The organism is Streptomyces sp. NPDC030799, from assembly GCF_055572255.1.
The window spans coordinates 87588-276080 of the sequence record NZ_JBVIDS010000016.1 but is presented as its reverse complement, the minus strand read 5'-3'; the positions used below and the strand labels follow the sequence as shown (position 1 = coordinate 276080).

General features: G+C 70.5%; 169 protein-coding genes and 6 tRNA genes (1 of these 175 cut by a window edge). 73 read left to right on the top strand and 102 right to left on the bottom strand.

All coding sequences use genetic code 11. The features are described from left to right. The 14 genes from ACZ41I_RS34805 to ACZ41I_RS34740 form a co-directional block, all read right to left on the bottom strand. Positions 1-101, bottom strand: a 101-nt coding sequence (locus ACZ41I_RS34805; protein WP_363214179.1) for a biotin carboxylase N-terminal domain-containing protein, incomplete at its 3' end; no start/stop codon positions are given. Between the two features lie 115 nt (positions 102-216). Next, positions 217-420, bottom strand: a complete 204-nt coding sequence (locus ACZ41I_RS34800; protein WP_468515912.1) for an acyl-CoA carboxylase subunit epsilon — start codon at positions 418-420, stop codon at positions 217-219. A gap of 14 nt (positions 421-434) precedes the next feature. Then, the gene (locus ACZ41I_RS34795; RefSeq protein ID WP_468515911.1) at positions 435-1979 is read right to left on the bottom strand and encodes an acyl-CoA carboxylase subunit beta; all 1545 of its coding nucleotides are present in this window, start codon (positions 1977-1979) and stop codon (positions 435-437) included. Next, positions 1976-2935: an ACP S-malonyltransferase gene (gene fabD / locus ACZ41I_RS34790; RefSeq protein ID WP_363214170.1), complete on the bottom strand. Its 960-nt coding sequence runs from the start codon at positions 2933-2935 to the stop codon at positions 1976-1978. The genes ACZ41I_RS34795 and fabD overlap by 4 nt, the downstream gene beginning before the upstream one ends. 13 nt (positions 2936-2948) lie before the next feature. Beyond that, a complete protein-coding gene (locus tag ACZ41I_RS34785; RefSeq protein ID WP_468515910.1) occupies positions 2949-3935 on the bottom strand; it encodes a 4'-phosphopantetheinyl transferase family protein in 987 nt (328 codons plus the stop codon). After that, positions 3928-5445, bottom strand: a complete 1518-nt coding sequence (locus ACZ41I_RS34780; protein WP_363214168.1) for an FAD-dependent monooxygenase — start codon at positions 5443-5445, stop codon at positions 3928-3930. Before ACZ41I_RS34780 ends, ACZ41I_RS34785 begins: the two co-directional genes overlap by 8 nt. 52 nt (positions 5446-5497) lie before the next feature. Continuing rightward, positions 5498-7012: an FAD-dependent monooxygenase gene (locus ACZ41I_RS34775; RefSeq protein ID WP_468515909.1), complete on the bottom strand. Its 1515-nt coding sequence runs from the start codon at positions 7010-7012 to the stop codon at positions 5498-5500. 2 nt (positions 7013-7014) lie between these two features. Continuing rightward, on the bottom strand, positions 7015-7959 hold the full coding sequence (locus ACZ41I_RS34770; protein WP_468515908.1) for an aromatase/cyclase: 945 nt from the start codon (positions 7957-7959) through the stop codon (positions 7015-7017). A gap of 38 nt (positions 7960-7997) precedes the next feature. Further along, positions 7998-8783, bottom strand: a complete 786-nt coding sequence (gene fabG, locus ACZ41I_RS34765) for a 3-oxoacyl-ACP reductase FabG (protein ID WP_363214165.1) — start codon at positions 8781-8783, stop codon at positions 7998-8000. 86 nt (positions 8784-8869) lie between these two features. After that, on the bottom strand, positions 8870-9133 hold the full coding sequence (locus ACZ41I_RS34760; protein WP_363214164.1) for an acyl carrier protein: 264 nt from the start codon (positions 9131-9133) through the stop codon (positions 8870-8872). A 64-nt stretch (positions 9134-9197) separates the two neighbouring features. Next, positions 9198-10415 (bottom strand): ketosynthase chain-length factor, encoded by a 1218-nt coding sequence (locus tag ACZ41I_RS34755; RefSeq protein ID WP_363214178.1) that lies wholly within the window; start codon positions 10413-10415, stop codon positions 9198-9200. Between the two features lie 47 nt (positions 10416-10462). Then, positions 10463-11737 (bottom strand): beta-ketoacyl-[acyl-carrier-protein] synthase family protein, encoded by a 1275-nt coding sequence (locus tag ACZ41I_RS34750; protein ID WP_363214163.1) that lies wholly within the window; start codon positions 11735-11737, stop codon positions 10463-10465. Beyond that, the gene (locus ACZ41I_RS34745; RefSeq protein WP_363214162.1) at positions 11734-12063 is read right to left on the bottom strand and encodes a TcmI family type II polyketide cyclase; all 330 of its coding nucleotides are present in this window, start codon (positions 12061-12063) and stop codon (positions 11734-11736) included. Before ACZ41I_RS34745 ends, ACZ41I_RS34750 begins: the two co-directional genes overlap by 4 nt. A gap of 42 nt (positions 12064-12105) precedes the next feature. Further along, on the bottom strand, positions 12106-13596 hold the full coding sequence (locus tag ACZ41I_RS34740) for an FAD-dependent monooxygenase (RefSeq protein WP_468515907.1): 1491 nt from the start codon (positions 13594-13596) through the stop codon (positions 12106-12108). 551 nt (positions 13597-14147) lie between these two features. Here ACZ41I_RS34740 and ACZ41I_RS34735 point away from each other — a divergent pair. Together ACZ41I_RS34735 and ACZ41I_RS34730 are read left to right on the top strand one after the other, a co-directional pair. Then, entirely contained in the window at positions 14148-14753 is a 606-nt protein-coding gene (locus tag ACZ41I_RS34735; protein ID WP_363214160.1) for an OvmZ protein, read from the top strand. Next, positions 14750-15028: a hypothetical protein gene (locus ACZ41I_RS34730; RefSeq protein WP_468515906.1), complete on the top strand. Its 279-nt coding sequence runs from the start codon at positions 14750-14752 to the stop codon at positions 15026-15028. The genes ACZ41I_RS34735 and ACZ41I_RS34730 overlap by 4 nt, the downstream gene beginning before the upstream one ends. A gap of 28 nt (positions 15029-15056) precedes the next feature. On the opposite strand, the gene ACZ41I_RS34725 is transcribed toward ACZ41I_RS34730, so the two are convergent. From ACZ41I_RS34725 to galE, 3 genes are all read right to left on the bottom strand, one after another. Beyond that, positions 15057-15653: a TetR/AcrR family transcriptional regulator gene (locus tag ACZ41I_RS34725; protein ID WP_363214158.1), complete on the bottom strand. Its 597-nt coding sequence runs from the start codon at positions 15651-15653 to the stop codon at positions 15057-15059. Positions 15654-15767: 114 nt separating this feature from the next. After that, positions 15768-16601, bottom strand: coding sequence for an NAD(P)H-binding protein (locus ACZ41I_RS34720; RefSeq protein WP_399766769.1), 834 nt, complete (start codon positions 16599-16601; stop codon positions 15768-15770). Between the two features lie 221 nt (positions 16602-16822). Continuing rightward, on the bottom strand, positions 16823-17809 hold the full coding sequence (gene galE / locus ACZ41I_RS34715) for a UDP-glucose 4-epimerase GalE (RefSeq protein WP_468515905.1): 987 nt from the start codon (positions 17807-17809) through the stop codon (positions 16823-16825). A gap of 252 nt (positions 17810-18061) precedes the next feature. Between galE and ACZ41I_RS34710 the strand changes: the two genes are divergently transcribed. From ACZ41I_RS34710 to nudC, 5 genes are all read left to right on the top strand, one after another. Continuing rightward, positions 18062-18766, top strand: coding sequence for a beta-ketoacyl-ACP reductase (locus ACZ41I_RS34710; protein ID WP_468515904.1), 705 nt, complete (start codon positions 18062-18064; stop codon positions 18764-18766). A gap of 56 nt (positions 18767-18822) precedes the next feature. Then, on the top strand, positions 18823-19917 hold the full coding sequence (locus ACZ41I_RS34705) for an NADH:flavin oxidoreductase/NADH oxidase (protein WP_468322301.1): 1095 nt from the start codon (positions 18823-18825) through the stop codon (positions 19915-19917). A 118-nt stretch (positions 19918-20035) separates the two neighbouring features. After that, positions 20036-20653, top strand: a complete 618-nt coding sequence (locus ACZ41I_RS34700) for a methylglyoxal synthase (protein ID WP_468515903.1) — start codon at positions 20036-20038, stop codon at positions 20651-20653. A gap of 2 nt (positions 20654-20655) precedes the next feature. Beyond that, a complete protein-coding gene (locus tag ACZ41I_RS34695; RefSeq protein ID WP_468515902.1) occupies positions 20656-21402 on the top strand; it encodes a type 1 glutamine amidotransferase domain-containing protein in 747 nt (248 codons plus the stop codon). Further along, positions 21402-22334: an NAD(+) diphosphatase gene (gene nudC / locus ACZ41I_RS34690; protein WP_468515901.1), complete on the top strand. Its 933-nt coding sequence runs from the start codon at positions 21402-21404 to the stop codon at positions 22332-22334. Before ACZ41I_RS34695 ends, nudC begins: the two co-directional genes overlap by 1 nt. Positions 22335-22407: 73 nt before the next feature. On the opposite strand, the gene ACZ41I_RS34685 is transcribed toward nudC, so the two are convergent. Beyond that, on the bottom strand, positions 22408-23268 hold the full coding sequence (locus ACZ41I_RS34685; RefSeq protein WP_363214177.1) for a helix-turn-helix transcriptional regulator: 861 nt from the start codon (positions 23266-23268) through the stop codon (positions 22408-22410). A gap of 572 nt (positions 23269-23840) precedes the next feature. Beyond that, a tRNA-Ala gene (locus ACZ41I_RS34680) sits at positions 23841-23913 on the bottom strand. A 183-nt stretch (positions 23914-24096) separates the two neighbouring features. Here ACZ41I_RS34680 and ACZ41I_RS34675 point away from each other — a divergent pair. Further along, complete coding sequence (locus ACZ41I_RS34675; RefSeq protein ID WP_351242024.1) at positions 24097-24645, top strand: helix-turn-helix domain-containing protein; 549 nt, start codon at positions 24097-24099, stop codon at positions 24643-24645. A 216-nt stretch (positions 24646-24861) separates the two neighbouring features. Beyond that, on the top strand, positions 24862-26310 hold the full coding sequence (locus tag ACZ41I_RS34670) for a serine/threonine-protein kinase (protein ID WP_468515900.1): 1449 nt from the start codon (positions 24862-24864) through the stop codon (positions 26308-26310). Here ACZ41I_RS34670 and ACZ41I_RS34665 read toward each other — a convergent pair. After that, complete coding sequence (locus ACZ41I_RS34665; protein ID WP_468515899.1) at positions 26274-27638, bottom strand: hypothetical protein; 1365 nt, start codon at positions 27636-27638, stop codon at positions 26274-26276. The two genes, ACZ41I_RS34670 and ACZ41I_RS34665, sit on opposite strands and share 37 nt — an antisense overlap. Positions 27639-27798: 160 nt before the next feature. Further along, positions 27799-27927, bottom strand: coding sequence for a DLW-39 family protein (locus ACZ41I_RS34660; RefSeq protein WP_003999697.1), 129 nt, complete (start codon positions 27925-27927; stop codon positions 27799-27801). A 349-nt stretch (positions 27928-28276) separates the two neighbouring features. Here ACZ41I_RS34660 and ACZ41I_RS34655 point away from each other — a divergent pair, with 349 nt between their 5' ends. Both ACZ41I_RS34655 and ACZ41I_RS34650 read left to right on the top strand, forming a co-directional pair. Next, positions 28277-28624, top strand: coding sequence for a DUF6344 domain-containing protein (locus tag ACZ41I_RS34655; RefSeq protein ID WP_399766795.1), 348 nt, complete (start codon positions 28277-28279; stop codon positions 28622-28624). A gap of 139 nt (positions 28625-28763) precedes the next feature. Continuing rightward, on the top strand, positions 28764-29582 hold the full coding sequence (locus ACZ41I_RS34650; RefSeq protein ID WP_468515898.1) for a glycosyltransferase family 2 protein: 819 nt from the start codon (positions 28764-28766) through the stop codon (positions 29580-29582). Positions 29583-29603: 21 nt separating this feature from the next. Here the strand turns inward: ACZ41I_RS34650 and ACZ41I_RS34645 are convergent, their stop codons facing one another. Next, positions 29604-29792: a ferredoxin gene (locus ACZ41I_RS34645; RefSeq protein WP_363214146.1), complete on the bottom strand. Its 189-nt coding sequence runs from the start codon at positions 29790-29792 to the stop codon at positions 29604-29606. 160 nt (positions 29793-29952) lie between these two features. Next, positions 29953-30432, bottom strand: coding sequence for a hypothetical protein (locus ACZ41I_RS34640; protein ID WP_468515897.1), 480 nt, complete (start codon positions 30430-30432; stop codon positions 29953-29955). A gap of 205 nt (positions 30433-30637) precedes the next feature. Here ACZ41I_RS34640 and ACZ41I_RS34635 point away from each other — a divergent pair, with 205 nt between their 5' ends. Both ACZ41I_RS34635 and ACZ41I_RS34630 read left to right on the top strand, forming a co-directional pair. Next, positions 30638-31156 (top strand): hypothetical protein, encoded by a 519-nt coding sequence (locus ACZ41I_RS34635; RefSeq protein ID WP_468515896.1) that lies wholly within the window; start codon positions 30638-30640, stop codon positions 31154-31156. A 369-nt stretch (positions 31157-31525) separates the two neighbouring features. After that, the gene (locus tag ACZ41I_RS34630) at positions 31526-35590 is read left to right on the top strand and encodes an nSTAND1 domain-containing NTPase (protein ID WP_468515895.1); all 4065 of its coding nucleotides are present in this window, start codon (positions 31526-31528) and stop codon (positions 35588-35590) included. Between the two features lie 186 nt (positions 35591-35776). On the opposite strand, the gene ACZ41I_RS34625 is transcribed toward ACZ41I_RS34630, so the two are convergent. The 9 genes from ACZ41I_RS34625 to dnaA form a co-directional block, all read right to left on the bottom strand. Beyond that, a tRNA-Ile gene (locus ACZ41I_RS34625) sits at positions 35777-35853 on the bottom strand. 123 nt (positions 35854-35976) lie between these two features. Further along, complete coding sequence (locus ACZ41I_RS34620; RefSeq protein WP_363214142.1) at positions 35977-36714, bottom strand: DUF3566 domain-containing protein; 738 nt, start codon at positions 36712-36714, stop codon at positions 35977-35979. A gap of 18 nt (positions 36715-36732) precedes the next feature. Then, positions 36733-39330 carry a DNA gyrase subunit A gene (gyrA, locus tag ACZ41I_RS34615; RefSeq protein ID WP_399766809.1) on the bottom strand — a complete coding sequence of 866 codons (2598 nt, stop codon included), beginning with the start codon at positions 39328-39330 and terminating at the stop codon, positions 36733-36735. Positions 39331-39372: 42 nt separating this feature from the next. Continuing rightward, entirely contained in the window at positions 39373-41469 is a 2097-nt protein-coding gene (gene gyrB, locus ACZ41I_RS34610) for a DNA topoisomerase (ATP-hydrolyzing) subunit B (RefSeq protein WP_363214139.1), read from the bottom strand. Positions 41470-41843: 374 nt separating this feature from the next. Then, entirely contained in the window at positions 41844-42404 is a 561-nt protein-coding gene (locus tag ACZ41I_RS34605) for a DciA family protein (protein ID WP_363214138.1), read from the bottom strand. Further along, a complete protein-coding gene (gene recF, locus ACZ41I_RS34600) occupies positions 42401-43558 on the bottom strand; it encodes a DNA replication/repair protein RecF (protein ID WP_363214137.1) in 1158 nt (385 codons plus the stop codon). The genes ACZ41I_RS34605 and recF overlap by 4 nt, the downstream gene beginning before the upstream one ends. A gap of 92 nt (positions 43559-43650) precedes the next feature. Further along, positions 43651-44526, bottom strand: a complete 876-nt coding sequence (gene gnd / locus ACZ41I_RS34595) for a phosphogluconate dehydrogenase (NAD(+)-dependent, decarboxylating) (protein WP_399766814.1) — start codon at positions 44524-44526, stop codon at positions 43651-43653. 183 nt (positions 44527-44709) lie between these two features. After that, complete coding sequence (dnaN, locus tag ACZ41I_RS34590) at positions 44710-45840, bottom strand: DNA polymerase III subunit beta (protein WP_363214135.1); 1131 nt, start codon at positions 45838-45840, stop codon at positions 44710-44712. A gap of 865 nt (positions 45841-46705) precedes the next feature. Beyond that, positions 46706-48694, bottom strand: coding sequence for a chromosomal replication initiator protein DnaA (dnaA, locus tag ACZ41I_RS34585; protein ID WP_468515894.1), 1989 nt, complete (start codon positions 48692-48694; stop codon positions 46706-46708). Positions 48695-49087: 393 nt separating this feature from the next. On the opposite strand from dnaA, the gene rpmH reads away from it, so the two are divergent. From rpmH to ACZ41I_RS34540, 9 genes are all read left to right on the top strand, one after another. Further along, a complete protein-coding gene (gene rpmH / locus ACZ41I_RS34580; RefSeq protein WP_003956500.1) occupies positions 49088-49225 on the top strand; it encodes a 50S ribosomal protein L34 in 138 nt (45 codons plus the stop codon). Between the two features lie 21 nt (positions 49226-49246). Next, entirely contained in the window at positions 49247-49618 is a 372-nt protein-coding gene (rnpA, locus tag ACZ41I_RS34575) for a ribonuclease P protein component (RefSeq protein WP_363214133.1), read from the top strand. Then, a complete protein-coding gene (yidD, locus tag ACZ41I_RS34570; protein ID WP_363214132.1) occupies positions 49615-49980 on the top strand; it encodes a membrane protein insertion efficiency factor YidD in 366 nt (121 codons plus the stop codon). The genes rnpA and yidD overlap by 4 nt, the downstream gene beginning before the upstream one ends. Positions 49981-49983: 3 nt before the next feature. Beyond that, positions 49984-51270, top strand: coding sequence for a membrane protein insertase YidC (gene yidC, locus ACZ41I_RS34565; RefSeq protein ID WP_468515893.1), 1287 nt, complete (start codon positions 49984-49986; stop codon positions 51268-51270). A 15-nt stretch (positions 51271-51285) separates the two neighbouring features. Further along, the gene (locus ACZ41I_RS34560) at positions 51286-51798 is read left to right on the top strand and encodes a protein jag (RefSeq protein ID WP_399766828.1); all 513 of its coding nucleotides are present in this window, start codon (positions 51286-51288) and stop codon (positions 51796-51798) included. Between the two features lie 117 nt (positions 51799-51915). Then, the gene (rsmG, locus tag ACZ41I_RS34555; RefSeq protein WP_363214128.1) at positions 51916-52632 is read left to right on the top strand and encodes a 16S rRNA (guanine(527)-N(7))-methyltransferase RsmG; all 717 of its coding nucleotides are present in this window, start codon (positions 51916-51918) and stop codon (positions 52630-52632) included. A 265-nt stretch (positions 52633-52897) separates the two neighbouring features. After that, positions 52898-53971, top strand: coding sequence for a ParA family protein (locus ACZ41I_RS34550; RefSeq protein ID WP_363214176.1), 1074 nt, complete (start codon positions 52898-52900; stop codon positions 53969-53971). Continuing rightward, positions 53968-55068 (top strand): ParB/RepB/Spo0J family partition protein, encoded by a 1101-nt coding sequence (locus ACZ41I_RS34545; RefSeq protein WP_399766831.1) that lies wholly within the window; start codon positions 53968-53970, stop codon positions 55066-55068. The genes ACZ41I_RS34550 and ACZ41I_RS34545 overlap by 4 nt, the downstream gene beginning before the upstream one ends. Before the next feature lie 322 nt (positions 55069-55390). Further along, positions 55391-56008: a GNAT family N-acetyltransferase gene (locus ACZ41I_RS34540; RefSeq protein ID WP_399766835.1), complete on the top strand. Its 618-nt coding sequence runs from the start codon at positions 55391-55393 to the stop codon at positions 56006-56008. A gap of 52 nt (positions 56009-56060) precedes the next feature. Here the strand turns inward: ACZ41I_RS34540 and trxA are convergent, their stop codons facing one another. The 7 genes from trxA to ACZ41I_RS34505 all read right to left on the bottom strand — a co-directional run bounded on the left by trxA (position 56061) and on the right by ACZ41I_RS34505 (position 65839). Beyond that, positions 56061-56393 carry a thioredoxin gene (trxA, locus tag ACZ41I_RS34535; RefSeq protein ID WP_363214125.1) on the bottom strand — a complete coding sequence of 111 codons (333 nt, stop codon included), beginning with the start codon at positions 56391-56393 and terminating at the stop codon, positions 56061-56063. Positions 56394-56444: 51 nt separating this feature from the next. Continuing rightward, a complete protein-coding gene (gene trxB, locus ACZ41I_RS34530; protein WP_363214124.1) occupies positions 56445-57416 on the bottom strand; it encodes a thioredoxin-disulfide reductase in 972 nt (323 codons plus the stop codon). 162 nt (positions 57417-57578) lie between these two features. Then, positions 57579-58514 carry an anti-sigma factor family protein gene (locus ACZ41I_RS34525; protein WP_399766839.1) on the bottom strand — a complete coding sequence of 312 codons (936 nt, stop codon included), beginning with the start codon at positions 58512-58514 and terminating at the stop codon, positions 57579-57581. Then, positions 58511-59236, bottom strand: a complete 726-nt coding sequence (gene sigM, locus ACZ41I_RS34520) for an RNA polymerase sigma factor SigM (RefSeq protein ID WP_363214122.1) — start codon at positions 59234-59236, stop codon at positions 58511-58513. Before sigM ends, ACZ41I_RS34525 begins: the two co-directional genes overlap by 4 nt. A gap of 26 nt (positions 59237-59262) precedes the next feature. After that, positions 59263-60984: a protein kinase family protein gene (locus ACZ41I_RS34515; protein WP_399766842.1), complete on the bottom strand. Its 1722-nt coding sequence runs from the start codon at positions 60982-60984 to the stop codon at positions 59263-59265. Positions 60985-61102: 118 nt separating this feature from the next. Further along, on the bottom strand, positions 61103-63415 hold the full coding sequence (gene murJ, locus ACZ41I_RS34510) for a murein biosynthesis integral membrane protein MurJ (protein WP_399766844.1): 2313 nt from the start codon (positions 63413-63415) through the stop codon (positions 61103-61105). 45 nt (positions 63416-63460) lie between these two features. Further along, on the bottom strand, positions 63461-65839 hold the full coding sequence (locus ACZ41I_RS34505; protein ID WP_468515892.1) for a DUF6049 family protein: 2379 nt from the start codon (positions 65837-65839) through the stop codon (positions 63461-63463). A 277-nt stretch (positions 65840-66116) separates the two neighbouring features. Here ACZ41I_RS34505 and ACZ41I_RS34500 point away from each other — a divergent pair, with 277 nt between their 5' ends. Further along, positions 66117-67559, top strand: a complete 1443-nt coding sequence (locus tag ACZ41I_RS34500; RefSeq protein WP_468515891.1) for a CCA tRNA nucleotidyltransferase — start codon at positions 66117-66119, stop codon at positions 67557-67559. 115 nt (positions 67560-67674) lie between these two features. Here the strand turns inward: ACZ41I_RS34500 and ACZ41I_RS34495 are convergent, their stop codons facing one another. The 3 genes from ACZ41I_RS34495 to ACZ41I_RS34485 form a co-directional block, all read right to left on the bottom strand. Further along, complete coding sequence (locus ACZ41I_RS34495) at positions 67675-68937, bottom strand: MFS transporter (protein ID WP_468515890.1); 1263 nt, start codon at positions 68935-68937, stop codon at positions 67675-67677. 103 nt (positions 68938-69040) lie between these two features. Beyond that, entirely contained in the window at positions 69041-70123 is a 1083-nt protein-coding gene (locus tag ACZ41I_RS34490; RefSeq protein WP_363214116.1) for an inositol-3-phosphate synthase, read from the bottom strand. Between the two features lie 43 nt (positions 70124-70166). Then, positions 70167-70850, bottom strand: a complete 684-nt coding sequence (locus tag ACZ41I_RS34485; protein WP_363214115.1) for a PadR family transcriptional regulator — start codon at positions 70848-70850, stop codon at positions 70167-70169. A 396-nt stretch (positions 70851-71246) separates the two neighbouring features. On the opposite strand from ACZ41I_RS34485, the gene ACZ41I_RS34480 reads away from it, so the two are divergent. Together ACZ41I_RS34480 and ACZ41I_RS34475 are read left to right on the top strand one after the other, a co-directional pair. Continuing rightward, a complete protein-coding gene (locus ACZ41I_RS34480; protein WP_468515889.1) occupies positions 71247-73928 on the top strand; it encodes a transglycosylase domain-containing protein in 2682 nt (893 codons plus the stop codon). Between the two features lie 155 nt (positions 73929-74083). Next, positions 74084-75616: a glycosyltransferase family 87 protein gene (locus ACZ41I_RS34475; protein ID WP_399766857.1), complete on the top strand. Its 1533-nt coding sequence runs from the start codon at positions 74084-74086 to the stop codon at positions 75614-75616. Between the two features lie 78 nt (positions 75617-75694). Here ACZ41I_RS34475 and ACZ41I_RS34470 read toward each other — a convergent pair whose 3' ends face one another. From ACZ41I_RS34470 to ACZ41I_RS34460, 3 genes are all read right to left on the bottom strand, one after another. Beyond that, entirely contained in the window at positions 75695-76726 is a 1032-nt protein-coding gene (locus tag ACZ41I_RS34470) for an alanine racemase (RefSeq protein ID WP_468515888.1), read from the bottom strand. Positions 76727-76809: 83 nt separating this feature from the next. Beyond that, positions 76810-77931, bottom strand: a complete 1122-nt coding sequence (gene femX / locus ACZ41I_RS34465; RefSeq protein WP_363214110.1) for a peptidoglycan bridge formation glycyltransferase FemX — start codon at positions 77929-77931, stop codon at positions 76810-76812. A gap of 179 nt (positions 77932-78110) precedes the next feature. Further along, positions 78111-78428 carry a hypothetical protein gene (locus tag ACZ41I_RS34460; RefSeq protein ID WP_399766860.1) on the bottom strand — a complete coding sequence of 106 codons (318 nt, stop codon included), beginning with the start codon at positions 78426-78428 and terminating at the stop codon, positions 78111-78113. 271 nt (positions 78429-78699) lie between these two features. On the opposite strand from ACZ41I_RS34460, the gene rpsF reads away from it, so the two are divergent. The 4 genes from rpsF (at position 78700) to rplI (ending at position 80405) form a co-directional block, all read left to right on the top strand. Then, a complete protein-coding gene (gene rpsF, locus ACZ41I_RS34455; protein WP_009189556.1) occupies positions 78700-78990 on the top strand; it encodes a 30S ribosomal protein S6 in 291 nt (96 codons plus the stop codon). A gap of 75 nt (positions 78991-79065) precedes the next feature. After that, positions 79066-79644, top strand: coding sequence for a single-stranded DNA-binding protein (locus ACZ41I_RS34450; RefSeq protein ID WP_363214108.1), 579 nt, complete (start codon positions 79066-79068; stop codon positions 79642-79644). Positions 79645-79703: 59 nt separating this feature from the next. After that, positions 79704-79940 (top strand): 30S ribosomal protein S18, encoded by a 237-nt coding sequence (rpsR, locus tag ACZ41I_RS34445; RefSeq protein WP_003949403.1) that lies wholly within the window; start codon positions 79704-79706, stop codon positions 79938-79940. Positions 79941-79958: 18 nt separating this feature from the next. Further along, positions 79959-80405 (top strand): 50S ribosomal protein L9, encoded by a 447-nt coding sequence (rplI, locus tag ACZ41I_RS34440; RefSeq protein WP_399766864.1) that lies wholly within the window; start codon positions 79959-79961, stop codon positions 80403-80405. Positions 80406-80524: 119 nt separating this feature from the next. Here the strand turns inward: rplI and ACZ41I_RS34435 are convergent, their stop codons facing one another. Continuing rightward, positions 80525-81862: an MATE family efflux transporter gene (locus ACZ41I_RS34435; RefSeq protein WP_468515887.1), complete on the bottom strand. Its 1338-nt coding sequence runs from the start codon at positions 81860-81862 to the stop codon at positions 80525-80527. 482 nt (positions 81863-82344) lie between these two features. Between ACZ41I_RS34435 and dnaB the strand changes: the two genes are divergently transcribed. Next, on the top strand, positions 82345-83823 hold the full coding sequence (gene dnaB, locus ACZ41I_RS34430) for a replicative DNA helicase (RefSeq protein WP_363214105.1): 1479 nt from the start codon (positions 82345-82347) through the stop codon (positions 83821-83823). Positions 83824-83843: 20 nt separating this feature from the next. Here dnaB and ACZ41I_RS34425 read toward each other — a convergent pair whose 3' ends face one another. Then, a complete protein-coding gene (locus ACZ41I_RS34425) occupies positions 83844-84959 on the bottom strand; it encodes an FAD-dependent oxidoreductase (RefSeq protein ID WP_399766870.1) in 1116 nt (371 codons plus the stop codon). A 79-nt stretch (positions 84960-85038) separates the two neighbouring features. On the opposite strand from ACZ41I_RS34425, the gene ACZ41I_RS34420 reads away from it, so the two are divergent. Beyond that, positions 85039-85719, top strand: coding sequence for a TetR/AcrR family transcriptional regulator (locus tag ACZ41I_RS34420; RefSeq protein ID WP_468515886.1), 681 nt, complete (start codon positions 85039-85041; stop codon positions 85717-85719). 40 nt (positions 85720-85759) lie between these two features. Here the strand turns inward: ACZ41I_RS34420 and ACZ41I_RS34415 are convergent, their stop codons facing one another. Beyond that, a complete protein-coding gene (locus ACZ41I_RS34415) occupies positions 85760-86485 on the bottom strand; it encodes a dienelactone hydrolase family protein (protein ID WP_399766876.1) in 726 nt (241 codons plus the stop codon). A gap of 181 nt (positions 86486-86666) precedes the next feature. Between ACZ41I_RS34415 and ACZ41I_RS34410 the strand changes: the two genes are divergently transcribed. Then, positions 86667-88052 carry a serine hydrolase domain-containing protein gene (locus tag ACZ41I_RS34410; RefSeq protein ID WP_399766879.1) on the top strand — a complete coding sequence of 462 codons (1386 nt, stop codon included), beginning with the start codon at positions 86667-86669 and terminating at the stop codon, positions 88050-88052. A gap of 64 nt (positions 88053-88116) precedes the next feature. Here ACZ41I_RS34410 and ACZ41I_RS34405 read toward each other — a convergent pair whose 3' ends face one another. Continuing rightward, positions 88117-88575 (bottom strand): MarR family winged helix-turn-helix transcriptional regulator, encoded by a 459-nt coding sequence (locus ACZ41I_RS34405; protein WP_363214099.1) that lies wholly within the window; start codon positions 88573-88575, stop codon positions 88117-88119. A 142-nt stretch (positions 88576-88717) separates the two neighbouring features. Here ACZ41I_RS34405 and ACZ41I_RS34400 point away from each other — a divergent pair, with 142 nt between their 5' ends. Both ACZ41I_RS34400 and ACZ41I_RS34395 read left to right on the top strand, forming a co-directional pair. Further along, positions 88718-89926, top strand: a complete 1209-nt coding sequence (locus tag ACZ41I_RS34400; RefSeq protein ID WP_468515885.1) for an MFS transporter — start codon at positions 88718-88720, stop codon at positions 89924-89926. Positions 89927-90037: 111 nt separating this feature from the next. Then, positions 90038-90457 (top strand): GlcG/HbpS family heme-binding protein, encoded by a 420-nt coding sequence (locus ACZ41I_RS34395; RefSeq protein ID WP_363214097.1) that lies wholly within the window; start codon positions 90038-90040, stop codon positions 90455-90457. A gap of 73 nt (positions 90458-90530) precedes the next feature. Here ACZ41I_RS34395 and ACZ41I_RS34390 read toward each other — a convergent pair whose 3' ends face one another. The 6 genes from ACZ41I_RS34390 to ACZ41I_RS34365 all read right to left on the bottom strand — a co-directional run bounded on the left by ACZ41I_RS34390 (position 90531) and on the right by ACZ41I_RS34365 (position 95281). Beyond that, positions 90531-91397, bottom strand: coding sequence for a GNAT family N-acetyltransferase (locus ACZ41I_RS34390; protein ID WP_468515884.1), 867 nt, complete (start codon positions 91395-91397; stop codon positions 90531-90533). A gap of 171 nt (positions 91398-91568) precedes the next feature. Then, a complete protein-coding gene (locus ACZ41I_RS34385) occupies positions 91569-92051 on the bottom strand; it encodes an NUDIX domain-containing protein (protein ID WP_023548662.1) in 483 nt (160 codons plus the stop codon). Between the two features lie 88 nt (positions 92052-92139). Next, positions 92140-93045: a LysR family transcriptional regulator gene (locus ACZ41I_RS34380; protein ID WP_363214095.1), complete on the bottom strand. Its 906-nt coding sequence runs from the start codon at positions 93043-93045 to the stop codon at positions 92140-92142. Between the two features lie 215 nt (positions 93046-93260). After that, positions 93261-94409: a cystathionine gamma-lyase gene (locus ACZ41I_RS34375; RefSeq protein WP_399766892.1), complete on the bottom strand. Its 1149-nt coding sequence runs from the start codon at positions 94407-94409 to the stop codon at positions 93261-93263. After that, positions 94406-94897, bottom strand: a complete 492-nt coding sequence (locus ACZ41I_RS34370) for a low molecular weight protein-tyrosine-phosphatase (RefSeq protein ID WP_468515883.1) — start codon at positions 94895-94897, stop codon at positions 94406-94408. Before ACZ41I_RS34370 ends, ACZ41I_RS34375 begins: the two co-directional genes overlap by 4 nt. Positions 94898-94903: 6 nt before the next feature. After that, positions 94904-95281 carry a phage holin family protein gene (locus tag ACZ41I_RS34365; protein ID WP_363214091.1) on the bottom strand — a complete coding sequence of 126 codons (378 nt, stop codon included), beginning with the start codon at positions 95279-95281 and terminating at the stop codon, positions 94904-94906. A 61-nt stretch (positions 95282-95342) separates the two neighbouring features. On the opposite strand from ACZ41I_RS34365, the gene ACZ41I_RS34360 reads away from it, so the two are divergent. From ACZ41I_RS34360 to ACZ41I_RS34345, 4 genes are all read left to right on the top strand, one after another. Beyond that, a complete protein-coding gene (locus tag ACZ41I_RS34360) occupies positions 95343-95660 on the top strand; it encodes a cupin domain-containing protein (protein WP_069779870.1) in 318 nt (105 codons plus the stop codon). Positions 95661-95811: 151 nt separating this feature from the next. Continuing rightward, positions 95812-96024: a DUF5326 family protein gene (locus ACZ41I_RS34355; protein ID WP_363214090.1), complete on the top strand. Its 213-nt coding sequence runs from the start codon at positions 95812-95814 to the stop codon at positions 96022-96024. Positions 96025-96244: 220 nt separating this feature from the next. After that, a complete protein-coding gene (locus ACZ41I_RS34350) occupies positions 96245-97159 on the top strand; it encodes an IclR family transcriptional regulator (RefSeq protein WP_399766901.1) in 915 nt (304 codons plus the stop codon). 99 nt (positions 97160-97258) lie between these two features. Beyond that, entirely contained in the window at positions 97259-97696 is a 438-nt protein-coding gene (locus ACZ41I_RS34345; protein WP_399767243.1) for an SsgA family sporulation/cell division regulator, read from the top strand. A 98-nt stretch (positions 97697-97794) separates the two neighbouring features. Here ACZ41I_RS34345 and ACZ41I_RS34340 read toward each other — a convergent pair whose 3' ends face one another. After that, positions 97795-99240, bottom strand: coding sequence for a YibE/F family protein (locus ACZ41I_RS34340; protein ID WP_468515914.1), 1446 nt, complete (start codon positions 99238-99240; stop codon positions 97795-97797). Positions 99241-99491: 251 nt separating this feature from the next. Between ACZ41I_RS34340 and thiC the strand changes: the two genes are divergently transcribed. After that, a complete protein-coding gene (gene thiC / locus ACZ41I_RS34335; protein WP_468515882.1) occupies positions 99492-101276 on the top strand; it encodes a phosphomethylpyrimidine synthase ThiC in 1785 nt (594 codons plus the stop codon). Between the two features lie 175 nt (positions 101277-101451). Here the strand turns inward: thiC and ACZ41I_RS34330 are convergent, their stop codons facing one another. The 3 genes from ACZ41I_RS34330 to ACZ41I_RS34320 form a co-directional block, all read right to left on the bottom strand. Beyond that, positions 101452-102312 carry a hypothetical protein gene (locus tag ACZ41I_RS34330; RefSeq protein ID WP_468515881.1) on the bottom strand — a complete coding sequence of 287 codons (861 nt, stop codon included), beginning with the start codon at positions 102310-102312 and terminating at the stop codon, positions 101452-101454. 180 nt (positions 102313-102492) lie between these two features. Next, positions 102493-103572 (bottom strand): metallophosphoesterase, encoded by a 1080-nt coding sequence (locus ACZ41I_RS34325; RefSeq protein WP_468515880.1) that lies wholly within the window; start codon positions 103570-103572, stop codon positions 102493-102495. 281 nt (positions 103573-103853) lie between these two features. Next, entirely contained in the window at positions 103854-104966 is a 1113-nt protein-coding gene (locus tag ACZ41I_RS34320; protein ID WP_363214085.1) for a LacI family DNA-binding transcriptional regulator, read from the bottom strand. Positions 104967-105395: 429 nt separating this feature from the next. On the opposite strand from ACZ41I_RS34320, the gene hisC reads away from it, so the two are divergent. Beyond that, complete coding sequence (gene hisC / locus ACZ41I_RS34315) at positions 105396-106475, top strand: histidinol-phosphate transaminase (protein WP_468322215.1); 1080 nt, start codon at positions 105396-105398, stop codon at positions 106473-106475. Between the two features lie 13 nt (positions 106476-106488). Here hisC and ACZ41I_RS34310 read toward each other — a convergent pair whose 3' ends face one another. After that, the gene (locus ACZ41I_RS34310) at positions 106489-106893 is read right to left on the bottom strand and encodes a cyclophilin-like fold protein (RefSeq protein ID WP_468515879.1); all 405 of its coding nucleotides are present in this window, start codon (positions 106891-106893) and stop codon (positions 106489-106491) included. Positions 106894-107101: 208 nt separating this feature from the next. On the opposite strand from ACZ41I_RS34310, the gene ACZ41I_RS34305 reads away from it, so the two are divergent. From ACZ41I_RS34305 to cydD, 3 genes are read left to right on the top strand one after another with little or no spacing between them, the layout of a single operon-like run. Continuing rightward, on the top strand, positions 107102-108610 hold the full coding sequence (locus ACZ41I_RS34305) for a cytochrome ubiquinol oxidase subunit I (protein WP_468515878.1): 1509 nt from the start codon (positions 107102-107104) through the stop codon (positions 108608-108610). A gap of 15 nt (positions 108611-108625) precedes the next feature. Further along, on the top strand, positions 108626-109633 hold the full coding sequence (gene cydB, locus ACZ41I_RS34300; RefSeq protein ID WP_468322211.1) for a cytochrome d ubiquinol oxidase subunit II: 1008 nt from the start codon (positions 108626-108628) through the stop codon (positions 109631-109633). 59 nt (positions 109634-109692) lie between these two features. Beyond that, a complete protein-coding gene (cydD, locus tag ACZ41I_RS34295; protein ID WP_468515877.1) occupies positions 109693-113247 on the top strand; it encodes a thiol reductant ABC exporter subunit CydD in 3555 nt (1184 codons plus the stop codon). Between the two features lie 23 nt (positions 113248-113270). Here the strand turns inward: cydD and ACZ41I_RS34290 are convergent, their stop codons facing one another. The 6 genes from ACZ41I_RS34290 to ACZ41I_RS34265 all read right to left on the bottom strand — a co-directional run bounded on the left by ACZ41I_RS34290 (position 113271) and on the right by ACZ41I_RS34265 (position 119647). Further along, positions 113271-114158, bottom strand: coding sequence for a Cof-type HAD-IIB family hydrolase (locus ACZ41I_RS34290; protein ID WP_363214078.1), 888 nt, complete (start codon positions 114156-114158; stop codon positions 113271-113273). A gap of 219 nt (positions 114159-114377) precedes the next feature. Beyond that, the gene (locus ACZ41I_RS34285; RefSeq protein WP_399766927.1) at positions 114378-115280 is read right to left on the bottom strand and encodes an LLM class flavin-dependent oxidoreductase; all 903 of its coding nucleotides are present in this window, start codon (positions 115278-115280) and stop codon (positions 114378-114380) included. A gap of 143 nt (positions 115281-115423) precedes the next feature. Continuing rightward, positions 115424-115984 (bottom strand): RNA 2'-phosphotransferase, encoded by a 561-nt coding sequence (locus tag ACZ41I_RS34280; RefSeq protein WP_399766930.1) that lies wholly within the window; start codon positions 115982-115984, stop codon positions 115424-115426. 120 nt (positions 115985-116104) lie between these two features. Next, positions 116105-117052, bottom strand: coding sequence for a MerR family transcriptional regulator (locus ACZ41I_RS34275; RefSeq protein WP_468515876.1), 948 nt, complete (start codon positions 117050-117052; stop codon positions 116105-116107). Between the two features lies 1 nt (position 117053). Then, positions 117054-118808, bottom strand: a complete 1755-nt coding sequence (locus ACZ41I_RS34270) for an SDR family oxidoreductase (RefSeq protein ID WP_468515875.1) — start codon at positions 118806-118808, stop codon at positions 117054-117056. Then, on the bottom strand, positions 118805-119647 hold the full coding sequence (locus ACZ41I_RS34265) for a M24 family metallopeptidase (RefSeq protein ID WP_468515874.1): 843 nt from the start codon (positions 119645-119647) through the stop codon (positions 118805-118807). The genes ACZ41I_RS34270 and ACZ41I_RS34265 overlap by 4 nt, the downstream gene beginning before the upstream one ends. A 247-nt stretch (positions 119648-119894) precedes the next feature. Here ACZ41I_RS34265 and ACZ41I_RS34260 point away from each other — a divergent pair, with 247 nt between their 5' ends. The 5 genes from ACZ41I_RS34260 to ACZ41I_RS34240 all read left to right on the top strand — a co-directional run bounded on the left by ACZ41I_RS34260 (position 119895) and on the right by ACZ41I_RS34240 (position 123632). Beyond that, positions 119895-120878, top strand: a complete 984-nt coding sequence (locus tag ACZ41I_RS34260) for an ABC transporter ATP-binding protein (RefSeq protein ID WP_363214173.1) — start codon at positions 119895-119897, stop codon at positions 120876-120878. Further along, entirely contained in the window at positions 120868-121785 is a 918-nt protein-coding gene (locus tag ACZ41I_RS34255) for an ABC transporter permease subunit (protein WP_363214071.1), read from the top strand. The genes ACZ41I_RS34260 and ACZ41I_RS34255 overlap by 11 nt, the downstream gene beginning before the upstream one ends. Next, positions 121782-122693, top strand: coding sequence for an ABC transporter ATP-binding protein (locus ACZ41I_RS34250; RefSeq protein WP_468515873.1), 912 nt, complete (start codon positions 121782-121784; stop codon positions 122691-122693). The genes ACZ41I_RS34255 and ACZ41I_RS34250 overlap by 4 nt, the downstream gene beginning before the upstream one ends. 10 nt (positions 122694-122703) lie before the next feature. Next, complete coding sequence (locus ACZ41I_RS34245; RefSeq protein ID WP_363214069.1) at positions 122704-123423, top strand: ABC transporter permease; 720 nt, start codon at positions 122704-122706, stop codon at positions 123421-123423. Between the two features lie 77 nt (positions 123424-123500). After that, positions 123501-123632: an SCO2583/SCO2584 N-terminal domain-containing protein gene (locus ACZ41I_RS34240; protein WP_468515872.1), complete on the top strand. Its 132-nt coding sequence runs from the start codon at positions 123501-123503 to the stop codon at positions 123630-123632. A gap of 482 nt (positions 123633-124114) precedes the next feature. Here ACZ41I_RS34240 and ACZ41I_RS34235 read toward each other — a convergent pair whose 3' ends face one another. From ACZ41I_RS34235 to ACZ41I_RS34195, 9 genes are all read right to left on the bottom strand, one after another. Beyond that, on the bottom strand, positions 124115-124915 hold the full coding sequence (locus ACZ41I_RS34235) for an HAD family hydrolase (RefSeq protein WP_468515871.1): 801 nt from the start codon (positions 124913-124915) through the stop codon (positions 124115-124117). After that, complete coding sequence (gene serS, locus ACZ41I_RS34230; RefSeq protein WP_363214066.1) at positions 124912-126189, bottom strand: serine--tRNA ligase; 1278 nt, start codon at positions 126187-126189, stop codon at positions 124912-124914. Before serS ends, ACZ41I_RS34235 begins: the two co-directional genes overlap by 4 nt. Positions 126190-126719: 530 nt before the next feature. Beyond that, positions 126720-127652, bottom strand: a complete 933-nt coding sequence (gene pheA / locus ACZ41I_RS34225) for a prephenate dehydratase (protein ID WP_363214065.1) — start codon at positions 127650-127652, stop codon at positions 126720-126722. A gap of 82 nt (positions 127653-127734) precedes the next feature. Continuing rightward, complete coding sequence (gene efeB, locus ACZ41I_RS34220) at positions 127735-129027, bottom strand: iron uptake transporter deferrochelatase/peroxidase subunit (RefSeq protein ID WP_468515870.1); 1293 nt, start codon at positions 129025-129027, stop codon at positions 127735-127737. Positions 129028-129035: 8 nt separating this feature from the next. Then, positions 129036-130943 carry a copper resistance CopC/CopD family protein gene (locus tag ACZ41I_RS34215; protein ID WP_468515869.1) on the bottom strand — a complete coding sequence of 636 codons (1908 nt, stop codon included), beginning with the start codon at positions 130941-130943 and terminating at the stop codon, positions 129036-129038. 16 nt (positions 130944-130959) lie between these two features. Then, on the bottom strand, positions 130960-131427 hold the full coding sequence (locus ACZ41I_RS34210) for a copper chaperone PCu(A)C (protein WP_363214062.1): 468 nt from the start codon (positions 131425-131427) through the stop codon (positions 130960-130962). Further along, entirely contained in the window at positions 131424-132077 is a 654-nt protein-coding gene (locus ACZ41I_RS34205) for an SCO family protein (RefSeq protein WP_399766965.1), read from the bottom strand. Before ACZ41I_RS34205 ends, ACZ41I_RS34210 begins: the two co-directional genes overlap by 4 nt. Positions 132078-132201: 124 nt before the next feature. After that, a complete protein-coding gene (locus ACZ41I_RS34200) occupies positions 132202-132930 on the bottom strand; it encodes a YcnI family copper-binding membrane protein (RefSeq protein WP_468515868.1) in 729 nt (242 codons plus the stop codon). 118 nt (positions 132931-133048) lie between these two features. Next, positions 133049-133924 (bottom strand): hypothetical protein, encoded by an 876-nt coding sequence (locus ACZ41I_RS34195; protein WP_399766971.1) that lies wholly within the window; start codon positions 133922-133924, stop codon positions 133049-133051. A gap of 186 nt (positions 133925-134110) precedes the next feature. On the opposite strand from ACZ41I_RS34195, the gene ACZ41I_RS34190 reads away from it, so the two are divergent. Then, entirely contained in the window at positions 134111-134557 is a 447-nt protein-coding gene (locus ACZ41I_RS34190) for an ATP-binding protein (protein WP_363214058.1), read from the top strand. A 7-nt stretch (positions 134558-134564) separates the two neighbouring features. Then, entirely contained in the window at positions 134565-135128 is a 564-nt protein-coding gene (locus tag ACZ41I_RS34185; protein ID WP_363214057.1) for a GNAT family N-acetyltransferase, read from the top strand. 17 nt (positions 135129-135145) lie between these two features. Here the strand turns inward: ACZ41I_RS34185 and pdxR are convergent, their stop codons facing one another. From pdxR to ACZ41I_RS34170, 3 genes are all read right to left on the bottom strand, one after another. After that, entirely contained in the window at positions 135146-136513 is a 1368-nt protein-coding gene (gene pdxR / locus ACZ41I_RS34180; protein ID WP_468515867.1) for a MocR-like pyridoxine biosynthesis transcription factor PdxR, read from the bottom strand. A 66-nt stretch (positions 136514-136579) separates the two neighbouring features. After that, entirely contained in the window at positions 136580-138064 is a 1485-nt protein-coding gene (locus ACZ41I_RS34175; protein ID WP_363214055.1) for an aminopeptidase P family protein, read from the bottom strand. Between the two features lie 147 nt (positions 138065-138211). Next, positions 138212-139612, bottom strand: a complete 1401-nt coding sequence (locus ACZ41I_RS34170) for a PP2C family protein-serine/threonine phosphatase (protein ID WP_468515866.1) — start codon at positions 139610-139612, stop codon at positions 138212-138214. A gap of 606 nt (positions 139613-140218) precedes the next feature. On the opposite strand from ACZ41I_RS34170, the gene ACZ41I_RS34165 reads away from it, so the two are divergent. Both ACZ41I_RS34165 and ACZ41I_RS34160 read left to right on the top strand, forming a co-directional pair. Next, complete coding sequence (locus ACZ41I_RS34165; RefSeq protein ID WP_363216367.1) at positions 140219-140905, top strand: bifunctional DNA primase/polymerase; 687 nt, start codon at positions 140219-140221, stop codon at positions 140903-140905. A gap of 172 nt (positions 140906-141077) precedes the next feature. After that, on the top strand, positions 141078-141671 hold the full coding sequence (locus ACZ41I_RS34160; protein ID WP_399766987.1) for a hypothetical protein: 594 nt from the start codon (positions 141078-141080) through the stop codon (positions 141669-141671). A gap of 242 nt (positions 141672-141913) precedes the next feature. On the opposite strand, the gene ACZ41I_RS34155 is transcribed toward ACZ41I_RS34160, so the two are convergent. From ACZ41I_RS34155 to ACZ41I_RS34145, 3 genes are all read right to left on the bottom strand, one after another. Then, positions 141914-142879: a DUF5926 family protein gene (locus ACZ41I_RS34155; RefSeq protein WP_468515865.1), complete on the bottom strand. Its 966-nt coding sequence runs from the start codon at positions 142877-142879 to the stop codon at positions 141914-141916. Between the two features lie 231 nt (positions 142880-143110). Further along, the gene (locus tag ACZ41I_RS34150) at positions 143111-143749 is read right to left on the bottom strand and encodes an ATP-binding protein (protein ID WP_363216370.1); all 639 of its coding nucleotides are present in this window, start codon (positions 143747-143749) and stop codon (positions 143111-143113) included. Between the two features lie 180 nt (positions 143750-143929). Then, positions 143930-144760: a glycerophosphodiester phosphodiesterase gene (locus ACZ41I_RS34145; RefSeq protein WP_468322174.1), complete on the bottom strand. Its 831-nt coding sequence runs from the start codon at positions 144758-144760 to the stop codon at positions 143930-143932. A 221-nt stretch (positions 144761-144981) separates the two neighbouring features. Here ACZ41I_RS34145 and ACZ41I_RS34140 point away from each other — a divergent pair, with 221 nt between their 5' ends. After that, entirely contained in the window at positions 144982-146340 is a 1359-nt protein-coding gene (locus tag ACZ41I_RS34140; protein ID WP_468515864.1) for a S1C family serine protease, read from the top strand. A gap of 217 nt (positions 146341-146557) precedes the next feature. After that, positions 146558-146642, top strand: a tRNA-Ser gene (locus ACZ41I_RS34135). 67 nt (positions 146643-146709) lie between these two features. Here the strand turns inward: ACZ41I_RS34135 and ACZ41I_RS34130 are convergent. Next, positions 146710-147582, bottom strand: coding sequence for a bifunctional DNA primase/polymerase (locus ACZ41I_RS34130; protein ID WP_363216373.1), 873 nt, complete (start codon positions 147580-147582; stop codon positions 146710-146712). 205 nt (positions 147583-147787) lie between these two features. On the opposite strand from ACZ41I_RS34130, the gene ACZ41I_RS34125 reads away from it, so the two are divergent. From ACZ41I_RS34125 to ACZ41I_RS34105, 5 genes are all read left to right on the top strand, one after another. Next, a complete protein-coding gene (locus tag ACZ41I_RS34125) occupies positions 147788-148696 on the top strand; it encodes a bifunctional MaoC family dehydratase N-terminal/OB-fold nucleic acid binding domain-containing protein (RefSeq protein ID WP_363216374.1) in 909 nt (302 codons plus the stop codon). Continuing rightward, positions 148693-149085, top strand: coding sequence for a MaoC family dehydratase (locus tag ACZ41I_RS34120; protein ID WP_363216375.1), 393 nt, complete (start codon positions 148693-148695; stop codon positions 149083-149085). The genes ACZ41I_RS34125 and ACZ41I_RS34120 overlap by 4 nt, the downstream gene beginning before the upstream one ends. Then, entirely contained in the window at positions 149082-150248 is a 1167-nt protein-coding gene (locus ACZ41I_RS34115) for a lipid-transfer protein (RefSeq protein ID WP_468515863.1), read from the top strand. Before ACZ41I_RS34120 ends, ACZ41I_RS34115 begins: the two co-directional genes overlap by 4 nt. A 280-nt stretch (positions 150249-150528) precedes the next feature. Further along, positions 150529-151122 carry a SigE family RNA polymerase sigma factor gene (locus tag ACZ41I_RS34110; protein ID WP_363216377.1) on the top strand — a complete coding sequence of 198 codons (594 nt, stop codon included), beginning with the start codon at positions 150529-150531 and terminating at the stop codon, positions 151120-151122. A 123-nt stretch (positions 151123-151245) separates the two neighbouring features. Beyond that, positions 151246-152901 (top strand): long-chain fatty acid--CoA ligase, encoded by a 1656-nt coding sequence (locus ACZ41I_RS34105; RefSeq protein WP_468322167.1) that lies wholly within the window; start codon positions 151246-151248, stop codon positions 152899-152901. A gap of 197 nt (positions 152902-153098) precedes the next feature. On the opposite strand, the gene ACZ41I_RS34100 is transcribed toward ACZ41I_RS34105, so the two are convergent. Then, on the bottom strand, positions 153099-154328 hold the full coding sequence (locus tag ACZ41I_RS34100; protein ID WP_468515862.1) for an MFS transporter: 1230 nt from the start codon (positions 154326-154328) through the stop codon (positions 153099-153101). A gap of 134 nt (positions 154329-154462) precedes the next feature. On the opposite strand from ACZ41I_RS34100, the gene ACZ41I_RS34095 reads away from it, so the two are divergent. Beyond that, positions 154463-155044 carry a TetR/AcrR family transcriptional regulator gene (locus tag ACZ41I_RS34095; protein WP_363216380.1) on the top strand — a complete coding sequence of 194 codons (582 nt, stop codon included), beginning with the start codon at positions 154463-154465 and terminating at the stop codon, positions 155042-155044. 92 nt (positions 155045-155136) lie between these two features. Here the strand turns inward: ACZ41I_RS34095 and ACZ41I_RS34090 are convergent, their stop codons facing one another. Together ACZ41I_RS34090 and ACZ41I_RS34085 are read right to left on the bottom strand one after the other, a co-directional pair. Continuing rightward, positions 155137-159954: a PAS domain-containing protein gene (locus tag ACZ41I_RS34090; RefSeq protein ID WP_468515861.1), complete on the bottom strand. Its 4818-nt coding sequence runs from the start codon at positions 159952-159954 to the stop codon at positions 155137-155139. A 345-nt stretch (positions 159955-160299) separates the two neighbouring features. Beyond that, positions 160300-160827, bottom strand: a complete 528-nt coding sequence (locus ACZ41I_RS34085) for an SSI family serine proteinase inhibitor (RefSeq protein ID WP_468515860.1) — start codon at positions 160825-160827, stop codon at positions 160300-160302. A gap of 168 nt (positions 160828-160995) precedes the next feature. Between ACZ41I_RS34085 and ACZ41I_RS34080 the strand changes: the two genes are divergently transcribed. Further along, positions 160996-161086, top strand: a tRNA-Ser gene (locus ACZ41I_RS34080). Positions 161087-161303: 217 nt separating this feature from the next. Further along, positions 161304-161376, top strand: a tRNA-Arg gene (locus ACZ41I_RS34075). A 77-nt stretch (positions 161377-161453) separates the two neighbouring features. Here ACZ41I_RS34075 and ACZ41I_RS34070 read toward each other — a convergent pair. The 3 genes from ACZ41I_RS34070 to ACZ41I_RS34060 form a co-directional block, all read right to left on the bottom strand. Beyond that, positions 161454-162584 carry a catalase family protein gene (locus ACZ41I_RS34070; RefSeq protein ID WP_468515859.1) on the bottom strand — a complete coding sequence of 377 codons (1131 nt, stop codon included), beginning with the start codon at positions 162582-162584 and terminating at the stop codon, positions 161454-161456. Between the two features lie 52 nt (positions 162585-162636). Then, complete coding sequence (locus tag ACZ41I_RS34065) at positions 162637-163989, bottom strand: Dyp-type peroxidase (RefSeq protein ID WP_468515858.1); 1353 nt, start codon at positions 163987-163989, stop codon at positions 162637-162639. Between the two features lie 116 nt (positions 163990-164105). Next, entirely contained in the window at positions 164106-164558 is a 453-nt protein-coding gene (locus ACZ41I_RS34060) for a hypothetical protein (RefSeq protein WP_399767038.1), read from the bottom strand. 446 nt (positions 164559-165004) lie between these two features. On the opposite strand from ACZ41I_RS34060, the gene ACZ41I_RS34055 reads away from it, so the two are divergent. Further along, entirely contained in the window at positions 165005-165682 is a 678-nt protein-coding gene (locus ACZ41I_RS34055; protein ID WP_399767041.1) for a GAP family protein, read from the top strand. Between the two features lie 173 nt (positions 165683-165855). On the opposite strand, the gene ACZ41I_RS34050 is transcribed toward ACZ41I_RS34055, so the two are convergent. Then, a complete protein-coding gene (locus ACZ41I_RS34050) occupies positions 165856-166335 on the bottom strand; it encodes an RICIN domain-containing protein (protein ID WP_468515857.1) in 480 nt (159 codons plus the stop codon). A 205-nt stretch (positions 166336-166540) separates the two neighbouring features. Next, a complete protein-coding gene (locus tag ACZ41I_RS34045; RefSeq protein ID WP_468515856.1) occupies positions 166541-168037 on the bottom strand; it encodes an FG-GAP-like repeat-containing protein in 1497 nt (498 codons plus the stop codon). 228 nt (positions 168038-168265) lie between these two features. On the opposite strand from ACZ41I_RS34045, the gene ACZ41I_RS34040 reads away from it, so the two are divergent. The 8 genes from ACZ41I_RS34040 to ACZ41I_RS34005 all read left to right on the top strand — a co-directional run bounded on the left by ACZ41I_RS34040 (position 168266) and on the right by ACZ41I_RS34005 (position 177888). Further along, on the top strand, positions 168266-169153 hold the full coding sequence (locus tag ACZ41I_RS34040; RefSeq protein WP_468515855.1) for a calcium-binding protein: 888 nt from the start codon (positions 168266-168268) through the stop codon (positions 169151-169153). Positions 169154-169333: 180 nt separating this feature from the next. After that, entirely contained in the window at positions 169334-170215 is an 882-nt protein-coding gene (locus tag ACZ41I_RS34035; RefSeq protein ID WP_468515854.1) for a DUF2797 domain-containing protein, read from the top strand. A gap of 97 nt (positions 170216-170312) precedes the next feature. Beyond that, the gene (locus tag ACZ41I_RS34030; RefSeq protein WP_468515853.1) at positions 170313-170669 is read left to right on the top strand and encodes an antibiotic biosynthesis monooxygenase family protein; all 357 of its coding nucleotides are present in this window, start codon (positions 170313-170315) and stop codon (positions 170667-170669) included. A 100-nt stretch (positions 170670-170769) separates the two neighbouring features. Next, on the top strand, positions 170770-171510 hold the full coding sequence (locus tag ACZ41I_RS34025; RefSeq protein ID WP_363216390.1) for a response regulator transcription factor: 741 nt from the start codon (positions 170770-170772) through the stop codon (positions 171508-171510). Further along, positions 171507-173147 (top strand): ATP-binding protein, encoded by a 1641-nt coding sequence (locus tag ACZ41I_RS34020; RefSeq protein ID WP_468515852.1) that lies wholly within the window; start codon positions 171507-171509, stop codon positions 173145-173147. The genes ACZ41I_RS34025 and ACZ41I_RS34020 overlap by 4 nt, the downstream gene beginning before the upstream one ends. A gap of 14 nt (positions 173148-173161) precedes the next feature. Further along, positions 173162-174634 carry a bifunctional glycosyltransferase family 2/GtrA family protein gene (locus ACZ41I_RS34015; RefSeq protein ID WP_399767064.1) on the top strand — a complete coding sequence of 491 codons (1473 nt, stop codon included), beginning with the start codon at positions 173162-173164 and terminating at the stop codon, positions 174632-174634. Beyond that, complete coding sequence (locus tag ACZ41I_RS34010) at positions 174631-176910, top strand: mannosyltransferase YkcB-related protein (protein WP_468515851.1); 2280 nt, start codon at positions 174631-174633, stop codon at positions 176908-176910. Before ACZ41I_RS34015 ends, ACZ41I_RS34010 begins: the two co-directional genes overlap by 4 nt. 216 nt (positions 176911-177126) lie before the next feature. Beyond that, the gene (locus ACZ41I_RS34005; protein WP_363216394.1) at positions 177127-177888 is read left to right on the top strand and encodes a TetR/AcrR family transcriptional regulator; all 762 of its coding nucleotides are present in this window, start codon (positions 177127-177129) and stop codon (positions 177886-177888) included. Between the two features lie 17 nt (positions 177889-177905). Here the strand turns inward: ACZ41I_RS34005 and ACZ41I_RS34000 are convergent, their stop codons facing one another. From ACZ41I_RS34000 to ACZ41I_RS33990, 3 genes are all read right to left on the bottom strand, one after another. Beyond that, a complete protein-coding gene (locus ACZ41I_RS34000) occupies positions 177906-178745 on the bottom strand; it encodes a YceI family protein (protein WP_468515850.1) in 840 nt (279 codons plus the stop codon). A gap of 91 nt (positions 178746-178836) precedes the next feature. Then, complete coding sequence (locus ACZ41I_RS33995; protein WP_468515913.1) at positions 178837-181335, bottom strand: MFS transporter; 2499 nt, start codon at positions 181333-181335, stop codon at positions 178837-178839. Between the two features lie 85 nt (positions 181336-181420). Further along, on the bottom strand, positions 181421-181927 hold the full coding sequence (locus tag ACZ41I_RS33990; protein ID WP_468515849.1) for a MarR family winged helix-turn-helix transcriptional regulator: 507 nt from the start codon (positions 181925-181927) through the stop codon (positions 181421-181423). Between the two features lie 205 nt (positions 181928-182132). On the opposite strand from ACZ41I_RS33990, the gene ACZ41I_RS33985 reads away from it, so the two are divergent. Beyond that, complete coding sequence (locus ACZ41I_RS33985) at positions 182133-182330, top strand: hypothetical protein (protein ID WP_363216398.1); 198 nt, start codon at positions 182133-182135, stop codon at positions 182328-182330. 3 nt (positions 182331-182333) lie between these two features. Here the strand turns inward: ACZ41I_RS33985 and ACZ41I_RS33980 are convergent, their stop codons facing one another. The 9 genes from ACZ41I_RS33980 to ACZ41I_RS33940 all read right to left on the bottom strand — a co-directional run bounded on the left by ACZ41I_RS33980 (position 182334) and on the right by ACZ41I_RS33940 (position 187775). Next, positions 182334-182642 (bottom strand): hypothetical protein, encoded by a 309-nt coding sequence (locus ACZ41I_RS33980; RefSeq protein ID WP_399767083.1) that lies wholly within the window; start codon positions 182640-182642, stop codon positions 182334-182336. A 494-nt stretch (positions 182643-183136) separates the two neighbouring features. Further along, complete coding sequence (locus tag ACZ41I_RS33975; protein WP_363216400.1) at positions 183137-184075, bottom strand: RNA polymerase sigma factor SigF; 939 nt, start codon at positions 184073-184075, stop codon at positions 183137-183139. A gap of 343 nt (positions 184076-184418) precedes the next feature. Then, positions 184419-185309, bottom strand: coding sequence for an RNA polymerase sigma factor SigF (locus ACZ41I_RS33970; RefSeq protein ID WP_363216401.1), 891 nt, complete (start codon positions 185307-185309; stop codon positions 184419-184421). A gap of 131 nt (positions 185310-185440) precedes the next feature. After that, a complete protein-coding gene (locus ACZ41I_RS33965; RefSeq protein ID WP_363216402.1) occupies positions 185441-185734 on the bottom strand; it encodes a Dabb family protein in 294 nt (97 codons plus the stop codon). Positions 185735-185744: 10 nt separating this feature from the next. Continuing rightward, a complete protein-coding gene (locus ACZ41I_RS33960) occupies positions 185745-185924 on the bottom strand; it encodes a hypothetical protein (RefSeq protein ID WP_363216403.1) in 180 nt (59 codons plus the stop codon). A gap of 180 nt (positions 185925-186104) precedes the next feature. Next, positions 186105-186189 (bottom strand) — tRNA-Ser (locus tag ACZ41I_RS33955). A gap of 57 nt (positions 186190-186246) precedes the next feature. Beyond that, positions 186247-186678 (bottom strand): tRNA adenosine(34) deaminase TadA, encoded by a 432-nt coding sequence (gene tadA, locus ACZ41I_RS33950; RefSeq protein WP_399767249.1) that lies wholly within the window; start codon positions 186676-186678, stop codon positions 186247-186249. A gap of 59 nt (positions 186679-186737) precedes the next feature. After that, the gene (locus ACZ41I_RS33945) at positions 186738-187271 is read right to left on the bottom strand and encodes a tRNA adenosine deaminase-associated protein (RefSeq protein ID WP_363216407.1); all 534 of its coding nucleotides are present in this window, start codon (positions 187269-187271) and stop codon (positions 186738-186740) included. A 297-nt stretch (positions 187272-187568) separates the two neighbouring features. Next, positions 187569-187775, bottom strand: coding sequence for a hypothetical protein (locus ACZ41I_RS33940; protein WP_468515848.1), 207 nt, complete (start codon positions 187773-187775; stop codon positions 187569-187571). A gap of 95 nt (positions 187776-187870) precedes the next feature. Between ACZ41I_RS33940 and upp the strand changes: the two genes are divergently transcribed. After that, a protein-coding gene (upp, locus tag ACZ41I_RS33935) for a uracil phosphoribosyltransferase (protein WP_468515847.1) crosses the window boundary here: on the top strand, positions 187871-188493 show its 5' portion. Its footprint extends 13 nt past the window's final position; only the first 623 of its 636 coding nucleotides appear in the window; it begins with the start codon at positions 187871-187873; its stop codon lies beyond the right edge, outside the window.

Genomic DNA, 188493 nt, shown 5'->3' with positions numbered 1-188493 from the left:
GGGTCGGCGTAGACGGCCACGCTCGCGATCCCGGCGTCCCGGCAGGCCCGGGCCACGCGGACAGCGATTTCGCCACGGTTGGCGATGAGCACCTTATGCACGATGATTCCTCGCTGTACCCGAACTCCATACCGACTCCACCGCCGGCTCACCGGGGCACCGGCCCTCGCCGGGCTCTGTGCGGTCGGACTGGGTAGTCATCTCGTCCTCTCTCCTTTACGAGGCGATCTGCCAGCTGTGCGGGGGGCAGAAGGCTGCGCTGCGCTCCAGCCGCAGCCAGCGGGGCGCCTGCACGGTGGGTGTCTGTTCCGCCGGGTCGGCGACGACGCCGCTGCGGGCGAGCAGGACGACCATGACGGCGGCGAGTTCCTCGTCCGTGGCCTGTCCGCGCTCCACGCGCAGGAAGGGGTGGTCGGTCATGGTCAACCTCCTGGTCACTGGGGCGGGTTGCCGTGTTTGCGCATCGGCAGATCGGCGTGTTTCGTGCGCAGCATGTGCAGGGAGCGGATGAGCACCTTGCGGGTATCGGCGGGTTCGATCACGTCGTCGACGAGGCCGCGCTCGGCCGCGTAATAGGGGTGCATGAGCTCGGCCTTGTACTCCTTGACCATGCGCTGGCGCATCGCCTCGGGGTCGTCGGCCGCCTGGATCTGGCGGCGGAAGATGACGTTGGCCGCGCCCTCGGCCCCCATCACCGCGATCTCGTTGGTCGGCCACGCGTACGACAGGTCGGCCCCCACGGAGCGGGAGTCCATGACGATGTACGCGCCACCGTAGGCCTTGCGCAGGATCACCTGGATCCGCGGGACGGTCGCGTTGCAGTAGGCGTAGAGCAGTTTGGCGCCGTGCCGGATGATCCCGCCGTGCTCCTGGTCCACCCCGGGCAGGAAGCCGGGGACGTCCAGCAGCGTGACGATCGGGATGTTGAAGGAGTCGCACATCTGCACAAAGCCGGCTGCCTTCTCCGAGGAGGCGATGTCCAGCACCCCGGCCATCGACTGCGGCTGGTTGGCGACGATGCCCACCGTGTGGCCGTCCAGGCGGGCGAGCGTGCAGATGACGTTGGTGGCCCAGCGCTCGTGCACCTCCAGGTGAGTACCGTCGTCGACGATCTCCTCGATGACCGTGCGCATGTCGTAGGGGCGGTTGCCGTCCGCCGGGACCAGCGTGTGCAGGGACTCGCCGCGCCGGTCGACGGGGTCCTCGGTCACCTGGGGCGGGGGCGTCTCCCGGTTGTTCTGCGGGAGGAGGGAGAGCAGGTAGCGGACCTCCTCCAGGCAGGTCTGCTCGTCGTCGTAGGCGAAGTGGGCCACCCCCGAGACCTCGGCGTGCACATCGGCCCCGCCCAGTCCGTCCTGGCTGACCTGCTCGCCGGTGACCGCCCGGACCACGTCCGGGCCGGTGATGAACATCTGCGAGGTGCCGCGGACCATGAAGACGAAGTCGGTCAGTGCGGGCGAGTACGCGGCCCCGCCCGCGCACGGGCCGAGCATCACCGAGATCTGCGGGATGACACCCGAGGCCCGGGTGTTGCGCTGGAAGATCCCGCCGTACCCCGCCAGAGCGGTCACGCCCTCCTGGATCCGGGCTCCCGCGCCGTCGTTGAGCGACACCAGGGGAGCCCCGGCGGCGATCGCCATGTCCATGATCTTGTGGATCTTCTGGGCATGCGCCTCACCCAGCGCGCCGCCGAAGATCCTGAAGTCGTGGGCGTAGACGAACACGGTCCGCCCGTGCACGCTCCCCCAGCCGGTGATCACACCGTCCGAGTACGGCTTCTTGTCCTCCAGTCCGAAACCGGTGGCCCGGTGCCGCCGCAGCGGCTCCACCTCGTGGAAGGAGCCCTCGTCCAGCAGCAGCGCGATCCGCTCATGCGCCGTCAGCTTGCCCTTGGCGTGCTGGCGTTCGGTGGCCTGCGGGCTCGGTCCGAGCCGGGCGGCCCGCTTGACCTCGGTCAGTTCGTCCAGACGTTCCTTCATGCGTCCCCCTCGTCCCCCTTGAATTCCTGGATGACCGCCGCGAGCCGGTCGGCCTCGTCGGTGCGGTGGGTCCCGACACCGGGCGCAATCCGGCGGCACAGGCCGCCGAGCGCCTTTCCCGGCCCCACCTCCACGAACTGGTCGGTGCCGTCGGCGGTGATCCGGGTGACGGTGTCCGTCCACCGCACCCGGGCGGTGAGTTGCCGGCGCAGCAGGCCGATGGCCTGTTCGGCGGAGGTGACGTACTCGGCGGTGACGCTGGAGACGACGGGTACGACCGGGTCGTGGAACTCGGTGCCGGCCAGCGCCTCGGCGAACTCCGCCTCGATCTCCCGCATCAGGCTGCTGTGGAACGGCGCACCGACGTCCAGCGCCACCACCCGCAGCGCACCGGCCTCCCGGGCCTCGCGGACCACCCGGTCGACCGCCTCGGTCTGGCCGGAGACCACTATCTGGCCGGGCTCGTTGTCATTGGCCACCTCGACGACCTGGCCGGTCTGCTCGGCGACCGCGGCGCAGAGCGGTTCCACGGCGGCGAGCGGGAGGCCCATGACCGCGGCCATGCTCCCGGGGACCCGGTCGTTGACCCCGGCCATCAGCTCGCCGCGCAGACGGACCAGCCGCAGGGCGTCGGTCCAGTCCAGGACGCCCGCGCTCACGAGTGCGGCGTACTCGCCCAGGCTGTGGCCGGACACCACCGCGGGGGTGACACCGTGCCGGCGCAGCACCTCCAGGGTGGCCACGCTGCTGACGAAGACCGCGGGCTGGGTGACCGAGGTGTCGCGCAGTGCCTCGGCCGGGCCCTCCCAGCACAGCCGGGACAGGGGCATGCCCAGGATGTCGTCGGCGGTCCGGTAGTAGTCACGGGTCGCTTCGGGCCATCGTGCGACCAGGGCGAGGCCCATCCCCACGCGCTGCGCTCCCTGGCCCGGGAACACAAAGGCGGTGTTGGCCATGGCAGTTGAGTCCTTACTCCTGAGTGCGGTTGCGGTTGTGGGTGTGGGTGCGGGCTCCGTTGCGGGGGTGCGGTCCGCGCAGGGCGACCGCGGCCGCGTGGCCCGGGCCGCAGGGGACGTTGCCCACCGTCCAGCCGCGCGGCCGGTCGGCGACCGTGTCGCCGAGGTAGTCGGCGTGGGCCGGCCGGGCCAGGCCGATGCCCAGGCCCTTGAGGTAGGCCTCCTTGCGGGACCAGAGCCGGGCGAAGGCGGCCGGCCGCTCGGGCTCCGGGACGGCGGCCAGTTCGGCGCGCTCGGCCGGGTGCAGGGCCGCACTGCACACCTCCACCGTGTCCGGCCCCGGCAGCCGCTGGATGTCCGCCCCGACCGGGACGGCGGCGAGCGCGATGAGGGCGAGTCCGTGGCTGTGCGAGAGGGAGAAGTGCAGCGCGCCGGCCGCCCCCGCCACGGCCGGACGGCCGTGCGGACCACCGCAGCCGGGGCACGGTTCGCGTACGAGGACGACGTCCTGGGGCGGGAGGCCCAGGTAGCCGGCGAGGGCCCGCCGCAGGGCGAGGTGCACGGCCACATAGAGGTCCCGGTCGGCGACCCGGCGGAAGCGGGCCGCCCGGCGGCGTTCGGACTCGTCCAGCAGGGCCAGATCCGCCGCGACCGCACCGGCACCCGGCCGCGGCTGACCGACCAGCCTCAGATCGACACCATCAAGGGCCCCCGGGACATCTTCCAGCACCGGCCCCCGCACCCGGCGGCGCTCGGACTCCTCCAACAAAGCCAGATCCGGCCCGGCCGCACCGGCACCCGGCCGCGGCCGGCCCACCAGCCTCGGATCGACACCCTCGGGCGCCCCCGCGACGTCCTCAAGCACCGGCCCCCGCACCCGGCGGCGCTCGGACTCCTCCAACAAAGCCAGATCCGCCCCGGCCGCACCGGCACCCGGCCGCGACCGGCCCACCAGCCTCGGGTCGACACCCTCGGGGGCCCCGGGGCCGACCTCAGGCACCGGTCGCCGCTCCCAGCGGCGTGCGTAGTGGCCCCGCCGGACCGGCCCAGCGCTGCAGCGCGGCGCGGACCTCGGACGGTTCGGGGCGCTCGGCGGCCCAGGCGATGTATCCGTCCGGGCGGACGAGGATCGTGGTGCCCGGGTGCTCCGCGGCGGCGGAGGGACGTGCGGGGATCACGCGGTCGGCCCAGTCCGCGAGCTCGCCCCCGGTGACCCTGTCGTCCCCGGTGAGGAGGACGAACCGGCCGCTGCCCAGCGCCTGGTGCACCGAGGGGTCCGCCGGCAGGTTGCGGCAGAACTGCCCGACCAGCCGGTGGCTGCCGCGCGGCCGGGAGTAGCTGATGCCCGTCCCGGAGATGGCCCTGCCCTCCCGCCGGCCGAGACTGCGGCCGAGGAAGCCCAGGTGACCGGTCAGCCAGAGCATGAACTGCTGGGCCGCCCGGGTGCGTCCGCTCTGCGCGATGGCGGCCCGGACCAGGGATCCGGAGGTGCGCAGCACCGCCTCGCCGACCGGGTGGGTCTCCGCCTGGTAGCTGTCGAGCAGGGTGTCGTCGCCGTACCCGTGCACCGCGGCGGCCAGCTTCCAGGCCAGGTTCATGGCGTCCTGCAGCCCGGTGTTCATCCCCATGCCACCGGCCGGGGAGTGGACGTGGGCGGCGTCCCCGGCGAGGAAGACCCGGCCGTCGCGGTAGCGGGTCGCCTGCCGCTCGTCGCTGTGGAAACGGGAGACCCAGCGCGGATCGTGCATGCCGAAGTCGGTGCCGAGGATGTCCCGGGTGAGCCGCCGCAGCTCCTCGAAGTCGGCCGCCGCTTCCGCGGACTGCTCGTTGTGCCGGTTCCAGGCCAGCACCCGGTAGTAGCCGTCACCGAAGGGGCAGACGAAGGCGAAACCGTGCGCATTGGCATCGACGGTGAGCAGGTTGGCGGGCGCCTCGCGCATCAGGACGTCGCCGAGGATCACCGAGCGCAGCACGGAGTCACCGGGGAACGGGATGCCCAGGAGTTCGCGCACCCTGCTCCGTACCCCGTCGGTGCCGACCGCGTAGCGCGCCCGCCGGACGGCCGTTCCGCCGCCCTCGGTGCGCACCTCCAGGTCGACCCCGCCCGCGTCCTGGCGCAGGCCGACCACCTCGGCCTCGTACTCGATCTCGACGCCGAGGCCCGCGGCCCGCTCCTCCAGTGCGCGCTCCACCTGGAACTGCGGGGTGATCAGCACATAGGGATAGCGGGTGGGCAGGTGCGTGAAGTCGATGTCGAGGTCGCCGAAGAGGGGCAGGGTGGGCAGGGCGGTGCCGGTGGCGATGACGCCCTCGGCGAGGCCGCGCGCGTCCAACTGCTCCAGGGTGCGGGCGTGCACCGTGAAGGAACGGGTGAGATTGCTCGCCTTCCGGCCGCGCTTCTCCAGGATCCGCACCCGCACCCCGGAGGCGGCGAGGTCGCCGGCGAGCAGCAGGCCGGTCGGGCCCGCGCCGGCGACCAGCACCTCCGGATCGGCGGAATCGGTGGGCATGGCGGGGGTTCCTCCAAACTCGCAGAACTCGCGGACCCGGTCGGATCCGGCATCAGGCGGCGGGCTCGCCGAAACAGCGGTGCAGCGCGGGCCGCGGGTCCGCGCCCGCGTCGCCGGCCCAGGCCAGGTGGCCGTCCGGGCGGACCAGGAAAAGGCCGGGGCCGAGCTGGTCGGCTCCCGAGGGTTCGGCACCGTCCGGTTCCGGGCGGCCGGCCACCACGTCCACCCGCCCGGCCCAGGGCTCCGCCGCCGCGCGGATCCGGGCGGGCTCGTGCTCGTCGCCGGTCAGGTCCAGCAGCAGGCCGCGGCCGGTGCGCAGCAGCACGGTGGTCGTGGTCCGCTCCTGTCCCGGTACGGTCGTGGCGAGCGTCAGCTGCGGCAGGCGGGCGCCGAGCAGCGGGTGGTCGCCGGGGCCGACGTCGTAGCGGACGTCCACGCCGGAGATCATTCCGGCCAGGTGGCGGCGGGTCCCTTCGAGGGCGATCAGTTCGCCGAAGACCGCGCGGGCCGCCTCCACATCGGGGCCGCCGAGCAGCAGCATGGCCTGTGCCTTGATATTGCCGAGGGTCCGTCGGCCGACGGCGTGCCGCTCGCTGTGGTAGCTGTCCAGCAGGCCCGCCGGGGCCTCGCCGCGGACCTGGCGGCCCAGCTTCCAGCCCAGGTTGAAGGCGTCCTGCAGGCCGAGGTTGAGGGCCTGTCCGCCGACCGGCAGCTGCCGGTGCGCGGCGTCACCGGCGAACAGCACCCGGCCGTGGCGGTAGGCGGACAGCTGGCGGTTGGCATCGCCGAAGGCGTTGACCCACAGAGGCGTTCCGCCGCTGATGTCCTCGCCGGTGACGCGCTTCCAGGCGTCCGCGATCTCGCCGAACTCCGGTGCCCCGGCACCGGGCCGGGTGTACCGGGGGGTGCTGTCGAACTCGTGCACCATCACCCGGGTCACCCCGTCCGCCCGGCGGGCGGCCACGGCGAAGCCCCGCTCCAGGCGCTGGAAGCGGCGGTCGGGGATCTCCACCCCGGCCACGTCCGCCCGCAGCAGCTCGCGTTCGGCGTCCGTGCCCGGGAAGTCGGCGCCGACCAGGCGGCGCACGGTGCTGTCCTCGCCGTCGCAGCCGACCAGGTACTCGGCCCGGATGCGAACCGGGCCGCCGGGTCCGACGGCCACCGCCTCGACGTGGTCCTCCGCGACGGTCACCTCGCGCACCGCATGGCCGCGGCGGATGTCCGCGCCCAGCGAGCGGGCCCAGTCCTGCAGGACCTCCTCGGTCCGGGTCTGCGGAACCTTCCACTGGCCCGGCCAGGGACCGGGCAGGGTGAGGTCGAGCGGGATACCGCCGAAGTGACCCTGCGGCTGTCCGGGCAGGGTGCCGAAGCGGTCCAGCAGGCCGCGCGAATCCAGCAGTTCCATGGTGCGGGCGTGCAGGGTCGAGGCCCTCGACTCGGTGGTCGGGGCCGCAAGCTGCTCCACCACCAGCACGGCGGCGCCGGCCAGCCGCAGCTCCCCGGCGAGCGCAAGGCCGACCGGGCCGGCCCCGACCACGGCGACCTCGGTACGGATGGTCGTCGTCATGGTCAGTCCCTGCGCTCCGCGTAGGCCTTGGCGTGGCCGAGCGTGGCGCGGCTGTTGGTGCTGAGCGCCGTCTGCACATACTCGCGGGCCTCGGGGACGCCTGCCTCGGGGCCCAGGATCCGGGTGATGTTCTCGGTGTTCAGGACAACCGTGTGCTGCGAGGAGGCCGCAACGCCCTGCTCGTTCTCCTCGAAGGTCCAGATGCCGGTGTGCAGGGTCATCAGGGCGGGGAGGGTGACCTGCTTGTAGGCGATCTTCTGGTGCGGGAAGGTCACCCGGTACGACTTGGTGGTGTGGGTGGAGCCGTCCTTGGCCCGGGTGTCCATCTCCAGGGTCTGCAGGCCCGGCGTCTCCTCCTCCAGGCGTACCTTGGCCACGTGCGGCAGGCGCTCCTGCCAGCGGTCCGCCTCGTTGATGAAGTCGTAGACGTCCTTGGCCGAGCCGGCGATCTGCACGATGTCCACGAAGGAGAAGGTCAACTCCGCGGCGGCATGGGCGCGTTCGACGTTCTCCTTGAGGGCGGCCAGCTCGGAGCGGGAGTTGCGGTCCACGGCCTCGTCGATCCAGGCCAGGCCGTCCGGGTCGTCGTCGACGGCGCGGTAGTCGTGCAGCAGGCGGATCCGGGACTCGGTCTCGGAAACCGGCTCGATCAGCCAGGCCCCGCCCATCGAGGCCACCGGCGGGGTGGAGACCTCCTGCCGGAAGTCGATCCGCAGGCCCTCCGGGTCCAGCCTGCGGCGCGACGTCCAGTTCTTGGCCTCGCCGTTGGCGGTGGCCCAGATGCGGATGCGTTCCTCCTGGCCGCTGCGCTCGACATGATCGACGTAGATGGTCGGCGGGAAGATCCGCGGCCAGTTCTGGACCTCGGCTATCAGCCGGTAGACGGCGGCGGCCGGTGCGGAGACGGTGATCTCGTGCTCGACCTCGCGGGCTGCGCTGGGCGCCATGGTCGTGTTCCTTCCTCTGTGCTTCCGGCTTGGGGGGATCAGAAGTTCCCGAGACCACCGCAGACGTTGAGCGCCTGGGAGGTGATGGACGCGGCGGTGTCGGAGGCGAGGTAGCCGACCAGCCCGGCGACCTCCTCCGGGGTGGAGTAGCGGCCGAGCGGGATCTTGGCGCTGAACTTCTCCAGGATCGCGTCCTCGGTGGTGTCGTAGGCCTGCGCGTAGCCGGCCCGCACACGCTGCGCCATGGGGGTTTCGACATAGCCCGGGCACACCGCGTTCACCGTGATGCCGGTCGGCGCGAGCTCGTTGCCCAGCGCCTTGGTGAACCCGACCACGCCGTGCTTGGACGCCGAGTAGGGGGCGCCCAGGACCACACCCTGCTTGCCCGCCGTCGACGCGATGTTGATGATCCGTCCGCGCTGCTTGTCGCGCATACCGCCGGTGGTGAGCACCTCGCGGGTCATCAGGAAGACGCTGTTGAGGTTGGTGTCGATGACGTCGTACCAGAGCTCGTCGGGGATGTCCGCGGTCACTCCGCCGCCGCTGCGGCCCGCGTTGTTCACCAGTACGTCGATCGTTCCGAAGGTGTCGACCGCGGCCTGGACGAACGCCTTGACCTCCGCACCGGAGCGGACGTCGCAGACCGCTCCCTCCACGGTGAGGCCCTCGTTGCGCAGCTCCTTGACCGTGGCGGCCACGTTGTCGGCGTTACGGGCGCCGATGAAGACCCGGTGGTTCTGCTCGGCCAGCAGGCGCGCGCTGGCCAGCCCGATACCGCTGGTGCCGCCCGTGACGATCGCCGTGCGCTGGGTCTGCTCTGACATGTCCGCTCCTTAGCGGGTCGGGTCGGGGGGAAAGGAAAGGGGCCGCCGCATCGCAGCGGCGGCCCCACGGCACGGTGACGTGGACGTCAGACCATGACCGACAGCTGGGCGTTGACCGCCTCCAGCAGGGCGCGAGGCGTCCTGGCCTCGCTCAGTGCATCCTCGTCGAGTGATATCTCGTACTCGCGCTCGATGCGGCCGCCGGTCTCCAGCAGGGCCAGCGACTCGTAGCCCAGGTCTTCGAAGTCCACGTCGAGGATGTCGCCGTCCAGGTCCACGCCCTCGTCGGTGCCGGCGCCCTCGCGCAGGATGCGCTTGAGGTCCTCAAGGGTGAATTCGGTGTGCGTCATGGGGATTCCTCTCGATCTCGTCACTTGCTCAGGAGCTCTGTGGGGGTCGGCAGGTGCGGCGGGCTCAGTCCGCCGCCCGCACGACGACGGCGGAGTTGAACCCGCCGTGGCCGCGGGCCAGTACCAGCGCGGTACGGACCTGGGCGCTGCGCGGTTCGCCCCGCACCAGGTCGAGGCCGTACTCGGCGGCCGGCTGGACATGGGTGGTCGGGGGGATCACCCCGTCCCGGATGGCGAGCAGCGCCGTGGCCAGGTCGAGCGGAGCCGCGCCCGAGTACAGCCGCCCGGTCATCGTCTTGGGTGCCGTGACCGGAACACTCCACTCGCCGAAGACCGCGCCCAGCGCCGCCGCCTCGGTCCGGTCGAGTTCGGGAACGGCCGCGGCATCCGCGAAGACCACGTCCACCTCGGCCGGTTCGGCCCCCGCGTCGGCCAGGGCGATTTCGATGGCCTTGCGCAGTCCGGGCTCTCGCCCGCTGCCGGGCCGGGGGTCGAAGGTGGCGCCATAGCCGGCGATCTCGCCGTAGACCCGGGCACCGCGCTCACGGGCGGCCTCCGCGTCCTCCAGGATGAGGATCGCCCCGCCCTCGCCCGGCACATGCCCGCGGGCCGCCGGGTCGAAGGGCAGATAGGCCCGCTCCGGCTCACTGCTGGTGCTGAGCCGGCCACTGGCGAGCTGGGCCACCCAGCCCCAGGGGCAGATCGAGGCGTCGACGCTGCCGGAGACGATCAGCCGGGTGCCCTTGCGGATCTGCCGCCGCGCCTGCGCGACCGCGTCCAGCCCGCCCGCCTGGTCGCTGACCAGGACGCCGCTGGGGCCCTTCATCCCGTTGCGGATGGATATCTGGCCGCTGTTCACCGCATAGAACCAGGCGAAGGACTGGTAGGCGCTGACGTACTGGCCGCCCTTGCTCCACAGGGCCTGCAGCTCGTTCTGGCCGAATTCGAACCCTCCGGAGGAGCTGGCGGTCACCACGCCCATGTCGAACTCGGGCAGCCGGCTCGGGTCCACCCCGGCGTCCGCCAGTGCCCAGTCCGTGGCGACGAGTGCCAGCCTGGTCATCCGGTCGGTCTGCGGGATCAGCCGGCTCGGCAGGTGGTCCTCGGCGACGAAGCCCGGGACCTCCCCCGCCAGCCGGGCCGGGTACTGCTCCGGGTCGAAACGGGTGATCCGGCCGATGCCGCTCTTCGCGGCCAGGGTGGCCGCCCAGAAGTCCTCCGTGCCCAGGCCGTTGGGGGCCGCCACGCCCAGTCCGGTGACCACCACACGGCGCTGGTCCACGGGCGTTCGGGAGGGGCTGAGGGTGCTGGGAGTGCTCAGGGTGCTGCTCACGCCGCCACCTGCCGATCGGGTCGGGCCAGGATCATCGCGCTCTGGAAGCCGCCGAAGCCGCTGCCCACGGTCAGTACGGTGTCCGTCTGCCATTCACGGGCGGTCAGCGGGACGTAGTCCAGATCGCACTCCGGGTCCTTGGTGTGCAGATTCGCCGTGGGCGGCACCACGTTGTGCTCCATGGCCAGCGCGGAGGCCGCGATCTCGATGGAGCCGATGGCCCCCAGCGAATGCCCCACCATGGACTTGATCGAGCTCACCGGGGCCCGGTAGGCGTGCTCGCCCAGGCTCTTCTTGAAGGCCGCGGTCTCGTGCCGGTCGTTCTGCTTGGTGCCGGAGCCGTGCGCGTTGATGTAGTCGATGTCCTGCGGGTTGATCCGGGCCTCGGCCATGGCCACCCGGATGGCCTCGGCCATCTCGGCGCCGTCCGGCCGCAGTCCGGTCATGTGGAAGGCGTTGCAGCGCGAGGCGTATCCGGCGATCTCGGCGTAGATGTGCGCGCCCCGGGCCCGGGCCGACTCCAGCTCCTCCAGGACGAAGAAGGCCGAACCCTCGCCCAGGACGAAGCCGTTGCGGCTGGCGTCGAAGGGCCGCGAGGCGTGCTCCGGGTCGTCGTTGCGGGGCGTGGTCGCCTTGATGGCGTCGAAGCAGGCCACCGTGATGGGCGAGATCGGGGCGTCCGAGGAACCGGCCACCATCACATCGGTGGAGCCCTCACGGATCAGCTCCACGGCGTGACCGACCGAGTCCAGGCCGGACGTGCAGCCGGTGGACACCACCGTGCTCGGCCCCTCGGCGCCCACCGCCCAGGCCACCTCGGCGGCGAAGGAGCTGGGCACCAGGTAGTTGTAGAGGTGCGGCACGGCGTAGGCGTGGTCCACCAGGTCCAGCCGGCCGCCGTCGCTCACCACCCGGTACTCCTGGTCCAGGCCCATGGTCGCGCCCACCGCGCTGCCGACGGTGACGCCGACCCGGTGCGGGTCCAGCTGCTCCAGCTCCAGTCCGCTGTCGGCCACCGCCTCCCGGGCGGCGACCACGGCCAGCTGCGCGGCGCGGTCCGTCCGGCGGATCTCGTGCGGGCTGAGCCCGTGCTCCTCCGGGTCGAAGTCGATCTCTGCGGCGACCCGTGAACGGAACGGAGAGGCGTCGAAGAAGGTGATGCCGCGGGTCGCGGTGCGCCCCTCGCTCAGCAGGCTCCAGAAGTTCTTGACCCCGACACCGCCGGGCGCGAGCACCCCGATGCCGGTGACGGCCACCCGTCGGCCGCTCATGCAGACCCCTCCCAGTTGTAGAAGCGGGTGGCCATGGCGTCGGCGGGCGAGCGCCAGGTGGCCGGGTCGTAGGCCTGGATGAACGGCTTGAGGTCCTCGCTGATGCCGACGAACCGCGGGTCGGTCTTGGCCTCCTCGATCAGCCGGCCGCCGTTGTCCTCGTCGAAGTCCTGCAGATGGAAGTAGAGGCCGCGGTACGAGAAGAGCTGGCGGCGCCGGGTGCCCATGCGATGGGGCATCTCGGTCTCGTCGAAGGCCTGGAAGAGCTTGGCGACCTCCTCCGCCGACTGTGGCTGCATGCGGGCCACGATGAGGGTGCTGTGCATGATTCCTCTCTCCTGTCTCTGGCTACTTGCTCCGGCGGAGCGTCAGGCGGCCACGGCCGCCGAGGCGGGGCCGAACCAGCGCTCCAGTGCGGTCGGCAGCGCTTCACCTGCGGTGTCGGGCCCCGCTGCCCAGGCGATATGGCCGTCGGGACGGACGAGCAGGGCCGCGGTGTCCGCCAGCGGTGCGTCGTCCGGGATGTCTGTGGGAGTGGCTGTGACGAGGTCCACCCGGTCCGCCCATCCGGCGGCGGCGCCGCGCAGCCCGGTGTCGCCGGCCAGGTCCAGCAGCACCCCGCGCGCCCGGTGCAGCAGTGCAGCCGTACTGGTCCGGCCGTCCGCGACGGCCAGCTCCTGGTGGGGCATCCGGCCGCCGAGCAGCGGATGGCTGCCCGGGCCGACCCGGTAGCGGATGTCCAATCCGCTGATCATGCCCGCGAGATGGCGGCCGACCTCCTCGATCCCGACCAGCTCGCCGAGGACGTCCCGCAACGGCTGCACCTCGCTGCCGCTGAGGTAGAGCAGCCCCTGGGCCTGCGTGTTCATCAGCAGCCGTTCCCCGACCGGGTGCCGCTCCTCGTGGTAGCTGTCGAGCAGCGTCTGCGGTGCCGAGCCGCGGGCGACCGCGGCCAGCTTCCAGCCGAGGTTGACGGCGTCCTGGATGCCGGTGTTCATCCCCTGTCCGCCGGCCGGCAGATGGATGTGCGCGGCGTCCCCGGCCAGCAGGACCCGGCCGCGTCGGTACTCGGTGACCTGACGCGCCGCATTGCCGAAGGCGCTGATCCACACCGGGGTCGCGCCGCTGATGTCCTGGTGGGTCAGCCGCTTCCAGGCGGCCGCCACCTCGGCGAACTCCAGTGGCTGGTCGCGGTGCTTCGGCTTGTTGCCGCGCTCGCAGACGATGATGCGGTGCACACCGTCGCCGAGCGGTACCGACATCGCCATACCGCCGGCGACGGACTCGCCGATGGGGCGCGGCCGGACCTCGCAGTCGGCCACATCGGCCAGGTACATCTCCATGGTCGCGGCACTGCCGGGGAAGTCGAAGCCGGCCAGTTTGCGGACGGTACTGCGGCCGCCGTCGCAGCCCACCAGGTAGGCGGCGCGCAGCCGTTCCGGGCCGTCGGGCCCCTGAAGTTCGACGGTGACGCCCTCGTCGTCCGCGGCGAGGCCGACCACCTCCCGGCCGCGTCGCAGCTCGGCGCCCAGCTCGGTGATCCAGTCGCCGAGCACCGCCTCGGTGCGGTGCTGAGGCACGTCCTTGACGCTGAAGTGGGCGCCGTCCAGCACCCCGAAGTCGACCGGGACACCGCCGAAGTGGCCCAGCGAACTGGTGACGATGGGGCCGTAGCGGGGCAGCAGCCCGCGCTGGTCGAGGATCTCCATGGTGCGCGGGGTGAACCCCAGGCCGCGGGACTCCCCGCTGGGTCGGGGCAGCCGGTCGACGAGGATGACCTCGACCCCGCCCAACCGCAGTTCACCTGCGAGCATCAGCCCCGTGGGCCCGGCACCCACCACGATGACGGGTGCATCCATCCATGACTCCTTCCGGCGCAGGGCAGGACAGGCGGACGCCGGAGGCGCCGCCGTGGGAAGGGAAAAGAAAAGGCGGGCCTACGCGCCTCGCCCGGACGTCTGCTGCGTCCGGAAGGGAGGTCTCAACCGCCGGACCCCGAAGGTCCGATGGGCACACGTATCCCGCTCGGCCAGCGTGACAGTCACGACAGCTGCGTGTCAATCCCTCGGACACAACCGGTTCGCCCGGACTCCCCTGGCGTCGCGCGGAGCTGTCGGTTCGTTGGCTGATGCACGGGTCGGTATTTTTTCGGCCATCGTGACGGCCCTGCCACAACACTCCGGCTCACATCTGGATTGCTTGACTCCCACTCTTCGGCCTGCCTACGCTGCCAGCGGCTGGTCAACGACGACCGGCTCGGATTTGGGTCAATAACGGGGGTTACAGTGACCTTTCCAAGTCGTGTCGCAGTGCCCCTGCAACATGCCCTTCACAAAGAAATCCACGAGATTTCATGAGGGCTTAACTCTGACAAAATAAGGGTCAGAAAAACTGCACAAGGGGCTACGAAATGCGCACTATTTCCAAGCCGGTCGACCAGCTGTATCCGAGCCTCTGGAAAGATCTTCGCAGGCTCACCGAACTGCACGAACTCTGCGGCCATCTCCTCACCCGCACACCGGGCTCCCTCCGGGAGCGGGTCAGCGGCACCAAGGGGATCGGCACCACACTCAACGAGAAGGTCCTGGCCCTGCGCTCGGAGATGGAGGAGGTCCTTCGCTCCTGGGCGCTGCTGGTGATCCACGAGCGCCGGGCGCCCGGCCCGAACGGCAGCGACGTCCGGAGCCTGGTCGGTTTCCTCTCCCGGCACGCCGACTGGATACAGGAACACCCGGCGGCCGTCGATTTCGCCGAGGAGATCACCGCCCTCGCAAAATCCGCGAAAATGATCGCCGGGCCGGTCCCCGAGCGCCGTATGGCCATCGGAAGCTGCCTGCAACCACGGTGCAGCAGCACGCTCTACGCCATTCTTCCCGACTCGGATTCCGCCGGCACTGCCACCGGCCGGGTGACCTGTGAATCCGGGCATGCCCTACCGCCCCGGCAATGGCTGCTGGTCGCCGACAGAATCGGTTCGGCCGCGCGTCGGGATTCATTAGCAGAGGCCCAGCGATGAATGGAGACCGTAAAATCCGCAGGGTACCGACCGAACTCGCCGCGCTCGCCGCAGGGGTGACCGAGGCGACAATCCGCAAGTGGGCCAGCCGCGGCAAGATCACCCGGCACGGCAGCCCGCGACGCGCGGAGTACGACCTCGCCGAACTCACGGCCCTGGTCGCCGCCCGCGCCACGAGTACCGACCGCTCCGGCAGCGCCGGCCGTCCCGGCCGAGGGGAACCGGAGGAGTCCGCGGCGAACCCGGACCGTACGGCGAATCCGGACCGTACCTGACGATCCGTGACCTCATCTGCCGCGCCGTTCAGTCCTCCGGCGCGATCAGACTCCTGAACAGCGGTGCCGCGATCCGAAGGACGTCCTCCAGATCCGCCGCCGCCAGATCCGGCATCCGCAGCAGATAGCGCTGTGTCGCGATACCGAACATCATCGCCCCCGACAGCGCGGCGCGCAGTCGCGCGTCGGGGGCGTCCACCGCCTCCGTCACACGGTCCACGACCTCCGCCGTGACATGGTGCCTCAGCAGCTCCGCGGCTTCCTCGCTGGTCATGCTGGCGCGCAGCAGAACCGCCATCGGGCTGTCCTGGTCCGCGGCCCAACTGCTCATCATGGCGCGGAGGTAGTTGTCCACCGTGCGCGCCGGATCGTCGGCAACGGTCAGCTCCTCGATCGGCATGTGCCAGCTGACGGCCTCCCGGAAGAGCTCCTGCTTGGTGCCGAAGTACTGGATGACCGAGGACTTGTCCACGTCCGCCTCGGCGGCGATGGCACGGATGGTGGCTCGTTCGTACCCCACCTCGGCGAACTTCCGGCGCGCCGCCTCGGTGATCCGCCGTCGGGTCCGCTCCCCCTTGCGTTCGCGGGGCTCGCCCGCGGGGACCTGCCGCTGCGCCGTGGCCACTGTGCCCGTGCCCTCCTCTGCCGTGAGGCCCCGATGGTAACGGGTCGGCCGGAGGGCGGGGCGGGAAGGAGAGCCGTCCGCGAAAGGAGCGCTCTCCGCCGTCGACCGTCATGGCTACCGGAAGTCCTCGAGGTGGTGGACCGCCCACTCGGCGTAGGTGTGCGCGGGCCGCCCGGTCACCTCCTGCACCGTCGGCTGCACCGGCACCGTCGCGCCCGACTGGCGCGCGTACATCCGCAGCAGGGAGTCGGCGGTCTCCCCGGGGAGGTACCGGGTCATCCGCTCCCGGGCCTCCGCCACCGTGAGCTCGTCGAAGACCAGCTCACGGCCGAGCACCTGGCCGAGAATCCGCACTCGCTCGATCTGGGAGAGCCCCTGCGGGCCGGTCAGCTCGTACGCCTTGTTGCGGTGCCGGGGGTCGGTCAGCGCATGCGCGGCCACCGCGGCGATGTCCCGCTCGTCGACCGGCGCGGTGACGGCGGCACCGTAGGCCGCGCGGACCACGCCCTCGGCGCGGATGCCCCACGCCCAGGGCAGGTCGTTGACCATGAAGGGGCCCGGGCGCACGAAGGTCCAGTCCAGCCCCGAGGCGGCGACCTCCTGCTCGTCCGCGGCGTTGAGCTGCCCCATGCGTTCCTTGCTGAGGTACTCGTCGGTCACCGAGGCCGACGAGAGCAGCACCACGTGCTGCACGCCCGCTGCCACCGCCGACCCGAGGAACCCGGCCAGCCGGCCGTGCACGGGGAAGAGGAACGCGCCGGTCACGCCCTTGAGGGCGGCGGCGAGCGTGTCCGGCTGCTCCAGATCGCCCTGGACCACCTCCACGCCGTCCGGCAGCGCGGCGCGCTCCGGGTCCCGCGTCAGCGCCCGCACCGGGTGGCCGGCCTCCAGCAGGTACGACACCAGGTTGCGGCCGACGTTCCCGGTCGCCCCCGTCACCAAGATCATCTCTAGCCCTTCGCGACATGGGTAAGCCCCAACTCCACGCCATGGCAAGGATCCTGAGGTCCCGTGTGGAGCCACCAACGACCCTAAGCTCCCGCTCCCAAGAAAATCAACAGCTGTCTACTTTTCGCCGCGGAGGGCCGGCCGCTGGCCGGCGGTGCGGGGCCTGCGTACCGGCAAAGACGCACCCACTGGGCGTCGCAGAGGATGTTCGCGCCCTGCGGTCAGGCGGTCCTGCGCGCCTCGGGGTGGCGCAGGCACCAGCCCTCCCAGGCGGAGGAGACCATGTCGGTCACGCCGTACCGGGCGGACCAGCCCAGGTGCCGCTGGATCGGAGTGGCGTCCGCGACGACCTTCGCCGGGTCTCCCGGGCGCCGGCCGACCACGACCGGCTCGGTGCCGTAGCCGGTCACCGTGGCGATGACCTCGATCAGCTCGCGCACCGAAAGCCCCTTGCCCCGGCCGACGTTGAAGGTGCGGGCGACGTCGTCGTGCGCGCGCAGATGGCGGGTGGCGGCCAGGTGGGCGGAGGCGATGTCGGCCACATGGATGTAGTCGCGCACACAGGTGCCGTCCGGCGTCGCGTAGTCGTCGCCGAAGATCTGCGGCGCCTCACCGGCGGTGAGCCTCTCGAAGACCATCGGGACGAGGTTCAGCACGCGCTTGTCGGCCATGACCGGGGTGGCGGCCCCGGCGACGTTGAAGTAGCGCAGGTTGATCACGTCCACGCCGTACGCCTCATGGGCCGCCATGCCGAGCCACTCGCCGATGAGCTTGGTCTGTCCGTACGGGCTCATCGGTGAACACGGGGTCTCCTCGGTGACCAGGTCCACGTCCGGCATCCCGTAGACGGAGGCGCTGGAGGAGTACACCAGCTTCCGAACCCCGGCGGTGTTCATCGCGGACAGAAGAACGCGGAACCCCTCGACGTTCTGGTGGTAGTGCGCCAGGGGAAGCGCGACGGATTCACCGACCTGTGTCCGAGCGACCAGGTTGACGACGCCTTCCACCTGATATTCCTGAAAAACTCGGTCCAGGGCTCGTTCATCGCGAACGTCGGCGACGACAAGGGGAACTCCCTCGGGCACATTGGACTTCGCCCCGGTGGAGAGATCGTCCACGACGAGCACATGCTCGCCGGCGTCGTGCATTGCCTTCACGACGTGTCCGCCGATGTAGCCGGCGCCGCCTGCGACGAGCCAGAACTTCATATGCGCTGTTCCTTTGGTCGTGCCTGTAGTCATCCGCGATACGGCTTGCGGTGGCCAGTGAAAAAGACCATCGAGCGGGTTGTCAACTTGCCGCCGAAACCGCCCCGATGGGCCCCTGTCAGGTACGACAGGAAACCAGAACTTTCGAAAGTGCGAGTTGCTGATCCCTCCCTCTACTCTCTGCCTTGTCGGCGCCGGCGGGGGAGCCATCCGAATGGATGGCGGCCGCGCACGACAGGCAAGGAGAAAGCTGTGGGACGCTCAGTTCTCATCACCGGCGGGAATCGGGGAATCGGGCTGTCGATCGCCCGGGAGTTCGCTGCGGCCGGCGACCGGGTTGCCGTCACATACCGCTCGGGCGAACCGCCCCAGGGCCTCTTCGGGGTCCGCTGCGATGTGACGTCGGCGGCAGACGTGGAACGCGCCTTCACCGAAGTGGAGGCGGAGCACGGGCCGGTCGAGGTGGTGGTGGCCAATGCCGGGATCACCCGCGACAAGCTGCTGCTCAGGATGGACGAGGACGACTTCGGCGCCGTGCTGGACACCAACCTCGGCGGCGTCTTCAGGGTCGTCAGGCGCGCCGGCCGGGGGATGCTGAGGGCCAGGTCGGGACGGATCGTGTTGATCTCGTCGGTGGTCGGTCTGTCGGGTGAGGCAGGCCAGTGCAACTATGCGGCGGCCAAAGCGGGTCTGATCGGCTTCGGCCGGTCGCTGGCCCGGGAGTTGGGCAGTCGCGGCATCACCGTGAACATCGTGGCGCCGGGCATCGTGGCGACAGACATGACAGCCGTGCTCTCCCAGGAGCGCAGGGACGAGATCTGTGCGCACGTCCCGCTGCGGCGGATGGCGGAGCCGGGTGAGATCGCCCCGGTCGTACGGTTCATCGCCTCACCGGAGGCCGCCTACATCACCGGCGCGGTCATTCCCGTCGACGGCGGCCTCGGCATGGGGCACTGAGCCCCGGCCCTGATCACTCTCGGACCTCGTTCAGCGCCACTGCAAGGAAGCCAGACATGAGCAGACTCTTCGAGCCCATCAGACTTCGCAACCTGACCATCCCCAACCGTGTGTGGATGGCCCCCATGTGCCAGTACTCGGCGGCCTCCAGCGGCCCCGAGCTCGGCGTGCCCAACGACTGGCACGCCACGCATCTGACCACCCGCGCGGTGGGCGGGGCCGGCCTGATCATGGTCGAGGCCACCGCGGTCAACCCGGAGGGCCGGATCACTCCCGGCTGCCTCGGGCTGTGGAACGACCGCCAGCAGGAGGCGTTCCGGAAGATCAACGACTCGCTGCTGGAGCACGGCACCGTGCCGGCGATCCAGCTGGCCCACGCCGGGCGCAAGGCCTCGACGGCGGCGCCCTTCCGAGGCGGGAAGCCGGTCGCCCCGGCCGACGGAGGCTGGCAGACGGTGGGTCCCAGCACGGTACCGTTCGGCGACTACCCGGCACCGACCGAGCTGACGACCCGTGAGATCGCGGGCGTCGTCAAGGACTTCGCAGAGGCCGCCAGGCGCGCCCTGCGGGCCGGTTTCCAGGCCGTCGAGGTGCACGGAGCACACGGCTTCCTGATCAACTCGTTCCTCTCCCCGTACAGCAACAAGCGGACGGACGCCTACGGCGGCTCCTTCGAGAACCGCATCCGGCTGGCTCTGGAGATCGTGGACGCGGTGGGCGAGGTCTGGCCGGACGACCTGCCGATGTTCTTCCGTACGTCGGCCACCGACTGGCTGAGCGAGGACACCCGGGACGACCGCGAGGGCTGGACCGGCGAGGACACCGTGCGGCTGGCGAGGGAGCTGATGGAGCACGGCATCGACCTGCTCGACGTGTCCAGCGGAGGCATCGCCCCGGACGCCCGGATCCCGGTCGGCCCCGGCTACCAGGTTCCGTTGGCGGAGCAGGTGCGCAACGAGACCTCGATGCCGGTCGGCGCGGTCGGCAAGATCACCGAGCCGTGGCAGGCCGAAGAGATCCTGGCGGACGGCAGGGCCGATGTCGTGCTGCTCGGCCGTGAACTGCTGCGCAATCCGTACTGGCCGCAGTACGCCGCGGCCAAGCTCGGCGGCGAGTCGAACTGGCCCGACCCGTACGGCTACGCGGTATAGGCGGTGGGCGCCGGAGCAGACGGAGAACTGATGAGCACGGCGGCCAATCGTCGGGGCTGCGACGACGCCGGACACGGTCGCGGCGCACAGCGCCGACTTCACTACGGGGGTAAGTGACATGCGCATCGCGCTGATCGCCCATGACGGCATGAAGACGATGATGGTCGACTGGGTCGGCCGACAGTACCGGGAACTCGCCCAGCACGAACTGGTGGCGACCGAATCCACCGGCGCGCTGCTGGCAGAGCGGTTCGGGCTGACCGTCCAGCAGGTGGCCAGCGGGCCGCTCGGCGGGGACCAGCAGATCGGCGCCATGATCGTCGATCGGCGGGTGGATCTGATGATCTTCTTCTGGGACCCGATGGGACTGCACCCGCACAGCCCCGATGTGCAGGCACTCATGCGGCTGGCGGTCCTCCAGGACATCCCGATGGCCCTGAACCCGGCCAGCGCGGACCGCGTCCTGCGGTCACTGGCCGCGAACAGCCGGCCGGAGAGCGCCGGTGCCGCTGCCGGCCGTCGGCGGACGCCGTCGGTACGGCAGGACGCGGTGCGCCGGCGGACGCCGTCGGGGAGCCCCGCTGCCGCCCCCCGGTCCTCGGCCGTACCGACGGCCTCGCGGCGGTCCCCGGCCTCCCGGTGGGCCGACACGCCCTCGCCCCCTTCGGCCGCACGTCGCGGCCCATGGGGCGCACACCGCCCCGGCCGCACGCCCACCGTCCCCTCCGAGAGGTAACCATGACCACGTCTTCCTCCACGTCTTCCTCCGCGTCTCCCGCTCCTTCTGCTTCATCTGCCTCGTCCGCGAAGGTCCTGCTCGCGCTCACCAGCCATGGCGAGCTGGGGGACACGGGCCGCAGCACCGGGTTCTACGTGCCCGAGGCGGCGCATCCCTACGAGGTCTTCGTCAAGGCCGGGTACCAGGTCGACTTCGTCTCCGTGCGCGGCGGTTCGTCACCGGTGGACGGTGTCGCACCCGACGACGAGGACTCGGCCCGGTTCCTCGCCGATCCGGCGGTGGCCGCGAAGCTCGCCGACACGCCCACCGCGGACCTGCTCGATCCCGCGGACTACGCCGCCGTGTACTTCGTCGGCGGACACGGGACCATGTGGGACTTCCCGGATGCCACCGAGCTGACCGCCTTCGCGGCGGCCGTGTACGAGCGGGGCGGTGTGGTGGCGGCGGTCTGCCACGGCCCGTCCGCGCTGGTGAATCTGCGGCTGTCCGACGGGACCCACCTGGTGGACGGCAAGGAGGTCGCGGTCTTCACCAACGACGAGGAGGAGTCCGTGGAGCTGGCCGAGGTGGTTCCGTTCCTCCTTCAAACGCGGCTGACGGAGCGCGGGGCCAAGGTTCGCACCGGTCCGATGTGGGCCGAGAACACCGTGGCGGACGGCCGTCTGGTGACCGGGCAGAACCCCGCCTCCGCAGCGCGGGTGGCCGAGCTCACGGTGGGGATACTCGCTTCGGGGACCGAGTCGTAGTGCGGACCGCAGCAGCCGCCGGGATGCCGGAACCGGCGCTGTCCCGGGCCACGCTGGACCGCGCCGGGGAGCACCGGACGGACGAGGACTGGCTGAGTGCGGCCTGGCTCCGGGAGAGCACCCGGGTGGCACTGGTGGCCCAGGACCGCACCCTGGTGGCCGAGGACGGCACCGGGCAGACGGGGATCGTGCTGCTGCCGGCCTCGGCGGCGCCCGACGGGATGCGGTACTTCCTCGGCTCGGACACCGCGGGGGTGGACTACTTCGCCGTCTCGGTGCCCGACCTGCAGTCCCACCGGACCCCCGGCATGCGCGAGGCCGGACTCCGCGAGATCGGAACGCTCCTGGCGGCCCGGGACGTCGGGCTGCTGGTCCACGCCGTGGCTCTGGACGCCTGGCACCGGACCCACCCCTTCTGCCCTCGTTGCGCGCACCCCACCGACATCGCCTTCGGCGGGCACATGAGGCGCTGTCTCTCCTGCGGGACGGAGCACTTCCCGCGTACGGACCCCGCGGTGATCATGCTGGTCACCGATGCCGAGGACCGCTGCCTGCTGGCCCGGAACGCGGCGTGGGACGAGGGCCGTTGGTCCGTGCTGGCGGGGTTCGTCGACCCCGGTGAGTCACTGGAGCAGGCGGTCCGCCGAGAGGTGCTGGAGGAGGTGGGCGTCCGGGCGGACTCGGTCGAGTACGCCGGGAGCCAGGCGTGGCCGTTCCCCGCGAGCCTGATGGTCGGTTTCTTCGGACGGACCACGGATCCGGGAATCACGGTGGACGGCGAGGAGATCGCCCAGGCGCGCTGGTTCTCCCGGGCCGAGCTGCGGGGGGCGATGGCCGAGGGAGTGGTGGCGCTGCCGTCCGGCGTGTCGATCGCCCGGATGATGATCGAGCATTGGTACGGCGAGCCGCTCCCGAAGACTCCCTCCTGGTGAATCCGGGGGCTCCGGCCCATCGGCCGGCGCCTCCCCGGCCCTCGTCCGGGGCGGCGCCGGCCGGTGCCGTCCGCTACCCGGCGCTCTCGTGCGGCTGCACCGGGATGAGCGAGACCAGCCGCAGCTCTCCGTTGCTCAGCGGAGAGGTCATGACGATCTCGATGGTCGTCGGTGTCTCCTGGCCCGCCAGGAGCACCTCGCGCCGGTTCCCGTCCGCATGCTCGACGACCCGGTGCTCACGCCACAGCCGGCGTGCGCACGGGCTGGTTTCGAGGATCTCCTCGACCACCGTGCTCAGACGGGTGTTCTCCGGGTGGCGGGCCTGCGCCATCCGCATCTGGGCCAGCATCGGCCCGGCCCAGTCCCGTTCCCAGTTGTGGAAACGGATCCGCCTGCCGGTGTCGGGAGCGAACACCTCCTTGGCGATGTTCTGACCGGCTACCCCGGAAGGGAACCATTCACCGAAGACCCGGTTCTGATAAATGACGTCCCAGGCCGTGTCGGATGCGTAGGCGGGCCACGGCTGGAGTTCGAGAAGTTGCCGGACTCCGTCGGTGATACCGGTGTCCTGGCAATTCGCAGGGCTCGTCGGCTCCCAGCCGACCGCGTGGAGGAACAGCAGCTTTCGTTCGGCCTCGTCGAGCCTCAGGGCACAGGAGACACGGTTCAGAAAGTCCTCCGAATACTGCGCCGCTCCACCCCGTTCGAACTTCCCGTACCAGACGCTGCTGACACCGGTCAGCCGCGCCATGTCCTCCTGGCTGACCAGCTTCGATCTCCCCTGACGGCTCCGTCTCAGTTCCGGGATCTGATCCCGTGTGAGGCGTCTTCGCCAGCCCTTCACCAGTGTGGAGAGATGGTCCAGCGAGCTCGGTTCGTTTGTCACAGATACGCCCCCGTTGGCCTTGCTTGAACAGCCAAGGGTACCAATCATCAAGTATTCGATGATTCGCTGAACTCGGGTGAAAATGGGCAGATCCCGCGTCTGCCGGTCGGCTGTGACAAGGGCGGGACAGATACCGGTTGTTCCGTAGCAGAACCGGGACGATCACCGATCTCACCGCTGCCGCTCGGCGCTTTCTTCCAGAAGGACGTCGAATGGCTCCCAAAAGAAGTCCTGATGTGTCCCCCCGGCGCTGCTGGCGCGCCCCTTATTGAGGGCGACATTTTTTTCTTGTCGCCAGACATCCGTTGCAGTCACGAATGAAGATCACCGAAGCGGCACGGCCGGCCGCACGGACCCCGGCGCGGGTGGCTCCGCCCCCGTCGGCAGCGCTGAGGCGCGGGCTGGTCCACCCGCCTGTCCTCCGCGACCGAGGCCACGATCGCCCCGTCATCGGGGAGCAGCTCGGAGCGCCCCTCGCCGTCCAGGACCGGCGCCCCTGGTGACCGAGCCCGCCGCGGCCACCGGTGTTCCTCGGCCACGACCTCGTCGAACGCCTGCCGCGCCGGCGACCAAGACACCCCCCTGACCGTGTTTTCACAGGTCAGAGGGGTGTGTGTGAGTGGAGCCTAGGGGAGTCGAACCCCTGACATCCGCCATGCAAAGACGGCGCTCTACCAACTGAGCTAAGGCCCCGGAAAGCAGCAGCCTGCCGGAGGAACCATGTTCCGGCGGGCGCCGCAGACCAGAGTACCGGGTCCCCCCGGGTATCCCGCAAAAATATTGGGGGTCCCCGCGGATGACCACTCTCCGTAAGATGCTCGACGTGGTTCGCTACAGCGAACCGCGTTTTTTTAGGGGAAGCGATGGGGAGACGCAATGGACGCCGCACAGCAGGAAGCCACCGCGAGAGCGCGGGAGCTGCAGCGGAACTGGTACGGGGAGCCGTTGGGGGCGCTCTTCCGTAAGCTCATCGACGATCTCGGGCTCAACCAGGCCCGTCTCGCTGCGGTGCTGGGGCTGTCCGCCCCGATGCTCTCGCAGCTGATGAGCGGACAGCGGGCGAAGATCGGCAATCCCGCCGTGGTCCAGCGGGTGCAGCTGCTGCAGGAGCTGGCGGCCCAGGTCGCGGACGGCAGCGTCAGCGCCGCCGAGGCGACCGAGCGCATGGACGAGATCAAGAAGTCGCAGGGGGGCTCCGTGCTCAGCAACACCACGCAGACCACGAGCGGTTCGGGCGCGCCGACGGTCAAGCGCGTGGTCCGCGAGATCCAGTCGCTGCTGCGCTCGGTGGCCGCCGCGGGCGACATCATCGACGCCGCGGACAGCCTCGCCCCGACCCATCCCGAACTGGCGGAGTTCCTCCGTGTCTATGGCGCCGGCCGCACCTCCGACGCCGTCGCGCACTACCAGTCCCACCAGAACTGAGGCCCTCGGCCCGGTGCACCGGAGGGGGTCCGGTCGCCGGGCCGAGGTCCAGACTCACGACGGGGGACGGTCCGTGAGATCGGGGGACGGTCCGTGGGCTGGGGGACGGTCCGTGGGCTCGGGGCCCTGCGTGACAGGGGGGAAGCGCGGGGTAGGGGGAAGTAAGGGGGCCGGGGGGACGAGCCTCAGGTTCAGGGGGAGGAGCGATGGGCTGCCATGGGTGAGGTGTTCGCCGGACGCTATGAGCTGGCCGACCCGATCGGACGCGGGGGCGTGGGCGCCGTCTGGCGCGCCTGGGACCACCGCCGACGGCGTTATGTGGCCGCCAAGGTGCTCCAGCAGCGTGACGCCCACTCCCTGCTCCGCTTCGTACGGGAGCAGGCCCTGCGGATCGATCATCCGCATGTCCTCGCCCCGGCGAGCTGGGCCGCCGACGACGACAAGGTCCTCTTCACCATGGACCTGGTCGCCGGCGGCTCGCTGGTCCACCTCGTGGGCGACTACGGCCCGCTGCCGCCGGTGTTCGTGTGCACCCTGCTCGATCAGCTCCTGTCCGGGCTCGCGGCCGTCCACGCCGAAGGCGTCATCCACCGGGACATCAAGCCCGCCAACGTCCTCCTCGAAGCCACCGGAACCGGCAGACCGCGACTGCGGCTGTCCGACTTCGGGATCGCCATGCGGCTCGGCGAACCCCGCCTGACGGAGACCAACCTCGTGGTGGGCACGCCCGGTTACCTGGCGCCCGAGCAGATGCTCGGCTCGGAACCCGACTTTCCCGCCGACCTGTTCGCCGTGGGCCTGGTCGCGCTGTATCTGCTCGAAGGGGCCAAGCCGGATACCAAGGCGCTGGTGCAGTACTTCGCGGAACAGGGGACGCCCGGCCCGCCCAAGGGCATACCGGAACCGCTCTGGCAGGTCGTCGCCACGCTGCTCCAGCCCGACCCGGCCGCGCGTTTCCGCACCGCCAACGGGGCGCGCAAGGCCCTCGCCTCCGCCGTGGAACTCCTGCCCGAGCCGGAGCCCGACGACGAGTTGATCGAAATCTTCGACCAACTCCCGCCTCTCCCACCCGGGTTCGCCCCCGACGGACCGCTCAGAAGAGCGTCCGGACTGGCCTCGGATCTGGACGCGGATCCGGATGCCGGCACGGGCACCGATTCCGGTGCTGCGGCCGACGGGCGGGCGGACACCGGTACCGGTGGAATCAAGGGAGTCGAAGAGACCACCGGCACCGCTGGGAGGGACAACTCCACCGGCTCCCTCTCTGACACCGGCAGTTTCCGGCTGCCGCCGCCCCAGGAGCGGCTCCCTCAGCCCGCCGGTGCCCCTTCCCCCTGCCCTCCGTCCGTCCAGCAGCCCTCACTTCCCCCTCAACCCCCGCTCCACCAGCCCTACTTCTCCCCCCACGTCCCCACCCCGAACCCGGTGCAGGCGCATCCTGCCGATGCCTCCACTGCCTCGTACACCGCTCAGGACGTGCACGCTCCCACTCCGGCCCAGCCGGTCTACGGCGTCCCCGCTCCCGCCGCACCCCCGCAAGGGCGCAGAGCGCGCCGGGCGCGCCGGAGCCGGCGGCCCGGACCCCCGGCCAAGGCCGCGATCCCGATTCTGCTGCTGGCGCTGGCCTGCTACGCCGTGGGTTTCTGGGCGCTGACCCGCGTCTGAGCCCGCCGGGCCGCCACCGTCCAGCCGGCCAGCACCGCCAGCAGCACGGTTCCCAGGCCGATCCCGCCGATCGCGACCAGCTTCATCACGCGGTCGCCGCCCCCGCCCCCGCCTCCGGGGCTCCCGGGGAGCGCCGCCTCCCTCTCCTGCTGCGTGAGCGTGAACACGTCACCGGGCACGGGCCGTCCGGCGTACTGGGGCCCCGTGTGCGCCTGCCCGGCCACCCGGACCCGCAGCGTCACACCGAACGGTCCCTGCCCGAACAGGCCGGTCATCTGCTCGCTGAGGTGCAGGACCAGGTAGTAGTCGCCGGCGAAACGGACGGAGGTCACGGCGGCGGGCGCGGCGTAGCGGTTGGCGTACTCCACCGGCGGCAGCGGGGCGAGCACGGCGGGTTTGCGGGTGCCGGTGTAGCCGACGGCGGCGTCCTCGACGTAGCCGCGGACGGGGTTGTAGACCGACAGGTTCAGGGCGCCGCCGACATAGCCGTGGCCCTGGGCCCCGTCCAGTTCGACGGAGGCGTGCAGTTGCCGGCCCCAGTCGACCGGCACCTTGTAGAACCGGGTCTCGCCGGGCATCAGCGCGGTCCGCCACACCCCTTGGCCCAGCGGGCCGGCCGAGGCGAAACCGGTGCCGCCAAAACGGTCGCGGGGCGCACCGGTGAGCGGCTCGGGCGTGGCGGAGTCCCAGGTCCGCGGCGCGGAGGTGGCCCCGGCCCGGGCCGGGCGCGGTTCCGTGACGGGCGCGATCTCCAGGTCCCAGCGCTGCGCCGTGGCTGCCGTACCGGAGCCCTCGGCGTCCAGGCGCTGGACGAGCACGTAGTACGTCCCGCCGCCCTGGCACACCGTCCTGCCCGCCTCCCGCTGCCCCAGCGCGGTGACCGGGCGCGCGCTGAGCCCCGCGCCGAAGCGGGCGGAGGCGAAGGAGCAGGGCGTTCCGTGCGCGTCCCGGACGGACACCTTGATGCCGTCGGTGGCGGAAACGGTGGTGCCCGGCGGGGGTACGGCGGTGACGGGGACGTACGCCGTGTCGGCGGCCGTGAGGTCGAGCCGGTAGTAGAGCTTGCCGTTCCTCGGCAGGGAGCTGCGGTAGGTGCGGCCGGGGTCCAGCCGTTCGGCCGTACCGGCGCTCGCCGCACCCGCGACGGCACGGGCGCCGGGCGTGAAGGCGTACGGCTGCGGCCGCGTGGCGTCGGCGGCGGACGCGGTGCCGGCCGACAGGAGAAGCAGGGCGCACAGCCCCGGCACCAGGGCCGTCCGCACCGTGCCGGGGACCGCCCGGCGACCGTACCGCCGCCACCACGCCGTACGTCGCCCTCGCCCCCGCACCTGCCGCCCTCCCGTGTCATTGCCGTACGGCCGGCACACTCGCCGCGGCCGGCCGCGTCTCATCCTGCCCCGAACGCCTACCGCACCCGGTGAGCCCCCGCAACACAAAACCCCGACCGCGAAGGGCGGTCGGGGTCTGTTCAGACTCTGATATCGGCACTCACGAACCCGTGGGCACGGAGTCAGTCGCCTCCGTCCACAGATCCTGCTCGGCGCGATCCGCCTGGATCTGGCGGTACACGAGGAGCCCGCCGATGGCGGCCAGTGCGACCAGGAGCAGCTTCTTCACCGCGCGACCTCGTCTTTCCTTGACGTAGGGGACCTCTGGCGCCCGACTATACACACCGACCGATATCGATCGGTGACCTATGCCGGACCTCAACTTCCGCCTCCGGCAGAGCAATAGAGGAGTTCCGGCGCCGTTCCGATCGGAGGGTGATCACACCTCCACGGACGGTTACTTTGCTCCCTTTTCGCTCGCCCTTGCAGGGTTTCAGGAGCTTTCCGACCCCCTTGCGTCCATCCGAGTGGTGTTCATCGGAACATCAACGCGCCACGGGCGTCGGTCCACCACTTCGCGACCCACATACACATCATGAGGAAAGTACGCAAATCGCCCAACCCGAAAGTGAGGGGCCATGACCGAGAACAAGGTCATGAAGCTGTGGACCGCCATCGTCACCGCCTTCTTCGCGCTCTGCACGGCGCTCGGACTCGTCGCCGCCTCGTCCGCGGCGGCCGCACCCCGGAGCGAGAACCCCCGTACCGGCACCGCGCACCGCACCATCCCGGCGGTCCCGACGATCCCGGCGGCACACCACTGGGCCTGGTCCCACGGCAGGGCCCTGCCCCCCACGATGAAGCAGCGCATCCGGGCCGAGGCCCACGGAAAGTCCCCGAGGTGCAGGCACCGGCCCCTCACCGACGGCCAGGCGGAGACCGTGACCATCCCCGAACAGGCCTCGGCGGCCAGACTCGACTGCTGACCCCTCCCGCCCCTCGCAGTACCGCAACGTCTCGACACCACGGCGACTTGCGTACGCATCAGTCGAAACGGAAAGACCCCCGGCCGGTCGGCCGGGGGTCTCGCGCTGTTACGCCCATGAGCTGTTGTTACCTGGGACCATGACCGACACACCGACCACGCCTGCGCCCGAGGCGGTGCGTGCCGCCGTGACCCGGCGCATCACCGTCGTCACCGCTGTCCATGCACCCTCCGCGCGGTTCCTGCCGGACGCCTACGCCTCCCTGTGCGCGCAGCGGCTTCCCGGCGACTGGGAGTGGGAGTGGGTGATCCAGGAGGACGGCACGACGGACGAGGTCCGCCCCCATGTGCCGGACGACGCGCGCGTGAGCTTCGGCCAGGGACGGCCGGGCGGGCCCGGAGTCGCCCGGACGATCGCGCTGGCGCGCGCGGCGGGCGCCTATGTGAAGGTCCTGGACGCCGACGACCAGCTCACACCGGGGGCGCTGGCCCGCGATCTGGCCGTGCTGGAGGCGGACCCGGCCGTCGGCTGGACGACGTCCCGGGTCCTCGACCTGCTGCCCGACGGTTCGACGGCGGGCTTTCCCGGCGACCCGGAGGACGGCCCGCTCGAACGCGGCGCCGTGCTCGACCACTGGAAGCGGAACGGCTTCCGTGCCCCGGTCCATCCGGCGAGCCTGTGCGTCCGGCGGGAACTGCTCCTCGCGCTCGGCGGCTGGATGGCCCTGCCGGCCTCCGAGGACACGGGCCTGCTGCTGGCACTGGACGCGGTGAGCCGCGGCTGGTTCTGCGCGGAGGCCGGCCTGCTGTACCGCAAGTGGGAGGGTCAGGTCACGGGCCAGGCGTCGCATGTCGACCCCGTCGAGCGCGAGGCCCGTATGGCGGTCGCTGAGGCCCGGGCCCGTGCGCTGGCCGGCCTCACCTGGGCCTACCCGGCCGGCCCTGGGTCCGCTTCATGAGCCGGGCGGCCGGTCACGGCCTCACTCACCGAGCAGAATCGCCTGCGCGGGGCACTTCTCGGCCGCTTCCCTGACCTGCGGGTCGTCGGCGGACTCCGCCCGGCCCGGCCGTACGACGCCGTATCCGTCCTCGAACGCGAACACGGCCGGCGCCCGGTGCGCGCACTCGGCGGAGCCGTAGCACAGGGCGCGGTCGACGGAGACTTTCATGTGCCCTCCAGTCGTCGACGACCCCGGCCGACGGGTCCGGCCGCGGGTCGGCTCGGTGACCTCCAGGACGACCCTGCCCGCCCGGACACCCCACGAACCGACCACCGCCCGCCCGCCCTGCTCGCAGCCGCACAACCCGGCCGCCCGCGGCCGTCCGTCCCTACCGCTCCCCGCCCGCGAGCGAGAGCCAGTGGGCCACCCGGCGGACCGTGACTTCGTCGAGAAGGTCGGTCATGGCCCGTACCGCCTCGTCGTCCTCGGCGCTCAGGTCGTACAGGCCCGCCTTGCTCAGACCGGCCATGAGCACCTGGTGCCGGCGGTCGGTCATGCGTTCCGCGAGCTTGGCCGGTTCACCGGAGCCGGTCGCCGGCCGCCCGGTCGAGGCGGCGGGGGCGGGTTCCTTGGCCGCGGCCGGAGTGTCGTAGCGGCGCCAGGCACCGTCCTCGGGCCCCCACAGCGCGACCGTCACCTGCTCGCCGCGCGCCCGCACGGTCTGGGTCATGTCTCCGACGGCGTACAGCACGGGGTCCCGGTCGGGCGACTCGGCGCCCACCGTCCAGGAGTCCTGCGCGGGCCGGTGGAACATCGCGACCCAGCGCGGAGCACCGGGCGGTCGCGGGCACGGGGGACGCTCGTGCATGTCACTCACCCCTTCCGGAACGGCCGGAACCCGGCCCTTGGGGAACCGCAGACGGAAGGCGACCATATCTGACGGGCCGTCAGATCACCAGGGTCCGCCGGGGAAGGGCGGCTCCTCCTGCTTCTGGCCTCTTCGCGGCCGGCGTGGCACCCTGCCCGCACCCCGGAGCGGGGTGCGGTGTCGTCCCGGACGAGGGAGGCCGAGGATGAGCGGACGGGAAGAAGCAGCGGCCGGAGCGGTCACCGACGCCGAGGCGTTACGGCAGCTCCACGCGGCCCGCGCGCACAGCGCCCACGACCGTGCGGTCGCCGCGTGCCGGTACGCCGGTGTCGGCGAGGACGCGGCCGAGGCCGTACCGAGGGACCCCGTCGGCCGGGCCGCAGGCGCGCTGCGCCTGTCGGCCGAGTCGCTCGCCACGCTGACCGTGCGCACCCCGGACCCGGCGGCGGACGCCCGCTGCGCCCGCAACACGGCCGCCGCGGCGGCGCTGGCCGCCCAGGTGGCGACCACCCGGGACGGCGCCCAGGGCACCGACAGCACCACGGCGTCCGCGGTGGCCCTGCGAGCGGCGCTCGCGGCGTCCCAGGCCGCCGCGGTCGCGGCCGGTGGCAGTGCACAGGGGCGGAACGCGGCCCTGAACGCCTCCGCCGAGCAGGCCGAGCGGCACGCCGTGGCCACGGCCCGAGCGGCCGGCTGGTTCGGCGTGCACACGACGGACGGCTGACACACGGACGCAGAAAGAGCCGGAAGAACCACACAGCCCCCGCCCGTCGGCACCGGTCCCTCCCCTCGTGGGGACCGGTGCCGACGGTGCGAGGTGTCGACCCGTGCCGTGTCGGCTCGGCGCGGGTCGAAGAAAGGAGCAAGTTGGCCGAGATGCATCGGTGTCATGGACTGTCTCTCCGAGCGCAGGTCCGTGGCCTGTCCGGACGGTGTGCACGGCGTCCGCCGACGGGTCCGGATCCTGCCATCTGTTGCCCGCAACGAGGAGACCGCGGCCACTGTGCCCCGTGCTTCTCCGCAGGTCAGACGTATAGGGTGGGTTTTCCGGTCCGGACGTCCAGATGCGGGGGGAAAGTAAAGGGGTGGGACCTTGAGTTCCGACTCAGGGACACGCACAGCTTTCGCCGAGCGGCTCGCGCTGCTGTACAAGGAGGCTGGAAACCCTCCCCTCAAGAGCGTCGCCGAGGCCGTCGTACGGCTGCAGCGGATCGACGAGCGCGGGCGGCCCGTGCGGGTGTCCGCGCAGCGGATCAGCGACTGGCGCCGGGCCAAGAACGTGCCCGCCCAGTTCACCGCCCTCGCGGCGGTGCTGCACATCCTGATCCCGGAGGCGCGGCGACTGCGGCCCGCGCCCGTGTCCACGGGCCTGTACGACCTCGCGCACTGGCAGCGGCTGTGGGAGCGCGCGCTGGCCGACCCGGTCGGTGACCGGCCGGCACCGCCCGCCGAGGAGAACCGGCCGCCGCCCGCCCAGGCCCCGTCCGTCGCCGGAGGCGTGTGCCCCTACCGCGGGCTGGCGCCGTACCGGCAGGAGGACGCCCGCTGGTTCTTCGGCCGGGAACGGAGCACGAGCGCGCTCGTCGCCCAGCTGCGCGCCGCGGAGCGGACCGGCGGCCTGGTGATGCTGGTGGGCGCCTCGGGAGCCGGTAAGTCGTCCCTGCTGAACGCCGGCCTGGTCCCCGCCGTCCGCGGCGGCGCCCTGCGCGACGGCCAGGGCACCGGCGCAGCGCTCGGGCCCCCCGGGGAGGGCACCGCCGACTGCGTGCTGCATCTCGTGCCCGGCGCCGACCCCCTGGGTGAGCTGGTGCGCCGTGTCCCCGACCTCACCGCCGTCGCCGCCGACGCGCGCCGGGCCGAGCAGGAGGCCACGGAGAATCTGGCGGTTCCCGGCTCCGACTCTCCGCGCGTGGCGCAGGCGGCGCGGGAGGCCATGGCGGCGTGGGCGCGCCGCGAGGGGAGCGGCGAGAGCCGGCCGGTCGTCATCGTGGACCAGTTCGAGGAGGCGTTCACCCTCTGCCCCGACGAGGCGGACCGGCGTACGTTCCTCCAGCTCCTGCACGCCGCCTGCACCCCGCCCGCCGGCACGGGCGGGGCCGCCCCGGTGCTCGTCGTCCTCGGCATCCGCGCCGACTTCTACGAGCAGTGCCTCGGCTACCCGGAGCTCGCCGACGCCCTCCAGCACCGGCACATGGTGCTCGGCCCGCTGACCAGCGCCGAACTGCGCGAGGCGGTGACCGGACCGGCCAAGGCGGTGGGGCTGGAGCTGGAACCGGGGCTCGCCGAGCTGATCGTCCGCGAGGTGAGCGCCGACGGCCCGCGCGGCGCGCACGACGCGGGCGTGCTGCCGCTGCTCTCGCACGCCCTGCTCGCCACCTGGCAGCGCCGCAAGGCCGGACGCCTGACACTGGCCGGCTACCGGGCGGCGGGCGGGATCCAGGGGGCCGTCGCGGCGACCGCCGAGCGTGCCTGGTCGGGGCTCGACCCCGCGGCCCGTACGGCCGCCCGGCTGCTCCTGCTGCGGCTGGTCCGGCTGGGCGAGGACACCCAGGCCACCCGGCGGCGGGGCACCCGGCGGCAGCTGGCGCAGGAGTCGGCGGACCCCGGCAAGACGGAGGAGTCCCTGGAGGCCCTCGTACAAGCCCGGCTGGTGACGCTGGACGCCGACACCGTGGAGATCACCCATGAGGCGCTGCTGCACGCCTGGCCCCGGCTGCGGCACTGGATCGACGACGACCGGGGCGACCAGCTGCTGCGCCAGCGGCTGGAGGAGGACGGCCGGGCCTGGGAGGACTCGGGCCGGGACAGCTCGCTGCTCTACCGGGGTTCCCGGCTGGAGCAGGCGCGCAGCTGGGCGAGGTCGGCCGGGGACACGTATCTGACCCGCAGCGCGGTGGAGTTCCTGGCCGCGGCGGTCCGGCTGCGCAAGCGCTCGGTGTGGCTCAGCCGCGCCGCGGTGGCGGCGCTGGTGGCACTGGCCCTGGTCGCGGGCGGTACGGCGGTGATCGCCTGGAAGCAGCGGGACGACGCCGTGTTCGAGCAGGTGGTCGCCGAGGCCGACCGGGTCGAGCGCACGGATCCCTCCCTGGCCGCCCAGCTCGATCTGGTCGCCCATCGGCTGCGCCCGGACGACGAGGGGACGTACAGCAGGCTGATCTCGATCCTCAACGCGCCGCTGGCCACCCCGCTGTCCGGCCACACCGGTGCCGTCTACCTGACCTCGTTCAGCCCCGACGGCAAGACCCTGGCCACGGCCAGCTACGACCGGACCGTCCGGCTGTGGAACGTGGCCGACCGCAGCCGCCCCGAGCCGCTCGGCAAGCCGCTGACCGGCCACACCAGCTGGGTGAGCAGTGCCGTCTTCAGCCCGGACGGCCACACTCTCGCGAGCGCCGGCGACGACGGCACGATCCGGCTGTGGGACGTGACCGACCCCGCCCGGCCGAAGGCGCTGGGCGAGCCGCTCGCCGGGCACCGGGGCACGATCTACCTGGTCGCCTTCAGTCCCGACGGACACACGCTGGCCTCGGCCGGCGAAGACCACACGGTCCGGCTGTGGAACGTGACCGACCCGCACCGGCCCAGTGCGCTCGGCGCCCTGCGCGGGCACAGCGCCGCGGCGCGCAGCGTCGCGTTCAGCCCGGACGGGCACACCCTCGCAGCGGGTGGTGACGACGACACGATCCTGCTGTGGAACACCGCCGACCCGCGCCACCCGAAGCAGTACCGCAGCGCGCTGAAGGGCCACACGGACCTCGTGCACTCGGTGGCGTTCAGCCCCGACGGGCGTACCCTCGCCTCCGGCAGCGCGGACGACACGATCCGGCTGTGGAACGTCACCGATCCCGCCCGCCCGTCCGCGCTCGGCTCACCGCTGGCCGGCCACACCGGGCCGATCTGGTCGGTGGCCTTCAGCCCGGACGGCAGCAGACTGGCCGCCGCGAGCGCGGACAGCACGGCGAGCCTGTGGGACGTCAGCGACCCCTCGTCCCCGTCGCAGGTCGGGGGGCCGCTCGCGGGCAGCAGCGGGGAGATGTACGCCCTGGGGTTCAGCCCCGACGGGCGGACCCTGGCCACCGGCAGCGGCGACAGCAAGGTGCGTCTGTGGTCGCTGCCGACCTCGGACATCGTCGGCCGCACCGGCGCGTTCCGGCCGGACGGACGGGTGCTGGGCACGGCGGCGCGGGACGGCAGGCTCCGGCTGTGGAACGTGACGCGGCCCGACCGGCCGGTGCTGCTGAGCAAACCGTTCATGCAGGGGGACGCCGGCCATCGTGCGCTGCGGTTCTCCCCCGACGGCCGCGTCCTCGCCGTCCTCACCTACGACCATGCGGTGTACCTGTGGAACGTCAGCGATCCGTCCCACCCGGTCGCCGCCGGATCACCCATCATGCTGCGGACGCGCTTCGCGGGGCCGGCCACGCTCGCCTTCAGCCCGGACGGCCGCACCCTGGCCACGGCCTACGACGACACCACCGTCCAGCTGTGGGACGTCACCCGCCCCGGGCACCCCGCCGCGCTCGGCAAGCCGCTGACGGGTCACCGCGGCTACGTCAACGCGCTCGCCTTCAGCCCCGACGGCCGGACCCTCGCCTCCGGCAGCGCGGACAGCACGGTCCGCCTCTGGAACGTCACCGATCCGGCCCGGGCGACCGCGCTCGGCCGGCTCACGGACCACACAGGACCGGTCAACGCGATCGCGTTCAGTCCGGACGGGCAGGTTCTGGCCAGCGGCAGTGACGACGACACGGTCCGGCTGTGGAACGTCGGCCACCCCGCCGCGGCGCGCGGGCTGGGTGCGCCGCTCGTCGGCCACACGGAAGCGGTCAAGTTGCTGACGTTCAGCCCGGACGGGCACGTGCTGGCCAGCGGCGGCAACGACAACACGGACCGGCTGTGGAACGTCGGCCACCCCGCCTCGGCGACCCCCATCGGTCAGTCGATGGGCCCCAACGCCAGGTCGGGCACGTTCCTGTCCTTCAGCCCCAGGAGCAACGTCCTCGGGGTCTCCAGCGGCACCGGCACGGTCCGCCTGTGGAGCCTGGACGCCGACGCGGCGATCGAGCACATCTGCGCGGTCACCCGGGGCGTACTGACCCCGCAGAAGTGGCACGAGTACCTGCCCCGCCTCTCCTACGATCCGCCCTGCGGCCACTGATCGACCAATCTGGCTTATTCCTGCCCGACTTCCCCCGCCAGGCGCCGAGGCTTGTTACCCTTGGCCACAGCCCGATCGCTGGTGCATCCCCCGTCGCCAGCGGTCGGGCCTTTTCTGTTCCCGTGCGGGGCCGGGCCCTCGAATGCCGAAGACCCCCGAACCGATACCGGCTGGGGGTCTTCGAACTGGTGGGGCTAACAGGATTTGAACCTGTGGCCTCATCCTTATCAGGGATGCGCTCTAACCAACTGAGCTATAGCCCCGCCGCGCTTTGCGGTGTGTGTTCCGCGCGCTGACTCCTGAAGATTAGCGCACGACCACGTCAGTCCCAAAATCGGTTGTCGGGGGACCGTCAGGTCAGGAACCCGCAGGGCGTCGGAAGGCGGTCACTCGTCCTCCGCCAGGGTCAGCTCGATGCCGCCCACGAAGCCCGCGGAGAGGTTGTAGACGAACGCGCCGAGTGTCGCGAGCGCCGTGGCCAGGACCACGTCGATGACCGCGATGACCGTCGTGAACATCAGCACGTGGGGGAGCGACAGGAACGCCTGGAGATCGAAGCCGTTCGCCTCGTTCGAGCCGGTCGCCTCCGAGATCGTGCCGCCCACCGTCGAGAACACGCCCATCGCGTCCATGACCATCCACAGCACCGCCGAGGCGACGATCGTGCAGATGCCGAGCGCGATGGAGAGCAGGAAGCTGACCTTCATCACCGACCACGGGTCGGCCTTGGCCACGCGCAGCCGGGCCTTGCGGGTGCGCGGGGCCGTGCGCGCGCCGGTGCGGGGGCGGCGTACGGCGCCGGCCGGGGCCTGCGCCGGATAGGCCTGCGGCGGGTGGTACGGCCCGGCGGGCTGCTCCGGGCGCCGCTCACCGGGGAGCGGGGACGCCGGCTGCTGGGCCTCGCCGGCCGCGGCCGGTCCTCGGGTGTCCGTCACAGTGCCCCCCTGGGGTCCAGACGTGCCGGCGGAGTCCGTACCGGACACCTGCACCGGCTTCAGGTTGGTCGTGTGCGGGTCGGCCATGCTCCCCGCACCCGTCCCGTTCGCGGCGGAGCCACGGCCGCCGCCGTCCGTTTCCGTACCCGTGGAGGTACCGGCCGATCCGGCGCCCGTGGCTCCGCTCACGATGACTCACTCCTCGTGCTACTCGGCCGAGGGTGCCTCACCCTCGTCCGTGCCGGTGGTCGCGGCACCTTCGGCGGTCTCGTCCACGGCCACGTCGCCGTCGACTTCCTCCGCCTCGCGCCCCGCCTCGGCGTTACGTGCGATACCGACCACGGCATCGCGCTTGCCCAGGTTGATCAGTTGGACGCCCATGGTGTCACGGCCCGTCTCCCTGACCTCGCTGACTCGCGTGCGAATCACACCGCCGGAGAGGGTGATCGCGAGGATCTCGTCACTCTCCTCGACGACCAGCGCGCCGACGAGCGAACCGCGGTCCTCCACGATCTTGGCGGCCTTGATGCCGAGGCCGCCGCGGCCCTGGACGCGGTACTCGTCGACGGCGGTCCGCTTCGCGTACCCACCGTCGGTGGCAGTGAACACGAACGTACCGGGTCGAACAACATTCATCGACAGAAGTTCATCGCCTTCACGGAAACTCATCCCCTTGACGCCGGAGGTGGCGCGGCCCATCGGGCGCAGGGACTCGTCCGAGGCGGTGAACCGGATCGACTGTGCCTTCTTGCTGATCAGAAGCAGATCGTCGTCGGCCGAGACCAGCTCGGCACCGATCAGCTCGTCGTCCGTTCCGTCCTCGCGCTCGCGCAGGTTGATCGCGATCACGCCGCCGGAGCGGGGCGAATCGTAATCCTTCAGAGGCGTCTTCTTGACCAGACCGGACTTGGTGGCCAGCACCAGGTACGGCGCCGCCTCGTAGTCCCGGATCGCGAGGATCTCGGCGATCGCCTCGTCCGGCTGGAAGGCCAGCAGGTTGGCCACGTGCTGTCCGCGCGCGTCCCGGCCGGCCTCGGGCAGCTCGTACGCCTTCGCCCGGTACACCCGGCCCTTGTTGGTGAAGAACAGCAGCCAGTGGTGGGTGGTGGAGACGAAGAAGTGGTCGACGATGTCGTCTTCCTTCAGCTTCGTGCCGCGCACGCCCTTGCCGCCGCGCTTCTGCGCCCGGTAGTCGTCCGTCTTGGTCCGCTTGACATAGCCGCCGCGCGTGACCGTGACGACGATGTCCTCCTCGGCGATCAGGTCCTCGATGGACATGTCGCCCTCGTACGGGATCAGCTTGGTCGCGCGGTCGTCGCCGTACTTCTCGACGATCGCGGCCAGCTCCTCGCTGACGATCCCGCGCTGGCGGACCGGGGAGGCGAGGATCTCGTTGTACTCGTTGATCTTCGCCTGGAGTTCGTCGTGCTCCTGGACGATCTTCTGCCGCTCCAGGGCCGCCAGGCGCCGCAGCTGCATCTCCAGGATCGCGTTGGCCTGGATCTCGTCGATCTCCAGCAGGTCCATCAGGCCGGTGCGCGCGACATCGACGGTCTCACTGCGCCGGATCAGCGCGATGACCTCGTCGATGGCGTCCAGGGCCTTGAGGAGGCCGCGCAGGATGTGCGCGCGCTCCTCCGCCTTGCGCAGCCGGAAACGGGTGCGGCGGACGATGACCTCGATCTGGTGCGTCACCCAGTGCCGGATGAACGCGTCCAGCGAGAGGGTGCGCGGTACCCCGTCCACCAGCGCCAGCATGTTCGCGCCGAAGTTCGTCTGCAGGTCGGTGTGCTTGTACAGGTTGTTCAGCACGACCTTGGCGACCGCGTCCCGCTTGAGGACGATGACGAGGCGCTGGCCCGTGCGGGAGCTGGTCTCGTCACGGACGTCCGCGATGCCGCCGATCTTGCCGTCCTTCACCAGGTCGGCGATCTTCTGCGCCAGGTTGTCCGGGTTCACCTGGTACGGCAGCTCGGTGACCACCAGGCACTGCCGGCCCTGGATCTCCTCGACCTCGACCACCGCGCGCATCGTGATGGAGCCGCGCCCTGTGCGGTACGCCTCCTCGATGCCCTTGCGGCCGACGACGAGCGCGCCGGTCGGGAAGTCGGGGCCCTTGATGCGCTCCATGAGCGCGTCCAGCAGCTCCTCGTGCGAGACCTCGGGGTTCTCCAGGTACCACTGGGCGCCGGCGGCGACCTCGCGCAGGTTGTGCGGCGGGATGTTGGTCGCCATGCCGACCGCGATACCGGCCGAGCCGTTGATCAGCAGGTTCGGGAAGCGGGCCGGCAGGACCGTCGGCTCCTGGGAGCGGCCGTCGTAGTTGTCCGTGAAGTCGACGGTCTCCTCGTCGATGTCACGGACCATCTCCATCGACAGCGGCGCCATCTTGCACTCGGTGTACCGCATGGCGGCCGCGGGGTCGTTGCCCGGGGAGCCGAAGTTGCCGTTGGAGTCCACCAGCGGCATCCGCATCGACCACGGCTGGGCGAGGCGCACCAGCGCGTCGTAGATCGAACTGTCGCCGTGCGGGTGGTAGTTGCCCATGACGTCGCCGACCACGCGGGCGCACTTGTAGAAGCCGCGCTCGGGGCGGTAGCCGCCGTCGTACATCGCGTACAGCACGCGCCGGTGGACGGGCTTGAGACCGTCCCGGACGTCCGGCAGCGCACGGGACACGATGACGGACATCGCGTAGTCCAGGTACGAACGCTGCATCTCCGTCTCGAGCCCGACGGGCTCGACGCGCATCGCGAGTTCGCCGCCCTCGGTCTCAGGGCTTTGCGGAGTGTTCTCGTCGGCCATTGCTGGTGAAGATCCTTCCTGGTGCGGTCAGCTGAGACCGACTCAGATGTCGAGGAAGCGGACGTCCTTGGCGTTGCGCTGGATGAACTGGCGCCGGGCCTCGACGTCCTCGCCCATCAGGACCGAGAACAGGTCGTCGGCCTGGGCGGCGTCGTCCAGGGTGACCTGGCCCAGGACCCGGTGCTCCTGGTCCATCGTGGTCACGCGCAGCTCCTCGGCGTTCATCTCGCCGAGACCCTTGAAGCGCTGGATCGAGTCCTCACGGACACGCTTGCCGCGCTGGCGGCCCATCTCGATCAGTGCGTCGCGCTCGCGGTCCGAGTAGGCGTACTCCACGTCGTCCCGGCCCCACTTGATCTTGTACAGCGGGGGACGGGACAGGTACACGTGCCCGGCCTCGACCAGCGGCCGCATGAAGCGGAACAGGAAGGTCAGCAGCAGGGTGCTGATGTGCTGGCCGTCGACGTCGGCGTCCGCCATCAGGATGATCTTGTGATAGCGGAGCTTCTCGATGTCGAAGTCCTCGTGCACACCCGTGCCGAAGGCCGAGATCAGCGCCTGGATCTCCTGGTTCTGCAGGATCTTGTCGATCCTGGCCTTCTCCACGTTCAGGATCTTGCCGCGGATCGGGAGGATCGCCTGGTACTGCGGGTTGCGGCCGGACTTGGCCGAGCCGCCGGCGGAGTCACCCTCGACGATGAAGATCTCGCACTTGGTGGGGTCGTTCGACTGGCAGTCGGAGAGCTTGCCGGGCAGGGACGCCGACTCCAGCAGGCCCTTGCGGCGGGTCAGGTCGCGGGCCTTGCGGGCCGCCACGCGCGCGGTGGCCGCCTGGATGCCCTTGCGGATGATGTCCGCGGCCTCGACCGGGTTGCGGTCCAGCCAGTCGTTGAGGTGCTCGTAGACCGCCTTCTGCACGAAGGTCTTGGCCTCCGTGTTGCCCAGCTTGGTCTTCGTCTGGCCCTCGAACTGAGGCTCGCTCAGCTTGACCGAGATGATCGCGGTCAGACCCTCGCGGATGTCGTCACCGGTGAGGTTGTCGTCCTTCTCGCGCAGCAGCTTCTTGTCGCGCGCGTACTTGTTGATCAGCGACGTCAGCGCGGCGCGGAAGCCCTCTTCGTGGGTACCGCCCTCGTGCGTGTGGATGATGTTCGCGAAGGAGTACACGCCCTCGGTGTAGCCGCTGTTCCACTGCATCGCGACCTCGAGGGACAGGCTCTTGTCCTTGTCCTCCGCCTCCAGGTCGATGACGGTGGGGTGAACCGCCTCTCCCTTGCGGGAGTTGAGGTACTTCACGAAGTCGACGATGCCGCCCTCGTAGTAGTACGTGACGGTCTTGACCTCGGCCTTCTCGTCCGCACCCGCCTCGTCCGCGCCGCTGGTGGCCTTCGCGGACTCGCGCTCGTCGGTGAGTTTGATCGTCAAACCCTTGTTGAGGAACGCCATCTCCTGGAAACGCCGCGACAGCGTCTCGAAGGAGTACTCGGTGGTCTCGAAGATCTCCGGGTCGGCCCAGAAGGTGACCGACGTGCCGGTCCGCTCGGTCGCCTCGTGCTGGGCGAGCGGGGCCGTCGGGACGCCCATCTTGTAGTCCTGCGTCCACCGGTGGCCGTCCGTCCTCACCTCGACGGCGACCTTCGTGGACAGCGCGTTCACGACGGACACGCCCACACCGTGCAGACCGCCGGAGACGGCGTAACCGCCGCCGCCGAACTTGCCGCCGGCGTGCAGCACGGTCAGCACGACCTCGACGGCCGGCTTGCCCTCGGAGGGCACGATGCCCACCGGGATGCCACGGCCGTTGTCGACGACCCGGACGCCGCCGTCGGCGAGGATCGTGACGTCGATCGTGTCCGCGTACCCGGCCAGCGCCTCGTCGACGGAGTTGTCGACGACCTCGTACACCAGGTGGTGCAGACCGCGCTCGCCCGTGGAACCGATGTACATGCCGGGCCGCTTGCGGACCGCGTCCAGCCCTTCGAGCACGGTGATGGCGCTGGCGTCGTAGGAGGCGGAGGCTGCTGCCTCGCTGTTCACGGGGGCCTCGGCGGGCTCGCCGTGCACGCCGGCGTCGGTGGACGGGATGTTCTCGTTGGGGTTGCCGGAATCGGCCACGAAGCGCCCTTTCTGGCACAGCACGAGCCGGGCTCGTCGGCAGGTTGCCGGAGCGGCTGCGGCATGTTGCGTTGGTAAGCCTTGATCAGCGTTGCTCAGCTTTTCCCGGGCGGTCCCCACGATGGGGCGGGATTGTCTTCCAGTCTACCGGTAGCTCTGACATCGATGGGGGTTTGCCGGTACCTGAGTCCCCATGTGCCGCCCTGAACCGGCCTCGACCGGGTCCCGATATACGGATGGGGGCTCCAAGGGGCTCACAGCGGCACTCAGCGCTTCGAGCCGTCAACCCTTGGCTACCGGGGGGTCAGATGGCCGTCCGCCCGCGCCACGACGGCCGTCCACACCTGTGATACGGCGGCAGGCACACGGCACGGCCCCCCGCTCCAACGTGATGTACGTCACCCGTACGTATCGCCGGGCCCGGAGCTCCCCGGAGCCCGCAGCGGACCGTAGCGGCGGGCCGGACCGCCCGGATTGAGCACCTTGATCATCCGCACGGTGCCGTGCCCCAGGTCCTCGTTGAGGCGGGCGACCAGCGCGGGCGCGAGGTGGCGCAGCTGGGTCGCCCAGGCCGTCGAGTCGCAGCTCACGACCAGCACCCGCTCGTCCTCGTCGTACCGCTGCGGCACACAGTGCTTGGCCAGGTCCTCGCCGACGATCTGCGGCCAGCGGCCCATCACACCGCCCACCGCCGCGGGGGTCTCCCAGCCGCGCTCGGTCAGCAGCCGGTTGATCGCGGCACCCAGCGCCATGGGGTCGCGCCCGTCGGCGCGCGCACCGGAGCGCAGCCCACCGCCGCGCCGCGCCTGCTTCTTCTGCCGCGCCGCGTCACCCCGCGCGCGTGCCTGTTCCTTCGCCGCGCGCAACGCCACGCGCGCGAGGTCGACGCCGGAGGGTTCCGGAACGTTCTGCGGGGTGGGTCCCGGAGCCTTCCCGGGAGCGGGTTCGCCGGTGCTCATACGCGCTCCACCGTCCCGCCGGACACGGCGTACCGCGCCCCGGCCAGCACATGCGGTACGTCGTCGTCCACGGCCGCGGTGACCAGCACCTGCTCACCGGGCGCGACCAGCTCGGCCAGCCGCTCGCGGCGGCGCGTGTCCAGCTCGGCGAAGACGTCGTCCAGGACCAGCACCGGTTCGTTGCCCTCGGCCCGCAGCAGGTCGTAGGAGGCCAGCCGCAGAGCGAGCGCGTAGGACCAGGACTCGCCGTGCGAGGCGTACCCCTTGGCCGGCAGCTGACCGAGTTTGAGAATCACATCGTCCCGGTGCGGGCCGACAAGGGTGACACCGCGCTCGATCTCCTGCTTGCGCGCCTCGGCCAGGGCCGCCATCAGCTGGGTGTAGAGGTCCTCGCGCGTATGGGCCTCGCCGGGCGCGGACGGCTTGTACTCCAGCGCCAGCGGCCCGCCGCCGGGGGCCAGCTGCTCGTACGCCTTGTCGGCCAGCGGCTGCAGCGCGGCGATCAGGTCCAGCCGCTGCGCGAGCAGCTCGGCGCCCGCACGCGCCAGATGCTGGTCCCACACGTCGAGCGTGGACAGATCCGCCCCCGGGCTCGAATCCGCCCGCCCGGCAGGTGCCCCCCTCCGCGCGCCGTGCCGACGCGCCAGGGCGGCCGTCTTGAGCAGGGTGTTCCGCTGCTTGAGCACGCGCTCGTAGTCGGAGCGCACCCCGGCCATGCGCGGTGACCGGGCGGTGATCAGCTCGTCGAGGAACCGCCGCCGTTCCCCCGGGTCGCCTTTGACGAGGGCGAGATCCTCGGGCGCGAACAGCACGGTCCGTACGATCCCCAGCACGTCCCTCGGTCTGACCTGCGAGGACCGGTTGATGCGGGCACGGTTGGCCCTGCCGGGGTTCAGCTCCAGCTCGACCAGCTGCTGCCGGTCGCCCTGGCGGACCTGCGCCCGGATGACGGCGCGCTCGGCGCCCATGCGGACGAGGGGGGCGTCGGAGGCGACCCGGTGGCTGCCGAGGGTGGCGAGGTATCCGACCGCCTCCACCAGATTGGTCTTGCCCTGCCCGTTCGGGCCGACGAATGCGGTGACCCCCGGATCGAGCGGAACCTCGGCCCGGGCGTACGAGCGGAAGTCGGCCAGCGAAAGATGCGTGACGTGCATGGTCGTTCCGCCGGCCTTCCCCAGAGTGCTGATGGACTGTGGATCCCGGGCCTCACGGGGCGGCCCTGTGGATCCCTGCGGGTCCTTGTGGACTACTTCTTCTCTACGGCGTGACCGCCGAACTGGTTGCGCAGCGCGGCGATCATCTTCATCTGCGGCGAGTCCTCCTGCCGGGAGGCGAACCGCGCGAACAGCGACGCGGTGATCGCCGGCAGCGGCACCGCGTGGTCGATCGCGGCCTCCACGGTCCAGCGTCCCTCACCGGAGTCCTGTGCATAACCGCGCAGGCCCTCCAGGTGCTCGTCCTCGTCGAGGGCGTTGACGGCGAGGTCCAGCAGCCAGGACCGGATGACGGTGCCCTCCTGCCACGAGCGGAACACCTCGCGGACGTCCGTGACGGAGTCGACCTTCTCCAGCAGCTCCCAGCCCTCGGCGTACGCCTGCATCATCGCGTATTCGATGCCGTTGTGGACCATCTTCGCGAAGTGGCCCGCGCCGACCTTGCCGGCGTGCACCGAGCCGAAGTCGCCCGCCGGCTTCAGCGCGTCGAAGACCGGCTGCACCTTGGCGACGTTCTCGGCGTCGCCGCCGTACATCAGCGCGTACCCGTTCTCCAGGCCCCACACGCCGCCGGAGACACCGCAGTCGACGAAGCCTATGCCCTTGGCCGCCAGCTCCTCGGCGTGCCGCTCGTCGTCCGTCCAGCGGGAGTTGCCGCCGTCCACGACCACGTCGCCGGGCTCCAGCAGCTCGGCGAGCTGGTCGATGGTCGACTGGGTGGGCTCGCCGGCCGGGACCATCACCCAGACCACGCGCGGACCGCTGAGCTTGCCCACAAGCTCTTCCAGGCTGTGGACATCCGCGAGGTCCGCGTTGCGGTCGTATCCGATGACGGTGTGGCCCGCGCGGCGGATCCGCTCGCGCATGTTGCCGCCCATCTTGCCGAGGCCGACGAGACCGAGCTCCATCAGTTGTGTTCCTTAGGTCGCTGTGTGGCGTGAGAGGCACGAGGTGCCGAAGGCGAGCCTAAACCCGCCCAGTCACGCACAGTTGTGGGCATACCCGCTCATGCGTTACGCCCCTGACCTGCGGTGCCGGGCACCCGTGAGAGCACCCGGCACCATGCACAGCTGTGGAAAAAGGTCGGCCGCTCAGCCGCTCAGCCGCACCGGCATGATCAGGTACTTGTACGCGTCGTCGGCCTCGGCATCCACCGCCGGCTTCCCACTGAGGAGCGCCGGCTTCGTGGACGTCGTGAACGACAGCTGGGCCACCGGGGAGTCGATCGCGCTCAGACCGTCCAGCAGGAACGTCGGGTTGAAGGCGATGGAGATGTCGTCGCCGTCCAGCTGGGCGTCGACCCTTTCCACAGCCTGTGCGTCGTCGCTGGACCCGGCCTCCAGGATCAGCACACCCTTCTCGAAGCTCAGTCGCACCGGGGTGTTGCGCTCGGCCACCAGCGCCACACGCTTGACGGCCTCCACGAAGGGTGCGGTCTCGATCACGGCGACGGAGTTGAACTCGGTCGGGAACAGCGTGCGGTACTTCGGCAGGTCGCCCTCCAGCAGCCGCGTGGTCGTACGACGCCCGGCGCCCTCGAAACCGATCAGGCCCTCGCCCGCGCCCGAGCCGGACAGCGCCAGCGTCACGCTGTCACCGGCGCCGAGCGACTTGGCGGTGTCCAGCAGCGTCTTGGCCGGGACCAGGGCGACCGCGGAGGCGTCCGGGTTCTCCGGCTTCCACAGGAACTCGCGGACGGCGAAGCGGTAGCGGTCGGTGGAGGCCAGGGTGACCGTGTCGCCCTCGATCTCGATGCGCACACCGGTGAGGACGGGCAGCGTGTCGTCACGGCCGGCGGCGATGGCCACCTGGGAGACGGCGGCCGCGAAGACCTCGCCGGGGACCGTACCGGTCGCGTTCGGCATCTGCGGCAGCGCCGGGTACTCCTCCACAGGCAGGGTGTGCAGGGTGAACCGGGAGGACCCGCAGACCACCGTCGCCCGTACACCGTCTGTGGAAATCTCCACCGGCCGGTTGGGCAGCGCGCGGGAGATGTCGGCGAGCAGCCGGCCGGAGACGAGGACGGTGCCCTCCTCCTCGACCTCGGCTTCCACGGACACGCGCGCGGAGACCTCGTAGTCGAAGCTCGACAGGCTCAGCTGGCCGTCCTCGGCCTTGAGGAGGAGGCCGGCGAGGACAGGCGCCGGCGGACGGGCCGGGAGGCTGCGTGCCGCCCACGCCACTGCCTCCGCGAGTACGTCGCGTTCCACCCGGATCTTCACCGTAAGCCGCCTCCTGCTGTTGCTACTGAGTCCTCCGACTCGGTGTCACCGCTCACTGCGGAGGGAAGGACACCGGGGACCAGTCTGACGCACGGCACTGACAGTAGGTGCCCGTCGGGGTCAAGTCGCTCCTAGGGGCAGTCGGGCGCGAGACAGCGAGTTGTGCACAGGCCCCGCTTCAAAACGATTGCCGAGCTCTCTCTAGTCGGGAGTAGTAGTAGGGCCTGTGGATACCGTGGATAACCTCGTTTGCCCAGCTCAGGGCCGGAATTTTGTCCACGGGGCCTGTGGGTGGAGGCGGTGGACAACCAGGGGTGTCTGTGGAGAACAGAAAGTTCTGCACACTCCGCCCACAGCCTGAGGGCAGTTCTCCCCAGCTGCGTCCCCAGGTTTACCCACGTTTCCCACACCCCAACCCGGCACCTTCGTGTGACGGCTTTCACTCGACGCGGTGAGAGGGTGCGTCGCGTTGCCGAACAGTGGACAGCCATGTGGAGAAGCCGGGTATTGCTGGGGACAACCGGCGTCGGCCTGTGGGTCGTCGGTGGACAACTCCGTGCACAGCCTGTGGATCCTTCCCTTGTCCACAGTCTGTGGAGATCGTTCATCCACGATTCCACAGGCTGCTGAGCTGGGCGAACGGCGTATGAGCCGACTACCTGTGGACGCTGTTCGGGACAACTCCGCAGTCCCCAGGATGTGGAGGGAAAAAAGTCCCCGAATCTGTGGAGAGCAGCCGTAACCCGGCGGAAAATCGAACACCTGGTGGCGAACAGGGAACGCACCCACATGGCGAAGGGCGCCCCCGGGATCCGTATCCCGAAGGCGCCCTCGGCGCAGTCGCGCAGCCGGCGTCAGCCGCACCTCACCCGTTCTTGATCCGGTTGGTCAGCTCGGTCACCTGGTTGTAGATCGACCGCCGCTCGGCCATCAGCGCCCGGATCTTGCGGTCGGCGTGCATCACGGTCGTATGGTCGCGCCCGCCGAACTGCGCCCCGATCTTCGGCAATGACAGATCCGTCAGCTCACGGCACAGGTACATGGCGATCTGCCGCGCGGTGACCAGGGCCCGCCCGCGCGACGTACCGCACAGATCCTCCACCGTCAGCCCGAAGTAGTCCGCGGTGGCCGCCATGATCGCCGTGGCCGTGATCTCGGGCGCGGTGTCCTCGCCGCCGGGGATCAGGTCCTTCAGGACGATCTCGGTCAGGCCCAGGTCCACCGGCTGGCGATTGAGCGAGGCGAACGCCGTCACCCGGATCAGCGCGCCCTCCAGCTCACGGATGTTCCGGGAGATCCGGGAGGCGATGAACTCCAGCACCTCCGGCGGCGCGTTCAGCTGCTCCTGCACCGCCTTCTTGCGCAGGATCGCGATGCGCGTCTCCAGCTCGGGCGGCTGGACGTCGGTGATCAGACCCCACTCGAAACGGTTCCGCAGCCGGTCCTCCAGCGTGACCAGCTGCTTGGGCGGCCGGTCGGAGGACAGCACGATCTGCTTGTTGGCGTTGTGGAGCGTGTTGAAGGTGTGGAAGAACTCCTCCTGCGTCGACTCCTTGTCCGCGAGGAACTGGATGTCGTCGACCAGCAGGATGTCCATCTCGCGGTAGCGCTTGCGGAAGCTGTCGCCCTTGCCGTCGCGGATGGAGTTGATGAACTCGTTGGTGAACTCCTCCGAGCTGACGTACCGCACCCGCGTGCCCGGGTAGAGGCTGCGCGCGTAGTGCCCGATCGCGTGCAGCAGGTGCGTCTTGCCGAGTCCCGACTCCCCGTAGATGAAGAGCGGGTTGTAGGCCTTGGCCGGTGCCTCGGCCACGGCGACGGCGGCGGCGTGCGCGAACCGGTTGGAGGCGCCGATGACGAACGTGTCGAAGAGGTACTTGGGGTTCAGCCGTGCCGTCGGCTCGCCGGGGCCGCTCGCCGGCGCGGGCTGTGCGGCGAGCGGGCCGGGCGCTCCGGTGCCGCCGGTCGCGGGCAGGTCCGGGCGGCCGGGACCGCCGCGGTGCGCCGGGCCGGCGCCCGCCGGTTGCTCGGGCAGCTCACGGCGGACGGGGTCGCGCTGGTCGTACTCGGCGCGCGCCGGTTCGTACTCGGGGCGCGCGGAGTCATAGTCGGGGCGCCCGGGGTCGTAGTCCGCGCGCGGGCTGTCGTACTCGCCGCGCTGCTGCTCGTACGGCGACCGGTCCATGCCCTGCGGGCGGTAGTCCGACGACGGCGGGCCGTAGGCGTCCGGACCGGAGCCGTAGGCGTCCTGGGACGACGGCGAGGCGTACGGGTCGCGCTCGGGGAAGCCGAGCCGCGGCTGCTGCCAGCCGTACTCGTCCTGAGCGGGACGCGGCCAGCTGCCGGGCTCGCGGCGCTGGTACTCGGAAGGGTAGGCCGGGCGCACGGCGGGAAGCTGGTCGGCGCGGGTCTGATGGTCGGCAGGCGGGTGTTCGGCGGCGCGGTGGCGGCCGTAGCCCTCGTACGACCGCTCCTCGTACGACCGTTCCTCGTACGACGGGCCGGACGGCAGCTCCGGCTCCTCGTAGCGCGGCTTCGGCGTCTGCTGCACCGGCGCCGCGGGAGCCTGCGGCTCGCCGGCGGAGTCGTCCACGGTGATCGCGATGCGGATGGGGCGGCCGCACTCGCGGCTCAGCGTCTCGCTGACGACCGGCGCGAGACGGCCCTCCAGGACACCCTTCGCGAATTCGTTCGGTACGGCGAGCAGAGCGGTGTCCGCCACCAGCGCGAGCGGCTGGCAGCGCCGGATCCAGTGTTCGTCCTTCGCCTCGACACCCTGTCCGCGGCCCTCTCCGAGGAGCTGCTCCAGTACTCGTGGCCACACTGCGGCAAGATCGGCAGGTACGTCAGCCACAGGGCACGCTCTCTCACAGGTCCCACGAACGTGTGATCGCGGAACGGGTCGGGGTGTACATCGGGTGGTCGGTGGGTCAAACCCGCCGGGGCGGGGGACAAAAGAACGAATCGGAGTCCAGCCACGGTAGTCAGCGCGGCGGGTGCGGTTCAAGTTGTTGTCCCCAGCCTGTGGATAGTGTCTCTCCGTGACTCTCGGTTTGACCGGATGGCGTAGCCCCGCGTACCGTAACCAGGTCGAGTTGTCGATGGCTGCTGCCGCCTGCCTCCGATGGGCACAGATCACGTCAGGTGATCGGGAAGCGGTGCACTCGGGCGTGACGCGAGCTACTCGTGGGCGCACGGTGACAGCCAAGACGGCACCCCGCCACTACCGATTTTCTGGAGCCCCCGAGTGAGCAAGCGCACCTTCCAGCCGAACAACCGTCGTCGCGCGAAGACCCACGGCTTCCGGCTGCGTATGCGCACCCGTGCCGGCCGCGCGATTCTCGCGTCCCGCCGTAGCAAGGGTCGCGCCCGCCTGTCCGCCTGATTTCGATCAGGTCATGACGTCGTGCTGCCTACCGAGAACCGGCTGAGGCGGCGCGAGGACTTCGCGACCGCGGTCCGACGAGGACGCCGGGCAGGACGCCCGACTCTCGTCGTCCACCTTCGTAGCGGTGCCACGGACCCGCACGCGCCTGGGGAGAGCGCTCCCCCGACGCGTGCGGGTTTCGTCGTGAGCAAGGCCGTGGGTGGTGCGGTCGTGCGCAACAAAGTGAAGCGCAGACTGCGTCATCTGATGCGTGACCGAGTCGCCCTGTTTCCCCCCGGTAGCCTGGTAGTCGTACGAGCGCTGCCCGGAGCGGGCGACGCAGACCACGCACAGCTGGCCCGAGACCTGGATGCCGCCCTTCAGCGGCTGCTGGGAGGGGGCACGCGATGAAGTACCCGCTGCTGGCTCTGATCAAGCTGTACCAGTGGACGATCAGTCCACTGCTGGGGCCGGTGTGCAAGTACTACCCGTCGTGCTCCCACTACGGCTATACGGCCATCGACCGGCATGGTGCGATCAAGGGAACGGCACTCACCGCCTGGCGCATCCTCCGGTGCAATCCGTGGTCGCTGGGCGGTGTGGACCATGTTCCGCCGCGCAAGCGTCCGCGGTGGCACGAAATGCTGCGCGACGCTTGGCGTGCACGCAGGGGCGGGCCCTCCGCCGCCGAACCGGCCACCGAAGAGAAGCTCTCTTCCGAGCTTCCTCCGAGCCCGGCCGCAGAGACTTCGTCCCATGCCCAAGGAGCATGATTAGTGGACACGATTGCCAGCCTCTTCAGTTTCATCACCTGGCCCGTCTCCTGGGTCATCGTCCAGTTCCACAAGGTGTACGGGGCGATCTTCGGGCCTGACACCGGGTGGGCCTGGGGCCTGTCCATCGTGTCCCTGGTGATCCTGATCCGTATCTGCCTGATCCCGCTCTTCGTGAAGCAGATCAAGTCGACGCGCGCGATGCAGACGCTCCAGCCGGAGATGAAGAAGATCCAGGAGCGCTACAAGAACGACCGGCAGCGCCAGTCCGAAGAGATGATGAAGCTGTACAAGGAGACGGGCACCAACCCGCTCTCCTCGTGCCTTCCCATCCTGGCGCAGTCCCCGTTCTTCTTCGCCCTGTATCACGTGCTCAACGGCATCGCGACGGGCAAGACCATCGGCGTCATCAACGAGCCGCTGCTCGCCAGCGCCCGTCATGCGCACATCTTCGGCGCCCCGCTCGCCGCGAAGTTCATGAACAGCTCGGAGACGGTCGCAGCGCTCGGCGCCTCGCTGACCGACGTCCGGGTCGTGACCGCGGTCATGATCGTCCTGATGTCGTTCTCGCAGTTCTACACGCAGCGTCAGCTGATGACGAAGAACGTCGACACGACGGTCAAGACGCCGTTCATGCAGCAGCAGAAGATGCTGATGTACGTCTTCCCGGTCATGTTCGCCGTCTTCGGTATCAACTTCCCGGTCGGTGTCCTCGTCTACTGGCTGACCACCAACGTGTGGACCATGGGCCAGCAGATGTACGTCATCCGCAACAACCCGACCCCGGGTTCCAAGGCCCAGGCCGCCTACCTGGAGCGCCTGACCAAGCACGTCACGCACGCCGGCAAGGTCCGTCGCCGCAGCGAGAAGACCATCGTCAAGGCGATCGTCGCCAAGGGCCGCGACCGCAACGAGTTCGAGCGGAAGTTCATCAACGCCCTGAACAAGGCCGGTCTCGCCGCCCAGGCCGACGGCACCGTGGTGAAGAGCGTGGCCCAGGCCGAGGTGGAGACCGCAGACGGTGCGGAGAGCACCTCGACGGCAGCCGGCGCCGCGGCGCGGCGCCAGCAGCCCAAGCGCCAGTCCAAGGCCCAGCGTCAGTCCGGCGGGCCCAAGCAGGCGGGCGGGACCACCTCGTCCACCTCGCTGGAGAAGTCCGACGAGCCGCAGGACGCCAAGCCCGCGGCTGCCAAGCAGGCCCCGAAGTCCGGCTCCGGCACCCGCAGCAAGGCCCAGTCCGGCCAGCGCAAGGGTGGCCCGCAGCGGCCCAAGTCCCCGTCCAAGAAGTAAGAAGGAGCCCATCCCGTGACGGAAGGCACCACCTCCGCCGCTGCCGAGGGTGCAGACACCCTCACCCGCCTGGAGCAGGAGGGTGAGATCGCGGCGGACTACCTGGAGGGTCTGCTGGACATCGCCGACCTCGACGGCGACATCGACATGGATGTCGAGGCCGACCGCGCCTCCGTGTCGATCATCAGTGACACCGGCAGCCGCGACCTGCAGAAGCTGGTCGGCCGGGACGGCGAGGTGCTGGAGGCACTGCAGGAGCTGACGCGCCTCGCCGTGCACCGGGAGACCGGCGACCGCAGCCGGCTGATGCTGGACATCGCGGGTTACCGGGCCAAGAAGCGGGCCGAGCTGTCCGAGATCGGCGCCAAGGCCGCCGCCGAGGTGAAGAGCACCGGTGAGCCCGTCAAGCTCAAGCCGATGACTCCGTTCGAACGCAAGGTCGTGCACGACGCGGTCAAGGCCGTGGGACTGCGCAGCGAGTCCGAGGGCGAGGAGCCGCAGCGGTTCGTCGTCGTACTGCCCGCCTGATCGGACCCCACGTTTCACCGGCCCCGTCTGTTGAGCAGACGGGGCCGAACTTTGTCAGCCTGGTAGTTCTGGTGGCCGGTGCGTGAAGCGCCGGCGCTGTACGGAAGGACGGTCCCCGTGACGGAGGCAGCGGAGCTTCCCCCCGCGCCCGAACAGGCGCGGGAAGTATTTGGTGATCGCTTCGCCGATGCGGTCCGCTACGCGGAGCTGCTCGCCGAGGCGGGCGTTCAGCGTGGGCTGATCGGCCCGCGGGAAGTGCCCCGCCTGTGGGAGCGGCATCTGCTGAACTGCGCGGTGCTCTCCGAGGCCGTCCCCGAGGGAGTGACGGTCTGCGATGTCGGCTCCGGCGCCGGATTGCCTGGCATTCCGCTCGCTCTGGTCCGGGACGACCTGAACATCACCCTGTTGGAGCCGCTGCTGCGGCGCACCAACTTCCTCACCGAGGTCGTCGAGCTGCTCGGCCTGGATCACGTCACGGTCGTGCGAGGGCGTGCCGAGGAGGTGCTGGGGAAGCTGCCGCCCGTCCATGTGGTGACCGCCCGGGCCGTGGCCCCGCTGGACCGTCTGGCCACGTGGGGCATCCCGCTGCTGCGTCCCTACGGCGAGATGCTCGCGCTCAAGGGGGACACCGCCGAAGAGGAGCTGAAGGCCGCGGCCACGGCACTCAGCAAGCTCGGCGCGGTGGAGACGTCCATCCTGCATGTGGGCGAGGGAGTGGTGGACCCGCTGTCCACCGTCGTGCGGGTCGAGGTCGGCGAGAGCCCCGGCGGTGTGCGGTTCGCGGCGAAGCGGGCGAAGGCGGCACGGACGGGCCGGGCACGTCGCCGTCGCTGACCCGTCCTGACCACGAAACGTACTCCACACAAGGTGCCAAACCTACGCAGGACGGAGTGTCGCAGGGGTCCGGTCGCAGCCACTGTGCATCGTGTTTCACGTGAAACGTCGCTCACTGCTGCACGGCATCATCAGTCGTGGCCGCGCCGCGGCCGAACCCCGCGACCGTAAGCCTCTCGGTTCACTCAGAGGGGCAACGGAGTTGTCCACAGAGGTGGATTTCTCCACAGAACACCAGGCCTCACTGGTTCACGACCCCGAAGGCATGGGAGGCTCTGTTCATTGCGAGCCTGAAGTCGAGGAGAGTGAATCCTTGCGGTCCGACGCCAACATCGCGGGACCGATGACCGATCCGGTCCCCGGTCCCCGTACCGAGTCGATGGGGGCGGATGTTTCACGTGAAACACCGCCTCCGATGGACGACACTCCCATCGGTCGTGCGGCCCAACTGGCGGTGGAGGCTCTGGGCCGCGCCGGCGAAGGCCTGCCACGACCGGAGCAGACCCGAGTCATCGTGGTCGCCAACCAGAAGGGCGGCGTGGGCAAGACGACGACGACCGTCAACCTTGCCGCTTCGCTGGCTCTGCATGGCGGCCGTGTCCTGGTGATCGACCTCGACCCCCAGGGCAACGCGTCCACCGCGCTCGGCATCGACCACCACGCCGAAGTCCCTTCGATCTACGACGTGTTGGTGGAGAGCAAGCCTCTGGCCGAGGTCGTCCAACCGGTCTCCGACGTGGAAGGTCTCTTCTGCGCTCCCGCCACCATCGATCTCGCCGGTGCCGAGATCGAGCTGGTCTCCCTGGTGGCCCGGGAGAGCCGACTGCAGCGGGCGATCCAGGCGTACGAACAGCCCTTGGACTACATCCTCATCGACTGTCCGCCCTCGCTCGGCCTGCTGACGGTCAACGCGCTGGTGGCGGGCCAGGAGGTCCTGATCCCGATCCAGTGCGAGTACTACGCACTGGAGGGTCTGGGCCAGCTGCTGCGCAACGTCGACCTGGTGCGGGGGCACCTCAACCCCACGCTGCATGTGTCGACCATCCTGCTCACCATGTACGACGGCCGGACGCGTCTCGCTTCCCAGGTCGCCGAAGAGGTGCGCACCCACTTCGGCGACGAGGTGCTGCGGACGAGCATCCCCCGCTCGGTCCGTATCTCCGAGGCGCCGAGTTACGGGCAGACGGTGCTGACTTACGATCCTGGATCGAGCGGTGCCCTCTCGTATCTTGAGGCGGCCCGAGAAATCGCGCTGAAAGGCATTGGCATCAGCTACGACGCGAGCCAGGCCCACATCGGCGCTCAGAACGACCCGAGCATGGTGGAGGGGATCCAGTGAGCGAGCGACGGAGGGGGCTGGGCCGTGGGCTCGGCGCACTGATCCCCGCTGCACCGACCGAAAAGACCCCGGCTCCGGCCGCGCTGGGAGGCGGAGCCTCCACCTCGCCGGCAGCGGTCCCGGTGCTGACGACTGACCGCGGAGTCGCCGCGGCGAAGGTGGCCACGCTGCCGCCTGTTTCACATGAAACCGAGGAGCCCTCGGCAAGCCCGGGCGCGGAGACGCCGGCTCCTCCGATGGGCGCGCACTTCGCCGAGATCCCTCTTGACGCGATCTCTCCCAACCCCCGGCAGCCGCGTGATGTCTTCGACGAGGACGCGCTCCATGAATTGGTCACCTCCATCAAGGAGGTCGGTCTCCTCCAGCCGGTCGTCGTACGGCAGCTGGGGCCCGGCCGCTATGAGCTGATCATGGGTGAGCGCCGCTGGCGGGCCTGCCGTGAGGCCGGCCTGGAGGCCATCCCGGCGATCGTCCGCGCCACGGAGGACGAGAAGCTCCTTCTTGATGCGCTGCTGGAGAACCTGCACCGTGCGCAGCTGAACCCGCTGGAAGAGGCAGCCGCCTACGACCAGCTGCTGAAGGACTTCAATTGCACGCACGACCAGCTGGCCGACCGGATCGGGCGTTCCCGGCCCCAGGTCTCCAACACCCTGCGTCTGCTGAAGCTCTCACCGACGGTTCAGAAGCGGGTTGCCGCCGGGGTCCTCTCCGCCGGTCACGCCCGAGCCCTGCTGTCCGTCACGGACTCTGAGGAGCAGGACCGGCTGGCTCACCGCATCGTGGCCGAGGGGCTGTCCGTGCGAGCCGTCGAGGAGATCGTCACCCTCATGGGCTCGCGGCCCCAGAAGCCTCAGCGCTCCAAGGGCCCGCGCGCCGGCTCCCGGCTCTCCCCAGCACTGAACGAGCTGGCGACCCGACTGTCGGACCGCTTCGAGACCCGGGTGAAGGTCGACCTCGGTCAGAAGAAGGGCAAGATCACCGTCGAGTTCGCCTCCGTGGACGATCTGCAGCGGATTCTGAGCACGCTCGCGCCGGGCGAGGGGCCGGTGCTGCACGGCGAGCTTCAGGAGAACGTGGCGGAGGACCAGGACGACTGATCCTGGCTCGACCGACTCGGTCGTAACGGGAGCGGGTCATGTCCGGTGTGTATCGGACACGGCCCGCTCTTTTGCTTCGAGTCGCTATCGAGCGAATCGCATCGTGGATACGATGCGATCGGGTATGGCACATCCACCGGACAGCGTCTGTATCTCTGAGTGGGGAGACGGGGGCCATGCGATCGATGAGCCGCACCGGACTGGTGAGCGCGGGCCTGGGCCTTGGGGTGGTCGGCGGATTCGTCGGCAGCCTGCTCAGGGAGCGGAGCGCTCTGACAGCCGCTCGTGATGCGGCGGGCGAAGGAAGCGAGGAACAGCCTTCATGGGGCGTCGGCTCGTGCCGCTCACGCTGGACAACCTTCAGGACCTTCCCTCCCGCTGCCGTTCGTGTGTCTTCTGGGAGTTGGACCCTGTCAGCGGTGAAGCGGCGGTAAAGGCGGGCACCTCCGCGCTGGAGAAGGAGGCCTGGATCTCTGCCGTCCTGCTGGACTGGGGATCGTGCGGCCGCGTGGCGTACGTCGATGACGTGCCGGTGGGTTTTGCGCTCTACGCCCCTCCGGCCTATGTCCCGCGCTCGATGGCCTTCCCCACCAGCCCCGTTTCGCCGGACGCCGTACAGCTGATGACGGCGTTCATCATGCCCGGCTATCAGGGCCAGGGGCTGGGCCGTGTGCTCGTGCAGACGGTCGCCAAGGACCTGCTGCGCCGAGGCTTCCGGGCGATCGAGGCCTTCGGCGACGCCCGCTGGAAGGAGCCCGCCTGCCTGTTGCCGGCGGATCATCTGCTGGCCGTGGGGTTCAAGACCGTCCGGCAACACCCCACACATCCCCGGCTGCGGCTGGAGCTGCGCTCGACGCTCTCCTGGAAGGAAGACGTGGAGATGGCGCTCGACCGGCTTCTGGGAGCGGTACAGAAGGAGCCTGCGCTGCGACCGCTCTAAAGCGAATGGGCCAGCCCATGCGGGTTGGCCCATTCGTGTTTCACGTGAAACGTCACTCGGCGATGAACTCCTCAAGGTCGCGAACGATCGCGGCCTTCGGCTTGGCGCCGACGATCGTCTTGGCGACCTCGCCACCCTGGTAGACGTTCAGGGTCGGGATGGACATGACGCCGTACTTGGCGGCCGTGTTCGGGTTCTCGTCGATGTTGAGCTTGACGATCTCGATCTTGTCGCCGTACTCGGCAGCGATGGCTTCGAGGGACGGGGCGATCTGGCGGCACGGGCCGCACCAGGCGGCCCAGAAGTCCACCAGGACGGGCTTGTCGTTCTTGAGGACGTCCTGCTCGAAGGAATCGTCGGTCACATTCTTCAGGGTGCCGGCCACGGCGGGCTCCTTAACTCGATCGTGCGGTGAGGCGAGGGGGAAGGGGGAAGGTCAGACGGCGGCGGTCTTCTCGGGCTCCGCCTTGTCCTCGTCCGCGAGGGCGGAGAGGAAGCGCTCGGCGTCGAGGGCAGCGGAGCAGCCGGTGCCGGCCGCGGTGATCGCCTGGCGGTAGGTGTGGTCGACCACGTCACCGGCGGCGAAGACACCGGTGACATTGGTGCGGGTGGACGGGGAGGCGACCTTCAGGTAGCCCTCCTCGTCCAGGTCCAGCTGGCTCTTGAACAGCTCGGTGCGCGGGTCGTGGCCGATCGCGATGAACAGACCGGTCACGGGCAGCTCCGACAGTTCGCCGGTCTTGACGTTGCGCAGCTTCAGACCGGAGAGCTTCTGTTCGCCCTGGATCTCGGCGACCTCGCTGTCCCACACGAACTTGATCTTCGGGTCGCCGAAGGCGCGCTCCTGCATCGCCTTGGAGGCGCGCAGGGTGTCCCGGCGGTGGACGATCGTCACGGACTTGGCGAAGCGCGAGAGGAAGGTGGCCTCCTCCATCGCGGTGTCGCCGCCGCCGATCACGGCGATGTCCTGGTCCTTGAAGAAGAAGCCGTCACAGGTGGCGCACCAGGAGACACCGCGACCGGAGAGCGCGTCCTCGTTCGGCAGGCCCAGCTTGCGGTGCTGGGATCCGGTGGCGACGATGACGGCCTTCGCCCGGTGCACCGTGCCGGCGGTGTCGGTGACGGTCTTGATGTCACCCTCCAGGTCGACCGAGACGATGTCGTCCGGGACCAGTTCGGCGCCGAAACGCTCGGCCTGCGCCCGCATGCTGTCCATGAGGTCGGGGCCCATGATGCCGTCGCGGAAGCCCGGGAAGTTCTCGACCTCGGTGGTGTTCATCAGCGCGCCACCGGCGGTGACGGCGCCCTCGAACACCAGGGGCTTCAGCGACGCGCGCGCGGTGTAGAGCGCCGCCGTGTAGCCTGCGGGCCCGGAGCCGATGATGATCACGTTACGGACGTCGCTCACGGCTTGTTTCCTCGTCTCTGGTCTGCGTCGGTCGACCGGTGGGAGTGCCTTTCAGAACTCTCACCCCACCCAACGGATCCTACGGGGCGCGCATTCCCACTGTGCCGGGGCACACGCCACATGTGATCTGTCGCTGCGGTGGCTGCTGTCGTGGCCGGCAGCTCAGGGGCGTGGATAGGACTTCTTCAACAGCACGGTGCCCGATGAAGCGGGCTGCTGTCCGATACAGGCCGCATCGACGATGTAGATCGTGACCCGTGCGCTGTCGCCGGCGTCGGGCACCACGACCAGATAGGCGGACTTTCCGTCGTACCTTCCGGCCTTGGCACCCAAGACGTCGTCCCCCTGGTGGAGTGCGGCCCGAATGCAATCGGGGACGGATGCCTCGGTCTGGATCAGGGTGTTCGCGCTCTCGGTCGACCCGGGGGTGTTCTGGTCGGACTTGAGGCCCGAACGAGGCCGCTGGCTGGGGGATCCCCGCTGGGTGCTCTTCTTGGTGACGAGTAGATCCTTCACCTGGCTCTGGACACTCGCGCCGGAGAAGGGCCCGACGGAGGGCGAAGGCTCTCCGTGGGCGGTGGTGTCGGAGGAATGGTCGCCCAGCGACTCGATCACCAGCGACCCGGCCCCGAGGACGGCCGCGGTGAGAACGGCCCCGAGCATCACGCGCCTGCGCCGCCGCCCTCGCTCGCGCCCCTGGCGTCCCGGACCGGTCGTCGCCTGTGGACGACCAGGAGGCCGGTCCGAGGCAACCGATGTTTCACGTGAAACATGACCCTCGCCGTTCTCCCTGCCCGGCTCGATCTCGCCGGGGACTCCGGCGCTCGACGGTCCGGGGGCGGAGGCGCCGAGGAGTGCCTCGGCGGCGAGGGCGGCATCGATACGACTGGCCACGTCAGCCGGCATACGCTCTGCTTCCGATACGGATCCCAGCAGCCCCCGGATCTCCTCCAGTGAGGCATGGACGTCCGCGCACAGCTCGCATGTGTCCAGATGGCGCTGTACATCCGCGCTGCGGGCCGGAGGCAGAAGGCCTTCGGTGAGGTCGGAGATCTCCGCGACGTCCGGGTGCCCGGCCGTGTCTGTCGTGGAAGTCACGCTCGCCCACCTCCGCCCTTCACTACGGCTGAATCGCTCGGTCTGGCGTTCTTCGGGGCTCCTCTCGGAGACCCCGTTGCAGGTGGGACGGATGTCCCCTCCACCCGGTTCCGTCCCGTGCCGGGTTCTTTCCCGTTTCCGGAACCTTCCGGCCGTAGATGAGTGAGGAGAGGCAGCAGTCGCGCTCTGCCCCGGGCGCATCGGCTCTTCACCGTGCCCGTCGGCACGTCGAGAATCTCGGCGGCCTCGGCCACGGGGTATCCCTGCATGTCCACCAGGACCAGGGCGGCTCTCTGGTCGTGCGGGAGGGTGCCGAGTGCCTCGAAGAGCTGGCGCTGCACATCGTTCCGCTCGGCCGGCGCCGAGGCCGCCTCATGCGGCTCCAGCAGCTGCTCCAGCCGCTCGGTGTCGTCGACCGGTGACGTCTTCCGCGAGGCCACCTTGCGGGCACGGTCCAGGCAGGCGTTCACCGTGATCCGGTGCAGCCATGTTGTGACAGCCGACTGGCCCCGGAAGGTATGAGCGGCCCGGTAAGCCGACACCAGGGCGTCCTGGACCGCGTCGGCGGCCTCCTCGCGGTCCCCCAGCGTCCGCAGCGCGACCGCCCAGAGCCGATCCCGATGCCGCCGGACGATCTCGCCGAAGGCATGGGAGTCGCCTTCCACATGGCGGGCGAGCAGGTCCTTGTCGCTCACTCCGTCGTATCCGGCGTCCTCCGCCATCTGCCCCCTCCGGTCCGGGTGCGACGTCAGCCTGTGAACTTCACTTCGCCGATGGCCTGCTTCCAGCCCGCCGTGGAGTACAGGGTGGAGTCGTACCCCGAGTTCGGCACGGCCGTCAGCCAGACGAGGACGTACTGCGTCTTGACCGACTTGGTGACCTTCACCGTGGCGGTGGTGCCCGTGGTCGTGACGCTGCCGATCTTCGTCATGGAGCCCAGCGACGCCGGCGTCAGCGAATCCGCAGCGTACAACTCGACCGTCGTGTGGTCGCCGCCGTAGCGCATGTCGAGGGTGGCGGTGCTGAGGTTCTTCGCCGAGCCGAGGTCGTACACGATGCCCACACCCGGCTTGTACGGCGCGATCGGCGGACCCGCGAGGAAGCTCTTGGTCTTCCAGTACGTCGACGGGTTGCCGTCGTAGGTCTTGGGTTCGGCACCGGAGTTCTGGGTGGGGCCGTCGGCGGTGAACTCCCGGGCGTTCTGGATCTTTATTGGCTGTGGCTTCGGCTTCGCCGCGCCCTTGTCGCCGTCGTCCGTCGTCTGGCTCTTGTTGGTGTCCTCCGACTTGCCACCCCGGTCCATCAGGGCGTCCGCCAACTGCCAGCTGCCCAGACCGAGGGCGGCGATGAGCAGGGCCGACACCGCCCACTTCAGGGCCTTGCCCGTGCGGCTCTGCAACGGGGGCGGCGGAGGCACGATCGGCTGGGCCACGCCGGGGTGCGGCGCCGGGCGGCCGTACGTGCCCTGCTGGTAGGTCGTGCGCTGGTACTCGGGCGGAGCCGTGAACGCCGGCTCCGGCGGGCGGATGCGCGGCATCTCGCCGATCGCCTTCACCAGCTCCTCCGGCGTGGTGCACGGAGCCTCGTGCCGGGAGGCAGTGGCCCCGTCGTTGGCGAGTGCGCGCATGGCCAATTCGGACAGGCCCCGGTGGACACCGGCCCGTACCTGGTCCGGTGCGATCAGACCGACGCCCTTGGGGAGGCCGGACAGACCGTATGCGTCGCTCTCGTACGGCCAGCGCTGGGTCAGCGCGGCGTACAGCAGGGCGCCGATCCCCTCGGTGTCGGTGCGCTGCGGGGTGTCGGAGCTGATGCCGCGCAGCGCGGCGTTCACGGCCAGGCCCCGGATGCGCCACTGGCCGGTCGAGGCACGCAGCACGGCGTTCGGGTTCAGCCGCAGATGGGCGAGGCCCTCGCGGTGCGCGGCGGCCATGGCGGAGGCGACCTGACTGACCATCTGGTAGGCGTCGTGCGGCTCCAGCGGGCCGGTCGTGAGGAGCGTGGTCAGCTCGGTGGCGTCGGGCAGCCACTCGTGCACGACGTAGACGAGGTCGTTCTCCTCGACGGCGTCCAGAACCTGGACGAAGCGCGGATCACCGAGCAGCGCGGAAGAACGGGCGGCAGCCAGGACGGAACGGGCTCGTACATGGTCCGCGGGAAGGATGTGCACGCCGACGGCACGACGGAGTTTCTCGTCGACCGCACGCCAACTGCTGAATCCGTCCAGACGGGTGACGCACTCCTCCAGTCGGTAGCGTCTGGCGAGCTTGTGACCGCTGTGCAGTTCGGGAGGCGAGGCCTTCTTCCCCGGACCCTCGGTCACGCCGCTCCCCCGTGCCTCGTCGCTGTCCGTGTCCCGCTCCGGGTTCTTGGCCACCCCGTCGGCCGTGGACTGGTCCGCCTTGGCGGTCAGCGGTTGCTCACCGCTGTTGTCTGCCACGTCGACGGCAGCCGTGCTCCGTTCCGCCACCGTCGTCCCTGCCTCCCCATCCGTTGCACGCTGTCCGACGCCGAAACCAATTGTGCCCACAGTCCGCCGCTATGCACGACACACGGCGGCGGACGATGGTTGTGCACTTACCCCCGCCTCAACGGCCCAGACGTCCGCGGACCATGCCCACGAGCGAGTTGAGTTCCTCGATACGCATCCGACGGGCGGCCACGAAGAAGATGCCGAACAGGACGGCACCGCCGGCGACCAGCGCGGCCAAGGAGCCGAGGACGCCCTGGCCGAGGGTGTGCCCGATGCCGTAGCAGGCCGCGCCGCTGAGCAGGGCCGCGGGCACCGAGGCGATGCACAGGCGCGCGTACGTCCGCAGCACCCGGGTGCCGTCCAGGTCACCGCCGAGCCGCTTGCGCAGCCGCCGCCAGGCGACACCCACGCCGATCGCGTAGGCGAGGCCGTACGCGGCGGCCATCCCGGCGACCGCCCAGCGGGCGGGCAGCAGGAAGTAGCAGAGCGCGGAGGCGCCCGCGTTCACCGCCGCCACGATGACGGTGTTGTAGAAGGGGGTGCGGGTGTCTTCGTACGCGTAGAAGGCGCGCAGGACGACGTACTGCACCGAGTACGGGATCAGGCCGAGACCGAAGGCCATCAGCATGTAGCCCATGTTCGTGGCCGAGCCGGTGCCTGCGGAACCGAAGATCAAGGTGCACATCGGGATGCCGAGTGCGAGGAAACCGAACGCGATCGGGACGATGGCGACGGCGGTGGTGCGCAGGCCGTGCGAGATGTCGTCGCGGATGGCACCGGCGTCACCCTCGGCGGCCGAGCGCGAGATGCGCGGCAGCAGGGCGGCCATCAGCGACACGGTGATGATGGCCTGCGGCAGACCCCAGATCAGCTGGGCGTTGGCGTAGGCGGCGAAGCCGGTGCCGCCGACGCCGGAGTTCTTGCCGGCGGCGGTGGACAGCTGGGTGACGACCATGGCGCCCGCCTGGTTGGCGAGGACGAACAGCACTGTCCACTTGGCGAGCATCGCGGCCTTGCCCAGGCCGTGGCCCCGCCAGTCGAACCGCAGCCGGATGCGGAACCCGGTTTCGCGCAGATACGGGATCATCGCCAGCGCCTGGACGACCAGGCCGAGGAGCACACCGACACCGAGCAGGCGCTGGGCCTGCGGCGGGATGTTCTCGACCGCCATATGGGAGTTGGCGGAGGTGCCGTAGACCCAGATGAACATGCCGAGCGTCACGATGATGACGATGTTGTTCAGGACCGGCGTCCACATCATCGCGCCGAATTTGCCGCGGGCGTTGAGGATCTGGCCCATCACCACATGGATGCCCATGAAGAAGATCGAGGGCAGGAAGTAGCGGGTGAAGGTGACCGCCACGTCGTTGGCGGCCGGGTTGCCGGCGATGGTGGGAGACAGCAACCGCACCAGCAGCGGCGCCGCGAACATCGCCAGACCGGTGAGTGCGGCCAGGGCCACCATCACCAGGGTCAGCAGCCGGTTGGCGAACGCCTCGCCGCCGTCCTCGTCCTCCTTCATGGACCGCACCAGCTGCGGAACGAAGACGGAGTTGAGCCCGCCGCCGACGGTGAGGATGTAGATCATGGTCGGCAGCTGGTAGGCCACCTGGAAGGAGTCACCGAGGAAGCCGATGCCGAGCGCCGCGGCGATCAGCGCGGAGCGGATGAAGCCGGTGAGGCGGGAGACCATCGTGCCCGCCGCCATCACGGCACTGGACTTCAGCAGCCCGGCGGCCTTGCCGCCCTTCTTCGCGGGGGCGACAGCGGCCGCGGGAGCCGCTGCAGTCACGGGCGCGGCGTCCCCCTGCGGACCTGCGGGGTCCGGTGCGGGTGCCGGGGCGGGCACCGGCGGCTGCACCGGGTTCGCCGGGGCGGCCGGGTAGTGGCCGTCGGGACCGTATCCGGTGCCCGGAGCGGCGGCCGGTGCGGAGAAGCCCGGCTGATCCATGGGCGGCTGCCCACCGCTCTGCTGCTGGTCCTTGAAGAGGTGCGCGAACGCGTCCGGCTCGTGGTACTCCTCGCCCGAGTGCGTGACCAGGTCGTCCACGCCCACGAACTGGGTCGTGCGCGGGTCGTCGCCGTACGGCATGTACGGGGTCGCGCCCTCCGGCTCCGGTGCGGGCGTCTGCGCCCACACCCGCGGGTCGGGCGCATACGGTGACGGGGCGGGCGGGCCGTACAGCGGCTGCTGGTGCTCGTAGCTGCCGGCAGGGGGCGGCGGGTGCGCGGCGCGGTCGTAGAGCGCCTCGGCGACCGGGTCCTGCGCGGCCAGGTCGTGCGCGCGGTAGGGGTCCTGGTCGTAGGCGTCCTGGAGGTACATGTCCGCCGCTTGCTGCGGCGGTACCTGACCGGGCTCGGGCGGCGTCTCGGGGTAGCCCGAGCCGGCCGCGCCCTGGCCGCGATCACCGTCGTACGGCGCGTTCATGCTTACCCCACCTCATCGTCCCTGGCTCACCGGCCACGACATCGCTCAACGGTCCACTCTCTCACCCGTCCCGGACGGGTCGGTGCTTTCCGGTGCGGTGTCCGGCGCAGGGTCACTCGGGTGCTCCGGGTCGTCTGCCCCGGAGGGGGAGCCGGATTCCTCCGGCTTTTCCGGGAGACGATCCGTCGGGGCGCCGGGGTTCCCCGGCTCGTCGGTGGCCTCTTCCGCCGTGCCGGTGCCGTCCTCGTTCTGGCGGGCCGCGGCGCGCTTGCGCTGGGTGTACATCCGGAAGCCCGCGAGGACGAGGAGGAGTACGCCGCCGCCGATGACCAGCATCACGGTGGGCGTGATCTCGGTGACCTTCACATCGAAGCTGACGGGGTCGCCGTACTTCACGCCGTCCTCGGTGTACAGCTGGGCGACCACTGTGACCCGGCCGTTCGCATTGGCCGAGGTGGTGAACTTCACGGACTGGCTGTGTCCGCCGGAGATCTCGACCCGCTGCTCGGAGTAGGCCTTGCCGCCGATCTTCAGACGGGTCGGCATGCTCGAGGTGAGGCGCAGGACCAGATGTCCGACGGGCTGGACGAGGTTGTTCTGGACGGTCACCGGGATGGTGGCGCTGCGGCCGGAGAGCTTGGTCTCCGACTTGTCGATCAGTTTGACCTGGTCGGCCAGGTGGTCGAGCCAGCCCTCGACACCGTCCCGGTAGCTGCTCGCTTCCGCGCTCCTGCCCTGCCACGACGTGGACATCTCACGGTTTATGGCCCGCCCGAACGGGGTCACGACACGGGACTGGTCGGAGAGGATCACCTGGAAGCTGTCGAGCTTGTCCTCGGTGCGCGCGATCTGCTCGAAGGCCGTCCGCGGCAGTTCCCGCGAGCGCAGCGAGGAGGGATAGGCGGACCCCGACGGGATGCGCGTGGTGGCATCCGGGTCGGGCTTGTCCTTGGCTGCCGCGCCGAGATCCTGGGACTGGGACCAGTTCCCGCCCTGGAGCGCCTTCAGCGCCGCCGCCATCGCCTGCGCCTGGCTCCCCGTGGGCATGCGCTGCGGGGCGACGACGACGCTGCGCTGCTTGTCGGTCTGCGCGTTCACCTCGAGGCTCTGGGCCAGGAACTCCTGCACGGCGAGCGTGGCCGAGCCCGCCTTCGTCAGATCGTCCTCGAAGGCCGTGGACAGCCGGGCGTCGGAGACCACCGCCGTGGTGCCCCCGCCGACCGGGCGGGCGGCGGACGGCGTGTACGACAGCCCGGCCGTCTCCTGGAGGCTGTCGCTGCGGGCGATCACGCGGTCGGCTCCGGCGGAGGTCGCCACCTTCATGATCGCCGGATCCACGGCACCCTCCACCGGCCAGGCGAAGTCGGTGCTCGGTGTGACGTGAAGCACGGTCTTGACGGTGATGGCGGCGACGTCGGTGGCGTCCTTGAGGTGGCTGAGCGAGCCGGTGACGCTGGTGCCGTTGTGCGCGAGGGAGGCCAGGTCCGGGTCACCGAAGGGCAGCGCGACGACCTCCTTGCCCGCCACTGCCTTCTGCAGGTTCGCCAGCCACTGCTTGGCGACCGCCTGGTGCTCCCGCGGGCCGGGTGTGGTGGTGTCCCCGTCGCCCGGCAGCCGGTAGTTACCGGTCGCCATCCTGTCCACCGAGGCCAGCAGGTCCGGGTCGATCACCCAGGTGACGTCGAGGTCCTTGCCCAGCTCCACCATCTGGGCCAGCCGGCCGCCCGGCGCCAGCTCCTTGGCCAGGTCGTCGTTGAGGAACACGGGCGTCTGGAGCTCGCCGGCGCCCGTCTTGGCCGTCATGTGGACCGTGGAGAGCAGCGGCCACAGGAACGTCGTCCTGGTCTTGGTGCCGGCCTCGGACGGCTGCCACGGCAGGAACGTCCGCTGGATGCCGAGCACCTGGTCCCAGGGCCGCGCGGCGGTCTGGCCGGAGAGGGAGACACCGAACTCGTACACGCCGTCGTCGCCGAGATCGAGCTTGTCGACGGGGACGGAGATGCTGAAGTGCTCGGCGACGCCCGGGGGCAGCTTGGAGAACTTCTCCTCGTACTTGCCGCCGACCTCGGAGCCGGTGTCGCCCTGCAGGGCGTCGGAGTGCCGGGCGACGGCGTCGATCGCCGAGCGGGTGTTCAGCTGGGGACCCACCCGCAGACCCACGTGGGCGCCGGTGACGGTCTGCTTGCCGTTGTTGGTCACCGTGCCCGACACGGTCAGCGTGTCCCCGTCCGTGGGGGCGCTGGGGCCGAGCGAGTCCAGGGAGACGGAGACCGTGTCCGAGGAAGCGGCCTGTGCAGGCGCCGCGGCGGGCAGCTGCAGCAGCCCGGCCAGCAGAGGCGCCCCCGCGAGCAGCGCGCCGGTGCGCCGCAGCCACCGGCGGGCAGGTGAGGCACTGGTCCCCTGGAAGTCTGCCGCCTCGGCCACGCGCTCGCCCGTCCCTCGTCGTCGTCAGTGGTCGTCGGAATGTGCGTCCACGCATGGTAACGATGTGCGCTGAGCGGAAGTGCCGCGGTCTCCTCCACAAGATCGGGAAACCTCGACAGCCCGTCCTCTATATCCAGTATCGAGGGGAGACCTTCCGAACGCCGTGAGGGCAGTGCTTGCGGTGGTATGCCGGGAGCCGTCCGCAGCCCCGGCCAGGGCCGTCCCTGGAGGAAATGGAGGGCGCCCCTGGTCGCCGGGGCACGTACCCTCTTCTGTTGTGCCGAACCCCAACGAAGACACTCCCTCTGCCCTGAGCCAGGCGCAGCAGCGCGCGGTCGCTGAGCTGCTGCGGGTGGCGCCCGTCGCCGACGATCTCGCCCGTCGATTCCAGGAGGCCGGGTTCTCGCTCGCCCTGGTCGGTGGATCGGTGCGCGATGCGCTGCTCGGCCGGCTCGGCAACGACCTGGACTTCACGACCGACGCCCGCCCCGAGGACGTACTGAAGATCGTCCGACCATGGGCGGACGCCGTCTGGGAGGTCGGCATCGCCTTCGGCACCGTGGGCGCGTACAAGGGTGGCTACCAGATCGAGATCACCACCTACCGGTCGGAGGCCTACGACCGCACCTCGCGCAAGCCCGAGGTGTCGTACGGCGATTCCATCGAGGAGGATCTGGTCCGCCGGGACTTCACGGTGAACGCGATGGCCGTGGCGCTGCCCGAGAAGGAGTTCATCGACCCGCACGGTGGCCTGGAGGATCTCGCCACACGGGTGCTGCGGACGCCGGGTACGCCCGAGGCGTCGTTCTCGGACGATCCTCTGCGGATGATGCGGGCCGCGCGGTTCGCCGCCCAGCTGGACTTCACGGTTGCCCCCGAGGTCGTCACCGCGCTGAACGAGATGGCCGGACGCATCGAGATCGTCTCGGCCGAACGGGTCCGTGACGAGCTGAACAAGCTGATCCTGTCCGCACACCCGCGCAAGGGGCTCAGTCTGCTCGTCGACACCGGGCTCGCCGCTCATGTGGTGCCGGAGCTGCCGGCGCTGCGGCTGGAGCGGGACGAGCACCACCGCCACAAGGACGTCTACGAGCACACGCTGATCGTCCTGGAGCAGGCGATCGCGCTGGAGCAGGACGGTCCCGATCTCACGCTGCGGCTGGCCGCGCTGCTGCACGACATCGGCAAGCCGCGGACGCGCCGCTTCGAGAAGGACGGCCGGGTTTCGTTCCACCACCATGAGGTGGTCGGCGCCAAGATGACCAAGAAGCGCATGACCGCCCTGAAGTACTCCAACGAGCTGGTGAAGGACGTCTCGCGGCTGGTCGAACTTCATCTGCGCTTCCACGGCTACGGCACCGGCGAGTGGACGGACTCGGCGGTGCGGCGTTACGTCCGTGACGCGGGCCCGCTGCTGGATCGCCTGCACAAGCTGACCCGCTCGGACTGCACCACCCGCAACAAGCGCAAGGCTGCCGCGCTGTCCCGGGCCTACGACGGCCTGGAGGAGCGCATCGCCCAACTGCAGGAGCAGGAGGAGCTGGACGCGATCCGCCCGGACCTCGACGGCAACCAGATCATGGAAATCCTGGGTGTCGGTCCCGGCCCTGTGGTCGGCAAGGCGTACCAGCACATGCTGGAGCTGCGTCTGGAGAACGGCCCGATGGAGCATGATGCGGCTGTGACGGCCCTCAAGGACTGGTGGGCCGAGCAGAGCTGATCTCTGCCGAGTTGGGCTCGGCGATGTTTCACGTGAAACATCCGCCTGGGCTTCCGGCGTCGAGGGGTGATGTTTCACGTGAAACATCACCCCTCTCCGTTTCCCGGTCGCAGCCTCAGTGCCGCTCGAACCGAGCCAAGGCAACGGCGACCCCGCCGTACAGCACGGCGACCAGGATCACCAGGAGTGTCGAGCGGCCGTCCGGCGGCAGCATCAGAGCCGCCACTCCCGCCGCGCCGACGAAGGCCACGTTGAAGAGCACGTCGTACACGGAGAAGATCCGGCCGCGGAATGCGTCGTCGACGCCGGCCTGGACGATGGTGTCGGTGGCGATCTTGGCGCCCTGGGTGATCAGGCCAAGAACGAAGGCCGCGGCCAGGAGGGGCGGGGCGGCGAAGGGCAGCCCGAGGGCAGGCTCCAGTACGGTGGCGGCTCCGGAGCACACCGCGATCCACCGCTCGGGACCGAGGCGCCCCGCCGCCCACGGCGTCACCGCAGCGGCCGCGAAGAATCCCGCACCGGACGCCGCCAGCGCGAGTCCGAGCAGTCGAAGCCCCTCCTCGGACGTCGTGGAGAGGGCGTAGCGGCACAGCATGAGCAGAAGGACCAGCAGCGCGCCGTAGCAGAAGCGCATCAGCGTCATCGCGGCCAGCGCCCAGGCGGCCGCCCTGCGCTGGGGGGCGGCCAGGTGACGGACAGCCGCGACGAGGTCGCGTGCGGTGTCGGCGAGTGCGGTGGACAGGTGCGGGCGTTTCGGCTGCTGGTCAGGGCCGAGGAGCGAGGGCGCCAGGGTGAGGGCGCTGAGGCCGGCGCACAGATAGAGGAAGGCGCCGAGCAGAACCACCGCCGCGTCGGATCCCGACGCCACGAGCCGCACGGCGAAGGCCAGACCACCGCCCGCGGTCGCGGCGAGCGTCCCGGCTGTCGGCGACAGCGAGTTGGCGAGCACCAGACGCTCGGCGTCCACCACACGGGGCAGAGACGCGGACAGTCCGGCGAGGATGAAGCGGTTGACGGCCGTGACGCACAGCGCGGAGACGTAGAACAGCCAGTCCGGTACCTGGCTGACCATCAGCGCGGCGGTGGCCGCGGCCAGCACGGCGCGGAGCAGATTGCCGTACACGAAGACCTGTCGGCGCCGCCAGCGGTCCAGCAGGACGCCGGCGAACGGACCGACCAGTGAATAGGGGAGCAGCAGGACCGCCATCGCGGAGGCGATGGCGGTGGCCGAGGTCTGTTTCTCCGGGGAGAAGACGACATACGCGGCGAGCGCGACCTGGTAGACGCCGTCGGCGCCCTGGGACAGGAGGCGGATGTACAGCAGGCGTCGGAAGTACCGCAGGTGCAACAGGACGCGCAGGTCACGGACGACGGGCATGGGGCACAGCCTCACATATGCGGAAGGTCCCCGGGTCGGTGAACCCGGGGACCTTCACAGCCCTGGCAGGAGCGTTCTCGTGCGAGCGTTCGCCTTAAGGGGCTTAGCGCTCGACCTCACCGCGGATGAACTTCTCGACGTTCTCGCGGGCCTCGTCGTCGAAGTACTGGACCGGCGGGGACTTCATAAAGTACGAGGACGCCGACAGGATCGGGCCGCCGATGCCGCGGTCCTTGGCGATCTTCGCGGCGCGCAGGGCGTCGATGATGATGCCGGCGGAGTTCGGGGAGTCCCAGACCTCGAGCTTGTACTCCAGGTTCAGCGGCACCTCGCCGAAGGCGCGGCCCTCAAGGCGGACGTAGGCCCACTTGCGGTCGTCCAGCCAGGCCACGTAGTCGGACGGGCCGATGTGAACGTTCTTGTCGCCGAGGTCCCGGTCGGGGATCTGGGAGGTGACGGCCTGCGTCTTGGAGATCTTCTTGGACTCCAGGCGGTCACGCTCGAGCATGTTCTTGAAGTCCATGTTGCCGCCGACGTTCAGCTGCATGGTGCGCTCCAGGCGGACACCGCGGTCCTCGAAGAGCTTCGCCATGACGCGGTGCGTGATGGTGGCGCCGACCTGGGACTTGATGTCGTCACCGACGATCGGCACACCGGCCTCGGTGAACTTGTCCGCCCACTCCTTGGTGCCGGCGATGAAGACCGGGAGGGCGTTGACGAAGGCGACCTTGGCGTCGATGGCGCACTGGGCGTAGAACTTCGCCGCGTCCTCGGAGCCGACCGGCAGGTAGCAGACCAGGACGTCGACCTGCTTGTCCTTGAGGACCTGGACGACGTCGACCGGCTCCTCGGCGGACTCCTCGATGGTGGCGCGGTAGTACTTGCCGAGGCCGTCGAGGGTGTGGCCGCGCTGGACGGTGACACCGGTGGAGGGCACGTCGCAGATCTTGATGGTGTTGTTCTCGGAGGCGCCGATCGCGTCCGCGAGGTCGAGGCCGACCTTCTTGGCGTCGACGTCGAACGCGGCGACGAACTCGACGTCGCGCACGTGGTAGTCACCGAACTGCACGTGCATGAGGCCGGGGACCTTCGACGCCGGGTCGGCGTCCTTGTAGTACTCGACTCCCTGCACCAGCGACGCCGCGCAGTTGCCCACGCCGACGATGGCTACGCGAACCGAACCCATTCCGGTTGCTCCCTGTGTGTACGAGTGAGGCCCTGACTGGGTCTCACGTGGCGGTGTCGTCGGGCGTATCCGTCCGGGGGGTGTCCCCGGGACGGGGCAGGCCGCCCGTCGATCCAGTGGTGGTGTCCTGCTGAGCGGACCCCCCGGACGCGGAACCTCTCAGGTCCCGCCCGGCCCGCTCGCTTTCGATGAGCTCGTTCAGCCAGCGCACTTCGCGCTCCACGGACTCCATCCCGTGGCGCTGGAGCTCAAGCGTGTAGTCGTCGAGGCGCTCCCGCGTGCGCGTCAGGGAGGCGCGCATCTTCTCCAGGCGCTCCTCCAGACGGCTGCGCCGGCCCTCCAGGACGCGCATGCGCACATCGCGCGACGTCTGCCCGAAGAAGGCGAAGCGTGCGGCGAAGTGCTCGTCCTCATACGCGTCGGGGCCGGTTTGCGAGAGCAGGTCCTCGAAGTGCTCCTTCCCTTCCGCCGTCAGCCGATAGACGATCTTGGCGCGGCGTCCGGCGAGCGGAGCGGCGAGGGCGTCCTCGTGAGTGCTGCCCGGTTCCTCGATCAGCCAGCCGTTGGTGACCAGCGTCTTGAGGCAGGGATACAGGGTCCCGTAGCTGAACGCCCGGAACACACCGAGGGACGTGTTGAGTCGTTTGCGCAGCTCATAGCCGTGCATCGGGGACTCGCGCAGCAGGCCGAGCACGGCGAACTCGAGGATGCCGGAACGTCGGCTCATCGTCGCCTCCCCTCGGTCCGGCTGATCGCTCCCGCGGGTCTCGCGGTACCTCTCAGCGTCTTTATCTCGCGCTGATGTATCGACTCGATACATCATGACGATAGAACGGCCTTCCGCAGGCGACAAGAGCGACGGTGGTGAACGGGATCACATCACCGATTCATACGATGCAAGTTGCACTTTTTGGGGTGAACTTCAGGGCTCGGCAGGTTTTGGGGATGCGTAGTCTGTGCGCCATGCACACCACCGGGAACCGCGTGACGCCCGGGGAGCGTCGTCGTCCCCGGTGCAGTACGGGTGAATGCAGAACCGACCACATCCGTACTCCGGGGGGACCGGAAACCAGCCGCCGTTCCAGGCGCGCACGGGTGCGCCTGCCCGAGGAGTAATCGTTCGATGAGCGAGCACCGTCGCAAACCGCCGCAGCCGCAGGGAGGCGGACGTGCCGCGGCCCGACGCGGCCCGTCCGGCTCGTCCTCCGGTCGCCGCGCGGCACCGCGGGGCGCCACTGGGTCCCCAGCCGACTCCTATGGGTCCAGTTCCTATGGGTCGGGAGCCAACGAGCCGGGAGGTGATGAGCGTGCCTACGGCGGCCGTGCCGAGGCCCGCCGGGCGGCGCAGAGAGGCAGTCGCCGCAGAGGCATGGACAACGCCGGCCCGAGCGGCCGGCGCGGCGGCCCGGCCGGTCCCGGGCGCGGCAGGGGCCGTGCATCGACCGCACCCGGCAAGAAGCGGATGATCGACTATCCCCGGGCCGGGAAGTACGGCTGGCGCCGCTGGGTGCCCTCCTGGAAGCTCGTCTCCGGGCTCTTCATCGGGTTCGTCGGAAGCCTGGTGGTGCTGGTCGGCGTCAGCTACGCGATGGTCTCGATCCCCAACGAACAGGATGCCGCCAAGTCCCAGAACAACGTCTACTACTGGGCCGACGGCAAGCAGATGGTGGCCACGGGCACGGGGGTCAACCGGCAGAACGTCGACATCTCGCAGATCCCCGACGCCATGCAGTGGGCTGTGATCTCGGCCGAGAACAAGAGCTTCTACCAGGACTCGGGCGTCGACCCCATGGGTATCGCGCGCGCCGTGGTCAACATGGCGCGGGGCGGCCAGACCCAGGGCGGTTCGACGATCACCCAGCAGTACGTCAAGAACACCTATCTGAGCCAGCAGCAGACCCTCACCCGTAAGTTCAAGGAGCTGTTCATCTCCATCAAGGTGGGGACGAAGCTCAAGAAGAGCCAGATCCTGCAGGGGTACCTCAACACCTCGTACTTCGGTCGCGGCGCGTACGGTATCCAGGCGGCTGCGCAGACGTACTACGGCAAGAACGCGGTGGACCTGACGCCGAGCCAGTGCGCGGTCCTCGCAGCGCTGCTCAAGGGCCCGACGTACTACGACCCGGCCGGCAACGCGGACCTCGACCCATCGGCGACCGCGAAGGACAACAAGAGGCGCTCGCAGGAACGCTGGCAGTGGATCCTCGAGCAGATGCACAACGACCACCACCTCAGCGACACCGACTACCAGAAAGCCATCGCGAAGTACCCCATGCCCGACGGCCGCAAGGCGACCAAGGGGATGACCGGCCAGATCAGCTACCTGGTCGACACGGCGAAGAAGTACGTTCTCGCCCACTCCGACATCACGGAGGCGGATTTCGACCGGGGCGGCTACCAGATCAAGACGACCTTCGAGAAGGACAAGGTCAACGAGCTGAGCGCGGCCGTGAAGAAGATCCAGAAGGAGCGGATCGATCCCAAACGCCGGGACCTCGACAAGTACGTCCAGTTCGGCGCGGCGTCGGTGAAGCCCCAGGACGGCGCGATCGTCGCTCTCTACGGCGGCGACGGCTACGAGAACGGCCACTTCACGAACAACGCCGACACCTCCGGCGTCCCGGTCGGTTCGACGTGGAAGCCGTTCGTGCTCGCCGCGGCCATGCAGGACGGGACCTACAGGTCCGGGGGGCAGGGAATCTCCCCGCTGAGCAAGTACAACGGCAATGACCACCTCAAGGTCATGAATCCGGACGGCACCCCGTATCTCACCAAGGACAACGAGCCCTTCTACCAGGTCAACGAGAGCCCACGCCCCTGGGGCTACATCACGCTGCGCAAGGCGATGGAGCAGTCCGTCAACACGCCGTTCGTCCAGCTGGGCATGGATGTGGGGATGCGGAAGGTCCGGGACGTCGCCAAGGCGTGCGGCATCCTGGACGACAGCTTCTCCACGCTGAACCCGTCCTTCGCCATCGGTACCTCGACCCCGAGCGCGATCCGCATGGCCGACGCGTACGCGACGTTCGCAGCGTCCGGCAAGCATGCGGACCCGTACTCGGTGATCTCCGTCAAGAAGGACGGCGCGGACGTGCAGGGCTTCACTCAGCCCAAGGTCACCACGGCGATGCCGGCCAACGTGGCCAACAACGTCACGGACGTCCTGCAGAACGTCATCCAGAACGGTACGGGTAAGAACGCCAAGGCCCTGGGCCGTACGGCGGCGGGCAAGACCGGTACCACCGACAGCAACAAGTCGGCCTGGTTCGTCGGTTACACCCAGCAGCTGTCCACCTCGGTGGCGATGTTCCGGGAGAACCCGAAGGACCATGAGCTGCTGTCGATGAACGGCACGGCCGGCGTCCCGTCGATCCACGGTGGTGACATCCCGACGTCCGTGTGGACCGAGTACATGAAGGCCGCGCTGAAGAACGCCAACGACACCGGCTTCCCGGACGCCACCGAGATCGGCAAGATCCAGGACGAGGCCGGTGCCCCGTCCCCGAAGCCGACCCCCAGCATCACGCCGAGCCCGACGCCCAGCGATTCGCCGAGCCCGACGCCCAGCGACACGTCCCCGTCCCCGTCTCCGTCCCCGTCCCCGAGCGACAGCTGCCAGTGGAGCTGGACCAACCCCTGCAACGGCAACAGCAACGGAAACGGCAACGGCGGCACGGACACGGGCGGAGCCACCGGAACCACCGGAGGCACCGAACCGTCGCCCAGCGTCACGGACTCGACCGGCCCCGGCGGTAACACCCGTGGCAACGGCAATGGAGGCATCTTCGGCGGGCCGACAGGCTGACCGAACGGCCGGAGGCCGGTGTTCAGCACCCTTTCAGGTGCCGGACACCGGCCTCCGCGCCTTCTGCAGGACAAGACCGGCTCTCCGGAGCCTGCCGTACCGGTGGAGGGGCAGATCCCGCGACGCTCACAGCGGCATACGGCAGGATGTGCCCCATGCCCAGTGCAGAGATGACTCCCGCGAGCATGCACGAGCCCGAGCCCGTGCGGCCCACCCCGGCAGAGCCGGTGCGGCCGACCAGTGAGGACGAGATCGCCCGGGCAGGCAGTGAGCTGATCGGCGGTCCGCTGGGACGGCGCGCCCTGCTCGCGACCTCCTGGTGGACCCCCGTACGGGTCGTCGCGCTCGTGGCGATCGGCATGTTCGCCCTCGGCCTGGTCCAGAAGGCGCCCTGCTACCACAGTGCCTGGTTCTTCGGCGCGAGCAGCCAGTACACACACGCGTGCTACTCGGACATCCCCCACCTCTACCAGGGGCGTGGGTTCGCCGATCATCTCGTGCCGTACTTCGACAAGCTCTCGGGCGACATGGACTACCTCGAATACCCGGTGCTGACCGGCGTGTTCATGGAGGTGGCGTCCTGGCTGACCCCGCACGGCGGCGGCATCCAGCGCCAGGAGCAGTGGTACTGGTTCGTCAACGCCGGGATGCTGATGGTCTGCGCGGCCGTCATCGCGGTCTGTGTGGTCCGCACCCACCGCCGGCGCCCCTGGGACGGCCTGCTGGTCGCCCTGGCGCCCGCCTTCGTGCTCACCGCGACCATCAACTGGGACCTGCTGGCCGTGGCGCTCACGGCCGCCGCGATGCTGATGTGGTCCCGGAGCCGTCCCGTCGCCTTCGGCGTGCTCCTGGGCCTCGCCACGGCCGCCAAGCTCTACCCCGTGTTCCTGCTCGCCCCGCTGTTCGTGCTGTGCTGGCGGGCCGGCAAGTGGCGGGAGTACTCCCAGGCCTTCGGCGGCGCGGCGATCGCCTGGCTGGTGGTGAACCTGCCGGTGATGCTCTTCGCCTTCCAGGGCTGGTCGAAGTTCTACACGTTCAGCCAGGAGCGGGGCGTCGACTTCGGCTCGTTCTGGCTGATCTGGGCGCAGAACTCCACCAACCCGCCCGGTACCGGTTTTGTGAACACCGCTGCCCTGGTGCTGGTGGTGCTGTGCTTCCTCGGCATCGCCGCGCTGACGTTCACCGCCCCGCGCCGGCCGCGCTTCGCGCAGCTGGCCTTCCTGATGGTGGCGGCGTTCATCCTCACCAACAAGGTCTACTCACCGCAGTACGTCCTGTGGCTGGTGCCGCTGGCGGTCCTGGCCCGGCCCAAGTGGCGTGACTTCCTGGTCTGGCAGGCCTGCGAGGTGGCGTACTTCCTGGGCATCTGGATGTATCTCGCCTACACGACCAGCGGAGACGCCCACAAGGGTCTGCCGACGCACGGCTACCAATGGGCGATCGTGCTGCATCTGGTGGGCACGCTGTACCTGTGTGCCGTCGTCGTACGGGACATCCTCATGCCGGAGCGGGACGTGGTGCGGCGGTCCGGCGACGACGACCCGTCGGGCGGGGTGCTCGACGGCGCGCAGGACGTCTTCGTGTTCGGCGCGGCAGCCCATCCGCCGCGGCACGCCGCCCACTTCGAGGGACCTCAGGTGGACTGGGGCCGGCCGGTCCCCCCGTCCGCCGAGGACCGTTCGCTCTGAGCGAACACACCGGTGGAAGGTCATGAAGAAGGCCGTACACGCACACTGCGTGTACGGCCTCTTGCGGTACGGGCCGGCTCAGCGGTCCACGAGCCGGTCGAACTGTGTGGTGGTGTGCCGCAGATGGGCCACCAGCTCGTCGCCGACCCTCGGCTCCGGAGCGTCCGACGGGACGAACAGGATCGACACCTGCATGTGCGGCGGCTCGGCGAACCAGCGCTGCTTGCCCCCCCAGACGAACGGAGAAAGGTTCCGGTTGACCGTGGCGAGGCCGGCCCGTGCGACGCCCTTGGCGCGCGGCATCACGCCGTGCAGGGCCTTCGGGGCCTCCAGGCCCACCCCGTGCGACGTTCCGCCCGCCACGACCACCAGGTAGCCGTCCGAGGCCGCCTTCTGCTGCCGGTAGCCGAACCGGTCGCCCTTGGTCACGCGCGTGACGTCCAGGACGGCGCCGCGGTACTCGGTCGCCTCGTGGTCCCCCAGCCACAGCCGAGTGCCGATGCGGGCACGGAACCGTGTCTGCGGGAACTGCTGCTGCAGCCGGGCCAGTTCGTCGGCCTTGAGGTGGCTGACGAACATCGTGTGCAGCGGCAGCCGGGCCGCGCGCAGCCGGTCCATCCAGCCGATGACCTCCTCGACGGCGTCCGAGCCGTCGGTGCGGTCCAGCGGCAGATGGATGGCGAAGCCTTCCAGCCGGACGTTCTCGATGGCCTGGTGCAGCTGGGGCAGATCCTGCTCGCTGATGCCGTGGCGCTTCATCGAGGACATCACCTCGATGACGACCCGCGCGCCGACCAGGCCGTACACACCGTCGACCGACGACACGGAGCGCACCACCCGGTCGGGCAGCGGCACGGGCTCCTCGCCGCGCCGGTACGGCGTCAGCACCAGCAGGTCACCGCCGAAGAAGTCCTTGATGCGCGCGGCCTCGTACGTCGTGCCGACCGCGAGCAGGTCCGCGCCCAGCCGCGTCGCCTCCTCCGCCAGCCGTTCGTGCCCGAAGCCGTAGCCGTTGCCCTTGCAGACCGGGACCAGGCCCGGGAACTGCTCGTGCACGTGCTTGTGGTGCGCCCGCCAGCGCGCGGTGTCGACGTAGAGCGTGAGCGCCATGGCCGGACCTGGAACCTTTCTCGTGGCTGCGGTGTATCAGAGGTGTGAACGCTGTGAAGCCTATGGAATCAAACGCCCGCCGCTCAGCGGCGCGACATGTAGATGTCCAGTGCCTTGTGGAGCAGCTTGTTCAGCGGGAAGTCCCACTCACCGAGGTACTCGGCGGCCTGACCGCCGGTGCCGACCTTGAACTGGATCAGACCGAAGAGGTGGTCCGTCTCGTCCAGCGAGTCGGAGATGCCGCGCAGGTCGTAGACGGTGCCGCCGAGCGCGTAGGCGTCGCGCAGCATCCGCCACTGCATCGCGTTCGAGGGCCGGACCTCACGGCCGATGTTGTCGGAGGCACCGTAGGAGTACCAGACGTGCCCGCCGACGATCAGCATCGTCGCCGCGGACAGGTTCACGCCGTTGTGGCGGGCGAAGTACAGCCGCATGCGGTTCGGGTCCTCGGTGTTGAGGGCCGTCCACATGCGCTGGAAGTACGACAGCGGGCGGGGCCGGAAGTGGTCGCGCACCGCCGTGATCTCGTACAGCCGCTGCCACTCGGCCAGGTCCTGGTAGCCGCCCTGTACGACCTCGACGCCGGCCTTCTCGGCCTTCTTGATGTTGCGGCGCCACAGCTGGTTGAAGTTCTTGTGGACCTCTTCCAGGGAGCGGTTGGCCAGCGGCACCTGGAAGACATAGCGCGGCTGCACGTCGCCGAAGCCGGCGCCGCCGTCCTCGCCCTGCTGCCAGCCCATACGGCGCAGCTTGTCCGCCACCTCGAAGGCACGCGGCTCGATGAAGTCGGCCTCCAGGTCGCGCAGCCGCTTGACGTCCTGGTCCTGGATGCCCTTCTTGATCGTCTCGGCGTTCCAGCGCCGGATGATCACCGGCGGGCCCATCTTCACCGAGAAGGCGCCCTGCTGCTTCAGGTGCGCCAGCATCGGCTGGATCCAGTCGTCCAGATTCGGGGCGAACCAGTTGATGACCGGGCCCTCGGGGAGATAGGCGAGGTAGCGCTTGATCTTGGGCAGCTGGCGGTAGAGGACCAGGCCGGCACCGACCATCTCGCCGGTGCGGTCGTCGAACCAGCCGAGGTTCTCCGAGCGCCACTCCGCCTTCACATCGGCCCAGGCCGGGACCTGCATGTGGCTCGCCGACGGCAGGCTCTGGATGTAGGCCAGATGCTGCTCGCGGCTGATGGTCCTCAGGGTCAGGCTCATGTCGGGGCGCTCCTCGGGCTGGTGTGTCCCCATGGGTACAGGGGCTCCGGCTCTCGCGCCGAAGCCTACTGCGCCTTGCGAACGCCTCGACTGGGCGTACGGGCCTTAACCCCGGCCGGACGGGCGGCCGGGGCGGTCCGCGGTGTTCGAAAAGGCGTTGTACGGAGGTCGTCCGGCGCTCAGCCGCCGACGATTCCGCCGAACAGTCCGCCGTGCGCCATGCTGATCAGGAAACCCACCCCCGCAGCGCCGAGACCCAGGATCAGAACGAATCGCTCCCGAGTCGTCACCGAGATCCACTGTCCGTAGACGCCGACGGCGAGACCCACCAGACCTGTCCACGAGCTGAGCAGGTGGAGGCCGTGGAAGAAGGACGTGGCGAAGGACAGCACGCCGAGGAGGAAGGTCACCGCCATCAGGGTGTCCTGAAGCGGACGAGCCTTGCCGTCCGTGGCGAAGAGGGAACCGGCGACGTTGGGATGCAATGTCTGTGCCATGGGCACCTCCTGCGGAAGGCGGCGCATAGTAGCGCCGTACACACCCGACGTGTACAGGGTGACGGTCTTCACGCCCGGATTTCAACCGGAAGCGGGTGTGCGGGTAGTCTGTACCGTCTGCACTGGTGTCTGCCCACGCCTGCCCAGGTAACACTGCGGGATCCTTCAGGACCCCCGATTGTCAGTGGCGGCCGATACCGTTGCGTACGCATCACAACCCTCCTGCCACGGAACGACCGTGGCCGCTGAGTCCAAAGGAGGTGGGTTCCACATGCGTCACTACGAGGTGATGGTCATCCTCGACCCCGATCTCGAGGAGCGTTCGGTCTCCCCGCTGATCGAGAACTTCCTGTCCGTCGTCCGTGACGGTGGCGGCAAGGTTGAGAAGGTCGACACCTGGGGCCGTCGTCGTCTCGCCTACGAGATCAAGAAGAAGCCCGAGGGCATCTACTCGGTCATCGACCTGCAGGCCGAGCCTGCGGTCGTCAAGGAGCTCGACCGCCAGATGAACCTGAACGAGTCGGTCCTCCGGACCAAGGTCCTCCGCCCCGAGACCCACTGAGCTCTTCCGCTCAGCTGATCTCGGGATTCGAGTAGCAGCAAGCAGCCAGCAGCAAACCCGCCGAGAGGTTCCCCCATGGCAGGCGAGACCGTCATCACGGTCATCGGCAATCTTGTCGACGACCCCGAGCTGCGCTTCACCCCGTCCGGTGCGGCGGTCGCGAAGTTCCGCGTCGCGTCCACTCCCCGCACCTTCGACCGCCAGACGAACGAGTGGAAGGACGGCGAGAGCCTGTTCCTGACCTGCTCGGTCTGGCGCCAGGCGGCGGAGAACGTCGCCGAGTCGCTCCAGCGAGGCATGCGCGTCATCGTGCAGGGCCGGCTGAAGCAGCGGTCCTATGAGGACCGTGAGGGCGTCAAGCGCACGGTCTACGAGCTGGACGTCGAGGAAGTCGGCCCCAGCCTGCGCAACGCCACGGCCAAGGTCACCAAGACCGCCGGTGGCGCTCGCGGTGGCCAGGGCGGTTACGGCGGCGGTGGCGGCCAGGGTGGCGGCGGCTGGGGCTCGGGCCCCGGTGGCGGCCAGCAGGGCGGCGGCGCTCCGGCCGACGACCCGTGGGCGACCGGCGCTCCCGCCGGTGGCAACCAGGGTGGCGGCGGCTGGGGCGGAGGCTCCGGCGGCGGTGGCGGCTACTCGGACGAGCCCCCCTTCTAGGTCCTCGGACCAAGGGCGGGGCCGTACCCCAAACTTCTTGATCACACAGGAGAAACACCATGGCGAAGCCGCCTGTGCGCAAGCCGAAGAAGAAGGTCTGCGCTTTCTGCAAGGACAAGGTCACGTACGTGGACTACAAGGACACGAACATGCTGCGGAAGTTCATCTCCGACCGCGGCAAGATCCGTGCCCGCCGCGTGACCGGCAACTGCACGCAGCACCAGCGTGACGTCGCCACGGCCGTGAAGAACAGCCGTGAGATGGCGCTGCTGCCCTACACGTCCACCGCGCGCTAAGGGAAGGGTGACCGACTCATGAAGATCATCCTCACCCATGAGGTCTCCGGCCTCGGTGCCGCTGGCGACGTCGTCGACGTCAAGGACGGTTACGCTCGCAACTACCTGATCCCGCGGAAGTTCGCTATCCGCTGGACCAAGGGTGGCGAGAAGGACGTCGAGCAGATCCGCCGCGCTCGCAAGATCCACGAGATCCAGACCATCGAGCAGGCCAACCAGGTCAAGGCCCAGCTTGAGGGCGTGAAGGTCCGTCTGGCCGTCCGCTCCGGCGACTCCGGCCGTCTCTTCGGTTCCGTCACCCCGGCCGACATCGCGTCCGCGATCAAGGCTTCCGGTGGCCCCGAGGTCGACAAGCGCCGCATCGAGCTGTCCGCTCCGATCAAGACCCTGGGCGCCCACGAGACGTCCGTGCGTCTGCACCCCGAGGTTGCCGCCAAGGTCAACATCGAGGTCATCGCGGCCTGATCGCTGCGCTCTGCTTGAGCAGCTCTGAAAGGGGCCGCGCCTTCACGGGCGCGGCCCCCTTCACATGAGCTGGATGTTTCACGTGAAACACGACAGCCGGCCTGTTTCACGTGAAACGGTCAGCGGGTGGCGCCCGTGACGATCCAGCGGCCTGAGCGGGTGCGCAGCCACAGGGTCAGCATGCGAAGGGCCATCATGAGTGTCATCGCAGCCCACAGTGCGGTGAGGTCGCCGCCGAGTGTGGGGACGAGCAGTGCGATGGGAGCGAACACCGCCAGGGTGACGACCATCGCCCAGGCCAGATACGGCCCGTCGCCCGCGCCCATCAGTACGCCGTCCAGCACGAAGACGATCCCGCAGACGGGTTGCGAGAGCGCCACCATCAGCAGGGCGGGCAGTGCCGCGTCCTTGACCACGGAGTCGCTGGTGAACAGTGGCAGGAAGACCGGCCGGGCAGCCACCACGAGCAGACCTAGCACCACCCCGGTCGCGGTGCCCCACTGGACCATGCGGCGGCAGGCCTCACGCGCTCCTCGGGCGTCGTCCGCGCCGAGACAGCGGCCGATGATGGCCTGTCCCGCGATCGCTATCGCGTCGAGAGCGAAGGCCAGAAGGCTCCACAGGGACAGGATGATCTGATGCGCGGCGATGTCGGCGTCGCCCAGATGCGCCGCCACCCCTGTCGCGATCATCAGGATCGCCCGCAGTGACAGCGTGCGCACCAGCAGCGGAACGCCTGCCTGAGCCGAGGCACTGATGCCGGCGACATCCGGGCGAAGCGAAGCCTCGTGCTGACGAGCCCCGCGGACGACCACGGTCAGATAGACGGCTGCCATGCCGCACTGTGCGATGACCGTGCCCCAGGCCGAGCCGGCAATGCCGAGACCGGCGCCGTAAACGAGTCCTGCATTGAGTGCACCGTTGGCGACGAAGCCTGCCCCGGCGACGTAGAGCGGGGTCCTGGTGTTCTGCAGGCCGCGGAGCACTCCGGTGGCGGCAAGGATGATGAGCATGGCCGGGATGCCCAGTGAGGAGATGCGCAGATAGGTCGTGGCGTAAGGGGCCGTGGTTGTGGAGGCGCCGAAGAGGTCCACGATGCCGGGTGCCAGCGGAAGCACGACGGCGATGACGGCGATGCCGAGCAGCAGCGCCAGCCAGATGCCGTCCATGCCCTGGCGAATGGCCGCCTTCAGATCGCCGGCGCCGACACGCCGGGCCACGGCGGCGGTGGTCGCGTAAGCGAGGAAGACAAAGACGCTCACCGCAGTGGTGAGGAGGGCTGAGGCAACGCCCAGGCCGGCGAGCTGAGCGGTCCCGAGATGGCCGACGATGGCACTGTCCGCCATGACGAAGAGAGGCTCGGCGACGAGCGCGCCGAAGGCCGGGACGGCCAGCGCGACGATCTCTCTGTCGTGCCGCCGACGGGTGACCTCGGGTATCGCGGGAGCCTGTGTCATGAGCACTAATCTAATCGTCCACAGGTAAGTGATGCAAATGGCTCGCGCCCCTTACTCCGCCCTTGCGGGTGTGTCCTTCGGCGCACCGTTCGACACGATCTTGGTCCGACTGGGGAAGTTTTTCTTCTGCACAGCCGGTGGACGGTAAAGGTGCAGGTCAGTGCGGTCTGGTGGGTATGAGAGAGGGCTTGTTCACAGGGCTGTCCACCGGGTCGTGCACAGGTTTCGGCGAGTTCTCCACAGCATCGGGGCTGTCGTCCACATGGCCTGTGGATAACCAGATTGGCTGACGGTGCCGACGGGCCTACCGTGGTCCGGCGCCCGCTCCTTCCCCAGGCCTGGGGAGCGTCCTTCCCTCAGTCCTGGAATCGTCACAAACCCGACGCGTAGGAACCGGAGTTGGGCCTCTCATTTGTCAGTGCCGTGCCGTACAAAAGAGGACACGGCGAGGTCCGCCCTGCGGACGGGGAGGAGGTGGCTCGGTGAGCATTTCCGAGCCCTTGGACGATCCGTGGGCCGATGCCGGACCCAGTGATCGTCTGCCGGCCTCCCGGCGACGCGGTGACGGCGGCCGGAGCCGTGAGGAACAGCACGACCGGGGCCGGGAGAACGCCTCCTGGGACGGCGGGGGCTCCTCCTTCGAGCGGGTGCCGCCGCAGGACCTGGACGCCGAACAGTCGGTGCTGGGCGGCATGCTGCTGTCGAAGGACGCCATCGCCGACGTCGTCGAGATCCTCAAGGGCCACGACTTCTACAAGCCGGCGCACGAGACGATCTACCAGGCGATCCTGGACGTCTACGCCAAGGGCGAGCCGGCCGACCCGATCACCATCGCTGCCGAGCTCACCAAGCGCGGCGAGATCAACAAGGTCGGCGGAGCCGCGTATCTGCACAGCCTCGTCCAGACCGTGCCGACGGCGGCGAACGCCGAGTACTACGCCGAGATCGTCCACGAGCGTGCCGTCCTGCGCCGCCTGGTCGAGGCGGGCACGCGTATCACGCAGATGGGATACGCGGCCGACGGCGACGTGGACGAGATCGTCAACCGTGCCCAGGCCGAGATCTACGCCGTCACCGAGCAGCGCACCAGCGAGGACTATCTGCCGCTCGGCGACATCATGGAAGGCGCGCTCGACGAGATCGAGGCGATCGGCTCGCGCAGCGGTGAGATGACCGGTGTGCCGACCGGCTTCACCGACTTCGATTCGCTGACGAACGGCCTGCACCCGGGCCAGATGGTCGTCATCGCGGCCCGTCCCGCCATGGGTAAGTCGACGCTCGCGCTGGACTTCGCGCGGGCCGCCTCGATCAAGCACAACCTGCCGAGCGTCATCTTCTCGCTGGAAATGGGCCGCAACGAGATCGCGATGCGTCTGCTGTCCGCCGAGGCCCGGGTCGCCCTGCACCACATGCGGTCCGGCACGATGACCGACGAGGACTGGACCAGGCTCGCCCGCCGCATGCCGGACGTCTCGGCCGCACCGCTCTACATCGACGACTCGCCCAACCTGTCGATGATGGAGATCCGCGCCAAGTGCCGGCGCCTCAAGCAGCGCAACGACCTGAAGCTGGTCGTCATCGACTATCTCCAGCTGATGCAGTCGGGTGGCTCCAAGCGCGCCGAGAGCCGTCAGCAGGAGGTCTCGGACATGTCCCGTAACCTCAAGCTGCTCGCCAAGGAGCTGGAGATCCCGGTCATCGCGCTCTCGCAGCTCAACCGTGGTCCCGAGCAGCGCACCGACAAGAAGCCGATGGTCTCCGACCTGCGTGAGTCGGGTTCCATCGAGCAGGACGCCGACATGGTCATCCTGCTGCACCGCGAGGACGCCTACGAGAAGGAGTCCCCGCGCGCGGGCGAGGCCGACCTGATCGTGGCCAAGCACCGAAACGGCCCCACCGCCACCATCACGGTCGCCTTCCAGGGTCACTACTCCCGCTTCGTGGACATGGCCCAGACCTGATCGCCCAACACTGCGGGGTCTCAGGGACCGTCGGGCTGGAAGAATGCGAGCATTTTCCGGGCAGCGTCCGGCGACGTCAGCAATTCCTGCATGTCCGCGGACATCCGGGCGGCAGCGCTGGTGCGCTCGAACATCTCGCGTTCGTATTCTTCGACGGCGGCGGGAAGGTCGTCCGGGTGCGCGGCCAGGGCGAGGCCGAGCAGGGCGCCGTCGAGCAGCGCCATGTTGGCGCCCTGTCCCACCGGCGGCATCAGGTGCGCGGCATCGCCGAGCAGCGTGATGTCCGGCGTCGACGGCCAGGTCAGGCCGGCCGGGAGAGCGGTGAGCGACCGCGGCACGATCGTGTCGTCGCAGGCCGCGATCAGGGCGGTGAACCGTGAGTCCCAGCCGGTGAGCAGGTCGATCAGCCGTGCCCGGGCGGCGGCCGGGTCGTCGAACGGGATCCCGCTGGTGTCGAACCAGTCCTCGGCGGTGTTGTAGAAGCTGAGGCCGATGCGCACGCGGCCGTCGCCGTTGCGCTGCGCCCCGAGGGATATTCCGTTGCCGAGCACCCAGTAGTTGCCGCGCCCGACCATGGCCGCGAGGTCGGGGTGCGTGCGGTCGATGTCGGGAATGCCGACCTCGACGACGTTCTGGCCGATGTGCGCCGGGCGAGCGTCGGTGAGCAGTGCGCGGACCCGGGAGTTCGCGCCGTCCGCGCCGACCAGCAGGTCGTACGTCGCACTGCTGCCGTCGGCGAAGTACAGCACGCCATTGTCGGCGGATTCGAACGCGTGCCCCCAGCGCACCGTGTGTTCAGGGAGAGAGTCCAGCAGCAGGTTGCGCAGGTCGGCACGGTCCACCTCGGGGCGCTCAAGAGGGGCGCCCTCGGGCGTGTCCTCCTGCAGCAGCAGGGTGCCGTCCGGCTCGAGAAGCCGCATGTCCTGGCCCTCGCCACGGGCAATTGCGTAGAACTGGTCGATCAGACCGGCCTCGCGCAACGCCCGCTGGCCGGAGTGGATGTCGAGCATGCCGCCCTGACTGCGCGCACTCCGTGACGCTTCACGTTCGTACACGACGGAATCCATGCCGTTGACGTGCAGCACACGGGCGAGAGCCAGGCCGCCGAGGCCGGCTCCGACGATGGCAATGGCCATGGTTGATCCTCCTTCGATACGCCGATACGCCGTACTGATCGATACACTGTATCGCTCGATGCGATGTATTGTTGGCCGCATGTTGGTGTGGGAGAGGCCGGAGCCGCCGAATCGACCGGTGCCGGCCCCGCTGAGCCGGGAACGAATCGTGCGCGCGGCGATCCGGCTGGCCGACGCGGACGGCCTGGAAGCGGTGTCGCTGCGCAAGGTCGCCACCGCGCTGGACGTCCGCCCGATGCGGCTGTACGGCTACATCGCCGGCAAGGAGGAGCTGCTCGACCTGATGGTCGACGCCGCCTACGCCGAGATCAGGCCGGTCGGAGACGGCTGGCGGGAGGTGCTCCGGTCGCTTGCCGAAGCCACTCGGCACGCCGCTCACGAGCACGAATGGCTCGCCGATCTGCTGGGCGGCCGACCCCAGCTCGGGCCGCACGCGCTGGCCACCGGGGAGACCGTGGTGGCCGCACTGGGCGACATCGACCTGGACGCCGTCATGCCGGTGGTCGGCGCGGTCAACGCGTATGTGATCGGCGCCGTGCGCAGGGAGATCGCCGAGCGGCGTGCCGAGCGGGCCACCGGGATGGACGAGAAGCGTTGGCAGGCCTCACTCGGGCCCTATCTGGTGCGAACCTTCGCCACCGGCCGATTCCCCGCGTTGGCCAAGGTGGTGCGCGATGCCGCCCACCTGGACGCCGACCACACCTTCCGGATCGGCCTCGACTTCCTGCTCGACGGCATCGAAGCCCGCTTCTCAGGGTGACGCGCGGTTCGGGGCCCTGTACATCGTGTGGCTTCTCGGCTCACTCCCTCACGGGCAGGCACTCGGCGAGCAGGCCGACAATGTCGCGCCAGGCTCGTTGCGCGTGCCGTGGGTGGTGGCCGACGCCGGGGACCACGGGGTGGTCGACCGGCGGGTGGTGGAAGGCGTGCAAGGCGCCGCCGTAGACCACGAGGCGCCAGTCGACGCCCGCGGCCTGCATCTCGGCGGCGAAGGCGTCCCGTTGGCCGGCGGGCATGATCGGGTCCTCCGATCCGACACCGGCCCACACGGGGCAGCGGATGCGCGCCGCTTCGCCCGGTCGGCCCGTGGTCAGGGCGTTGACCGTCCCGATCGCCCGCAGGTCGACGCCGTCGCGGCCGAGTTCCAGCACGATCGCGCCCCCGGTGCCGTAGCCGATGGCGGCGATCCGGTCGGGGTCGGTCCGCGGCTCGGCACGCAGCACATCGAGTGCCGCACGGCCGATACCCCGCATCCGCCCGGGGTCGGCGAGCAGCGGCATGCAACGGTCCAGCATCTCCGCGGGGTCGCCCCGATAGCGTCCGCCGTGGAGGTCGAAGGCCAGCGCCACGTATCCCAGCTCAGCCAGGGCATCGGCACGGCGGCGCTCGACGTCGCTGAGACCCATGCCCTCGGGCCCGATCAGGACTGCGGGCCGGCGGTCGGCTCCGGCGGGGAGCGCGAGATGCCCGACCATCGTCAGGCCGTCGGCCGGGTAGGTGACCGTGCGCGTGGTGACCGTCGTCATGATCCTGGACCGTAGTGATCGTCGAGCCCGGCCGGGCCGGTCTTCGCCGTTGGCAGAACAGCGCGTCGGCCCCGGTGATCGCGGACGCTCGGGCGGTCAGCCTGCCCGAGCGCGTCGTACTCCGCGGACGCCGTCGGCGAAACAACTCGACGGCCGCTGCTTCACCCGGTGGACTGGGCCCATGACGACACCCCACGAAGATCTGCTGCCCACGACCCGACGAGCCCTGCTGCACCGGATCGCCGTCGCACAGGCCGAAGGGCGGTCGCCGTCGCTGGTCGCGGCTGTCGTGCGGGGCGGGCGGGCCGTGTGGCACGGGGCGCGCACCTCGGTGGACGGCCACGGCCCGGACGAGAACGTGCAGTACCGGATCGGATCCATCACCAAGACCTTCACAGCCGTCCTGGTGATGCGGCTGCGCGACGAGGGCCTGCTCGACCTCGGTGATCTCCTGGAGAAGCATCTGCCGGGTACCGGCGCGGGCGAGGCGACGATCGCGGACCTGCTCGCGCACACCGCGGGACTGGCGGCCGAGTCGCCCGCCCCCTGGTGGGAGCGGACCCCGGGCACCCTTCGCCCGGAACTGGCCGATGTGCTCGGCGAGCAGCCCCTGCTGCACCCCGTCGGGCGGCGGCACCACTACTCCAACCCCGGCTACACGCTGCTCGGCGCGCTGGTGGAGGAGGTGCGTGGCGCTTCCTGGGAGGAGGTGCTGCGCAGCGAGATCCTCGAGCCGCTCGGTCTGCACCGCACGAGCATGCAGCCCGAGGCTCCGCACGCCGGCGGATGGGCCGTGCATCCGTGGGCGGACGCCATGCTGCCGGAGCCGCTGGAGGACCTGGGCAGGATGGCGCCGGCCGGTCAGCTGTGGTCGACCACGGGGGACCTGGCGCGGTTCGCCGCGTTTCTGGCCGTGGGGGACGACCGGGTACTGAGTGCGGAGTCGGTGCGGGAGATGCGTACGCCCGCGGCGCCCGCCGAGGCCGCGGACCTGCTGGACGGGGCCACCTACGGCCTCGGTCTGCAGATCCAGCGCCGCGACGGCCGGCTTCTGGTCGGGCACTCCGGTTCACTGCCGGGTTTCCTGGCGAACCTCACCATCGCCGTGGAGGACGACGTGGCGGCAGTGGTGCTCGCCAACTGCACGAGCGGACCGCTGCTCGGAGCGGTCGGTGCGGACCTCGTCCGGATCGTCGCCGAGGCGGAGCCGCGGATCCCGGAGCCGTGGCGGCCGCTGCGTGAGGTCGACCCGGCGGTCCTGGAGCTGGCGGGGCAGTGGTACTGGGGGACCAACGCCTTCGGCCTGCGGGTGACTGCCGACGGTCTGCTCGCACTCGGCCCCCTGACCGGCAGCGGCCGGCGCGCCCGCTTCCGCTCGAACGGTGACGGCAGCTGGACGGGCCTGGAGGGTTACTTCGCCGGAGAGCTGCTGCGGCCCGTACGACGTCCGGACGGGGCCGTGAGCCACCTCGACCTCGGCTCCTTCGTGTTCACGCGGCAGCCGTACGACGCTGAGGCGCCGATCCCTGGCGGAGTGGACCCCGAGGGGTGGCGTGGTGTCCGCTAGCTCCTGAGCGGCGGGGTGCCGATCGCTGATTCGATGAGCAGGGAAGATCTCCCGTGCGCGCACCTCATGCCGGTACGTTCAGGGACTCCACGACCCGGACGAGCGGGGCCAGTTCAGGGTTCCGGGAGGCTTCGTCCAGAGCCTCACGCAGGGCGGAGTCATTGGTCGGTCGCGCCTCCTCCAGCAGCCGCAGACCCGTCTCGGTGACGTTGGTGTAGATACCGCGCCGGTCGGTGGGGCAGAGGTAGCGCTCCAGCAGGCCTCGGTCCTCCAGTCGGGTCACCAGGCGGGTGGTGGCGCTCTGGCTGAGGACGACGGCGTCGGCGACCTGCTTCATCTGCAGATGGCCGCCCTCGCCGTCGTGCTGTCGGCTCAGCACATCGAGCAGGGAGTACTCGCGCACGCTCAGGTCGTGCTTCGCCTGCAGGGCGCGCTCGATGTGCGCCTCGATCCTTCCGTGCAGCGCAGAGAGAGCGCACCAGCCCTGTGCGAGGGCGGTGAGCGCGGGGTCCGTCGCTGTCATTGGCGTTTCCTCCGTCCCGGAGCGGCTGCATCCAGGGTAGAGCACGCCCGCAATAGTGCGCGCTTGCAATTAAACGGCGTCTGCAACTATTGTGAACGCACGCAAAGCGCTCCTGCAATCTTCTGGGAAGGTGTATCCCTCCATGCCTCTCGCGCTTGTGGCCCTCGCGATCGGGGCCTTCGGAATTGGAACGACCGAGTTTGTGATCATGGGCTTGCTGCCCCAGGTCGCGGGCGACTTCGGAGTCTCCATCCCCACGGCGGGCCTCCTGGTGACGGGCTACGCGCTCGGCGTGGTCATCGGCGCCCCGCTGATGACCGTGCTCGGCACCAAGGTCGCGCGCAAGCGGATGCTCATGCTGCTGATGGGCCTCTTCATCGTCGGGAACCTGCTCTCCGCCGTGGCGCCCACCTTCGCGATCATGCTGCTCGGACGTGTGGTCGCCTCCCTCGCGCACGGTGCCTTCTTCGGCATCGGCTCGGTCGTGGCGGCCGAGCTGGTGACGCCCGACAAGAAGGCCGGCGCCATCGCCATGATGTTCACCGGCCTGACCTTCGCCAATGTCGTGGGCGTTCCGCTGGGCACGCTCATCGGCCAGTACGCCGGCTGGCGCGTCACCTTCGGCGTCGTCGCCGCTCTCGGGGTCATCGGTCTCGCCGGCGTCGCCAAGCTGGTGCCGGAGGTGCCGCGGCCCCAGGGCGTGCACCTGCGGCACGAACTGGCCGCTTTCAAGAACGCCCAGGTCCTGCTCGCCATGGCGATGACCGTTCTCGGCTTCGGCGGCGTCTTTGCGGCCATCACGTACATCGCGCCGATGATGACGCACGTCGCCGGCTTCGCCGACGGCTCGGTCACCTGGCTGCTGGTCCTGTTCGGCCTCGGCATGGTCGGCGGCAACCTCATCGGCGGAAGGTTCGCCGACCGCGCCCTGATGCCGATCCTGTACGTCTCCCTGGGCGCCCTGGCCCTCGTTCTGGCCCTCTTCACGCTCACCGCCCACAACAAGATCGCGGCGGCCGTGACGATCGCCCTGATCGGCGCCCTGGGCTTCGCGACCGTACCGCCGCTGCAGAAGCGCGTGCTCGACCAGGCGCACGGAGCCCCGACGCTCGCGTCGGCCGTGAACATCGGCGCCTTCAACCTGGGCAATGCGCTGTCCGCCTGGCTCGGCGGCATCGTGATCGCGGCCGGCTTCGGCTACACGTCCCCCAACTGGGTCGGTGCCGCCCTCGCAGCGGCCGCCCTGGCCCTCGCCGTGCTCTCGTCGGCGCTGGAGCGGCGCGCCGGTGCCCCCAGCACCGTGGTCGCCTCCGGGACGCCCGCTGGGCAGCAGACGCCGGTCCACCACTGAGCCCCTGGGATCCGGGCCCGCCTCAACGCCCGTACCCCACTGCCTCCGTGCCGGGGTCGTCCTCCGGTACGGCACGCAACCATCTCAGCAACACCCGAGGAGAGAACCTCCATGAGCACCACTGCCGTCGCCCCGCTGTCCATCGAGGACGCCGAACTGCTCGTCGCCACGGCCCGCAACGCGGCCGAGAACGCCGGGGTCACCGTCAGCGTGACCGTCCTGGACGCCGGCGGCCATCTGCTCGCCTTCCGCCGGGACGACCGGGCCGTGCTGATCTCCGGCGAGACCAGCACCCGCAAGGCCTACACCGCCCTCCAGCTGAACGCCGCCACCGCCGACCTGGTCGACGCCGTCCAGCCGGGCGGCCTGTTCCACACGCTGCCCACTGCCCTCGACCGGCCCCTGCTCTTCATCGCGGGCGGTGTGCCCGTCCACCGGGACGGCCGGCTGATCGGCGCGATCGGTGTCGGCGGCGGTGCGCCGGAGCAGGACCACGGCTTCGCCACCGCAGCGGTGCGGGCGCTCGCCTGATCACTCGGCCCCGGACGGACAGCGCCGGCTCCACCGCACGACGCGGCGGGGCCGGCGCTCGTCGTACGAGGGATCAGCCCGCGGCCACGGTCAGGGGCGCGAACCGCCGGGTCCAATTACCCGGGAGGTCCGTGATGCCGTACGTCATTACCGCGTTGAAGGCCACGGAAGCCAGCCCCCGCGCCTTCGCCCACGCCAGCAGCTCCTCATGGCGCACATCGATGTCGGTGCGCAGCGGACGGTCCGTACGGGCCGCCAGCGAGGTGAGGAGAGCCTGGGCGGTCTCGGTGTCCCGGGCGATCAGCGGACCGACGACGTGGGTGTCCATATTGGGCCACGCGGCCGTGTAGCCGATGATCCGGCCGTTCTCCTCGGCTACCCGCAACTGGTCGGCGAAGGCGGGCAGCCGGGTGATCAGGGGGGTGCGGTCGGCGCCGAAGACCTCCTCGTCGAGGCGCAGGATCGCCGGAAGGTCCTCGGCGGTGGCCGCTCGGGTGAGCACGCCGGTCTCCGGCCCGCCGGGCACGAAGTGGCCCATCAGCATCTCCGCCCGGCCCGTCACCTTGAACCCCAGCTCCTCATACAGGGGACGGCCGTTGGGCGTGGCGTGCAGGGTGAGCGGGGTGGGGCCCATGGTCGAGAGGACATGGCGCATCAGGCGGCGCCCGACGCCCTGACGGGCATGGCGTTCGGCCACCAGGACCATGCCGATGGCGCCGAGAGCCGGGCGGTCCCACGAGCCGTACTCCGTGACGACACACGCGGCGACGAGACCACCCCGGGGATCGTCGATGCCGAGGCCCTTTCCGGCCGCGAGAAGGAACCCCCACTTGTGTTCCTCGCGTGGCCACCCCCGGTCCTCGGACAAGTCGGCGCAGGCGGTGAGATCGCGAAGCGTCAGACGACGGATGGGCAGAGCGGCGAGGGAAGGAGTCGACACGCAGGTCAGGCTGGCCGACCGGCGCCCTCGGCGTCCACCCGTTTCGACGCAGACACACGTGCTTTTGGTCATGCCGTGGCCATATGCACAGCCCGTGGACGGCGGTCGGTGTTTCACGTGAAACACCGACCGCCGGTTGGACGCCCTGTCCGACAAGGACCTGTTTGCTGCTCAACCGAGGTCGGGGGCGTGCATGGCGCGTACGCCCTCGATGTTGCCGTCCAGGTAGTGGCGCAGCGACAGGGGGACCAGATGGACGGAGGCGATGCCGACGCGAGTGAAGGGAACGCGGACGATCTCGTACTCACCGGCCGGCTCCTCCACTTCGGGGCCGTGCCGCAGGGCCGGGTCCATGGATTCCAGCCGGCAGACGAAGAAGTGCTGCACCTTCACGCCGGTCGCGCCGCCGTCCTCGCCGATGTGCTCGACAGTGTCCACAAAGCAGGGGACCACATCGGTGATCTTGGCGCCGAGTTCCTCGGACACTTCCCGGTGCAGGGCGTCCACGACGGTGGGATCTCCGGGCTCGACCCCGCCACCGGGAGTGACCCAGTAGGGATCGACACCGGGCTTGGTGCGCTTGATCAAGATCAGGTCGTCGCCGTCCAGAAGAACGGCACGGGCGGTGCGCTTGACCACGGGTCGGACGGTCATGGGAGAAATGTGGCCCGGCTGGTTCCACGTGAAACATCGCAAAGCGTCACCGCATGACCGCCGTCCGTGGACGCTCTGCGGCAGTGCCTCAGCACCAGGTCGTGGCCGCCCGCAGAAGCCACTCGTGAGCTCGCGCTATAGGGGGCATGGCGAGGGTCCCGGTCCGCACCACCAGGAAGTAGGTGCGCAGCGGCGGCACCGCCGGGTCGTGCAGGGCCGCGACCGTGCCCTCGCTGAGGGCCGCAGCGCACAGGTAGCGGGGCAGCACCGCGAGTCCGGCACCCGAGGTCGTGCAGGCGAGCACAGCCCGCAGATCAGGGACGATGACCGTACCCGAGGCGGCGGGGCGGGAGTCGAAGACGGAGGCCCAGTAGCGGGAGACGAGCGGCAGGGACTCGTGGACCTCGACGACGGGCAGATTCTCCAGCGCGGGTGCACCCTTCAGACGCAACGCCTCCGTATCGATCCGCTCGACCCAGCGAGGGGCGGCGACCAGGACGTGTTCCTCGTCGCACAGCGGAGTCGCGGTGAGCAGGGCACCGCGCGGTCGGGCTGTGCTGATGGCCAGATCATGGTGTCCGGAGGCCAGTCCTTCCAGGGTTTCCTCTGCCGTGCCGAAGGAGGCGCGGAGTGCGAAACCCTGGCCGTCGTCGCCGGTCAGCTCCGTCAGGGCGGGCAGGGCGCGTTCGGCGGTGAACTCGGGCGGGCCGGCGAGGTGCAGGGTCCTGAGCGAGGACTCGTCGTCCAGCCCTCTCTCGGCTATCTCCACCAGGGCGTCGAGATGGGGCGCGGCCTTGTGCGCGAGTTCGTCACCGATGGTCGTCGGGGTCACCCCGCGCGCCTGACGAAGGAAGAGCGGTCGGCCCACCTGCCGTTCCAACGTGCGGATCTGCGAGGTGACGGCGGGCTGGGAGAGGCCGAGCAGAGCGGCGGCGCGGGTGAAGGAACCAGCCCGGTGCACAGTGACGAAGGTGCGCAACAAGGCCAGATCCATGGCGTGCCCTCCCCTATCCCTGCCCTCCTTCGGCCCCAGGCAGGTCCCAACTATAAATAAGTCGATAGGTCTCTGTCGCTAGCGTGATTGGACACTGACACAGAGTCAACTAGCCTTGTGCGCGCGGTTCTTCGCACGCGGAACCGATGGCGGTCCGAGCCACGAGGGGGGAGGCTCGGACCGTCCCGCGACATCAGTGGGCGAAGGGGACGGGCTCACTCGGCGGACTCGTCCAGGGCGCGCAGCAGGTCGGCGATCAGGTCCTCGGGGTCCTCGGCGCCCACGGACATGCGGATGAATCCCTCCGGGACGGCGTCCCCGCCCCAGCGGCGGCGGCGCTCGGCCGTGGAACGTACGCCGCCGAAGCTCGTCGCGTCCTCGACGAGGCGCAGGGCCTGGAGAAAACGCTCGGCACGCGCGCGCGTGGACAGCGTGAAGGAGACCACGCAGCCGTAGCGGCGCATCTGCTCCGAGGCGATCTTGTGCGAGGGGTCGTCGGGCAGCCCCGGATAGCGCAGGTCCGACACCTCGGGCCGCTGCTTGAGGGCCTTGGCGACCGCGAGGGCGGTGGCGTTCTGCCGGTCGACGCGCAGCTGGAGCGTGGCGATGGACCGGTGCGCGAGCCAGGCCTCCATGGGCCCGGAGATCGCTCCGGCGATCTTGCGCCAGCGCCGTACGGCGGCCATCGCCTCGGCGTCGCGACCGGTGACGTAGCCCAGCAGCACGTCGCCGTGGCCGGTGAGCTGCTTGGTGCCGCTGGCCACGGAGAAGTCGGCACCGAGCTCCAGCGGGCGCTGGCCGAGCGGGGTGGCGAGGGTGTTGTCGACGGCCACCAGGGTGCCCTGTGCGTGGGCCGCCTCCACCAGCCGCCGGATGTCGCACACGTCGAGCCCCGGGTTCGCCGGGGACTCGATCCACAGCAGCCGTGCTCCGTCGAGAACCTCCAGCTGTGCGTCGCCGCCGGTGGGTGCGGTGCGCACCTCGATGCCGTACGCCTCCAGCTGGGTGCGGACCAGCGGCAGCACCTGGTAGCCGTCGGAGGGCAGTACGACCGCGTCCCCCGCGCGCAGCTGGGAGAACAGCACGGACGAGGTCGCCGCCATGCCGGAGGCGAAGACCAGCGTCTCGACGTCGTCCCGGCCGGGTGCCTCCAGTTCGCCGATGGCACGCTCCAGCAGCGTCCAGGTCGGGTTGTCGTCCCGGCCGTACGCGTACGGACCCGTCACTTCCCCGGGCAGGTGGAAGTGCGCGGCGAACACCGGTCCCGGCAGGGTCGGCTCGTGCTTGACCGGCTCGGGCAGTCCTGCGCGCACCGCGCGCGTGCCGTCGCCGCTACGGCCCTCGTGCTTGGCGGTGTCGCTCATGCGGCCCGTCCTTCCAGCTGCTCGCGTACGGCGGCGAGCAGGCCGGTGCTCGCCCTCTCCACCATCTCAAGACACTCCTCGAAGCCGTTCCGGTGTCCGTAGTACGGATCCGGCACGTCGAGGCCGTCACGCGCAGCGGGGTCGTAGGAGCGCAGGAGGCGGACCTTGTTCGCCTCCTCCTCCGTGCGCGCGAGGCGGCGCAGGGCCTTGAGGTGGCCGGTGTCGAGGGCGATCACGAGGTCGAGGCGGGAGAACCACGACGGCTGGAACTGGCGGGCGACATGGTCGCTGCCGTAGCCGTGCTCTTCGAGGACCGAGACGGTTCTGGGGTCGGCGGGTTCGCCCTCGTGCCAGCCGCCGGTGCCGGCGCTGTCGGCTTCCACCCGGTCCTCGAGGCCGGACTCCGCCACCCGCGCGCGGAAGACGGACTCGGCCATGGGGGAGCGGCAGATGTTGCCGGTGCACACGAAGCAGACGCGGTAGGTCATGCCCGCTCAGTCCTCATCGGGCAGGACCATGTGCAGGGCCCAGGAGACGACCGAGATGATCAGGCCGCCGACCACGGCCGTCCAGAAGCCCTCCACGTGGAAGCTCAGATCGAGCTTGCCGCACACCCAGGAGGTCAACAGCAGCATCAACGCGTTCACGACCAGGGTGATCAGGCCCAGGGTCAGGATGAACAACGGGAAGGTCAGCACCTTCACGATCGGCTTGACCAGCCAGTTCACCAGGCCGAAGATCAACGCGACGACCACCAGCGTGCCGGCCTTCCTGGCCGTGCTGTCACCCGTAAGAGTGATCTTGTCCAACAGCCACACGGCGACCGCCAGGGCGCCCGCGTTGGCGATCGTCTTGACTACGAAATTCTTCATGTGTCTGATCGTGGCAGACCGGACCGACGACGAGCAGAGTGGCAAAGGGCGGACAACGGCGATGAAGGCATTCCGGCTGGACGAACTGGAGGCGGAGCGCACCGCCAACGAGGGGGCCTACCTTCAGTTCCTGCGCGAGCGGAACATGTCCGTCGGCCTGTACGCCCTCAACGCGGGCGAGCACGACCCGCAGAAGCCGCACAACCAGGACGAGGTGTACTTCGTCGTGAGCGGCCGGGCGTCGATCACAGTGGGCCTGGAGACGACCGAAGTGGCGCGGGGCAGCGTGGTCTACGTGCCGGCCGGCGTCGCCCACAAGTTCCACCACATCAGCGAGGACCTGAGGGTTCTCGTCGTCTTCTCTCCGCCTGAGGCGTGAGTCCGCACCTCGGGGTTCCCTAGGGGACGGGTCAGGGGAGGACAAGGGACGCGAGGCCCCCGCGGGGCCCCTTGGCGGACCTAGCATCGAGTACAGAACGCCAACGCTGTACCGACAACACAGACGTACGAGAACGCAAAGGACGAGGGCGATGCGAGAGATCTTCGCGGGACTGCCGTGGTGGGTGAAGTGGGTCGCGGTGCCGGTCATCGCCCTGGTCGTGTTCGGCGGCCTGATAGCGACCGTGGTCGGGTTCGTGATCGACCTGCTGTTCAAGGCCCTGGTCTTCGTGGCCTTGGTCGGCGGACTCATCTACCTCGTGCGCAAGTTCATGGCGGGCTCCTCGTCACGCAGCGACTGGTGACGGCCGCGGTAACTGGTGACCGCTCACGGGATCACCGGTTGCCGGCAAGGTGATCACCGGTTTCCCTCGGGGGAGGGAAGTTTCCCCGGGAGGCCGTCTGTGGTCGGGGGCCGACGGTTAGAGTCCGGAACTCCCGCGGGGACCGGCCCCGCGGGCGGCGCAGATCCCCTCCGTGCTCCTCCTCCGCACGGGCTGCCCCTCGCGCTCCGGGAGTAACTCCTTGGCCACGGTTGACACCACACCGGCAGAGCCCCCCGCACCCCCCGCCCAGCGGCCGCCGACCGTTGCGGTCCCCGAACAACCGCATCCCAGCGGCGCCTCGGCCCCGCCGCACCGCACCGGCGCCTCAGGGCCGCCGCATCCCGCCGACACCTCCGCACCACCGGCCGCCGCGACGCTCATCGGGTCCGTCCAGCGCGCCATGCGTCTGCTGGAGACCGTGGCCACACACGGATACGGCGCCCCCGCCAAGCAACTCGCCCGGGAGACGGGCCTGGCCCTGCCGACGACGTACCACTTGCTGCGCACCCTGGTGCACGAGGGCTATCTGCGCCGCGAGAGAGGGCTGTTCTTCCTCGGCGAGGCGGCTGAGCGGCTGGGCAGCAGCGGAGCGCAGCAGAAACGTCGCAGCGCGGTGGCCGACACGCTCGCACACTGGCGCGATGCCATCGGGGTGCCGGTGTACTACGCGATGTACCGGGACGGCGAGATCGAGGTCATGTGCGTCTCCGACTCCCCCGAGGCGCCGGCGGTCGAAGAGTGGGCCGACTTCCGCGAGACCGGCCACGCGCACGCCATCGGGCAGTGTCTGCTCTCCCAACTGGACGAGGACGCCCGCCGCGACCACCTCGCCCGCTACCCCGTCCAGTCCCTCACGCCGTACACCGTGCGCGACAACGATGCCCTGTTGCGGCGGCTGGCCCGGATGCCGCGCATGGAGCCGGTGGTGGAGCGTCAGGAGTACGTGCTGGGGACGGTCTGCGCGGCGGTGCCGATCACGGTCGGCACGACCGTGGCCACGATGGCCATGTCGCTGCCGGCCGACCAGGCCGACCGGCTGCTGCCCGCCGCCCGTCGGCTGCAGACGGAGATCGGGCGGCATCTGGGGACACTCACCCTCTCTATCAGTATCTGAAAACTTACTCCTTGTGATCTCCCGTGTACGTTCAGCAAGATTTGACCACGGCTACAGGGGATCAAACCCGGCCAGTGATGTCATATGACGGGATGGACGATGCGCGAGTCCGTACAGGCAGAGGTCATGATGAGCTTTCTCGTGTCGGAGGAACTCTCCTTCCGTATCCCGGTGGAGTTGCGCTACGAGACCAGTGATCCCTATGCCGTGCGGCTCACCTTTCATCTGCCCGGTGACGCCCCGGTGACGTGGGCGTTCGGCCGTGAGCTGCTGATCGACGGCGTCGGCCGGCCGTGCGGGGAAGGGGACGTGCACATTGCTCCGGTCAGTACCGATGTGCTGGGCGAGGTGCTGATCAGGCTTCAGGTCGGTTGCGACCAGGCGCTGTTCCGGTCCTCCGCGCCTCCACTGGTGGCCTTCCTGGACCGTACGGACAAGCTCGTGCCGCTGGGCCAGGAGGGCGCCCTGGCCGACTTCGACGCCCATCTGGAGGAGGCACTGGACCGCATTCTGGCCGAGGAGCAGAGCGCGGGCTGAAGCGTTACGGCAGGATCGCCGAGCGCTCCACCATGCCGCGTGGACGCATGAAGTAACGCTTCTGCGTGGCGCCCTGTCCCGGACCGTTCAGCTCGGGCTCACCGCTTCCGGCGCCGGCCGCGGCCACCGCGTGCGGTCACGGGCGGCGCCGGGGCCGGGGCGTCCCCGCTGGCGCGGTCGGCCGAGACCACCAGGGCGGCGAGCGCGGTGGTGACCGGGACCGAGGCGACGAGACCGATCGAGCCCACCAGCGTGCGCACGATCTCCTCGGCCACCAGTTCGCTGTTGGCCACGGTCCCGACACTGCTCTGCGCGATCGAGAACAGCAGCAGCAACGGCAGCGCGGCACCGGCATAGGCGAGGACAAGGGTGTTGACCACGGAGGCGATGTGGTCGCGGCCGATACGGATGCCGGCCCGGTACAGCCCGCGCCAGCCCATTGACGGATTGGCCTCGTGCAGCTCCCAGACGGCTGACGTCTGGGTCACGGTCACGTCGTCCAGGACACCGAGCGAGCCGATGATGACGCCGGCCAGCAGCAGGCCGCTCATGTCGATCGACGGATACAGGCCATGGATCAGGCCGGTGTTGTCGTCCGTGTTGCCGGTCAGGGCGGCCCAGCCGATGAAGAGGGACCCGAGTGCACCGATCAGCGACAGGGAGATCAGCGTGCCGAGCACCGCCACCGACGTCCGCGCCGACAGGCCGTGGCACATGTACAGGGCGATCAGCATGATGGCGCTCGATCCGACCACTGCCACGAGCAGCGGGTTCGAACCCTGGAGGATCGCGGGCAGGATGAACAGGGTCAGCACCAGGAAGCTCACCGCCAGTGCGATGAGCGCCATGACGCCGCGGAGCCTGCCGACCACCACCACGGCGAGCGCGAAGATCCCCGCGAGCAGTGTCATGGGGAACTTGCGGTTCACATCCGCCACCGAGTACTGCAGGTCCTTCGGTGCCGAAGGCTCGTAGGCGACCACGACCTTCTCGCCCTGGTGCAACTGCCGGGTCTGGTCCGGCTGCACGATCTCGGTGAACGTACGGCCCTTGTCCTTGCCGGTGTCGACCCGGACGGTCGCCTTCTTGCAGCGTCCCTTCGCTTCCTGTTGCGCCGAGGCGCCCTCGGCGGTGGAGGTGTCGCCGGTCGGGGTGTCACCGGAGGCGTTCACCGACCGGCAGCTCACCTCGACGACCCTGGTGACCGTGGCCTGCTGTGTCTCCCGGTCGAAGCCGACGCCGGTGCGCTTGTGGGCCGGGGCTCCCCCGGGCCAGAGCACCAGCAGCCCGACGACGACCGCCGCGGTGAACGGGACCAGGATCGCGGCGATGACCTTGCGCAGGTGCTGGGAGACCGGGGCCGCGGGACCGTGGCTGTGGCTGTGGCCGTGCGCGTGACTGTGCCCGCGGCCGTGACCGCGGCCGTCGTCCCCACCGGATCCCCGCTCGGGACCCTGGTCGCCGCCGCTCCCGCCGAAGCCGGCTGCCTGCCCCGAGCCCTCTCGATGGTGCGGCTCGTGCGGCTGATAGGGGTACTGCTCCATCCTGGTCACCGCCCGATCATTGCAAGAACGGCGGGGGGCCCACTGTTCACCGCGCCACATATGACGCTAGCGTGGAGGCACCTTTGCACACGCGGGAGCTCGGAGCACCGGGCTGAGAGGGCGCTGACCTCCGTACACGCGATGTTTCACGTGGAACAGGCGATGTTCCGCAGGAAACGTCGGCAGACGGAAACCGCTGCGTCGACCGCCGAACCTGTTACCGGGTAATGCCGGCGTAGGGAGTAGGTCTCATGACCAACAAGGACGCACGCACGCCTGCCTCCGTTCAGGACGAGAAGTCCCAGGAGGCCGGGAAGTCCATCGGCTGGCACAAGGCGTACGTCGAGGGCTCGCGCCCCGACCTGCGCGTGCCGGTCCGCCAGGTGCACCTCACCAACGGGCAGTCGGTCACGCTGTACGACACGTCGGGCCCGTACACCGATCCACTCGTTGATATCGATGTCCGCAGGGGCCTGCCGCCGTTGCGGGAGAACTGGATCATCGCCCGCGGCGACACCGAGGAGTACGCGGGCCGTCCCGTCCGTCCCGAGGACGACGGCATCAAGCACACCTCGCCGCGTGGCGGGCTGCGCAATCTGGACGCGGTCTTCCCCGGACGGCCGCGTCAGCCGCGCCGGGGCCGCAGCGGAGAGGCCGTGACGCAGCTCGCGTACGCCCGTCGGGGCGAGATCACCCCGGAGATGGAGTACGTGGCCATCCGGGAGAACGTTTCTCCCGAGGTGGTCCGCGAGGAGATCGCGGCAGGCCGGGCGGTACTGCCGGCCAACGTCAACCACCCGGAGATCGAGCCGATGATCATCGGCAAGCGGTTCCTGGTGAAGGTCAACGCCAACATCGGCAACTCCGCGGTGACCTCCTCCATCGAGGAGGAGGTGGAGAAGATGACCTGGGCGACCCGCTGGGGCGCCGACACGGTCATGGACCTCTCCACCGGCCGCAACATCCACACGACGCGTGAGTGGGTGCTGCGCAACTCCCCCGTCCCCATCGGCACGGTGCCGCTCTACCAGGCGCTGGAGAAGGTTGACGGCCGGGCCGAGGAACTGACCTGGGAGATCTACAAGGACACCGTCATCGAGCAGGCCGAGCAGGGCGTGGACTACATGACGGTCCACGCGGGCGTGCGGCTGCCGTACGTCCCGCTCACCGCCAACCGCAAGACGGGCATCGTCTCGCGCGGCGGCTCGATCATGGCCGCGTGGTGCCTGGCACACCACAAGGAGTCGTTCCTGTACGAGAACTTCGAGGAGCTGTGCGAGATCCTCGCCGCCTACGACGTCACGTACTCGCTGGGCGACGGTCTGCGGCCGGGCTCGATCGCGGACGCCAACGACGAGGCACAGTTCGCGGAATTGCGAACCCTCGGGGAACTCAACCGGATCGCCAGGCGTTTCAACGTACAGACGATGATCGAGGGCCCGGGACACGTCCCGATGCACAAGATCAAGGAGAACATCGACCTTCAGCAGGAGATCTGCGATGAAGCTCCGTTCTATACGCTCGGCCCGCTGACCACGGACATCGCGCCGGCGTACGACCACATCACCTCCGGCATCGGCGCTGCGATGATCGCCTGGTGGGGCACGGCGATGCTCTGCTACGTAACGCCCAAGGAGCACCTGGGCCTGCCCAACCGGGACGACGTCAAGACCGGCGTCATCACCTACAAGATCGCCGCGCACGCGGCCGATCTCGCCAAGGGACACCCGGGAGCCCAGGAGTGGGACGACGCGCTGTCCGACGCCCGCTTCGAGTTCCGGTGGGAGGACCAGTTCAACCTCGCTCTGGACCCGGACACGGCACGGGAGTTCCACGACGAGACCCTGCCGGCCGAGCCCGCCAAGACGGCCCACTTCTGCTCCATGTGCGGACCGAAGTTCTGCAGCATGAAGATCTCGCAGGACATCCGCCGCGAACACGGCGGCAACCGCGCCGAGATCGAGGAGGGCATGGCCCAGAAGTCGAAGGAGTTCGCGGCGAGCGGCAACAGGGTGTATCTGCCGATCGCCGACTGAGACAGGCGGGAGCAACTCGCCGCGCCGGGTCGCCCCTTGAGGCGTCCGGTGCGGCCGGGGGGCCGGCGGGAGTGCGGCTGACCGGGTGGTGAGGCCACACCGGTTGGCCGCTCCGTCCGCCCGGTCGGGCCCCCGCTTGAGAGCGCAAGCCGGGTTGTTCGGGTGCTGATGCGGGTCAGTCGGGCTGGTGCTCCGGGCCGCCGAAGTCCGGGCTCGTGTAGTCCGGGCTGGTGAAGCTCGGACGGCCGGACTCGGTGCCGTCGTCGGGGCTGCTGAAGCCGGGGCGGTCGTACCCGAGGCGGGGCATGCGGCCGCTCGGGGCGGGCGGCGTCGTGCGGTGCAGTGCGGCCGGTCCGGGTTCGGCGAGTGCCTCACGCAGGAACGGCACGATGCCTCGCTCCAGCAGGGCGTCCCGCCAGGCCTCTCTGGCCCTGTCCAGCTCCCGGTGCGCCGCGTCCAGTGCCTGGGCCTGGGGCGAGCTGCCGTTGCGCAGGGCGGTGAGGAGCAGGCCGACAGCGGCGACGAGGGCCGAGGCCGCGGTCACCGCGCCGAACACCCAGCCGGCGGTGAGCATGGTCTGGGCGAAGGCCTGTCCGGGGCTGAGCGTCTTCAGGATGTAGCCGACGAGGAGGAAGATCGCTGCGGCGGTTCCGGAGAGGACGGGAGCCAGGACGGCGATGACCGCGATGGCGCCCGCACCGGTGCTCTCGGCGGCCTCGCCGAGGGTGGTGACGAGCCCCGCCGTGGCCGAAGTCGGGTCCGCGGCGGTCGAGTCGCCGGCGGCCGACGGGGTCATGGCCGGGTGGCGCAGTTCCTGGCGGACCTTCACATAGTGCTGGTATTCGGCCGCTGCTGCGGCCGTGATCAGGGCACTGGCGTTGAGTGCCATGGTGCGCAGTTGTTCGGGATTGAGTCGCTGTCCGACAGCGGCCAGTTCCGGTCGGTGTGGTGCGGAGCGCAGCGCCTCATTGAGGAGCCGCTCGAATTCCTGGCGGTCCTCGCTCTGCAGGTGCTGCGGAACGCTGTTCATGTGCATCCCCCGATGCTCCGTAGGGCTTGGGGCTCGCACGCCGGCGAGCCGTCGGGCAGAAACGGAGGGGAGCCTGCTACGGATAAGCCGATGGTAGAGCCGCGACGGCACACGGTGACAGGGGGTTGCCGGAAATTGCCCCCGGCGTGCGTGTGCTCTGCCTGGGGACGCCTGCCCGCAGGACGGTCAGGTAGTCAGAGGGAGTTGCCGGACCAGTAGCTTTCCGGCCATGGTCACCCCGCCGTCCATCGCGATGGCGAGCCCGTCGGCGTAGACGTGCGGGTCCTCCACGACCGGGCCGGTGCCCTCCTCGCCGTCCTCGGAGCCGACCTCGCCGAGGAGGTAGGGAATCGGGCTGTGGCCATGAACGATACGAGTGCCGCCGTACGTATCGAGGAGGGAGCGCACGGCGTCGGCGCCGCCCTCGTCGCGGAAGGAGAAGCGCTTGGTGAACTTGCGGAACAGATCCCAGCACTCGTCCGCGTCATTGCGGGTGAGGGTCTCGCGGACGGTGTCGTTGACCGCCTCGATGGAGTCGCCGTAGTCGAGGTAGGCGGTGGTGTCCGAGTGCACGAGCAGATAGCCGTCGACCTCCTCGACGGCGTCGAGGCGGGCCATCCACTGCAGATGGTGGTCCTGGAGGCGGTCCATGTCGGTCTTCTGGCCGCCGTTGAGCAGCCAGGCCGCCTGGAAGGTGGCGGTCCCCGCACCGGAGTTGACGGGGGTGTCCCCGAACCGCTTGGCGCCGAGCAGCAGCAGTTCGTGGTTGCCCATGAGGGCCTTGCAGTAGCCGCCGGCCGCCGCGGCCTCGGCGGACAGCCGCATCACGAGGTCGATGACGCCGATGCCGTCGGGCCCGCGGTCCGTGAAGTCGCCGAGGAACCACAGCCGGGCGGTGCCGGCGCACCACTGGCCCGAGGCGTCGATCAGGCCCTGCTCCTGCAGGGCGGTCACCAGTTCGTCGAGGTATCCGTGGACGTCTCCGACGACGAACAGGGGTCCGGGCCCGGTCGCGGGCTGCGGGGCCGGGGCCGAGGGTGCCGGTTCGACGGGGACCTGGAGCGTCTGCGGCCGGTTGATGACGGGGAGGTCGCGCTGGGTGGGTGTGTAGCCGTCGGGGTACGCCTCGTCGACGGGCGGCACGGTGTCGCCCGGAGGGGCGGTGTGGACGTACGGACCGGTCTCGTGGACGTACGCAGGTACCCGGAAGTCGCGCAGCGTCGCCGTCCGCTCCACTTCGGGTCCCTGACCGGCCCCCTGAGTCATCAGACCCCTCCACCATCGCGCCGCAGCTGCACCGCTTCGGACTGCCTGGTCGCAGCGGTCCGCGGTGTCGTGGGCCCATCATAGGAATGCGCGTCGCGCCGTGTGATGACCCAGGGGTGGTGAATCGGAACAAGACTCCGGTTCACCGCGGCTTTCGCCCCGTTTGGGCAGGTGTTCGGCCGACTCCGCGCCGACCGAACACCCGGCTCGCCGGTCGCCGGCCCGCCCTGCCCCCTCCATCGGCAGAGGGCGGTGCGGGGTGAGCGCCCCGCTTTCCGGCGCTATTTCCCGTCCGGTGACCGCGGCGGGCTGACCGTCGTGCGCGGCGGGCGCCGCTGGGAGGAGGTGCGCACGATCAGCTCGGTCGGTATCACCTGCTCGACCGGCTGGTTCGACTCCACACCCTCGATGGCGTCGATGAGGAGCTGGACCACCGCGGTGCCGATGCGGCGGGGTTTCAGGGAGAGCGTGGTGATGGGCGGCTCGGTGCTGGCGTACACCATGGACTCGCTGCAGCACACGAGCAGCAGGTCGTCGGGGACGCGGAGCCCGTAGCGGCGGGCGGCGGCCAGCAGGTCCGTGCCGTTGGGGTCGAACAGACCGTAGACCGCGTCGGGCCGGTCGGGGCGGGCGAGCAGCCGGTCGGCGGCGACGGCGCCCGCGCACGGGTCGTGCGCCGGGTAGGCCTCGTAGACGGGGTCCTGGCCGACGCGTTCGCACCAGCGCAGGTACGCGGTGGTCGACAGGTGGGTGTACGTGTCCGTCGTGGTGCCGGTGAGCAGGCCGATACGGCGGGCGCCGGCGGCGGCGAGGTGGTCGAGGATGCCGAGGACGGCGGCCTCGTGGTCGTTGTCGACCCAGGCGGTGACCGGCAGCGAGCCGGCCGGGCGGCCGTCGGAGACGACCGGCAGCCCCTGCCGGACCAGCTCGCTGACCACCGGGTCCTGGTCGGAGGGGTCGATGACGACCGTGCCGTCCAGGGCGACGTTGGACCACACGTCGTGGCGCGAGGTCGCGGGCAGGATCACGAGGGCGTAGCCGCGGGCGAGCGCGGCCGAGGTGGCGGCCCGGGCCATCTCGGCGAAGTACGCGAATTCGGTGAAGGTGAAAGGTTCATCCCCGTATGTCGTCACGGTCAGGCCGATGAGACCCGACTTGCCGGTACGGAGGGTGCGGGCGGCGGCCGAGGGGCGATACCCCAGTCGGTCGGCGACCTCGCGGACATGGCGGCGGGTGGCATCCGGGAGCCTGCCCTTGCCGTTGAGAGCGTCGGAGACGGTCGTGATGGAGACCCCGGCGGCGGCGGCCACGTCTCTGATGCCCGCCCGGCCCGGCCGACTGCCTCGACGTGAGGTTTCCGCGCGGCTCACCTGGTGCTTCCCTGCTGCTGTCATGGCGAGCCGATAGTAGGGCTCATACGGTGGGGTAGTGCGGACGCATATGCACGCGTTGACAGGCACGTTTCTGCATGGTCGCTAAGGCGCAACTGCCTTGGAAAGAAAGGTAGTTAAACGATCCAGCGGTAGGACGTGACTTGTCAACGCGCATGGGCCTGCCAAGGGTCCGATGTCTCGAAGAGGTCTCAACTCACCTGCACGGGGGATGCGCGCCACGGCGCGAGCCACCGGCGCATAGATATATGTATGGCGCGCCCCCTGAAACGTACGCCTTCGTACGGTGATGCCCGCGACGGCACCGGAGCGGATGCCGTTCGCGTATTGCCGGTCCGCACCTGTACGCACGGGAGCCGAATCCTCATAAGGTGAGGAGTATTGGAAGCCGGCGGCGTCGACGGTCCGCCGGTGATCGCGAGGAGGACTGCGGTGAGCGAGACGAGCCCCAAGCTGCGCGCCGAGCTGGAGGGTATCCCCACCTACAAGCCGGGCAAGCCCGCCGCGGCCGGCGGGCCGGTCGCCTACAAGCTGTCCTCCAACGAGAACCCGTATCCGCCGCTGCCCGGCGTGATGGAGAGCGTCACGGCGGCCGCCTGCAACTTCAACCGCTACCCGGACATGGCGTGCACGGGGCTGATGGAGGAACTGTCCGAACGCTTCGGCGTCCCGCTCTCCCACCTGGCCACCGGCACCGGCTCGGTGGGTGTCGCCCAGCAGCTCGTCCAGGCCACCAGCGGTCCCGGTGACGAGGTGATCTACGCCTGGCGGTCGTTCGAGGCGTACCCGATCATCACGCAGATCAGCGGCGCCCGGTCGGTGCAGGTGCCGCTCACGCCCGGTGATGTGCACGACCTGGACGCGATGGCGGACGCGATCACCGACCGGACGCGTCTGATCTTCGTCTGCAACCCCAACAACCCGACCGGCACGGTGGTGCGGCGGGCCGAGCTGGAGCGGTTCCTCGACCGGGTGCCCGGCGATGTCCTGGTGGTGCTGGACGAGGCGTACCGCGAGTTCATCCGCGACCCGGAGGTGCCCGACGGCGTCGAGCTGTACCGGAACCGGCCCAACGTCTGCGTTCTGCGTACCTTCTCCAAGGCCTACGGGCTCGCCGGGCTGCGCGTCGGTTTCGCGATCGCCCATGAGCCGGTCGCGGCGGCGCTGCGCAAGACGGCGGTGCCCTTCGGGGTCAGCCAGCTCGCGCAGGAAGCGGCGATCGCCTCACTGCGGGCCGAGGACGAGTTGCTCGGCCGGGTCGGCTCCCTTGTGTGCGAGCGCAAGCGCGTGGTCGACGCACTGCGCGCCCAGGGCTGGACGGTGCCGGAGACGCAGGCGAACTTCGTCTGGCTGCGGCTGGGGGAGCGTACGGTCGCGTTCGCGCAGGCCTGTGAGCAGCATGGTGTGGTCGTCCGGCCGTTCCCGGGCGAGGGTGTGCGGGTGACGGTCGGAGAGACCGAGGCGAACGACATCTTCGTGAAGGCGGCGGAGGCGTTCCGCAAGGAGCTGTAGTCCGAGTTCGGCTCTACTCGTTGATCAGTTCCACACGGATGGGGTCGCCGTCTCGTACGGTCGCCAGGATGCCGGCGTCCCCGTCCAGGCTGCCGAGGACATTGCACGGACTCGCGAGGCGGCACTCTCCCTCGAACTCCGTTCGGGGGGACCCCCAGCCTTGCGAGATCGGTGTGGGCCCGTAGGGGAGGGCGAGCGCGTCGCCGTCCGTCCAGAAGGCCACCGTGCCCGGCGCCACAACCTGCCGGGCGTCCGTTTCACGTGAAACAGAGACCCCTGTGTCGAAATAGACCTCCTCGCCCCATGTGCAGGCGCTGGAGGTGAGTGGCAGCGCCTTGGTGAGGGCCTGCGCGGTCGGTGTGTCTGCGTCGAGGGTCGCGGTGATGTTTCCCGCGGGCCAGGAGATGCGTATCTGCATGGCGCGCAATTCAACAAGATGTTGAAGTCGCTGCCAAGGCCTTGACGCGAAGGCGAAGGGGGGACCCCCTGTTTGTTGCCGAAAATCAGTGCGTCATAATGGCTTGTGAATGTGAACGCGTTCACAAGCGCGTCCCGATTGCCCTGTATGTGCGCGATAAACAGGGCAAACCGCCGCTGTACCACGGCGTAGTAAGGAGAGTGACGACGTGGACCTGGCTCTGGCGCCGGAGACACTGGCGCGCTGGCAGTTCGGCATCACCACCGTCTACCACTTCCTGTTCGTCCCGCTGACCATCTCCCTGGCCGCCCTCACGGCCGGGCTGCAGACGGCCTGGGTGCGCACGGAGAAGGAGAAGTACCTCAGGGCGACGAAGTTCTGGGGCAAGCTCTTCCTGATCAACATCGCCATGGGCGTGGTCACCGGCATCGTGCAGGAGTTCCAGTTCGGCATGAACTGGTCCGACTACTCCCGCTTCGTCGGTGACATCTTCGGCGCGCCGCTCGCCTTCGAGGCGCTGATCGCGTTCTTCTTCGAGTCCACCTTCATAGGCCTGTGGATCTTCGGCTGGGACAAGCTCCCGAAGAAGATCCACCTGGCCTGCATATGGATGGTCTCGATCGGCACGATCCTGTCGGCGTACTTCATCCTCGCCGCCAACTCGTGGATGCAGCACCCGGTCGGCTACAAGATCGACAAGGCGAAGGGGCGCGCCGAGCTGACCGACTTCTGGGCCGTGCTGACCCAGAACACCGCGCTCAGCCAGGCCTTCCACACCCTGTCCGCGGCCTTCCTGACCGGTGGAGCCTTCATGGTGGGCATCGCCGCGTACCACCTGGCTCGCAAGAAGCACATCCGCGTGATGAAGACCTCGCTGCGGCTCGGCCTGGTCACCGTGGTCATCGCCGGTCTGCTCACCGCGATCAGCGGTGACACCCTCGGCAAGGTCATGTTCAAGCAGCAGCCCATGAAGATGGCCGCCGCCGAGGCGCTCTGGGACGGCCAGAAACCGGCGCCGTTCTCGATCTTCGCCTACGGCGACGTGGAGAAGGGCCACAACAGCGTCGCGATCGAGATTCCGGGCCTGCTGTCCTTCCTCGCCGACGACGACTTCACCTCGTACGTCCCCGGCATCAACGACGTCAACAAGGCCGAACAGCAGAAGTTCGGGCCGGGTGACTACCGGCCCAACATCCCGGTCGCCTTCTGGGGCTTCCGTTGGATGATCGGCTTCGGCATGGCCTCCTTCGCCATCGGCCTGGCCGGACTGTGGCTGACCCGCAAGAAGTTCATGCTGCCGCAGCATCTGCGGGTCGGTGAGGACGAGGTGCCGCATCTGGTGCTGTTCAAGAACAAGGCGCTGAGCCCGGAGCTGACGCCCTGGTACTGGCGCATCGCGACCTGGACGCTGGCCTTCCCGCTGATCGCCAACTCGTGGGGCTGGATCTTCACCGAGATGGGTCGTCAGCCGTGGGTCGTCTACGGCGTCCTGCAGACCCGGCACGCGGTCTCCCCCGGTGTCTCCCAGGGCGAGGTCCTCACCTCGATGATCGTCTTCACCTCGCTGTACGCGATCCTCGCCGTCGTCGAGGTCAAGCTGCTTGCGAAGTACGTCAAGGCCGGCCCGCCCGAACTGACCGAGGCCGACCTCAACCCGCCCACGAAGATCGGCGGCGACTCACGTGACGCCGACAAGCCGATGGCCTTCTCGTACTAGGCCGGGGGAACAGTCATGGAACTTCACGACGTCTGGTTCGTCCTCATCGCCGTCCTGTGGACCGGCTACTTCTTCCTGGAGGGGTTCGACTTCGGAGTCGGCATCCTCACCAAGCTGCTGGCCCGCAACCGGCCGGAGCGGCGGGTGCTGATCAACACCATCGGACCCGTCTGGGACGGCAATGAGGTGTGGCTGCTCACGGCCGGCGGCGCGACCTTCGCCGCGTTCCCGGAGTGGTACGCCACCCTCTTCTCCGGTTTCTACCTGCCGCTGCTGATCATCCTGGTCTGCCTGATCGTCCGGGGTGTCGCCTTCGAGTACCGGGCGAAGCGTCCAGAGGAGAACTGGCAGCGCAACTGGGAGACAGCGGTCTTCTGGACCTCGCTGATCCCGGCGTTCCTGTGGGGCGTGGCCTTCGGGAACATCGTGCGGGGCGTGAAGATCGACCAGCACTTCGAGTACGTCGGCACCGTCGGGGACCTGCTCAACCCCTACGCCCTGCTCGGCGGTCTGGTGACGCTCACGTTGTTCACCTTCCACGGAGCGGTCTTCACCGCGCTCAAGACCGTCGGTGACATCCGGGTGCGGGCGCGCAAGCTGGCTCTGCGGGTCGGTCTCGTCACGGCCGTCGTGGCACTCGGCTTCCTGCTGTGGACGCAGGCCGACAGCGGTGACGGCAAGAGCCTGGTGGCCCTCGCTGTGGCGGTCGCCGCTCTGGTGGCTGCTCTGGTGGCCAATCAACTCGGCCGTGAGGGATGGGCGTTCGCGCTGTCCGGAGTCACCATCGTGGCCGCCGTGGCGATGCTCTTCCTCTCGCTCTTCCCGAACGTCATGCCCTCCACGCTCAACGGGGACTGGAGCCTGACGGTCAGCAATGCCTCGTCGAGCCCGTACACCCTGAAGATCATGACGTGGCTGGCGGCCGTCGCCACGCCGCTCGTCCTGCTTTACCAAGGCTGGACCTACTGGGTGTTCCGCAAGCGGATCGGCACACAGCACATCGCTCCCGACGCCGCACACTGAGTCCGCCGAGGGTGTGTTTCACGTGAAACACACCCTCTGGACCGAAGGATGCGTTTCACGTGAAACCAATCGATCCCCGTCTTCTGCGCTACGCCCGCGCCACCCGGCTCTTCCTGGTGGCGGTGGTCGGCCTGGGAGCCGTCGGTGCGGGGCTGGTCATCGCTCAGGCGATGCTCATCGCCGAGGTCGTCGTCGGAGCGTTCCAGCGGGGGGAGTCCGTCGCCGGACTGCGTACTCCCCTGCTGCTGTTGGCGGCCGTGGCCGTGGGGCGATCGGTTGTCGCCTGGCTCACCGAGCTCGCCGCCCACCGGGCGAGCGCGGCGGTGAAGTCCCAACTGCGGGGACGGCTTCTCGACCGGGCGGCGGCGCTCGGTCCCGGGTGGCTGGCCGGGCAGCGCACCGGTTCGCTGGTCACACTGGCCACGCGCGGGGCCGACGCCCTCGATGACTACTTCTCGCGTTATCTGCCGCAGTTGGGGCTTGCGGTGGTGGTACCGGTGGCGGTGCTGGCGCGGATCGTCACCGAGGACTGGGTATCGGCAGCGATCATCGTCGGCACCCTGCCCCTCATCCCGCTCTTCATGATGCTGATCGGCTGGGCCACCCAGTCCCGGATGGACCGTCAGTGGCGCGTGCTGTCGCGGCTCTCCGGGCACTTCCTGGACGTGGTCGCCGGACTGCCCACGCTGAAGGTATTCGGCCGGGCCAAGGCACAGGCCGAGTCCATCCGCCGGATCACTGGCGAGTACCGCGAGGCCACCCTGCGGACCCTGCGGATCGCCTTCCTCTCGTCCTTCGCGTTGGAGTTGCTGGCCACGCTGTCGGTCGCCCTGGTCGCGGTGACGATCGGCATGCGGCTCGTACACGGCGAGATGGACCTGTACATCGGCCTGGTGATCCTGGTGCTGGCGCCCGAGGCCTATCTGCCGCTGCGTCAGGTAGGCGCGCAGTATCACGCGGCGGCGGAGGGGCTGGCCGCTGCGGAGGAGATCTTCAGTGTGCTGGAGACGCCGGTTCCGGCATCGGGTACCGGTGCGGTCCCTGCGGGCGCGGTGGTCTTCGACGGGGTCACCGTGCGCTACCCCGGGCGTTCCCTGGACGCCGTGAGCGAGGTGTCGTTCCGTGTCGAGTCCGGCGAGACGGTTGCGCTGGTGGGGCCGAGCGGGGCGGGCAAGTCGACGCTGTTGAACGTGCTGCTCGGGTTCGTCCAGCCGAGCGAGGGACGGGTGCGGATCGGGGGAGCGGATCTCGCGGACCTCGATCTGCAGGAGTGGCGGTCGCGGATCGCATGGGTGCCGCAGCGGCCGCATCTGTATGCCGGGACCATCGCGGAGAACGTGCGGTTGGCCCGGCCGGATGCGGACGACCGTGCTGTACGCGGGGCGCTGCGGGATGCGGGTGCGCTGGAGTTCGTGGACGCGCTGCCCGACGGGGCCGAGACGGTGCTCGGCGAGGACGGGGCCGGGCTGTCGGCGGGGCAACGGCAGCGGTTGGCTCTGGCTCGGGCCTTTCTTGCGGATCGGCCAGTGCTGTTGCTGGATGAGCCGACCGCTGCGCTGGACGGGGCGACGGAGGGGGAGATTGTCGCGGCGGTGCGGCGGCTTGCTGTCGGGCGCACGGTGCTGCTTGTTGTGCATCGGCCGGCGTTGTTGGCGGTGGCCGATCGGGTGGTGCAGCTGGGGGGTGCGGAGCCGGTGGCGTACCGGTGCGACAGTGAGACTCCCAGGGGGCTCCACTCCCTGGACCCCCGGCCTCGCCCACCTGCCACCCGACTCGGTCGGCTGGACAGTGACACCTCGGCCTCTCGGGCCGGCCGGGTCGGGAGTGGGGCGGGGGAAGGGGATTCGGGGCGTCCGCGGCGTCCGCGGGGTGTGCTGGGGTGGGTGCGGGGGCTCGGCGGGGCCCGGCGGGGGCGGTTGGTGCTGGCGCTGGTGTTGGGGTGTCTGGCGCTCGGTAGTGCAGTGGGGCTGATGGCGACCTCCGGGTGGCTCATCTCGCGGGCCTCGCAACACCCTCCGGTGCTGTATCTGATGGTGGCCGTGACGGCCACGCGGGCCTTCGGGATCGGGCGGGCCGTCTTCCGGTACGCCGAGCGGCTGGTGTCGCACGACGCCGTGCTGCGGATGCTGGCCGACACCCGCGTCGCCGTGTACCGGCGTCTGGAGCGGCTGGCACCTGCCGGACTGCGGACCGTCCGTCGCGGCGATCTGCTGACCCGGCTGGTCGCGGACGTCGATGCGCTCCAGGACTACTGGCTGCGCTGGCTGCTGCCCGCGTCGGTCGCCGTCGCCGTGTCGGCTGTCTCCGTCGGTTTCACGGCCTGGCTGCTGCCCGAGGCCGGTGCCGCCCTCGCGGCGGGCCTCGTGGCGGCCGGTGTCGGTGTCCCGCTCGTCACCGCGACCGTGGCCCGGCGGACCGAGCGACGGCTGGCCCCTGCCCGGGGAGTCCTCGCCACCCGCGTCACCGACCTGCTCACCGGCACCGCCGAGCTGACCGTCGCCGGTGCGCTGCCCGCCCGTACGGACGCGGCCCGGCGAGCCGACGGCACCCTCACCCGGATCGCCTCGCGTGCCGCCGCCGTGACGGCGCTCGGCGACGGGCTCACCGCGCTGATCTCGGGTCTGACCGTCACGGCGACCGCGCTGTTCGGCGCCCAGGCGGTGGCCGGGGGCCGGCTCCACGGCGTGGCGATGGCCGTGGTCGTCCTCACTCCGCTGGCCGCCTTCGAGGCCGTACTGGGGCTGCCGCTCGCCGTGCGCTACCGGCAGCGGGTGCGGCGGAGCGCCGAGCGTGTCCACGAGGTGCTGGATGCCCCGGAGCCCGTGCGCGAGCCCGAACGGCCCCGGCAGGCGCCCGCCTCGCCCTTCCCCCTGGTGGTCAAGGGGCTGGCCGCACGGTATGAGGGGCAGCGGCGGGAAGCGCTGGCCGGCTTCGACCTCACCCTGGAGGAGGGCCGGCGGATCGCGGTGGTCGGGGCGTCGGGTTCCGGCAAGACGACGCTCGCCCAGGTGCTGCTGCGCTTCCTCGATCCACGGGAGGGCTCCTACACGCTCGCCGGTGTGGACGCCTATGCGCTGGCCGGTGACGACGTGCGGCGGCTTGTCGGACTGTGTGCGCAGGACGCGCATCTCTTCGACAGCTCGGTGCGCGAGAACCTGCTGCTGGCCAGGAAGGACGCCACCGAGGCCGAGCTGCGCCGGGCGCTGGACCGGGCCCGCTTGCTGGACTGGGCGGACGGGCTGCCCGACGGCCTGGACACGCTCGTCGGCGAGCACGGAGCGCGGCTGTCCGGCGGCCAGCGGCAGCGGCTGGCACTGGCCCGTGCCCTGCTGGCCGACTTCCCCGTCCTGGTCCTCGACGAGCCCGCCGAGCACCTGGACCTGCCGACGGCCGACGCACTGACCGCCGATCTGCTGGCCGCCACGGAGGGCCGTACGACGCTGCTGATCACCCACCGGCTGGCCGGCCTGGAGGCGGTGGACGAGGTGATCGTCCTCGACGCGGGCCGGGTGGTGCAGCGGGGCACCTATGCGCAGCTGCTCGCGACCGACGGCCCGCTGCGGGCGTTGGCACGGCGGGAGGCGGAGGCGGAGTCGTTGGTGGGGGCGGGTTGAGTCGCTCGACGGGCCCGGCCCGGTCAGAAGCTTTCCGCGAGCAGTTGTTCGATGACGACCGCGACACCGTCCTCGTTGTTGGCGACCGTACGGCCCGACGCGGCGGCGATGACGTCCGGGTGGGCGTTGCCCATGGCGTACGAGTGGCCGGCCCAGTTCAGCATCTCGACGTCGTTGGGCATGTCGCCGAAGGCGACGACCTCCTCGTGCGAGATGCCGCGCTCGGCGCAGCACAGGGCGAGTGTGCTGGCCTTGGAAACGTCGGGACCGCTCAGTTCGAGCAGGGCGCTGGGACTGGAGCGGGTGACGTTGGCGCGGTTGCCGATCGCGAGCCGGGCGAGGGTGAGGAAGGCGTCCGGGTCGAGGTCCGGGTGGTAGGCCAGGATCTTGAGCACGGGCTGGTCGGCGTCCGGGCCGTGAGGGGCGAGGAGTTGCTCGGCGGGCAGGAGGTTGTCCGGTATCTCCATGTGCAGCTTGGGATAGTCCGGCTCCTGGTGGAAGCCGTAGGTCTGCTCGACCGCGAACACCGTGCCGGGTGCCGCCTGGCGCAGCAGTCGTACGGCGTCCAGGGCGTTCTCGCGGGCCAGTTCGCGCACCTTCACGAAGCGGTGCGCGCCGGGGCCGCCGTGCAGGTCGACCACGGCGGCGCCGTTGCCGCAGATCGCCAGGCCGTGGCCGTGGACGTGGTCGCTGACGACGTCCATCCAGCGGGCCGGGCGGCCGGTGACGAAGAAGACCTCGATGCCCGCCTCCTCCGCGGCCGCCAGCGCGGCGACCGTGCGGGGCGAGACCGACTTGTCGTCGCGCAGCAGTGTGCCGTCGAGGTCGGTGGCGATCAGCCGCGGACGTACGGCGGCGGACGGGGTTCCGGGCTGTCTGGTCGCTGAGGTCACCCGGCCATTCTCACGCATATGCCAGCACGGCCGTGCGGGACTGCGCACAGATGAGACACAGATGACCCTCAGCGCCCGTCGGTCCAGACGTTCGGTCGGCCACGGCTCGGCGTCCGACGCCGTAAGCCCCCGCTCCCGTAAGCCCCGGCTCCCGTCCGGCGTCCGCCAGTTCGGACGCCCGAAGCCCCGGCTCCGGGCCGACGTTCGCAAGCCCAGACGCCCGAAGCCCCGGTCCCGTCAGCTCAGCTGAGCCACGGCCTCCATCGCGATCTGCTCGAAGACCTTCTCGTCCGCGGCGAAGTCGGAGTCCGGGATGGGCCAGTGGATCACGATCTCGGTGAAGCCCAGCTCCTGGTGGCGGCCGGCGAAGTCCACGAAGGCGTCCAGGGACTGCAGCGGCCGGGCGCGGTCCGGAGTGAAGCCGGTGAGCAGGATCTTCTCCAGGCCGGCCGGGTCCCGCCCGGCGTCCGCGCAGGCCTCGGACAGCTTGGTGATCTGCCCGCGCAGGGCTTCGACGGACTGCTCCGGGGTGCCGGACTCGTACAGCTTCGGATCGCCGGTGGTCACCCAGGCCTGCCCGTGCCGCGCGGCGAGCCTCAGGCCGCGCGGGCCGGTGGCCGCCACCGCGAACGGCAGCCGGGGCCGCTGCACACAGCCCGGGATGTTCCGGGCCTCGTGCGCCGAGTAGAAGCGGCCCTCGTGCGTCACCGCGTCCTCGGTGAGCAGCCGGTCCAGCAGCGGCACGAACTCGGCGAGCCGGTCGGCGCGCTCGCGCGGGCTCCACGGTTCCTGGCCCAGCGCGGTGGCGTCGAAACCGGTGCCGCCGGCGCCGATGCCGAGGGTGATCCGGCCGCCGGAGATGTCGTCGAGGGAGATCAGCTCCTTGGCAAGGGTCACCGGGTGCCGGAAGTTCGGCGAGGTCACCAGCGTGCCGAGGCGCAGCCGCTCGGTGACGCCGGCGGCGGCCGTCAGGGTCGGGATCGCGCCGAACCAGGGCCCGTCACGGAAGCTGCGCCAGGACAGGTGGTCGTAGGTGTACGCGGTGTGGAAGCCGAGCTGCTCGGCCCGCACCCAGGCCGAACGGCCGCCTTCGCTCCAGCGGCGGTACGGCAGGATCACGGTGCTCAGGCGCAGAGTCATGCGTTCGAGAGTAAGCGGCCCCACGGACAAGGGCCCAAACGGTCACCGAGCGCATGTGCTCAGCCACACAACGAGCAGGACCATGCCTGGAAGCCGGCGACTGGTCCATACCGCCGATCACAGCCGTGAGCCGGTTTCCCGTATCAGTGGGGTCCCGGAAAGCGCAGGTAGCGCGGGGGTACGGCCCTCGTCAGCCAGACCCCGTTGGCGCTGACGCGGAAGACGTGGCCGTCGCGGTGCATGGCGCCGGCGTCGATCACGAGCACCACGGGGCGGCCGCGGCGGGCGCCGACCCGGGTGGCGGTCTCACGGTCGGCGGAAAGGTGGACGTCGTGTCTGCTCATCGGCCTGAGGCCGGTGGCGCGGATCGCGTCCAGGTTCCGGGCGACGGTCCCGTGGTAGAGGTACGGCGGTGGGGTGGCCGGGGGCAGGCCGAGGTCCACGTCGATGCTGTGGCCCTGGCTGGCCCGGATCCGGGTGCCCTCGATCGCGAAGCGCTGCTTGTCGTTGGTGGCCACGACATGGTCCAGTTCCTCACGTGTGAACCGGAAGCCGTGTGCGGCGGCCGCGGCGATCAACGTGTCGATCTCCACCCAGCCGCCCGGGTCGAGCGTGAGCCCGATTCCCTCCGGCTGGTGGCGCAGGTGCCTGGAGAGGTACTTCGACACCTTCACGGTGCGTCTTTCGTCGTATGGCCCGTTCATACGACCAGCGTGCGGGAGAGGCGTGAATCACGCAGATTTTTTTCTTCATGGGTTTGATCCACAACCAAGTGTAGTTATCCACAAGCGAATTGGAGAAACTGTGGACAAGTGATGCCCCCTTTAGGATGGTTCGCCAACTTCCCTGCTCCTTATGACGCCTGTGGCCAACCCGTCCAACGTGCGTGCCATCACCTCGCGTTCGGCTGCCAGCGCGATGAAGTCGGAAACATGTGTGCGCCCAACGAGCCCTTCCACGGCATCGATCGTCCTGCCCGGAAGGGAGACCGAACGGGCGTAGGGCTGCTCTTCCAGGGGCTGCTGTGCGCCGAGACGCGTCCGCAGATGCCGGGTCGCCAATGCACGCATGGCGCGAGCCAGTTCGGCGTCCATCGTCTGCTGGGCCAGCGGGCGCAGCCGGCGCACGAGCGAGGCGGCCTCCGCCGCGTGCGCGTCCGTGCGGCGCTCGGGATCGTCCAGATAGCGGGCGAAGACGTACTCGGTGGTGAACTCCAGGAAACGGGCGGCGATGTGCTCGACCTGGCCCCTCAACTCCCGCAGATGACCCGAGATCGCGGAGAGCGGCACCCCGGCCGCGTGCAACTCCACGGCCACGGCCAGCTCTTGGGGGCTCGGCACGAGGAACGCGTCGGGGTCACCGTCGATCCGCTCCAGCACGCCGAGTTTGACGGCTTCGCTCACCGCGTCGTCGTCGGGTCTGCCCCCGAAGCGCGCGTCCAGTTCGGCCCGCGTGAGACGGTCGGGGCGCTCGTCCGTCCATGGCCCCTCCACCTCGGCGACCAGGCCGAGCACCCCGCCCAGACCGCGGCCGGTGTCCCAGGCGTCCAGCAGCTCCTTGATCGAGGCCAGCGTGTAGCCGCGGTCGAGGAGATGGGCGATCTGGTGGAGCCGGGTGACATGCGCCTCGGAGTAGACGTTGGCCCGGCCCCGGCGCTCGGGCCGGGGGAGCAGACCGCGGTCCTGGTAGGCACGGATGGTCCGGACCGTGGTGGCGGTGTGGTGGGCGAGGTCCTCGATGCGGTAGGTCCGCTGGGGCGGCGGGTCGGTCATGTCACAGCCTCGGCTCCACGCGCGCGACCCGCCGCAACACCCCCGGCAGGAAACGCGACATGAGGTGGGCGCCGCGGGCCTCCGGGGTCACCGGGACGACCGCCCGGTTGCGGGCCACCGCGTCCAGGATCGCCTCGGCCACCTTCTCCGGCGGGTAGTTGCGCATGCCGTACAGCCGGGCCGACTTCCTCTGGCGGCGGCGCTCCTCCGTCTCGTCCACACCGGCGAAGCGAGCCGTGGCGGTGATGTTGGTATTGACGAAACCCGGGCAGATCGCCGTGACACCGATGCCCTGACCGGCGAGTTCGGCGCGCAGGCACTCGGAGAGCATCAGCACCGCCGCCTTGGAGGTGCTGTAGGCGGGCAGGGCCCGGGAGGGCTGGAAGGCCGCCGCCGAGGCGATGTTGACGATGTGGCCGCCCTGGCCGCGCTCGGCCATCCGCCCGCCGAACAGCCGGCAGCCGTGGATCACGCCCCACAGGTTCACGTCGAGGACCCTGCGCCAGTCGTCGGACGTGGTGGCGAAGAACGAGCCCGACAGGCCGATGCCCGCGTTGTTGACCAGCACATCGGGCACGCCGTACGCGCGGTGCACTTTCTCGGCGAGCTTCTCCATCGCCTGCTCGTCGGAGACGTCGGCCGTCTCCGCCCAGGCCTCGGGCGCGCCGACCAGCCGGGACAGCTCGGCGGTGCGTGCCGCGGCCTCGGTGTCGCGGTCGACGGCCACCACGCGCGCGCCGGCCTCCGCGAACGCGAACGCCGTGGCCCGGCCGATGCCGCTGCCCGCGCCGGTGACCAGAACCAACTGGCCGCCGAACCGTTCGGCATGGCGGCCGGTGGCCTTCGGCTCCGGGCGGCCGCCTTCCACGGACAGGACGAATTCCCCGACCCAGGAGGCGAGCTGATCGGGCCGGGTGCGCGGGATCCAGTGCTTGGCCGGGAGCGTACGGCGGGTCAGCTGGGGCACCCACTGCTCCAGGTCGTCGTAGAGACGCTCGGAGAGGAACACGTCCCCCTGGGGCGTGATGAGCTGTACGGGCGCGTGCGCGTATGCGTCGGGGCGGGGCCTCCTCAGCCGGGCGCGGACGTTGTCGCGGTACAGCCAGGCGCCGTGCGCCGCGTCGGTGGGCAGCGAGGAGGTCGGATAGCCGCCGCCGGGCACCTTCTCGACCCGCTGGAGGATCTTCGGCCAGCGCTTGCCGAGCGGACCGCGCCAGGCCAGCTCGGGCAGGACCGGCGTGTGCAGCAGGTACACGTACCAGGACTTGGCTCCCTGGCCGAGGAGCTGGCCCACCCGGCGGGGCGTCGGGCGCTTCACGCGCGCGTTGATCCAGTGCCCGAAGTGGTCCAGGGACGGCCCGGACATCGACGTGAAGGAGGCGATACGGCCCTCGGTGCGGCCCACCGTCACGAACTCCCAGGACTGCACCGACCCCCAGTCGTGACCGACCAGGTGGACCGGGCGGTCCGGGCTGACCGCGTCCACGACGGCCAGGAAGTCATCGGTGAGCTTGGCCAGCGTGAAGCCGCCGCGCAGCGGCTGGGGGGCCGTCGAGCGGCCGTGGCCCCGGACGTCGTACAGCACTACGTGGAAGCGGTCGGCGAGGCGGACGGCGACCTCCGACCAGACCTCCTTGCTGTCCGGGTAGCCGTGCACCAGTACCACCGTCGGCTGCTCCGGGTCGCCCAGCTCGGCCACGCACAGCTCGACCCCACCGGTCCGTACCCAGCGCTCGCGCGCGCCCTGCAGTGTCACTTGTCCTCCGCCCAGCGCCGCACGTGCGGCAGATCGTCGTCCAGCCAGAAGGCGCTCTCCTCGGGGTCCGTCGAGTCCGTGACCACCAGGATCTCCTCGAACTTCGCGCCCGTCCCCCGGAAGCCGAGGTGTGGTTCCACCGCCCACAGGCCCGGCTGCGGCGGATGGTCCGAGAAGCGGTACGGCGACCACAGCGGCGACCAGCCCTCGCGGTGGCCGTGCAGCGCGTCGGCGGCCAGGCCCTTCAGGGACTGCGTACCGAACCCGAAGAGGTGGGGGGAGAAGCGGCGCTGCTTCACGCGGTCCACCTTGTGGGCGATCACGCCGAAGGGGTACGCGCGATGCCGGTTGGCACAGCCCTGGCGGACCATGAGACGGTCCACGTCCTCGTAGATCTCGCGCAGCGGACGCCGCTCGCGCACCTCGCGCAGGATCAGCTCGCGATGGGCTTCCAGGTCGGCCATCAGCCGGTCCTGCACCGGGTTGACGCCGAGCGAGCCCGAGTAGCCGATGTCCGCCGTGCATCCCTCGTACACCGGCGCCATGTCCAGGATGAACGGCATCCCGGGCTCCAGGGCGCGGTCGGTGGGGAAGAACTGCAGCGGGATGCGGAAGTTCACGAACGCCGTGCGGTCGCCGAACCAGGCGAAGGGCAGGTGGAACCAGTCCCGCACCCCGCGCTCGCGCAGCCATTCGCGCTGCATCCGCGCCGCCTCGCGTTCGGTCACACCTGGCTCCAGCCGCGCCGCGACCGCCTCCGCGCACTCGTAGGCGAGGCGCTGCACCCGCCTGAACCCTCCCAGTTCCACGGAGAGTTCGCTGCTCACTGTCGTCGTCATGCCGCCCCGTCCCGTCGTGCCGTCGACTCGTCCAGCCGACCGCGGTACGCGTCCGTAACTTGACACTGGTGAATGTGACAGTTGTTAGAGGCGGCGTCAATAGGAGGGTCGGCGGCCTGTGGACAACTCGCGGTAACCCTGAGGCAGGGCATCCCCTAGGGCCCCGTAATACCTGGGTCTGACGCGAAGACGGCTCTGAGGTCTGACGCCCGGCGTGGCCCGGGTCACTACCGTCGTAGGCGTGACTGTGATCGCGACCGAAAGCCTGAGCAAGCGGTTCCCCCGGGTGACCGCGCTCGACCGGCTGTCCGTGGACATCGGGCCCGGTGTGACCGGACTCGTCGGAGCCAACGGCGCCGGCAAGTCCACCCTGATCAAGATCCTGCTGGGTCTGTCCCCCGCGAGCGAGGGCCGCGCCGAGGTGCTCGGCCTGGACGTCGCCACCAAGGGCGGCGCCATCCGCGAGCGCGTCGGCTACATGCCGGAGCACGACTGCCTGCCGCCCGACGTCTCGGCCACCGAGTTCGTCGTGCACATGGCGCGCATGGCCGGCCTGCCGCCCACCGCCGCCCGCGAACGCACCGCGGACACGCTGCGCCACGTCGGCCTGTACGAGGAGCGCTACCGCCCCATCGGCGGCTACTCGACCGGCATGAAGCAGCGCGTGAAGCTCGCCCAGGCGCTGGTGCACGACCCGCAGCTGGTGTTCCTGGACGAGCCGACCAACGGCCTCGACCCGGTCGGCCGGGACGAGATGCTCGGCCTGATCCGCCGCATCCACACCGAGTTCGGGATCTCGGTGCTGGTCACCTCCCACCTCCTCGGCGAACTGGAACGCACCTGCGACCACGTCGTCGTCATCGACGGCGGCACACTGCTGCGCTCCAGCTCCACCACCGACTTCACCCAGACCACGACCACCCTCGCGATCGAGGTCACCGACAGCGACACCCACCCCGACGGCACCCGCGCGGTCCGCGACGCGCTCCACGCGCGCGGGGTGGACACCCACGCCGAGGGTGCGGGGCTGCCCGGTGCCGGACACATCCTGCTGCTGACCGCCCAGGGCGAGGAGACCTACGACCTGGTCCGGGACGTCGTCGCCGACCTCGGGCTCGGCCTCGTCCGCATGGAGCAGCGCCGGCACCACATCTCCGAGGTGTTCACCAGCCAGGACGAGCAGAACAGCAACGACGAGCAGCGGAAGGAGGCCGTCGGCCATGGCGGTTGAGCACCCCGTGCAGCCCCTGACCTCGCCCGCGGGCGACCAGACCCGCATCCACGACATCGGCTACCGCGGCTACGACGGCCCCCGCCTCGGCCGCGCCTACGCCCGCCGCTCGCTGTACTCGCAGTCCCTGCGCGGCGCCTACGGCCTCGGCCGCTCGGCCAAGACCAAGGTGCTGCCGATGCTGCTGTTCGCGGTGATGTGCGTGCCCGCGGCCATCATGGTGGCCGTCGCGGTCGCCACCAAGGCGCACGAACTGCCGGTGGCCTACACCCGTTACGCGATCATGATGCAGGCCGTGATCAGTCTGTACGTCGCCGCACAGGCACCCCAGGCCGTCTCCCGCGACCTGCGCTTCAAGACCGTGCCGCTGTACTTCTCACGGCCCATCGAAACCGCCGACTACGTCCGCGCCAAGTTCGCCGCGCTCGCCTCGGCGATCTTCGTCCTCACCGCCGCTCCCCTGCTCGTGATGTACGTGGGCGCGCTGCTGTCCAAGCTGGGCTTCGCCCACCAGACGAAGGAATTCGCCGAGGGACTGGTCTCCGTGGCCCTGCTCTCCCTGCTCTTCGCCGGCATCGGCCTGGTCATCGCCGCCGTCACCCCGCGCCGGGGCTTCGGCATCGCCGCGGTGATCGCCGTGATGATCATCTCCTACGGCGCGGTCAGTACGCTCCAGGCCATCGCCGACGTACAGAACCACTCCAGCGCCATCCCGTGGATCGGCCTGTTCTCGCCCGTCACGCTCATCGACGGCGTCCAGTCGGCCTTCCTGGGCGCGACCGCCCGCAACCCCGGCGCGATCGACCCGTCGGCCGGACAGGGCGTGGTCTACGTCCTGGTCGTGCTCGCCCTGATCGCCGGCAGCTACGGCCTGCTGATGCGCCGCTACAAGAAGGTGGGACTGTGACGACCCTCAGCATCGACCACGTCTCCCGCTGGTTCGGCAACGTGGTCGCCGTCAACGACATCACCATGACCATCGGCCCCGGCGTCACCGGCCTGCTCGGCCCCAACGGCGCCGGAAAGTCCACCCTGATCAACATGATGGGCGGCTTCCTCGCCCCGTCCACCGGCACCGTCACCCTCGACGGACAGCCGGTGTGGCGGAACGAGCAGATCTACCAGCACATCGGCATCGTCCCCGAACGCGAGGCGATGTACGACTTCCTGACCGGGCGTGAGTTCGTCGTCGCCAATGCCGAACTGCACGGACTCGGCGACAAGGCGGCCAGGCGGGCCCTCGCCACGGTCGAGATGGAGTACGCGCAGGACCGGAAGATCTCCACGTACTCCAAGGGCATGCGGCAGCGCGTGAAGATGGCGAGCGCGCTGGTCCACGACCCGTCGCTGCTCCTGCTGGACGAGCCGTTCAACGGCATGGACCCGCGCCAGCGCATGCAACTGATGGAACTGCTGCGGAAGATGGGCGACGAGGGCCGCACCGTGCTGTTCTCCTCGCACATCCTCGAGGAGGTCGAGCAGCTCGCCCGGCACATCGAGGTCGTCGTCGCCGGACGGCACGCGGCCAGCGGTGACTTCCGCAGGATCCGCCGGCTGATGACCGACCGCCCGCACCGCTATCTGGTCCGCTCCAGCGACGACCGCGCCCTCGCGGCCGCACTGATCGCCGACCCCTCGACGGCCGGCATCGAGGTCGACCTGACCGAGGGAGCGCTGCGCATCCAGGCCGTCGACTTCGGCCGCTTCACCGCCCTGCTGCCGAAGGTCGCCCGGGACCACGGCATCCGGCTGCTCACGGTCTCGCCGTCGGACGAGTCCCTGGAGTCCGTCTTCTCGTATCTGGTCGCGGCGTAGGAGGCCGAAGATGTACGACCCCACCGTCGCCCGGCTCACCTACCGGGCCCTGCTCGGCCGCCGTCGGGCCCTCATCCTGGCGGCGCTGCCGTTGCTGCTGATCGTGCTCTCCGTGGCCGTGCGCGGCCTGACCGGAGCCGATGACCAGACCGCCGCCGACGTGCTCGGCGGCTTCGCGATCGCCACCATGGTGCCGATCATCGGTGTCATCGCCGGTACGGGCGCGATCGGTCCGGAGATCGACGACGGCTCCGTCGTCTACCTGCTGTCCAAGCCGCTGAAGCGGCCCGCGATCATCTTCACCAAGCTGATCGTCGCCATCGCCGTGACCATGGTCTTCTCGGCGGTACCGACCCTGATCGCGGGCCTGATCCTCAACGGCAACGGTCAGCAGATCGCCGTCGCCTACACGGTGGCCGCACTGGTCTCCTCCATCGCGTACTCCGCGCTCTTCCTGCTCCTCGGCACGGTGTCCCGGCACGCGGTGGTCTTCGGGCTGGTCTACGCACTCGTCTGGGAGGCCCTGTTCGGGTCCCTGGTGCCCGGGGCGCGCACGCTGAGCGTCCAGCAGTGGTCGCTGGCCGTCGCCCACAAGATCGCCGGAGGCGACCTGGTCACCTCGGAGGTGGGCCTGCCGACGGCCACCGTGCTGCTGGTGGCGGTCACCGTGCTGGCCACCTGGTACGCCGGTCAGAAGCTGCGGACGCTGAAGCTGGCGGGCGAGGAGTAGGCCTCCGGCGGCTTGACGGGGGGCTCACACCGGTCCGGGCACACTGGGCAAAGCGGATGAACGGTAGGAGGCTGCTGATGGCAGAGCGGATACCGGGGACCGGCGGGCACGGGCGGCCCGGGGGCGAAGTCTGGGACGGGCTCGTGCTGGACGAGGACTTCGTACGCGCCGCCGAGACCGCCGAGCCGTCCGCCCGGGCCCGGATGTAATTGGGTGGCGCCCAACACGGCGGCGGGGCAGAGTGGTTGTGCCCCATCCGCCGGGAGTGTCCCGGCGTCGCGAACTGGGAGTGGAGGTGGGCGATGTCCATGCACGGCAGTACGCCCAGCTCCCGACAGGGCGGCCCGAGGCCGGCTCCGGTGTAGTTACCCCACCGTGGAGCCCAAGGGGCAGCCCGGGGCGGCCGCTTCGAGCACGCGATGTCGCTCTCGCGTGGGCCGCCTTCCCCGTGGCCCCCTGCTGCAAGGGGGCACTCCGCGCTGGGGTGGCCGGGTGAGTCGCGCAATGCGGCGCTGACGAAGTGCTGCTGCGCCCACCCGTGCCGCCCCAGCGGCACGACCGTCCGCAGCAGCGGCGGTGCCCAGAGAGCAGGCGGAACCGCACCCCCCGGGGGCGCGGCGAACTGCGCGATCGGCCCACCATCCACCCGCACTCGGCAGCGGACCGCAGGACCCACGGCGGGACACCGCGACTACGGCAGCAGTCTCTCCAGCACCATCGCGATCCCGTCCTCCTCATGGGAGGCCGTCACTTCGTCGGCCACCGCGCGGAGCTCGTCGTGAGCGTTTCCCATGGCCACCCCGTGGGCCGCCCAGGCGAACATCGGGATGTCGTTGGGCATGTCGCCGAAGGCGATCGTGTCAGCGGCCCTCAGACCGAGACGGCGGGCGGCGAGAGACAGGCCCGTGGCCTTGGACAGGCCCAGCGGGAGCAGTTCCACGATGCCCTGGCCCGCCATGGCGACCGTGACGAAGCCCCCGGCAGCCTGCCGGGCGGCGTCCGCCAGCTCGTCGTCGCCCATCGTCGGATGCTGTATGTAGATCTTGCCCAGCGGAGCCGTCCACAGGTCGGACGCGTCCGTGAAGGGGGTGGCGGGGAGCTTGCCCGTGACCGCGTAGCCCGGGCCCACCAGCACCTCGCCGTCCAGACCGTCCCGGCTGGCCGCCAGGTACAGCGGGCCCACCTCGGCCTCGATCTTGGCCAGCGCCACGCCCGCCAGCTGCCGGTCCAGGGTCACGGACGTCAGCAGGCGGTGCGCTCCGGCGTCGTAGACCTGCGCGCCCTGGCCGCAGACGGCCAGGCCGTCGTAGCCGAGGTCGTCCAGGATGTGCCGGGTCCACGGGACCGCGCGCCCGGTGACGACGATGTGGGCCGCGCCCGCCGCGGTGGCCGCGGCGAGCGCGTCACGGGTGCGCGGGGAGACCGACTCGTCGGAGCGCAGGAGCGTTCCGTCGAGGTCGGTGGCGATCAGTTGGTACGGGAAACCGGTCACCTGGCGACCGGCTCCAGGACCTCCCGGCCGCCCAGGTACGGGCGCAGCACCTCGGGGACCCGGACGGAGCCGTCGGCCTGCTGGTGGTTCTCCAGGATCGCCACGATCGTGCGCGGTACGGCGCACAGCGTGCCGTTGAGGGTGGCGAGCGGCTTGACCTGCTTGCCGTCGCGGACGCGGATCGACAGGCGGCGGGACTGGAACTCGGTGCAGTCCGAGGTCGAGGTCAGCTCGCGGTACTTGCCCTGGGTCGGGATCCACGCCTCGCAGTCGTACTTGCGGGCGGCCGAGGCGCCGAGGTCACCGCTGGCGACATCGATGACGCGGAACGGCAGCTCCAGCGAGGTCAGCCACTGCTTCTCCCACTCCAGCAGCCGCTGGTGCTCGGCCTGGGAGTCCTCCGGCGCGACGTAGGAGAACATCTCGACCTTGTCGAACTGGTGCACACGGAAGATGCCCCGCGTGTCCTTGCCGTGCGAGCCGGCCTCACGGCGGAAGCACGGCGAGAAGCCGGCGTACCGCAGCGGCAGCCTGTCGGCGTCGATGATCTCGTCCATGTGGTAGGCCGCCAGCGGGACCTCGGAGGTGCCGACCAGGTACAGGTCGTCCTTGTCGAGGTGGTAGACGTCCTGGGCCGCCTGGCCGAGGAAGCCGGTGCCGGCCATGGACTGGGGCCGGACCAGCGCCGGGGTGAGCATCGGGGTGAAGCCGGCCGCCGTGGCCTGCGCGATCGCGGCGTTCACCAGGGCGAGCTCCAGCAGGGCGCCGACGCCGGTGAGGAAGTAGAAGCGGGAGCCCGAGACCTTGGCGCCGCGCTCGACGTCGATCGCGCCGAGCAGCTGGCCCAGCTCCAGGTGGTCCTTGGGCTCGAAGCCCTCGGCACCGAAGTCACGGATGGTGCCGTGCGTCTCCAGCGTGACGAAGTCCTCCTCGCCGCCGACGGGCACGTCGGGGTGGACGAGGTTGCCGAGCCGGAGCAGCAGCTCCTGGGTCTCGGCGTCGGCCGCGTCGCGCTCGGCGTCGGCGGTCTTGACGTCGGCCTTCAGCTGTTCGGCACGCTTGAGCAGCTCGGCCTTCTCGTCGGCGGTGGCCTTGGGAATCAGCTTGCCGAGCTGCTTCTGCTCGGCGCGCAGTTCGTCGAAGCGGACGCCGGAGGACCTGCGCCGCTCGTCGGCAGACAGGAGGGAGTCGACGAGCGCGACGTCCTCTCCACGGGCGCGCTGGGACGCGCGCACACGGTCGGGGTCCTCACGGAGCAGGCGAAGGTCAATCACGAGGCCAAGGCTACCGGTGCCGGGTTGCCGCTCACGAATCTCTATTTCGACGTGTTCTGATTCGCGACTTACGTTCCGTTATGCCGTAATTGCCGAGCGTGTCAAGGAAAAGTGTCTCACTCCCTGGGACGGGGCATGCGTCGGGCCTCGGGTTGACTGGATTCCCTTGTGGAGAACGGGACTTGGCGGGTCGGTTGTCCACAGAAATCCACACCCTCCGAAGAGTTATCCACAGGCTGTGTGGAAGGTCTGTGGACTTCGGAATTGATCACTCCGGAAGTGAGGAACGGAGGGAAGAATTCCCGGGTCAAACCACCTCGACACCTGCCTTCGGGTGGAAAACGGTCGCCCTGAAAGATGAACCAAAGGAAACGGATGGGCGAAGGGTGAACCGGGTGACGGTGTCCCGATCCAGGGGCTGCAGGGCGATTTGTCGACCCGGTCGCCCTTGTCTGTCGACTTGTCCCCAGGTCGAGAAGGGCACCTGTGGATAACTTCTGTGGATAACGATGATATGCAGGTAGGGCTGGCTAGAACCGGCCGTCCTGGCAGCGCGCCACCCAGTCCGCCGCCGCCATGAACTCCTCGTCCGAGGTTCCCGGCCGTGTCCCCGGAGCATCGTCCGGCTTGATGTCCGCACGCGGATAGGAGCCGAGGAAACGCACCTGGAGACAGATCCGCTTCAGCCCCATCAGCGCCTCCGCCATCCGCCGGTCGGAGATATGACCCTCGGCGTCTATGCAGAAGCAGTAGTTGCCGATGCCGGCGCCGGTCGGCCGGGACTGCAGCAGCATCAGGTTGATCCCGCGCGAGGCGAACTCGCCCAGCAGGTCCCGCAGGGCACCGGGGTGGTCGTCGCGCTGCCACAGCACCACCGAGGTCTTGTCGGCACCGGTCGGCGCGGCGGGCCGGGCCGGGCGGCCGACCAGAACGAAACGGGTCTGTGCGTTCTCCGCGTCGTGGATCCCGGTCTCCAGCGCCGTCAGGCCGTACCGGGCCGCGGCGAACTCGCCCGCGAAAGCGGCGTCGTAACGGCCTTCCTGGACCAGGCGGGCGGCGTCCGCGTTGGAGGCGGCCGATTCCCACGTCGCGTCCGGGAGATGCCGCCGCAGCCAGTTGCGCACCTGCGGCTGGGCCGCGGGGTGGGCGGAGACCGTCTTGATGTCCGTGAGGTCCGTGCCGGGCCGGACGAGCAGCGCGAAGGTGATCGACAGCAGCACCTCGCGGTAGATCATCAGCGGTTCGCCCGCGACCAGCTCGTCGAGGGTGGTGGTGATGCCGCCCTCGACGGAGTTCTCGATCGGTACGAACGCCGCCTCGGCGTCCCCGGCCCGCACCGCGTCCAGCGCGGACTGCACCGACACATACGGGATCAGCTCCCGGGTGGCCGCTTCCGGGAGCGTCCGCAGGGCGACCTCGGTGAAGGTGCCCTCCGGGCCGAGATACGCATAGCTCGCTGGCATGTCCTCACCCTAATGGGCGCAGGGCAGAGCGGCCTCGCTGTCCCATGAACACCACACGACCGGGTGGTTTGAGGCCGGACATTCACCCTTCCAGCAGCCGCTGTCCCACATACTCGCCCTTCGCCGCCCCGCCCGGCACCGCGAACAGTCCGCTCGCCTCGTGCCGGATGAACGGTGACAGCGCGTCGCCCCGGTCGAGCTTGCGCTGCACCGGTACGAAACCCCGCAGCGGGTCCGCCTGCCAGCAGATGAACAGCAGACCGGCGTCCGGCGTGCCGTCCGCGTCGAAGCCGTCGTGGTAGGAGAAGGGGCGCCGCAGCATGGCCGCGCCGCCGTTCTTGTCGGGCCGGGTGATCCGGGCGTGCGCGTTGAGTGGGACGACGTACTCGCCCTTGGCGTCGGTCTTCTCCAGGTCCATCGGGGTTGTCTCGTCGCCTCCGGACAGCGGCGCCCCGTTGGACTTCCGGCGCCCGATGACCGCCTCCTGGGCCGGCACGGACAGCTTCTCCCAGTCGTCCAGGAGCATGCGGATGCGGCGTACGACGGCATAGGAGCCGTTCGCCATCCAGGCGGGCTCGCCCGCGGCGGGTACGAAGATCCGCCGGTCGAAGTCGGAGTCGGCCGGCTTCGGATTGCGGGTGCCGTCCAGCTGGCCCATGAGGTTGCGGGCCGTCATGGGGTGCGCGGTGGCGCCCGGGGTGCGGTTGAAGCCGTTCATCTGCCAGCGCAGCCGGGCCGCACCGCCTGCCTCCTTCTGGATCGCACGCAGGGCGTGGAAGGCGACCAGGGCGTCGTTCGCACCGATCTGCACCCACAGGTCGCCGTCGCTGCGCGCCTTGTCGAGGTGGTCGGAGGAGAAGTCCGGCAGCGGATCCAGTGCGGTCGGCCGCTGCTTCTCCAGACCGGTCCTGCCGAAGAAGGAGTGCCCGAAGCCGAAGGTGATCGTCAGCGAGGACGGCCCGGCGTCGCGGGCCACATCGGTGTCGTCGTGCGGCGCGGCCTCGCCCGCCATCAGCCGCTCGGCCGTCGTGGACCAGCGGCGCAGCAGTGCCGCCGCCTCCCTGCGGCCCGCGCCCGCCACCAGGTCGAAGGCGGCGAGATGACCGTGCGCCTGAAGCCCCTCGGTGATACCGGGCTGATGTTTCCCGTGAAACATCGCCCGGTCGGAGCCCACCGAGGTCAGCGGGCTGGCCTGGGCGGGGGCGGCGGCGTACCCCACGGCCCCGCCCGCCGCGCCGAGCACGAGACCGGTGGCGCCAGCGGTGCCGAGCAGGGCCCGCCGGGAGATGCCGCGGCCGCCCGCGGGCTCGGACGTCTCGGACGCCCGGGACGCCTCGGGGGATGTGCGGACCTGAGGGATGGACTGGTCGGGCATGGTGTCGGTCAGCCGATCTGCGCGTTCTTGGAGACGGTCACCTGGTCGACGTCGGAGGTCCGCACGGTCACGGCGATCTTCCAGTCGCCGGCCATGGGGATCTGTACTCCGTTCGCCGACCAGTGGCCGGTCGTGATGTGGTCGGGGGTCACGGGAAGCGGGCCGATCTTCTTCGCCTCCAGGGTGAAGGCGACCTTCACCTCGGGGATGTCGAAGGCCCGGCCGTTGGGCCGCTGGACGTACACGTGCATCTCGTTGCCGCCCACGCGCGCGGGGTCGAGGTCGATGCTGACGACGCCCTTGCCGTCGGTGCCGCCGGTGTCGAAGGGCATGTCCAGGGTGAGGGCGCCGTTCGAGGGCGCCGTCGAAGAGCTGGACGAGGACGGGGCGGCGGCCTTGGCCTCCAGCTCGGTGCGGCCCGGCTCGGTCTGGGTCAGCCAGGTGGTGACGGCGAGCAGGACCACCGCGACACCGGCCTCGGCGAGCACCGAGCGGCGCAGCCCGAGACGGTTCGGGTCGCCGTCCCGCAGCCGCTTCTGCCGGGCGGCGTCCATCGCGGCCTGCTGCCGGGCGAGCTGGGCGGCGCGCCGGGAGTCCCCGGAGCCGCTGCTCTTCCCGGCCGTCTTCGACGCGGCGACACGTTCCTTGGCGGGCTTGGCGAGGGCGACGGCGTCGGCGAGCCGGCCCGTCCACCGCCGCGAAACGGACGCGATGCCGATCAGCAGCGCCACCAGCCCGATCTTGACCAGAAGCAGCTGTCCGTACCGGGTGTCGGTGAACGCCGACCAGGACCCGAGCTGGCGCCAGGACTGGTAGGTGCCGGTCGCGACGAGCGCGATGACGGAGCCGAAGGCCACGCGGGAGAAGCGGCGCACCGCGGAGGCCTGAACCGGTGTCCCGGCGGGCGCCCGGTACAGGGCGACCAGCAGGGCGGTGAGCCCGCCCAGCCAGGTGGCGACCGCGAGCAGGTGGAGGACGTCGACCGGCATGGCGATGCCCGGCTGGAGTCCGACCGAGGCGTGCTCGGCCATGGCCCAGCTGGTGGCGAGCCCCGCCGCGACGACCACCCCGCCGACCGCGAGCCCGAAGGTCAGATCACGCTTCTCCGGGCCCTCCTCGCGCTTGGTGAACGCGCCGAAGAGGACGGCGATGAACAGCGCGGCGGCGGCGAGCAGCAGCAGCCGGGAGACCAGCGCCGCACCGGTCTTGGTCTGCAGCACCTGGCCGAGCAGACCGAGGTCGAAGACGTCGGCGACCTTCCCGGAGGTGGTGTACGCGCCGCGCAGGAGCAGCAGCCACAGGGTGGCCGCGGTGAGCGTGAGCCAGCCTCCGACGACCAGCCGCTGCAGGGCCCGTACGCCCGCGCCGCGCTGCCAGCAGGCGAGCACGAACGCCGCGCCGCCGGCGAGCACGATGAACCCGGCGTACGACGCGTACCGCCCGAACGCGTAGAGCCCGCCCACGACTCCGCCGCCCGCGACCGGCCCGGTGCCGGAGACCACGGTCTGCGAGGGCGCCCCGATGGAGAACGTGTAGGCGCCGGAGACGGGGTGGCTGTCGGCGGAGACGACCTGGTAGGTCACCGTGTAGGTGCCCTTGCCCAGGCCGCTCTTGAGCCGCACGGCGTAGGTCGTCCCGCTCAGGTTGGCGGGTGTGCCGGTCTGGACCGGCTTGCCCTTGGGGTCGAGGACGCGCAGGGAGTCGTCGTTCATCGCCACCTTCTCGGAGAAGGTCAGCGCCACCTGGCTGGGTGCCTGCTTGACCACCACCCCCTGCGCGGGGTCGCTGCCGGTCAGCGCCGCGTGGGCGGAGGCCGGTGCGGCACCCGCGAGCAGTGCGCCGGTGACGGCGAGGAGCAGCAGCACCAGGGTGCGCAGGCTGCTCCGGTGTCGCGTGGGGGTGATGGTCCGCGTCACGGTGGTCGGTCCTCCCTCAGTGGCCGGTCGACGGGTTGTACGTGGCGGACTTCACCGGCATCTCGACGGTGAGGGGCCCGGACTCGGCGAAGGTGAGCTTCACGGTGACCGTCTGGCCCTGCTTCGGCTTGCGTTTCAGCTTCTCGAACATCAGGTGGTTGCCGCCGCTTTTGAACACGAGTTGACCATGGGCGGGTATCGCGAAGGAGGTCTTCTCCTGCATGGCGCCGCCCATGGTGCTGTGCATGGTGACCTGGCCGGCGGTGTCACTGCTCACCGCGGTCAGCTCGTCCTTCGCGCCGCCGTTGTTGGTGATCGTCAGAAAGCCGGCGGCCATGTCGGCGGAGACCGGCTGCGGCATGTACGGCCCGTTGACCGACAGCTCGGCCTTCGCGGAGCCGGCCTTCGGCCCGGAGCCCGAGCAGCCCGCGAGGGCGAGGGCCCCCGTGCAGACAGCCGCCGTCACAAGGGCGTGGCGCCTCACGGCTTCTCCCCCTTCACGAGCTTGGGCAGGTCCTTGGTGTAGTCGTCGACCGTGGTGTTCTCGCCGTAGTAGACGTAACCGCCATCCGTCTTCGGTGAGAAGGCGATGACCTGGGTGCCGTGGACGGAGACGAGCTTGCCGTTCTTGTCCTTCGTCGTCGGCTCGACGGTGATGCCGACCGAGCGGGCACCGGCCTGGACGGTGGCGAAGTCCCCGGTCAGGCCGATGAACTGCGGGTCGATGCCCTTGAGCCACTTGGCCAGCTCGGCCGGGGTGTCACGGCCGGGGTCGGTGGTGACGAAGACGACCCTCAGGTCGTTCTGCTCGGCCTTGGGCAGCGCCTTCTTGGCGACGGCGATGTTGCTCATCGTCGTCGGGCAGATGTCGGGGCAGTGGGTGTAGCCGAAGTACAGCAGGGTCGGACGGCCCTGGGTCTCCTTGCGGAGGTCGTACTTCTTGCCGTGCGTGTCGGTGAGGACGAGGTCCGGCTTCTCGAAGGGCTTGTCGAGGACGATGGCGGGCTTGCCCGAGTCGGACTCCTCCGAGACCACGGCGATCGGTGCCTTGCCGTCGTTCCCGCTGCCGCAGGCGGAGAGGGTCAGGGTGGCGGCGGCGAGCAGCGCGGCCGCGGCGAACGTCTTCTTGCGCATAGAAAAATGTCCCAGGTGTGAGTACTCCGGTGCGTACCGGGGTCGTACGACAGCCATGGCAAACGGCCATGACAGCGTCGCACGCGTCGTACGACCCCCGTGCGCGGTCCGGAAGCGGCGGGGCTCAGGCGGTGCGGCGGCGGCCCGCGAGGACGCCGTAGGCCACGCCTGCGATGCCGATGACGATGCCGACCACACCGAGCACGCGCGCGGTGGTGTCGGTGCGGGAGCCGGTGGCGGCGGCCGCGTTCGCGGTCTTCTCGGAGGCGTCCTCGGCGCTCGCCGTGCCGTGGTGGTCGTCGGTGGCGGCGGACAGCTCCAGCACCGGCGCCGGGTTCTCCGGCTCGTCCTGGCCGGCCTGCGGCACCTCGATCCAGCGCACGACCTCCTTGTCGGAGTACGTCTGGACCGCCTTGAAGACGAGCTGGTCGTCGTTGTCGGGCAGGGCGCCGAGGGAGAGCGGGAACTTCTGGAAGTAGCCGGGCTGGATGCCCTTGCCGTCGGCGGCGGTCCAGGTGACCTTGGTGACGGCCTCGTCGATCTTCTCGTCGTGCACGGTCAGCGGCTTGGCCAGCTTGGACTTGGTGACCTGCACGTTCCAGCCGGGCACGGGCTGGGCCATGACCGAGGCGATCGGGTGGTCGGCCGGAAGGCTGACCTCGACCTTGGTGGTCGAGGCCTTGTCGCGCTCGTTGGGGACCTTGAAGTCGACGACGGCGTAGCCGCCCTTGGCCGCGGTGCCCTCCGGCTGGACGGTGACGTGCGCGAAGGCGGGGACGGACAGCGCCAGTACGGCCGTGCCCGCGACGGCGCCGGCAGCGGTGACACGGGAAGCGATTCGGGAAACCTGCATGACAGGAGCACTCCACTCTGAGAGTTCTGATGGCGAGGAGAGGACGCGCACGCGCGCGTGCCGCGCGACGGCGGCAGCCCTCTCCCGCTCGGATCAGTGGAGTGGTGCGCGCGTCGCGTCAGGCGGCGAGGAGGAAACCGGCGGCGGGCGGGCCGCGCCGGATCACCGTGTGCTGGAGTGCGGTGGTGTGCGGGCCGGGCGCGTCGTCCCGCGCGGTACGACGGCCGCCCGGACGGGGCGCGGAGGCGGGCAGCAGCCCGGCGCACAGGGCGTGCGCCAGCGCCAGCGCCGCCCGCAGGGATCGTACGAGCGCCCCCTCCGCGACTCCGTGCGCCGACAGCTCGATCAGCCGGAGCAGGGCGAGATCGCCGCGGCGCAGCAGCCAGCCGACGGCGACGGCCGCGAGGACGTGGCCGAGCAGCATCGGCAGCGAGGGCAGCAGCCCCGCGGCGGAGCCGGCGGTGTCCTGGGTGCGGTACACGCCGCCCAGGACGGTCACGGGCCGGCCCGAGCGATCGATGAGGTGGGCGGTGAGCAGGACGTGAAAGGCACGCCCGGGGGTGAGGGCGGTGGGGTTCGAACCGCACAGGAAGCGCGCGGCCTGCTCGACGAGCGCGGTGTCGCTCAACGAGGAGCCGCGCGCACCCGGTGCCGTCATCGCCATGCCGCCCGAGGCCATCCCGCCCGAGGTCATCCCGCCCGGGGCCATGGCGGTCCCGTGCCGGCCCAGCACGAACAGCGTGTGCAGCGCGCCCTGGCCGAGTGCGAGGAGCGCGGCGATGCCCGGCAGTGAGCGGGCCCGCCCGGCGAGCGGCACCACGAGCAGCAGACAGCCCAGGAAGCCCGCACCCAGCGTCCACAGCGGCACGCTCGCACAGGAGGCGAGGGTGTGCCCGCACGCGGACAGCGCGACACAGACCGCGGCGAACACCGCGGCCCGCAGGATCCGGAGCCCGGCTCCGGGACGCGCCGTGCGCGGGTGGGGGGCAGTCATGGCGGCCTCATCATCCCACTGTGCTTATCGGCGTCCTACGACAGGGCCGCGGGAACGTCCCTCATACACCGATTCCTCCCCCGGCGCATCGGCTGTATGGGCGGAGTCACGTCAACTGTGTGCTTACGGCCCCCTACGGGCGGCAATACGTATCGGTATGTCGAGCCGCGGCCAGGAGGCTGGAGCATGAGCATCTGGTGGTCACTCCATCTGCGCCGCGAGGCCGCGAGCGTGCCGCTCGCCCGACGGCTGCTGATCGGCACCATGGAGACGGCGGGCGTCGACCCCGAGATCTCCTACGACCTCTCCGTCGCCCTGAGCGAGGCCTGCGCGAACGCCGTCGAGCACGGCGGTGACACCCCGAACGGCGGCTCCTCGGAGGCGTACCGGGTGACCGCGTACCTCGACGGCGAGAAGTGCCGCATCGAAGTGGCCGATTCCGGACCGGGTTTCTCCCGCGCCCACGACCTCCGGCCCGCCCGCCCGGACGCCGAGCACGGCCGGGGTCTGTGTCTCATCCGCGAACTCGCCGACCACGTCCACATCGGCCCCAAGCCCGGCCGCGGCGGCACGGTGGTCAGCTTCGACAAGATCCTCAAATGGAAGAAGGATCCTTCACTGCTGACGGCATAGTGTCGGCATGCGGATCGAGAGCGCAGAGATAGCGGCCGGGGTGACACTGCGGCTGCTGGCGGAGACCGACGCGGACACGCTGTGCGCGGCCTACGTGGACAACCGCGAGCACCTGCGGCCGTGGGAGCCGCGCCGGCCGGAGTCCTTCTTCACCGGGGCGGGACAGCGCGAGCGGATCCGGGGGCTGCTGCATCTGTTCGCCGAGGGCGCCGCGGTGCCCCTGGTGTTCCAGGCGGCGCATGGGCGGATCGTCGGGACCGTCACCCTGACCGGGATCGTCCGAGGACCCTTCTGCAGTGCGTCGCTCGGCTACTGGGTCGCCGCCGACCAGCAGAAACAAGGCCTGGCCGGCGCCGCGGTGGAGCGGGTCTGCGAGATCGCGCGGGATGTGGTGGGGCTGCACCGGATCGAGGCGTCCACGCTGCTCGACAACATCGGCTCACAGCGGGTGCTGGCGAAGTGCGGCTTCGAACCGATCGGCATGGCCCCGAAGTACCTGCACATCGACGGGCAGTGGCGCGACTGCCGCCTCTTCCAGCGGGTCCTGCACGACCACGATCCGGTCCTCTGAGCCGGGGCTCGGCGCGCTCAGCCCCTGCCGAGGACCTTCGCCAGGGCCTCCAGGGCCTCCGGATACGCCCGTTCGCGGGGTGTGCCGTAGCCGACGACCAGGCCCTGCGGCCGGTCGGGGCCGGGGGTGTGCCAGTGGTCGCCGAGGGTGCCCAGGGCGAGGCCCTCCGCCGCTGCGCGGGCCAGCACCTCGGCCTCGTCGGGCACGTCGATCAGGGCGTGCAGGCCGGCCGCGATGCCGTGCACGTTCCGGCCCGCGCCCAGCCGGGCCAGCAGCTGGTCGCGGCGGCGCCGGTAGCGCAGCCGGCACGCCCGGACGTGCCGGTCGTAGGCATGACTGTCGATCAGCTCGGCGAGCGCCAGCTGGCCGATGGTCTCGGTGTGGTGGTCGCTGTGCAGCTTGGCGTCGGCGACCGCGTCGACCAGGTGCGGCGGCAGCACCATCCAGCCGAGCCGCAGCGCCGGGCCGAGTGTCTTGGAGGCCGTGCCGAGGTACACCACCTGGCCGGGCGCCATGCCCTGCAACGCGCCCACCGGCTGGCGGTCGTAGCGGAACTCCCCGTCGTAGTCGTCCTCGACGATCAGTCCGCCACGCGCGCGTGCCCAGTCGCCGAGCGCCCGCCGCCGCTCGGGACGCAGGGTCACCCCGGTCGGGTACTGGTGCGCCGGGGTGACGACCACCGCGGCCGCCTCGCCCAGCTCCTCGGGGCGCACCCCGCGCGCGTCCACCGGGACCGGCAGGACCGTTCCGCCGTTGCGCCGCACCACCTCCCGGTGGAACGGCAGCCCGGGGTCCTCCATGGCGACGGCGGCGCCGTCCAGCACGCGTGTGAGGAGCGCGAGGCCCTGCACGTACCCGGAGGTGATGACGATCCGCTCCGGCGGCGCGAGCACCCCGCGTGCCCGGCCCAGATACCCCGAGAGCGCGGTGCGCAGCTCGATCCGGCCGCGCGGGTCGCCGTAGTCGTACGGGAGTGAGGGCGCCGTCGCTATGGCCCGGCGCAGCGCGCGCAGCCAGGCCGCCGCGGGGAACGCGCCGACGTCCGGGCTGCCGGGGCGCAGATCGAAACGCGGGGCACGCGTGTGTGTCGCCGTCCCCGGTTCCGCCGATGCGACGGCCGGCAGCTCGGCGACCCGGGTGCCCGAACCCTGACGGGCTGTCAGGTATCCTTCGGCGACGAGCTGGTCGTAGGCGGCCTTGGCGGTGCCGCGCGAGATGCCGAGCCCGGCGGCGAGCCGCCGGGTGGCCGGCAACCGGGTCCCGGGCACGAGCCGCCCGTCCCGTACGGCGTCCCGCAGAGCCCGCTCCAGTCCGATACGGCGCCCGTCCGCCGAGTCCGGCTCCAGATGCAGATCGACACCGACACCGGACCAGAAGTCGTCCACGAGAACCTTCCCCCAGGCACGCGAATGGCCGGGCACCTGCCCGGTACCCGGCCATTGAATCTCAGATCAGCCCTTGAGCGCGGCCATCCACGCCTCGACCTCGTCGGAGCGGCGCGGCAGACCGGCCGAAAGGTTTCGGTTGCCGTCCTCGGTGACGAGGATGTCGTCCTCGATCCGCACCCCGATGCCCCGGTACTCCTCCGGCACGGTCAGGTCGTCGGCCTGGAAGTACAGCCCCGGCTCGACGGTGAGCACCATGCCCGGCTCCAGGACGCCGTCCACGTACGTCTCGGTCCGCGCGGCAGCGCAGTCGTGGACGTCCATGCCGAGCATGTGGCCGGTGCCGTGCAGGGTCCAGCGGCGCTGCAGGCCCAGCTCCAGGACGCGCTCGACCGGGCCCTCGACCAGGCCCCACTCGACGAGCTTTTCGGCGAGCACGCGCTGGGCGGCGTCGTGGAAGTCGCGGTACTTGGCGCCCGGCTTGACCGCCGCGATTCCGGCCTCCTGGGCCTCGTACACGGCGTCGTAGATCTTCTTCTGGATCTCGCTGTACGTGCCGTTGACCGGCAGCGTGCGCGTGACGTCGGCGGTGTAGAGGGTGTGCGTCTCCACGCCGGCGTCGAGCAGGAGCAGGTCGCCGGAGCGGACCGGGCCGTCGTTGCGCACCCAGTGCAGGGTGCAGGCGTGCGGGCCGGCCGCGCAGATGGAGCCGTAGCCGACGTCGTTGCCCTCCACGCGCGCGCGGAGGAAGAACGTGCCCTCGATGTAGCGCTCGGAGGTGGCCTCGGCCTTGTCGAGGACCTTCACGACGTCCTCGAAGCCGCGCACCGTCGAGTCGACGGCCTTCTGCAGCTCGCCGATCTCGAACTCGTCCTTGATCAGACGGGCCTCGGAGAGGAAGACGCGCAGCTCCTCGTCGCGCTCGGCGGTGACCTTGTCGGTCAGGGCGGCCTCGATGCCGGCGTCGTGGCCGCGCACGACACGCACCGGGCCGGTGGCCTCGCGCAGCTTGTCCGCCAGCTCCCGTACGTCCGCGGCCGGGATGCCGTACAGCGCCTCCGACTCGGCGAGGGAGTGGCGGCGGCCCACCCACAGCTCGCCCTGGCCGGAGAGCCAGAACTCGCCGTTCTCGCGGTCCGAGCGGGGCAGCAGGTAGATCGTTTCCTCGTGGCCGTCGTCCTTGGGCTCCAGGACCAGGACGCCGTCCTCGGTCTGGTTGCCGGTGAGGTACGCGTACTCGACGGAGGACCGGAAGGGGTACTCGGTGTCGTTCGAGCGGGTCTTCAGATTGCCCGCCGGGATCACCAGGCGCTCGCCCGGGAAGCGGGCGGACAGCGCGGCGCGGCGGCGCGCGGTCTCGGCGGCCTGGGGGACGGGCTTCAGGTCACGCAGCTCCGTGTCGGCCCAGCCGGACTTCATGTTCTCGGCCAGCTCGTCGGAGACGCCCGGGTACAGGCCGTTCTTCCGCTGCTTGATGGGCTCCTCGGACTCGGTCTCGGGGCCCTCCGCGGTAGCGGTGTCGGGCACGACCGGGTTGAGCTCGTCGGACACGTGATCCTCCTCGATACGCCTGGTGATCTCCCCCGGGGCCCGCGTCGCTCCTGCTTGTGGCCGAGCGGGGACCTCCATCATCGTACGGTCGTACCAGGAGCGGACCAGGGCCGGATGCCCTGTTATGCCCGGTCATTCCAGGCGGGCTCAGTCGAAGCGGGCCGCCAGCAGCACCACGTCCTCCTCGCTGTCGGCCGTGTCCAGACCCTCCGGCAGGACGGTGCGCAGGACGTGGTCGGCGATCGCGCCGGGGTCGTGGCGCAGTGTGCGCGGGATGCTCGCGGCGGCCGAGTGCAGCCGGGCGAAGGCGCGGTCCATCGAGTCGCCGGTACGGTGCAGCAGCCCGTCGGTGTACAGCAGCACCGTCTCCCCGGCCTCGGCCTGGATCTCCACGCTGGGCGCCTCCCAGCAGGCGAGCATGCCGAGCGGCGCGGAGACGGAGGTCTCGGCGAACTCGGTGCGCCGCTCGCCGATCAGCAGCGGCGGACTGTGGCCGGCGCCGGCCAGGGTGACCTTGCGCAGGGCGGGCTCGCAATAGGCGAACAGGGCGGTGGCCGAGCGGGCGGGCTCGGTCAGCCGCAGCAGCAGCTCCAGGTCGGACAGGACGGCGACCGGGTCCTCGCCCTCCATCACCGCGTAGGCGCGCAGCGAGGCGCGCAGCCGGCCCATGGCGGCCACGGCACTCGGACCGGAGCCGGTGACCGAACCGACGGAGAGGCCGAGCGCGGCGTCCGGCAGCGGCAGCGCGTCGTACCAGTCGCCGCCGCCGCGCGGGCCGGTGCGGCGGCGGGCGGCGAGCTGGACGCCGGGCACGCGGGGCAGCCGGGTGGGCAGCAGTTCCTCGGCGAGGGTCGCCACGCACGCGCGCGTGCGTTCCACTTCCAGCAGCCGGGCGAGGTGCTCGGTGGCGTGCCGGACGTAGAGGCCGGCGAGGTGGCGCCGGCGCTCGTGGGGTTCGGCCGGCTCGTCGTACAGCCAGACGGCGGCGCCGTAGCGGCCGGCGGATTCGGTGGCGAGGGGCAGGCAGTAGCTGGCGGCGTAGCCGAGGCGGGCAGCCACCTCGCGGTGCCGGGGGTCGAGGCCGTCCTCGGCGAACAGGTCGGGGTGGACGATCTCGGCGGCGGCTGCGGTGTCGTACGGCAGTGCGCCGCGCGGGACGGTCTCGATGTGGCCGAGGTCGGCGCGGCCGAGGCCGAGGCCGAGGGTGGTGTGGGGGCCGCGTCCGTCGCCGGGTTCCAGGGCGACGATGCCGCGCCGGGCGCCGACGAGGGCGGCTCCGGCGCGCAGCAGCTCGTGGAGGGCGCCTTCCAGCGTGTCCGTGCGGGACAGGCGCTCGGTGAGTTCATGGAGGGTGGTGAGGTCGGAGACCCAGCCGGCCAGCCGGTCCTGGAGGAGGGTGCCGGGCGCGGGGGCGTGCGGGGCGGGGACGGGAGGGGTGTCCGGGGAAGCAGCGGCGCCGGGGGCGGGGGGAGCGGGCGCGACAGTGTGTGCTGACGTGGAAACTGTTGGATCGATTCCGGCCACTTTCGGAGGGTGCGGGGCGTTCATGGCGTCCGGCCTTCAGACCGGTGCGTATTGCTGAAAAGCATCGCAAACCCCCATGTCATTCTGCGCCGCTAGCAGTGTCTCCACATGTACACGCACTCGTGAGGGGATGTCCAGCATTGTCCTGCGGGGATTCCTGGTGTCCATGGGGTTGCCGAGGGTTTCTTCCGAACCCCTTGCCTTACTGCCAAGTTGGCTTGAAACTGCCTCGGGTATCGGTTCATTGCGGTCGACTGGCCCTGCTCCACAGAGCGTCACAGCGGTCGTGATGGGTACGTACTCGGAGAAGGCCAGGGGTGGTTGGGGGCCACCCGGAACCTGGCGACGGACCCGGGCGTCATAGCCACCGACGGCCGAGCCCCATCCTCCCTGGCGGAGGCGGAGAGAAACACGCGCGACGGCAAAACGCCAGACTTCGCCACCCCCGCGCCGCACCCGTGCTTGTGATGGACGCACCGGGGACGCGGACGCGGCCCATGCTCGACCCCCTGGGGTTCCCCCTGCTGTGCGCAGGGGTGTGATGCGCCAACAGGTACGCACAGTGAAGTGATCGACACATGATGTGGACCACGGTGTTGCCAGCGGTGCAACGGAAAGGAACGAGCGCTCATGCGCGAGATCCTCGGAAGGCGACGCAGGCTCCTGTCCAAGCGGAACGACGGGAGGCCCCGGCGTAACGACGGAAGGCCTGAGCTGATCGGCGCGGCCCTGACCTTCGCGACCGAGTGGCAGTGGCCCGTACTCCCGGGCGTGGCCCCCGACCCGCAGGGGCGGGCCCGCTGCGCCTGCCCCGATCCCGAATGCACGGTGCCGGGTGCGCACCCCTTCGAACCCGGCCTGCTCGCGGCCACGACCGACGCGCGCATGGTGCGCTGGTGGTGGACCAATCGGCCGAGCGCGCCGGTCATCCTGGCCACCGGAGGCAGGGCGCCCTGCGCGGTCAGCCTGCCGGCGCTCGCCGCCTCGCGCGCTCTCGCCCTGCTCGACCGGCGGGGCATGCGCCTCGGCCCGGTGATCGCCGCGCCCAACCGCTGGGCGCTGCTCGTCAAGCCGTACTCGATGGAGCAGTTGGGCGAACTGCTCTACGCCAAGGACTTCGTCCCCGGTTCCCTGCGCTTCCACGGCGAGGGCGGATATCTCGCCCTGCCCCCGTCCGAGACCGGCCAGGGCGCCGTCCGCTGGGAGCGTGCCCCGCTGCCGGGTTCGGCCGCGCCCTGGGTGCCCGATGTGGAGGCCGTGGTCGACGCCGTGGTCGACGCCCTCACTCGTACGGGTGTGATCGCACCCGAGTTGTAGCGGTCTCCGGCACGGTCGTGGCGGGCAAGCCCCACGCGATCGTTATCTTCCGCACATGCTGCGAATTTCTGGGGGACATGGCCGTCGACACTCCGGGCGACACGGCCGCAGATCGCCACAGCGGGGCGGACCGGAATCCCACAGGCTGCGGCTGCTCGCGCTCGTCGGCGGCGTGTCGGCCGCGGTCGTGCTGCCGTTGGCCGTGGCGTCCGCGGTGCAGGTGGGCGAGGCGGCCCGGCATGCGGCGGCTGCAAAGCCGCACGGCGGGGAGAAGTCAGGGCGACAGAAGGCCTCCGGGGGCGAGGACGGCACCGGTTCCCGCGAGGACGCCACCGGGTCCGCGGACGGCAAGATTCCGCCGTCCGGCGGGGCGCCCCGGCTGCTCGGGCTGGGCCTGGACACCGCCGCGCGGTGCGGCCCCCAGCTCACCTCCCCGGACGGCATCGAGGCGCAGACCTGTGTGCTGACCCAGGGCGAGGACACCTGGGCCCGCACCTACTACCGCAACGCCACCGGCAAGCCGCTGGACTCCGTGCTGAGCCTGATGGGTCCGGACGGCCGCACCCTGCAGATGCACTGTGTCACGACTGCGGACGACGAGCCCGCCACCTGTGAGACGCCCCGTCGGCACAGCAAGGGCGGGCCGGACGCCTACACGGCGGTCACCGAGTTCGCCTCGCGCGGAGCCGACGGCGCCCTGCTGCTGCGCTCGGGCAGCGACTCGGCGGACACCGACGGCAACTCCGTCATCCAAAAGGGGAGTTGACGGTCCGCGGCGCGTTGTACGCCGTACGCGGAGATGGAAAGACCCGGTTGCTGGCGACGGGGGATGCACCAGCAACCGGGCTATTGGAACCGTAACAAGAGATCCGCGGTTCGCAAATTCCGCCTCGGTCATTCAGCCACCGATTTCCCTGTCACAACGGGGAGTTGTGACAGGAGTCACCTGGTGCGCGGGCCGCTTCCCCGCCTTACCGACCGTTCAGTTGCGGCCCCGCGCGGGTGCCGTCAGCTGAGCGTGACCTGCCGGTTGGTCAGTCCGCCGCGCGCCCGGCGCTCGTCCGCCGTGAGCGGCTCGCCGGCGGCCAGGGCGGCGGCGAGCCGCTCGGCGAACTCGGCGGCCGGCTTCTCCACGTCCTCCGCCGAGACCCCGCCCGGCAGGTCCCAGACCGGCACCGTGAGGCCGTGAGCACGGAAGGAGCCCACGAGCCGGGTGCCCTCGCCCAGGCTGGAGCGGCCCGCCGCGTGCAGCCGCGCGAGAGCGTCCAGAAGCTGCTCCTCCGGATGCGGCATCACCCAGCGCAGGTGGTTCTTCTCGGGCGTCTGGCACCAGTACGCGGCGTCCACGCCGGTGAGCTTCGCCGTCGGGATGGCGGCGGCGTTGGCCCGCTCCAGGGAGGCGGTCACCTCCGGAGTGGCGTTCTCCGCGTCCGGCACCCAGAACTCGAAACCGCTGTGCACGACCGGCTCGAACGGCGCATCGAGGTCGAGCAGGTCCTGCAGCCGCGGACCGCCGGACGGGGCGCGGCGGCCCTGCACCGGGGTGCCGGGGTCGGCCTGGAGGGCGCGCTGCAGGATGTCGGCGAGGTCGCGGCTGAGGTCGCCGGAGGCCGTGTCGTTCTGCAGGCCGAGCAGCACCGAGCCGTCGTCGCGGCGCAGCGCGGGCCAGGCCATCGGCAGCACCGTGGCGAGCGTGACCGAGGGAACGCCCTCGGGCAGGCCGTCCTTGAGGGTCAGCTCGGCCGTCGCGGCCGGCACCAGCTCGCGCAGCGCCACCCAGTCGCACTCGCCGGGCAGCCCCTCGAACGGGCGCTGCACCAGCTCGGTCGCCGCGTGCGCCGCGGCCCGGCCGTGGCACGCCTTGTAGCGCCGGCCGCTGCCGCAGGGGCAGGGCTCGCGGGCGCCGACCACCGGGACCTCTGCATCGCTGAGCTGCGGCCGCTCGGCCTTCGTCTGGGGTCGCTTCTTGGCCATCGTGGGTGTCTCCCGGTTACGGCTCTTCTCGTACGGGCGGGAGCCTAGCCGTTCGGGCCGTGACCGACGGGAACCTGTGGACAACGCACGCCCGCTCGGCGCCAGGGGAGTGAACCTGGGGACGACCTCGGGGTGCACCGCGGCCCGGTGCGGGGTCTCCCGGTCCGTGACATCCCGCGAGTCCGTGAATTCCCGTCAGTCCATGAGATCCGGTCAGTCCGTGAGATCCCGTCAGTCCAGGTCCTCGAAGGCCTTGGTGAAGTCCAGGCCGGCCATGTCCGGGAGCGCGGGCGCAGTGACGCGCGTAGCGAAACCGTCCGGGCAGCCCCCGGCATCGGGATCGTGCACGTCCTCGTGGACCACCACCCAGACCGTCACCTCGCCGTGGACGTCGTCCCGTACGCCCCAGTCGTCGGCGAGGGCGGTGATGATGTTCAGCCCGCGGCCGCCGTGCGCGGTCACCGACGGCGTGGCCGGCGCCGGCCGGGTCGGACCGCCGCCGTCCGTCACCTCCACGATGAGCCGGCCACGCGCGTCGACCCGCCACGCGGCGCGCACATCACCGTCGCCGGACAGCGCATCGCCCAGGGGCCGCCCGTGTTTGCAGGCGTTGCTCAACAGTTCTGAAAGGATCAGTACGGCATCGTCGATGACCGATTCGGCCACGCCCCCGCTGCGCAACTGTGCACGCATCCGGTGCCGCGCCTTCCCCACGCCCGCAGGGCCATGGGGTACGGCCATGCTCGACGACGTGGGCACCTCCTGTGCCACCACCAACGCCACCCCCGAGACCTCCTTTGCCCCACGCCACGGTGTGGATGCCCCATTGGCCTGTACCGGAAACCGGCCAATCCCCTTCCGGTGACGCATTCGCAACGGCCCTGTACGGAGCGAACGCGCCGGGGTACTCCCTGTGACGAAGGCCCTTCGCCTCGGCTGGTCGTATGGCTGTCGTATGGCTGGATTTCATTGGTGTGGCCGAGAGGGAGAATCCAGCAGCCGCACAGCTGGGTCAAGGCATGTGCACAGCTCTTTACCGGCCTCTTGAGGTCACACCCGTCCCAACTGCCGCAGGACGGCGCCCGGCCGGTTGGTGATGACGGCGTCGATCCCCAGCTCCACGCACAGGTCGACGTCCTCGGGCTCGTTCACGGTCCACACGTGCACCTGGTGGCCGGCGCGTTTCAGTCGTTCCACATAGGAGGGGTGGTTGCGCACGATGCGGATCGAGGGCCCCGCGATCCGCACGCCCGCGGGCAGCCGCCCGTCGCGCAGCCGCGGAGTGAGGAACTGCACCAGGTAGACCGTCGGCAGCGTGGGCGCGGCGGCACGCACGCGGTGCAGCGAACGCGCCGAGAAGCTCATGACCCGCACCGGGGACTCGTCGGCGGAGGCCGGCGCGTCCAGCCCGAACCGCTTCAGCAGTTCCAGCAGCCGCTCCTCGACCTGGCCCGCCCAGCGCGTGGGGTGCTTGGTCTCGATGGCCAGCTCCACCCGCCGCCCGGCGTCCGCGACCAGCTCCAGCAGCCGCTCCAGGGTGAGCACGGAGGTGTCCGCGGGGTCCTCCGGACGGGACACCCAGTCGGGCTCCTCGTCCCGCCCGCGCCAGGCCTCGCGCGTCTTCCAGGACCCGAAGTCGAGGGCGGCGAGATCGGCCAGCTCCAGGGCGGATACGGCGCCGCGGCCGTTGGAGGTACGGTTCACCCGCCGGTCGTGGACGCAGACCAGATGGCCGTCGGCGGTCAGCCGTACGTCGCACTCGAGGGCGTCGGCGCCGTCCTCGATCGCCTTCTTGTAGGCGGCCAGGGTGTGCTCGGGCGCGTCTTCCGAGGCGCCTCGGTGGGCTACGACCTGCAGGGAGCGGTGTGGTGCGTGGGTCACCGCGTCATGGTGCCACCGTCCCGGGGTACACGTGGCGGCGCGGATGCGTCCTTGCGGCGAACGACACCATCCGCTCTGATCATTTATATAACTTTTGCCCGAATAGTCTTATATAAAGAGAACCCCCGGACCCACAGCCACCGCTTATCGTGCTCTGACGGCCCGTGGGAAAAGCTGACCGCATACAACGGGACAACAGCCGTGGATCGAGGAGAAGAGCTGTGAGCACCGAGAACGAGGGCAACGAGGTACCCCCGGCCCCGTCCGCGCCTCCCGTGCCGGTGGCCTCTCCCGCCTCCCCGCAGGGCCCCGCGCCCGAGGCGCCGGCGGCCCCGGCAGGCGCGCCGTACGCCTCCGGTCCGGCCCCCGACGGCTCCTGGCCGCCCCCGCCGCCGGCCACCCCGCCGTACGGCGACGGCGGCTGGGGAGCGTCGTACCAGCAGCCCGCCCCCAAGCCCCGCAGCGGGCGCGGCGGTCTCGTCGCCGCGGTCCTGGTGGCCGCGCTGGTCGCGGGCGGCCTGGGCGGCGGCCTCGGCTACACCCTGGCCAAGGACCACGACAGCAGCGGCTCCACCACCGTCTCCGCCTCCGACAGCAGCGCCGCGCAGGTCAAGCGCGCGCCCGGCACGATCGCCAACGTGGCCGCCAGGGCGCTGCCCAGCACGGTCACCATCGAGGCGGAGAGCAACAACGGCGAGGGTGGCACCGGTACCGGCTTCGTCTTCGACAAACAGGGCCACATCGTCACCAACAACCACGTGGTGGCGGACGCGGTGGACGGCGGCAAGCTCACGGCCACGTTCCCCAACGGCAGGAAGTACGACGCCGAGGTCGTCGGCCACGCGCAGGGCTACGACGTCGCCGTCATCAAGCTCAAGAACGCCCCCTCGGACCTCAATCCGCTCGCCCTCGGCGACTCCGACAAGGTGGCCGTCGGCGACGAGACGATCGCCATCGGCGCGCCCTTCGGCCTGTCCAACACGGTCACGACGGGCATCATCAGTGCCAAGAACCGCCCGGTGGCCTCCAGCGACGGCAGCTCCACCAGCAAGGCGTCGTACATGAGCGCCCTGCAGACCGACGCGTCGATCAACCCGGGCAACTCCGGCGGCCCACTGCTGGACGCCTCCGGAGCGGTCATCGGCATCAACTCCGCGATCCAGTCGAGCAGCAGCGGCGGCTTCGGCTCCGGCCAGTCCGGCTCGATCGGCCTGGGCTTCGCCATCCCCATCAACCAGGCCAAGTACGTCGCCCAGCAGCTGATCAGGACCGGCAAGCCGGTGTACGCCAAGATCGGCGCCTCCGTCTCGCTGGAGGACTCCTCGAACGGCGCGAAGATCACCGACCAGGGCGCGTCCGGTTCCGCCCCGGTCGAGTCGGGCGGCCCGGCCGACAAGGCGGGCCTCAAGCCCGGCGACGTGATCACCAGGCTGGACGACATGGTGATCGACAGCGGCCCGACCCTGATCGGCGAGATCTGGACCCACAAGCCGGGCGACAAGGTGACCATCACCTACAAGCGGGACGGCCAGGAGCACACGGCGCAGCTGACGCTGGGGTCGCGGGTGGGCGACAACTGACCCCATCCAGCTGACCTCCCGGGTCCTCGCGTCGCCGCCGGTCGCTCCGGCCGGGGCGACCGGGCCTGCGGAGACCGGTGACCACCTGGCCAACGAACGGACCTACCTCGCCCGGCTCCACCAGCACGGCCAGTGGGCCCTGTGCGGACCACAGCCCCCGTACGGCTGCCGAGGCCGGTAGGCTGTAGCCGCTCCGCCCCAGGTGGGACGGGGCCGAGGTGGGTTGCCCGAGCGGCCTAAGGGAACGGTCTTGAAAACCGTCGTGGCGCGAGTCACCGTGGGTTCAAATCCCACACCCACCGCGGATGCCGGGAAGGGGCGCCTCCTGAGGGGGCGCCCCTTTCGTGTGCCCGGCCGTCTTCCCCGTGGTCACGGCCGGTGCCCCGTCATCCGTGCCGCCGAGGCGATCGTCGCCCGGGCCTCGCGTTCCGACAGGCCGGTGCCCCGGGCCGCCTCGGTCAACGGGTCGACCAGGGCGGGGCCGATGCCGTTCTCGTAGGCGCGGCAGGCCGCCCAGAACAGACGGGTGTTGCGCTGGCCCTCGTGCGCGGAGAGGACGAACTGGACCAGCCCGCGGCCGTGGTCGCCGGGGGCGGGCGGGCCCGGGTGCGGGGGCCGGGGCGGGGGCACGAGCAGGCGCAGCAGGGAGGGCGGACAGGGGGCCGGGGCCAGGTGTGCGGTGGCTGGGGTGGTCGTGTACACGCCGTGGTCGGTACGGGAGCCGGGGCCCACGAGGTAGCCGCCGGCGCCGCGGATGTCGATGCCGGGGGCGAGACGGCCGGCGGAGTTCGGTACGACGACGTCGGGCGGGCCGGTGAGCCACAGGTGCCGCCCGCCGCTCGGCGTGCGTACGACGACCGTCTCCGGAATGGTGAACAGGTGGCGCAGGGCCAGTTCGCGCAGCGCGGTCGGGGAGTCGGTGCCGGACTTGGTGTCCAGGTCGACGCCGATCAGATGGTACGGCGGCAGGCCGCAGGCGATGCCGTAGCCGGTGGCCCAGGGCGCGGCGGCGAACAGCTCGCGGATGCGGACCGGGTCGGTCGAGGCGTCGTACACGCCGTGCCCGAAACGGCCGCACTCGCCGTGGCAGCGGGCTCCGGCCGGGCCGGGGTCGTCGTGGTGGGGGGAGCGCAGGGCCGGGAGCTTCGTCCGGGACAGGGGGATGACGGCCAGGCCGCGGTCGGCGGCTGACAGGGCGTGTGCGAGGGCCAGCGTCGTGGCCTGCCGGTCGGTGGTGGCCATGCCTCCATGTTCGTACGCATGTTCGAAAAAGGGAAGGGGGGTCGCGGTGGCGCGCCGGACGAGGAGAAATTGGCCCGATGTGCGAAGGAACGCGCTTCGGTGCCGCCGCGCAGGCGTTTTCCGGACCTTGACACCCGCCAGTATCTGACGGACAGTCAGAAACCGGGGTCGCGGTGATGCGGCTCGGGATGACGAGGGGGCGGCTGTGAGCACGGCAGACGTGGTGTCCGACCTGCTCGGTGCCCGGCTCAAGGCGTACGAGGGCCGGCCGGCCGCCGTCGCCGGGGAGGGCAAGGACCCGGTGAACGCGCCGATGATCCGGCACTGGTGCGAGGCCATGGGCGATGCCAACCCGGCCTACTCCGGCCCGGACGCCGTCGCCCCGCCCACCATGCTCCAGGCCTGGACGATGGGCGGCCTGTCCGGACACGAGGGCCGCACCGGCGCCTACGACGAGCTGCTGGCCCTCCTCGACGCCTCGGGCTGTACGTCGGTGGTGGCCACCGACTGCGAGCAGGAGTACCTACGGCCCCTGCGTCCGGGCGACCGGGTCACGTTCGACTCGGTGATCGAGTCGGTCTCCGACCGCAAGACGACGAAGCTCGGCACCGGGTACTTCGTCACGACCCGCACGGACGTCCGGGTCGGCGGCGACCTCGTGGGCACGCACCGCTTCCGCATCCTCAAGTACGCCCCGGCCCGCCGGGAACGCCCGGCCCCGCGTCCCCGCCCGGTGGTCAACCGGGACAACGCGGGCTTCTGGGAGGGGGTGACCGCCCGCCGGCTCCTGATCCAGCGCTGCACGGGCTGCGGCACCCTGCGCCACCCCTGGCTGCCGGGCTGCAACGCCTGCGGCTGCCTCGACTGGGACACCGTCGAGGCGAGCGGGGAGGGGACGGTCCACTCGTACGTGGTGATGCACCACCCGCCCTTTCCGGCCTTCCGGCCCCCGTACGTGGTCGGCCTGATCGAGCTCGCCGAGGGGGTGCGGATGGTGAGCAACGTGGTGGGGGTGCCGTACGACAAGGTGCGCATCGGGCTGCCCGTGCGGCTCGAATTCCAGTCCTGCGACGAGGAGTTGACGGTGCCGGTGTTCCGGGTGGTGGAACGGTGAGGGCCGGGGAGGAACTGCCCCCGCTGGAGATCCCGGTCACGCGGACGCTGATCGTGGCGGGGGCGATCGCCTCGCGGGACTACCAGGACGTCCACCACGACGCAGAGCTCGCCAGGCAGAAGGGCTCGCCGGACGTCTTCATGAACATCCTGACGACGAACGGTCTGGTCGGCAGGTACATCACGGACCACTTCGGCCCGACGGCGGTGCTCCGCAAGGTCGCCATCAGGCTGGGGGCGCCCAACTATCCGGGAGACACGATGGTGTTGACGGGCACGGTCGAGGCGGTCGACGGCGACACCGCCACCGTACGGGTCGTCGGCGCCAACGCCCTCGGCAGACATGTGACGGGCACGGTGACGGTCACGGTTCCGGAGGGCCGCCGATGAGCGTGCGCAGCCGCGACACCCTGGCCGGACGCGCCGCGGTCGTCGGCATCGGGGCCACCGAGTTCTCCAAGGACTCCGGGCGCAGTGAGCTGCGGCTGGCCGTGGAGGCGGTGCGGGCCGCGCTGGACGACGCGGGGCTGGCGCCGGCGGACGTGGACGGGATGGTGACGTTCACCATGGACACCAACCCGGAGATCACGGTGGCCCAGGCCTGCGGGATGGGCGAGCTCTCCTTCTTCTCCCGGGTCCACTACGGTGGCGGTGCGGCCTGCGCGACGGTTCTGCAGGCGGCGCTCGCGGTGGCGGCGGGCGTGGCGGAGGTGGTGGTCTGCTACCGCGCCTTCAACGAGCGGTCGGGCCGCAGGTTCGGCGCGGGCGTACAGCACCGGGAGCCCTCGGCGGAGGGCGTGGCGCTCGGCTGGGTGCTGCCGTTCGGGCTGCTCACGCCGGCCTCCTGGGTGGCGATGGCGGCCCAGCGGTATCTGCACACGTACGGGCTGACGCCGGAGGTGTTCGGTCATGTGGCCGTGGTGGACCGCAGGTACGCGGCGACGAACCCGGCGGCGTACTTCCACGGCCGCCCGATCACGCTCGCCGACCACGCGGCCTCCCGCTGGATCGTGGAGCCGCTGCGGCTGCTGGACTGCTGCCAGGAGACCGACGGCGGACAGGCGATCGTCGTCACGTCCCTGGAGCGGGCCCGGGACCTGCCGCACCCGCCCGCCGTGATCGCGGCGGCCGCCCAGGGCGCGGGCCGGGCGCAGGAGCAGATGACCAGCTTCTACCGGGACGATCTGACCGGCCTGCCGGAGAGTGCCGGGGTGGCCCGCCGGCTGTGGCGCAGCTCGGGTCTCGGCCCGGCCGACATCGATGTGGGGATCCTGTACGACCACTTCACACCGTTCGTGCTGATGCAGCTGGAGGAGTTCGGGTTCTGCGGGAAGGGGGAGGCGGCCGGCTTCGTGGCCGAGGAGCGGCTGCCGCTCAACACGCACGGGGGCCAGCTCGGGGAGGCGTACCTGCACGGCATGAACGGCATCGCGGAGGCGGTACGCCAGCTGCGGGGCACGGCCGTGAACCAGATACCGGGAGCGACCCGGACCCTGGTGACGGCCGGCACGGGAGTACCGACGTCGGGGTTGATCCTGACGGCAGACGACTGATCCGAGGGCCGGGACCCGCACGGAAGCACGCAGACCGGCGTCCGTCACCTGCACGGGTGGCCCGCTGACCGGTGTCCACGGCCCGCCCCGTGTCAGGGTCGGCCCGTCGGGCGGAGCCAGGGCTGATCGGTGCGGAGTCAGGGTCGTACCCGTAGAGCGGGTGCATCCGCCGTCCACCTTCAGGAGGTGGGGCCGGCCCCACCCCTACAACCTGAGGCGGACTCCGCTTCGGGACCTGCGGGCGATCCGCAGCAGGGGGACCCGCTCCTAGCGTGGAGCCATGACCACACCCGTCTGCACCAGCGCCTCGGCCGCCGCCGCACCAAGGCGGCAGACCCTCCCGCACGCACGGCTCAGGCCGGGCGGGGAGACTCCGGCCTACCCGTCGTTCGCGTCGTACGTGCGAGCCCGCCAGCCGGTCCTGCTGCGCACCGCCCGCTCGCTGACCGCGAACCTGAGCGACGCCGAGGACCTGCTGCAGACCGCGCTCACCAAGACCTATGTGGCGTGGGAGCGGATCGAGGACCACCGGGCGCTCGACGGCTATGTGCGCAGGGCGCTGCTGAACACCCGGACCTCGCAGTGGCGCAAGCGCAGAGTGGACGAGTTCAGCTGCGACGAGCTGCCCGAGCCGGAGCCCGTGCCCGGCGACGGCGATCCGGCCGAGCGGCAGGCGCTGCATGACGCCATGTGGCAGGCGGTCATGAGGCTGCCGGCGCGACAGCGGGCGATGGTCGTCCTGCGCTACTACGAGGACCTCAGCGAGGCCCAGACCGCCGAGGTGCTCGGGGTGTCGGTGGGCACGGTGAAGTCGGCGGTGTCCCGTGCGCTCGGCAAACTGCGCGAGGACCCCGAACTGGAACTGGTCCGCTAGCCGGATTTTCCTTCCGTTTTCCTCCCCCGGTGACCCATCCCCTAGTGACATACCGCGCGGTATGTGAGCACAATCAGCGCTACCTCTACCACCGCGTAGGCAACGCCGCCCCGGGAGGACTCCGTGCTGAGCACCATGCAGGACGTACCGCTGACCGTCACCCGCATCCTCGTACACGGGACGCTGGTGCACGGGCGGTCCCAGATCACCACCTGGACCGGTGAGGCCGAGCCGCAGCGGCGCAGTTTCGCCGAGGCAGGTACGCGTGCCGTGCAGCTGGCGAACGCCCTGCGGGACGAACTCGGCGTCCGGGGCGACGACCGGGTGGCGACCCTGATGTGGAACAACGCCGAGCACGTCGAGGCGTACTTCGCGGTCCCGTCCATGGGCGCGGTGCTGCACACGCTCAATCTGCGACTGCCCGCCGAGCAGCTGGTGTGGATCGTCAACCACGCGGCCGACAAGGTCGTCATCGTCAACGGCTCCCTGATCCCGCTGCTCGCGCCGCTGCTGACCGAGCTGCCGACGGTGGAGCACATCGTCGTGTCCGGCCCCGGCGACCGTACGCCGCTCGCGGGCGCCACCGCGCGGGTGCACGAGTACGAGGAGCTGATCGCGGGCCGGCCGACCACGTACGACTGGCCGGAGCTGGACGAACGCCAGGCAGCCGCCATGTGCTACACCTCCGGCACGACGGGGGACCCGAAGGGCGTGGTGTACAGCCACCGTTCGATCTACCTGCACTCCATGCAGGTCAACATGACCCAGTCGATGGGCCTGACCGACCAGGACACCTCACTGGTCGTCGTCCCCCAGTTCCACGTCAACGCCTGGGGCCTGCCGCACGCCACCTTCATGACCGGCGTGAACATGCTGATGCCGGACCGTTTCCTGCAGCCCGCACCGCTCGCCGAGATGATCGAACGCGAGAGGCCCACCCACGCGGCTGCCGTCCCGACCATCTGGCAGGGCCTGCTCGCCGAACTCACCGCGCGCCCCCGGGACGTGACGTCCCTCACCCAGGTCACCATCGGCGGTGCCGCCTGTCCGCCCTCCCTCATGGAGGCCTTCGACAAGCTCGGCATGCGGGTCTGTCACGCCTGGGGCATGACGGAGACCTCGCCGCTGGGCACGGTGGCCCGCCCGCCGGCCCACGCGGTCGGCACCGAGGAGGAGTTCGCCTACCGCCTCACCCAGGGCCGCTTCCCGGCCGGCGTCGAGGGCCGCCTCATCGGCCCCGGCGGCGAACGCCTGCCCTGGGACGGCGAGTCGGCGGGCGAGCTGGAGGTGCGCGGCCCGTGGATCGCGGGGGCCTACTACAACGGCCCCGGCGCCGAACCCCTCCGCCCCGCCGACAAGTTCAGCAAGGACGGCTGGCTGAAGACGGGTGACGTCGGGACCATCTCCCCCGACGGGTTCCTCACCCTCACCGACCGCGCCAAGGACGTCATCAAGTCCGGCGGCGAGTGGATCTCCTCGGTGGAGCTGGAGAACGCGCTGATGTCCCACCCGGACGTCGCCGAGGCCGCGGTGGTCGCCGTGCCCGACGAGAAGTGGGGCGAGCGCCCGCTGGCCACGGTCGTCCTGCGGGAAGGCGCCACCGCCGACTTCGCGACCCTGCGCGCCTTCCTCGCCGAGGAGGGCCGCATCGCCAGGTGGCAGCTGCCCGAGCGCTGGACGGTCGTCGAGACGGTGCCCAAGACGAGCGTGGGCAAGTTCGACAAGAAGGTGCTGCGCAGGCAGTACGCGGACGGCCACCTGGACGTCACCCACCTCTGACCGGGAAACGGCCCTCGCCGTAGGGCGCCGGCTGGTGTGGCACTCGTGGTGCGGCAGCGGTGTGGCACCCGCCGTACGGCGTCGGTTCTCGGTGTACGGCCGGCCTTGCAGCGCCGGCCGTGCGGCCCCGCCCTGCGGGGAGCGCCCTGCCGCATCCCTCTGATGGGCTGCGGCAGGCGGCCGGCGCTGCCGTGCCCTCACCCGCGCCGCAGCGTGGTCGCCCAGCCCAGCAGCAGCCACAGGCCGGCCACCGTGCACACCCCGGTCCAGCCCCAGTGGCCGAAGGCGGGGCCCGCTACGGCCGAGGCGAGGGCGCCGCCGGCGAAGCCGGAGACGACGTAGGCGGTGTTGGCGGTGGCCGGGGTGGACGTCGTCGTCAGGGCGAGGGTCTGGTTGGCGACGTGCGAGGCGACCAGCGCCGCATGGACGGCGATCGCGGCGGCGAACAGCGCGACCAGGACGTGTCCGCCGAGCCAGAACAGCGGCACGGCCACGGCCGCGAGCAGATACGCGGTGCCGACGACCCGTGCCGCACCGAAGCGGTCGACCAGATCCCCCGCCAGCGGCGCCACCGCGCTGGCGGTCAGTCCGAAGAGGCCGAAGAGCCCGGCGGTCGCCGTGGACAGGCCGTAGGAGGGGCCGGTCAGCAGCAGGGCCAGCGACGTCCACAGTGCGCTCCAGGCGCCGAACATGCCCGCCTGCCTGAGGCACGCCCGCCACAGGGCGGGCGAGCGGCGCAGCAGTCCCGGCAGCTCGGCCAGTCCGGAGAACAGGCCGCCCTGCCGCGTCCGCCGCTCCGAGGGCAGGGCCAGGGCGGTGGCCAGACCCAGTGCGAGGGTCAGTACGGCGGACCCGGCGAACACCCAGCGCCAGCCGAAGACCTGTCCGGCCAGGCCGCCGACGACACGGGCGGCCACGATCCCGGTGAACAGCCCGGCGATGACGGCCGCGACATGCCGGGCGCGCCGGTCCGCGGGGGCCCGCTCGGCGACCAGCGGGACCAGCAGCTGCGGTACGACGGTCGCGGCGGCGGCCAGGAACACGGCGGCGGCGAGGGCGGCGGTGCCCGGGGCCGCCGCGGCGGCGACCAGTGCCACCGCGGTGCCCGCGGACAGGCCGGCGACGAGCGGGCGCCGGTTGACGCGGTCGCCGAGCGGGGCGAAGAAGAGCAGGCCGGCCGCATAGCCGAGCTGGGCCACGGATGCGATCCAGGTCACGGCCGCGGGGACCGTACCGAAGTCGTGGGCGATCAGGGGAAGCAGCGGGGCCGCGAGATAGATGTTGGCGGCGGTGACGGCCGTACAGACGGCGATGAGCAGGAGGAACGGACCGCCGGAAGCGCCGGGTGCGGCGGCGGGTCCGCGGCCGGGGACACGGCCGCGGAGACGGATCCGGGGTTCCGGGCGGGTGCTGGTGGCTGACGGCATGAGCGGGGACACTCCTTGGAGCCGACTCTGACAACTAACTCGTTGGTTGGTAACTCTCAACAGGGTGCACCCCGCCCTCATTCCCGTCAACCAAATAGTTGGTTACCTGTCTGGCCTGGCCCTACCCTGTCCCCATGGCAGCAGTCAGGGACCCCGAGGCCACCAAGGCCCGTATCTTCGAGGCGGCGGTCGCCGAGTTCGCCCGGCACGGCATCGCGGGCGCCCGCATCGACCGCATCGCCGCCGAGGCCAAGGCCAACAAGCAGCTGATCTACGCCTACTTCGGCAACAAGGCGGAGCTGTTCACCCAGGTACTGGGCACCTGCATGGTCGATCTGGCCGCCGCCGTCCCCGTCGACCCCGACGACATCGAAGGCTGGGTCGACCGCCTGCTCGACTACCACTCCGCCCACCCCGAGCTGCTGCGCCTGCTGTTCTGGGAGGGAATCGAGTACGGCACCGCCGAGCTGCCCGACGAGCCGACCCGCCAGGAGCACTACGCCCGGAAGGTGGCCGCCGTCGCCGACGGCCAGGCCCGGGGCGTGATCACCGACGCGTTCCCGCCCGGCGACCTCCTCCTGCTGCTGACCGCCCTGACCAACTGGATGGCGGTGGTCCCGCAGATGCGGCGCATCCTGACGGGCGCGGAGGACACCGACCACGACCGCCTGCGGGCCTCCGTCAAGGAGGCGGCCCGCAGGCTGGTGGCGCGCTAGGCGGCAGCACCAGGCAGCTGACGGCACGATCAGCCCCCACGCCCCCGCGGCCGCCCGATACGGGAAGCCCCCGGACCTGCGCCCGACACCCCCTAGTTCGTGCCGATCCTGGCCAGCAGATCCACGATCCGGCTCTGCACGTCGGTGCTGGTCGACCGCTCCGCGAGAAACAGCACCGTTTCGCCCGAGGCCAGCCGGGGCAGGTCGGCCTGGTCGACGGCTGCCGTGTAGACGACCAGCGGGGTGCGGTTGAGCTGCCCGTTCGCGCGGAGCCAGTCGACGATCCCGGTGAAGCCGGCCTGCCGCACCTGCACCTGCATCAGGTCCATCACCACGAGGTTCGGCCGGAACTGCCCCGCGAGCGTCACCGCGTCGTTGTCGTTCGCGGCCCGCGCCACCTGCATCCCGCGCCGCTCCAGCGTCGCGGTCAGCGCCAGCGCGATCTCCGCGTGCTCCTCGATGAGCAGCACTCGCGGCGGATGCTGCTCGCTGTCCCGCGGCGCCAGCGCCTTCAGCAGAACGGCGGGATCGGCGCCGTACGCCGCCTCGCGCGTCGCCTGCCCGAGTCCGGCCGTCACCAGGACCGGCACCTCGGCCGCGACCGCGGCCTGCCGCAGCGCCTGCAGGGCCGTACGCGTGATCGGCCCCGTCAGCGGGTCCACGAACAGCGCGGCCGGGAACGCCGCGATCTGCGCGTCGACCTCCTCACGGGAGTGCACGATCACCGGCCGGTAGCCACGGTCGCTCAGCGCCTGCTGGGTCGTCACGTCCGGCGCGGGCCACACCAGCAGCCGGCGCGGGTTGTCCAGCGGCTCCGGGGGCAGCTCGTCGTCGAGCGGCTGCGGCAACGGTGCGTCCGAGATCTCGACCGCCCCGCCGGGACCGTCCAGCGGCTCGGGCCCCTCGGCGGCATTCGCGTCCGGCGCGCCTATGGCGTACGACCGCCCGGCGCCCTCGGTGCCCGGGGCGAGCAGGGACTGCCCGGGGAGCGAGGGCTGCGCCTGAGCGGGGAGCGGCTGTCCGCCGAGCGACGGCTGTGCGGGCGAGGGCTGTGCGGGCGTCGGCTCGGCCGGGGGATGGGGCAGGGCCGCCTGCTCCGGCTGCTGTTCCGCGCGCTGGGCCGGGTCGGGAGGCGTGCCCAGCTTGCGCCGCCGGCCGGATCCGCCCGGCGCGTGCGGCGGCGGGGTCGCCGTCGGCTGCTGCACCTGCGCGGCCTGCCGTGAGAACGGCACGCCCTGCCCGAGCGTGCGGACACTGATCGCCCGCCCCTGCGTCGAGTTCGGGTCGACCGCGGCATCCTCGGCGGGCAACGGCTGCGCGGCCCGCGGCGCCTGCGCACCGGCGTGTTCCGCGGGAAGCGGGGTGCCCGTGGCCGGCGTACCGGTCTGCGCCACGGGTGTGCCCGCGCCGGAGGTGTCATCGGCGCCGGGCCACTGCTGGGGCACGCCGGGCGGCTGGACGGCCGCCGGTACCTGTCCGGTACCCGCCGCGGCGGGCAGCGGCCCGCCGTTCGGGGTACCGGCGGGCGGAGTCGTGGGGGAGGCCGGGGCGGGCTGCTGGGCCGGGAGGACCGGTCCGGAGGCGGCCGGCACGGGCCGGCCGGCGGTGTCGTGCGCGGGCGCGGCGGGATGCGGTACGGCAGGCTGCTGACCGGGCGCGGAGACACCGGCCTGGGCACCCGGCACAGCCTGCACGGGAGCGGGCGTCTGCGCCGTGGCTGCCGCGGGACCGGCCTGGACGGGGATGCCCTGTCCGGCCGTACCGTGCGCCGGGAGGCCGTGAACGGGCGTGCCCTGACCGGGAGTCGGCGCCCCGGAGGGGTGCGGCACGGCCTGCCCCGGAGCGACCGGAACCCCCTGGGGAGGAGTCATCTGCCCCGCTCCGGCCTGCCCCGCTCCGGCCTGCCCCGCGAGAGCCTGGCCGGGAGCGGCTTGTGCCGGAGGCGTCGGCACGGAAGGGGTCGGTGCGGGAGGTGTCGGCACGGAAGGCGTCCGTGCGGGAGGTGTCGGCGCCGAGACCGGCTGTGCGCTCTGCGCCTCGGAGGCCGTCGGCTGACCGGATCCCGTCGGCTGGGCCACGGCCCGGCGGCGGCGACCGGTCGGCGCGCTGGTCGGATGCGGCTGCGGCGGGGTGTGGTCCGAGCCCTGGTCGAGCGGTACGGCGTCGTGCCGGCCGTCACCACCGGGTACCCCCGTGACGGGCAGCGGCTGCTGAGTGGGCATCTGCACGTGCCCCGAGCCCTGCCCCGGAATCTGCGGCTGCCCCTCGACGGCTCCCGGAGCCGCGCCTGCCACGGCACCCGCCACAAGACCGGCACCCGGCCCGGCAGGCGCGACCGCCCCGGGCCCGACCGGCACAGCGGCCCCGGGTCCCACAGGCGTGCCCACGCCCGGAACCCCACCGGCCGCCGGAACCGTAGCCACCCCGTTCGCCGCGTCCGCGGACTGCGGTGAGCGGTCGGCCTCGGCCGGAGGCAGGGCGAAGACCGTACGGGCGCCGGCCTCCTGGGCGGCGGCCCGCTCCGCCGCGGCGGCCAGCGCACGCCGGCGCCGCCCGGTCGGCTGCCCGCCCTCGGCCGGAACGGTCTCCGCAGCCGAAGTGGCCTGCGTACCCGCAACGGCCTGCGTACCCGGAACGATCTCCGCTCCCGGAACGGCCGGAGCCCCCGGCGCCGCCCCGCTGCCTGCCGCTGCGGGCAGGGCGGGCGGCAGGGCCGGCTGCGGGGCGCCCGAGTCCTGGGGCGCGCGTCGGCCCGTGGGCGCGGGCACGCCCTGCGGCGGAACGGCGGAGCCGAGGCCCGTACCCGAGGCAGCGGCCCCGGCGGCATGCTCGGCAGCCGTCACCACCGAACCCTCGCTCACGGCCGCACCGGAACCGCCGTTGCTCTCGGCGGGCCGGCCACGGCGCCGCCCGGTACCGCCGGACGCGCTCTCCGTGCCCTCGGCCACCGGGACCGCGCCGGTCTCCTCGGCGGGCGCGGCGGCACGCCTGCGGCGCCGCCCGGTCGGCACGGGCGCCTCCGTGTCACCGGCCTGACCCGCCGCGGGCACCTCACTCTCCAGGAAGGCGTCCGTGGAGGCGCGCCGGGCCCGCCGCCGTCCGCCACCGGCCGACTGCTCGACGACACCGGCCGACTCCTCCGCGGCCGGCTCACCGCCGCCGGAGACCGGCGTGCCCGGCCCCTGCTCGCCCGGACCCTGCCCGGCCGGGAGCGCAGCGACCTGCGGCACCTGTCCGTCGACCGTCCCGGCGCCCCCGCCGAGCGGCACTTCCAGCACATACGCGCTGCCGCTCATGCCCGGCACCTCGTGGGTCTGCAGCACGCCGCCGTGGGCCCGTACGATCCCGCGCACGATCGGCTCGTGCACCGCGTCTCCCCCGGCGTACGGCCCGCGCACCTCGATCCGCGCGACCTCACCGCGCTGCGCCGCCGCGACCACGACCGTGTTGTCCAGGTAACCGCCCGCGGAGACCGGCGAGTTGCCGGTCGCGTCCACGCCGGCGACATCCGCCACGAGATGGGCGAGCGCGGTGGCGAGCCGCTGCGGGTCCACCTCGGCCTCGATGGGCGGCGCGTGCACGGCGAACTGCACCCGCCCCGGCCCGATCAGCTCGACGGCCCCGTCCACACCCGCGGCGACGACGGCGTCCAGCATCACCTTCGTACGGGTGATGTCCTCGGCGCCGGCGTCCAGCCGCTGATAGCCGAGGACGTTGTCGATCAGCGTCGTGATCCGCGAGTACCCCGCGGAAAGGTGGTGGAGCACCTGATTGGCCTCGGGCCACAGCTGCCCGGCGTCGTCGGCGGCCAGCGCGGCCAGCTCGCGCCGCAGCTCCTCCAGGGGCCCGCGCAGCGACTGCCCGAGCAGGGTCAGCAGCTGCTCGTGCCGCCCGGCGAGGGCCTCGTACCGGTCCTTCTCGCGCTCGGCGAGCGCGGCGTACCGCTCCTCGCCGGACGCCAGCTCCTCCGCGTGCTTCTCGCGCAGTTCCTCGAGCTCGGTGACGTGCTGCTGGCGCAGCGCGGTCAGATCGGAGGCGTGCTCCTCGGTGAGCCGCTCCACCTCCTCCGCGTGCGCCTTCTCCAGCGCCGCCTTCTCCTCGGCCAGCGCCTCGTACGGCCGCCGGTCGGTGAAGGTCATCACGGCGCCGACGAGCTGGTCCCCGTCGCGCACAGGAGCGGTGGTGAGATCGACGGAGACCTTCTGCTCCCCCTTGGACCACAGCACCTGCCCGCGCACCCGGTGCTTGCGCCCGGAGCGCAGGGTGTCGGCGAGCGGGGACTCCTCGTACGGGAAGGGGGAACCGTCGGCACGCGAGTGCAGCACGAGCGTGTGCAGCTCCTTGCCGCCCAGCTCACCGGCCCGGTAACCCAGTATCTGGGCGGCGGCCGGATTGACGAGGACGATCCGCCCCTCGGTGTCGGTGCCCACGACGCCTTCGGACGCGGCCCGCAGGATCATCTCGGTCTGCCGCTGCGAGCGCGCCAGCTCGGCCTCGGTGTCGACGGTCCCGGACAGGTCCCGTACGACGACCATCAGCAGCTCGTCGCCGGTGTAGCCGTAACCGTCGTAGGCCTGCTGGCCGTTCTCCAGATTCGCGCTCGTGACCTCGACCGGGAACTCGGTCCCGTCGGTCCGCCGAGCGATCATCCGCGTGGGCTTGGTCCGCCCCCGCGGGTCCATGTGATCGGGCCGCCGCATCGATCCCGGGATGAGCCGCGAGTCGAACTCCGGCAGCAGATCGAGCAACCCGCGCCCGACGAGCGCCGTGCCCGGCGCCTCGAAGGCCTCCAGCGCGATGGTGTTCGCGTTGACGACGGTTCCGTTGGCGTTGACCAGGACCAACGCGTCCGGCAGCGCGTCGAGTATGGCTGCGAGGCGAGCAGCGCCTCGGGATGGCCTGCTGCTCACGAGACGCCTTCCTCCCTGTTACCGCACCTTGCCGACCGCTCGGGCCATCTTGCCAACCGGCCCGCGACGTGTCACGCGAGGGAGTCTAAGCGCACGCGTTGCGCTCGCGACGCCGGATGAGAGGGAGGTCCCACGACGAAGTGACACCGAACGCATGACCACACGCCGACCACGCCCTCCGGCCGCCGGCAGACTGCTCCGCCGCTTCCGACTCCGGCTCCATTCCGGCTCCGCTCCGGCTCCACTCCGATTCCGTGAGACCTTCGCGGGACCTTTACCGGACCGGTGATGCCACCAGGAGAACGCCACTGAGCCACCCACCCGGCCCCTTCGCCGGCCGGCCGCTCAGGCGGGTACCGAGCCCAGCTTCGGCAGCAGTGGCACCAGCCCGTCCCACCGCCCGATCTCGCACCCGTTGCTGCGGTCGTAGCCGGCGTCGACCCTGCGCCCGGCCCAGGTACCGGTCACCCGGGCGGTGGCCGGACCGCCGTAGATCATGGTGCAGAGGGTGCCGGGCGGCACCGGAGCGAAGAGGTCCCGCCCCCAGCGCGTGCGCTCGTCCAGCACCCGGCAGGCCTGCGCCGCGTCCGGGTGACTCCCGCCGGCCGGATGGCAGGACAGCTCGTACCTCCCGTCCCGCCCGGATCCGGCCTGCCGCACGACGACGGTGAGGTGATCGCCGCTCCGGTCCCCGGGCCGCACGGGCGACGGCCCGGCGGGCGCGGCGACGGCGGGTACGGCGACGGCTACGGCGGGTACGGCGGACAGGGCGAGGAGCCCCGAGACAGCGGCGAGGACCGGCCCGGCGCCGCCCCGAACCGGACCCGGCCGGACACCGGCGCGCGCCGGACCTCGCTGAAGAAGAAAGACCATGACCTGCCCAACGCCTCCGGCCCCCGGACGTTGCGCGCGCCTCGCCGGACGAAGCCCTTTGCTCTGTGACCCGACTGCCTAGTACCGTGGGGGGCGATTGGTGACAAGCCCCTCGGCTGTGTCATCATCTGCACGCACCACTCGCGCGCTCGTGTGAGCGGTTGTGCTGGAGGCGTCGCCTAGTCCGGTCTATGGCGCCGCACTGCTAATGCGGTTTGGGCCTTAAAGCCCATCGAGGGTTCAAATCCCTCCGCCTCCGCACCGATCCCGAAGCCCCGGTCCCCAGGACCGGGGCTTCGGCGTTCCCGCCCCGGCCGCGCCCCTAGGTCCTCCTCCTCCGCCTCCATCGACGTTTTCGCAGGTCACAAGGGGTGTGCGAATCGGATTTCACATGACGGCGGCAGTCATGTAATGTTCTTCCTGTCGCCGGGACGGGCCGAAAGGGCCGAAACGGAGACAAGAACAAAAGAACACAAGCACTCGTAGCTTAACGGATAGAGCATCTGACTACGGATCAGAAGGTTGCAGGTTCGAATCCTGCCGAGTGCGCAGCACGCCAGAGGCCCTGTGGATCAATCCCCAGGGCCTCTGGCCTTTTCCTTGACGGCAGTGTTTGGTGCATCGTGTCATTGAGCCGGGCCGAGCACCTCGTCGGCGCTGCGCGGCTCTGTGCGCGCCTGCTGATTGAGCTTGTGGCGGGCGATGGAGGATTGTCGGTAGACCTCTTTGCGGGCCCGCATGATGTTGCCCAGCGGGGCGTGCTCGGCGGTGACCCTCCAGGGTGTGAAGGACAGTGAGTCCATCTTCGCCAGGTTCTCCGGGCCGGAGATGTCCTGCTGCGGGAGCCGCAGCCTGGCCACGGTGACGGACGGGGACAGTTTCTCGGGCCACTCCACGGTGGTGTCCTCCACCGGCATGCGTTGCAGGTCGGTGCAGAGCTGGACCTGGATGTCGAAGGCGTACGGCCGCTCCTGCAGTTCGGCCTGGAGGGCCGGACGGAAGACCTCCTGCTCGGAGGACGGGTCGATGGCACGCCGGACCACCGCGGCGGCACAGTCCGGGTCGGGGGTGATGCGCACCTTGGCGATGTAGTCGCCGTGCCTGACCGCCCCCATCGTCCAGTAGGTCGACAGCAGCAGGTTGGCCGGCGGGGTCTTCGCCAGGCGGAGGAAGGCCAGGAACTCGTCCCATGCCCAGTCGTCCTGGTCCAGCGTTCCCTTGCCGGTCACGAACTCGGTGAAGAAGCGATGCGCGCCGGGGCGGCCCTGGGAGAAGTAGGCCGGCGCGTTCAAGAACAATTCCTGGATGAACAGGTAGTGCTCGACCGTGTTGCAGAAGAAGATCGGTCCGTTGATGTTGGCGTAGTCGAAGGTGCCCGTGTCCGGTTCGTCTTCCAGCAGGGTCGGGCCGGGGATGTCGAACATCTTCAGGGCCAGTCCGGTGGCGGCCCCCAGTCGCGCGTCCGCTCCGGCGTGCGGCGAGCCGTTGGAGAAGCGGATGAGCGCCTCGTGGGTTCCTGGTGTCGCGTAGATGCCTTGGGCGTACTCGGGGGGCAGCCCGTCCAGGATTTCCACTTCCCCGCGGACCAGTCCGTAGCCTTTGGCGTGGGCGTCGCGCAGGGCCTGTCCGGTGCCACCGGACTGGACGGATTCGGCGATGTAGTTCTCGGTCTTCTCGATCACCGTCTGCACGTGCCGGTCGAAGTCCGGGTCCTGTACCTCGACGTCAGGCGTGTAGGGGACGAACTGTGCTGCCATGACTTCGGTCTCTCCTTCGAGAGGGCGTTCGGAGCTCGGGGTGGACTTCCCTTCAGTCCTCCAGTTCGGCGAGCCAGCGCAGGGCGCGCAGCCCCGGCACGAAGCAGTACTCGCCGCCGCGGGTGACCACGAAGCTGGGCAGGTTCCGCAGGCGGCGTCGGACTGGTTTGCCGGGAATGGTGACGCTGCCGGTTCCGTCGTGATGGCCGGCCACCGGGTCCTGTTCGCCGGGGTAGCCGATGAAGTTGCCGTCGTTGACCCATTCGGATTTGATGAACTCGAACTGCCGTTCGATGTGGGCCCCGATGAAGACTCCCACCAGGCCCCGGTCGGCACCGTCGTCCTCCAGCACACCGTCGGGCAGCGGCGGACCGTAGGTGGTGCCGCGGCGGATGATCCGGTGCATCCGTGCGTCGCCGATGATGGTGGCATCGCGGGGATTGTTCCGGCGGATGTGCGCGCCGGCGGGGCATCGCAAGCCGCGATCGTCGTTCTCCCGGTACAGGAAGTCGTTGACGCGCTGCGGGTCCGCGGCCAGCTCCGGGTCGTCGTGCTCCGGCGTCAGCGTCAGCGGCGCGCCACTCGGCCAGCGGCCGACCATTTTCGCCGCCAGGAGGGCTTCCTCCTCGGCATTGGAACTGTTGGCGCGCAGGTACCGGCGCCAGGCCGCCACGTTGGTGTGAATCTTGCGAACGGCCACGTAGGTCCCGTTGCGCCCCAGCACATCGGGGCTGGGCATGGGCGGGAGATTGCCGGTCTCGTCGGGGTAGCCGAGGATGAACTCGCCGGCCTTGATGGGGGCTTCCTGCGGATTGGAGCCGGGCAGACCGACACCTTCGATGTTCGGATGGCTGATGCCGTCCCGGAAACCGAAGGTGGTGCGTCCGGTCGGAAGCTGGTGGACGTCCTGTTCCCAGATCACCTGGACACCGGGGGTTTCCCGGTAGGCGACCCGGGCCCGTGCCAGTTCCCGGTCGAGTTGTGCCGCATCCGAGGCGAGGGCGCTCAACGCGATGTGGACGTCACCCGTCCCGAAGGGTTTCTCCCAGTGCGCCGGGGCATTCTCGCCCACATCACCGATCAGTTCCGCCCGAGCGGCCATGCCCTCGCGGAACGCCCGCGGGAAACTGTCCAGCGACTCCTGGGGCACCCCGAGGGCCCTCAGCCCCTGATAAGTGAACGCCACAGCCACCCAGGCATCCCGGCTCCGGTCCACGCTCGGCAGGCCGCCCGAGGTCAGCGGCAGCAGCCGCCGCAGCAGGGCACGTCCGGCGTGGCGGTCGTCGACGCGCAGGAAGATGAACTTTCCCTCGTAGGGGACGGGCCGCGGGCGCAGCGCCCCGCTCTGGACGTCCTCGACCTCGACGCGTACACCGGTCGCGCTGCCGCTGTCTGCCGTGCTCATGATCGCTTCGGCCTCCGCATGGGTTCCTGTCCGGACGGCCCCGCAGAGGCGGTTTGCGCCCGCTGACGCTGTTCACCGAAGCGGGCACAACTCTGCGGGACAGCTGTGCCCGGGTTCTAGGCGGAGGCTTCTTCCAGCAGCTTCTGGAAGGCAGGTGTGTTCACCAGCTCCGCGTTGGCCGGGTTCTCCAGCGCCGCGCGGAACTCGGGGGTGTCCAGCACCTCTTCGAACGCCTCCTCCACGCGGTGGTCCTTGTAGATCTGCTGAACGGTCAGATCGGGATAGGCGCTGACGAAGACTCCTGCGGGCGCCTGATGGGCCACGAACCAGTCCTTCACCCCGGGATCCTTGACGCCGGGGAACCCCACGCTGTGCGAGAAGACCTTGTCGAAGCGCTCCCCGACCACCGTCTTGGCGAAGTCGTCGATGTACGCGTCCCACGAGCCGTCGAAGACGCTGGCGAACATGAACCGGGTGTCGTTGTCGAAGATCACGTGCCGTGCGTCATGCAGGGTGCCGATCTGGCGGACCGCCGCATGGACCCTCTCGTCATCCGCCACGTCGGCCATTGCGGCGAGATCCTTCCGCAACGCATCCGCATGGCCGGGCTTGATTTCGGTGAACACGGTGAACTCGCTGCATACCCCGTCCGACCTGCCCGGACGTTCGGGGTGGGCCGACTGATTCGCTCGTGCCGTTGCAGTCATCGTGAAAGTCTCCTGCCACGGATCGGTGTGAGGGCCGCCAAGCACCCGAAACCGGGGCACCATCGCCCCACCCCTCCATGCTCACAACGGATGCCGGGCCGTGCATCTCGGCCGCTGAGGAACGCGGCATGAGCCGAAGCCGCCGAGGACAGCTGCCAGGACAGATCGAACCGGGCGCAGGAAGATGGGACTGGGCCACAGCTTTTGCACAAGAACCCCTCGCGCCGGGCAGACGGCCGGGGCACCCGCCTCCCCCCGCCAGACCATTGCTCAACGGGATCGCCACCCGACCCCAGTTGGAGGCAGCCATGGGCGCAGTTCTCGGTGACGTGCTGGGTTTCGCGGCCGGCGTCGCGGTCAGCCCGCTTCCGGTCATCGCCGTCATCCTCATTCTCGCCACGCCCCGAGGACGTCTCAACGGAATCCTCTTCACCGTCGGTTGGATCCTCGGACTCTCGGTGCTGGGCGCCGTGATGCTGGCGGTCGCCTCCCCGGCGGGCGCCTCCGCGCACAAGCAACCGGCCACCTGGGTCGGGGCTCTCAAGCTCGCACTCGGCCTGCTCCTCGTCTTCTTCGGCGCCCGGCAGTGGCGGCGGCGCCCCAAGGATCCCTCGCAGGCGAAGCTGCCGAAGTGGATGGGTGCGATCGACCGCCTCACGCCGGTCAAGGTCTTCGGGCTCGGAACGGCCCTGGCCGCGCTCAACGCCAAGAACGCCCCGCTGACCATCGCCGCGGGGGCCGCCATCGGCTCGGCCGGTCTTCCGGTCGGGCAGCAGATCGCATCACTGGCGATTTTCGTCGTGATCGCCACGCTCGGCCTGCTGGTCCCGCTCGGCGTTTACCTCCTCGGTGGAGAACGGGCCAGGACCACGCTCGGAAACTGGAAAGACTGGGCAGCTCAGCACAATGTCGCCGTGATGGCCGCCCTGTTCTTCGTCCTCGGGCTGAAACTGCTCGGAGACGGCATCTCCATCGTCACCTCGTGACAGGCCGTGCCTGGCACTTCGCATCCATGCCGGCCGAGGCTCGGAGGGCACCGAGGCCGGAGTTGACGGCGACTCCGACGGCAACGGCGACACGCACGCACGACGGCCCTGCCAGGAACGTGTCTTGGCAGGGCCGTGTCGCCGAAGGCGTCCGGTCGTGGCCCGTCGCCGGGTCAGCCGCGCGGGGTGCGCCAGCGCCAGAACTGGTCCGAGTACGGTCCGACCTGGTCGACTTCCAGGGTGGTCTCCGCCCAATGGCAGCCCTCGACCGGCGAGATCACCAGTCGTTCGTCCAGCGCCGAAGCGATGACCACATCAGCCTGGGCGGGGTCGGCCTGGATCATCCGCCAGAGCTGCCCCTTGTGGCTGTCGTTCCAGCGGTCCTGGTAGACGACCGCCTTCGGGTGCTTGTCCCTGACGGTCAGGTACAGATCGTCCCGTCCGTTCTTGATCCGCCACAGTCCTTCCTCGTCGGCGGGCAGGAACTCCCACATGTCCTGTTTGTTGCTGGTGCGGAAGTCCCCCCGCCACAGCCGTACCTCTCCGGGGTCATGTGTATGACCGATCGGTGTGATGAACAGGCCGCTGACCGAGTGCACGAGCACCTGCGGCGTGTCCGCGGGCGGTACAGGTCGTACGGGCGCGATGGGCATGGGCGTTCCTCCGGTTTCGGCATTGCCGTGGACGAGGGGTGCAAGGCGGGCGGGAGCGCGCAGCGCCTTGGGTTCACGTCCATGCTTGGCCACCCCGTTCCCGGTCGCGACAGGGGAGCGCCGGACAGGTGACCGGGCCGGATCGCGACCGCCTTGAACCAGAACACGGGGTCCCCGAGGTACTCGCCGTCATTGCACGCAGGGGCTACTGGTCTCCGGAGTGGGAGATCGTCGATGTGATGCGGGAATTGTGCAGTCCGCCGCCGAACTGCGGGTAGCCGTTCCAGGAGAGCCCGGCGTCCTTGACGCTGGCGTGGAAGGCTCCCTGGACGACGATCCTGCCGTCGTTCGAGGGCAGCGTGGTGACCATGCCGCGGCCCGCGGTCGCGTAACGGGAGCCGACGGTCAGGTCGGCCTTCCTGTCCCCGTTGAGGTCGGACAGCAGTACGTCGCCGCCGAAGCGGGCGCCCAGCTCGTCGACGCCCGGCATGCCCGGGACGAGGTGGTGCAGGTTCTGCACGGACGAGGTGTCGACGCCCTTCGCGGTGCCGCGCAGGACGATGACCGTGCCGACGTCGGGGAAGGTGGTGGTGCGCAGGGCGAAGCTCTCGCGCGGGGTGCCGATGGCGAGGTCCTTCGTGCCGTCGCCGTCGACGTCCCCGACCGAGACGGCGTCGCCGAAGCGTTCCAGACTCTCCGGGTCGCCCGGGACCGCACCGGTGCTCTGGTCGATGCTCTGGGTGCGTCCCGAGGGCCCGCTCGGCGAGCCGTAGTTGATGATCACCTTGCCGGCGGCCAGCTGCTTGGGCCCGGCGGCGGCCCACCACACACCGGTGACGATGTCGCCGTATCCGTCGCCGTTCAGGTCGCCGATCGCCCCGCTGATGCCGCCGGGGAGCAGTTTGGCGCCGGACGCCTTGAAACCGCCGGCCGCGCCGGGGAGGTAGTAGTTCACGTTGTGGTGCTTGCCGCCCGAGATGTTGCGGCTCTGGCCGTCGACCACGAGGTCGGTGCAGCCGTCCTTGTCGACCCTGCCGGCCGTGAGGTTGAGGATGCCGGCGGAGACGCCGGTGTGGAGGGGCAGGGGGACTGCCGCCACCCTGCCGGGGGTGCCGTTCGCGGCGATGCCGTGCGAGAAGACGCGCAGGGTGGCCGAGGCCGAGCCGACCGCCAGGTCCGTCCTGCCGTCACCGTCGAAGTCACCCGCGGCCAGCGAGGCGCCGAACCTCGCCTGCGGGCCGGGAGCGGGGTTGGGCACGCCGGCCCCGCCGGTCAGGCCGTGCGGGGAGCCCCAGAAGATGTGCACGGCCCCGGAGTCGGCCCCCGCGTCGGTGTCCTCCTTGGGCGTGCCGACCGCCAGGTCCCAGTACCCGTCGGAGTTGAAGTCGCCGGGCGCGGTGGCCGCACCGAACAGGTCGGTGTCCTCGGCGGCACCCGCGGATCCGGGCGAGTCCTGGCTGAGGATCGTGCGGCCTTCCAGAGAGGGGCCGGTCGGGGAGCCGTAGAACACCGCGACCGCACCGGCGCCCGGATGTCCGGAGACCTCGGCGCCGGGCGCGGAGACGGCGACATCGCTGTATCCGTCGCCGTTGAAGTCGTTCTCCACCCGGGGGGCGGCGGCCGCCGCCTGGACGGCGAGCGGTCCGCCGGCGAGGGCGGCGAGGGTCGCGGTGGCCAGGACCAGACTGCGGCGTTTGTGCATGACGGGGTCTCCTCGGGCGCGGGCTGGGCGGACGCAGGGGAGACCCGCGGCCCGGTGCGAAGGTTGTAGGCCACCGGGGCGGTGAAACCGGTCGAGAAAACTTCCATTTCCCGTACAACCGTTCAAGGTTCCAGTAAGTCTCAGGTAAGAGTCGCCAGACTCCTCAGACCCGTCGGGCTCGCGAGTCCCCCACCTCGCTCGGGCCCCATTCCTCACTTGGGGAACAACATGCGCATTCGTGCCAGCCTGGCCGCCGCGGCCCTCTCCGGTGCCGCCCTGACCGCCCTGGCCGTCCCGGCCGCGCACGCCGAGGGAAACCCGGCTGCCGCACAGGCCGAGCAGTTCAAGAGCGCCCACCAGGCGCCGAGCAAGCAGTCCGTCGCCGCGTCGCCCGCCACCGAGACGGACGGCGACATCCAGGTCACCAAGGTCACCGTCAACGCCAACAAGGACGTCGTCGTCGGTCTGTCGCCGAAGTCGTTCAACGTCTACGTGACGGTGACCGACCCGTCGGGCGTCAACCCGGAGCAGCACGGCGTGGACGTCGCCCTGTGGCACGGCACCGACCTGGAGGGCGGCGACGTTGACGGCTTCCTCTGGAACGAGAACGGCGCCGAGAGCTGCGACTACTGGAGCGCGACCGCCGCCACCTGCAAGTTCACCATCACGGCCAAGCCGGGCGAGGCCGACGGGCTGTGGGACAGCTCGCTGAACGGCAAGTGGAACGTCACCGTCTTCGCGTCCGCCAACGACGGCGACTCCTACGAGAACGACTTCTACAAGAACCACTGGATCAAGCGCGCCAGCAGCTTCAGCGGCTTCAACGCCGGCCCCGAGCCCGTCGCCAAGGGCAGGACCATCACGGTCTCCGGCAACCTGAACCGCGCCAGCTGGAGCAACATGAAGTACTACGGCTACGGCAGCCAGCCCGTCCAGCTGCAGTTCAAGAAGGCGGGCACCAGCACCTACAGCACCGTCAAGACCGTGACGACCTCCTCCAGCGGTTACGCGAAGACCACGGTCACCGCCTCCGTGGACGGCACCTGGCGCTTCCACTACGCGGGCAACAGCAACTCGTCCGTCGCCGACGCCTACGACTACGTCGACGTCCGCTGACCCACGAGATCCGCTGCTCACTCCTGAGTGAGTGAGCCGGCCGCTCTTGAGAAGGCCCCGGAGAGATCCGGGGCCTTCGTCATGCGCCTGGCCCGCGACGGGCGGCTCAGCACTCCCGTCGGCTGCCTCCGCGGGGCCGTCCCCGGGCACTGTCGGACCCGGCCTCTACGCTCACCGGTGATGGCACACGAATGGACATGCGCGGGACTGCGCTGGACACCGGACGGCCCCGTGCTGATGTGGGGCGGCGGGCGGCGCAGTGCCCTGCCCCGGGGGAAGCGGGTCGCGTTCGCCGTCGCGGACGGCTCGGCGCGGCAGTGCGTCGGGGCGCGGGGACATGCCTGCCCGGTGCGGGCCGTGGTGCCGGGGCGGAGTACGGGGGCCCGGTGCGAGGAGTGCGCGCGGCTGGACCGGGCGCACTCCGTGGCCGCCGACACGATCGCCGATGATCCGCGGCCGTACCGGGTGTATCTGGCGTGGTTCGGTCCCGGGATGGTCAAGGTGGGGATCACCGCGGTCGAGCGGGGCTCGGCCCGGCTGCTGGAGCAGGGTGCCGTCTGTTTCAGCTGGCTCGGCACCGGACCGCTGATGGCCGCCCGGCGCACCGAGGAGCTGCTGCGGGCCGCGCTCCAGGTGCCGGACCGGATTCCGTACGCCGAGAAGCGGGCGGTGCGGTCGGCGTTGCCGCAGACCGAGGCGGAGCGTGCGGCGGAGCTGCGGGAGCTGCATGCGCGGGCCGGCGCGCTCAGTGGATGGCCGGAGACCCTGCGGCCCGAGCCCTGCGAAGTGGTCGACCACATCCGGGTGTTCGGGCTCGCCGGTGCTCCGGCTGCCCTCGGGGAAGTGGTGGAGCTCGTCCCGGGTGGCGCAGTGAGCGGTGAGCTGGTCGCGGCCGCCGGGCCCGATCTGCATCTGGCGGTCGCCGGAGGCCGGCGAGGGGTCGTCGTCCTCGACACCCGCCTCATGACCGGCTGGGCGCTGGTGTCCCCCACGGCTCCCAGGGCCGCTGAAACGCCCTTCCCCCTGCGGGAGTTCACCCAGCAGCCGGAGGGCCTGTTCTGAGGATCCCGGGGGCGGAAGGCAAAGACTCGGATCCCGTACGGATCCCTTTCGGCAAGGGGCATGGACCCGAAGAGGCCTTCGGGCGACCGTGGTTGCCATGAGTGATCGAACGAAAGCCCCTGTACGACCCACCAGCCTTCCCGAACCGCCTTACTACGCCGTCGTCTTCACCTCCGTCCGTACCGACGACGACCCCGGCGAATACCAGCGCACCGCCGAACACCTCTCGCGTCTCGTCCGCGAAGTCCCCGGCTTCCTCGGTGAGGACGCCGCCCGCACCCCCGGCGGACTCGCCATCTCCGTCGCCTACTTCCGGGACCTCGCCGGGATCGAGCAGTGGCGGGACCACCCGGCGCATCTCGCGGCCAAGCGGCGCGGCCGGGAGCGCTGGTACGAGCGGTACGCGATCCACATCGCCAGGGTCGAGCACGCGCATGTCTTCGCGCGGGAATGAGCGTTTCCCAGGTGATTCCTGAGAGACGCCTGTGTGTTTCTCAGGGAAATCACAGAGTAGGGAAAGCGTCTTCTCAGAGGACCCCGACAAGGTGTCCGCCATGACCACGACCTCGCCCCAGGGGCGCACCGAACTGCTGAGGCCGGACGGGAGCCCCGTCCGAGTGCTTGTGGTGGACGACGAGCTGTCGATCACCGAACTGCTGAGCATGGCCCTTCGCTACGAGGGCTGGCAGATCAGGAGTGCGGGGGACGGGCAGGGAGCCGTGCAGACCGCGCGTGAGTTCCGGCCCGACGCCGTCGTACTGGACATGATGCTGCCCGACATGGACGGGCTCACCGTGCTGGGGCGGCTGCGCCGCGAGCTGCCGGACGTGCCCGTCCTGTTCCTGACCGCCAAGGACGCGGTCGAGGACCGTATCGCCGGGCTCACCGCGGGCGGCGACGACTACGTCACCAAGCCGTTCAGCCTGGAGGAGGTCGTGGCCCGGCTGCGCGGGCTCATCCGGCGGTCCGGGGCGGCCGACCGGCGGTCGGACTCCGTGCTCGTCGTCGGGGACCTGACCCTGGACGAGGACAGCCACGAGGTGTCGCGGGCGGGGGAGAACATCCACCTGACCGCCACCGAGTTCGAACTGCTGCGCTTCCTCATGCGCAACCCGCGGCGCGTCCTCAGCAAGGCGCAGATCCTGGACCGCGTGTGGTCGTACGACTTCGGCGGGCAGGCCAATGTCGTCGAGCTGTACATCTCCTATCTGCGGCGGAAGATCGACGCGGGGCGTGAGCCGATGATCCACACCCGGCGGGGGGCCGGTTATCTGATCAAGCCCGCCGTGTCATGAGCGGGCGACGACGGCCGGCTCCGCGGAGACGCCGCGCGGGACAGCCGCGGACCCTGCGGGCGCGGCTCGTCGTCGCGTCCGTGGTGCTGATCGCCGTGGTGTCCGCGGTGATCGGCACCGTGACCACGCTCGCGCTGCGGACCCATCTGTACGGTCAGCTCGACGAAAAGGTGAAGGACATCGGCATCCGGGCGACGGGCGGCCGCATGCCGAACCCGAACGGTACGGCGCCGGACGCACCCGTGGAGCCCGGCAGGTCGCACACCGTCCTGACGCCGAGCGAAAGACTCAAGCGCCTCCTCACCAGCGGCCCGACGCAGCGCAACACGGTCGCGGCCTACCTGAGGAACGGCACGATCGCGGACGCGGGCAAGACCGTACAGCTGAACGACAGTTACGGCGGCTTCAAGCAGATGGACTCCGTCGGTCTCACCGCCGCGCAGAAGCGGGCGCTCGCCGAGGTGCCGAGGGACACCGAGCCGCACCCCGTCGAGCTGCCCGGGCTCGGGGACTACCTCGTCCGCTACGAGGCGAGTCCCGACGGCAGCGGCGACGCCTACTACGTCGCCCTGCCCACCAAGGACGTCGACGACAACATCGACACCCTGGTCGTCGTCGAGGTCTGCGTCACCGTGGCCGGACTGGTCGCCGCCTCCCTCGCCGGCACGGTCATCGTCGGCGTCGCCACCCGCCCCCTCCGCAAGGTCGCCGCCACCGCCACCCGCGTCTCCGAACTTCCCCTGCACACCGGCGAGGTCAACCTCAGCGAGCGGGTCCCGGAGTCGGAGACCGATCCGCACACCGAGGTCGGCCAGGTCGGGGCCGCGCTCAACCGGATGCTGGATCATGTGCACGGCGCGCTGCACGCCCGGCAGCAGAGCGAGATGCGGGTACGGCAGTTCGTCGCCGATGCCAGCCATGAGCTGCGCACCCCCCTCGCCTCCATCCGCGGCTACGCCGAACTGACCCGGCGCGGGCGCGAGCAGGTCGGGCCCGACACGCGGCACGCGCTCGGACGGATCGAGTCCGAGGCCGGGCGGATGACCCTCCTTGTGGAGGATCTGCTGCTGCTCGCCCGGCTGGACGCCGGCCGGCCGCTGCAGTTCGAGCAGACCGATCTGATTCCGCTCGTCGTGGACACCGTCAGCGACTCCCGCGCGGCCGGTCTGGACCACAACTGGCGGCTCGACCTGCCCGACGAGCCCGCGCTCGTGTCCGCGGACGCCGCCCGCATCCAGCAGGTGCTGGTCAACCTGCTGGGCAATGCCCGCAAGCACACCCCGCCCGGTACGACCGTCACCGCGCGCGTGCAGCGGCGCGGGCCCTGGATGTGCGTGGACGTCGAGGACAACGGGCAGGGCATTCCGCCGGCCCTGCTGCCGCACGTCTTCGAACGGTTCGCCCGAGGGGACTCCGCACGGTCCAGGGCAACCGGGTCCACGGGCCTCGGGCTCGCCATCGTGCAGGCCGTCGCCGCCGCGCACGGCGGCGCCGTCACCGTGGACAGCGTCCCGGGGCGGACGGTGTTCACCGTGCACCTGCCCGCACTGGCCCCGCAGCCGCAGCCCGAAATGAACTGGCAACAGCACTCACAGGCACAGCACAGCGCCACCACACGGGTGCGACAGGGCGCTTGACGAGAGTCGCTCCCATGCGAACCCACTCTTCTCCCGGCACCCTGCCGGCGCGGGAGCACCTCCCGGCCACGGACGCCGGTACGCCTGTCCTGGACGTAGTGATACCCGTCTACAACGAGGAGAAGGACCTCCGGCCGTGCGTCCGCAGACTGCACGAGCACCTCACCCGCACCTTCCCGTACGCCTTCCGCATCACGATCGCGGACAACGCGTCCACGGACACCACCCCGCTGGTGGCGGCGCGGCTGGCGGCGGAGATCCCCGAGGTGGCCGGCGTCCGCCTGGAGCAGAAGGGCCGGGGGCGGGCCCTGCGGACCGTGTGGTCGGCCTCGGACGCGCCGATCCTCGCCTACATGGACGTCGATCTGTCCACCGACCTCAACGCCCTGCTGCCGCTGGTGGCCCCGCTGATCTCCGGCCACTCGGACCTCGCGATCGGCTCCCGGCTCGCCCGCACCTCCCGGGTCGTGCGCGGCCCGAAGCGGGAGTTCATCAGCCGGGCCTACAACCTGATCCTGCGCGGCTCCCTGCAGGCGCGCTTCTCGGATGCGCAGTGCGGCTTCAAGGCCATCCGGCGGGACGTGGCACGGGTGCTGCTGCCGCTGGTGGAGGACACCGGCTGGTTCTTCGACACCGAGATGCTGGTGCTCGCCGAGCGGGCGGGGCTCAGGATCCACGAGGTGCCGGTCGACTGGGTCGACGACCCCGATTCGACCGTGCACATCGTGAAGACCGCGACCGACGACCTCAAGGGCGTCTGGCGGGTCGGCAGGGCGCTGGCCGGCGGCTCACTGCCGCTGGACCGGCTCGCCCGGCCCTTCGGTGACGACCCGCGTGACCGTGAACTGACCAACGTTCCGCAGGGACTGGCCCGCCAGCTCGTCGGGTTCTGTGTCGTGGGCGGCCTGTCCACCCTCTTCTATCTCCTCCTCTACAGCGTCTTCCGGCACTTCTCCGGCTCCCAGCCGGCCAACGCCCTCGCGCTGCTGGTCTCGGCGGTCGCCAACACGGCCGCGAACCGCCGGCTCACCTTCGGGGTGCGCGGCCGGGGCGGGGCCGTACGGCACCAGGCGCAGGGCCTGGTCGTCTTCGGCATCGGACTCGCCCTGACCAGCGGCTCGCTGGCCGCCCTCGACGCGGCCGGCGGCAGCCCCGCGCACTCCACCGAACTGGCGGTGCTCATCGCCGCCAACCTCGCCGCGACCGTGCTGCGGTTCCTGCTCTTCCGCGCGTGGGTCTTCCCGGACCGCGGCGAGTCCGGCGCCGCCCCGACGGTGACCGCCGCACCGGCCGTGTCCTCGCCGGCCCACAGCACGACGACGGCCCCGCACGCACCGCTGCCCCGGCGGCCGGTGCCGTACCAGCCGTCGTGTCCGACGACCGCCCAGGTCCGCGCCGGTGCAGCCGCGGACGGCAGCTGGAGGGACGCCACCGTGCAACTGCAGCCGGTGCGCCCTCACGACACCGATGCGGGGGATCCCCGATGACCACCCATTACGACCAGCCGGCCACCGATCGGGGCAGTACCGCCGTCCGGGGCCCGTCGCCGACCGCTCCCCCGACCGCACCGCGCCGGCCGTTCGTCCGCAGACTGTGGCGCGGCCGGCCCGAGGACCCGGGCTGGGCGCGCCCGGCCCTCCTCGGCCTGCTGGCCGCCACCCTCCTGCTCTACCTGTACAACCTCAGCGCCTCCGGCTACGCCAACTCGTTCTACTCGGCGGCCGTACAGGCCGGCAGCACGTCCTGGAAGGCGTTCTTCTTCGGCTCGCTGGACGCGGGCAACGCGATCACCGTCGACAAGCCGTCGGCGTTCCTGTGGCCGATGGAGCTGTCGGTCCGGATCTTCGGCCTGAACTCGTGGGCGATCCTCACGCCCGAGGTCCTCATGGGCGTCGGCACGGTGGCGGTGGTCCACGCGGCCGTACGGCGCCGGTTCAGCCCGGTGGCCGGTCTGGTCGCGGGCGCGGTGCTCGCGCTCACGCCGGTCGCCGCGCTGATGTTCCGGTTCGACAACCCGGACGCGATGCTGGCCCTGCTGATGGCGCTGGCCTGCTACTTCGTCGTACGGGCGGTGGAGGACGGCCGGACCGGGTGGCTGGTCGCGGCCGGGGCCGCGATCGGCTTCGCCTTCCTCGCCAAGACCCTGCAGGCCTTCCTGATCCTGCCGCCGCTGGCGCTCGTCTACGCCGTCTGCGGTCCGGTGAAGCTGCGCAAGCGCCTGCTCCAGCTGGGCCTCGCCACCGTCGCGCTCGTCGTCTCCGGCGGCTGGTGGGTGGCGGTCGTCGAGCTGTGGCCGGCCTCCTCCCGCCCCTACATCGGCGGTTCGCAGCACAACAGCTTCCTGGAGCTGACCTTCGGCTACAACGGCCTCGGCCGGATCAGCGGCGACGAGACCGGCAGCGTCGTACCCGGCGGCGGTGGTGGCGGCCGCGGTGGCAACGGCGGCGGGCAGTGGGGGGAGACCGGCTGGGACCGGATGTTCAACTCCGAGATCGGCAGCCAGATCTCCTGGCTGCTCCCGGCCGCGCTGATCCTGCTGGTCGCGGGCCTGTGGGCGACCAGGAAACTGCGCCGTACGTCCGTCACCCGGGCGTCGTTCCTGGTGTGGGGCGGCTCGCTGCTGATCACCATGGCGGTGTTCAGCTACATGGCGGGCATCTTCCACCAGTACTACACGGTGGCCCTCGCGCCCTACCTCGCGGCCGTCGTCGGCATGGGTGCCGGGCTGCTGTGGGAGAGGCGCAGGGAGACCTGGGCGTCGATCACCCTCGCCGGGTCCGTCGTGGCAGCGGCGGCCTGGGGTTACGTCCTGCTCGACCGCACCTCCGCCTACCTGCCCTGGCTGAAGTGGCTGGTGCTGATCTGCGGCACGGCGGCGGCGGTGGCCCTGGTCTTCGCCGGCCGGACCTCCCGGCGGCCGGCCCTCGTGGCGGCTGCCGTGGGCCTGGTGGCCGCGCTCGCCGGACCGACGGCGTACACCCTCAGCACGGTGGACTCCGCGCACACCGGCTCCATCCCGACGGCGGGCCCGGCGGGCGCGAGCATGAGGGGCTTCGGCGGCGGACGGGGTCCCGGCGGTGGCGGCATGCGGGACGGCTTCGGCGGTGGGATGCCGGGCCGTCAGGGCCAGAACGCCCAGGGGCAGCAGAACGGCAACGGCTTCCCGGGCGGCGGCGCCTTCCCCGGCGGCGGCATGCCCGGCGGACAGGGCCAGAACGGTCCCGGCCAGAACGGTCCGGGGCAGAACGGTCCGGGGCAGAACGGTCCGGGGCAGAACGGGCAGGGCCGGCAAGGCCCGCAGAACGGCAACGGCTTCCCCGGTGGCGGCTTCCCCGGTGGCGGCTTCCCCGGCCGCGGCAGTGCGGGCGAAGGCGGCATGCGCCGCGGCGGTGGCGCCGGCGGCCTGCTGAACGGCGCGAACGTGTCCTCCGCCGCCAGGCAGCTGCTGGCGAAGGACGCCTCCCGGTACACCTGGGTCGCGGCGTCCGTCGGTTCCCAGAACGCGGCCGCCTACCAGCTCGCCACCGGGGACCCGGTGATGGCGATCGGCGGCTTCAACGGCACCGACCCGTCCCCGACGCTCGCGCAGTTCAAGAAGTACGTGGCCGAAGGAAGGATCCACTACTTCATCGCCGGCGGAGGCATGGGCGCCGGTGCGAACTCCGGCACGTCCTCGCAGATCAGCTCCTGGGCCCAGAGCAACTTCAAGAAGGTCGCGGCCGGCTCGGCCACGTTCTACGACCTCACGCAGAAGAACAGCTGACGGAAAAGCGTGTTGTGCACCGTATGTCTGCCTATACGGTGCACAACACGCCTTCGTCCTCGGAGGAAAAGACCGCCTGACAGCTCGGGTGGCGTGGGTATGGGTACGAATACGGGTTGGTCGTGTTTCCCTCGCCCGCGCCGCGGAGCCGTATGTCGTCGAAGCCCCGCGCCCCTTTAGGTTGGACCAGTTGCCGGAAACTAGGAAGGTGCGCTGGTGGCAAAGGAAGCAGGTCGGTCTCCGCGAGCCAGCGTCTGGCTGGAGGGGAAGGCCCGCCGGGGTGGCCGGAGCGGCGGGCAGCCCTCCGGGCTCGACCGGGAGCGGATCACCTCGGCGTCCGTGCGGCTGCTCGACGCCGAGGGGCTGGCGAAGTTCTCCATGCGGCGGCTGGCCGCGGAGCTGAACGTCACCGCCATGTCCCTGTACTGGTACGTCGACACCAAGGACGACCTGCTGGAACTCGCCCTGGACGCGGCCTTCGGCGAGCTGCCGCTGCCCGACCCGGAGAACACCGCGGAGGACTGGCGGGACCAGCTGCGGAGGCTGGCCGCCGCGTACCGGGCGCTGCTGGTGCGCCACCCCTGGCTGTCGCCGCTGGCCGGGCAGTACCTCAACATCGGCCCCAACGCGCTGGCGTACTCCCGGGTGGTCCAGCGGGTGGTGCGGCGCACCGGGCTGCCCGCGCACCGCATGATGAGCGCCATCTCGGCCGTCTTCCAGTTCGTGTACGGCTACGGCACGCTGGAGGTCCAGTTCCTGGGACGGATCGCGGACTCCGGGCTGTCCCCCGACGACTACTTCCAGCAGTCCATGTCCGAGGCCCAGCGGCATCCCCAGGCCGCGGACCTCCTCCAGGAGTCCAAGGAGATCATGGACGCCCGCGGCGGGGACACGGTCGCCGAGATGATGGACCGTGACTTCGACTTCGCCCTGGACCTGCTGATCGCCGGCATCGAGGCGATGGTCGAACGCGGCTGACTGCTCCCTTGCTCTGCCTATGCCTGGGGCAGCGAATCCCCCTGCACCGCCTGGATGTCCAGCTCCACCTTCAGTGTCGTGCCGATGGCCGCGATGCCCGCCTGCAGGACCTGGTTGTAGTTCATGGCGAAGTCCTCGCGGTGCAGTTCGGCGGTGGCGCGGAAGGCGGCGCGGGTGCCGCCCCACGGGTCGGCGCCGGTGCCCAGGTAGGCCAGGTTCAGGTCCACCGGTCGTACGACCCCGTGCATGGACAGCTCGCCGTGGACCGTCCAGCGGTCCGGACCCGCGGTCGTCACGCCGGTGGAGCGGTAGGTGATCTCGGGGTGCCGCTCCACGTCGAGGAAGTCCCCGGACTTCAGATGCGTGTCACGCATGCCGTTGCCCGTGTCGATGGACGCGGCCCTGATCACCGCCTCCACGCGGGACTTGGTGACGTCGTCCGGTGCGATCTCGATCGTGCCGCCGAACTCCGTGAACCGGCCGTGCACACTGGAGATCCCCAGGTGCTGGGCGACCGCGGCGACCGAGGAGTGCACCGGGTCGATGGTCCAGGGCCCGGGTGGCGGCAGTTCGGTGCCGCCCTGCCGGGCCAGCGTGACCGTGCCGACCTCCGCCCGCCCTCCCCCGGAGGGGGCACCCCCAGCGGTGACGATCGCGGAGGAGGCCGCGGGTGCGTAGCCGACGGCCGTCACGATCACCGTGTACGCCCCCGGTGCCAGCTCGGTGGCATCCCGTACGGCTCCCTCGGCGTCCGCCTCGGCGCGCAGCACCTGCGTACCGGTCATGTCGGTCACCGTGACGACCGCGTGCGACACGGCCCATCCGTCCCGGGTACGGATCTTCGCGGTCAGTCCCATCCCGCCAACTCCCTGAAAAAGTCTTATGAATCGGTCGTAGGGAACCGGCCTGTGGCGCACGGATGTCCGTGTGCCACAGGCCGGCGGTGAACTACTCGCCCGGGTGGGCGAGCTGGATGTCGTGGCCGTCGACTCCGGTGCCGGAGACGGTCAGGGCCGTCGCCACCGGCGGGTAGCCCGTCGCGATGACGGTGTACTCGCCGCTGTCCAGGTCGGTGAAGGCGTACGCGCCGTCCGAACCGGTGGTGGCGGTGCCGACCACGTTGCCCGCCTGGTCGACGAGCGTCACCCGGGCGTCGGCCAGCGGACCGTGCGGGGCCTTGACGACCCCCTGGAGGCAGGCGCCCGCGTCCAGGTCGACCTCGATCCGGGTGACGCCGGTGGCGCCGATCTCGACCGGCAGCGCGCGCGGCCGGAACCCGCTCGCGTTGACCGCCATGGTCACCGTGCCCGGCACCAGGTCGGTGAAGGCGAAGTCGCCCTGCTCGCCGGTGGCGGCCGTGGCCAGCAGGTCACCGCGCACGTCGGTGACGATCACCATGGCGTCCTTGACCGGCAGCGCGCTGTCGGCGGCCCGGACCACACCGGTCAGCCCGCTGGTGCCGCTGAGCAGGATGTCGTACGACAGCGGTTCCTCGCCCACCACGATGGTGGAGGCCTGCGGCTGGTAGCCGTCGGCGGAGGCGATCAGGACGTACGAACCGGTGCCCGGGGCCTCGACCGCGTAGCCACCGTCGGTGTGGGCGACCGCGCGGCCCAGCTGGCGGCCGGACAGCGAGATCAGGGTGACCGCGGCCTGCGGGACCGGGGCGCTCTCGACGCCGCGGACGAACCCGTGCACCGGGGTGCCGCCACCGGTGCCGGACTCGGCGAGCGTGGCGACGGCGGTCAGCTGCCGGGTGGCGGTCGCGGTGGCCGGAGCCTCCTGGAAGCGGTCCGACGGGACGGCGGGCTCGGCCCAGCTGGGCACCTGCTCCCGGGCGGGTTCCCGCACGGGGTTCTCCACGGCGTTCTCCGGGGTGGCCTCGACAGGGGCGGCGGCCGGGTCGGCGACGGGGGCCTCGCCCTCGGCGGCCTGCGCGAGCGCGCCCTTGGTCTTCAGCGGGACCTCCTTGATGAACAGGGTGATCAGGAAGGCGGCGGCGGCGAGGCAGCCGGCGATGAAGAAGACGTCGGCGATGCCGTGGCCGTAGGCGCTCTCCAGCAGCGTCCGGATGGGCGCCGGGAGCTTGTCCATGTCCGGGATGCTGTCGGTCGAGCCCGAGCTGCCCGCGAGGGCCGCCTGGTACTTGGGGCTCAGGGCGGCGACGCCGTCCTGGACGTAGTGCGTGATCCGGCGGGACATCACCGCGCCCAGCGCGGAGACGCCGACCGCACCGCCGAGGGAGCGGAAGAAGGTGACCGTGGAGCTGGCCGAGCCGAGGTCCGAGGGCGCCACCTGGTTCTGCGTGGCGAGCACCAGGTTCTGCATCATCATGCCGATGCCGAGACCCAGCAGCGCCATGAAGACGGCCATCTTCCAGTAGTCGGTGTCGTACCGGATCTGGCCGAGCAGCACCAGACCGGCCGTGACGAGCACGCCACCGCTGACCAGCCATGCCTTCCAGCGGCCGGTGCGGGTGATGAACTGCCCCGAGACGGTCGAGGAGACGAACAGACCGCCGATCATCGGGATCGTCATGACGCCCGACATCGTCGGCGACTTGTCGCGGGCCAGCTGGAAGTACTGGCTGAAGAACACCGTGCCGGTGAACATCGCGACACCGACGAACAGCGAGGCGAGCGACGCGAAGGTGATGGTGCGGTTCCGGAACAGGCGCAGCGGGATGATCGGCTCGCTCGCCCTGGCCTCGATGAGCACGAAGATCGCGCCAAGGACGATCGAACCGGCGACCATCGTGTACGTCTGCCAGGACAGCCAGTCGTACTTGTCACCGGCGAAGGTGACCCAGATCAGCAGCAGGGAGACGGCGGCGGAGATGAAGAACGCGCCGGCCCAGTCGACCTTGACCTCCCGCTTGACCACGGGCAGATGCAGGGTCTTCTGCAGCACGATCAGCGCGATGACCGCGAAGGGGACGCCGACGTAGAAGCACCAGCGCCAGCCCAGCCAGGAGGTGTCGGTGATGACCCCGCCGAGCAGCGGACCGCCGACGGTGGCGACGGCGAAGGTGGCACCCAGGTAGCCGGAGTACCGGCCGCGCTCGCGCGGGGAGATCATCGCCGCCATGACGATCTGCGCCAGGGCGGACAGACCGCCGACGCCGATGCCCTGGAACACCCGGAAGGTGATCAGCATGCCCGGGTTCTGCGACAGACCGGCCGCCATCGAGGCGATCACGTAGATGACCAGGGCCATCTGGACGAGAGCCTTCTTGCTGTACAGGTCGGCGAGCTTGCCCCACAGGGGAGTGGCCGCGGTCATCGACAGCAGGGCGGCGGTGACCACCCAGGTGTAGGCGGACTGGCCGCCGCCGAGGTCTCCGATGATGTGCGGCAGGGCGTTGGAGACGATCGTGGACGACAGGATCGCCACGAACATGCCGAGCAGCAGCCCGGACAGGGCCTCCATGATCTGCCGGTGCGTCATCGGGGCGTCGCCGTGGGAGCCTCCCCCGTGCTTGGCGTGAGCCCGCACACCGGCTGGTGTGGTCGTTGCCATGGGCTTCCTTTTCTTACGTGCTTGCGGGTGTACGGGTGGTCTCTTCGACTACGGGAGCGGCCACGGAGGCCAGGTGCCGGAACGCGGTGGACCGGCAGTCGCCGAAGGACTCGCGCAGGCGGGACATCAGCCGGATCAGCTGCGCCACCTCGTCGTCGGTCCAGTCGGCGAGCCGCTCGGCCAGCAGATGCGTGGTCCGCCGGGACAGATCGTCGAGCTGCTCCAGGCCGGCGGGCGTCAGGCGCAGGATGCGCGAGCGCTTGTCCGCCGGGTCCGGGTGCCGCTCGATCCAGCCGCGCGCGGCGACGTGCGCGACATGCCGGCTGGTGACCGACATGTCCACGGCGAGCAGCTCCGCGAGCTTGCTCATGCGCATGGCTCCGTGGCGGCTGAGCAGGGTCAGCACGGCGGCCGAGCCGGCCGGGCAGTCGGGCGGCAGGATCCGCCCCATGTCCCGTTTCACGGCGCCGACGGCACTGAGCTGACGCGCCAGCTCTTCGAACTGCGCCTGCTCGGCCATCACACCTCCCGTATTCGTTGCTTGGGGCAACCATAGCTGTGTTTGGTTGCTGCAGGCAAACAAATCGGGAGGGGGCGCCGCAAAAACTTGGCAAAGGCAAGTATTGCTACCGTAAACGCGCAGGTGGGTGCGGGTGAGCTGCCCCCGTCTGTCCCGGTGGCCCCGCACTTGGGTCGGTCACGTGGATTCGCTAGTGTCTCGGGCCATGGCTAACACCCAGGGCCCCCAGGGCAATTACGACCCCGCCGGCAGCACCCAGATGTTCCGCGCGTTCGTCGACGAGGCTCCCCAGGGGCGCCAGGCGCAGGCGGCCGCTTCCTCCGGCCCCCGCATCGGCGTGATCATCGGCGTCATCGTGGCCCTGGCCGTGGTGGCCGGAGTCGCCTGGCTGGCGCTGAAGTAGGAGTCACTTCCACTTCACCGAGACGTCCCGCGTCTCGATGTGCATGCCGAGAGGTACCCGCCAGGCGTCCACGCACACCGTCCAGGTGTGACCCTTGTGCGTCCGCGGAGGGATCGGCGCCGGGAGGTCCACCGTCGAGGTGACCGTCCCCCAGTCGATGCCGAGCGCGCCGATGATGTGCGTGCCGAAGCTCACCGAGCCCGAACGCACCGCCACCCCCCCGGAGTTGTGGAAGCCGACGGTCACCTTCTGGCACCAGCGATGGTCCGCCGCGTCGGTCGCCGGCTTCCCCCAGGAGAGGTCGGCGGGCACGGGTGGCGTGCTACGGCCGGGTGTTGGGGTCGCCGGGGCGGCGGGGGGTGCTGTCGTACGGCCGTCCGCGCGGCCGCGTCCGTCGCCCGTACTGCCGGAAGGGTCCGGCGTATCCGGCGTCGGTGGGGGCGGCGCTGGGCTGTCGTGGGCGGTTGATCCACTGCTCCGGTGCGGTGAACGGGTCGTGGCCGCGGGCGGGTTGACGCCCGCCGTGTCCCGGTTGCCGTCCAGTGGCACCAGTGACACGGGGTCCGTCGGTGTGCTCGCCGTGCGCTGCTTCTCCGGACCGCCCGCCGGGCCGACCGCGACGTAGCCGCCGCCCGGCCCGTGGTCCCCGCATGCGGCCGACACCCCGCCCAGGACGACGACGGCCGCCGACGCTGCCGTAACGGCGCCTCGGCGGCCACGTGTCCATGCCGTTCCCGTCGCCCTGCCCGACCCTGTCGCTCGCAGCATCGGGCCAGTGTGTCTGACGGGCTGTCAGAACTGAAGGGTCAGTCCGAGATGAGCCCCTCCCGCAGCTGAGCCAGTGTCCGGGTGAGCAGGCGGGAGACGTGCATCTGGGAGATGCCGACCTCCTCGCCGATCTGCGACTGGGTCATGTTGGCGAAGAAGCGCAGCATGATGATCCGGCGTTCCCGGGGCGGCAGCTTGGCCAGCAGGGGCTTGAGGGACTCGCGGTACTCCACGCCCTCCAGGGCCGCGTCCTCGTAGCCGAGCCGGTCGGCCAGGGAGCCCTCGCCGCCGTCGTCCTCGGGGGCGGGGGAGTCCAGCGAGGAGGCGGTGTAGGCGTTGCCGACCGCGAGGCCGTCGACCACGTCCTCCTCGGAGACGCCGAGCACCGCGGCCAGCTCCGTCACCGTCGGGGAGCGGTCCAGCTTCTGGGACAGCTCGTCGCTGGCCTTGGTCAGGGCCAGGCGCAGTTCCTGGAGCCGGCGCGGGACGCGGACCGACCATGAGGTGTCCCGGAAGAAGCGCTTGATCTCGCCGACCACCGTCGGCATCGCGAAGGTCGGGAACTCCACGCCCCGTTCGCAGTCGAACCGGTCGATCGCCTTGATCAGGCCGATGGTGCCGACCTGGACGATGTCCTCCATCGGCTCGTTGCGGGAGCGGAAGCGCGCGGCCGCGTAGCGGACCAGCGGCAGGTTGAGCTCGATCAGGGTGTCCCGGACATAGGCCCGCTCGGGGCTCTCCTCGTCGAGTGCGGCGAGCCGCAGGAACAGGGAGCGGGACAGGGTGCGGGTGTCGATGTCCCCCGACGCCGGCGGGGCCGGAGTGTCGGCGGCCGCCTGGGCGGGCGGGGCCGGCACGGCATCGAGGGCCGTGACGCCCTCGATGCCGTCGAGGACGTCGAAAGCGTCGAGCTCCTTGGGTGCAGCCTCGCTCTTCGCGGGCGTCAGCACCTTCGAGCTGCCCTGGTCTGCGGACATGCCACCCCCTTTGGGTCGCGGGACGGTCGTGGCGGCGCTGTCTTTCGGACAACGCAGCCTTCACCTGAATACCGGAGCCGAAGGCCCGGCAAACGCGTCTCCCGCAGAATGTCACATGTCGGCAACACGCTGTAGTGACATGTCGACATGTGAGAGGCGAATCGGCCCTGGAAAGAAGGGGTCTGACGCTTTTTCGGGTCTCAACTGTCGGCATCTGTGCTGGTGAGCGATTCGCTCGCGGTGGTGATGGATCGAGCGGGTTTGCGATGCGGGGGTCTTCGCGGGTGTGCTTCCGTGCGCCTGCTGTGCTTCGCCGCGAGTCCTTCCATGCGCCGATGTCCTTCTATGCGTCAATGCGATTCGCGGAGCGCAGTCGCTGGAAGCTGCGGGCGAGGAGCCGGGAGACATGCATCTGGGAGACGCCGAGTTCCGCACTGATCTGTGACTGGGTGAGATTGCTGTAGTAGCGCAGGAGAAGGATTCTCTGTTCGCGTTCGGGGAGTTGGACGAGCAGATGCCGGACCAGGTCGCGGTGTTCCACGCCGTCCAGGGCCGGGTCCTCGTAGCCGATCCGGTCCAGCAGGCCGGGCAGTCCGTCGCCCTCCTGTGCGGCCTCCAGCGAGGTGGCGTGGTACGAGCGTCCCGCCTCGATGCAGCCCAGCACCTCGTCCTCGGTGATGCGCAGCCGCTCGGCGATCTCGGCGGTGGTCGGCGAGCGGCCGTAGAGGGTGGTGAGGTCCTCGGTGGCGCTGTTGACCTGCACCCACAGCTCGTGCAGCCGGCGCGGTACGTGGACCGTGCGGACGTTGTCCCGGAAGTAGCGCTTGATCTCGCCGACCACGGTCGGCATCGCGAAGGTCGGAAACTGCACGCCCCGGTCCGGGTCGAAGCGGTCGATGGCGTTGATCAGGCCGATGGTGCCGACCTGGATCACGTCCTCCATCGGTTCGTTGCGGGAGCGGAAGCGGGCGGCCGCGTAGCGCACGAGCGGGAGATTCGCCTCGATCAGCGTCCCCCGCACGCGGTTGTGCTCCGGCGTGCCCGGGGTCAGCTGCTTCAGCTCGGCGAAGAGCACCTGGGTGAGGGCTCGGGTGTCGGCGCCGCGCCGCTTCTCGGGGGCCGCGGGAGCGGGCTCGCAGGCAGGGGCTGCCGCCTCCTCCTGGGGCGGCGCAGTACTGGCCGACACGGTCAACGCCACCTCTTCATCGATCAACCATCCGTCAAAAGTGGTCATAGCATCACAAGAGATGTGCACTGTGTGCAAGCACCGCATTACGCCGTGTTGTGGTCAAACAATGACAAGTTGGGGCGTAAACATAGGAAAGCCCCCCGCCGTTCCAGCGGGGGGCTCTTGGCGCGGGCGACTCAGAATTCGTAGTCGGCGATCACCCACGTGGCGAACTCGCGCCACAGCGCGACGCCCGCCTGATGGGCCGGGTGCTCCAGGTAGCGCTTGAGGGCGTCGCTGTCCTCGACCGCCGAGTTGATCGCGAAGTCGTAGGCGATCGGCCGGTCGCTGATGTTCCAGTCGCACTCCCAGAAGCGCAGCTCCTCGATCCGGTCGCCGAGCTCACGGAAGGCCTGCACCCCCTGGACGACCCGCGGATCGTCGCGCTCGACACCTTCGTTGAGCTTGAAGAGGACCAGGTGGCGGATCATGGGGTGTACCTCAGCTCTTTCCTCCGTTGGCGACCCATGTCATGAAGTCGCCGATGGCCTTGGCCGCGTCCGATATGCCCTCGAAGACTATCTGGACGTAGTGGGCCGCCTTGGGCGGGTCCGTGATGATCACGTACAGCGCGAAGACCACGAGCACGTATACGGCGATCTTCTTGGCGTTCACCGCCACCGCGGCCTCCCCTGTGCTGCGTCTGCGCCCTGTGGGCCCCCTGCTGCCGGCGGCGAGTGTAACCTTCACGCCCCTTTTGGGGACCAACGGCCCGCCGCCCCGGGTCATTTGCCCCGCCCTGTGCTCAAGGGACCGTTACGACGAGAAGGGCCCCGTCTTTCGACGAGGCCCTTCTTCGAGCGGTAGCGGAGGGATTTGAACCCTCGGTGACTTGCGCCACACTCGCTTTCGAGGCGAGCTCCTTCGGCCGCTCGGACACGCTACCGAGGGAGACCTTACAGCAAGGTGGGGCATGGTTTGAAATCGGAATTCGGCGGCGCCGTCACCGGTCCCGGAAGAACTCGGTGAGAAGCCGCGCGCACTCCGCCGCGAGAACGCCCTCCACGACTTCCGGACGGTGATTGAGCCGACGGTCGCGGATCACGTCCCAGAGCGAACCGGCCGCACCCGCCTTGTCGTCCCGGGCGCCGTAGACGACCCGGTCGATCCGCGACTGGACGATCGCGCCCGCGCACATCGTGCAGGGCTCCAGGGTGACCACGAGAGTGCAGCCGGCCAGCCGCCACTCCCCGAGCCGGGCGGCGGCCCGCCGGATCGCGAGGACCTCGGCGTGGCCCGTGGGATCGCCGGTGGCCTCACGCTCGTTGTGCCCGGCGGCCAGCACCGTCGTACCGTCCGGGGACAGCACGACGGCGCCGACGGGGACGTCCCCGCCCTGGACGGCCCGTCCGGCCTCGTCCAGGGCGAGCCGCATCGCGGCCCGCCAGCGGTCGCGTACCGGGTCCACGGGGCCCTGCGTGTCCTGTGCCGCGGTCAGCGGACGGTCTCCAGCACCTCCGAGGCGCCCAGCGCCTCGGCGATCGAGCTGAGCGCGTCATCGGCGTCCAGGGCGCGCAGTTCCTTCTCGCTGATGCCCAGGTCGTCGAGGATCCGGCTGTCGCCCACCGGGCTGTGCGGGACCGCGTCGGCGCCGCCCTCCTCGTCGTCCTCGTCGGACTCGGACTCGCCGTCCTCCGTGCCGTCGAGGTCCAGGGAGTCCAGATCGGGGCCGTCGTCGGCACCCGGCTCCCGGCCGAGCAGCTCGTCGGTGAGCAGCAGCTCACCGTACGCGCTGCGCTGGGCGGCGGCGGCATCCGAGACGTAGATGCGAGGGTCGTCCTCGCCGTCCACGCGGACGACGCCGAACCAGGCGTCCTCCTGCTCGATCAGGACGAGCACCGTGTCCTCGTCGGGAGAGGCTTCCCGGGCCAGGTCGGCCAGATCCGACAGGGTCTCCACATCGTCGAGCTCTGTGTCGCTCGCTTCCCACCCGTCTTCGGTGCGCGCGAGCAGTGCGGCGAAGTACACCGTGACTCTCCCACTGGTCATAGGCGTGCCGGTTGGGGGTCCCCCCGGCGGAGGTACTTGGGCGGAGAGAGCTGGGCTCCGAGCCCCACCCACTCGGAATCGTGGCAGAAACAAGGCTGTCAGGGGACGTCTTCGGCTCCCTGTGTCTTGAGCGTTCGTTGCCACCACCTGCGGATCGTACGCGGCTTTTCCAAGCACTCACGCACGCCCACCGCCCAAACGCCGGGGCGCGCGCGGAACTTCCTCACCAGAACTTTCCCTGCAGTGTCGTGCTCACCGGGCTCACAAGGGTCCTCCCTACCAGCGGAACGTCCGCATGCGCATCGCGTGGCGCAGCCGTGCGGCCTTGGCGCGTCGCGGCTGGACCCGGGCGCGCAGCGCGCGGGCCTCGGCGAGGTCGCGCAGGAACTGGGCGCGGCGGCGCCGCCGCTCGGCGGCCGTCTCCGGCGTCGCGGTCTCGGGATCGCCGCCCGTGTCGTCGGGCAGCTCAGGCAGGTCGGGCACGTCACACCACCCCAGTCCGTCCCTCCCACTTTCCCTCGGACGGCGGGTCCGACGCCAGGGTCGGCGGGGTGCCGGGCGCGGGTACCGTTAGGGGCATGCGTCTCCACGTCGTCGACCACCCCCTGGTCGCCCACAAGCTCACCACGCTGCGCGACCAGCGCACCGACTCCGCGACTTTCCGCCGGCTGGCCGACGAGCTGGTCACCCTGCTCGCCTACGAGGCCACGCGGGACGTGCGCACGGACGCCGTCGACATCCGGACGCCGGTCGCGCAGACCACCGGCGTCAAGCTCGCCCGTCCGCGCCCGCTGGTCGTGCCGATCCTGCGCGCCGGCCTCGGCATGCTCGACGGCATGGTGCGGCTGCTGCCGACCGCCGAGGTGGGCTTCCTGGGCATGATCCGCAACGAGGAGACGCTGGAAGCCTCCACCTACGCCTCGCGTATGCCGGAGGACCTCTCGGGCCGCCAGGTGTATGTCCTGGATCCGATGCTGGCCACGGGCGGCACGCTGGTCGCGGCGATCCAGGAGCTGATCAAGCGCGGGGCCGACGACGTGACCGCCGTCGTGCTGCTCGCCGCACCCGAGGGGGTCGCGGTCATGGAGCGGGAGCTGGCGGGGACGCCGGTGACGGTGGTGACGGCGGCCGTGGACGATCACCTCAACGAGCAGGGGTACATCGTGCCGGGGCTGGGGGACGCGGGGGACCGGCTTTACGG

What these genes read in the sequence shown, in the direction of transcription:
- gyrA (WP_399766809.1), bottom strand. Translation starts at nt 39,330, where the DNA reads ATGGCCGACGAGAACACTCCGCAAAGCCCTGAGACCGAGGGCGGCGAA.
- ACZ41I_RS34025 (WP_363216390.1), top strand. Translation starts at nt 170,770, where the DNA reads ATGACCACGACCTCGCCCCAGGGGCGCACCGAACTGCTGAGGCCGGAC.
- ACZ41I_RS34045 (WP_468515856.1), bottom strand. Translation starts at nt 168,037, where the DNA reads ATGCACAAACGCCGCAGTCTGGTCCTGGCCACCGCGACCCTCGCCGCC.
- ACZ41I_RS34060 (WP_399767038.1), bottom strand. Translation starts at nt 164,558, where the DNA reads ATGGCCGACGTGGCGGATGACGAGAGGGTCCATGCGGCGGTCCGCCAG.
- ACZ41I_RS34340 (WP_468515914.1), bottom strand. Translation starts at nt 99,240, where the DNA reads ATGGAGCAGTACCCCTATCAGCCGCACGAGCCGCACCATCGAGAGGGC.
- murJ (WP_399766844.1), bottom strand. Translation starts at nt 63,415, where the DNA reads ATGAACGCGCCGTACGACGGTGATCGCGGCCAGGGCGCGGCCGGCTCG.
- ACZ41I_RS34035 (WP_468515854.1), top strand. Translation starts at nt 169,334, where the DNA reads ATGGCACACGAATGGACATGCGCGGGACTGCGCTGGACACCGGACGGC.
- ACZ41I_RS34265 (WP_468515874.1), bottom strand. Translation starts at nt 119,647, where the DNA reads ATGACGACGACAGTGAGCAGCGAACTCTCCGTGGAACTGGGAGGGTTC.
- ACZ41I_RS34150 (WP_363216370.1), bottom strand. Translation starts at nt 143,749, where the DNA reads ATGCGTCACCGGAAGGGGATTGGCCGGTTTCCGGTACAGGCCAATGGG.
- ACZ41I_RS34780 (WP_363214168.1), bottom strand. Translation starts at nt 5,445, where the DNA reads ATGCCCACCGATTCCGCCGATCCGGAGGTGCTGGTCGCCGGCGCGGGC.
- ACZ41I_RS34360 (WP_069779870.1), top strand. Translation starts at nt 95,343, where the DNA reads ATGAAGGCATTCCGGCTGGACGAACTGGAGGCGGAGCGCACCGCCAAC.
- ACZ41I_RS34495 (WP_468515890.1), bottom strand. Translation starts at nt 68,937, where the DNA reads ATGCCCGTCGTCCGTGACCTGCGCGTCCTGTTGCACCTGCGGTACTTC.
- ACZ41I_RS34540 (WP_399766835.1), top strand. Translation starts at nt 55,391, where the DNA reads ATGGGGCGTCGGCTCGTGCCGCTCACGCTGGACAACCTTCAGGACCTT.
- ACZ41I_RS34370 (WP_468515883.1), bottom strand. Translation starts at nt 94,897, where the DNA reads ATGACCTACCGCGTCTGCTTCGTGTGCACCGGCAACATCTGCCGCTCC.
- recF (WP_363214137.1), bottom strand. Translation starts at nt 43,558, where the DNA reads ATGCACGTCACGCATCTTTCGCTGGCCGACTTCCGCTCGTACGCCCGG.
- ACZ41I_RS34605 (WP_363214138.1), bottom strand. Translation starts at nt 42,404, where the DNA reads ATGAGCACCGGCGAACCCGCTCCCGGGAAGGCTCCGGGACCCACCCCG.
- ACZ41I_RS34450 (WP_363214108.1), top strand. Translation starts at nt 79,066, where the DNA reads ATGGCAGGCGAGACCGTCATCACGGTCATCGGCAATCTTGTCGACGAC.
- ACZ41I_RS34800 (WP_468515912.1), bottom strand. Translation starts at nt 420, where the DNA reads ATGACCGACCACCCCTTCCTGCGCGTGGAGCGCGGACAGGCCACGGAC.
- ACZ41I_RS34355 (WP_363214090.1), top strand. Translation starts at nt 95,812, where the DNA reads ATGCGAGAGATCTTCGCGGGACTGCCGTGGTGGGTGAAGTGGGTCGCG.
- ACZ41I_RS34275 (WP_468515876.1), bottom strand. Translation starts at nt 117,052, where the DNA reads ATGACCGACCCGCCGCCCCAGCGGACCTACCGCATCGAGGACCTCGCC.
- ACZ41I_RS34380 (WP_363214095.1), bottom strand. Translation starts at nt 93,045, where the DNA reads ATGGATCTGGCCTTGTTGCGCACCTTCGTCACTGTGCACCGGGCTGGT.
- ACZ41I_RS34415 (WP_399766876.1), bottom strand. Translation starts at nt 86,485, where the DNA reads ATGACGACGGTCACCACGCGCACGGTCACCTACCCGGCCGACGGCCTG.
- ACZ41I_RS34425 (WP_399766870.1), bottom strand. Translation starts at nt 84,959, where the DNA reads ATGGCCATTGCCATCGTCGGAGCCGGCCTCGGCGGCCTGGCTCTCGCC.
- ACZ41I_RS34365 (WP_363214091.1), bottom strand. Translation starts at nt 95,281, where the DNA reads ATGAAGAATTTCGTAGTCAAGACGATCGCCAACGCGGGCGCCCTGGCG.
- ACZ41I_RS34760 (WP_363214164.1), bottom strand. Translation starts at nt 9,133, where the DNA reads ATGACGCACACCGAATTCACCCTTGAGGACCTCAAGCGCATCCTGCGC.
- ACZ41I_RS34405 (WP_363214099.1), bottom strand. Translation starts at nt 88,575, where the DNA reads ATGACAGCGACGGACCCCGCGCTCACCGCCCTCGCACAGGGCTGGTGC.
- ACZ41I_RS33970 (WP_363216401.1), bottom strand. Translation starts at nt 185,309, where the DNA reads ATGACCACTTTTGACGGATGGTTGATCGATGAAGAGGTGGCGTTGACC.
- ACZ41I_RS34400 (WP_468515885.1), top strand. Translation starts at nt 88,718, where the DNA reads ATGCCTCTCGCGCTTGTGGCCCTCGCGATCGGGGCCTTCGGAATTGGA.
- ACZ41I_RS34385 (WP_023548662.1), bottom strand. Translation starts at nt 92,051, where the DNA reads ATGACCGTCCGACCCGTGGTCAAGCGCACCGCCCGTGCCGTTCTTCTG.
- ACZ41I_RS34050 (WP_468515857.1), bottom strand. Translation starts at nt 166,335, where the DNA reads ATGCCCATCGCGCCCGTACGACCTGTACCGCCCGCGGACACGCCGCAG.
- femX (WP_363214110.1), bottom strand. Translation starts at nt 77,931, where the DNA reads ATGAGCCTGACCCTGAGGACCATCAGCCGCGAGCAGCATCTGGCCTAC.
- ACZ41I_RS34750 (WP_363214163.1), bottom strand. Translation starts at nt 11,737, where the DNA reads ATGAGCGGCCGACGGGTGGCCGTCACCGGCATCGGGGTGCTCGCGCCC.
- efeB (WP_468515870.1), bottom strand. Translation starts at nt 129,027, where the DNA reads ATGCCCGACCAGTCCATCCCTCAGGTCCGCACATCCCCCGAGGCGTCC.
- ACZ41I_RS34685 (WP_363214177.1), bottom strand. Translation starts at nt 23,268, where the DNA reads ATGATTGGTACCCTTGGCTGTTCAAGCAAGGCCAACGGGGGCGTATCT.
- ACZ41I_RS34470 (WP_468515888.1), bottom strand. Translation starts at nt 76,726, where the DNA reads ATGGCGCTCACGCTCTACGTCGACACCGCGCGCTGGCGGGCGCACCAC.
- fabG (WP_363214165.1), bottom strand. Translation starts at nt 8,783, where the DNA reads ATGTCAGAGCAGACCCAGCGCACGGCGATCGTCACGGGCGGCACCAGC.
- ACZ41I_RS34480 (WP_468515889.1), top strand. Translation starts at nt 71,247, where the DNA reads ATGAGCGAGCACCGTCGCAAACCGCCGCAGCCGCAGGGAGGCGGACGT.
- ACZ41I_RS34705 (WP_468322301.1), top strand. Translation starts at nt 18,823, where the DNA reads ATGAGCAGACTCTTCGAGCCCATCAGACTTCGCAACCTGACCATCCCC.
- yidD (WP_363214132.1), top strand. Translation starts at nt 49,615, where the DNA reads ATGAAGTACCCGCTGCTGGCTCTGATCAAGCTGTACCAGTGGACGATC.
- gnd (WP_399766814.1), bottom strand. Translation starts at nt 44,526, where the DNA reads ATGGAGCTCGGTCTCGTCGGCCTCGGCAAGATGGGCGGCAACATGCGC.
- ACZ41I_RS34190 (WP_363214058.1), top strand. Translation starts at nt 134,111, where the DNA reads ATGAGCATCTGGTGGTCACTCCATCTGCGCCGCGAGGCCGCGAGCGTG.
- ACZ41I_RS34345 (WP_399767243.1), top strand. Translation starts at nt 97,259, where the DNA reads ATGCGCGAGTCCGTACAGGCAGAGGTCATGATGAGCTTTCTCGTGTCG.
- ACZ41I_RS34550 (WP_363214176.1), top strand. Translation starts at nt 52,898, where the DNA reads ATGGGAGGCTCTGTTCATTGCGAGCCTGAAGTCGAGGAGAGTGAATCC.
- sigM (WP_363214122.1), bottom strand. Translation starts at nt 59,236, where the DNA reads ATGGCGGAGGACGCCGGATACGACGGAGTGAGCGACAAGGACCTGCTC.
- ACZ41I_RS34485 (WP_363214115.1), bottom strand. Translation starts at nt 70,850, where the DNA reads ATGAGCCGACGTTCCGGCATCCTCGAGTTCGCCGTGCTCGGCCTGCTG.
- ACZ41I_RS34095 (WP_363216380.1), top strand. Translation starts at nt 154,463, where the DNA reads ATGGCAGCAGTCAGGGACCCCGAGGCCACCAAGGCCCGTATCTTCGAG.
- ACZ41I_RS33965 (WP_363216402.1), bottom strand. Translation starts at nt 185,734, where the DNA reads ATGATCCGCCACCTGGTCCTCTTCAAGCTCAACGAAGGTGTCGAGCGC.
- ACZ41I_RS34775 (WP_468515909.1), bottom strand. Translation starts at nt 7,012, where the DNA reads ATGACGACGACCATCCGTACCGAGGTCGCCGTGGTCGGGGCCGGCCCG.
- ACZ41I_RS34395 (WP_363214097.1), top strand. Translation starts at nt 90,038, where the DNA reads ATGAGCACCACTGCCGTCGCCCCGCTGTCCATCGAGGACGCCGAACTG.
- ACZ41I_RS34475 (WP_399766857.1), top strand. Translation starts at nt 74,084, where the DNA reads ATGCCCAGTGCAGAGATGACTCCCGCGAGCATGCACGAGCCCGAGCCC.
- ACZ41I_RS34015 (WP_399767064.1), top strand. Translation starts at nt 173,162, where the DNA reads ATGCGAACCCACTCTTCTCCCGGCACCCTGCCGGCGCGGGAGCACCTC.
- ACZ41I_RS34490 (WP_363214116.1), bottom strand. Translation starts at nt 70,123, where the DNA reads ATGGGTTCGGTTCGCGTAGCCATCGTCGGCGTGGGCAACTGCGCGGCG.
- ACZ41I_RS34745 (WP_363214162.1), bottom strand. Translation starts at nt 12,063, where the DNA reads ATGCACAGCACCCTCATCGTGGCCCGCATGCAGCCACAGTCGGCGGAG.
- ACZ41I_RS34030 (WP_468515853.1), top strand. Translation starts at nt 170,313, where the DNA reads ATGAGTGATCGAACGAAAGCCCCTGTACGACCCACCAGCCTTCCCGAA.
- pheA (WP_363214065.1), bottom strand. Translation starts at nt 127,652, where the DNA reads ATGCCAGCGAGCTATGCGTATCTCGGCCCGGAGGGCACCTTCACCGAG.
- ACZ41I_RS34635 (WP_468515896.1), top strand. Translation starts at nt 30,638, where the DNA reads ATGAGCGGACGGGAAGAAGCAGCGGCCGGAGCGGTCACCGACGCCGAG.
- ACZ41I_RS34720 (WP_399766769.1), bottom strand. Translation starts at nt 16,601, where the DNA reads ATGATCTTGGTGACGGGGGCGACCGGGAACGTCGGCCGCAACCTGGTG.
- ACZ41I_RS34730 (WP_468515906.1), top strand. Translation starts at nt 14,750, where the DNA reads ATGAATGGAGACCGTAAAATCCGCAGGGTACCGACCGAACTCGCCGCG.
- thiC (WP_468515882.1), top strand. Translation starts at nt 99,492, where the DNA reads ATGACCAACAAGGACGCACGCACGCCTGCCTCCGTTCAGGACGAGAAG.
- ACZ41I_RS34195 (WP_399766971.1), bottom strand. Translation starts at nt 133,924, where the DNA reads ATGACTGCCCCCCACCCGCGCACGGCGCGTCCCGGAGCCGGGCTCCGG.
- ACZ41I_RS34435 (WP_468515887.1), bottom strand. Translation starts at nt 81,862, where the DNA reads ATGACACAGGCTCCCGCGATACCCGAGGTCACCCGTCGGCGGCACGAC.
- ACZ41I_RS34240 (WP_468515872.1), top strand. Translation starts at nt 123,501, where the DNA reads ATGGCAGAGCGGATACCGGGGACCGGCGGGCACGGGCGGCCCGGGGGC.
- ACZ41I_RS34700 (WP_468515903.1), top strand. Translation starts at nt 20,036, where the DNA reads ATGCGCATCGCGCTGATCGCCCATGACGGCATGAAGACGATGATGGTC.
- ACZ41I_RS34375 (WP_399766892.1), bottom strand. Translation starts at nt 94,409, where the DNA reads ATGAGCGACACCGCCAAGCACGAGGGCCGTAGCGGCGACGGCACGCGC.
- ACZ41I_RS34330 (WP_468515881.1), bottom strand. Translation starts at nt 102,312, where the DNA reads ATGCACATGAACAGCGTTCCGCAGCACCTGCAGAGCGAGGACCGCCAG.
- ACZ41I_RS34185 (WP_363214057.1), top strand. Translation starts at nt 134,565, where the DNA reads ATGCGGATCGAGAGCGCAGAGATAGCGGCCGGGGTGACACTGCGGCTG.
- ACZ41I_RS34310 (WP_468515879.1), bottom strand. Translation starts at nt 106,893, where the DNA reads ATGCAGATACGCATCTCCTGGCCCGCGGGAAACATCACCGCGACCCTC.
- ACZ41I_RS34065 (WP_468515858.1), bottom strand. Translation starts at nt 163,989, where the DNA reads ATGAGCACGGCAGACAGCGGCAGCGCGACCGGTGTACGCGTCGAGGTC.
- ACZ41I_RS34285 (WP_399766927.1), bottom strand. Translation starts at nt 115,280, where the DNA reads ATGACTCTGCGCCTGAGCACCGTGATCCTGCCGTACCGCCGCTGGAGC.
- ACZ41I_RS34200 (WP_468515868.1), bottom strand. Translation starts at nt 132,930, where the DNA reads ATGCAGGTTTCCCGAATCGCTTCCCGTGTCACCGCTGCCGGCGCCGTC.
- ACZ41I_RS34165 (WP_363216367.1), top strand. Translation starts at nt 140,219, where the DNA reads ATGCGCGAGATCCTCGGAAGGCGACGCAGGCTCCTGTCCAAGCGGAAC.
- ACZ41I_RS34675 (WP_351242024.1), top strand. Translation starts at nt 24,097, where the DNA reads ATGGACGCCGCACAGCAGGAAGCCACCGCGAGAGCGCGGGAGCTGCAG.
- ACZ41I_RS34735 (WP_363214160.1), top strand. Translation starts at nt 14,148, where the DNA reads ATGCGCACTATTTCCAAGCCGGTCGACCAGCTGTATCCGAGCCTCTGG.
- ACZ41I_RS34650 (WP_468515898.1), top strand. Translation starts at nt 28,764, where the DNA reads ATGACCGACACACCGACCACGCCTGCGCCCGAGGCGGTGCGTGCCGCC.
- ACZ41I_RS34205 (WP_399766965.1), bottom strand. Translation starts at nt 132,077, where the DNA reads ATGCGCAAGAAGACGTTCGCCGCGGCCGCGCTGCTCGCCGCCGCCACC.
- ACZ41I_RS34320 (WP_363214085.1), bottom strand. Translation starts at nt 104,966, where the DNA reads ATGACAGCAGCAGGGAAGCACCAGGTGAGCCGCGCGGAAACCTCACGT.
- ACZ41I_RS34110 (WP_363216377.1), top strand. Translation starts at nt 150,529, where the DNA reads ATGACCACACCCGTCTGCACCAGCGCCTCGGCCGCCGCCGCACCAAGG.
- ACZ41I_RS34255 (WP_363214071.1), top strand. Translation starts at nt 120,868, where the DNA reads ATGGCGGTTGAGCACCCCGTGCAGCCCCTGACCTCGCCCGCGGGCGAC.
- ACZ41I_RS34290 (WP_363214078.1), bottom strand. Translation starts at nt 114,158, where the DNA reads ATGCGTGAGAATGGCCGGGTGACCTCAGCGACCAGACAGCCCGGAACC.
- ACZ41I_RS34055 (WP_399767041.1), top strand. Translation starts at nt 165,005, where the DNA reads ATGGGCGCAGTTCTCGGTGACGTGCTGGGTTTCGCGGCCGGCGTCGCG.
- ACZ41I_RS34325 (WP_468515880.1), bottom strand. Translation starts at nt 103,572, where the DNA reads ATGACTCAGGGGGCCGGTCAGGGACCCGAAGTGGAGCGGACGGCGACG.
- tadA (WP_399767249.1), bottom strand. Translation starts at nt 186,678, where the DNA reads ATGCGGCTCGCCCTGGACGAGGCCGGACGGGCCGTCCAGGGCGGGGAC.
- ACZ41I_RS34740 (WP_468515907.1), bottom strand. Translation starts at nt 13,596, where the DNA reads ATGGATGCACCCGTCATCGTGGTGGGTGCCGGGCCCACGGGGCTGATG.
- ACZ41I_RS33995 (WP_468515913.1), bottom strand. Translation starts at nt 181,335, where the DNA reads ATGACGCACCGGCAGATCATGGAGGCCCTGTCCGGGCTGCTGCTCGGC.
- ACZ41I_RS34640 (WP_468515897.1), bottom strand. Translation starts at nt 30,432, where the DNA reads ATGCACGAGCGTCCCCCGTGCCCGCGACCGCCCGGTGCTCCGCGCTGG.
- ACZ41I_RS34115 (WP_468515863.1), top strand. Translation starts at nt 149,082, where the DNA reads ATGAGCGTGCGCAGCCGCGACACCCTGGCCGGACGCGCCGCGGTCGTC.
- ACZ41I_RS33990 (WP_468515849.1), bottom strand. Translation starts at nt 181,927, where the DNA reads ATGGCCGAGCAGGCGCAGTTCGAAGAGCTGGCGCGTCAGCTCAGTGCC.
- ACZ41I_RS34795 (WP_468515911.1), bottom strand. Translation starts at nt 1,979, where the DNA reads ATGAAGGAACGTCTGGACGAACTGACCGAGGTCAAGCGGGCCGCCCGG.
- rpsF (WP_009189556.1), top strand. Translation starts at nt 78,700, where the DNA reads ATGCGTCACTACGAGGTGATGGTCATCCTCGACCCCGATCTCGAGGAG.
- rpsR (WP_003949403.1), top strand. Translation starts at nt 79,704, where the DNA reads ATGGCGAAGCCGCCTGTGCGCAAGCCGAAGAAGAAGGTCTGCGCTTTC.
- fabD (WP_363214170.1), bottom strand. Translation starts at nt 2,935, where the DNA reads ATGGCCAACACCGCCTTTGTGTTCCCGGGCCAGGGAGCGCAGCGCGTG.
- ACZ41I_RS34655 (WP_399766795.1), top strand. Translation starts at nt 28,277, where the DNA reads ATGACCGAGAACAAGGTCATGAAGCTGTGGACCGCCATCGTCACCGCC.
- ACZ41I_RS34420 (WP_468515886.1), top strand. Translation starts at nt 85,039, where the DNA reads ATGTTGGTGTGGGAGAGGCCGGAGCCGCCGAATCGACCGGTGCCGGCC.
- galE (WP_468515905.1), bottom strand. Translation starts at nt 17,809, where the DNA reads ATGAAGTTCTGGCTCGTCGCAGGCGGCGCCGGCTACATCGGCGGACAC.
- ACZ41I_RS34155 (WP_468515865.1), bottom strand. Translation starts at nt 142,879, where the DNA reads ATGGCCAAGAAGCGACCCCAGACGAAGGCCGAGCGGCCGCAGCTCAGC.
- ACZ41I_RS34170 (WP_468515866.1), bottom strand. Translation starts at nt 139,612, where the DNA reads ATGAACGCCCCGCACCCTCCGAAAGTGGCCGGAATCGATCCAACAGTT.
- ACZ41I_RS34460 (WP_399766860.1), bottom strand. Translation starts at nt 78,428, where the DNA reads ATGGCACAGACATTGCATCCCAACGTCGCCGGTTCCCTCTTCGCCACG.
- ACZ41I_RS33975 (WP_363216400.1), bottom strand. Translation starts at nt 184,075, where the DNA reads ATGTCCGCAGACCAGGGCAGCTCGAAGGTGCTGACGCCCGCGAAGAGC.
- ACZ41I_RS34645 (WP_363214146.1), bottom strand. Translation starts at nt 29,792, where the DNA reads ATGAAAGTCTCCGTCGACCGCGCCCTGTGCTACGGCTCCGCCGAGTGC.
- ACZ41I_RS34040 (WP_468515855.1), top strand. Translation starts at nt 168,266, where the DNA reads ATGCGCATTCGTGCCAGCCTGGCCGCCGCGGCCCTCTCCGGTGCCGCC.
- ACZ41I_RS34410 (WP_399766879.1), top strand. Translation starts at nt 86,667, where the DNA reads ATGACGACACCCCACGAAGATCTGCTGCCCACGACCCGACGAGCCCTG.
- ACZ41I_RS34000 (WP_468515850.1), bottom strand. Translation starts at nt 178,745, where the DNA reads ATGGGACTGACCGCGAAGATCCGTACCCGGGACGGATGGGCCGTGTCG.
- ACZ41I_RS34770 (WP_468515908.1), bottom strand. Translation starts at nt 7,959, where the DNA reads ATGGCGCCCAGCGCAGCCCGCGAGGTCGAGCACGAGATCACCGTCTCC.
- ACZ41I_RS34070 (WP_468515859.1), bottom strand. Translation starts at nt 162,584, where the DNA reads ATGGCAGCACAGTTCGTCCCCTACACGCCTGACGTCGAGGTACAGGAC.
- cydB (WP_468322211.1), top strand. Translation starts at nt 108,626, where the DNA reads ATGGAACTTCACGACGTCTGGTTCGTCCTCATCGCCGTCCTGTGGACC.
- ACZ41I_RS34245 (WP_363214069.1), top strand. Translation starts at nt 122,704, where the DNA reads ATGTACGACCCCACCGTCGCCCGGCTCACCTACCGGGCCCTGCTCGGC.
- ACZ41I_RS34100 (WP_468515862.1), bottom strand. Translation starts at nt 154,328, where the DNA reads ATGCCGTCAGCCACCAGCACCCGCCCGGAACCCCGGATCCGTCTCCGC.
- ACZ41I_RS34670 (WP_468515900.1), top strand. Translation starts at nt 24,862, where the DNA reads ATGGGTGAGGTGTTCGCCGGACGCTATGAGCTGGCCGACCCGATCGGA.
- ACZ41I_RS34085 (WP_468515860.1), bottom strand. Translation starts at nt 160,827, where the DNA reads ATGGTCTTTCTTCTTCAGCGAGGTCCGGCGCGCGCCGGTGTCCGGCCG.
- ACZ41I_RS34010 (WP_468515851.1), top strand. Translation starts at nt 174,631, where the DNA reads ATGACCACCCATTACGACCAGCCGGCCACCGATCGGGGCAGTACCGCC.
- rplI (WP_399766864.1), top strand. Translation starts at nt 79,959, where the DNA reads ATGAAGATCATCCTCACCCATGAGGTCTCCGGCCTCGGTGCCGCTGGC.
- ACZ41I_RS34695 (WP_468515902.1), top strand. Translation starts at nt 20,656, where the DNA reads ATGACCACGTCTTCCTCCACGTCTTCCTCCGCGTCTCCCGCTCCTTCT.
- ACZ41I_RS34130 (WP_363216373.1), bottom strand. Translation starts at nt 147,582, where the DNA reads ATGGCCACCACCGACCGGCAGGCCACGACGCTGGCCCTCGCACACGCC.
- ACZ41I_RS34020 (WP_468515852.1), top strand. Translation starts at nt 171,507, where the DNA reads ATGAGCGGGCGACGACGGCCGGCTCCGCGGAGACGCCGCGCGGGACAG.
- ACZ41I_RS33985 (WP_363216398.1), top strand. Translation starts at nt 182,133, where the DNA reads ATGGCTAACACCCAGGGCCCCCAGGGCAATTACGACCCCGCCGGCAGC.
- ACZ41I_RS34280 (WP_399766930.1), bottom strand. Translation starts at nt 115,984, where the DNA reads ATGAACGGGCCATACGACGAAAGACGCACCGTGAAGGTGTCGAAGTAC.